General features: G+C 69.5%; 206 protein-coding genes, 7 tRNA genes, 3 rRNA genes and 2 pseudogenes (2 of these 218 cut by a window edge). 73 read left to right on the top strand and 145 right to left on the bottom strand.

Annotation, left to right across the window (positions count from 1 at the left end; translation table 11 throughout):
- Positions 1-198, bottom strand: the beginning of a protein-coding gene (locus OHA77_RS36990) for a serine hydrolase domain-containing protein (RefSeq protein WP_406313848.1). The gene continues 1,077 nt to the left of window position 1, outside the view; 198 of the gene's 1,275 nt are visible here — the first part of the coding sequence; the start codon lies at positions 196-198; its stop codon lies off the left edge, out of view.
- A 228-nt stretch (positions 199-426) separates the two neighbouring features.
- Between OHA77_RS36990 and OHA77_RS36985 the strand changes: the two genes are divergently transcribed.
- The 3 genes from OHA77_RS36985 to OHA77_RS36975 all read left to right on the top strand — a co-directional run bounded on the left by OHA77_RS36985 (position 427) and on the right by OHA77_RS36975 (position 3,538).
- Positions 427-1,200 (top strand): MerR family transcriptional regulator, encoded by a 774-nt coding sequence (locus tag OHA77_RS36985; protein WP_406313847.1) that lies wholly within the window; start codon positions 427-429, stop codon positions 1,198-1,200.
- A 239-nt stretch (positions 1,201-1,439) separates the two neighbouring features.
- Positions 1,440-2,927 carry an MFS transporter gene (locus tag OHA77_RS36980; protein ID WP_406313846.1) on the top strand — a complete coding sequence of 496 codons (1,488 nt, stop codon included), beginning with the start codon at positions 1,440-1,442 and terminating at the stop codon, positions 2,925-2,927.
- A complete protein-coding gene (locus OHA77_RS36975; protein WP_406313845.1) occupies positions 2,924-3,538 on the top strand; it encodes a TetR family transcriptional regulator in 615 nt (204 codons plus the stop codon). The genes OHA77_RS36980 and OHA77_RS36975 overlap by 4 nt, the downstream gene beginning before the upstream one ends.
- 6 nt (positions 3,539-3,544) lie before the next feature.
- Here OHA77_RS36975 and OHA77_RS36970 read toward each other — a convergent pair whose 3' ends face one another.
- A complete protein-coding gene (locus OHA77_RS36970; protein WP_326823565.1) occupies positions 3,545-4,714 on the bottom strand; it encodes a UDP-N-acetylglucosamine--N-acetylmuramyl-(pentapeptide) pyrophosphoryl-undecaprenol N-acetylglucosamine transferase in 1,170 nt (389 codons plus the stop codon).
- A gap of 282 nt (positions 4,715-4,996) precedes the next feature.
- Here OHA77_RS36970 and OHA77_RS36965 point away from each other — a divergent pair, with 282 nt between their 5' ends.
- The 3 genes from OHA77_RS36965 (at position 4,997) to OHA77_RS36955 (ending at position 7,505) form a co-directional block, all read left to right on the top strand.
- Positions 4,997-5,479: a hypothetical protein gene (locus OHA77_RS36965; RefSeq protein ID WP_406313844.1), complete on the top strand. Its 483-nt coding sequence runs from the start codon at positions 4,997-4,999 to the stop codon at positions 5,477-5,479.
- A gap of 162 nt (positions 5,480-5,641) precedes the next feature.
- Positions 5,642-6,778, top strand: coding sequence for a sensor histidine kinase (locus tag OHA77_RS36960; RefSeq protein WP_406313843.1), 1,137 nt, complete (start codon positions 5,642-5,644; stop codon positions 6,776-6,778).
- Between the two features lie 31 nt (positions 6,779-6,809).
- Positions 6,810-7,505 (top strand): response regulator, encoded by a 696-nt coding sequence (locus OHA77_RS36955; RefSeq protein ID WP_406313842.1) that lies wholly within the window; start codon positions 6,810-6,812, stop codon positions 7,503-7,505.
- A gap of 531 nt (positions 7,506-8,036) precedes the next feature.
- Here the strand turns inward: OHA77_RS36955 and OHA77_RS36950 are convergent.
- From OHA77_RS36950 to uvrA, 12 genes are all read right to left on the bottom strand, one after another.
- A complete protein-coding gene (locus OHA77_RS36950) occupies positions 8,037-8,384 on the bottom strand; it encodes an RNA polymerase-binding protein RbpA (RefSeq protein WP_012892502.1) in 348 nt (115 codons plus the stop codon).
- Between the two features lie 95 nt (positions 8,385-8,479).
- Positions 8,480-8,710 carry a preprotein translocase subunit SecG gene (gene secG / locus OHA77_RS36945; RefSeq protein ID WP_326823569.1) on the bottom strand — a complete coding sequence of 77 codons (231 nt, stop codon included), beginning with the start codon at positions 8,708-8,710 and terminating at the stop codon, positions 8,480-8,482.
- Positions 8,711-8,844: 134 nt separating this feature from the next.
- Positions 8,845-9,606, bottom strand: coding sequence for a triose-phosphate isomerase (tpiA, locus tag OHA77_RS36940; protein ID WP_406313841.1), 762 nt, complete (start codon positions 9,604-9,606; stop codon positions 8,845-8,847).
- A gap of 130 nt (positions 9,607-9,736) precedes the next feature.
- Positions 9,737-10,924: a phosphoglycerate kinase gene (locus OHA77_RS36935; RefSeq protein WP_406313840.1), complete on the bottom strand. Its 1,188-nt coding sequence runs from the start codon at positions 10,922-10,924 to the stop codon at positions 9,737-9,739.
- The gene (gene gap, locus OHA77_RS36930; RefSeq protein ID WP_326827117.1) at positions 10,924-11,928 is read right to left on the bottom strand and encodes a type I glyceraldehyde-3-phosphate dehydrogenase; all 1,005 of its coding nucleotides are present in this window, start codon (positions 11,926-11,928) and stop codon (positions 10,924-10,926) included. Before gap ends, OHA77_RS36935 begins: the two co-directional genes overlap by 1 nt.
- A 344-nt stretch (positions 11,929-12,272) precedes the next feature.
- Positions 12,273-13,253 (bottom strand): DNA-binding protein WhiA, encoded by a 981-nt coding sequence (whiA, locus tag OHA77_RS36925; RefSeq protein ID WP_184758269.1) that lies wholly within the window; start codon positions 13,251-13,253, stop codon positions 12,273-12,275.
- Between the two features lie 93 nt (positions 13,254-13,346).
- A complete protein-coding gene (yvcK, locus tag OHA77_RS36920; RefSeq protein ID WP_326823571.1) occupies positions 13,347-14,282 on the bottom strand; it encodes a uridine diphosphate-N-acetylglucosamine-binding protein YvcK in 936 nt (311 codons plus the stop codon).
- Positions 14,279-15,151, bottom strand: coding sequence for an RNase adapter RapZ (rapZ, locus tag OHA77_RS36915; RefSeq protein WP_326823572.1), 873 nt, complete (start codon positions 15,149-15,151; stop codon positions 14,279-14,281). Before rapZ ends, yvcK begins: the two co-directional genes overlap by 4 nt.
- On the bottom strand, positions 15,151-17,085 hold the full coding sequence (gene uvrC, locus OHA77_RS36910) for an excinuclease ABC subunit UvrC (RefSeq protein ID WP_406319936.1): 1,935 nt from the start codon (positions 17,083-17,085) through the stop codon (positions 15,151-15,153). The genes rapZ and uvrC overlap by 1 nt, the downstream gene beginning before the upstream one ends.
- Positions 17,086-17,283: 198 nt before the next feature.
- Positions 17,284-17,760 carry a Rieske (2Fe-2S) protein gene (locus tag OHA77_RS36905; protein ID WP_406313839.1) on the bottom strand — a complete coding sequence of 159 codons (477 nt, stop codon included), beginning with the start codon at positions 17,758-17,760 and terminating at the stop codon, positions 17,284-17,286.
- A gap of 139 nt (positions 17,761-17,899) precedes the next feature.
- Positions 17,900-18,301 carry a Rieske (2Fe-2S) protein gene (locus OHA77_RS36900; RefSeq protein ID WP_326823574.1) on the bottom strand — a complete coding sequence of 134 codons (402 nt, stop codon included), beginning with the start codon at positions 18,299-18,301 and terminating at the stop codon, positions 17,900-17,902.
- 109 nt (positions 18,302-18,410) lie between these two features.
- Positions 18,411-21,251 carry an excinuclease ABC subunit UvrA gene (uvrA, locus tag OHA77_RS36895; protein ID WP_406313838.1) on the bottom strand — a complete coding sequence of 947 codons (2,841 nt, stop codon included), beginning with the start codon at positions 21,249-21,251 and terminating at the stop codon, positions 18,411-18,413.
- Positions 21,252-21,534: 283 nt separating this feature from the next.
- Here uvrA and OHA77_RS36890 point away from each other — a divergent pair, with 283 nt between their 5' ends.
- On the top strand, positions 21,535-22,362 hold the full coding sequence (locus OHA77_RS36890; RefSeq protein ID WP_406313837.1) for a maleylpyruvate isomerase family mycothiol-dependent enzyme: 828 nt from the start codon (positions 21,535-21,537) through the stop codon (positions 22,360-22,362).
- A 206-nt stretch (positions 22,363-22,568) separates the two neighbouring features.
- Positions 22,569-23,210: an MBL fold metallo-hydrolase gene (locus tag OHA77_RS36885; protein ID WP_406319935.1), complete on the top strand. Its 642-nt coding sequence runs from the start codon at positions 22,569-22,571 to the stop codon at positions 23,208-23,210.
- 126 nt (positions 23,211-23,336) lie between these two features.
- Here OHA77_RS36885 and pssA read toward each other — a convergent pair whose 3' ends face one another.
- The 12 genes from pssA to OHA77_RS36825 all read right to left on the bottom strand — a co-directional run bounded on the left by pssA (position 23,337) and on the right by OHA77_RS36825 (position 35,801).
- The gene (gene pssA, locus OHA77_RS36880; RefSeq protein WP_326823578.1) at positions 23,337-24,167 is read right to left on the bottom strand and encodes a CDP-diacylglycerol--serine O-phosphatidyltransferase; all 831 of its coding nucleotides are present in this window, start codon (positions 24,165-24,167) and stop codon (positions 23,337-23,339) included.
- Positions 24,154-24,801, bottom strand: a complete 648-nt coding sequence (locus tag OHA77_RS36875) for a phosphatidylserine decarboxylase (protein WP_406313836.1) — start codon at positions 24,799-24,801, stop codon at positions 24,154-24,156. Before OHA77_RS36875 ends, pssA begins: the two co-directional genes overlap by 14 nt.
- A 129-nt stretch (positions 24,802-24,930) precedes the next feature.
- Positions 24,931-25,923, bottom strand: a complete 993-nt coding sequence (locus tag OHA77_RS36870; RefSeq protein ID WP_406313835.1) for a TerC family protein — start codon at positions 25,921-25,923, stop codon at positions 24,931-24,933.
- Positions 25,924-26,113: 190 nt separating this feature from the next.
- Positions 26,114-27,265, bottom strand: a complete 1,152-nt coding sequence (locus tag OHA77_RS36865; protein WP_406313834.1) for a glycosyltransferase family 4 protein — start codon at positions 27,263-27,265, stop codon at positions 26,114-26,116.
- Positions 27,266-27,267: 2 nt separating this feature from the next.
- The gene (murJ, locus tag OHA77_RS36860; RefSeq protein ID WP_406313833.1) at positions 27,268-28,914 is read right to left on the bottom strand and encodes a murein biosynthesis integral membrane protein MurJ; all 1,647 of its coding nucleotides are present in this window, start codon (positions 28,912-28,914) and stop codon (positions 27,268-27,270) included.
- Positions 28,914-29,777, bottom strand: coding sequence for a hypothetical protein (locus tag OHA77_RS36855; protein ID WP_406313832.1), 864 nt, complete (start codon positions 29,775-29,777; stop codon positions 28,914-28,916). Before OHA77_RS36855 ends, murJ begins: the two co-directional genes overlap by 1 nt.
- A gap of 4 nt (positions 29,778-29,781) precedes the next feature.
- Entirely contained in the window at positions 29,782-30,753 is a 972-nt protein-coding gene (locus OHA77_RS36850) for a copper transporter (protein ID WP_406313831.1), read from the bottom strand.
- Positions 30,750-31,961 (bottom strand): putative cytokinetic ring protein SteA, encoded by a 1,212-nt coding sequence (gene steA / locus OHA77_RS36845; protein WP_326823585.1) that lies wholly within the window; start codon positions 31,959-31,961, stop codon positions 30,750-30,752. Before steA ends, OHA77_RS36850 begins: the two co-directional genes overlap by 4 nt.
- Before the next feature lie 118 nt (positions 31,962-32,079).
- The gene (gene recN, locus OHA77_RS36840) at positions 32,080-33,792 is read right to left on the bottom strand and encodes a DNA repair protein RecN (RefSeq protein WP_406313830.1); all 1,713 of its coding nucleotides are present in this window, start codon (positions 33,790-33,792) and stop codon (positions 32,080-32,082) included.
- Between the two features lie 90 nt (positions 33,793-33,882).
- Positions 33,883-34,788 carry an NAD kinase gene (locus OHA77_RS36835; RefSeq protein WP_406313829.1) on the bottom strand — a complete coding sequence of 302 codons (906 nt, stop codon included), beginning with the start codon at positions 34,786-34,788 and terminating at the stop codon, positions 33,883-33,885.
- Positions 34,789-34,812: 24 nt separating this feature from the next.
- Positions 34,813-35,631: a TlyA family RNA methyltransferase gene (locus OHA77_RS36830; RefSeq protein ID WP_326823588.1), complete on the bottom strand. Its 819-nt coding sequence runs from the start codon at positions 35,629-35,631 to the stop codon at positions 34,813-34,815.
- Complete coding sequence (locus OHA77_RS36825) at positions 35,628-35,801, bottom strand: hypothetical protein (protein ID WP_326823589.1); 174 nt, start codon at positions 35,799-35,801, stop codon at positions 35,628-35,630. Before OHA77_RS36825 ends, OHA77_RS36830 begins: the two co-directional genes overlap by 4 nt.
- A 388-nt stretch (positions 35,802-36,189) precedes the next feature.
- On the opposite strand from OHA77_RS36825, the gene OHA77_RS36820 reads away from it, so the two are divergent.
- Positions 36,190-36,537, top strand: a complete 348-nt coding sequence (locus tag OHA77_RS36820; protein WP_406313828.1) for an SCP2 sterol-binding domain-containing protein — start codon at positions 36,190-36,192, stop codon at positions 36,535-36,537.
- Between the two features lie 132 nt (positions 36,538-36,669).
- Here OHA77_RS36820 and OHA77_RS36815 read toward each other — a convergent pair whose 3' ends face one another.
- Positions 36,670-37,686: an HAD-IIA family hydrolase gene (locus OHA77_RS36815; RefSeq protein ID WP_406313827.1), complete on the bottom strand. Its 1,017-nt coding sequence runs from the start codon at positions 37,684-37,686 to the stop codon at positions 36,670-36,672.
- A 25-nt stretch (positions 37,687-37,711) separates the two neighbouring features.
- Positions 37,712-38,143 (bottom strand): tetratricopeptide repeat protein, encoded by a 432-nt coding sequence (locus OHA77_RS36810; RefSeq protein ID WP_326823592.1) that lies wholly within the window; start codon positions 38,141-38,143, stop codon positions 37,712-37,714.
- 119 nt (positions 38,144-38,262) lie between these two features.
- Between OHA77_RS36810 and OHA77_RS36805 the strand changes: the two genes are divergently transcribed.
- A complete protein-coding gene (locus OHA77_RS36805; RefSeq protein WP_406313826.1) occupies positions 38,263-39,576 on the top strand; it encodes a DUF1015 family protein in 1,314 nt (437 codons plus the stop codon).
- A 54-nt stretch (positions 39,577-39,630) separates the two neighbouring features.
- Here OHA77_RS36805 and OHA77_RS36800 read toward each other — a convergent pair whose 3' ends face one another.
- Positions 39,631-40,158, bottom strand: a complete 528-nt coding sequence (locus tag OHA77_RS36800; protein ID WP_406313825.1) for a single-stranded DNA-binding protein — start codon at positions 40,156-40,158, stop codon at positions 39,631-39,633.
- A 110-nt stretch (positions 40,159-40,268) separates the two neighbouring features.
- Here OHA77_RS36800 and OHA77_RS36795 point away from each other — a divergent pair, with 110 nt between their 5' ends.
- Entirely contained in the window at positions 40,269-41,195 is a 927-nt protein-coding gene (locus OHA77_RS36795; RefSeq protein ID WP_406313824.1) for an MBL fold metallo-hydrolase, read from the top strand.
- 50 nt (positions 41,196-41,245) lie between these two features.
- On the opposite strand, the gene OHA77_RS36790 is transcribed toward OHA77_RS36795, so the two are convergent.
- On the bottom strand, positions 41,246-42,181 hold the full coding sequence (locus OHA77_RS36790) for a hypothetical protein (RefSeq protein ID WP_406313823.1): 936 nt from the start codon (positions 42,179-42,181) through the stop codon (positions 41,246-41,248).
- On the opposite strand from OHA77_RS36790, the gene OHA77_RS36785 reads away from it, so the two are divergent.
- On the top strand, positions 42,128-43,786 hold the full coding sequence (locus OHA77_RS36785) for a hypothetical protein (RefSeq protein ID WP_406313822.1): 1,659 nt from the start codon (positions 42,128-42,130) through the stop codon (positions 43,784-43,786). The two genes, OHA77_RS36790 and OHA77_RS36785, sit on opposite strands and share 54 nt — an antisense overlap.
- A gap of 542 nt (positions 43,787-44,328) precedes the next feature.
- Here OHA77_RS36785 and rrf read toward each other — a convergent pair.
- The 13 genes from rrf to argC form a co-directional block, all read right to left on the bottom strand.
- Positions 44,329-44,445, bottom strand: a 5S ribosomal RNA gene (rrf, locus tag OHA77_RS36780).
- A gap of 137 nt (positions 44,446-44,582) precedes the next feature.
- Positions 44,583-47,709: ribosomal RNA gene (locus OHA77_RS36775) — 23S ribosomal RNA — on the bottom strand.
- 388 nt (positions 47,710-48,097) lie between these two features.
- Positions 48,098-49,618: ribosomal RNA gene (locus OHA77_RS36770) — 16S ribosomal RNA — on the bottom strand.
- Together the 16S, 23S and 5S rRNA genes form the textbook arrangement of a ribosomal RNA operon.
- A gap of 675 nt (positions 49,619-50,293) precedes the next feature.
- Positions 50,294-51,562 (bottom strand): tyrosine--tRNA ligase, encoded by a 1,269-nt coding sequence (tyrS, locus tag OHA77_RS36765; protein ID WP_406313821.1) that lies wholly within the window; start codon positions 51,560-51,562, stop codon positions 50,294-50,296.
- 132 nt (positions 51,563-51,694) lie between these two features.
- Positions 51,695-52,345 carry a DNA-3-methyladenine glycosylase gene (locus OHA77_RS36760; RefSeq protein WP_406313820.1) on the bottom strand — a complete coding sequence of 217 codons (651 nt, stop codon included), beginning with the start codon at positions 52,343-52,345 and terminating at the stop codon, positions 51,695-51,697.
- The gene (argH, locus tag OHA77_RS36755; protein WP_326823599.1) at positions 52,345-53,763 is read right to left on the bottom strand and encodes an argininosuccinate lyase; all 1,419 of its coding nucleotides are present in this window, start codon (positions 53,761-53,763) and stop codon (positions 52,345-52,347) included. The genes OHA77_RS36760 and argH overlap by 1 nt, the downstream gene beginning before the upstream one ends.
- Positions 53,764-53,804: 41 nt before the next feature.
- Positions 53,805-55,004 carry an argininosuccinate synthase gene (locus OHA77_RS36750; RefSeq protein WP_406313819.1) on the bottom strand — a complete coding sequence of 400 codons (1,200 nt, stop codon included), beginning with the start codon at positions 55,002-55,004 and terminating at the stop codon, positions 53,805-53,807.
- 67 nt (positions 55,005-55,071) lie between these two features.
- The gene (locus tag OHA77_RS36745) at positions 55,072-55,575 is read right to left on the bottom strand and encodes an arginine repressor (RefSeq protein WP_326823601.1); all 504 of its coding nucleotides are present in this window, start codon (positions 55,573-55,575) and stop codon (positions 55,072-55,074) included.
- A complete protein-coding gene (gene argF, locus OHA77_RS36740) occupies positions 55,575-56,585 on the bottom strand; it encodes an ornithine carbamoyltransferase (protein WP_406313818.1) in 1,011 nt (336 codons plus the stop codon). Before argF ends, OHA77_RS36745 begins: the two co-directional genes overlap by 1 nt.
- On the bottom strand, positions 56,578-57,780 hold the full coding sequence (locus OHA77_RS36735) for an acetylornithine transaminase (protein WP_406313817.1): 1,203 nt from the start codon (positions 57,778-57,780) through the stop codon (positions 56,578-56,580). The genes argF and OHA77_RS36735 overlap by 8 nt, the downstream gene beginning before the upstream one ends.
- Positions 57,780-58,772, bottom strand: a complete 993-nt coding sequence (gene argB / locus OHA77_RS36730) for an acetylglutamate kinase (RefSeq protein WP_406313816.1) — start codon at positions 58,770-58,772, stop codon at positions 57,780-57,782. The genes OHA77_RS36735 and argB overlap by 1 nt, the downstream gene beginning before the upstream one ends.
- The gene (argJ, locus tag OHA77_RS36725; RefSeq protein WP_326823605.1) at positions 58,769-59,923 is read right to left on the bottom strand and encodes a bifunctional glutamate N-acetyltransferase/amino-acid acetyltransferase ArgJ; all 1,155 of its coding nucleotides are present in this window, start codon (positions 59,921-59,923) and stop codon (positions 58,769-58,771) included. Before argJ ends, argB begins: the two co-directional genes overlap by 4 nt.
- Positions 59,920-60,942, bottom strand: a complete 1,023-nt coding sequence (argC, locus tag OHA77_RS36720) for an N-acetyl-gamma-glutamyl-phosphate reductase (RefSeq protein ID WP_406313815.1) — start codon at positions 60,940-60,942, stop codon at positions 59,920-59,922. The genes argJ and argC overlap by 4 nt, the downstream gene beginning before the upstream one ends.
- Before the next feature lie 263 nt (positions 60,943-61,205).
- Between argC and OHA77_RS36715 the strand changes: the two genes are divergently transcribed.
- Positions 61,206-62,867: a class I adenylate-forming enzyme family protein gene (locus OHA77_RS36715; RefSeq protein ID WP_406313814.1), complete on the top strand. Its 1,662-nt coding sequence runs from the start codon at positions 61,206-61,208 to the stop codon at positions 62,865-62,867.
- A gap of 135 nt (positions 62,868-63,002) precedes the next feature.
- On the opposite strand, the gene OHA77_RS36710 is transcribed toward OHA77_RS36715, so the two are convergent.
- From OHA77_RS36710 to infC, 8 genes are all read right to left on the bottom strand, one after another.
- Complete coding sequence (locus OHA77_RS36710) at positions 63,003-63,248, bottom strand: hypothetical protein (RefSeq protein ID WP_326823608.1); 246 nt, start codon at positions 63,246-63,248, stop codon at positions 63,003-63,005.
- A 77-nt stretch (positions 63,249-63,325) separates the two neighbouring features.
- Positions 63,326-65,842 (bottom strand): phenylalanine--tRNA ligase subunit beta, encoded by a 2,517-nt coding sequence (gene pheT, locus OHA77_RS36705; RefSeq protein WP_406313813.1) that lies wholly within the window; start codon positions 65,840-65,842, stop codon positions 63,326-63,328.
- Positions 65,842-66,891 (bottom strand): phenylalanine--tRNA ligase subunit alpha, encoded by a 1,050-nt coding sequence (pheS, locus tag OHA77_RS36700; protein ID WP_406319934.1) that lies wholly within the window; start codon positions 66,889-66,891, stop codon positions 65,842-65,844. The genes pheT and pheS overlap by 1 nt, the downstream gene beginning before the upstream one ends.
- A 119-nt stretch (positions 66,892-67,010) precedes the next feature.
- Positions 67,011-68,093 carry an ATP-binding protein gene (locus tag OHA77_RS36695; protein ID WP_406313812.1) on the bottom strand — a complete coding sequence of 361 codons (1,083 nt, stop codon included), beginning with the start codon at positions 68,091-68,093 and terminating at the stop codon, positions 67,011-67,013.
- Between the two features lie 51 nt (positions 68,094-68,144).
- Positions 68,145-68,975 (bottom strand): TrmH family RNA methyltransferase, encoded by an 831-nt coding sequence (locus OHA77_RS36690; RefSeq protein ID WP_406313811.1) that lies wholly within the window; start codon positions 68,973-68,975, stop codon positions 68,145-68,147.
- 73 nt (positions 68,976-69,048) lie between these two features.
- Positions 69,049-69,432, bottom strand: a complete 384-nt coding sequence (rplT, locus tag OHA77_RS36685; RefSeq protein ID WP_012892552.1) for a 50S ribosomal protein L20 — start codon at positions 69,430-69,432, stop codon at positions 69,049-69,051.
- A 24-nt stretch (positions 69,433-69,456) separates the two neighbouring features.
- Complete coding sequence (gene rpmI / locus OHA77_RS36680; protein WP_326823611.1) at positions 69,457-69,651, bottom strand: 50S ribosomal protein L35; 195 nt, start codon at positions 69,649-69,651, stop codon at positions 69,457-69,459.
- A 130-nt stretch (positions 69,652-69,781) separates the two neighbouring features.
- Positions 69,782-70,417 (bottom strand): translation initiation factor IF-3, encoded by a 636-nt coding sequence (gene infC, locus OHA77_RS36675; protein ID WP_406319933.1) that lies wholly within the window; start codon positions 70,415-70,417, stop codon positions 69,782-69,784.
- Positions 70,418-70,808: 391 nt separating this feature from the next.
- On the opposite strand from infC, the gene OHA77_RS36670 reads away from it, so the two are divergent.
- Together OHA77_RS36670 and OHA77_RS36665 are read left to right on the top strand one after the other, a co-directional pair.
- A complete protein-coding gene (locus tag OHA77_RS36670; protein WP_406313810.1) occupies positions 70,809-71,174 on the top strand; it encodes a PadR family transcriptional regulator in 366 nt (121 codons plus the stop codon).
- Complete coding sequence (locus tag OHA77_RS36665; protein ID WP_406313809.1) at positions 71,171-72,136, top strand: hypothetical protein; 966 nt, start codon at positions 71,171-71,173, stop codon at positions 72,134-72,136. The genes OHA77_RS36670 and OHA77_RS36665 overlap by 4 nt, the downstream gene beginning before the upstream one ends.
- On the opposite strand, the gene OHA77_RS36660 is transcribed toward OHA77_RS36665, so the two are convergent.
- The 10 genes from OHA77_RS36660 to OHA77_RS36615 all read right to left on the bottom strand — a co-directional run bounded on the left by OHA77_RS36660 (position 72,111) and on the right by OHA77_RS36615 (position 81,673).
- Positions 72,111-72,935, bottom strand: a complete 825-nt coding sequence (locus OHA77_RS36660) for a shikimate dehydrogenase (protein ID WP_406319932.1) — start codon at positions 72,933-72,935, stop codon at positions 72,111-72,113. The genes OHA77_RS36665 and OHA77_RS36660 overlap by 26 nt on opposite strands.
- Positions 72,935-74,098, bottom strand: a complete 1,164-nt coding sequence (gene mltG, locus OHA77_RS36655; protein ID WP_406313808.1) for an endolytic transglycosylase MltG — start codon at positions 74,096-74,098, stop codon at positions 72,935-72,937. The genes OHA77_RS36660 and mltG (OHA77_RS36655) overlap by 1 nt, the downstream gene beginning before the upstream one ends.
- 163 nt (positions 74,099-74,261) lie before the next feature.
- Positions 74,262-75,299, bottom strand: a complete 1,038-nt coding sequence (gene mltG / locus OHA77_RS36650; RefSeq protein ID WP_406313807.1) for an endolytic transglycosylase MltG — start codon at positions 75,297-75,299, stop codon at positions 74,262-74,264.
- Complete coding sequence (ruvX, locus tag OHA77_RS36645; RefSeq protein WP_406313806.1) at positions 75,296-75,793, bottom strand: Holliday junction resolvase RuvX; 498 nt, start codon at positions 75,791-75,793, stop codon at positions 75,296-75,298. The genes mltG (OHA77_RS36650) and ruvX overlap by 4 nt, the downstream gene beginning before the upstream one ends.
- A 46-nt stretch (positions 75,794-75,839) precedes the next feature.
- On the bottom strand, positions 75,840-78,512 hold the full coding sequence (gene alaS / locus OHA77_RS36640; RefSeq protein WP_406313805.1) for an alanine--tRNA ligase: 2,673 nt from the start codon (positions 78,510-78,512) through the stop codon (positions 75,840-75,842).
- 1 nt (position 78,513) lies between these two features.
- A complete protein-coding gene (locus tag OHA77_RS36635; RefSeq protein WP_406313804.1) occupies positions 78,514-78,768 on the bottom strand; it encodes a hypothetical protein in 255 nt (84 codons plus the stop codon).
- Positions 78,765-79,151 carry a DUF948 domain-containing protein gene (locus OHA77_RS36630; RefSeq protein WP_326823620.1) on the bottom strand — a complete coding sequence of 129 codons (387 nt, stop codon included), beginning with the start codon at positions 79,149-79,151 and terminating at the stop codon, positions 78,765-78,767. The genes OHA77_RS36635 and OHA77_RS36630 overlap by 4 nt, the downstream gene beginning before the upstream one ends.
- Positions 79,152-79,278: 127 nt before the next feature.
- Positions 79,279-80,589, bottom strand: a complete 1,311-nt coding sequence (locus OHA77_RS36625; protein WP_326823621.1) for a replication-associated recombination protein A — start codon at positions 80,587-80,589, stop codon at positions 79,279-79,281.
- A 15-nt stretch (positions 80,590-80,604) separates the two neighbouring features.
- Positions 80,605-81,138 carry a hypothetical protein gene (locus OHA77_RS36620; protein ID WP_326823622.1) on the bottom strand — a complete coding sequence of 178 codons (534 nt, stop codon included), beginning with the start codon at positions 81,136-81,138 and terminating at the stop codon, positions 80,605-80,607.
- A gap of 73 nt (positions 81,139-81,211) precedes the next feature.
- A complete protein-coding gene (locus OHA77_RS36615) occupies positions 81,212-81,673 on the bottom strand; it encodes a hypothetical protein (protein WP_406313803.1) in 462 nt (153 codons plus the stop codon).
- Between the two features lie 214 nt (positions 81,674-81,887).
- On the opposite strand from OHA77_RS36615, the gene OHA77_RS36610 reads away from it, so the two are divergent.
- A complete protein-coding gene (locus OHA77_RS36610) occupies positions 81,888-82,778 on the top strand; it encodes a peptidylprolyl isomerase (protein WP_406313802.1) in 891 nt (296 codons plus the stop codon).
- A gap of 319 nt (positions 82,779-83,097) precedes the next feature.
- On the opposite strand, the gene aspS is transcribed toward OHA77_RS36610, so the two are convergent.
- From aspS to OHA77_RS36595, 3 genes are read right to left on the bottom strand one after another with little or no spacing between them, the layout of a single operon-like run.
- Entirely contained in the window at positions 83,098-84,834 is a 1,737-nt protein-coding gene (gene aspS / locus OHA77_RS36605; protein ID WP_326823625.1) for an aspartate--tRNA ligase, read from the bottom strand.
- Positions 84,831-86,096 carry a histidine--tRNA ligase gene (gene hisS, locus OHA77_RS36600; protein ID WP_406313801.1) on the bottom strand — a complete coding sequence of 422 codons (1,266 nt, stop codon included), beginning with the start codon at positions 86,094-86,096 and terminating at the stop codon, positions 84,831-84,833. Before hisS ends, aspS begins: the two co-directional genes overlap by 4 nt.
- Before the next feature lie 3 nt (positions 86,097-86,099).
- A complete protein-coding gene (locus tag OHA77_RS36595; RefSeq protein ID WP_406313800.1) occupies positions 86,100-86,795 on the bottom strand; it encodes an MBL fold metallo-hydrolase in 696 nt (231 codons plus the stop codon).
- Between the two features lie 148 nt (positions 86,796-86,943).
- On the opposite strand from OHA77_RS36595, the gene OHA77_RS36590 reads away from it, so the two are divergent.
- Both OHA77_RS36590 and OHA77_RS36585 read left to right on the top strand, forming a co-directional pair.
- Positions 86,944-87,807: a peptidylprolyl isomerase gene (locus OHA77_RS36590; RefSeq protein WP_406313799.1), complete on the top strand. Its 864-nt coding sequence runs from the start codon at positions 86,944-86,946 to the stop codon at positions 87,805-87,807.
- A gap of 38 nt (positions 87,808-87,845) precedes the next feature.
- Entirely contained in the window at positions 87,846-89,096 is a 1,251-nt protein-coding gene (locus OHA77_RS36585) for a DUF349 domain-containing protein (RefSeq protein ID WP_326823629.1), read from the top strand.
- Positions 89,097-89,340: 244 nt separating this feature from the next.
- Here OHA77_RS36585 and OHA77_RS36580 read toward each other — a convergent pair whose 3' ends face one another.
- The 20 genes from OHA77_RS36580 to pgsA all read right to left on the bottom strand — a co-directional run bounded on the left by OHA77_RS36580 (position 89,341) and on the right by pgsA (position 110,663).
- Complete coding sequence (locus tag OHA77_RS36580) at positions 89,341-91,536, bottom strand: bifunctional (p)ppGpp synthetase/guanosine-3',5'-bis(diphosphate) 3'-pyrophosphohydrolase (RefSeq protein ID WP_326823630.1); 2,196 nt, start codon at positions 91,534-91,536, stop codon at positions 89,341-89,343.
- Between the two features lie 239 nt (positions 91,537-91,775).
- Complete coding sequence (locus OHA77_RS36575; RefSeq protein WP_326823631.1) at positions 91,776-92,294, bottom strand: adenine phosphoribosyltransferase; 519 nt, start codon at positions 92,292-92,294, stop codon at positions 91,776-91,778.
- A 68-nt stretch (positions 92,295-92,362) separates the two neighbouring features.
- Complete coding sequence (gene secF, locus OHA77_RS36570) at positions 92,363-93,409, bottom strand: protein translocase subunit SecF (RefSeq protein ID WP_406313798.1); 1,047 nt, start codon at positions 93,407-93,409, stop codon at positions 92,363-92,365.
- The gene (gene secD, locus OHA77_RS36565; RefSeq protein WP_406313797.1) at positions 93,409-95,178 is read right to left on the bottom strand and encodes a protein translocase subunit SecD; all 1,770 of its coding nucleotides are present in this window, start codon (positions 95,176-95,178) and stop codon (positions 93,409-93,411) included. The genes secF and secD overlap by 1 nt, the downstream gene beginning before the upstream one ends.
- Positions 95,179-95,264: 86 nt before the next feature.
- Complete coding sequence (yajC, locus tag OHA77_RS36560; protein ID WP_406313796.1) at positions 95,265-95,633, bottom strand: preprotein translocase subunit YajC; 369 nt, start codon at positions 95,631-95,633, stop codon at positions 95,265-95,267.
- A 225-nt stretch (positions 95,634-95,858) separates the two neighbouring features.
- Positions 95,859-96,917, bottom strand: coding sequence for a Holliday junction branch migration DNA helicase RuvB (gene ruvB, locus OHA77_RS36555; protein WP_406313795.1), 1,059 nt, complete (start codon positions 96,915-96,917; stop codon positions 95,859-95,861).
- Between the two features lie 142 nt (positions 96,918-97,059).
- Positions 97,060-97,680 (bottom strand): Holliday junction branch migration protein RuvA, encoded by a 621-nt coding sequence (gene ruvA / locus OHA77_RS36550; RefSeq protein WP_406313794.1) that lies wholly within the window; start codon positions 97,678-97,680, stop codon positions 97,060-97,062.
- Entirely contained in the window at positions 97,677-98,264 is a 588-nt protein-coding gene (ruvC, locus tag OHA77_RS36545) for a crossover junction endodeoxyribonuclease RuvC (RefSeq protein ID WP_326826851.1), read from the bottom strand. The genes ruvA and ruvC overlap by 4 nt, the downstream gene beginning before the upstream one ends.
- A gap of 329 nt (positions 98,265-98,593) precedes the next feature.
- A complete protein-coding gene (locus OHA77_RS36540) occupies positions 98,594-99,868 on the bottom strand; it encodes a cation:proton antiporter (RefSeq protein ID WP_406313793.1) in 1,275 nt (424 codons plus the stop codon).
- Positions 99,869-100,009: 141 nt separating this feature from the next.
- Positions 100,010-100,762 carry a YebC/PmpR family DNA-binding transcriptional regulator gene (locus tag OHA77_RS36535; protein WP_326823638.1) on the bottom strand — a complete coding sequence of 251 codons (753 nt, stop codon included), beginning with the start codon at positions 100,760-100,762 and terminating at the stop codon, positions 100,010-100,012.
- Between the two features lie 3 nt (positions 100,763-100,765).
- Positions 100,766-101,356 carry a pyridoxal 5'-phosphate synthase glutaminase subunit PdxT gene (gene pdxT, locus OHA77_RS36530; RefSeq protein ID WP_326823639.1) on the bottom strand — a complete coding sequence of 197 codons (591 nt, stop codon included), beginning with the start codon at positions 101,354-101,356 and terminating at the stop codon, positions 100,766-100,768.
- Between the two features lie 69 nt (positions 101,357-101,425).
- Positions 101,426-102,634, bottom strand: coding sequence for an MFS transporter (locus OHA77_RS36525; RefSeq protein WP_406313792.1), 1,209 nt, complete (start codon positions 102,632-102,634; stop codon positions 101,426-101,428).
- Positions 102,635-102,750: 116 nt separating this feature from the next.
- The gene (locus OHA77_RS36520) at positions 102,751-103,164 is read right to left on the bottom strand and encodes a MarR family transcriptional regulator (RefSeq protein ID WP_326823641.1); all 414 of its coding nucleotides are present in this window, start codon (positions 103,162-103,164) and stop codon (positions 102,751-102,753) included.
- 81 nt (positions 103,165-103,245) lie between these two features.
- Positions 103,246-104,937: an alkaline phosphatase D family protein gene (locus OHA77_RS36515; RefSeq protein WP_406313791.1), complete on the bottom strand. Its 1,692-nt coding sequence runs from the start codon at positions 104,935-104,937 to the stop codon at positions 103,246-103,248.
- 127 nt (positions 104,938-105,064) lie between these two features.
- Positions 105,065-105,913 (bottom strand): pyridoxal 5'-phosphate synthase lyase subunit PdxS, encoded by an 849-nt coding sequence (pdxS, locus tag OHA77_RS36510; protein WP_406319931.1) that lies wholly within the window; start codon positions 105,911-105,913, stop codon positions 105,065-105,067.
- Between the two features lie 327 nt (positions 105,914-106,240).
- A complete protein-coding gene (locus tag OHA77_RS36505) occupies positions 106,241-107,239 on the bottom strand; it encodes a DUF3048 domain-containing protein (protein ID WP_406313790.1) in 999 nt (332 codons plus the stop codon).
- Between the two features lie 132 nt (positions 107,240-107,371).
- Complete coding sequence (locus OHA77_RS36500) at positions 107,372-107,911, bottom strand: hypothetical protein (RefSeq protein ID WP_406313789.1); 540 nt, start codon at positions 107,909-107,911, stop codon at positions 107,372-107,374.
- A complete protein-coding gene (locus tag OHA77_RS36495) occupies positions 107,908-109,035 on the bottom strand; it encodes a glycosyltransferase family 4 protein (RefSeq protein ID WP_406313788.1) in 1,128 nt (375 codons plus the stop codon). Before OHA77_RS36495 ends, OHA77_RS36500 begins: the two co-directional genes overlap by 4 nt.
- 84 nt (positions 109,036-109,119) lie before the next feature.
- Complete coding sequence (locus tag OHA77_RS36490; RefSeq protein ID WP_326823646.1) at positions 109,120-110,034, bottom strand: phosphatidylinositol mannoside acyltransferase; 915 nt, start codon at positions 110,032-110,034, stop codon at positions 109,120-109,122.
- Between the two features lie 11 nt (positions 110,035-110,045).
- Positions 110,046-110,663, bottom strand: a complete 618-nt coding sequence (gene pgsA, locus OHA77_RS36485; protein ID WP_406313787.1) for a phosphatidylinositol phosphate synthase — start codon at positions 110,661-110,663, stop codon at positions 110,046-110,048.
- 201 nt (positions 110,664-110,864) lie between these two features.
- Between pgsA and OHA77_RS36480 the strand changes: the two genes are divergently transcribed.
- From OHA77_RS36480 to OHA77_RS36470, 3 genes are all read left to right on the top strand, one after another.
- Positions 110,865-112,997 (top strand): elongation factor G-like protein EF-G2, encoded by a 2,133-nt coding sequence (locus tag OHA77_RS36480; RefSeq protein WP_406313786.1) that lies wholly within the window; start codon positions 110,865-110,867, stop codon positions 112,995-112,997.
- Between the two features lie 159 nt (positions 112,998-113,156).
- Positions 113,157-114,737, top strand: coding sequence for a glycoside hydrolase family 10 protein (locus OHA77_RS36475; protein WP_406313785.1), 1,581 nt, complete (start codon positions 113,157-113,159; stop codon positions 114,735-114,737).
- A 93-nt stretch (positions 114,738-114,830) separates the two neighbouring features.
- Positions 114,831-116,936, top strand: coding sequence for a hypothetical protein (locus OHA77_RS36470; RefSeq protein WP_406319930.1), 2,106 nt, complete (start codon positions 114,831-114,833; stop codon positions 116,934-116,936).
- On the opposite strand, the gene OHA77_RS36465 is transcribed toward OHA77_RS36470, so the two are convergent.
- Complete coding sequence (locus tag OHA77_RS36465; RefSeq protein ID WP_326823650.1) at positions 116,879-117,430, bottom strand: HIT domain-containing protein; 552 nt, start codon at positions 117,428-117,430, stop codon at positions 116,879-116,881. The two genes, OHA77_RS36470 and OHA77_RS36465, sit on opposite strands and share 58 nt — an antisense overlap.
- A 227-nt stretch (positions 117,431-117,657) precedes the next feature.
- Between OHA77_RS36465 and OHA77_RS36460 the strand changes: the two genes are divergently transcribed.
- On the top strand, positions 117,658-118,197 hold the full coding sequence (locus tag OHA77_RS36460; protein WP_406313784.1) for an Asp23/Gls24 family envelope stress response protein: 540 nt from the start codon (positions 117,658-117,660) through the stop codon (positions 118,195-118,197).
- Positions 118,198-118,326: 129 nt separating this feature from the next.
- Here the strand turns inward: OHA77_RS36460 and thrS are convergent, their stop codons facing one another.
- Both thrS and OHA77_RS36450 read right to left on the bottom strand, forming a co-directional pair.
- Positions 118,327-120,303: a threonine--tRNA ligase gene (gene thrS, locus OHA77_RS36455; RefSeq protein WP_326823652.1), complete on the bottom strand. Its 1,977-nt coding sequence runs from the start codon at positions 120,301-120,303 to the stop codon at positions 118,327-118,329.
- Positions 120,304-120,373: 70 nt separating this feature from the next.
- On the bottom strand, positions 120,374-120,988 hold the full coding sequence (locus OHA77_RS36450) for a GH25 family lysozyme (protein ID WP_326823653.1): 615 nt from the start codon (positions 120,986-120,988) through the stop codon (positions 120,374-120,376).
- A 94-nt stretch (positions 120,989-121,082) separates the two neighbouring features.
- Between OHA77_RS36450 and dapD the strand changes: the two genes are divergently transcribed.
- The 3 genes from dapD to OHA77_RS36435 all read left to right on the top strand — a co-directional run bounded on the left by dapD (position 121,083) and on the right by OHA77_RS36435 (position 123,442).
- The gene (dapD, locus tag OHA77_RS36445; RefSeq protein ID WP_406313783.1) at positions 121,083-122,060 is read left to right on the top strand and encodes a 2,3,4,5-tetrahydropyridine-2,6-dicarboxylate N-succinyltransferase; all 978 of its coding nucleotides are present in this window, start codon (positions 121,083-121,085) and stop codon (positions 122,058-122,060) included.
- A 189-nt stretch (positions 122,061-122,249) separates the two neighbouring features.
- Positions 122,250-122,711 (top strand): cupin domain-containing protein, encoded by a 462-nt coding sequence (locus OHA77_RS36440; protein WP_406313782.1) that lies wholly within the window; start codon positions 122,250-122,252, stop codon positions 122,709-122,711.
- Positions 122,712-122,827: 116 nt separating this feature from the next.
- A complete protein-coding gene (locus OHA77_RS36435) occupies positions 122,828-123,442 on the top strand; it encodes a hypothetical protein (protein WP_326823657.1) in 615 nt (204 codons plus the stop codon).
- A gap of 43 nt (positions 123,443-123,485) precedes the next feature.
- Here OHA77_RS36435 and OHA77_RS36430 read toward each other — a convergent pair whose 3' ends face one another.
- Positions 123,486-124,382, bottom strand: coding sequence for an LLM class F420-dependent oxidoreductase (locus tag OHA77_RS36430; protein WP_406313781.1), 897 nt, complete (start codon positions 124,380-124,382; stop codon positions 123,486-123,488).
- A 245-nt stretch (positions 124,383-124,627) separates the two neighbouring features.
- Positions 124,628-124,699: transfer RNA gene (locus OHA77_RS36425), tRNA-Val, on the bottom strand.
- Between the two features lie 460 nt (positions 124,700-125,159).
- On the opposite strand from OHA77_RS36425, the gene OHA77_RS36420 reads away from it, so the two are divergent.
- A complete protein-coding gene (locus OHA77_RS36420) occupies positions 125,160-125,576 on the top strand; it encodes an SsgA family sporulation/cell division regulator (protein WP_012892610.1) in 417 nt (138 codons plus the stop codon).
- 98 nt (positions 125,577-125,674) lie between these two features.
- Here OHA77_RS36420 and OHA77_RS36415 read toward each other — a convergent pair whose 3' ends face one another.
- Positions 125,675-126,271, bottom strand: a complete 597-nt coding sequence (locus OHA77_RS36415; protein ID WP_326823659.1) for a DUF305 domain-containing protein — start codon at positions 126,269-126,271, stop codon at positions 125,675-125,677.
- A gap of 79 nt (positions 126,272-126,350) precedes the next feature.
- Between OHA77_RS36415 and OHA77_RS36410 the strand changes: the two genes are divergently transcribed.
- Complete coding sequence (locus OHA77_RS36410) at positions 126,351-127,736, top strand: LVIVD repeat-containing protein (RefSeq protein ID WP_406313780.1); 1,386 nt, start codon at positions 126,351-126,353, stop codon at positions 127,734-127,736.
- Positions 127,737-127,740: 4 nt separating this feature from the next.
- On the opposite strand, the gene OHA77_RS36405 is transcribed toward OHA77_RS36410, so the two are convergent.
- The 4 genes from OHA77_RS36405 to OHA77_RS36390 all read right to left on the bottom strand — a co-directional run bounded on the left by OHA77_RS36405 (position 127,741) and on the right by OHA77_RS36390 (position 132,008).
- The gene (locus OHA77_RS36405; protein ID WP_326823661.1) at positions 127,741-128,571 is read right to left on the bottom strand and encodes an aminotransferase class IV; all 831 of its coding nucleotides are present in this window, start codon (positions 128,569-128,571) and stop codon (positions 127,741-127,743) included.
- Positions 128,568-129,590 carry a chorismate-binding protein gene (locus OHA77_RS36400; RefSeq protein WP_406313779.1) on the bottom strand — a complete coding sequence of 341 codons (1,023 nt, stop codon included), beginning with the start codon at positions 129,588-129,590 and terminating at the stop codon, positions 128,568-128,570. The genes OHA77_RS36405 and OHA77_RS36400 overlap by 4 nt, the downstream gene beginning before the upstream one ends.
- A gap of 130 nt (positions 129,591-129,720) precedes the next feature.
- On the bottom strand, positions 129,721-131,268 hold the full coding sequence (hutH, locus tag OHA77_RS36395) for a histidine ammonia-lyase (protein WP_326823663.1): 1,548 nt from the start codon (positions 131,266-131,268) through the stop codon (positions 129,721-129,723).
- Between the two features lie 17 nt (positions 131,269-131,285).
- Positions 131,286-132,008 carry an ArsR/SmtB family transcription factor gene (locus OHA77_RS36390; RefSeq protein ID WP_406313778.1) on the bottom strand — a complete coding sequence of 241 codons (723 nt, stop codon included), beginning with the start codon at positions 132,006-132,008 and terminating at the stop codon, positions 131,286-131,288.
- 151 nt (positions 132,009-132,159) lie between these two features.
- Between OHA77_RS36390 and OHA77_RS36385 the strand changes: the two genes are divergently transcribed.
- The 5 genes from OHA77_RS36385 to OHA77_RS36365 all read left to right on the top strand — a co-directional run bounded on the left by OHA77_RS36385 (position 132,160) and on the right by OHA77_RS36365 (position 135,702).
- A tRNA-Gly gene (locus tag OHA77_RS36385) sits at positions 132,160-132,231 on the top strand.
- 26 nt (positions 132,232-132,257) lie between these two features.
- Positions 132,258-132,328: transfer RNA gene (locus tag OHA77_RS36380), tRNA-Cys, on the top strand.
- Between the two features lie 14 nt (positions 132,329-132,342).
- Positions 132,343-132,417, top strand: a tRNA-Val gene (locus tag OHA77_RS36375).
- Between the two features lie 358 nt (positions 132,418-132,775).
- Positions 132,776-133,450: a helix-turn-helix domain-containing protein gene (locus OHA77_RS36370; protein ID WP_406313777.1), complete on the top strand. Its 675-nt coding sequence runs from the start codon at positions 132,776-132,778 to the stop codon at positions 133,448-133,450.
- 413 nt (positions 133,451-133,863) lie between these two features.
- A complete protein-coding gene (locus tag OHA77_RS36365) occupies positions 133,864-135,702 on the top strand; it encodes a tetratricopeptide repeat protein (protein WP_406313776.1) in 1,839 nt (612 codons plus the stop codon).
- Positions 135,703-135,790: 88 nt separating this feature from the next.
- On the opposite strand, the gene OHA77_RS36360 is transcribed toward OHA77_RS36365, so the two are convergent.
- Complete coding sequence (locus OHA77_RS36360; RefSeq protein WP_406313775.1) at positions 135,791-136,792, bottom strand: phosphotransferase enzyme family protein; 1,002 nt, start codon at positions 136,790-136,792, stop codon at positions 135,791-135,793.
- 118 nt (positions 136,793-136,910) lie between these two features.
- Between OHA77_RS36360 and OHA77_RS36355 the strand changes: the two genes are divergently transcribed.
- Both OHA77_RS36355 and OHA77_RS36350 read left to right on the top strand, forming a co-directional pair.
- On the top strand, positions 136,911-137,312 hold the full coding sequence (locus OHA77_RS36355) for a heme-binding protein (RefSeq protein ID WP_406313774.1): 402 nt from the start codon (positions 136,911-136,913) through the stop codon (positions 137,310-137,312).
- Between the two features lie 104 nt (positions 137,313-137,416).
- Positions 137,417-137,560 carry a hypothetical protein gene (locus OHA77_RS36350; RefSeq protein WP_326823669.1) on the top strand — a complete coding sequence of 48 codons (144 nt, stop codon included), beginning with the start codon at positions 137,417-137,419 and terminating at the stop codon, positions 137,558-137,560.
- On the opposite strand, the gene OHA77_RS36345 is transcribed toward OHA77_RS36350, so the two are convergent.
- From OHA77_RS36345 to OHA77_RS36300, 10 genes are read right to left on the bottom strand one after another with little or no spacing between them, the layout of a single operon-like run.
- The gene (locus tag OHA77_RS36345) at positions 137,557-138,717 is read right to left on the bottom strand and encodes a CoA transferase (RefSeq protein WP_326823670.1); all 1,161 of its coding nucleotides are present in this window, start codon (positions 138,715-138,717) and stop codon (positions 137,557-137,559) included. The genes OHA77_RS36350 and OHA77_RS36345 overlap by 4 nt on opposite strands.
- A complete protein-coding gene (gene rbsK / locus OHA77_RS36340; protein WP_406313773.1) occupies positions 138,714-139,625 on the bottom strand; it encodes a ribokinase in 912 nt (303 codons plus the stop codon). Before rbsK ends, OHA77_RS36345 begins: the two co-directional genes overlap by 4 nt.
- Positions 139,622-140,998, bottom strand: a complete 1,377-nt coding sequence (locus tag OHA77_RS36335) for an ADP-ribosylglycohydrolase family protein (RefSeq protein ID WP_406313772.1) — start codon at positions 140,996-140,998, stop codon at positions 139,622-139,624. The genes rbsK and OHA77_RS36335 overlap by 4 nt, the downstream gene beginning before the upstream one ends.
- Positions 140,995-142,182, bottom strand: coding sequence for an ADP-ribosylglycohydrolase family protein (locus OHA77_RS36330; RefSeq protein WP_326823673.1), 1,188 nt, complete (start codon positions 142,180-142,182; stop codon positions 140,995-140,997). The genes OHA77_RS36335 and OHA77_RS36330 overlap by 4 nt, the downstream gene beginning before the upstream one ends.
- On the bottom strand, positions 142,179-143,144 hold the full coding sequence (locus OHA77_RS36325; protein WP_406313771.1) for an ADP-ribosylglycohydrolase family protein: 966 nt from the start codon (positions 143,142-143,144) through the stop codon (positions 142,179-142,181). Before OHA77_RS36325 ends, OHA77_RS36330 begins: the two co-directional genes overlap by 4 nt.
- Positions 143,145-143,148: 4 nt before the next feature.
- Positions 143,149-144,111, bottom strand: coding sequence for an ADP-ribosylglycohydrolase family protein (locus tag OHA77_RS36320; RefSeq protein ID WP_326823675.1), 963 nt, complete (start codon positions 144,109-144,111; stop codon positions 143,149-143,151).
- A complete protein-coding gene (locus OHA77_RS36315) occupies positions 144,108-145,403 on the bottom strand; it encodes an ABC transporter substrate-binding protein (RefSeq protein WP_406313770.1) in 1,296 nt (431 codons plus the stop codon). Before OHA77_RS36315 ends, OHA77_RS36320 begins: the two co-directional genes overlap by 4 nt.
- A gap of 27 nt (positions 145,404-145,430) precedes the next feature.
- Positions 145,431-146,249, bottom strand: coding sequence for a carbohydrate ABC transporter permease (locus tag OHA77_RS36310; protein ID WP_406313769.1), 819 nt, complete (start codon positions 146,247-146,249; stop codon positions 145,431-145,433).
- A 1-nt stretch (position 146,250) separates the two neighbouring features.
- Entirely contained in the window at positions 146,251-147,162 is a 912-nt protein-coding gene (locus OHA77_RS36305; protein ID WP_326823678.1) for a sugar ABC transporter permease, read from the bottom strand.
- Positions 147,159-148,172 (bottom strand): LacI family DNA-binding transcriptional regulator, encoded by a 1,014-nt coding sequence (locus OHA77_RS36300; protein ID WP_406313768.1) that lies wholly within the window; start codon positions 148,170-148,172, stop codon positions 147,159-147,161. The genes OHA77_RS36305 and OHA77_RS36300 overlap by 4 nt, the downstream gene beginning before the upstream one ends.
- 247 nt (positions 148,173-148,419) lie before the next feature.
- Between OHA77_RS36300 and OHA77_RS36295 the strand changes: the two genes are divergently transcribed.
- Positions 148,420-148,794, top strand: coding sequence for a glutaredoxin domain-containing protein (locus OHA77_RS36295; protein WP_406313767.1), 375 nt, complete (start codon positions 148,420-148,422; stop codon positions 148,792-148,794).
- A 43-nt stretch (positions 148,795-148,837) separates the two neighbouring features.
- Here OHA77_RS36295 and OHA77_RS36290 read toward each other — a convergent pair whose 3' ends face one another.
- Positions 148,838-149,485 (bottom strand): response regulator transcription factor, encoded by a 648-nt coding sequence (locus tag OHA77_RS36290; RefSeq protein ID WP_326823685.1) that lies wholly within the window; start codon positions 149,483-149,485, stop codon positions 148,838-148,840.
- A complete protein-coding gene (locus OHA77_RS36285; protein ID WP_406313766.1) occupies positions 149,476-150,726 on the bottom strand; it encodes a sensor histidine kinase in 1,251 nt (416 codons plus the stop codon). Before OHA77_RS36285 ends, OHA77_RS36290 begins: the two co-directional genes overlap by 10 nt.
- A gap of 185 nt (positions 150,727-150,911) precedes the next feature.
- On the opposite strand from OHA77_RS36285, the gene OHA77_RS36280 reads away from it, so the two are divergent.
- Together OHA77_RS36280 and OHA77_RS36275 are read left to right on the top strand one after the other, a co-directional pair.
- Entirely contained in the window at positions 150,912-152,219 is a 1,308-nt protein-coding gene (locus OHA77_RS36280) for an acyltransferase family protein (RefSeq protein ID WP_406313765.1), read from the top strand.
- Between the two features lie 122 nt (positions 152,220-152,341).
- A complete protein-coding gene (locus tag OHA77_RS36275) occupies positions 152,342-154,834 on the top strand; it encodes a DEAD/DEAH box helicase (protein ID WP_406313764.1) in 2,493 nt (830 codons plus the stop codon).
- 370 nt (positions 154,835-155,204) lie between these two features.
- Here the strand turns inward: OHA77_RS36275 and OHA77_RS36270 are convergent, their stop codons facing one another.
- From OHA77_RS36270 to OHA77_RS36240, 7 genes are all read right to left on the bottom strand, one after another.
- A complete protein-coding gene (locus OHA77_RS36270; RefSeq protein WP_406313763.1) occupies positions 155,205-156,005 on the bottom strand; it encodes a helix-turn-helix domain-containing protein in 801 nt (266 codons plus the stop codon).
- 93 nt (positions 156,006-156,098) lie between these two features.
- A complete protein-coding gene (locus tag OHA77_RS36265) occupies positions 156,099-156,932 on the bottom strand; it encodes an alpha/beta fold hydrolase (protein ID WP_406313762.1) in 834 nt (277 codons plus the stop codon).
- 127 nt (positions 156,933-157,059) lie between these two features.
- Positions 157,060-158,775 (bottom strand): ABC transporter ATP-binding protein, encoded by a 1,716-nt coding sequence (locus OHA77_RS36260; protein WP_406313761.1) that lies wholly within the window; start codon positions 158,773-158,775, stop codon positions 157,060-157,062.
- The gene (locus OHA77_RS36255; RefSeq protein ID WP_406313760.1) at positions 158,772-160,592 is read right to left on the bottom strand and encodes an ABC transporter ATP-binding protein; all 1,821 of its coding nucleotides are present in this window, start codon (positions 160,590-160,592) and stop codon (positions 158,772-158,774) included. Before OHA77_RS36255 ends, OHA77_RS36260 begins: the two co-directional genes overlap by 4 nt.
- The gene (locus tag OHA77_RS36250) at positions 160,589-160,909 is read right to left on the bottom strand and encodes a hypothetical protein (RefSeq protein ID WP_406313759.1); all 321 of its coding nucleotides are present in this window, start codon (positions 160,907-160,909) and stop codon (positions 160,589-160,591) included. The genes OHA77_RS36255 and OHA77_RS36250 overlap by 4 nt, the downstream gene beginning before the upstream one ends.
- Before the next feature lie 90 nt (positions 160,910-160,999).
- On the bottom strand, positions 161,000-161,188 hold the full coding sequence (locus OHA77_RS36245) for a hypothetical protein (RefSeq protein WP_406313758.1): 189 nt from the start codon (positions 161,186-161,188) through the stop codon (positions 161,000-161,002).
- Entirely contained in the window at positions 161,175-161,570 is a 396-nt protein-coding gene (locus OHA77_RS36240) for a hypothetical protein (RefSeq protein ID WP_406313757.1), read from the bottom strand. Before OHA77_RS36240 ends, OHA77_RS36245 begins: the two co-directional genes overlap by 14 nt.
- A gap of 92 nt (positions 161,571-161,662) precedes the next feature.
- Here OHA77_RS36240 and OHA77_RS36235 point away from each other — a divergent pair, with 92 nt between their 5' ends.
- The gene (locus OHA77_RS36235; protein ID WP_406313756.1) at positions 161,663-161,965 is read left to right on the top strand and encodes a tyrosine-type recombinase/integrase; all 303 of its coding nucleotides are present in this window, start codon (positions 161,663-161,665) and stop codon (positions 161,963-161,965) included.
- Positions 161,966-162,428: 463 nt separating this feature from the next.
- Here OHA77_RS36235 and OHA77_RS36230 read toward each other — a convergent pair whose 3' ends face one another.
- Positions 162,429-163,109 (bottom strand): hypothetical protein, encoded by a 681-nt coding sequence (locus OHA77_RS36230; protein ID WP_406313755.1) that lies wholly within the window; start codon positions 163,107-163,109, stop codon positions 162,429-162,431.
- 161 nt (positions 163,110-163,270) lie between these two features.
- Between OHA77_RS36230 and OHA77_RS36225 the strand changes: the two genes are divergently transcribed.
- Positions 163,271-163,786, top strand: a complete 516-nt coding sequence (locus OHA77_RS36225; protein ID WP_406313754.1) for a DUF2087 domain-containing protein — start codon at positions 163,271-163,273, stop codon at positions 163,784-163,786.
- Here the strand turns inward: OHA77_RS36225 and OHA77_RS36220 are convergent.
- Complete coding sequence (locus tag OHA77_RS36220) at positions 163,753-164,724, bottom strand: helix-turn-helix transcriptional regulator (RefSeq protein ID WP_406313753.1); 972 nt, start codon at positions 164,722-164,724, stop codon at positions 163,753-163,755. The two genes, OHA77_RS36225 and OHA77_RS36220, sit on opposite strands and share 34 nt — an antisense overlap.
- A 63-nt stretch (positions 164,725-164,787) precedes the next feature.
- Between OHA77_RS36220 and OHA77_RS36215 the strand changes: the two genes are divergently transcribed.
- The gene (locus tag OHA77_RS36215; protein WP_406313752.1) at positions 164,788-167,040 is read left to right on the top strand and encodes an ATP-binding cassette domain-containing protein; all 2,253 of its coding nucleotides are present in this window, start codon (positions 164,788-164,790) and stop codon (positions 167,038-167,040) included.
- Positions 167,041-167,073: 33 nt separating this feature from the next.
- On the opposite strand, the gene OHA77_RS36210 is transcribed toward OHA77_RS36215, so the two are convergent.
- The 3 genes from OHA77_RS36210 to dusB all read right to left on the bottom strand — a co-directional run bounded on the left by OHA77_RS36210 (position 167,074) and on the right by dusB (position 171,298).
- Positions 167,074-168,042, bottom strand: coding sequence for a TAXI family TRAP transporter solute-binding subunit (locus tag OHA77_RS36210; protein ID WP_406313751.1), 969 nt, complete (start codon positions 168,040-168,042; stop codon positions 167,074-167,076).
- A complete protein-coding gene (locus OHA77_RS36205; RefSeq protein WP_406313750.1) occupies positions 168,039-169,964 on the bottom strand; it encodes a TRAP transporter permease in 1,926 nt (641 codons plus the stop codon). The genes OHA77_RS36210 and OHA77_RS36205 overlap by 4 nt, the downstream gene beginning before the upstream one ends.
- 212 nt (positions 169,965-170,176) lie before the next feature.
- Positions 170,177-171,298, bottom strand: a complete 1,122-nt coding sequence (dusB, locus tag OHA77_RS36200) for a tRNA dihydrouridine synthase DusB (RefSeq protein WP_406313749.1) — start codon at positions 171,296-171,298, stop codon at positions 170,177-170,179.
- A 91-nt stretch (positions 171,299-171,389) separates the two neighbouring features.
- On the opposite strand from dusB, the gene OHA77_RS36195 reads away from it, so the two are divergent.
- From OHA77_RS36195 to OHA77_RS36180, 4 genes are all read left to right on the top strand, one after another.
- On the top strand, positions 171,390-172,040 hold the full coding sequence (locus OHA77_RS36195) for an amino acid-binding protein (protein ID WP_326823705.1): 651 nt from the start codon (positions 171,390-171,392) through the stop codon (positions 172,038-172,040).
- A 76-nt stretch (positions 172,041-172,116) separates the two neighbouring features.
- A tRNA-Gly gene (locus OHA77_RS36190) sits at positions 172,117-172,188 on the top strand.
- 26 nt (positions 172,189-172,214) lie between these two features.
- Positions 172,215-172,285, top strand: a tRNA-Cys gene (locus tag OHA77_RS36185).
- A gap of 14 nt (positions 172,286-172,299) precedes the next feature.
- A tRNA-Val gene (locus OHA77_RS36180) sits at positions 172,300-172,374 on the top strand.
- 117 nt (positions 172,375-172,491) lie between these two features.
- On the opposite strand, the gene OHA77_RS36175 is transcribed toward OHA77_RS36180, so the two are convergent.
- From OHA77_RS36175 to OHA77_RS36165, 3 genes are all read right to left on the bottom strand, one after another.
- Positions 172,492-172,797 (bottom strand): hypothetical protein, encoded by a 306-nt coding sequence (locus OHA77_RS36175; protein WP_406313748.1) that lies wholly within the window; start codon positions 172,795-172,797, stop codon positions 172,492-172,494.
- Between the two features lie 127 nt (positions 172,798-172,924).
- A complete protein-coding gene (locus tag OHA77_RS36170) occupies positions 172,925-173,566 on the bottom strand; it encodes a response regulator transcription factor (protein WP_326823707.1) in 642 nt (213 codons plus the stop codon).
- Positions 173,563-174,771: a sensor histidine kinase gene (locus OHA77_RS36165; RefSeq protein WP_406313747.1), complete on the bottom strand. Its 1,209-nt coding sequence runs from the start codon at positions 174,769-174,771 to the stop codon at positions 173,563-173,565. Before OHA77_RS36165 ends, OHA77_RS36170 begins: the two co-directional genes overlap by 4 nt.
- Positions 174,772-174,870: 99 nt before the next feature.
- Here OHA77_RS36165 and OHA77_RS36160 point away from each other — a divergent pair, with 99 nt between their 5' ends.
- The 4 genes from OHA77_RS36160 (at position 174,871) to OHA77_RS36145 (ending at position 179,295) form a co-directional block, all read left to right on the top strand.
- Positions 174,871-175,785, top strand: coding sequence for an ABC transporter ATP-binding protein (locus OHA77_RS36160; RefSeq protein ID WP_406313746.1), 915 nt, complete (start codon positions 174,871-174,873; stop codon positions 175,783-175,785).
- The gene (locus OHA77_RS36155; RefSeq protein WP_406313745.1) at positions 175,782-176,570 is read left to right on the top strand and encodes an ABC transporter permease subunit; all 789 of its coding nucleotides are present in this window, start codon (positions 175,782-175,784) and stop codon (positions 176,568-176,570) included. The genes OHA77_RS36160 and OHA77_RS36155 overlap by 4 nt, the downstream gene beginning before the upstream one ends.
- Before the next feature lie 245 nt (positions 176,571-176,815).
- The gene (locus OHA77_RS36150) at positions 176,816-177,844 is read left to right on the top strand and encodes a WD40 repeat domain-containing protein (RefSeq protein ID WP_406313744.1); all 1,029 of its coding nucleotides are present in this window, start codon (positions 176,816-176,818) and stop codon (positions 177,842-177,844) included.
- A 17-nt stretch (positions 177,845-177,861) separates the two neighbouring features.
- Positions 177,862-179,295, top strand: a complete 1,434-nt coding sequence (locus tag OHA77_RS36145; RefSeq protein ID WP_406313743.1) for a WD40 repeat domain-containing protein — start codon at positions 177,862-177,864, stop codon at positions 179,293-179,295.
- A gap of 57 nt (positions 179,296-179,352) precedes the next feature.
- Here OHA77_RS36145 and araA read toward each other — a convergent pair whose 3' ends face one another.
- The 8 genes from araA to OHA77_RS36105 all read right to left on the bottom strand — a co-directional run bounded on the left by araA (position 179,353) and on the right by OHA77_RS36105 (position 189,236).
- Complete coding sequence (araA, locus tag OHA77_RS36140) at positions 179,353-180,834, bottom strand: L-arabinose isomerase (protein ID WP_406313742.1); 1,482 nt, start codon at positions 180,832-180,834, stop codon at positions 179,353-179,355.
- Complete coding sequence (locus tag OHA77_RS36135; RefSeq protein ID WP_406313741.1) at positions 180,831-181,478, bottom strand: L-ribulose-5-phosphate 4-epimerase; 648 nt, start codon at positions 181,476-181,478, stop codon at positions 180,831-180,833. Before OHA77_RS36135 ends, araA begins: the two co-directional genes overlap by 4 nt.
- Complete coding sequence (gene araB, locus OHA77_RS36130) at positions 181,475-183,130, bottom strand: ribulokinase (RefSeq protein WP_406313740.1); 1,656 nt, start codon at positions 183,128-183,130, stop codon at positions 181,475-181,477. Before araB ends, OHA77_RS36135 begins: the two co-directional genes overlap by 4 nt.
- Positions 183,131-183,229: 99 nt before the next feature.
- Positions 183,230-184,432, bottom strand: coding sequence for a galactofuranose ABC transporter, permease protein YjfF (yjfF, locus tag OHA77_RS36125; protein WP_406313739.1), 1,203 nt, complete (start codon positions 184,430-184,432; stop codon positions 183,230-183,232).
- On the bottom strand, positions 184,429-185,475 hold the full coding sequence (locus OHA77_RS36120; protein ID WP_406313738.1) for an ABC transporter permease: 1,047 nt from the start codon (positions 185,473-185,475) through the stop codon (positions 184,429-184,431). Before OHA77_RS36120 ends, yjfF begins: the two co-directional genes overlap by 4 nt.
- The gene (locus OHA77_RS36115; protein ID WP_406313737.1) at positions 185,472-186,983 is read right to left on the bottom strand and encodes a sugar ABC transporter ATP-binding protein; all 1,512 of its coding nucleotides are present in this window, start codon (positions 186,981-186,983) and stop codon (positions 185,472-185,474) included. The genes OHA77_RS36120 and OHA77_RS36115 overlap by 4 nt, the downstream gene beginning before the upstream one ends.
- 56 nt (positions 186,984-187,039) lie before the next feature.
- Entirely contained in the window at positions 187,040-188,023 is a 984-nt protein-coding gene (locus tag OHA77_RS36110; protein ID WP_326823717.1) for an ABC transporter substrate-binding protein, read from the bottom strand.
- Between the two features lie 223 nt (positions 188,024-188,246).
- The gene (locus tag OHA77_RS36105; RefSeq protein WP_406319929.1) at positions 188,247-189,236 is read right to left on the bottom strand and encodes a LacI family DNA-binding transcriptional regulator; all 990 of its coding nucleotides are present in this window, start codon (positions 189,234-189,236) and stop codon (positions 188,247-188,249) included.
- A gap of 423 nt (positions 189,237-189,659) precedes the next feature.
- Here OHA77_RS36105 and OHA77_RS36100 point away from each other — a divergent pair, with 423 nt between their 5' ends.
- Positions 189,660-190,871: an aminotransferase class V-fold PLP-dependent enzyme gene (locus tag OHA77_RS36100; RefSeq protein ID WP_406313736.1), complete on the top strand. Its 1,212-nt coding sequence runs from the start codon at positions 189,660-189,662 to the stop codon at positions 190,869-190,871.
- Positions 190,872-191,075: 204 nt separating this feature from the next.
- On the opposite strand, the gene OHA77_RS36095 is transcribed toward OHA77_RS36100, so the two are convergent.
- Both OHA77_RS36095 and OHA77_RS36090 read right to left on the bottom strand, forming a co-directional pair.
- Positions 191,076-192,188 carry an NlpC/P60 family protein gene (locus OHA77_RS36095; RefSeq protein WP_406313735.1) on the bottom strand — a complete coding sequence of 371 codons (1,113 nt, stop codon included), beginning with the start codon at positions 192,186-192,188 and terminating at the stop codon, positions 191,076-191,078.
- The gene (locus tag OHA77_RS36090; protein ID WP_326823721.1) at positions 192,185-192,484 is read right to left on the bottom strand and encodes a hypothetical protein; all 300 of its coding nucleotides are present in this window, start codon (positions 192,482-192,484) and stop codon (positions 192,185-192,187) included. The genes OHA77_RS36095 and OHA77_RS36090 overlap by 4 nt, the downstream gene beginning before the upstream one ends.
- Before the next feature lie 456 nt (positions 192,485-192,940).
- Between OHA77_RS36090 and OHA77_RS36085 the strand changes: the two genes are divergently transcribed.
- Together OHA77_RS36085 and OHA77_RS36080 are read left to right on the top strand one after the other, a co-directional pair.
- The gene (locus OHA77_RS36085; protein WP_406313734.1) at positions 192,941-193,411 is read left to right on the top strand and encodes a hypothetical protein; all 471 of its coding nucleotides are present in this window, start codon (positions 192,941-192,943) and stop codon (positions 193,409-193,411) included.
- Positions 193,408-196,047: a M48 family metalloprotease gene (locus tag OHA77_RS36080; RefSeq protein ID WP_406313733.1), complete on the top strand. Its 2,640-nt coding sequence runs from the start codon at positions 193,408-193,410 to the stop codon at positions 196,045-196,047. The genes OHA77_RS36085 and OHA77_RS36080 overlap by 4 nt, the downstream gene beginning before the upstream one ends.
- Positions 196,048-196,080: 33 nt before the next feature.
- On the opposite strand, the gene OHA77_RS36075 is transcribed toward OHA77_RS36080, so the two are convergent.
- Positions 196,081-196,716, bottom strand: coding sequence for a neutral zinc metallopeptidase (locus OHA77_RS36075; RefSeq protein WP_406313732.1), 636 nt, complete (start codon positions 196,714-196,716; stop codon positions 196,081-196,083).
- A 676-nt stretch (positions 196,717-197,392) separates the two neighbouring features.
- Here OHA77_RS36075 and OHA77_RS36070 point away from each other — a divergent pair.
- The 3 genes and pseudogenes from OHA77_RS36070 to OHA77_RS36060 all read left to right on the top strand — a co-directional run bounded on the left by OHA77_RS36070 (position 197,393) and on the right by OHA77_RS36060 (position 198,599).
- Positions 197,393-197,632 (top strand): hypothetical protein, encoded by a 240-nt coding sequence (locus OHA77_RS36070; protein ID WP_326823728.1) that lies wholly within the window; start codon positions 197,393-197,395, stop codon positions 197,630-197,632.
- Positions 197,633-198,088: pseudogene (locus OHA77_RS36065) on the top strand (DUF6879 family protein); the annotation flags it as partial.
- A 169-nt stretch (positions 198,089-198,257) separates the two neighbouring features.
- Positions 198,258-198,599, top strand: coding sequence for a hypothetical protein (locus OHA77_RS36060; protein WP_406319977.1), 342 nt, complete (start codon positions 198,258-198,260; stop codon positions 198,597-198,599).
- 137 nt (positions 198,600-198,736) lie between these two features.
- Here OHA77_RS36060 and OHA77_RS36055 read toward each other — a convergent pair whose 3' ends face one another.
- Positions 198,737-199,867: an alkene reductase gene (locus OHA77_RS36055; protein WP_406313731.1), complete on the bottom strand. Its 1,131-nt coding sequence runs from the start codon at positions 199,865-199,867 to the stop codon at positions 198,737-198,739.
- Positions 199,868-200,003: 136 nt separating this feature from the next.
- On the opposite strand from OHA77_RS36055, the gene OHA77_RS36050 reads away from it, so the two are divergent.
- Positions 200,004-203,147 carry a BTAD domain-containing putative transcriptional regulator gene (locus OHA77_RS36050; RefSeq protein ID WP_406313730.1) on the top strand — a complete coding sequence of 1,048 codons (3,144 nt, stop codon included), beginning with the start codon at positions 200,004-200,006 and terminating at the stop codon, positions 203,145-203,147.
- Between the two features lie 254 nt (positions 203,148-203,401).
- Here OHA77_RS36050 and OHA77_RS36045 read toward each other — a convergent pair whose 3' ends face one another.
- From OHA77_RS36045 to OHA77_RS36035, 3 genes and pseudogenes are all read right to left on the bottom strand, one after another.
- Positions 203,402-203,599, bottom strand: coding sequence for a DUF6245 family protein (locus OHA77_RS36045; protein ID WP_406313729.1), 198 nt, complete (start codon positions 203,597-203,599; stop codon positions 203,402-203,404).
- A gap of 78 nt (positions 203,600-203,677) precedes the next feature.
- On the bottom strand, positions 203,678-204,604 hold the full coding sequence (locus OHA77_RS36040; protein WP_406313728.1) for an arginase family protein: 927 nt from the start codon (positions 204,602-204,604) through the stop codon (positions 203,678-203,680).
- Positions 204,605-205,288: 684 nt separating this feature from the next.
- Positions 205,289-205,906 (bottom strand): annotated as a pseudogene (locus tag OHA77_RS36035) (transposase family protein); the annotation flags it as partial.
- Positions 205,907-205,940: 34 nt separating this feature from the next.
- Here OHA77_RS36035 and OHA77_RS36030 point away from each other — a divergent pair.
- Positions 205,941-206,117, top strand: a complete 177-nt coding sequence (locus tag OHA77_RS36030) for a hypothetical protein (protein WP_406313727.1) — start codon at positions 205,941-205,943, stop codon at positions 206,115-206,117.
- 73 nt (positions 206,118-206,190) lie between these two features.
- Here the strand turns inward: OHA77_RS36030 and OHA77_RS36025 are convergent, their stop codons facing one another.
- The 5 genes from OHA77_RS36025 to vph all read right to left on the bottom strand — a co-directional run bounded on the left by OHA77_RS36025 (position 206,191) and on the right by vph (position 209,926).
- The gene (locus OHA77_RS36025; RefSeq protein ID WP_406313726.1) at positions 206,191-206,631 is read right to left on the bottom strand and encodes an ester cyclase; all 441 of its coding nucleotides are present in this window, start codon (positions 206,629-206,631) and stop codon (positions 206,191-206,193) included.
- A gap of 96 nt (positions 206,632-206,727) precedes the next feature.
- Entirely contained in the window at positions 206,728-207,291 is a 564-nt protein-coding gene (locus OHA77_RS36020; protein WP_406313725.1) for a YceI family protein, read from the bottom strand.
- A gap of 136 nt (positions 207,292-207,427) precedes the next feature.
- Positions 207,428-208,585, bottom strand: a complete 1,158-nt coding sequence (locus OHA77_RS36015; protein ID WP_406313724.1) for an RNA polymerase sigma factor — start codon at positions 208,583-208,585, stop codon at positions 207,428-207,430.
- 2 nt (positions 208,586-208,587) lie between these two features.
- The gene (locus tag OHA77_RS36010) at positions 208,588-208,926 is read right to left on the bottom strand and encodes a YciI family protein (RefSeq protein ID WP_326823737.1); all 339 of its coding nucleotides are present in this window, start codon (positions 208,924-208,926) and stop codon (positions 208,588-208,590) included.
- A gap of 136 nt (positions 208,927-209,062) precedes the next feature.
- Positions 209,063-209,926, bottom strand: coding sequence for a viomycin phosphotransferase (gene vph, locus OHA77_RS36005; protein ID WP_406313723.1), 864 nt, complete (start codon positions 209,924-209,926; stop codon positions 209,063-209,065).
- Positions 209,927-209,997: 71 nt separating this feature from the next.
- Here vph and OHA77_RS36000 point away from each other — a divergent pair, with 71 nt between their 5' ends.
- The 4 genes from OHA77_RS36000 to OHA77_RS35985 all read left to right on the top strand — a co-directional run bounded on the left by OHA77_RS36000 (position 209,998) and on the right by OHA77_RS35985 (position 212,211).
- Entirely contained in the window at positions 209,998-211,089 is a 1,092-nt protein-coding gene (locus tag OHA77_RS36000; protein ID WP_406313722.1) for an IS630 family transposase, read from the top strand.
- Between the two features lie 4 nt (positions 211,090-211,093).
- Positions 211,094-211,414, top strand: a complete 321-nt coding sequence (locus OHA77_RS35995; protein ID WP_406313721.1) for an NIPSNAP family protein — start codon at positions 211,094-211,096, stop codon at positions 211,412-211,414.
- A gap of 256 nt (positions 211,415-211,670) precedes the next feature.
- The gene (locus tag OHA77_RS35990) at positions 211,671-211,901 is read left to right on the top strand and encodes a hypothetical protein (protein ID WP_406313720.1); all 231 of its coding nucleotides are present in this window, start codon (positions 211,671-211,673) and stop codon (positions 211,899-211,901) included.
- Entirely contained in the window at positions 211,882-212,211 is a 330-nt protein-coding gene (locus OHA77_RS35985) for a type II toxin-antitoxin system PemK/MazF family toxin (RefSeq protein WP_406319928.1), read from the top strand. The genes OHA77_RS35990 and OHA77_RS35985 overlap by 20 nt, the downstream gene beginning before the upstream one ends.
- Before the next feature lie 105 nt (positions 212,212-212,316).
- Here the strand turns inward: OHA77_RS35985 and OHA77_RS35980 are convergent, their stop codons facing one another.
- Positions 212,317-212,703 carry a TraR/DksA family transcriptional regulator gene (locus OHA77_RS35980; RefSeq protein WP_406313719.1) on the bottom strand — a complete coding sequence of 129 codons (387 nt, stop codon included), beginning with the start codon at positions 212,701-212,703 and terminating at the stop codon, positions 212,317-212,319.
- 267 nt (positions 212,704-212,970) lie between these two features.
- Between OHA77_RS35980 and OHA77_RS35975 the strand changes: the two genes are divergently transcribed.
- Entirely contained in the window at positions 212,971-214,050 is a 1,080-nt protein-coding gene (locus tag OHA77_RS35975; RefSeq protein ID WP_406313718.1) for a DUF2332 domain-containing protein, read from the top strand.
- 206 nt (positions 214,051-214,256) lie between these two features.
- Complete coding sequence (locus tag OHA77_RS35970; protein ID WP_406313717.1) at positions 214,257-215,189, top strand: hypothetical protein; 933 nt, start codon at positions 214,257-214,259, stop codon at positions 215,187-215,189.
- Positions 215,190-215,751: 562 nt separating this feature from the next.
- Here the strand turns inward: OHA77_RS35970 and OHA77_RS35965 are convergent.
- Positions 215,752-216,324 (bottom strand): hypothetical protein, encoded by a 573-nt coding sequence (locus tag OHA77_RS35965; protein ID WP_406313716.1) that lies wholly within the window; start codon positions 216,322-216,324, stop codon positions 215,752-215,754.
- A gap of 63 nt (positions 216,325-216,387) precedes the next feature.
- Positions 216,388-217,272, bottom strand: coding sequence for a hypothetical protein (locus OHA77_RS35960; RefSeq protein WP_406313715.1), 885 nt, complete (start codon positions 217,270-217,272; stop codon positions 216,388-216,390).
- Between the two features lie 161 nt (positions 217,273-217,433).
- On the opposite strand from OHA77_RS35960, the gene OHA77_RS35955 reads away from it, so the two are divergent.
- The 11 genes from OHA77_RS35955 to OHA77_RS35905 form a co-directional block, all read left to right on the top strand.
- On the top strand, positions 217,434-218,912 hold the full coding sequence (locus OHA77_RS35955) for an AAA family ATPase (protein ID WP_406313714.1): 1,479 nt from the start codon (positions 217,434-217,436) through the stop codon (positions 218,910-218,912).
- Positions 218,909-220,150 (top strand): tetratricopeptide repeat protein, encoded by a 1,242-nt coding sequence (locus OHA77_RS35950; protein ID WP_406313713.1) that lies wholly within the window; start codon positions 218,909-218,911, stop codon positions 220,148-220,150. The genes OHA77_RS35955 and OHA77_RS35950 overlap by 4 nt, the downstream gene beginning before the upstream one ends.
- Positions 220,151-220,370: 220 nt before the next feature.
- The gene (locus OHA77_RS35945) at positions 220,371-224,456 is read left to right on the top strand and encodes a Pls/PosA family non-ribosomal peptide synthetase (protein WP_406313712.1); all 4,086 of its coding nucleotides are present in this window, start codon (positions 220,371-220,373) and stop codon (positions 224,454-224,456) included.
- A complete protein-coding gene (locus OHA77_RS35940) occupies positions 224,384-225,796 on the top strand; it encodes a M1 family metallopeptidase (RefSeq protein WP_406313711.1) in 1,413 nt (470 codons plus the stop codon). The genes OHA77_RS35945 and OHA77_RS35940 overlap by 73 nt, the downstream gene beginning before the upstream one ends.
- Positions 225,797-225,983: 187 nt before the next feature.
- Entirely contained in the window at positions 225,984-226,427 is a 444-nt protein-coding gene (locus OHA77_RS35935) for a hypothetical protein (RefSeq protein WP_406313710.1), read from the top strand.
- Complete coding sequence (locus OHA77_RS35930) at positions 226,424-226,786, top strand: DUF5615 family PIN-like protein (protein WP_406313709.1); 363 nt, start codon at positions 226,424-226,426, stop codon at positions 226,784-226,786. The genes OHA77_RS35935 and OHA77_RS35930 overlap by 4 nt, the downstream gene beginning before the upstream one ends.
- Positions 226,787-227,054: 268 nt before the next feature.
- On the top strand, positions 227,055-227,369 hold the full coding sequence (locus OHA77_RS35925) for an L-rhamnose mutarotase (RefSeq protein ID WP_406313708.1): 315 nt from the start codon (positions 227,055-227,057) through the stop codon (positions 227,367-227,369).
- 157 nt (positions 227,370-227,526) lie between these two features.
- Positions 227,527-227,943, top strand: a complete 417-nt coding sequence (locus OHA77_RS35920) for a DUF2809 domain-containing protein (protein ID WP_406313707.1) — start codon at positions 227,527-227,529, stop codon at positions 227,941-227,943.
- Positions 227,944-228,078: 135 nt separating this feature from the next.
- Complete coding sequence (locus OHA77_RS35915; RefSeq protein ID WP_406313706.1) at positions 228,079-228,990, top strand: ABC transporter ATP-binding protein; 912 nt, start codon at positions 228,079-228,081, stop codon at positions 228,988-228,990.
- Positions 228,987-229,712 carry an ABC transporter permease gene (locus tag OHA77_RS35910; protein ID WP_406313705.1) on the top strand — a complete coding sequence of 242 codons (726 nt, stop codon included), beginning with the start codon at positions 228,987-228,989 and terminating at the stop codon, positions 229,710-229,712. The genes OHA77_RS35915 and OHA77_RS35910 overlap by 4 nt, the downstream gene beginning before the upstream one ends.
- A gap of 102 nt (positions 229,713-229,814) precedes the next feature.
- Positions 229,815-230,686 carry the 5' portion of a sensor histidine kinase gene (locus OHA77_RS35905; RefSeq protein ID WP_406313704.1) on the top strand. The gene runs 262 nt beyond the window's last position, so the window shows 872 of its 1,134 coding nt (coding positions 1-872); the start codon lies at positions 229,815-229,817; its stop codon lies beyond the right edge, outside the window.

The following is a 230,686-nucleotide window of genomic DNA, read 5'->3' as shown; positions in this document are numbered from 1 at the left end:
TGCAGAGGTGATCTGACGCTCGGTGATGTACTTCTTCATCATGCTGTCGAAGCCCACCAGCGAGGCCGGGACGGTCCCGGTGGGCGGCAGCGCCGCGGCCGCCAGCGCCGGGCTCGTCCCCAGCGCCAGGGCGGGAACGGCCCCGGCGCCCGCCTGCAGGAAACGACGTCGCGTAAAACTGGTCCTACTGATTGTCACCGCTGACTCCACATCATCCACAGATCATGAAGTTTCGTATATTACGGACGTTCCGCCCTCTCTGCAGCGGACAGCCCGAATGTGAGATGAAGCCGAGGAGAACACGGGGCCTCCGGGGCGGAGAGACACTGCGCCGAGGCGAGACCGCGCGTGATTTCCCCGGATCGCCGGACGGATGCGCCCACGGGGCTTGAACCTGCCGCGACGGGAGGTCCTAGCGTTGCAGGAGTGATCGGGAGAGATGACACCGGACGCCGGTGGAGCATCGGCGAGGTGGCGCGGGCGAGCGGGATGACCGTGCGCGCGCTGCGCCACTACGACGAGATCGGCCTGCTGAGCGCGGGCGAACGCACCTCCTCGGGGCACCGCCGCTACACCGGGGGCGACGTGCGGCGGCTGTACCGGGTGCGGGCCCTGCGGACGCTCGGGCTGTCACTGGAGGAGATCGCGATCGTCCTCGCGGACTCCACCGGCGACCTGGCGGCGATGCACGACCTGCTGACGGCCCAGCTACGCGGACTGGAGGCACACGCCACACGGATCCAGCGGCTCACCCACCGGCTCCGCGGGCTGCTGGAGCAGATCGACGGCGCGTCGATGCCCGATCCGGACCAGTTCATGACGACCCTGGAGATGATCTCTGTGTTCGAGACCTCGTTCACGACCGAACAGCGGGAGCAACTGGCCCGGCAGCGGGCCGAACTCGGCCCGGAGGCCGTCGAGGCGGCCAAGTCCGAATGGGAGGGGCTCGTCGAGGAGCTCCTGTGCCACGTACAGGACGACACCCCCGTCGACGACCCGCGGGTGCGGGCCCTGGTCGCCCGCTGGGACGCACTGGGGAACCGGTTCCACGCCGGCGGTGACGCCGGCGAGCTGACCAAGGCCGCGGCACAGCGGGTGTGGCGGGAGAACAGTGCGGAGATCGGCCGGAGCCTGCCGTGGCCCGCGGACCGGCTGCGCGACCTGGTCCACTACCTGGAGCGGGTCAGGCAGACCGGATAACCGCGGCCGGTAAGGCCCCGCCGGGCGATCCGTCTTCGATCTTCGCGACCTGCGCGTTCGGCGCCGGGCGGTGGAACCGGGCGCCGGCTGACGGCGCTCGGCCGGCAGGCCTGACCAGGGCGGGGCGTCCACGGCGGCACCCCGGCGCCCTCTCCACGGCCGGCATAGGGGTTTGTGGTGAATAACAATTCACCTAGTCTGGTGAATTGTTATTCACCACAAACCCTGGAGTCTCCTTCATGCCGAGCCCCTCGGACGCCCTCGACGCCCCCGCGCCGACGCCCTCCCGGTCACGACTCAAGGAGCGCCTGACCGTCCCGGTGCTCGCGTTCGGCGGGATCCTCATGGCGCTCATGCAGACGGTCGTGGTGCCGCTCCTGCCCCACCTTCCGCAGCTGACGGACTCCTCGGCCGTCAGCGTGTCCTGGATGGTCACGGCCACGCTTCTAGCCGGAGCCGTGCTCACGCCGGTGCTGGGCAGAGCGGGCGACATGTACGGCAAGCGGCGGGTGCTGCTGCTCGCACTGGGGTTGATGACGGCCGGCGCCCTGGTGTGCGCGGTGACGTCCGACATCCGGCTGCTCATCGCGGCCAGGGCGCTGCAGGGCGCCGCCGCCGCCGTGGTCCCCCTGTCGATCAGCATCCTCCGCGACGAGCTTCCTGCGGCCAGGACCGGCTCAGCGGTGGCGCTGATGAGCTCGACGGTCGGCATCGGCGCCGCCCTGGGGCTGCCGCTGGCCGCGCTGATCGTGGAGCACGCGGACTGGCACGTCATGTTCTGGGTCACCACCGGACTGGGTGCCCTCGGGCTGGCGCTCGCCTGGTGGGCGGTACGGGAGTCCCCGGTACGGGCGCCCGGCCGGTTCGACACCGTCGGCGCGTTCGGGCTGGCCACCTGGATGATCTGCCTGCTGGTGGCGGTCTCCCAGGGCGGCCAGTGGGGCTGGAGCAGTCCGGCCGTTCTGGGACTGTCCGGGGTCGCCGTGGTCGTGGCGTTCAGCTGGTGCCTGCAGCAGTTGCGGACCGGAAATCCGCTGGTGGACCTCCGGCTGGCCGCCCGGCTGCGGGTGGCGCTCCCCCATCTGGCCGCGTTGCTCACCGGTTTCGCCTTCTATGCGAACTCCCTGGTCACCGCCCAGCTCGTGCAGGCACCCGCGTCGACTGGTTACGGGCTGGGCCTGTCCGTCTTCGCGACCGGGCTGTGCCTGCTGCCCGCCGGTGTCACCATGCTGATCTTCTCCCCGGTGTCCGCCCGCATCTCGGCCGCCCGCGGTGCGAAGACCACCCTGGCGGCCGGAGCCGCCGTCATCGCGGCCGGCTACGTGATCCGCATCGCGGACAGCACCCACCTGGGAATGATCATCGTCGGCGCGACGGTGATCTCCGCGGGCACCGCGCTGGCGTACTCCGCTCTGCCCACGCTGATCCTGCGCGCCGTACCGGCGGCCCAGACGGCGTCCGCGAACGGGGTGAACGTCCTGATGCGCACCCTGGGGCAGGCCTCCTGCAGCGCGGCCGTCGCCGCCGTGCTGACCCACCACAGTGCGCTCTACGGGGGCGTCGAACTACCCACACTGCACGGCTACCTGCTCGCGTTCGGCATGGCTGGTACGGTCGCCCTGCTGGCCTGCGCTCTGGCGCTCGTCATCCCCCGGCACCGCGACGCCCCGGCGGAGACCGGGCCGCGAGTGGAGCACACGGCGGACGTCGCGCTGGAGGGAGCATGATCCATCTGAGCACAGCCGATCCCGGCACCGGACGCCGGGACGCCGACGCCACCAAGGACACGATCCTGCGAGCCGCCCGGATCATGCTCGCCCGGCGTTCCTACACCGACATCACCCTCAAGGCCGTGGCCGAGCAGGCCGGGGTCAGCGCACCGCTGGTCGTGAAGTACTTCGGCACCAAGGAGCAGCTCTTCTCCCGGCTGCTCACCTTCGAGGCGGACGCCGAGGAGCTGCTGGACGCGCCTCTGGAGGAGCTGGGTCGGCACATGGTGACCCACGCGCTCACCCGGCAGGTCGAGCAGCGGGGCGACCCCGTGCTGCGCATCGTCTTCGCCCCGCTGCACAGCGGCCACGGTGACACCCTGCGCGCCAACTTCCAGAGCCAGGTCGTCTCCCGGCTGGCGCGGCGCCTGCCCGGGGCGGACACCGCGGTCCGCGCCGAGCTCGCCGTGGGCATGCTGCTGGGGCTGTGCGTGATGTACGGCATCGCCAGAGGCGATGCCGTACGCGCGGCCACCATCACCGATCTCGCCGACCGTTACTCCCCCGCGATCCAGGAACTGATCACCGGTGACCGGTGGACGGGCGGCGGCGCTCCGGCCCAGCGGTAAGACCGATCACCGGTAGCCGGCGGCCCCGGCCTCCTGAAGGATCAGCTCGGCCAGGGCGTCGGCGGCGTCGAGCCGGCCGAGTGACCTGGCGGCCTTGACCATGGTGGCGCGCGCGGACGGGTCGGCGAGCAGGGCGTCGAGCTCGGCGAGGAGCTGGTCGGCCTGAGGGCCGGTCTCCAGGAGCGCCCGGGCCGCTCCCGCCTCGGCCAGATAGCGGGCGTTCTGCCGCTGCTCGTCTCCGGCGGACGGTACCAGGGGGATGAGGACGGACGGCTTGCCCACCGCGGTCAACTCGGCGATGATGCCCGCGCCGCTGCGGGAGACCACGATGTCAGCGGCGGCGTACACGTGGGCCAGCTCGTCGCCGACGTAGGGCACCGGCCGGTAACGCGCCGCGAGCTCCTCCGGCAGACCCGCGGCGACCTGGGTGAACTGGCCGATCCAGCCGGGGCCGCACTGGTGGAGCACCTGGGCCCGGGTGAGCAGCGAGGGCAGGATCGCCTCGATCATGGTGTTGATCTGACGGCTTCCCTGGGCACCGCCGGTCACGTAGACGAGGGGCAGCTCAGGTGAGAGACGGAAGTGCCATCGGCCGGAAGGGGCGTTGCCGTTCAGCAGCTGGGGCCGGACAGGGTTGCCGGTGACCACGGCCCGCTCCCGCGCCGAGTCCGGCAGGTGCTCGATCGACGACGGGTGGGTCAGCGCGATCCGGGTGGCGAACCGCGCCAGGATGCGGTTGGCCAGGCCCAGCGCGGTGATCTGCTCGTGCATCACCAGCGGGCGGCCGAGCACCCGGGAGGCGACCCCCAGCGGCACGCACACGTATCCCCCCGTGGACAGCACCACGTCGGGGCGGTAGCGGGCGGCGATGCCGAACGCCTGCATGATCCCGACCGGGATCCGGAACATGTCGGCGAGGTTGGTGAGCAGCTCGCGCGGGCTGGGTGAGCGGCGCAGCTTGCCCGCCTTGATCGCCCGGAACGGGATGTCGTGCTCGGCGGCGATGCGGGCCTCCAGACCGGTGGCCGTCCCCACCCAGAGCACGTCAAGGTCGAACCCGCGGGCCGCGGCCTGCTCGCGGACGGCCGCGACGGTGGTCAGCGCGGGGTAGGTGTGACCGCCGGTCCCCCCTCCCGTGACGAGCATCCGCAGGGGGTTGTGGTTTCCGGCGTTCATACGGGTGGGTGTCCTTCCAACATTTCGATCATCCGTGCGTTCCGGCCGCGTCAAAGCGCTCAACGGCCCCGGGCACGCTACCCGGAGTCTTGATGAAGATCCAATTTCCGGCCGGTACGGCGGCCGCCGAATCAGCCGTTTCAGGCACGAACCGGGCCTCTGGCGGAGGCAGCAGACGGCTACCCGCCGCCCGGTGCCCGCGAACTCCATCCACGGGTGGAGAGAGGAATCTCCACCGGCGAGCCGATCCGCTCTGACGTGCGCTTTCCTACCGTATAGCGCATGGACCCCATGCAGATCGCCGCCGTCGCCGTCGTCTTGACCGCCTACGTGCTCTACCGCCAGATGAAGACCCGGGTCGCCACCGGGTACGGTCTCCGTCTGCTGGCCCTGTTCATGATCGCGATCGGCCTTCTCTCCGGGGGGCTCGTCGACCCGCGCCACCTGGCTCTCAGCCTGGCCCTGCTGGCGGTGGAGGTCGCCTGCGCGGTGGCCTTCGGCTTCCTGCGTGCCTCGACGGTCCGGATCTGGCGGGACGAGGCGGGAGTCCTGTGGTCCAAGGGCACCGGCCGGACCCTGCTGGGCTGGCTGGCCTCACTCCTCACGCGCGTCGCCCTTCTCGGCGCAGGCTACGCCCTCGGCCTCGTCTCCGTCCCCACCGCCCTCCTGGTCTTCATGGGCCTGACCGTCGGCGTCCAGTCGTTCTCCGTCGCCCGCCGTGCCCGCGCCCTGCCCTCCTCCCCCGCCGTCCTGGCGCACGGGTGACCACGTTGCGGCCCTCCTTCCCGGTACGGCCGGCTCGGCCCCTCTCCGGCGCCGCCGTGGCCGCACTCGTGATCGCCGTTCCCCCTACGGCCACTCCCGGCTCCGCCGTAGGGGGAACGGCCCGGGATAAGAGACCGGCCGATCTATCGGTATCTTCCTGGCATGACCACGATTCGCGGAGTCGCGATCATCCCGATCGCCTTACGACTGCTGGTGATCGTGGTGTTCGTGGCCGGCCAGTCCGCGCAGTGGGACGGTTCGGCCTTCACCGGGCGGGGGCTCCTCGCCGCGGGATTGACCATGGCCGCCGCAGGGGCTCTCGCCGCCGCCCCCTTGTCCGGCGCCTCTAGGATGCGGCGCCCGGTCACACTTCCGGGAATCCCGGTCAGGCTCAGCGCCGCCGTGGTGGCCTCGCTCGGGCTGCTCGCGATCTCTCCGGACGCCGGCCCCGCCATCATCGCCCTGCTCCTCGCCGTCGGAATAGCGGCCTTCAGGTATCCGCTCGGCAACGCGCTCACCGTCGGGCTGCTCGCCCTGACCGGGCTGCTGCTGGTCGGCGTGACCGACCGGCACTGGGACCAGGAGCTGACCTTGGGCTTCAACGTCTGCGTGGTCTTCCTGGTCGCCTACGCGATCCGGCAGCGCAGGGCGGTCAGAAAGGCCGAGGCGAGGGAGGCCGTGCTCGCCGAGCGGGCACGGATCGCCAGGGAGATCCACGACATCCTGGCCCACTCCCTGTCCGCGCAGATCGTGCATCTGGAAGGCGCGCGCCTGCTGCTCTGCGCCGACCGGACCGAGGAGGCGATGGACCGGGTCGAGCGGGCCAGGAACCTGGCCAAGGCCGGCCTGGAGGAGGCCCGCAGAGCCGTCTCGGCACTGCGCGAGGACAGCCCGCCACTGCCTGCGGCGCTCCAACTGCTGGCCGAGGAATTCCGTGCCACGACAGGCCAGGACTGCGTACTCACGGTGGTCGGCGCCGAGCGCCGACTCACTCCGGAGACCGAGCTCACGGTGATCCGTACCGCCCAGGAGGCCCTCACCAACGTCGGCCGTCACGCTCCCGGAGCGGCGGCGGCCGTACGGCTGGGCTTCCAGAGGGGAGCCTTCGAGCTGGAGGTGACCAACCCGGCCGGCTCGGGGTCCGGGGTCCCGGGTGGAGGATATGGACTCGTGGGAATGGCGGAGAGAGCAGAACTGCTCGGTGGAGACCTGGAGGCCGGAGACGTGGACGGAGGATTCCGGGTGCGACTGAGACTGCCCGTGTCGGCCGGCCGGGAGCTGGGGACGGGGTCGTCGTGATCCTTGGCCGGACCGTGCCGGGGCGGCCGATATGACCGCCCGGGTGCTCGTGGTCGACGACCAGACGGTCGTGCGTGAAGGGCTCACGCTGCTGCTCGGACTCCTGCCGGACATCGAGGTCGTCGGCTCGGCCGGCGACGGTGAGGCGGCTCTGCGGCTGGTCGAGGCCGAGCGGCCGGACGTGGTGCTGATGGACCTGAGGATGCCCAGGATGGACGGCGTCGAGGCCACCAGACGGATCCGCGCCGCCCATCCTGGCATCCAGGTCGTCGTGCTGACCACCTACTCCGACGACGACTCGGTGTTCACCGCCCTCCAGGCCGGGGCCAGGGGTTTCCTGACCAAGAGCGCCGACGCGGCGGAGATCTCCCGAGCCATCGCCACCGTGATGAGGGGCGATGCCCAGCTCGACCCCACGGTCCAGCGCCGCCTTCTGGAGAGCATGGCGCCGCCGGTCTCAACGGGCGTGGCACCGCCGGCCCCGCCCGGCCACGGTAAAAACGGGGGCCGGGCGGAGGGCGACCTGCCCGACGGCCTGACCCGGCGGGAGACCGAGGTCCTCCGTCTCATCGCCCAGGGCCGATCCAACGCGGAGATCTCCGCCGGCCTGTTCATCAGCGAGGCGACGGTCAAGACCCATATCAACAACCTCTTCGCCAAGATCGGGGCCCGTGACCGCGCCCAGGCCGTCACCTACGCCTATCGCCGCGGCATAGTGGACGTCTGAGATCCCTGCCCGGGGTCCACGGACCCGTGTGCCCCTCCCCTGCCCCGGCAGGGTGAGCCGGCGGCCGACCCGGAGCACGCCATCCCGCCTGCCTGCTCGCCCCGCGGGGCCCGCCACCTGCTCACTCCGCGAAGCCCGCCACCGCGCCACCTGCTCACTCCGCGGAGCCGCCGTCTACGGCGACGACCACGCCGTCAACCGGAGAAGGCCCCACCCAACGAGCCCCCGCTCAACGAACCTGCTGCCAACACGCCGAAAGCCCCCGCGGATCAATCCTGCGAGGGCTTTCGGTAGGCCGTACCTGGTGGATCGGGCCTATGACATATTTTGTTGATCTTTCCACCTGCTGCGGTCGCCCCGACGGCGCCCAGCGACGTTGTCGCCCCACCCCACGGACACGCTGCGCAAACCCTGCGTTTGCCGTGGGGCCGGGGGCTTTGCCGCCCACAACTCAGTTATGAGCTCTTCCCCCGACTCGCGGGACATCCGGCGGGCCGACCCTCACCACGGCGAAGATCCACGAAAAACGCCCTAGTAGATCGGGCGCGAGGAAGAGCGCAGCCGCTCCAGGGCCTCGGCCAGGATCTGGGCACCGTCCTTGTCGCTGCGACGCTCCTTCACATATGCGAGGTGCGTCTTGTAAGGCTCGTTACGCGGCGGCGCGGGGGGATTGGCCTCGTCCTGGCCGGCCGGGAGACCACACCGAGGGCAGTCCCAGAACTCCGGCACGGCCGCGTCGCTGGCGAAACTGGGGCGCGTCTCGTGCATGTTCGCGCACCAGAACGGAACCCTTACCCGGGGAGCCGCCTCGCCACGCTCCGCCTCCCCCATCGGGCCGGCGCCGACACGACTGCCACGGATCGCGTTGCCACTACCCACGGATGAACTCCTCGCTCGATGGCCCCACCGCTCGGTTGGATGCGGGGGGCTGAACCACTGTCACGCTTCGCAAAAGCCAGGTCAGGGCTTGAGAGTCAGGGCTTGAGAAGCAGGCCCAGCGCGATGATGCATACGAACCAGACCACACCGGTGATGACGGTGAGCCGGTCGAGGTTGCGCTCCACGACCGAGGAGCCCCCGAACGACGACGAGAAACCGCCGCCGAACAGATCCGACAGACCACCACCCTTGCCCTTGTGAAGCAACACAAGCAGGATCATCAGCATGCTCGCCAGAATGAGGGCGATGGAGATTCCGATTGTCACCGTTGACCTGTTCCCTATTTACGCGCGGCCCGCGTCCGGGCGCGTCCCTGTTATGACGCCTGTGGCGTGACGATTCAAACTTGCTCTAAGAGGGTACGACGTGCTGTCAAGTCGTACCCTCCAAACGGCCCTACTCAGCCGGACATTTCGCCAAAGCGACAAATCTTGACGAACTCCACCGGATCGAGACTGGCACCACCAACCAGGGCACCGTCCACATCGGGTTGAGCCATGATGCCGGCGATGTTGTCAGACTTGACCGAGCCACCGTAAAGGATACGGACAGCGGCGGCCACCTCGCCGTCATACAGCTCGGCGAGTCGGGAACGCAGTGCCGAACAGACCTCCTGCGCGTCGGCCGGCGTGGCCACCTCCCCGGTGCCGATGGCCCAGACCGGCTCGTAGGCCAGCACGACGGACCTGGCCTGATCGGCGGTGACCTTACGGAGCGCCCCGTCGAGCTGCGAGACGCTGTGGGCCACCTGACCGCCGGCCTGGCGGACCGCCAGCCCCTCGCCGACGCACAGAATCGGCGTGAGCGAGTGCCGGTAGGCCGCCTGCACCTTGGCGTTGACCAGGTCGTCGTCCTCGTGGTGATACTGCCGACGCTCGGAGTGGCCGGTCAGGACGAAGGTGCAGCCGAGCTTGGCGAGCATCGCTCCGGAGATGTCTCCGGTGTAGGCACCGCCGTCGTGCGGCGACAGGTCCTGCCCGCCGTACACGAACCGCAGTTTGTCACCGTCCACCAGGGTCTGCACACTGCGCATGTCGGTGAACGGCGGCAGAAGCGCCACCTCGACCCTGTCGAAGTCCTTGTCGTTCAGCGCGAACGACAGTTTCTGCGTGTGGGCGATGGCCTCGAGATGATTGAGGTTCATCTTCCAGTTGCCGGCCATGAGCGGTCTGCGCGCTGTGCTCACCTGTCGCTCCTCGCTCCTCGCCCACTCTGCGAATCACCCGTTGCCACCGAACCGTGGTGCCACGGGCACACCCGGACGGCACGATGCTCACTGCGTCGGTCCACTCCTATGCCTCCAGCGCGACGAGTCCGGGCAGGGTCTTGCCTTCCAGGTATTCGAGGCTGGCGCCGCCACCGGTGGAGATGTGCGAGAACCCGTCCTCGGGAAGGCCGAGCTTGCGCACGGCCGCGGCCGAGTCGCCGCCGCCGACGACCGTGAAGGCCTCCGATCGGGTCAACGCCTCGGCGACGGCCCGGGTTCCCCCGGAGAACGCCTCGAACTCGAAGACACCCATCGGGCCGTTCCAGAACACCGTCTCGGCGTCGGCCAGCTTGCCCGCGAACAGCTCGCGGGTGCGCGGACCGATGTCGAGCCCCTGCCGATCAGCCGGGATCGCGGTGGCGTCGACCACTTCGTACTCGGCGTCCTCGGCGAACTCGGTGGCCGCCAGCACGTCGACCGGCAGGACGAGCTCCACACCGCGCTTGGTCGCCTCGTTGAGGAAACCGCGCACCTGGTCGAGCTGGTCGGCCTGGAGCAGCGACTGGCCGACCTCGTAGCCCTGGGCGGCCAGGAAGGTGTAGGCCATGCCACCGCCGATGAGCAGTCTGTCGACCTTGGTGAGCAGGTTGCCGATGACGCCGAGCTTGTCGGAGACCTTGGCGCCGCCGAGCACCACGACGTACGGCCTGGCGAGGTCGTCGGTCAGCTTTTTGAGCACCTCGACCTCGGCCACGACAAGCCTGCCCGCCGCGTGCGGCAGCAGCAGCGGCACGTCGTAGACGCTGGCGTGCTTGCGGTGCACCGCGCCGAAGCCGTCACCGACGTAGATCTCGGCGAGCGCGGCCAACCGCTCGGCGAAGGCCCCGCGCCGGTCGTCGTCCTTGGACTCCTCGCCCGGCTCGAATCGCAGGTTCTCCAGCAGGGCCACCTGGCCGTCCTGGAGCGCCTCCACGACGCTCTGGGCCGACTCCCCGACCACGTCCGTCGCGAAGGCGACGTCGGCGCCCAGCAGCTCGCTCAGCCGCTTCGCCACGGGGGCCAGCGAATACTTCGCGGCGGGTTCGCCCTTCGGGCGACCGAGATGGGCGCAGACGATCACGCGCGCACCCTGGCCGGCGAGCTCCTTGATCGTCGGAACCGATGCCCGGATGCGGCCGTCGTCGGTGATGACGTCCCCGTCGAGGGGGACGTTGAGGTCGGCGCGGACAAGGACGCGCCGACCCTTCACGTCGAACTCAGACAGATCCTTCATCAGAGGTCGGCGCCGACCAGCTCGATGAGGTCACCGAGGCGGTTGGAGTAGCCCCACTCGTTGTCGTACCAGCCGACGACCTTGACCTGGTTGCCGATCACCTTGGTCAGACCGGAGTCGAAGATGCAGGAGGACGGGTCCGTGACGATGTCACTGGAGACGATCGGGTCCTCGGTGTAGGTCAGGTAACCCTTGAACGGCCCCTCGGCGGCGGCCTTGAACGCGGCGTTGACCTCTTCGACCGTGGTCTCCCGGCGGACCTCGACGGTGAGGTCGGTGGCCGAGCCGGTGGGGATCGGCACGCGCAGCGCGAACCCGTCGAGCTTGCCCTTGAGCTCGGGCAGCACAAGGCCGATGGCCTTGGCGGCGCCGGTCGAGGTCGGCACGATGTTCAGCGCGGCGGCGCGGGCGCGACGCAGGTCGCTGTGCGGGCCGTCCTGCAGGTTCTGGTCCTGCGTGTAGGCGTGGATGGTGGTCATCAGGCCCTTCTCGATGCCGAAGGTGTCGTTGAGGACCTTCGCCAGCGGAGCCAGGCAGTTGGTGGTGCACGAGGCGTTGGAGATGATCGTGTGGTTGGCCGGGTCGTACGTGTCCTGGTTGACGCCCATCACGATGGTGACGTCCTCGTTCTTGGCCGGAGCCGAGATGATGACCTTCTTGGCGCCGTTGTCGGCGTGTACCCGGGCCTTGTTGGCGTCGGTGAAGAAGCCGGTCGACTCCACCACGACGTCCACCCCGAGGTCCCCCCAGGGCAGCTTGGCGGGGTCGCGCTCGGCGAAGGTCTTGATCGACTTGCCGTCGACGACGATCTCGTCGGCGGTGCTCTTCACTTCGTACGGCAGACGGCCGAGGATGCTGTCGTACTTGAGCAGGTGGGCGAGCGTGGCGTTGTCGGTCAGGTCGTTGACCGCAACGATCTCGATGTCCTTGCCGCTGGCAGCGACCGCACGCCAGAAGTTGCGGCCGATACGGCCGAATCCGTTGACGCCTACGCGGATGGTCACGGTGCCGATCTCCTCGTACGTCGGTGCGCCGATCCACCGGACCGGCGACTTGGCGGGCTGAAACCTCAACCACGAACCCTATCGGACCCAAATTGGTTTAGACCACTGGTGGGGTGGGGCATGGTGTTACTTCCCCCATGGGCACGTATCGCACTATTCAAGTCGAGTGCCCGACCCGTCACTTCAGCTACCCTCCGCACCGGCAGGACCTGCGATGACACGGAAGAAAATCGCGGCCGGGGCCGGACCTGTCCGCGCGTGGAGAACGCCGCGCACCGGCGCCGGAGGGGTGAGGAGCCGGGAGTCCGCCTCGGGCCCGGCTCCTCAGCCGTCCGCGAACGGGCCTACGGCGCCAGCATGTCCACCGTGAGGTTCGCCTCGGTGTTGGGGATGCCGATGTCCTGGGCCCGCTTGTCGGCCATGGCGAGCAGGCGGCGGATACGGCCGGCGATGGCGTCCTTGGTCAGCGGCGGGTCGGCGAGCTGGCCGAGCTCCTCCAGGGAGGCCTGCTTGTGCTCGACGCGGAGACGGCCGGCGATCACCAGATGCTCGGGGGCGTCCTCGCCGAGGATCTCCAGGGCGCGCTGGACCCGGGCCCCGGCGGCGACCGCGGCCCGGGCCGAGCGGCGCAGGTTGGCGTCGTCGAAGTTGGCCAGGCGGTTGGCCGTCGCCCGCACCTCACGGCGCATCCGCCGCTCCTCCCAGGCCAGCACGCTGTCATGGGCGCCCAGCCGGGTCAGCAGCGCGCTGATCGCGTCGCCGTCACGGACGACGACCCGGTCGACGCCGCGGACCTCACGGGCCTTGGCGTGGATCTTCAACCGCCGGGCGGACCCGACCAGCGCGAGTGCCGCCTCCGGCCCGGGGCAGGTGACCTCCAGCGACATGGAACGACCTGGCTCGGTGAGCGAGCCGTGCGCCAGGAAGGCTCCGCGCCAGGCGGCCTCGGCGTCACAGGTCGCCCCCGCGACGACCTGGCGCGGCAGGCCGCGGACCGGCCGGCCGTGGTTGTCGATCAACCCGGTCTGGCGGGCCAGGGCCTCGCCGTCGCGGTAGACGCGCACCACGTATCTCGACCCCTTGCGGAGTCCCGCGGGGGCCAGGACGAGCACCTCCGCCTTGTGACCGAACACCTCGCCGATGTCCTTGATGAGCCGCCTGGCCGTGACATTGGTGTCCAGCTCGGCCTCGATCACGATCCGCCCGCCCACCAGGTGCAGCCCGCTCGCGAACCGCAGGAGCGTCGACACCTCGGCCTTGCGGCAGCAGGGCTTCAGAACCGGCAGCCTGCTCAGCTCGTCCTTGACCACACCTGTCATCGCCATGTGCGTTCGTCCTCCCCCATACAGACCTCATGCGGCCCGAGATAAACCAGGCTCACAGAAGTTTCTCGCACTCCTGAGCACCGCTGACCAGGATCAACGCTTCTCACGGAAAATCTCGTTCAGGACGGAGGCAAGACGTTGCGCATCGTGCCGCGGCGAGCCGTCCTCATCCGCCACCGCGGCCAGAACGAGCCGCCCGCCGAACTCCGCCGCCGCCTTCGCCAGCTCTTCCTGATCCTCTGTCACCCCGATGTCGGCGAGCACCACGTCGATCTCCAGGGAGGGCGCGTGCCGGCGCAGCACCTCCAGATGCTCCTGGGGAGAGAAACCATCCGTCTCCCCCGGCTGCGGCGCCAGATTCAGCGCCACCAGACGGCGCGCCTCGGTGATGTGCAACGCCTCGGCCAGCTGCGGCACCATGAGATGGGGCAGAACGCTGGTGAACCACGAACCGGGCCCGAAGACCACCCAGTCGGCGTCCAGGATCGCCTGCACCGCCTCGGGGCAGGCGGGCGGATCCTCGGGGACCAGCGAGATGGCCTGGACCCGGCCGGGCGTGAGCGCGCAGGCCACCTGACCGTGCACGGTGCTCACCCGGCCGTCCAGCTCGACCTCCGCGGCGATGTCGAGCGGCACCGAGGACATCGGCAGCACCCGTCCGTGCGCGCCGAGCAGCCGGCCGACCCAGTCGAGCCCGGCGACCGTGTCACCGAGCTTCTCCCATAACGCCACGATCAGCAGGTTGCCGACCGCGTGCCCGTGCAGCTCGCCCTCACTGCGGAAGCGGTGCTGGACGACCTCGCTCCAGGTCCGTCCCCACTCGTCGTCACCGCACAGGGCGGCCAGTGCCATCCGCAGGTCTCCCGGCGGGAGCACACCGAGCTCGCGGCGGAGCCGCCCGCTCGAACCCCCGTCGTCGGCCACGGTGACCACCGCCGTCAGCTCCGAGGTGACCCTGCGCAGCGCCGACAGCGACGCGTACAGCCCATGGCCTCCCCCCAGCGCGACGACCTTGAGATCTTCGATCACTCCCGGCCCACATCCCGATGACTTACCTGCACCTCCATGCCACCCCGGTCTCGCAACCGGCCGCCGATCTGCTCGGCCATGGCGACACTGCGGTGCTTGCCTCCGGTGCAGCCGACGGCGAGCGTGGCATACCCCTTGCCCTCCCGGGTGTAACCGGCCGCGATGATGCCGAACACCTCCTCATAGGCGTCCAGGAGCTCCTTCGCACCCGCCTGGTTGAGAACGTACTCCCGCACGGGGGCATCGAGCCCGTTCATCGGACGGAGCTCAGGGACCCAGTGGGGGTTGGGCAGGAACCGGCAGTCGACGACCAGGTCGGCGTCGACGGGCAGGCCGTACTTGTAGCCGAAGGAGACCACGTTGACCCGTAGACCCGGCCGGTCCTCGCCGCCGAAGAAAGCGACGATCTTACCCCGGAGTTCGTGAACGTTGAGATTGGAGGTGTCGATGACCAGGTCGGCGTTGGCCCGGACCTCCCGCAGGATCCCGCGCTCACGGGCGATCCCGTCGACCAGCCTGCCCTCTCCCTGCAAGGGATGCGGGCGGCGGACGTTCTCGAACCTGCGGACCAGCTCCTCGTCACTGGCCTCCAGGAACACCACGCGTACGGCGACGCCTCGGCCGTCGAGCTCCTCGATCGCGGCGTTCAGGTCGGTGGTGAAGGCCAGGCTGCGCACATCGACCACAGCGGCCACCTTGTCGGCGGCCAGCTTGACCCGCCCCGCCTCCTCGGCCATGGCGAACAGCAGGCCCGGCGGCAGGTTGTCGATGACGAACCAACCCAGGTCCTCCAGTGCCTTGGCCGCGGTGCTCCGTCCCGCCCCCGACATACCGGTGACGATGACGAACGCGGTCTCTCTTCCTTTCATCAGCTCTCCCCCTTCAACGCCGACACGATCGTCTCAGCCGTAGCGGGGCCGATCCCGGGAATCTCACAGATCTGGGCCGCGGTCGCCTCCCGTAGCCGTTTCACTGATCCGAAATGCTTGATCAGGGCTTGCCTGCGGGCCGGACCGAGCCCGGGAACCTCGTCCAGGGCACTTTCCTTGACGCTCTTCGACCGCTTCGAACGATGGTAGGTGATGGCGAATCGATGGGCCTCGTCACGTACACGCTGCAGGAGGTAAAGAGCCTCACTCGACCGGGGAAGGATCACCGGCAGATCCTCGCCCGGGAGCCAGACCTCCTCCAGTCTCTTGGCCAGGCCACAGACCGCCACATCGTCCACACCCAGCTCGTCCAGGGCGCGCTGGGCGGCGGCCGCCTGGGCCGGCCCGCCGTCCACGACGACCAGGTTGGGCGGATAGGCGAACTTGCGCGGCCGGCCGGTCTCCGGGTCGAGGGTCGGTTCGGCGCCGGTCTCCGGGCCCGTCTCCGGATCGGGTTCGGTGTCGAGCTCCCCGGTGGCCGAGCGCTCCTCCAGGTAACGCTTGAACCGGCGCGAAATCACCTCGTATATCGAGGCTACGTCACCTTCGGTGGAACGGACGGAGAACCTGCGGTATTCACTCTTACGGGCCAGACCGTCTTCGAACACCACCATGGACGCCACCACGTTGGTGCCCTGGATGTGAGAGACGTCGTAACACTCGATGCGCAGCGGCGCCTGGTCCAGGTCGAGCGCGTCGGCGATCTCCTGCAACGCCTTGCTCCGGGTGGTCAGGTCACTGGCCCGCTTGAGCTTGTGCTGCTTCAGCGCCTCCATGGCATTGCGCCAGACGGTCTCCATCAGCGTTTTCTTGTCTCCACGCTGCGGGACACGGATCTCCACCCGGGCGTTGCGGTGCTCGCTGAGCAGCTCGGTGACCGCCTCCGCGTCGGGCGGGAGGACGGGGACCAGCACTTCCCTGGGCAGCGCCTCGGGAGCCGCGTCTCCGTACATCTGCAGCAGGAACTGCTCGACCAGCTCGGCGGGCACGGCCTCCTCGACCTTGTCGACCACCCATCCGCGCTGGCCCCTGATGCGTCCACCGCGGACGTAGAACACCTGGACCGCCGCCTCCAGTGGATCCTCAGCCAGCGCGACCACGTCGCAGTCGGTGCCCTCCCCCAGCACCACGGCCTGCTTCTCCATCGCCCGCAGCAGCGCCTGGATGTCGTCGCGCAGCCGGGCGGCCCTCTCGTATTCCTGGTCCGCGGCGGCCTGACGCATCTCCCGCTCCAGCCGCTTCATGAACCTGCCGGTGTTGCCTGCCATGAAATCGCAGAAGTCGTCGGCCAGTGTCCGGTGCTCCTGGGCGGTGACCCTGCCGACGCAGGGCGCCGAGCACTTGTCGATGTAACCCAGCAGGCAGGGCCGGCCGATCTGTCCCGCGCGCCTGAACACCCCCGCCGAGCAGCTCCTGATCGGGAACACCCGCAGCAGCAGGTCGACCGTCTCCCTGATGGCCCATGCATGGGAGTAGGGGCCGAAGTAACGGGTTCCCTTGCGCCTGGCCCCCCGCATCACCTGGACCCGGGGGAACTCCTCCCCCATGGTGACCGCGAGGTAGGGATAGGACTTGTCGTCGCGGTATTTGACGTTGAACCGCGGGTCGTACTGCTTGATCCAGGAATATTCGAGCTGGAGCGCCTCGACCTCGGTGCCCACCACCGTCCAGTCGACGTCGACGGCGGTGGTGAGCATCGTCTGGGTACGCGGGTGGAGACCGGCGAAATCGGCGAAGTAGGAGTTGAGGCGCTGGCGCAGGTTCTTGGCCTTGCCCACATAGATGACCCGGTCGTCGGCGTCTCTGAACCGGTAGACGCCCGGTGAATCGGGAATCGACCCCGAACTGGGACGGAAACGCGCCGGACCAACCACAGATCTCACCACGCTGAAAGCCTATCGGCCTTCACCGACAGGATTCCTTCGCCGGAAGCCCCTATCGGACCCGGCATCTCCGCGGCACGCGGTCCCCGCGCCCGCCCCCGTGGCACCGGCGCGGGGACCGCCCGCGTGACACGATCCGCGCCGCCCGTGCCGGGTCCGCCTGCCCCGGGCCGGCGCCGCGGGAGGTGCTCAGGCCAGGGTGATGGAGTCGCCCTCGACCTTGATCGCCTTCTCGGGCAGGGGCTTGTCGGCCGGGCCGTTGACGACGGAACCGTCTTCGATCTTGAACTTGCTGCCGTGGCACGGGCAGTTGATCACGCCCTCCGAGACGGAGGCGACATCACACCCTCGATGGGTGCAGACAGAGCTGAAGGCCTTGAACTCTCCGGCCTTCGGCTGGGTCACCACCACCTTGTCCCCCTTGAAGACCTTGCCGCCCCCCTCGGGGATGTCCCCGGCCTTGGCCAGCACCTTCGCCCCCGAGCCCGCCCCGGCGTCCGCTCCCGTGCTCGAACTCGCCGCCGGAGCGGACGAGGGTGCCGCGGCCCCGGTCTCCGAGCCCCCGTCGGCGGCCGGCTCGCCGTAACCCGAGCACGCCGTCAGCACCGCCACCATCCCGGCACCTCCCGCGCCCAGCATCACCGCGCGACGCGTCGTATCAGTCATGGTCATCCTCCAGAGTCCTCAGCTTCATCTTCGGTTACGGCTGCACCCCCGCTGCCGGTTCAGCATGCCGTACCTCTTGTCAGAGGACTGTGAAGATTTACGCCTTGGGAGTATTTATCGCCATCTCCCGGTGGCCGGGTCAGATCACCACGATGCCGTCCCCGTCGACTTTGAGCGCGAACTCGACCAACGGGGCCTCAGCCGGACCCTTGAGGCACTTACCGGAGTCGGCGGCGAACTCGCTGCCGTGGCATGGGCAGCGGATGACACCGTCCGCGACCCGGCCGACCGAGCAGCCCTTGTGCGGGCAGCTCGCGGTGAACGCCTTGAACACCCCGGCGGAGGGCTGAGTGATCACGATCTTCCACTTGCCGATGACCTTGCCGCCGCCCACCGGCACGTCGGCCGTCCGGGCGATGACCTTGCCCTTGATACCCGGCGGCACGATACCGGGACCGGGTTCGCCGTCGGCGCAGCCGGTGAGCGCCGCCCCGCACGCCACGGCCGCCGTGGCGCCGATCACATACCTGCGGGTGGGCATGGGGGAACCTCCACTGCCGTTCATCGCGGCCCTTCTCGCAACATCTCCCGCCAAAACCGGGCTACCGCGTCAAGGGTATTGACGCGGTAGCCCGGTTCCCCATCCGACCTCAGCTGCCGAGGATCTTGCGCAGGAATCGTCCGGTGTGGCTGTCCTCGACCAGGGCGATCTCTTCGGGCGTACCGGTGGCGAGCAGGTTGCCACCCCGGGAGCCCCCTTCGGGCCCCATATCGATCACCCAGTCGGCGGTCTTGATCACGTCAAGGTTGTGCTCGATGACGATGACCGTGTTGCCACCGTCGACGAGCTTGCCGAGCACGCCCAGCAACCGCCGGATGTCCTCGAAGTGCAGGCCCGTGGTCGGCTCGTCCAGCACGTAGATCGTCCGGCCGGTGGAACGGCGCTGCAGTTCGGAGGCGAGCTTGACGCGCTGCGCCTCACCGCCGGACAACGTCGTGGCCGGCTGCCCCAGCCGGACATAGCCCAGGCCGACGTCGTTCAGCGTCTGCAGGTAGCGCTTGATCGACGGGATCGCGTCGAAGAAGCCGAGTGCCTCCTCGATCGGCATGTCGAGCACCTCGGAGATCGTCTTGCCCTTGTAGTGGACCTCCAGGGTCTCCCGGTTGTATCGCGCGCCGTGACAGACCTCACACGGCACGTAGACGTCCGGCAGGAAGTTCATCTCGATCTTGATGGTGCCGTCACCCGAGCAGGCCTCACATCGGCCACCCTTGACGTTGAAGCTGAACCGGCCCTTCTGGTAGCCGCGGACCTTGGCCTCGGTGGTCTGCGCGAACAGGTCGCGGACCTTGTCGAAGACACCGGTGTAGGTCGCCGGGTTGGATCGGGGGGTGCGCCCGATCGGCGACTGGTCGACGTGCACGACCTTGTCGACGAGGTCCATCCCGTTGATCCGCGAGTGGCGGCCGGGGACCGTCCGTGCGCCGTTGAGCTCCTTGGCCAGGGCGTTGTAGAGGATGTCGTTGACCAGTGTGGACTTGCCGGACCCGGAGACGCCGGTGACCGCGGTGAACACCCCGAGGGGGAACTCCACGTCCACGCCCCTGAGGTTGTGCTCGCGGGCGCCCTTCACCGTGATCTGCCGCTTCTTGTCACGCTTGCGGCGGTGGGCGGGGACGGCGATGCTCTTGCGCCCGGACAGGTAGGCGCCCGTCATCGAGTCCTCGGAGGACAGCAGATCGGCCACCGTGCCGGAGACGACGACCTGGCCACCGTGCTCACCTGCGCCGGGACCGATGTCCACCACCCAGTCGGCCGCGGCGATGGTGTCCTCGTCGTGCTCGACCACGATGAGCGTGTTGCCCATGTCCCGCAACCGGATCAGGGTCTCCAGCAGCCGCTGGTTGTCACGCTGGTGCAGGCCGATGGACGGCTCGTCGAGCACGTAGAGCACACCGACCAGGCCCGAGCCGATCTGGGTGGCCAGCCGGATGCGCTGGGCCTCGCCTCCGGCGAGGGTGCCCGACGCGCGGTCCATGGTCAGGTAGTCGAGACCCACGTCCAGCAGGAAGCCCATCCTGGCGTTGATCTCTTTGACCACCCGTTCGGCGATCTGCATGTCCCGGTCGGACAGCTCCAGCTTGGCCAGGAACGCCGCGCAGTCACCGATCGACATCGCCGAGACGTCGGCGATCGAACGGTCGTCCACCGTCACGGCCAGGGAGACCGGCTTGAGCCTGGCCCCCTTACAGGCCGGGCAGGGGATCTCCCGCATGTAGCCTTCGTACTTCTCCCGCATGCCGTCGCTCTCGGACTCGGCATGGCGGCGCTGCACCCAGGGGATGACTCCTTCGAAGGTGGTGTAGTAGGAGCGCTCACGGCCGTAGCGGTTGCTGTAGCGGACATGGACCTGCTCGCCGTAACCGTGCAGCAGGGCGTTCTGCGCCTTCTTCGGAAGCCTCTCCCACGGGGTGGTGATCTTGAAGCCCATCGTGAGGCCGAGAGCCTCGACGAGACGGACGAAGTAGTCGCTGGTGTGCCCGCCCGCCCACGGGGAGATCGCGCCGTCGTCCAGCGCCTTCTCCGGATCGGGCACGATCAGGTCGGGGTCGACCTCCATCCGCACCCCGAGGCCGGTGCACTCGGTACAGGCTCCGAAGGGCGAGTTGAAGGAGAACGAACGAGGCTCCAGCTCCTCGAACGAGAGGTCGTCATAGGGGCAGTAGAGGTGCTCGGAGTAGAAGCGCTCACGGTTCGGATCGTTTTCGGGGAGGTCGACGAACTCCAACGTGATCGTGCCACCGGAAAGCTGCAGAGCGGTCTCCACAGAACCGGTGAGCCGGCTGCGCGCGCTCTCCTTGACCGTCAGCCGGTCGACGATCACCTCGATGTCGTGCTTCTCCTGCTTCTTCAGCGTCGGCGGCTCGTCCAGCCGGACCACCGTGCCGTCGACCCGGGCCCGGGCGAAGCCCTTGGTCTGAAGCTGGCTGAAAAGCTCGGCATATTCGCCCTTGCGGCCGCGGATCACCGGGGCGAGCACCTGGAATCGGGTGCCCTCCGGCAGCTCCATCACCCGGTCGACGATCTGCTCCGGGCTCTGCCGGGCGATCGTACGGCCGCACTGCGGGCAGTGCGGCTTGCCGATGCGTGCCCAGAGCAGGCGGAGGTAGTCGTAGACCTCGGTGATCGTGCCGACCGTCGAGCGCGGGTTGCGGCTCGTCGACTTCTGGTCGATCGACACCGCGGGCGAAAGCCCCTCGATGAAGTCGACATCGGGCTTGTCCATCTGCCCGAGGAACTGGCGGGCGTAGGCCGACAGCGACTCGACGTACCGGCGCTGGCCCTCGGCGAAAATGGTGTCGAAGGCCAGGCTGGACTTACCCGAGCCGGACAGCCCGGTGAAGACGATCAGAGAGTCTCGCGGCAGGTCCAGCGAGACGTCCTTGAGGTTGTGTTCGCGTGCGCCACGCACGATGAGGCGGTCAGCCACTGCAGTCCCGACGTCGTTGTAGAAGGTTGAAAGCGGTCGCGGGAAGACTAGCGACGGGGTCCGACAATTTTCGGAGCAGCGTCCGGAGGGTCCTGGGTTTCCCCGCCGTCTCCAGACTACGGTCTTCCCGCGGGTCATCGAGGTCGCTTGATGTCGCGGCCCCATCTTCCAACCACGGGAACACGATCGTTTATGCCCTGGCCCGGAGCACCGCCCAGATGATGGAGTGGTGAGGCGAGATCCTCCTCGCCCGAAGGCGGGGGCTCATGTCCGAGGAGCCATGATGAACGTCCTGGAAACGCTCCGGGCCGAGTTGGCCATCTCCACCGCCCGTCTGCTCGCCACCGCCGCCGTCCTGTCCGACGACGACGTCGCGGCCCCCTCCCGGTTGCCCGGCTGGACCCGGGGACACGTGCTCACCCACGTCGCGCGCAACGCCGACAGCCACGTGAACCTCATGACCTGGGCCAGAACCGGGGTCGTCACCCCCCAGTACCCCGATCCGGCGGCGCGCGACGCCGGGATCGAGGCAGGAGCCGCACGGCCCGCGAAGGAGCAGCTGGCCGACCTGGAGGAGAGTGCGGCGGGTCTGGCCGAGGCCATCGAGGCGGTGCCCGCGGAGGGATGGACCACGCTGGTCGGCGGCATCCGCTCGCCCGGCCATCCGGCCTGGTACGTGCTGGTCCGCCGGATACGCGAGATCGGGATGCACCACGTTGACCTGGGAGCGGGCTACGCGTGCGCCGACTGGCCGGAGGTGTTCGTCCGCAGGGAACTGCACGACGTGATGGTGTCCTGGCCGCACGAGCTCAGCACGGTCAGTGAGATCGTGGTCGAGGAGGTCAAGGAGGGCGACAAGCACCATCAGATCTGGCGGGAGCTCGGATCGGGCCCGGTGGTGCAGGGCGACGCCTGGACCCTGCTGGGCTGGCTGACCGGCCGCTCGCCGGGAACGGGACTCAGGGTGATGCCGGAGGGGTCACACGGCGAGCGGCCCACCGGAGCCGACGCCGGGCCGCTGCCCGCGCCACCACCATGGATGATCAGGACTGCGCCCCTTCACCTGCCCATCACCCCTCCTGAGGAGTATCCGTCAACGACCCCCTCCTGAGGGAGGGGGCTTGAGGTGCAGCGATGCGTTTCGAAGCCCCGCGTCGACCAGCCCTGGCCGTCACGATCCGGAGGTGTGATCCAGATGGCCACCTCGAACACAAGACAGCAGACCCACCGGCCACCCAACCCATTCAGAAGCGCGGAACCATGCCGCGTTTCCTCCCCCGCCTGACGACGGGGGTCTCCACGCTGGAGGTATTGATAATGACGTACACCGGTGACGTGCAGGTCGGCGGTCCCGCCGACGTGCGCGAACTGCCCGCCCTGACGATCTCCAAGATGGCCGTCGGCCCGTTCGACAACAACGCCTACCTGGTGCGATGCAACGAAACCGGCGACGGCGTGCTCATCGACGCCGCCGCCGACGCCGACCGGTTGCTGGCGTTCATCGGGGACCGGCCGATCAGCAAGATCATCACCACCCATCAGCACGGTGACCACTGGCAGGCGCTGGAGGAGGTCGCCGGTGCGACGGGCGCGGCGGTGGTCGCGCACCCCCTCGACGCGGCCGCCCTGCCGGTGCCGGTGGACCTGGAGGTCGAACACGGCGACGGGATCACCGTGGGCGCGGTCACGTTGGAAGTGATCCATCTGCGGGGACACACGCCGGGCTCGATCGCCCTGCACCACCCCGGCCATCTGTTCACCGGCGACTCCCTCTTCCCCGGTGGTGTCGGCAACACCAACAAGGATCCGGAGCGCTTCGACCAGTTGTTCACGGACGTGTCGGAACGCGTCTTCGACCGGCTGCCCGACGAGACCTGGGTGTATCCGGGTCACGGCAGGGACACCACGCTCGGCGCCGAACGGCCCTCGCTGCCGGCCTGGCGGGAGCGAGGCTGGTGATCGCCCGCCCGCATGGCCGGCGCACAAGGCGCCGGCCATGCGGATCGGCCTGCGACCACTCCATCACGCGGGCCGTACGGAGATCGGCAAACAGGCTCCGCGGCGGAGGCCGTGTGCCGCCATCCGTCAGGTGAGGCTCTCGGACTCCTTGCGTTCCTTGCGCTTCTCCCTCTTGAACATCAGGACACGCAGCGGGATGGCGGCCACGATGGTCACCTGCATGATGGCGCCGACCTTGATCAGCGTGTCACCCCCGGCCAGTCCCGCGGCCCAGATGGTCAGGCATGCGACGTTGATCATCATCCAGGCGAGCACGGCCGCGGCCAGGTTGCCCTTGGGCTTGGGGTATTCGATCCGGCTCACCATGAGGTAGGCCACCCCGAAAATGGGCAGCAGGGTCACGATCGACGGCGGGAACAGCAGAACGATCGAGACCACCGTCATGGCGCCCATGGGAATGGGCAGGCCCATGAAGTCACCGCTCGTGGTCTTCACACAGGCGAAGCGGGCCAGCCGGATCACTCCGGCCAGCAGCACCGACGCAGCGGCGACCATCACCAGCGGGAACGGCACCTTATGGGTGAAACCACCCCAGATGACCACCATGAAGGCGGGTGCGAAGCCGAAGCTGATCACATCGGCCAGGTTGTCCAGCTCCGCTCCCATCGCCGAGGCGCGGAACTTGCGTGCCACCAGGCCGTCGAACAGATCGCAGGTGGCGCCGATCAGGAGAAGCACCACCGCGGTGCCGAAAAACTGGGGAACGGCTGCGAACTTCCCGTTCGTCTGGAGCTGGTTGATCGCCGACCAGGCCAGCACGCAGACGGCGAGAAAGCCGCACAGCGCGTTGCCCAGGGAGAGGGAGTCCGCAGCCGAGAGCCGGAACGCCTTGCCGACGGGTCCTCGCGGCTCGTCGTCCGTCTCATCCAGCGGCCAGCTCGCGTCAGCCGTGGTCAAGTCCGGTCACCCCCGCGACGGTCCGCTGCCCGACCGACACAGCAGGAGCGACCCCCTCGGGGAGGTAGAGGTCCACACGCGAGCCGAACCGGATGAGCCCGATCCTCTCGGCTCTGGCCACCTTCGCCCCTGTCGTCACGTAGGGCACGATGCGGCGTGCGACCGCCCCGGCGATCTGGACCAGCTCGATGTCACCGAGCGCGGTGTCCAGATGCCAGACGACCCGCTCGTTCTTGTCGCTGTCCTTGTTGAAGGCGGGCAGGAACCCCCCGGCCACATGCTCCATCGAGGTGACCGTGGCGGCCAGCGGCGCACGGTTGACGTGCACGTCGAGAGGGCTCATGAAGATGGCCACCCTCGTGCGGCCGTCCGGCCAGGGATCGATGCTCTGCACCACACCGTCGGCGGGCGACAGGATCCGCGCGGGACCTGGCGTGCGCTCCGGATCGCGGAAGAACCAGAGCATGCCACCGGTGAGCACGGTCAGGGGAGCCGCCGCCAGCGCCCAACGCCGGTCACGACGGCTGAGCAGTGAGGTCGCTGCGGCGGCGGCCACGGTCGGGAGCAACCACGGGGAGACGCCACGCGCCAGCCGTACCCGGCCTGGCTGGTGGCTTGCAGAATCGTGGGACACAGGGAACCTTTTGTCATGTCTTGCGGCATTAGACCGGTATATCTACCTGCCTTGAGGCAGGATGCTACCCATCTTCTCTGCCCTTGTATGGCGCAACCAGACAAGCAAAGCCCCTCACGCGCCGATCCGCTAGCCCTGCGTGCCACTCGCGGAGGTGGTGGTTTCCTTGCTTTCGCGTCCGTCGCGACGGATCTTTATCAGGCTGGCCACAGTAGTGATCACCATGGTGACGCCGATGACCGACAACGACAGCCAGATGGGCACCTCGGGCGCCCAGGAGACGCCACTGGAGTGCAGCGCCTCGAGAATCAGCTTAACCCCGATGAAACCGAGGATGAACGCGAGACCGTAGCTCAGGTAGATCAGGCGCTGCAGCAGACCACCCAGCAGGAAGTAGAGCTGACGCAGCCCCATCAGGGCGAACGCGTTGGCACTGAAGACGATGAAGGCGTCGGTGGTGAGTCCGAAGATCGCGGGAATGGAGTCGAGCGCGAAGAGCAGGTCCGTGGTGCCGATGGCGACCATCACGATCAGCAGGGGGGTGACCATGCGCTTGCCGTCGATCTTGACGATGACCCTGGAGCCCACGTAGTCGTCGGTGTGCGGCAGCACCCGCCGTGCCCAGCGCAGGACCGCGTTCTCCTTGTACTCGTCGTCATCGTGGCCGTGCTGGCGGACCAGCTGCACCGCGGTGTAGATCAGGAACAGGCCGAAGACATAGAACAGCCAGCTGAAGCTCGCCAGGGCGGCGGCGCCGATGGCGATGAAGGCACCGCGCATCACCAGGGCCATCAGGATGCCGACCAGCAGCACCTTGTGCTGGTGAATCTTGGGCACCGCGAAGCGGGTCATGATGATGTAGAAGATGAAGAGGTTGTCCACGCTCAGGCTGTACTCGGTGATGTAACCGGCGAAGAACTGCCCTGCCGGGGTCGGTCCACCGAAGATCCACAACACGACGCCGAAGACGACGGCCAGGGCGACATAGAAGGAGACCCAGGCACTGGCCTGCTTCATGGAGAACTCCCGGGGCTCACCCCGGTCGACGATCCAGAGATCCAGGGCCAGAACCACAAGGAGACCACCGATAACGGCGATCCATGCCCAAAAAGGAACAGTCACAATGAATAACCCTCCGGCGGCGCGCACGACTGACTGCCGGAGGTCTCTCCCGCCCGCGAGAAGCCACATGCGGACCGACAGCCCCGGGGGCCTCGTGGAGCGAGGCAGCACCGTGATGACGAGACTGTCACGAAGGGATACTCCCCCCCTAACCAAGCCAGTATAGGTGTGACGCTTGGAAGCGCCTAATTCAGCGATCAGGCGGAGCCTGGGTTTTCGAACCATGTTCATATTCCCGGGAGAGGCCGCCGTACACCGCCAGCACGGCGTCCAGCGCCTGTTCCGGACCGGGCAGTTCGGCGCCCCTTCCGGCAGCCGCCGCGGCCAGGACTCCGGCGAGTTCGTCGTCGGCGAGCACTCTCCCCACCGCGTCGTGCGTCGCGGCGACGTCCCCGTAGCGCACCAGAAGCCCGCCCTCCCCCACCATCGAGGGGACACCGCCCACCGCGGTGGCGATCACCGGCGTCCCGGCCCGCAGAGCCTCCTGGACGACGAGCGGCTGCCCCTCCCACCGGCTGGGCACCAGGAGGGCCCGCGCGATCCCGAGCAGGTCCACGACATCCCCGCGGGCGCCCAGGAGTCGCACCGGCAGGTCCTCCCTGTCGATGCGGCTCTGCAACTCATGGAGCAACGGCCCCTCACCGGCGACCAGGAAGATCGCCCGCGACGCCGGCCCGGTGGGCGGGCGGCCCGGCCCGAAGGCGGCGGCGACGTCGAGCAGAACCTCCAGCCCCTTCTGCTGGGCGAGCCTGGCGACCGTCAGGAGGACGGGCCGGTCCCCGATGCCGAGTTCGGTGCGGATCTCCTCCCTGCTGCGTCCGGACGGCACCAATGCGGGCGCGGGGACCACGGCCGCCTCCACCCACCTGGCGCCCAGCGCCGTCATCCGCTCCCCCAGATCGGGAGAGACCACCAGGATCCGATCGGCGCGGCGGGCGACGATCCGCTCGAGAGCCCCGTAGACCGCGCCGATCGCGCCGCCCGCCGTGGCGGCGTTGTGGAGGGTCACCACCAGGCCGGTCCGGGTTCCGGTCAGGGCGAGCGCGGCCAGCGCGCCGGCCCGCAGTCCATGAGCGTGTACGGCGTGCGCCCCACGCAGCGCCCGCAGGGCCCGCACCGCACGCAGGTCGCCACGCGGCCGGGGCCGATCCGAGATCGGCACCGGGACGAACCGTGCCCCCAGCCGGCCGAACCCGAAGGCGTCCTCGGTGTCCGGCGGCCCGGCCACGACCACCTGATGCCCCCTCCGCACCAGCCCTCCGGCCAGCATGGCCACATGCCGCCCCACCCCGCCCGCGCTGGTGCCCAGCACGAAGGCCAGTCGTGAACCCGAGTCAGCCATCGTCAGCGGTTCCCTCCCGCAGTGTCGGACACCCGCCTGAACCGCCCCAGCAGCATCCGGGCATCCGGTCTGTCGATCACTCCGGCGACGATCGCGAACACCGCCGAACCGGCCACCGCGGCCCCTGCCCCGACCACCACGCACATCCAGCGTGACACGTCGTGGAAAGCCGTGACGACGGTGATTCCGGCACCGTACGCCGCGATCCCGCCGAGCACGGCGGCGAGCAGCGCCCGCCATGTCCCGTCCAACGTCGCCCTGCCCACCGTCCCGAGCACCGCGAGCACCAGCAGCACCCCGCCCACGGTCATGCCGACGGTGCTGCCCAGCGCGAGCTGTCCCACGACCTCCGGCCGGGCGTGGGCGGCGCGGGCCAGAAAGATCTGGGCCACCAGCGCGACGGCCCACCCGGCCACCGACGCGACCGCCGCCGGGCGACCCCTGCCGTGGGCGTACAGGACCCGCGCGAGATGGAACATCAGCGCGTATCCCACCAGGCCCGGCGCGAACAGCGCGACGGCCGCGGCCATCTCCCCGGGATCCTCCCCACCCGGTGTGCCCTCCAGGAACACCCGGGACACCGGCATGGCCACCGCCGCCATCACCCCGGCGGCCAGACCCGTCACCAGCAGGATCGCCCGGGTGGAGGAGGCGGCGAGGCCGTCGAAACCGGCCCGGTCACCGTCGGTCGCCCGGGCGGAGAGCGCCGGGAACGAGCTGGTGGCGATCGGCACCACGAGCACCGCGAAGGGGAGCTGGTACAGCGCCCAGGAGTAGGTGTAGAGACCCGTCACTCCCCTTCCGCCCAGGTCGTTGGCGAGGCTGACCACCACGGTCAGCGTGATCTGCTGGGCGATGAGCACGGCGAGGCCCGCGGTGGCGAGCCGCCCCGCGCGGGCCGCGACGCCCGGGGGGAAGGACAGTGAGGGGCGCAGCCGCAACTTGAGCCGGGCCACCGGGCCGGCCACGGTGACCACCATCGCCGCGGCCGCGACCGTCGCGCCGAGCGAGAGTGCCAGCTGCCCCGCCGTGGTGAGCCGCGACAGGTCGTCGGCGGCTCCATCGCTGACCGGTCCGAACACCAGGTAGGAGGCGACGATCAGCAGGCTGGAGACCAGCGGCGCCAGGGTGGGCCCCATGAACCGCCGGTGGGCCTGGAGCACGCCGTACAGGACCACCGCGAGGCCGAAGAAGATCATGCGTGGGGCGAAGACGACGAGCATGCTCGTCCCGGCCGCGACGACCTGGGAGACATCGCATTCCGGCACGTTTCCCACCAGCAGTGTGACGATCGGCCCGGCGAACGCTGCGATGATCAGGGTCAGCGGCACCAGGGCGAGCATCGCCCAGGTGAGCAGGGCCGAGGTGATCCGGCCGACCTCCGCCCTGGCCTCGGGATCGGTGCCGGCCCGGGAGGCCGGCGAGGCCAGCACCGGCACCACCATCCCCGCGAGCGCGCCACCGGCCACCAACTCGAAGACGATGTTGGGCACGTAGTTGGCGGTGTTGTAGGCGTTGCTCAGGCAGAGATTGCCGACGGTGTGGGACTGCACGAAATAACGGCCGAATCCGACGATCCGGGCCGCCATGGTCACGATGCCGATGAGAAGTGCCGCCCCGGCGACCCCCTGCCCGATTTTTCTGATCATCAGTGGACGGGCGCCTGCTCCACAGGGCGACGGCCGAGCATGTCGATGCGGTTGAGCACGGGGTGACCGGCGATGACCTTGGTGAAGCTGATCTTCTCCGAGGCCGCGGTCAGCGCGACCACGGTGCCGAGCACCGCCAGGCGTCCGGGACGGCCGAGGGCGACGGAGGCCGCCAGGCCGAGCAGCGCACCCAGCGCGTTCGCCCCCGCGTCGCCCAGCATCGCCCGCTCGCCGAGGTCTTCGTTCAGGAGCGCGACCGCGGCGCCGACGGGCAGGGCGGCCAGGGTGGCCGAGGTCGGAGTGCTGCGGTAGAGGCCCACGGCGAGCAGGGGGGCGCCGGTGAGCAGGCCGACCTTGACGGCCCGGCCGGGACGCAGGTCGAAGAGATTGGCCAGGTTGGCGCAGCCCGCGATCAGCACGCCGTTGACCACGGTGTCGACGGGGCCGCGGGAGGTCAGCGCGGCGGCCGCCAGGCCCGTCACCCCGATACCCATGATCTTCACGGCACCGCTGGTGACCTCACCTTTGCCCAGGGCGCTGAGATGACCCTTGAAGCCCTTGGAGGACGTCGCGCCGTACAGGTCGTCGTAGGCTCCGAGACCGCCGGCTCCGGCCACGGCCAGCAGAACGGCCGCGCGGACCCTGGCGGGCAGCCCCGGGACCACGGCGGCGGCCGTACCGGCGCCCGCGACGAAGGCCGGCCCCTCAAGCAGGGTGATGGGCTCGCCCCGGTGGTTGGTCCGGTTCCAGGTCTCCACGTCGCCGACCGGTGGCCTGCGGGTGAAGGCGGCGTAGGCGGCACGGGCGGCCACCGCACCGAGAAGGGCGCCGGTCAGGGCTCCGAGAAAAGCGCGACGGGCCATCGGGTCATCCTCCGGGAGTGGCCGTGGGGGTGGGGATGGGGGACGCGCTGGGCTCGATGCCCGAGACGCCGGAGCCGATGCCGTACTGTCCCGTGACCCCGGACAACTGCTCCCGCAGAGCGTAGACCACCACAATCCGACCCGCAGGCATATCGACGTTGTCGACGCTGGAGACCTTCTCCGCGACGGCGGTGTCCTCACGCAACGCGGCGATCGCCCCACCGGACGTGGTGGCGGGCAGAGCACCGGCCAGCACGGCACCCCTGCCGGCCTCGTCCAGGCCGAGGGCCATCGAGACGATCGCGCTCGCCTGCGGAGCCGCGCTCTCCCCCAGGTACGGCTCCGCGGGGGCGATCAGCACGGCCAGGTCCGCACGCTTGGCGGGCTGATCGGTGACGCTGAGCAGGCCGTCTCGCTGGAAGGCTTCGAGGATCCCGGTGGCCGTGGGATTCACCTTGCCCACCTGGGCGGGGTCGCTGGTCACGATCGCGTCAGCGAGCAGGGTGGCCGCCCTGTCATAGGTCGTGCCCTCGACGGGCACGTTCATGTCGATGGGTTTCACCTCGGTGACCAGCTTGTCGATGGAGGCCACGCGGCCGGGGTCGACATATCTGTCGGTGAGGGTGACCCTGCCGGTCACGGTCGCCCCCGACTCGGCGATCACTTCCTGCACCGCCTCACGCATGCCCGAGGTGGCACCGGGGGCCTCCACGATCACGACGCTCTCGGTCGCCAGCGCATCCTGGACCAGCCGGGGGGTGGCGGCGGCGACGAAGGCGTCGTTGCCCGCCTCGCGGGTCTGAAGTGCCTCGATCTCGTCGCGGAGCACGGTGTTTCCCTTGCTCAGCCCGTCGGCGAGACTCTGGGCCGTCTTGATGGCGGGATCCTCCAGGAAGCTGGTGCCCAGCACGATGCCGACCGACAGCGCGAGGAAGATCGCGACAACGGAGACGAGGTGATAACGGAAATCGATCACGAGAAGAGTCCGACCAACCAGAAGATGAAGCCGTTCCAGCCGTCACGGACGCTGTCCACCCAGATCTTGCCCACCGGGGAGAAGAAGATCGCAACTCCCATGGTGATCAGCGTGGTCGCCACGAGCAGGAGCAGCGAAGGAGTGGAGATCCGGCTGCGGTAGAGCCGGCTGACGCCCTTGGCGTCGACGAGCTTGCTGCCCACCCGGAGCCTGGTGAGGAAGGTGCTGGCCATGCCGGAACGGCCCTTGTCGAGGAACTCCACCAGGGTCGCGTGCGTGCCGACGGCGACGATCAGGTCGGCGCCCTTGTCGTCGGCGAGCAGCATCGCGATGTCCTCGCTGGTACCGATCGCCGGAAAGGTCACGGCTTCTTGGCCAAGCTGCTGGACCCGTTCCAGGCCGGGGGCCCGGCCGTCCTTGTAGGCGTGCACGACCAGTTCGGCGCCGGAGGTGAGGGCTTTGGTGGAGACCGAGTCGAAGTCGCCCACGATGATGTCGGGCTGGTAACCGGCCTCCATGAGCGCGTCGGCGCCGCCGTCGACACCGATCATGATCGGACGGTATTCACGGATGTAGGGGCGGAGGACGGCGATGTCCTCCTTGTAGTGGTAACCGCGCACGACGATGAGGACGTGGCGCCCCTCCATGACCGTCCGGACGTCGGGCACCCCGATCCCGTCGATGAGCAGATCGCGCTCGCGCCGGACGTATTCCATGGTGTTGGCCGCGAAGGCCTCGATCTGGACGGTCAGTCCGGCTCTCGCCTCGGCCATCGCGGCCTCGATGGATTCGGCCGTCTGGATGTCGCCCTTGCCGACCAGTTCGTCGTCGAGGTAGACCGCTCCCTCGTGCACCCGGACCAGATCGCCGTCCTTGACCCGGTCGAACAGCTCGGAGGTGGCGTTGTCGATGAACGGCACCCCTGCCTCGACGATGATCTGCGGGCCCAGGTTGGGGTAGCGGCCGCTGATGCCCGTGGCAACGTTGACCACGCTCGCCGCGCCGCACGCGACAAGCGCCTCCGCGCTCACCCGGTCAACGTCAACGTGATCGATAATCGCGATTTCCCCGGGCCGCAGGCGTTTGGTCAGCCCCTTGGTCCGCCGATCGATTCTCGCCACTGCCGTCACCCCGGGAAGGTCCGTGACCTTCCTTCGGCGGAGGTAACCGTTGAGCCTGCTTCGAAGCTCGTCAATCGGCACCTTCATTACGACCATCCTGCCAGAGCGAACGACCAGGAAAGCCAACCCGCCGGGGTGACGCCAGATTCGTCACGGAAGATTCCCACAGGTTCCTGCTCCCCCGAGAGCGGGGAAACAGTCTTGTTCAGGCCTTGTCCGCGGCCGCGATCGCGAGCAACTCCTCCGCGTGCGCACGGCCCAGCTCCGAGTCCTCCATGCCCGCGAGCATACGGGAAAGCTCCCGTGCCCTGCTGTCCTTGTCGAGGGCGACCACGCCGCTGCGCACCACGCTGCCGTCGCCTGCCTTCTCCACGACCAGATGCTGGTCGGCGAAGGCCGCCACCTGGGGCAGATGAGTGACGACTATCACCTGCGCCGTGCGGGCCAGCTGGGCCAGCCGACGGCCGATCTCCACTGCGGCTTTGCCACCCACGCCCGCGTCGACCTCGTCGAACACGAACGTCGGCACCGGGTCGGCACCGGCGAACACCACCTCGATGGCGAGCATCACCCGGCTCAGCTCGCCTCCGGACGCCCCCTTGTTCAACGGCAGCGGAGGAGAGGCGGGGTGCGGGGACATCCGCAGCTCGATCTCGTCGACACCGTGCGGGCCGAAGTCGCCGGCGGCCGTCAGGTCGACCACCACCCGGGCGTGCGGCATGGCCAGTGCGGTGAGCTCCTCGGTGACGGCCCGCCCGAACCGTTCGGCGGCGGCGGTCCGGATCCGGGTCAGCTCCGCGGCCAGTTCGGTGAGCCGTCCGGTGAGCTCGTCGTGCTCGCGGGTCAGGTCGTCGATCCGCTCGTCGTCGCCTTCGAGTTCGGCGACGCGCAGCGCGGCCTGGGCGGCCCAGGCCAGCACCACCCCGGTGTCCTGGCCGTACTTGCGCACGAGGCCGGCCAGCACGGCCTGGCGCTCCTGCACCACCGAGAGACGGACCGGATCGGCTTCGACCGACTCGGCGTAGGAGGCCAGCTCGGTGGCGACATCGGAGATGAGATAGCCCGCCTCGGCGAGCCGATCGGCGATTCCGGCCAGCGCCGGGTCGAACTCCCGGACCGCCTCGACGGCCGTACGGGCCTGGCCGACCAGGGTGACGGCGTCCTGCATGATCTGCTCGCTGGACATCGGATCGCCGAGTAGCGCCCGGTGCGCCGTCTCTGCCGCGTTTCTGAGGGAGTCGGCGTGGGAGAGCCGCTCCACCTCCTCGCGGAGCTCGCCGTCCTCACCCGGTTTGGGGTCGGCTCTCTCGACCTCTTCGAGCCCGAACTTGAGCAGATCGGCCTCCCTGGCGCGCTCCTGGGCCCTGGCGGTCAGCTCGGCCAACTGGTCGGCGACCTGCTTATGACGCTTGTAGACGTTCTCGTACGCTCTCAGCGGCTTGACCAGATCCTCGCCCGCATAGCGGTCGAGGGCGGCTCGCTGGCGGCCGGGCTGGAGCAGCCGCTGCTGGTCCATCTGGCCGTGGACGGCCACCAGATCCTCGGCGAGATAGGTGAGGGTGCCCACCGGGACGGCACGGCCGCCCAGCCAGGCGCGGCTGCGGCCCTCGGCGGAGACGGTACGCGAGATGATCAACTCTCTGTCCTCGATCACGCCGCCCACGTCCTGAACCTGCTGGGCCACTCTGCCCTGCGGATCGACCAAGAGCGTGCCCTCGACAGTGGTCTTGTCCGAGCCGGGACGGACCCGGGCGGGATCCGCCCGGCCACCGAACAGCAGCCCCAGGCCGGTCACCACCATGGTCTTGCCCGCACCGGTTTCGCCCGTGAGCACGTTGAATCCCGGCGACAACACCAGGACGGCCTCGTCGATCACACCGAGCCCCTGGATACGGACCTCCTCGACCCTGGGTCGCACTGGTCCCTCCCGTCACATCGAATCCACCGAACATCAGTGCGGTACGCGGGCACGATCCTACGCGCTTGGGATGGGAATCGCCCGGACGCGCTACAGCCGCGTACGGCCTCGCCATCCCTGCACAGGAAGATCGAATTTGGCGACCAGCCTGTCGGTGAACGGCGCTCCGGTGTCCTCCAGGCCATGGAGTCGCGCCAGCCGTACCGGCACCTCACCCCGCCGCACCTCGACCCGTGCTCCGGCGGGCAGGTCGAACCGGCGGCGGCCGTCACACCACAGCACCGCCCCGGCCGTGTCCGGCTGAACCTCCAGCGCCAGCGTGGAACGGGGGGAGATCACCAACGGCCGGGCGAACAGCGCATGGGCGCTGATCGGAACCAGCAGCAGCGCCTCCACCTCCGGCCAGACCACCGGCCCGCCGGCCGAGAACGCGTAAGCGGTGGAACCGGTCGGCGTGGCACAGATGACCCCGTCACACCCCCAGCGCGACAGCGGCCGCCCGTCGATCTCGGCGACCACCTCGAGCATCCGGTCGTTCTTCTCCACGGTGGCCTCGTTGAGCGCCCAGGTGTCGGCCAGCAGTTGCCCGTTGAGGCGGGCGGTGACATCGGTGGTCATCCGCTCCTCCACGTCATAACGCTCCTGGACCACGCAGTCCACCGTGACCGTCAGATCGTCCACCTCGGCCTCGGCCAGGAAACCGACATGCCCGAGGTTGACGCCCAGCAACGGCACACCGGCCGGACGCGCGAGTTCGGCGGCCCGCAGCAGGCTGCCGTCGCCGCCGAGCACGATCATCATCTCGGCGTCCTGGACGGCCGTGGCACTGGCGGGCACCACGTCGGTGCCCGCGCACGCGATGGCGTCTGCCTCGGCGTTGAGGACACGCACGGTCAACCCGGCGTCCAGCAGTCGGCCGATCACCACCCGAGCGGCCTCCACGGCCGCTTCCCGCCCGGTGTGGGCGGTGACCAGCACGGTGCGCTTCGTAGTCATGTTCACTCTTTCAGGGGATAACCACTACTGAGGGCCCTCTGTCACCGCGCGTTCGATCTCGGCGCCGAGGTCCACGACCGGCGGCGCGCCGTCCCCCTTGCCCAGCCAGATGACGTATTCCACATTGCCCGAGGGACCTGGCAGCGGGCTCGCGGTGACGCCCCGCACGGTCAGGCCGAGCGTCTGCGCGGCTTCAGCCACATCCTGCACCGCCTGCGCCCGCAGTGCGGGATCGCGGACGACCCCTCCTGCGCCGACCCGTTCCCTGCCGACCTCGAACTGCGGCTTGACGAGCATCGCGAAGTCGGCCTGCTCGGCGGCGCATCGGGCCAGGGCGGGCAACACCAGGCGTAGCGAGATGAAGGAGAGGTCGCCGACGATCAGCGTGGGAGCCTCCCCCACCATTTCGGGGGTCAGGTCCCTGACGTTGACCCGCTCCATGACCGTGACCCGATCGTCGGTCCGCAACGACCAGGCGAGCTGGCCGTACCCGACGTCGACGGCGAGCACGTGCGCCGCGTCGTTACGGAGCAACACATCGGTGAACCCCCCCGTGGAGGCGCCGGCGTCCAGGCAGCGCCGCCCGGCGACGGTCAGTCCCCGGGGTCCGAAGGCATCCAGGGCGCCGAGGAGCTTGTGCGACCCCCGCGAGACGTAGTCGGGTCCTTCGGCCGCCTCGGTGACCACGATGGCGGAGGCGGTGTCCACCTGCGTCGCGGGCTTGGCCGCCAACCGTCCGCCTATGCTGACCCGGCCTGCCTCGATGAGCTGGGCGGCCTGCTCACGGGAGCGGGCCAGCTTGCGGCGTACGAGCTCGCTGTCGAGACGCGTCCGCCGGCTCATCGCTGCTGTTCCGGGGCATTTTCCACCGAGGCGAGCGACTGTTCCAGCCCGGTGAACACCTCCTCGAACACGTCCACGTGCGCCGAGACGGGCAACGCGCCGAGACGGGCGAGCCCGCCCAGCGCGGTGTCGACCCGCTCCTCGCCGATCTCCTGCGGCAGGTCCGTCATGCGCTCCCTCCGGAGTGCTCTTGGCCGTCATGGTGGTCACACGGGCACATGGCACACGACCGGCTCTGCCCGTGGACGCCCCTGACCGTATCGGAAGCCACGGCACCCGTCGCCCGGGTATCGGTGCCCGGTCCCGTAGCCGGTCGAATTTCTCGCCGCCGACCAGGTCGAACGCGCCGGACAGGCGTTTCGAACGCCATGACAGAAACCGCTCTCCTGCGAGGTGTCGGACCATGTGCCGGATCGCACATCGTATTCAGGTGAACGCTACCGGAATGCGGGCCGCTGCTCCGGACTTCAAACCTGGCAGCATGTCAACGTCGGTAGGTTCATAGGATTCGGGGCGGCCCGAACGAAGGCCGGTCCGAACGGAAGGGAGTGCCACACGATGGCAACCGTCGACGAGTGCAGGGTGGCGCTACGCAAACTCGCCGAGCAGTTCGACGAGATCGACCAGGAGAGCCGCAGCCGGCATGTGGTCGAGCGCACTATCAGCTGCCACATCCGCGATCTCGGCGTCACTTTCTACGGCCGCCTCCGTCACGGCGGCCTCGGCCCATTCGACGATTCGCCACCCGCTGACGGCAAACCCGCCGAGGTGAAGCTGACCATCGGCAGCGACGACCTGGTCTCCCTGGTCAACGGCGAACTCGACATGGGGCGCGCCGTGTTCGGCGGCCGGGTCAAGATCGACGCCAGCTTCGGCGACCTCCTCCGCCTCCGCAAGCTCCTCTGAAGGTCCGACTCGGTGGCGGGCCGGGAGACATCGGCGTTCCCGCTCGGAACAGGCAGGACACGGCCGTTCACCCGGCCACGCGGACCCCTCCGGCATGGGCCCTACGGAGCTCTTCTCCCGGCTCCGGTGAAATCACCGGGATGACGCACGGCCTCCGAATGTGGAGGCCAGCACGGCCTTCACCGCATCCTCGTCCGCCTCGCCCTCCCCGGCGGCCTCCCATGTCGTGGCAGAGGCCGCCCGGAGTCCGTTGAGCGGATCCCCCTGCCCTTCAAGACGGAGACGGCCCTCCTCCCATGAGGCCGTCCACCCCTCGCAGACCCACCCGCCCTCGCTCCGGCGCACGGGTGGATAAGGCCTGTGCAGGTCCGACAGATCGGCCGCGACATAGGTGGGGCGATGCCGGGGGCCGGCGGTCAGCAGGTCAAGCGGGCTCGCCACACCGGTCAGCACCAGCAGGCTGTCCACTCCCGCATTGGTGGCCCCCTCGATGTCGGTGTCGAGACGATCGCCCACCACCAGTGGCCGCTCCGATCCGGTCCGCAGCATCGATTCCCGATGCAACGGCGGCTCGGGCTTTCCCGCGACGATCGGCTCTACGCCGGTCGCTGTGGCGATCACCCGCGTCATCGCACCGTTTCCTGGCAGTTCGCCCCGGCCGGTCGGCATCGTCGAGTCGGCGTTGGCCGCGACGAACAGCGCGCCCTGCCGCACAGCCAGCGCCCCCTCCGACAACAGGCCGTAGGAGAGCCCGGGAGCGATGCCCTGCACCACCGCGACCGGGTTGTCCATGGCGGTGCTGACCGGCCGCAGGCCGTGCGCACGTAGGGCGCTACGCAGGCCCATCCCTCCGACCACCAGCACCGCCGCACCCGGCTCGACCCGCTCGGCCACCAGCCGCGCGGCGGCCTGGGCCGAGGTGACCACGTCCTCGGGAGCCGCCGGGGCCCCGATCTCACTCAGGTGATCGGCTATCGCCCCCGGAGTGCGCGAGGCGTTATTGGTGACGTAGGCGAGCCGTACACCGCTTTTCGCCGCCTCGCGCAGCGACTCGGGAGCCCCCGGGATGGCATCGCGCCCGAGATACACCACCCCATCAAGATCGAGGAGAAGAGTGTCATAGAGGTCAATCAGCGTCTTTACGTCCACGCGCTCATTTCATCATCTATGTGGGTCATATCCGGCGGGCACGTAACGTGGCACGGACGCTTTTCAGCGCCGACACGTAGTGCCGCTGGTCGGGACGCATCGCCACCGCGATGGCCAGAGGCTCCTGAGCTCCCTCCATGTCACCGGTGCGCCACAGGGCGAGGCCGAGACCGAAATAGGCGTAGTCCTCGGTTGGATTGGCGTCGACGATCCAACGGAAACTGTGCACGGCATCGGCGTACTGCCGGGAGTTGAACTGAGCGCGGGCCAGCGCCTCTCGAATACTCCGTGACTCCGGCTCGGCGTCGGCGGCGCGCTCCAGGAGTGCGACAGCCGCAGCCGGGCTCCCCTCGGCCAGTAGTTTCATCCCTCGTTGGAACCAGTCATAGACGTCCCCGGCCGGAGCGCCCGTCTCGGGGCGGGGGGAATCAGACGGACCGCTACGTCCTTGGACCATACGTGAGGCCTCCTTCATCGACAGACGACGGATCTGACCGACTTCCTGACGGCCCGGACACCGCCACGCCATCGGAGCGGTCCCTGGACGTTTCAGGCCTTTATGGCAGCATGCCCTCTATGGCGAATCCTGAACTGCCGGTGCCAGACGGGCTGGTGCTACGCCCATTTCGCGCCCTGCGGTTCACGGTTGACGACCTGGCCAAGGTGACCTCTCCGCCCTATGACCTGATCGCCGAAGCCGATGTGCGGGACTTGCTCGACTCACATCCAAACAACGTGGTGCGCCTCATCCTTCCCGGCGCCGACCGCCATCGATACAGTGAGGCGCGAGAGACACTCCGGAGCTGGCTCTCCACCGGTGTCCTGGTGGCCGACGAGGCACCCGCCGTATATGTCTACGAACAGACCGGTCCGGGGGTCCTGCAGCGCGGGCTCATCGGTGACGTGGGCCTGGCCTCCCCGGAGCAACAGGTCATCCTGCCGCACGAGGACGTCATGCCCGGACCGGTGGCCGACCGGTTGGCACTGATGCGCATCACCGAGGCCAACCTGGAACCCATCTTCCTGCTCTACGAGGGTGACGGTGGTGCGGCCACCCTTCTTGTGGACCAGATCGCCGCCTCCCGGCCGCCGCTGATCGAAGCGGAGACCCGCGACGGGGTAAGGCACCGGCTGTGGGCCATCACCGACCCCCACGAGATCACCTCTCTCAACACCGATCTCCGGACCAGGCAGGCCCTCATCGCCGACGGCCATCACCGCTATGCCACCTATCTCGCCCTTCAGCACGAGCACCACACCCTCAAGCCAGGGCAGCATGGCTCAGCGGACGACGTGACCGCACCCGGGCGCCCTGCGAGCTCTGGCCCCTGGGACTTCGGCCTGGCGCTCCTGGTGGACTCCACCGCCTATCCGCCGGATCTGAAGGCCATCCACCGGGTCATCCCCGGGCTGTCGCTGGAGGAGGCGGTTACCAGGGCCAAGAGAGCCTGGCAGGTACGTGAGCACGTCGGTCTCGCCGAGGGAATGGCCGCGTTGAAGAACTCCACCGGGCCGGCATACCTGCTGTCCGCCGGAGGCGCGGCGCATCTCCTTACCGACCCCGACCCGGACCAGCTGGAGCAGGCCATGCCCACCGATCGATCCGCTCGGTGGCGCGCGCTGAACACCTCCGTCCTCGCAGAGTTCCTGCTGCCGAAAATCTGGGGAATGAACGACAACGAGCAGTCGGTGCGCATCGTGCACCATGATCCGGAGAAGGCCGTACGGCTTGCGCGCGAGTCCGGGGGGACAGCGGTGCTGCTGAACCCGCTGACGGTCGACGACGTGCTTACGGTCGCGGCCCAAAAGGAGAAAGTGCCGCGTAAGTCAACTTCCTTCGGCCCCAAACCCCGCACTGGACTGGTCCTGCGCACCTTCACCTTTGGCTGACCTGCCGTCGACCGGCTTTCCCGTTTGGTTGTGTGATCACGGGCCGAGGGTCAGTCAGGAGTGGTCATCCAGAGACGGCGTCTCCACCTGCCGCCGGACGGACACAGGCGCGTTTCCGTCAACAGCGTGGAGCGGCCCGGAGCCGAGGTGCCCGGGTGTCCTCCCCTCCCCCGCCACACCGGCCTTGGCCTGCACAAGTGAATGGACCGGCCTGGGAGAGGTCGGAACCGGAAGCCGGGGCCCGCAATCGCCGATCGGAACCACGGCGCTCCGGCGTTCGAGACGCCGCACCGAGCGGACCTCGACCTCGTAACCGGAAGACTTGGCTCCATCGCTCCCCCACCATCGGCGGCGTAAGGAGCCCATCACCTCGATCATGTCGTCCGGCAGCCAGTCCGCCACGGCCCTGGTGACCTCGGGCTCGAACGACACACAGGGGATGGTGTCCACGCGGGTCCCCCGGCCGCGTGATTGCCGCCGTACGATCATCCTCCAGTTGCCGAGCGTGCTCCCACTCTGCAGCGCCCTGATCCGAACCGCCTCGGGCAGACGGCCTACCAGGGTGACCTCGTTACGGTCCATCGAATCCTCCTCCGATCTCTGCCGGTCGAGATGGATTCTTTACGATGTGAGCTGTACCAGGATGGTCGAACGCCGTTCTGGGGAAAGCCGTTCCAGTTCTGAGGTGGCCTGTGGACAACATCACCGCCCTCGGCGAAGACGTCTATGAGATCGACACAAGGATGGCCGGGTACTCCGGCATCACAGCGGGATACCTGATACTTGGAGACCGCCCCTGCCTGGTGGAGACGGGCACCTCCACCTCCGCTCCGGTGGTGCGCGACGCGCTGACCACCCTGGGAGTCGGTCCCAACGACCTCGCCACGGTCGTCGTCACACACATCCACCTGGACCATGCGGGCGGAGTCGGCGACATCGCCGGGTTCTACCCGCAGGCGGAGATCGTGGTCCATGAGAAGGGAGCACGCCATCTCGCGGACCCGTCCCGCCTCATGACCAGCGCACGAATGGTCTGGGGTGACAAACTGGACACCTTGTTCGGGGAACTGTCGCCTACGGAGTCCTCACGGATCCGCGCACTTGGCGACAGAGGGGCCATCGATCTCGGCAACGGGCGAACCCTGGACAGCCACTACTCTCCCGGCCACGCCAAGCATCATGTAGGACTGATCGACTCGGGCACCGGCGACCTCTACGTCGGTGACGCGGCTGGGGTCTACCTCCCCCAGACGGGCGATCTGCGGCCGGCCACGCCGCCCCCGGACTTCGACCTGCAGACCGCGCTGAACTCGATCGGCCTGTTCAAGGCACTCGGCCCACAACGGCTGCTCTTCAGCCATTACGGGCCGGTCGCGGACGTCGCGGAGACTCTGGAGCGCTCAGCAGAGGAGTTGCGCGTCTGGGTCGAACTGACCCGCCAAGCACATTCGGAGGGCATGGACCTCGACCATGCGGTGGCCATGGTCAAAGAACGTACACAGGAGCGCTACACGGCTCTGAAGGCCGACGACGTGACCGCGGAACAGTTCGAACTCCTCAGCGGAGCCCCGTCCAACGTGGCCGGAATCCTGCACTGGCTGAACCGGGTCCAGCAGTAGGGAACCTCCGTCTCGGGTGAACCGGGTCGGTTCACCCGAGACGGACGGAGTTACTTCTTCTCGACCTTGCTCTCGTCGACGTCACCGTCGTCATCAGCGGGATCGTCGAGGACGTCACCGAAGTTGGGCTCGATGAAGGCTGGGCCGACACCGGCTTCGATTTTTTCCTCGGCAGCCGGCTTCACCTCGGCGGCCGGAGCCTCGTCTTGGTGGTCATCGTCGACAACGGACTCACCGATGAGATCGTCCTCTGCCTCGATTTCAGCATCGAGAGTGGCGGCATCGTCAAGCTTGACGTCCGCCTCTTCCTCGATGTCCTCATCCTCGACGGCGACGTTCAGGAGATCGTCGGCTTCCTCCAGGTCGAACCGGTCGTCCTCGTCCTCGTTCTCGTTCTCGTCTTCGTCCTCTTCGAGGTCTTCGATGAGAGTGCCGGTCAGCTCTGCATAGCGCTCAGCCGCGTCGGTCTCTCCTTCCTCGTCGAAGTCCACAGCACGGCCGAACCATTCGGTAGCCGGCTCCTCATGCCCGGCATCGGCCAGAGCGTCGGCATAGGCGAAGGCCAGGCGTGCCGACCAGGGCTGCGGACGAGTGTCGCGCAGTTCCGGGAGACGTTGCAGAGTGATGACCGCGGCATCCTTCTGACCGAGGTCCCGGCGAGCGCCGGACTCCACAATGGCGAGTTCGATCTTGCCGATCCGGTCGAGACGCTCAGCCTCCTTGGAACGGACAAGGTCGAGAGCACGCTCCGGACGGCCGAGGCCGCGCTCACAGTCCGCCATGATCGGCAGGAACGCATCGGAGCCCGTCATACGGCGAGCCGCCCGCAGATCGCTCAGTGCCTCGGCGAAGTGGCCGGCGCGGTAAGCGGCGGTACCGACAGCCTCACGGATGACGCCGATCCTGGCGGCGAAGCGACGGGCGACCTTGGTGTGTTCGTAGGCCTGCTCGGCGTCATCCTCACCGAGAGCGCGCTCGGCCGCCACCAGGTGGCGAGAGATCAGCTCGGCAAGGTCGAGCGGGAGAGAACGCAGCTCTTCGCGGACGTCCTTGTCGAGTTCCTCCGCGGTGATGTCCGGAGCGAGGGAAGGCAGTTCCTCGCGTTCCCGGCTCGGAGCCTCATCACGGCCGGTAGGCCGGTCGTCCCGGCTGTAGCGGGTACGGGAACCGTCGCCTTCGCTGCGGAATCCACTATCGCGGTCACCGTAGGAACGACGCTCACCACCGCCGGGACGGTCGTCGCGATTGAACGGCGGACGCCCGCCACGATCATCACGGTTGAACGGGGGACGCCCACCACGGTCATCACGGTTGCCGCGGTAGCCGCCCCCGCTGGGACGGTCGTCACGGTTGAACGGGGGACGTCCGCCACGGTCGTCGCGGTTGAACGGACGGCGCTCACCCTGATCACGCGAACCGTACTGGCTACGCGCCTGGTCACGGTCACCGTAGGAACGACGCTCACCACCATCACGCGGCCCCGAAGGACGCTGACCCCCACCGGGACGGTCGTCACGGTTGAACGGAGGACGCTGGCCACCATCACGATCGCCATAAGAACGACGCTCACCACCGCTGGGACGGTCGTCACGGTTGAACGGCGGACGTCCGCCACGATCATCGCGGTTGAACGGGGGACGCCCGCCACGATCGTCACGGTTGAACGGACGGCGCTCACCCTGATCACGCGAACCGTACTGGCTACGCGCCTGGTCACGGTCACCGTAGGAACGACGCTCACCACCATCACGCGGCCCCGAAGGACGCTGACCCCCACCGGGACGGTCGTCACGATTGAACGGCGGACGTCCGCCACGATCATCGCGGTTGAACGGGGGACGTCCGCCACGATCGTCACGGTTGAACGGACGGCGCTCACCCTGATCACGCGAACCGTACTGGCTACGCGCCTGGTCACGGTCACCGTAGGAACGACGCTCACCACCGCTGGGACGGTCGTCGCGGTTGAACGGCGGACGCCCACCACGGTCATCACGGTTGCCGCCCCCGCTGGGACGGTCGTCACGGTTGAACGGCGGACGTCCGCCACGGTCGTCGCGGTTGAACGGACGGCGCTCACCCTGATCACGGGAACCGTACTGGCTACGCGCCTGGTCACGGTCACCGTAGGAACGACGCTCACCACCATCACGCGGCCCCGAAGGACGCTGACCCCCACCGGGACGGTCGTCACGATTGAACGGCGGACGCCCACCACGATCATCGCGGTTGAACGGGGGGCGCTGTCCACGGTCATCGCGGTTGAATGGCGGGCGCTGGCCACCATCACGGTCACCGTAGGAACGACGCTCACCACCATCACGCGGCCCCGAAGGACGCTGACCCCCACCGGGACGGTCGTCACGGTTGAACGGCGGACGTCCGCCACGGTCGTCGCGGTTGAACGGACGGCGCTCACCCTGATCACGGGAACCGTACTGGCTACGCGCCTGGTCACGGTCACCGTAGGAACGACGCTCACCACCATCACGCGGCCCCGAAGGACGCTGACCCCCACCGGGACGGTCGTCACGGTTGAAGGGCGGACGCTCACCGCCACGACTGTCGCGGGAGCCGTACGGAGCGCCTGAGCGCCCTTCACGGCGCTCGCCATATCGGGGGCCGTCACCCGGACGCCCCCTACCGCTACCGGCGCGGTAGCCTCCCTGCCCGCCAGATCCGCGGTTCTCGCCTTCGTCGCGCCGGCCCGCGCCGTCACGCCCATTATCACTGTTCACTTCTGGTCCATTCGTTTGCTCACTCGGCGAGCGCGTCCCGTCTTCATAGACGGATGGGACGATTCGCTGTGCGGGCGGTCTCCGGCCGCGGGGGGGCGCCCCGTTCGCTATCGCTGCCCCGCCCTATCGTGGTCTGGCGAGACGAAGGCCATCCGCGTTGGGATGGCCCGGCCTCTCCAGCCTAGCAAGCCCCCCAAAGTCCGTAGGCCTTCTGCTTCATACCTGGGTGATCGTGCTCAACGAAGAGCTCCAATCAGGATTGGAGCCATCTCGGCACCCGGGGAAGGGGGTTCCAGCAGGGGAACCCCCGGGGAAAGGCCCGGGAATGTGACGGGGCCCGGGGAAAACAGAAAAGGCCACCCCAACCGGGATGGCCTCAACTGCGACAAAAAATTGTCCGGCGGCGACCTACTCTCCCACACCGTCCCCGGTGCAGTACCATCGGCGCTGAAGAGCTTAACTTCCGGGTTCGGAATGTAACCGGGTGTTTCCCCTTCGCCATAACCGCCGTAACCCTATGAAACTGTCAAACACGAGAACGTGTCTGCTGTCTCAGAATCGCATAGTGGACGCGGGCAACAACCTTGGTCTCGCGCTGCTCCGGACCCGGCGAAGGGACAGAGCGCTGCAGAAACCAAGCTTATGCTTTGTGGTCAAGTCCTCGGCCTATTAGTACCGGTCAGCTCCACACGTTACCGTGCTTCCACCTCCGGCCTATCAACCCAATCGTCTATTGGGAGCCTTACCCCCTCACAGGGTGGGAGACCTCATCTCAAGGCGAGCTTCCCGCTTAGATGCTTTCAGCGGTTATCCCTTCCGAACGTAGCCAACCAGCCGTGCTCCTGGCGGAACAACTGGCACACCAGAGGTTCGTCCGTCCCGGTCCTCTCGTACTAGGGACAGCTCCTTTCAAGTCTCCTGCGCGCGCAGCGGATAGGGACCGAACTGTCTCGCGACGTTCTAAACCCAGCTCGCGTACCGCTTTAATGGGCGAACAGCCCAACCCTTGGGACCTACTCCAGCCCCAGGATGCGACGAGCCGACATCGAGGTGCCAAACCATCCCGTCGATATGGACTCTTGGGGAAGATCAGCCTGTTATCCCCGGGGTACCTTTTAGCCGTTGAGCGACGGCGCTTCCACAAGCCACCGCCGGATCACTAGTCCCAGCTTTCGCTCCTGCTCGACCCGTCGGTCTCACAGTCAAGCTCCCTTGTGCACTTACACTCGACACCTGATTACCAACCAGGCTGAGGGAACCTTTGGGCGCCTCCGTTACTCTTTAGGAGGCAACCGCCCCAGTTAAACTACCCACCAGACACTGTCCCTGATCCGGATCACGGACCGAAGTTAGACGTTCAAAACGACCAGAGTGGTATTTCACCAATGACTCCACCACCACTAGCGTGACAGCTTCACCGTCTCCCACCTATCCTACACAAGACGTTCCAAACGCCAATGTCAAGCTATAGTGAAGGTCCCGGGGTCTTTCCGTCCTGCTGCGCGTAACGAGCATCTTTACTCGTAGTGCAATTTCGCCGGGTCTGCGGTTGAGACAGCGGGGAAGTCGTTACGCCATTCGTGCAGGTCGGAACTTACCCGACAAGGAATTTCGCTACCTTAGGATGGTTATAGTTACCACCGCCGTTTACTGGCGCTTAAGTTCTCAGCTTCGCCACACACGTGCGACTAACCGGTCCCCTTAACGTTCCAGCACCGGGCAGGCGTCAGTCCGTATACATCGTCTTACGACTTCGCACGGACCTGTGTTTTTAGTAAACAGTCGCTTCCCCCTGGCCTCTGCGACCCCCACCAGCTCACAGAGCAAGTCTGATCACCAGCGAAGGCCCCCTTCTCCCGAAGTTACGGGGGCAATTTGCCGAGTTCCTTAACCACAGTTCACCCGATCGCCTTAGTATTCTCTACCTGACCACCTGAGTCGGTTTGGGGTACGGGCCGCCACGGCACTCACTAGAGGCTTTTCTCGGCAGCATAGGATCACCCACTTCGCCACAATCGGCTCGGCATCACGTCTCAGGCTCAATGTGCCGCGGATTTGCCTACGACACGCCCTACACGCTTACCCCAGGACTACCATCGCCTGGGCTGGACTACCTTCCTGCGTCACCCCATCGCTTACCTACTACCAGATCAGGCCAGGCGTTCACCCTCACCCCAAGCCCGAAGGCTTTAGGGGGGTTAAGGACCCTTAGTATCACTGGATTCAGTATTGGCGCACCATAGCGGGTACGGGAATATCAACCCGTTGTCCATCGACTACGCCTGTCGGCCTCGCCTTAGGTCCCGACTTACCCTGGGCGGATTAGCCTGGCCCAGGAACCCTTGGTCATCCGGCGCAGAAGTTTCTCACTTCTGATTCGCTACTCATGCCTGCATTCTCACTCGCACAGCCTCCACAACTAGATCACTCTGCTGCTTCGCCGGCTGCACGACGCTCCCCTACCCATCCACACACCTAGACAGACAAGCTGCCAAGCTAACGTGTGAATGCCACGACTTCGGCGGTGTACTTGAGCCCCGCTACATTGTCGGCGCGGAATCACTTGACCAGTGAGCTATTACGCACTCTTTCAAGGGTGGCTGCTTCTAAGCCAACCTCCTGGTTGTCACTGCGACTCCACATCCTTTCCCACTTAGCACACGCTTAGGGGCCTTAGTCGGTGGTCTGGGCTGTTTCCCTCTCGACTACGGAGCTTATCCCCCGCAGTCTCACTGCTACGCTCTCACTTACCGGCATTCGGAGTTTGGCTGACGTCAGTAACCTTGTCGGGCCCATTAGCCATCCAGTGCTCTACCTCCGGCAAGAAACACGTAACGCTGCACCTAAATGCATTTCGGGGAGAACCAGCTATCACGGAGTTTGATTGGCCTTTCACCCCTAAACACAGGTCATCCCCCAGGTTTTCAACCCTGGTGGGTTCGGTCCTCCACGCGGTCTTACCCGCGCTTCAACCTGCCCATGCCTAGATCACTCCGCTTCGGGTCTACAGCATGCGACTAACAACGCCCTATTCAGACTCGCTTTCGCTACGGCTACCCCACACGGGTTAACCTCGCCACACACCATAACTCGCAGGCTCATTCTTCAAAAGGCACGCAGTCACATCACAGACATCCGAAAACGTCTACGCTCCTACGGCTTGTAGGCACACGGTTTCAGGTACTATTTCACGACCCCTCACCGGGGCGCTTTTCACCTTTCCCTCACGGTACTTGTTCACTATCGGTCATCAGGGAGTATTTAGGCTTACCAGGTGGTCCTGGCAGATTCACACAGGATTTCTCGGGCCCCGTGCTACTTGGGATCCCCTCAAACAGTCGACAAGATTTCGCCTACCCGGCTCTCACGGTCTACGGCGCAACTTCCCAGAAACTTCGACTATCCCATCGATTTCTCACTGTCTACAGTCTCGGCAGAAACCATCAGAGGGTCCCACAACCCCGCACACGCAACGCCTGCCGGCTATCACACGCATACGGTTTAGCCTCTTCCGCTTTCGCTCACCACTACTCACGGAATCACTATTTGTTTTCTCTTCCTACGGGTACTGAGATGTTTCACTTCCCCGCGTTACCACCAACCGCCCTATACATTCAGGCGGAGGCAACACCACATGACTGGTGCTAGGTTTCCCCATTCGGACATCCCCGGATCAAAGTCAGGTTGGCGACTCCCCGGGGCTTAACGCAGCCTCCCACGTCCTTCATCGGCTCCTGATGCCAAGGCATCCACCGTGTGCCCTAAAAAACTTGGCCACAAAGATGCTCGCGTCCACTATGCAAATCTCAAACAACAAACAGCAACCACACCCACCCCACCACCAACACCCACCAAAGGCGAGCTGGTATGACAGGAGGCTGGTCCCGCACGAGGTCAAACAGACAGCAAGCCCGCCACAGCGGGCCCACCAATGTCCGTTTCCTCAGGACCCAACAGTGTGTCCGAACCCATCCGCGCCCCCCAGCCGGCGTTCCCACTCCCGTCCCCCGCGAAGGGTTCAGGCGGTACCAACCGACCCGGGCAGACCCAGATCATCCGATTAACCAGTGCTCCACTAATGAGCGCGCCGAGCGTGAGACATTCGCCCACGGACACGGCTGGGACGACCACCCGCGAACGGGCAAGCCGACCAATGCTCCTTAGAAAGGAGGTGATCCAGCCGCACCTTCCGGTACGGCTACCTTGTTACGACTTCGTCCCAATCGCCAGCCCCACCTTCGACCGCTCCCCCCAGCAAGCTGGTTGGGCCACGGGCTTCGGGTGTTGCCGACTTTCGTGACGTGACGGGCGGTGTGTACAAGGCCCGGGAACGTATTCACCGCAGCGTTGCTGATCTGCGATTACTAGCGACTCCGACTTCATGGGGTCGAGTTGCAGACCCCAATCCGAACTGAGACCGGCTTTTTGGGATTCGCTCCACCTTACGGTATCGCAGCCCTCTGTACCGGCCATTGTAGCATGTTTGCAGCCCAAGACATAAGGGGCATGATGACTTGACGTCATCCCCACCTTCCTCCGAGTTGACCCCGGCAGTCTCCAATGAGTCCCCACCACCCCGAAGAGCGTGCTGGCAACATTGAACAAGGGTTGCGCTCGTTGCGGGACTTAACCCAACATCTCACGACACGAGCTGACGACAGCCATGCACCACCTGTCACCCGATCCGAAGAGGCACCCATCTCTGAGTGTTTCCGGGCGATGTCAAGCCTTGGTAAGGTTCTTCGCGTTGCGTCGAATTAAGCAACATGCTCCGCCGCTTGTGCGGGCCCCCGTCAATTCCTTTGAGTTTTAGCCTTGCGGCCGTACTCCCCAGGCGGGGCGCTTAATGCGTTAGCTACGGCGCGGAAACCGTGGAAGGTCCCCACACCTAGCGCCCAACGTTTACAGCGTGGACTACCAGGGTATCTAATCCTGTTCGCTCCCCACGCTTTCGCTCCTCAGCGTCAGGTAAGGCCCAGAGAACCGCCTTCGCCACCGGTGTTCCTCCTGATATCTGCGCATTTCACCGCTACACCAGGAATTCCGTTCTCCCCTACCTACCTCTAGCCAGCCCGTATCGAATGCAGACCTGGAGTTAAGCCCCAAGCTTTCACACCCGACGTGACAAGCCACCTACGAGCTCTTTACGCCCAATAATTCCGGACAACGCTTGCGCCCTACGTATTACCGCGGCTGCTGGCACGTAGTTAGCCGGCGCTTCTTCTGCAGGTACACGTCAACTTCGTCCCTGCTGAAAGAGGTTTACAACCCGAAGGCCGTCATCCCCCACGCGGCGTCGCTGCGTCAGGCTTTCGCCCATTGCGCAATATTCCCCACTGCTGCCTCCCGTAGGAGTCTGGGCCGTGTCTCAGTCCCAGTGTGGCCGGTCGCCCTCTCAGGCCGGCTACCCGTCGTCGCCTTGGTAGGCCGTTACCCCACCAACAAGCTGATAGGCCGCGAGTCCATCCCCAACCGAAAAACTTTCCACCACCATCCCATGCGAGAAGTGGTCGTATCCGGTATTAGACCCAGTTTCCCGGGCTTATCCCAGAGTCAGGGGCAGGTTACTCACGTGTTACTCACCCGTTCGCCGCTCGAGTACCCCGAAGGGCCTTTCCGCTCGACTTGCATGTGTTAAGCACGCCGCCAGCGTTCGTCCTGAGCCAGGATCAAACTCTCCAAACAATGTTTGAGAAGTTCTCCCGGCTGAAAGCACCCGGCACCGAATGCCGGATGTTCAACCAAAGGAATCCGTCCTCCCACCAGAAGATGGGTGGGACGGGAGTTGTGCTTCATGCACTGGCTTTTAACACACTGTTGAGTTCTCAAGAAACGGACGCGTTCTCCGTCGCCGTGATCATGCGATCCGGCTTCAGGGCGTTCCGTTCGGTATTTCGATCTTAGCTCGTCCGTGTTTCCTGTGTCAAATCGCTCGTTTCGAGCCACTTGCAACAAGATGGTCAAGTCTTGCTAAGATTTTGACAACCCCCTTTCGGGGGCAACCCTCTAAACTTACCTAAACATCTTGGCAGCGTCAAATCGACCAAATTTCGGCGATCTTCACGGGAGCCGGAGGCTGAGGTCCGTTCGGTGGGTTCGGCCCTGGGCTCGTCCGCCGATCCGGCGTCCGTCTCGCTCCTGGGGCATTGAGAATGCTAGGCGGCCTCCAGAGCATCGTCAAATCAGTCGACTCCGAAGGAACCGCAGGTCAGCGATGAGTGCACGGAGAGGCTGGTCTCTTCGCTACCCGAACGTTACAGAACCAACGACGGACGCCCCGGTTAGAGCCGGAACGTCCGTCGTAAAGATCGCAATCAACTCCACATCACGGCATCGACCACACACCGGACGCGGGAAAGATCAGGCGGCGACGACCTCGACACCGCCGATGGAGCGCTTGCCCCGGCGCAACACCAGGAAGCGGCCGTGCAACAGGTCGTCGGCCGAGGGCACATAGGCCTCATCGGTGATCTTCACATTGTTGAGGTACGCGCCACCCTCCTTGACCGCTCGGCGGGCGGCGGATTTCGACTCCACCAGTCCGCTCTCTGCGAGCAGTTCGACGAATGAGGCCCCCAGCGCGGAGACCTCGGCACGCGGCACCTCCGCGAGAGCCTCCCCAAGCGTCCGGGCGGGCAGTTCGTCCAGCGAGCCCTGACCGAACAGAGCCGCCGAGGCTGCGATCACCGCGGCGCACTCCTCGGCACCGTGCAGCAGTGTGGTGAACTCCGTCGCAAGCGCGCGCTGAGCCTCACGGGCGGCGGGCCGTTCGGCGGCCGCCTTCTCCAGCTCCTCGATCTCCTCACGGGACTTGAAGCTGTAGATCTTGAGGAACTTCACAACGTCGCGGTCGTCCGCGTTCAGCCAGAACTGGTAGAAGGCGTACGGCGAGGTCATCTCCGGGTTGAGCCATACCGCGCCGCCGGCCGTCTTGCCGAATTTCGTCCCGTCGGCCTTGGTGATCAGCGGCACGGTCAGCGCGTGCACGTGATTGCCGGTCACCCTGCGGATCAGATCGGTCCCTGCGGTGATGTTGCCCCACTGGTCGCTGCCGCCGACCTGCAGCGTGCAACCATGCCGCCTGTTGAGCTCCAGGTAGTCGTTGGCCTGCAGGATCTGGTAGCTGAACTCGGTGTAGCTGAGCCCTTCGCCACCGAGGCGGGCGGAGACCGACTCGCGAGCGAGCATGCGATTGATCGGGAAGTGCTTACCGACATCACGCAGGAAGTCGATCGCGGACATGCCCTCGGTCCAGTCGAGGTTGCTGACCATGATTCCGCGCGACTCGTCGGAGAGGTCGAGGAACCTCTCGACCTGGACCCGGATCCGCGCGACCCACTCGGCGACGACCTCGGAGGAGTTGAGCGAGCGCTCGGTGCTCCGCCCGCTGGGATCACCGATCAGGCCGGTCGCGCCACCGACCAGGCCGACGACCCGGTGACCGGCCCGCTGCAGGCGGGTGAGGGTCAACAAGGGAACCAGGTTGCCGACGTGGAGCGAGGGCGCGGTCGGGTCGAAGCCGCAATAGACCGTGATCGGACCCTCGGCCATCGCCGCACGCAGGGCGTCGATGTCGGTGGACTGCGCGATCAGGCCGCGCCAGGCGAGGTCATCCAGAATGTCGGTCACGATCCTTGCTTTCCAATGCTCGAAGGGACGTTTGTCACTCCTGTACAGCCTGCCCGATCACAGCACCACCGCGCCACTCGTAACCCTTTTCGCGCCCCGGACGACCAGTGCGGACCGGCGACCGAGAGCTGTTCACCGACGGCGCGGAACATGTGGCCGGTACGGCGAGACCGTGGGGTCGCGGTCGATCCAGAAGCGCCAGGGGGTCTCCTGTCCCGATGAGACCCCGGTGCGCGGCCCCGACCGGATCGTCTCGGTGCTGGGCGGATCGCCTTCCAGGACGCCGATGGGACCGGTCGGCCAGAGGTCCGACCCGTTGTGCTCCCGGGTGAAACCGAGTGCCACGGCCAGACGCGCGGGCCCGCGTGCGAGGTCACGGGCGGTGACGGTACGGCCGGCGCCCCCCGTCCGGCGGGCCAGTGCGACCTCCGCTCCGGAGACCACCTCACCGGCGCGCAGCAGCACACCTGACCCCACCCCTTCGGGGAGGCAGACGATGTTGGCGCAGAAGTGCATGCCGTACGTGAAGTAGACGTACAGATGCCCCGGGGGTCCGAACATCACCGCGTTACGCGGAGTCCGGCCCCGGTAGGTGTGGGAGGCGGGGTCGGCTCCCGGCGTGCCGTACGCCTCGACCTCGGTGAGGCGGACCGCGACCGGTCCATGCGCGATCACCCGTCCCAGCAGGTCGGGGGCGACCTCGTGACCTGGCCGGTCGAAGAACTCACGGGTCAGGGGCGCGGACCCGGCGGGCAGACATCCGCCGGATCCGTCTGCCCCCATCAGTTCCCGCTCGCCCAGGTGGCCTGGGCGTCGACGGTCTCGCGCAGCTCGGTGAGCTGGTCACGGACCCTGTCGGGGGCCGTGCCACCGTGCGCCTTGCGGGCCGCCAGCGCGCCCGGCACCGAGAGCACCTCGCGCGAGTCGGGGGTGAAGTGCGGCGAGACCTTGGCCAGCTCCTCGTCGGTGAGCTCTCCGAAGTCCTTGTCGTTGACCTGGCACCAGACCACCAGATGACCGACCGCCTCGTGTGCCTCGCGGAACGGGACGCCCCTGCGGACCAGCAGTTCGGCCAGGTCGGTGGCCAGCGCGAACCCGTCGGGAGCCGAAGCCTCCATTTTGGCGGTGTTGACGCGCATGGTGGCGACCAGGCCGGCCACGGCGGGGAGGACCAGCAGCAGGGTGTCGACGGAGTCGAACACCGGCTCCTTGTCCTCCTGCAGGTCACGGTTGTAGGTCAGCGGAAGGCCCTTGAGGGTCGTCAGCAACGACACGAGGTTGCCGATGAGACGGCCGCTCTTGCCTCGTGCGAGCTCGGCGACGTCCGGGTTCTTCTTCTGCGGCATGATCGACGAGCCGGTGGAGTAGGCGTCGTCCATCTCGATCCAGCGGAACTCCTGTGAGGCCCACAGGACGATCTCCTCGCCCAGCCGCGACAGGTGCATGCCGATCATGGCCGCGTCGAAGAGGAACTCTGCGGCGAAGTCACGGTCGGCGACCGCGTCCATCGAGTTGGGCGCGGCGGAGTCGAACCCGAGCTCCCTGGCCACGGCCTGCGGGTCCAGCGGCAGCGACGATCCGGCGAGCGCGCCGGAGCCGAGCGGGGACACGGCCGCCCGCCTGTCCCAGTCACGCAGCCGCTCGACGTCGCGGGCGAAGGCGTGCACGTGGGCCAGGAGCTGATGTCCGAAGGAGACCGGCTGGGCGTGTTGCAGGTGGGTCATACCGGGAGCGGCCGTCTCGGCGTGCTCCTCGGCCTGGCTCATCAGCGCGGTCTCCAGCTCGACGAGGCGGGAGACGATGTGCCTGACATGATCGCGGAGATAGAGCCGGAGGTCGGTGGCCACCTGGTCGTTACGGCTGCGACCGGCGCGGAGCTTGCCACCGAGCGTGCCCAGTCGCTCCAGAAGTCCGCGCTCCAGCGCGGTGTGGACGTCCTCGTCGGCCACGGTCGGCCGGAACTCACCGGCCTTGCAGGCCCGATCGAGGTCGTCCAGGGCGGCGATCATCCGCCCCAGCTCCTCCTCGGTGAGCAGCCCGGCGCGGTGCAGCACCCGGGCGTGCGCGCGTGAGGCCAGCAGATCGTACGGCACGAGCCGCCAGTCGAAGTGCACACTTACCGAGAGCCTGGTCAGCGCATCGGCCGGCCCTCCCTCGAACCGGCCGCCCCACAGCCGCATCGGCTTACCACCATCAGTCACCGTTGTTCTCCCTCCCAGTTCAATCCGCGACCATAGCTCAATCAGACCAGTCGGGCGTCCCGGGCGGCCGCGATCTTCGAAGGCAGGCTCCACAGTTCGACGAAACCCTTGGCGAGTGACTGGTCGAAGGTGTCGCCGGTGTCGTAGGTGGCGAGGTTGAAGTCGTACAGCGACGCTTCGGAGCGGCGGCCGGTGACCGTGGCCCTGCCGCCGTGCAGGGTCATCCGGATCTCGCCGGTGACGTGCTGCTGGGCCTCGGCGACGAAGACGTCCAGGGCCTTCTTCAGCGGTGAGAACCAGAGGCCGTCGTAGACGAGCTCGCCCCAGCGCTGGTCCACCGACCGCTTGAACCGGGCGAGGTCCCGCTCGACCGTGACGTTCTCCAGCTCCATGTGGGCGGTGATCAGTGCGACGGCGCCGGGCGCCTCGTAGACCTCGCGGGACTTGATGCCGACGAGCCGGTCCTCGACCATGTCGAGGCGGCCCACGCCCTGGGCGCCGGCGCGCCGGTTCAGCTCGGAGATGATCTGGAACGGGGTCAGGTGCCGCCCGTCCAGCGCCACCGGGACGCCCTTGACGAAGCTGATGATGACCTCGTCGGCCTCACGCGGCTGGGCCGGGTCGGCGGTGTAGGAGTAGACGTCCTCGCTGGGAGCGTTCCAGATGTCCTCCAGGAAACCGGTCTCGACGGCCCGGCCCCAGATGTTCTGGTCGATCGAGAAGGGGTTCTTCTTGGTGGTCTCGATCGGCAGGCTCTTCTCCTCGGCGTAGGCGATCGCCTTGTCCCGGGTCCACGCGTAGTCGCGGGCGGGGGCGATGACCTTGAGCTCGGGGTGGAGCGCGGCCAGGCCGGCCTCGAACCGGACCTGGTCGTTGCCCTTGCCGGTGCAGCCGTGCGAGACGTGCGTGCCGCCGAACTCCTTGGCCGCGGCGGCCAGGTGCTTGACGATCAGGGGTCGCGACAGTGCGGAGACCAGCGGGTAGCGGTCCATGTAGAGGGCGTTGGCCTGCATGGCGGGCACGCAGAAGTCGGCGGCGAACTCCTCGCGGGCGTCCACGACGACGGACTCGACGGCGCCGCAGTCGATGGCCCGCTTCCGGATGATCTCCATGTCCTCACCGCCCTGGCCGACGTCGACGGCCACCGCGATGACCTCGGCGCCGGTTTTCTCGGCGAGGAAGGGAATGGCGACAGAGGTGTCGAGGCCGCCGGAGAAGGCGAGTACGACTCGATCAGTCATGATCAATTTCTCCAAAGTCTTTTTCGTCACAGGCGTGGACGGAACTGGGACGGCCCGCCGGAGCGGGCTAGATACGTCGGTCCGCGTGCCGGAGCAGAGCTTCGGCGACCGCCTCCCCGCCCGTCGGATCCCTGCTGATGACGAGGATCGTGTCGTCTCCCGCCACGGTGCCGAGGATGGACTCCCAGTCGGCGTGGTCGATGGCGGAGGCGAGGAACTGGGCGGCGCCCGGCGGCGTGCGGACGATCACCAGGTTGGCCGACGCCTCGGCGGAGACGAGCAGTTCCTCGGCGAGCCTGCCCAACCGCGCGGCCGGCGACTCGCCACCGCCGAGGCGGGTCAGCGGGATCCGGCCACCGCCCTCGCCCGGCAGGGCGTACACCAGCGAGCCGTCCTCCGCGCGCAGCTTGAGCGCGCCGAGTTCGTCCAGGTCCCTGGAGAGGGTGGCCTGGGTGACGTCCACCCCGCTCTCCAGCAGGAGCCTGGCGAGTTCGGGCTGGGAGCGGATCGGCTGCCGCTGGAGGAGGTCGGTGATCCGCGCCTGGCGGGCGACCTTGGTCATGGGAATCATCAGGTGGCCTCTGCTGCGGGCCTCACGACAAGCGTGTCATATCCACCGGTACCCGCTGCGCGCCGGGGCGCCGAGACCAGCCAGTGCAGCAGGGCTTTCTGCGCGTGCAGCCGGTTCTCGGCCTGGTCCCACACCAGGCTCTGCGGCCCGTCGAGGACGTCGGCGGATATCTCCAGGCCGCGGTAGGCGGGCAGGCAGTGCAGCACGATCGCGCCGGGGGCCGCCCGGCTCATCAGCTCGGCGTCGACCTGGAAGGAGGTCAGGTCGGCGATCCGCTGCTCCTTGCCGTCCTGGCCCATCGAGACCCAGGTGTCGGTGGCGATCACGTCCGCGTCGGCGGCGGCCGTGCCCGCGTCGGCCAGTACGGTCACCGATCCGCCGGTCTGCGCGGCGATCTCGCCGGCCCGCCGCAGGATCTCCGGATCGGGCCGGTATCCGGCCGGGGCGCCGATCCGCACGTGCATACCGGCGACGGCTCCGCCGAGCAGGTAGGAGTGGGCCATGTTGTTGGCACCGTCTCCGAGGTAGGCCAGGGTGACGCCCTCGACCTTGCCGAAGTGCTCCCTGACGGTCTGCAGGTCGGCGAGGATCTGGCAGGGATGGAACGCGTCGGTGAGCGCGTTCACCACCGGTACGGAGGATGCGGAGGCCATGGCCTCGATCCTCTCCTGGCCCGAGGTCCGCCACACGATGGCGCCGACCTGGCGCTCCAGGACTCGGGCGGTGTCCTCGATGGACTCGCCCCGGCCCATCTGCGATGATCCGGCGTCGATGACCAGGGGCAGGCCGCCGAGCTCACCGACCCCGGCGGAGAAGGAGATCCGGGTCCGGGTGGACGGCTTGTCGAAGATCAGGGCGACGGTCTGCGGACCGTCGAAGGGCCGGTAGCCGTAGCGGTCCTTCTTCATGGCCTCCGCCAGGTCGAGCACCTCGGCCTGCTCGGCCGGCGACAGGTCGTCGTCCCGGAGGAAGTGCCTCGTCTGCGGCTGGTCCACGCGGTTGTCAGTCATTGGCGGCCTCGTCAAGGATGGCGGGAAGCGCGGCCACGAAGGTGGCGAGCTGCTCGGAGGTGGTTACCAGCGGGGGGGCGAGCCGTACGGCGGCGGGCTGCAGGGCGTTGACCAGGAAACCGGCCCGCTGCGCCGCCGCCTGGACCCGCGCGGAACGGTCGCCGGTCAGCACGAGGGCCAGCCACAGGCCCCGGCCGCGGACGCCGGCCAGCAGCGGGTGGTCGATCGCGGCGATGCTCTCGGCGAACCGGGCACCGGCGGTCCGGACGTGTTCCAGCAGGCCGTCCTTCTCGATCGTGTCGAGTACGGCGAGCGCGGCGGCGGCCGAGACGGGGTTGCCGCCGAAGGTGGAGCCGTGGTCGCCCTTGGCGAAGATCGTTCCGGCCGGGCCGAAGCCGATGCAGGCGCCGATCGGCATGCCGCCGCCGAGTCCCTTGGCGAGGGTCAGCACATCGGGTACGACCTCCTCGTGCTGGTGGGCGAACCAGTGACCGGTACGGCCGATCGCGGACTGGATCTCGTCGGCGACCAGCAGTGCGCCGGTGGCGTCGCAGATCTCTCTGGCGGCCGTGAAGTAGCCGTCGGGTGGGGGGACGACGCCGGCCTCCCCCTGGGTGGGCTCCAGGAAGACCGCGGCACAGTCTTCGGTGACGGCGTTCTTCAGCGCGTCGGCGTCGCCGTATGGGACGAACCGGACGTCCACCGGGAACGGGCCGAACTGGTCGCGGATCGACGGCTTTCCGGTCAGCGAGAGCGCTCCGAGGGTCCGGCCGTGGAAGGCGTTCTCGGCGGCCACGACGTAGCCGCGGCCGTTCGTCTTGCCGTACTTGATGGCGATCTTGAGTGCGGCTTCGTTGGCCTCGGTGCCCGAGTTGGTGAAGAACACCCTGGCCGGAGCGCTGAGCAGGCCGAGCAGTCGTTCGGCGAGCAGCACCTCCGGCTCGTGCAGGAACAGGTTGCTGGTGTGCGCGAGCGTGGCGACCTGGCGGGAGACGGCCTCCACCAGCGCCGGGTGGGCGTGGCCGAGGGAGCTGACGGCGATGCCGCCGATCAGGTCGAGATACTCCCGGCCGTCGACGTCCCAGATCTTCGCGCCCTCACCGCGCGCCAGCGCCACCGGGGGCACGCCGTAGGTGGGCATGAGGGCGGCCTCGAAGCGCTCGCTGAGAGCCTCGGAGGCGGGTCGATCGGACATCACTTGTCGCTCCCGTTCAGCTTGATGGTGGCGGTCAGCCGCCGGTTGACCAGGTACGGTACAGCCGGCGCTGCTGCGGCGTCCGGCAGCACCATGGTTCCGACGCCCTCATCGGTGAAGATCTCCAGCAGCACCGAGTGGGGCACCCTGCCGTCGAGCACGTGGGCCTGGGGCACACCGCCCTGGACCGCGGTCAGGCAGGCCTCCATCTTGGGCACCATGCCGCTGGACAGGCCGGGCAGGAGCTTGTCCAGCTCCGTGGCGGACAGTTGCCTGATGACCTGGTTGCCGTCGTCTCCGGCGCCGGGGCGCCAGTCGCGGTAGAGACCCTCGACATCGGTGAGGACGATCAGCTTGGACGCCTGGAGCGCCACGGCCAGGGCGGCGGCGGCGGTGTCGGCGTTGACGTTGTAGACGGTGCCGTCCTCGCTGCGCGCGATCGAGGAGATCACCGGGATCCGCCCGTCGTCCAGGAGCGCCTGCACGGCCCCGGCCTCGACGTTGACGATGTCACCGACCTGGCCGATGTCGACCTGGGCACCGTCGACGACGGCGTGCTTGCGGACCGCGGTGAACAGGTGCGCGTCCTCGCCCGACATGCCGATCGCGAACGGCCCGTGCCGGTTGATCAGGCCGACCACGTCCCGGTTGACCTGGCCGACCAGCACCATCCTGACGACCTGCATGGCCTCGGGGGTGGTGACCCGGAGCCCGGCGGTGAAGGTGGACTCGATGCCGAGCCGGTCGAGCTGGGCGTTGATCTGCGGGCCGCCGCCGTGCACGATCACCGGCTTGAGCCCGGCGTAGCGCAGGAAGACGATGTCGGCGGCGAACTTCTCCCGCAGGTGCTCCTCGGTCATCGCGTTGCCGCCGTATTTGACGACGACGGTCGCGCCGTTGAACCGGGCGAGCCAGGGCAGCGCCTCGATCAGCGTGTGCGCCTTGGCCAGTGCCGCGTCCGTTCCCGTGTCGGTTCCCGTATCGGGGCTCATGAGGCGTACGCCGAGTTCTCGTGGACGTAGGCCGCGGTGAGGTCCGTGGTGTGGATGGTCGCCGAGTGCGGACCGGCCGACAGATCGATGGTGATCGTCACGTCGCGGGGACGCAGGTCCACCTTGGACCGGTCGTCTCCGACGGCACCGCCCCGGCAGATCCAGATGCCGTTGATGGCCACGTTGAGCCGGTCGGCCTCGAAGACGGCGTCGGTGGTGCCGACCGCCGACAGCACCCGGCCCCAGTTGGGGTCCTCGCCGTGGATGGCGCACTTGAGGAGGTTCGAACGAGAGACGGTACGGCCGACCAGGACCGCGTCCTGCTCGGAGGCGGCGCCGACCACCTCGATGGCGATCGCCTTGGTGGCACCCTCGGCGTCCACCAGAAGCTGGCGGGCGAGGTCGGCGCAGACGACGCGGACCACCTGCTCGAACTCGTCGAGGTCCGGGGTGACGCCGGAGGCGCCGCTGGCCAGCAACAGGACGGTGTCGTTGGTGGACATGCAGCCGTCGGCGTCGAGCCGGTCGAAGGTGACGGAGGTCGCCTTGCGGAGCACCGTGTCGAGCTGATCCGCGGGCACGTCGGCGTCGGTGGTGATCACGCAGAGCATGGTGGCCAGGCCGGGAGCGAGCATGCCCGCGCCCTTGGCCATGCCGCCGACCATGTAGCCGCCCTCCCCTCGCCTGAAGGAGATCTTGGAGACGGTGTCGGTGGTGCGGATGGCGTCGGCGGCGGCCAGGCCGCCGTCCCTGCTGATCTGGGAGACGGCGAGGTCCACCCCGCCCAGCAGCGCGTCCATCGGCAGCCGCTCACCGATCAGGCCGGTGGAGCAGACGGCGATCTCGCCCGCCGAGTCGTTCAGCGCCTCGGCGACCTTCTCCGCGGTGGCGTGGGTGTCCTGGAATCCGAGCGGGCCGGTGCAGGCGTTGGCACCGCCGGAGTTGAGGACGACCGCGTGCACCCGGCCTCCGGCCAGCACCTGCTCCGACCAGAGCACCGGCGCGGCTCTGACGCGGTTGACCGTGAAGACACCGGCCGCGGCGCGCGACGGGCCGTCGTTGACGACAAGCGCCAGGTCGCGGGCGTCACCGGACTTGATTCCGGCGGAGACTCCCGCTGCCCGGAAGCCGAGGGGGGCGGTTACGCTCATGGGGCAACTCCAGTGAGAGGAAGGCCGAGCTCTTCTGGCAGGCCGAGGGCGAGGTTGGCGCTCTGGATCGCGCCGCCCGCGGTGCCCTTGGTCAGATTGTCGATGGCGATGACGACGACGACGCGTCCGGTGCGCTCGTCGAGGGCGACCTGGAGGGCAGCGGTGTTGGCGCCCAGGGTCATCGATGTCGCGGGCCAGACCCCCTCCGGCAGCAACCGCAGGAACGGCTCGTCCTTGGTCGCGGTCTCGTAGGTCTCGCGCAGCGTCTGCGCGGTGGTCCCGGGTCTGGCCGGCGCCGTACAGGTGGCGAGGATGCCGCGGCTCATCGGGGCCAGCATCGGGGTGAAGGAGACCTTCACCGGCTCACCTGCCAGCGGGGAGAGGTTCTGTTCCATTTCGGGAATATGCCGGTGGACGCCGCCGACGCCGTAGGCGCTGACCGAGCCCATCACCTCGCTGCCCAGCAGGTTCGGCTTGAGGGACTTGCCCGCCCCGCTGGTCCCGGTGGCGGCGACCACGACCACGTCGGGTCCGGCGAGGCCGGCGGCGAAGGCGGGGAACAGCGCCAGGGTGACGGCTGTCGGATAGCACCCGGGAACGGCGATCCTCCTGGTCGCGCGGAGCCGGTCGCGCTGGCCGGGCAGTTCGGGCAGCCCGTACGGCCACACGCCCGCGTGGGCGCCGCCGTAGAAGTGCTCCCACTCGCCGGGGTCGGCGAGCCGGAAGTCGGCACCGCAGTCGACGACAAGGGTGTTCTCACCGAGCTGCCCGGCGATGGCCGCGGACTGGCCGTGCGGGAGAGCGAGGAAGACGAGATCGTGGCCCGCGAGGGTGTCGGCCGTGGTGTCCCGCAGGATCCGGTCGGCCAGCGGAGCCAGGTGGGGCTGGTGCGCGCCGAGAGGAGAACCGGCGTTGGAGCCCGCGGTCAGCACGCCGATCTCGATCTCGGGGTGGGAGAGTAGCAGACGTAGTAACTCGCCTCCGGCATAGCCACTGGCACCGGCGATCGCCGCTTTCATCCATCCCCCACTGCATAATCATGCACTCTTGCTCATGAGCTTACTAGATAGATTATGCAACTTTCAGGATGGTCATGCAAGTGACGGGTGGGATCTTCGCCACTCCCCTCGGGGTAAAACAACCCAAAAGTTCATTTATAGCCATGTTTCGCTACAGACGATCATTCGCAGGAAAGCGAGGCAAATGTTTCGCCACTGTTGCACGTACCTACCGGTCGGTATCGTGGAATTTCCGGTCCCTTCGCCCCCGGGAGTACGAACCCATGACCGTCACCCACGACCAGGTCCAGGCCCAGCTGACCGCACCGGGCCAGCTTTTCGAGTTGGAGGAGGTCGCCGGTCACGGCGGCTCAGTCAGGACCTGGAAGCACGCGCCCGTCCACTTCCGCGCCCTGCTGGAGATGAGCAGGTTCCACGGAGAGGCGGTCTTCCTCACCTACGAGGACCAGCACATCACCTACGAGGAGCACTTCCGCAGGGCGGCCACGCTGGCGCGGCGCCTGGTTGAGGAGTACGGGGTGGTCAAGGGCGACCGGGTGGCCATCGCCATGCGCAACTATCCCGAGTGGGTGATCGCCTTCTCCGCCACACTGGCGGCGGGGGCGATAGCCGTACCGCTCAACGCCTGGTGGACCGCGCAGGAGCTGGAGTTCGGACTGTCGGACTCCGGGGCCAAGGTGCTGATCGCCGACGGCGAGCGCGCCGCCAAGCTCGCCGGCCAGGTGGCGTCACTGATCGTGACCCGGGGTGAGGTGCCCGCGGGCGCGCGCTCGTTCGACGACGTGCTGGGCCGGATCGAGGCCGACGTGACGCTGCCGCCGATGGACCTCTCCCCCGAGGACCCCGCCACGATCTTCTACACCTCGGGCACGACCGGCCGTCCCAAGGGGGCGCTCGGCAGCCACCGCAACCTCGGTCAGTCCCCCATGACCGTGGCCTACGGGCTGCTGCGCACCGTGGTCCGGGCGGGCAAGGACCCGGCGGAATCGGCCGGACAGCGCCGCGTCACCCTGCTGACCGTGCCGCTCTTCCACGTCACCGGCTGCTTCGCGGTCATGACCACCACCATGTTCACCGGCGGCGCTCTGGTGCTGATGTACAAGTGGGACGCGGGCCGCGCGCTGGAGCTGATCGAGCGCGAGAAGATCACCACGTTCAGCGGCGTACCCACGAACGTGTGGCAGTTGCTGTCCCACCCCGATCTGGGCAAGTTCGACGTCTCCAGCCTCAACTCCCTCGGGTACGGCGGCGCCCCGGCCCCGCCGAAGCTGCTGGAACGCATCACCGAGCAACTGCCCGCCCGCGCCACCTCCAACGGATACGGCATGACGGAGACCACCGCGCTCACCATCAACAACGCCGGCGCGGACTACCTGGCCAAGCCCGACAGCATCGGCCTGCCGATGCCCGTGGTCGAGGTGAAGATCGCCGACCCGCTCGGCGGTGAGCTGCCGGTCGGCGAGGTCGGCGAGCTCTGCCTGCGCGGCCCGAACGTCATCCTCGGTTACTGGAACCGTCCCGAGGCCACCGCCGAGACCTTCGTCGGCGGCTGGCTGCACACCGGCGACCTGGCACGGGTGGACGAGGAGGGGTTCGTGTTCATCGTCGACCGGGCCAAGGACATGGTCATCCGCGGCGGCGAGAACGTCTACTGCGCCGAGGTGGAGGCCGCGCTGTTCGAGCACCCCGCGGTGGAGGATGTCGCGGTGATCGGCATCCCGCACGACGAACTGGGCGAGGAGGTCGGCGCGGTGGTACGGCTGGTCTCCCCGGCGAGCACCGAGGAGTTGCAGGCCTTCCTGCGTGAGCGGATCGCGGCGTTCAAGGTCCCGGTCCGGTTCTGGATCCGCGAGGCCGAGCTCCCCCGCAACCCCGGCGGCAAGATCCTCAAGACTCATCTCCGCAGAGAGGTCCTGGGCTCCTGACACCGCCCGGCGGCGACCCGCGCGAACACGGTCTGCCCGGACGCGGGTCACCGCCGGAACCCGAGGTCCGTGCCCGGCACCTCCGATCGATCGCTCAGCACGCCGAGCCGACGCCACGACGGCGGGCGGCTCCCCTCACCAGCGTTCGCGCCAGCCGTCGTGCTCCTCCGCCAGCGTCTCCAGGCGCGCCAGGTGATCGGACCGCAGCACACCACCGGGATCCTCGACCACCACGACCCACTGGGCGTCCTCGGCGTCGTCCTCACCCGCCAGGGCCTCTCGCACGACGGCCGGCACGCCGATCCGCGGAAACTCCTCGGCCACGGTCTCCGCGACCTCCTCGGCGTCGTCGCGCTCGGCGAACACGAGCAGGTGCCTCATCGTCCCTCCCGAATCGAAAGCCCGGACCGAGAGAAGGGCCCCGACGGCATGCGGCCGTCGAGGCCCTCCTATGCGGATCAGACGCCGCGGAGTTGCGCTCCGGTGCGCTCACCGGCGAGTGCCACGGCCGCGTCGCGCGCCGCGGTGATCTCCTCGGCGGTCAGCGTCCGGTCCGGCGCGCGGAACCGCAGGGTGTAGGCCAGGGATCGGCTGCCCGCACCGACCTGTTCGCCGGTGTAGACGTCGAACAGCCGGACCGACTCCAGCAGGTCACCGGCCCCCTCGCGCAGCGCCCTCGCCACCTCGGACACCGCGATGGCGGCGTCGACGACGAGCGCGACGTCCTGCGTGGCCACCGGGTAGGCGGAGATCGCGGGAGCCTGCGCCGGACCGGTCATCAGCGGCTCCAGCCTCGTCAGCTCCAGCTCCATCGCGCTGGTGCGCGGCGGCAGGCCGTATGCCTCGATGACACGCGGGTGCAGCTCACCGGCGTGGCCGACGAGCACACCCCCGGCGTACAGCGCGGCGCAGCGGCCCGGATGCCAGGGCTCGTGCCGGTCGGCGCGCACGTCGAGGGCGATCCCGGCCTCGCGAGCCACGGTGCGGGCCGCCTCGACGGCGTCCGCCCAGCCGGCCGTACGGCCCCTGCCCCACCAACCGGACCGCTCGAACTCCCCGGCGAGCACGGCTCCCACCCGCAGCGGCTGGGCGGGCAGCGCGGCCTCGATCGAGGCGAGCTCCTCCTCGCTCGGCCTGCGGTCCACACCGAGCACCGGCGCGGTCGCGGGCGCACCGTCGGACGGCCGGTAGACCAGCCCCGTCTCGAACAGCGCCACGTCGCCGAAGCCCCTGCCCACGTTGCGCACCAGGGTCTTGAGCAGTCCCGGCAGCAGCGTGGTCCGCATCAGCGGCTCGTCCTCGCTGAGCGGGTTGGCGAGCCGTACGGCCCGGCGGCGCGCGTCGCCCGCGGGCAGCTGCAGGTTGTCGAAGTCACGCTCCCCGTTGAACGGGTAGGTCAGGACCTCGACGTAGCCGGAGGCCGCCAGCGCCCGGCCCACCCGGCGGCGCAGCCGCTGGCCCTCGCTGAGACCGGCACCCGCCGGAGCGGCCGGCAGGATCGAGGGCAGGTTCTCGTAGCCTTCGAGCCGGATGACCTCCTCGGCGAGGTCGTTCGGATCGGTCAGGTCTGGCCGCCACGAGGGCGGGGTGACCGTCAGCATGTCATCGCCGGTGACCGCGAGCTTGGCGGCGATCTCGTCGGCGGGGGCGACCGTGCCGGCGACGACCGTGCAGCCGACCTGCTCCAGGCGGCGGATCACCGTCTCCCGGTCGTAGCCGGTCCCGGCGACCCTGGCGGGATGGCCGCTCGGGATGGAGATGCGGACCGGCTCGACCTCGACCTCGGCGTGGGTCACACCCGGCTGGATCGTGCCGCCGCCGAGCTCGGCCAGCAGCTGGGCCGCACGCCAGGACGCATACAGCGGCAGCTCCCGGTCCACGCCCCGCTCGAAGCGCTTGGACGCCTCGCTGACCAGGTTGTGGCGGCGGGACTCCCGCGCGATGCCGCTGGCGGAGAAGTGCGCGGCCTCGATCACGATGTCGGTGGAGGTCTCGGAGATCTCGGTGTGCAGACCGCCCATGGTCCCGGCCATCGAGATCGCGCCCGACCCGTCGGTGATCAGGATGTCTTCCGGGTCGAGCGTGCGGACGACGTGGTCGAGCGTCTCCAGGGTCTCGCCCGGCTCGGCCCGGCGCACGACGATCTCGCCGGTCAGCTTCGCCGCGTCGAAGGCGTGCAGGGGCTGACCCAGCTCCAGCATCACGTAGTTGGTGACGTCGACGGCGAGCGAGACGGGCCGCACACCGGCGCGCGTGAGCCGGGTCCGCATCCACAGCGGGCTGGACGCGGACGGGTCGAAGCCCTGGACCTCGCGCAGCACGAAGCCGTCACAGGCTGTCGGGTCGGCGATGGAGGCCGGGTAGGACGGGCCGGCCTCGGCGGGCGGGGAGACGTCGGCCGGATCGAGGAACGCCGAGCCGAAGGCGGTGGCGGCCTCGCGGGCCACGCCGCGGATCGACAGCGCGTAGCCGATGTCCGGGGTGATCTCCATCTCGATCACGTCATCGCGCAGGCCGAGCAGCTCGACCACGTCGGCTCCGATCGGCGTGCCCTCCGACAGCACCATGATGCCCTCGTGCAGGTCGCTCAGGCCGAGCTCGCGCTCCGAGCAGATCATGCCCTCGGACATCCGTCCGTAGGTCTTGCGGGCGCCGACCTCGAACCCGCCGGGCAGCACGCCACCGGGCAGCACGACCGGCACCCGGTCGCCGACGGCGAAGTTGGTGGCGCCGCAGACGATCTCACGCGGCGCGGCCTCCCCCACCTCGACCTGGCAGTGCCGGATGGGCTTCTTGAAGCCCTGCAGCTCCTCGATGGCGAGCACCTCGCCGACGACCACGTTCTTGACGTCGTGACCGTAGGAGGTGATGGCCTCCAGCTTGAGCCCGGCGGCGGTGAGTCTGTCGGCGATCTCGTGAGCGGTGACAGCGGGGAGGTCGACGTACTCCCGCAGCCAGGAAAGCGGGGCCTTCATCAGATCTCCATTCCGAACGGGAGCGTGAAGCGGACGTCTCCCTCGACCATGTCGCGCATGTCCTCGACGTTGTGGCGGAACATCAGCGTGCGCTCGATGCCCATGCCGAAGGCGAAGCCGCTGTAGCGGCCGGGGTCGACACCGCAGGCGATGAGCACCCGCGGGTTGACCATGCCGCAGCCGCCCCACTCGATCCAGCCCTCCGACTTGCAGGTGCGGCAGGGCGGGTTGCCGGCCACCGCGGAGGCGCCGCGGCAGACGAAGCACTTCAGGTCCATCTCGGCGGACGGTTCGGTGAACGGGAAGTAGTTCGGCCGGAACCTGGTGGTGATTCCCTCACCGAACATGACCTGGGCGAAACGGTCCAGGGTGCCCTTGAGGTGGGCCATGGTCAGGCCCTCGTCAATGGCGAGCCCCTCGACCTGGTGGAAGACCGGGGTGTGGGTGGCGTCGAGCTCGTCGGTGCGGAACACCTTGCCGGGCGAGATCACGTAGACCGGGAGCCTGCGGCTGAGCAGTGCCCGGATCTGCACCGGTGAGGTCTGCGTGCGCAGCACCTTGCCGGACTCGACCGACTCCACGAAGAAGGTGTCGTGTTCCGAGCGGGCCGGATGGTCGGGCGAGATGTTCAGTGCGTCGAAGTTGAACCACTCGCCTTCCAGCTCGGGTCCCTCGGCCACCTCGTAGCCCATCGCGACGAACGCGTCGGCGATCCGCTCCTGCATGGTGGTCAGGGGATGCCGGGCACCACGCGGGGCGCGGTCGGCGGGCAGCGTGACGTCGACGGTCTCCTCGACGAGGACCCGCTCGTCCCGCTCGGTCTCCAACTGGGCCTGGCGCTCGGCGAGAGCGTCGGCGACGGCCTTGCGGGCGCCGCCGATCCGCTTGCCCGCCTCGGCGCGGGCCGCCGGAGGCAGTGCGCCGATCTCGCGGTTGGCCAGGGCGATCGGTGAGCGGTCACCGGCGTGTGCGAGCCGTACCTGCTTGAGTTCGTCGAGGTCGCACGCCGCCTTGACGGCGTCGAGCGCGTCAGCCTGCATGCGCGCCATCTCATCGGCGTGCAGCGGGGTCACCTCAACCGGGTCGTAGTTAGACAAGAGAGCTCCGAATCCAGGGCTTGAGCGGCAATGAGTCTAGTCGGGGAAGCCCACCGGGCTTGAATCCGCGCTCAGGCGAAGTCAGGGGTGCCGGTAGGCACCATAAATCGGAACTCGGCTCCGCCCTCGGGCCCCCGCTGCACGGAGATGGTGCCACCGTGGGCCTCGATCAGGCCCTTGACGATGAACAGGCCGAGGCCGGTGCCGCCGCGACGACGGGCGTTGCCCCGCCAGAACTGCCGGAACACGCGCGTGGCCAGCTCGGGCGGGATGCCCTCTCCCTGGTCACGGACGGACACGGTCACTCCCCACTCGTTCGGCTCGATGGCTACTGTCACCGTACCGCGCCCGTGACGCACCGCGTTTTCCATCAGGTTGGCCAGCACCTGGTCGATCTTGTCCTGGTCCAGCCACGTCTCGGGCAGCTCACCGCGGACCTCCAGCCGGAAGCGGTCCTCCGGCTCTCCCGCCGCGACGCGCCCAGCGATGATCTTCCGGGCTCTGGCCGGGAGGTCGACCACCTGGCGGTGGATCTCCAGCCGCCCGGACTCGATGCGGGACACGTCGAGCAGTTCGGTGATCAGCCGGGTCACCCGGTCGGCGTCGGCGTTGACCGTCTCCAGCATGACGAGCTTCTGGTTGTCGGTGAACCGGGTCCATTTGGCCAGCAGCGTGGCGGTGAACCCCTTGACGCTGGTCAGCGGGGAGCGGAGCTCGTGGGCCACGGTGGAGACCAGGTCCGCGCGGCTGCGCTCCAGCCGGGCACGGGCACCGGCGTCACGCAGTGTGATCACCACCCGGACGACCTCACCGCCTCGCTCGGGCCTGCGCACCAGGCGGGCGGCCACGAGCATCTCCTGGCCGCCGGGGGTGCGCAGCGGAAGCTCGGGCTGGCGGGTGCGGGTGGGCAGCCCGCCGTAGGTGTCGAACCACTTCCACCAGTCGCGGCCGTCGTGGTCGCGGAAGGAGAACGCGTCGCGCAGGTGCCGTCCGACGGCCTGCTCGTGGGTGACCCCGGTAAGCCGGGCCGCGGCGCGGTTGACGGTCAGCACATGCCCGTCGCGATCGGTCATCACAAGGCCATCGGGAAGATCGTCGACGTCGATCACACAGGCGGAATCAGCGCTCCGTTCGTCGGTGTGTTCGCCGTGCACGACCCCGCCTCCTCGACGCTACAACGCCGACAATAGCGGGTTTCCCGGGTTCTACGGCAGCCTCGGAGCGGGGGTGGGGGAACCGGCCCGCTGAGATCGGGCAGATGCGTACAGACACACCGCGGCGGCGGTCGCGAGGTTGAGGCTCTCGGCCTGTCCGTAGATCGGCACCCGGACCACTTCGTCGGTCAGCCGCAGGATCTCCTCCGGCAGTCCCCACGCCTCGTTACCGAAGACCCACGCGGTCGGGCCGGACAGGTCCACGTCGTCCAGCGTCTGCTCACCCGCGCCATCGGCGGCGAGCACCCGCAGCCCCGCGTCCTTGAGCTTCTGCACGGCCTGGGCCACCGGAAGCCCCGTGGTGACCGGGAGATGGAAAAGACTGCCCGCGCTGGCCCGGACGCACTTGCCGTTGTAAGGGTCCACCGAGGCGTCGGTGAAGACGACGGCGTCGGCGCCGGCCGCGTCGGCGGTGCGCAGCACGGTCCCGGCGTTGCCCGGATCCCGGACATGGGCGAGCACGGCCACCAACCTGGCGTCGGCGGAGAGGGCGCTGTCCAGGGGCACATGGACGAACCTGCACACGGCGAGCAGTCCCTGCGGGGTCACGGTCTGGGCAAGCTCGGCCATGACCTCGCCGCTGGCGCGGTGAAAGGGCACTCCCGCGGCGACGGCGGCACTGACGATGTCGGCGTGCCGCAGCGCGGCCTCAGCCGTGGCGAACAGCTCCACCACCACGTCGTCCAGTGCCAGCGCCTCGCGGACCGCCTGCGGCCCTTCGGCGAGGAAGGACCGGTCACGGTCCCTGAAGGCCCGCTTGGTCAGCCGCCGGACGGCCTTGACCCTCGGGGACTTGATGTTGGTCAGCTCGGATCCCGCCATGCCTTTTCCCCCAAGAATGCGAATGCGGCCCACAGCGTGATCGCTGTGGGCCGCACACTCGTCAGTGCCGGATTCAGCCGGCGACCGGCGCGTTCACGTCGGCCGGGAGCGCCTTCTTGGCGGCCTCGACCAGCGTCGCGAACGTGGCGGCGTCATTGACCGCGAGGTCGGCGAGGATCTTGCGGTCGACCTCGATGGAGGCGAGCCGCAGACCCTGGATGAGCCGGTTGTACGTGATGCCGTTCTGGCGGGCAGCGGCATTGATGCGCTGGATCCAGAGACGACGGAAGGTGCCCTTGCGGTCCTTACGGTCGCGGTAGGCGTAGGTCATCGAGTGGAGCATCTGCTCCTTGGCCTTGCGGTACAGCCTGGACCGCTGGCCCCGGTAGCCCTTCGCCCGCTCAAGAACGACCTTGCGCTTCTTCTTGGCGTTGATCGCCCGCTTCACGCGTGCCATGTGTATCTATCTCCCCGGGGACCGTTACTTAGCGAGCAGCTTCTTGATCTTCTTGGCGTCGGCATCGGAGAGCACGACCTCGGGCTTGAGACGACGCGTCAAGGTGGACGACTTCCACTCGTTGTAATGCGCGCGGTTGGCGCGGCGGCGCTTGATCTTGCCCGTGCCGGTCAGCCGGAATCGCTTCTTCGCACCACTGTGCGTCTTCATCTTCGGCATCTCAGCCGTCTCTCCCTCGATCGTGCCGATGTCCCGGGCCGGTAACCCAAGTCAAGGGCGTGCCTGACTGCGAGACCGGACCCGGTCTCGGCTTAACCTCGCGACTACCTGATGCTTCAGGCTATGCGAGTCACTCCTGCGGAGCGGCCACCTCGTCGACGACGGGAGCCTCATCCTCCACGGGAGCCTGACCCTCCACGGGGTCCTCGTCTCGCCGCGCCTTGGCCGCTGCCTTCTCGGCCTTGGCCTCGGCCTTCTTCTTGTGCGGGCCGATCACCATGATCATGTTTCGACCGTCCTGCTTCGGCTGGGACTCCACGAAGCCGAGCTCCGTGACGTCCTCGGCCAGCCGCTGCAGGAGCCGGAAACCCAGCTCGGGCCGGGACTGCTCCCGCCCGCGGAACATGATCGTGACCTTGACCTTGTCTCCGGCCTTGAGGAACCGCACCACGTGACCCTTCTTGGTCTCGTAGTCGTGCGGGTCGATCTTCGGTCGGAGCTTGATCTCCTTGATGATCGTGTACGCCTGGTTTCGCCGCGCCTCACGTGCCTTCATGGCGGACTCGTACTTGAACTTGCCGTAGTCCATGAGCTTGCACACGGGCGGGCGAGCCGTGGCCGCGACCTCAACGAGGTCGAGGTCGGACTCCTGAGCCAGCTTCAGAGCATCGCCGATGGAGACGATGCCAACCTGTTCGCCGTTCGGGCCGACGAGGCGGACCTCGGGCACGCGAATACGGTCATTGATGCGGGGCTCGGCGCTGATGGGGCCTCCTAGGTTGCGATCCGCCGCCGTCTTTGCGGGCGGCTGCCACATGCTCGATCGTGCCGGGAGGTCGCAGAACGCAGGCCGTTTCGGGGCCTGGATGCACGAAATGCCCCGCACGTCGCGCATGCGGGGCCACATGAACCCATCAGTTTTTTACACTGTGAGCTCCCCGGAATTACCCGGTGTGATCCTTGACCTGCCAGCCTCGCGGCCAGCCAGGTGGGAGGTGAACCTCCGCTTGCGCGTCCAGCAGGCACGCCGGACCGATCGAGTAGTTACATTACCACAACCACGCACGCTCACAGAATCATCCGTGCGGCATCCCCTGCGGTGCCACAGTTTCCTTACCGCACACCCAATATGCCGATGGTCGGTATATAAAGACGGTATGAGCGAGCGATCGATGCAGGAACCCACCTTCCTGATCCTCACCGCCCTGGCCGCGGAGCCCCAGCACGGCTATGGAGTGATCACCGATGTCCAGGAGATCTCCGGTGGCCGGGTGCGTCTGCGTGCGGGCACCCTCTACGCCGCCCTCGACCGCCTCCAGTCCGAAGGGCTCATCGCGGGCGACCGGGAGGAGGTGGTGGACGGTCGGGTCCGGCGCTACTACCGGCTGACCGGTGACGGAGTCACCCGCCTGGCCGCCGAGGCCGAACGATTGCGCCGGAACGCCGAGGCGGCCGCCACCCGGCTGCGCATCCGCCCGGCCGGCGGCATGTTCCGCCGAGGCCTGACCGGAGGTGCGGCGTGAGCCCCCTTGAGGCCCGCTACCGCAGGCTCCTGGCCTGCTACCCCCGCGAACACCGGGCACGGCACGAGGAGGAGATGATCGGCGTACTGCTCGCCGCAGCCGGTCCGGGCCGCGAGCGCCCGGATCCACGTGAGGTGTTCGACGTGGTCAAAGGCGGGATCCTCATCCGCCTCCAGCGCTCCCTCGGCCCCGAGGCCGCCGCGCACTGGCGCGACGCGCTGAACGTCGCCGCGATCGTCGCCCCGCTCCACCTGCTCGTCCTGTCGCTCGGCAGCTCAGCGCTGATCCTGTGGCCGGGCACCTGGGAGCCGGTGGGCTTCCTCCAGGTCGTACTCGTCGTGGTGCGGCTGCTGCCCTACCCGTTGATCCTCGGCCTGGCGCTACGGGGCTCACGCTGGGCGGCCGCCGGCGCCTGGATCTGGGCGGTGGCGGAGAGCGCCGTCTACACCGTGTCGACCATGGAGATCATGAAGCACCTGGGACCGGACGCCCCTTCGGTGCACCCGTTGACCCCCGGCGGCGTGGCCTTCCAGGCCGTCCCCGGCTGTGTCGTCGCCCTCCTGCTGACCCTGGCGCCCCGGCCGGCCGAGGGAGCGGCGTTGATCGGCCACCGGCGGCTGCTCCACTGGAGCGTCGCCGCGGTCCTGTCGCTCGCCGCCCTCAACGTCTTCACCTACCTCTTCCCGCCCGACGGCCCGGACCGGATCAGGGTCGACCTGACCCTGATCGCGATGGCCTGTGGCGTGGCCAGCCGGACCCCCGTCGGCCGCCGCGCCATCCTGCTCATGGTCCCGATGCTCGCGTCGCTCTACGCCGTGGGACTGCTGGACGAGCCGCTCAGGGACGCATGGCCGCACTTCCTGCTGCAGACGCTCCTCGTGGCCGTGTTCTTCACCGTGGCCAGACGAGGTTTCCGGCCCTACGGCAGCGGGACGGTCAGCTCTCCGGAGCGGCTCGGCTGACGATCGCGGCCTTGCCCGCGGCACGCATCGCCTCCACCGGCACGTCGGTCCGGCCGGTCATCATCTCGACCTGCCGGACCGCCTGGTGCAGGAGCATGGGGAAGCCGCCGATCGTGGTGCCGCCCCGCGCCGCCACCGCCGCGGCCAGCCGGGTGGGCCACGGCGCGTAGACGACGTCGAAGAGCGCGGGCACCCCGGCCACCAGGTCGGCGAGACCGTCGGCGGCTCCGGCGGGCAGGGTCGAGACGACCAGGTCCACGTCCAGAACGATGTCGAGCTTGTCGAAGGTCTGCACCGTCAGGGCCGTACCCAGCCGCTCCGCCACCTCGGCGGTCTCCCCTGCCCTGGCACGGTCACGGACCACCAGGGTCGCCTCGTCCAGGCCCATCTCGTGCAGCGCGGCCAGCGCGGAGGCCGCCGTCGCCCCTCCGCCGAGGATCGTCGCCGCCCGTGGTGGGGCCACGCCCGCTTCGGTGAGCGCCTGGACGATGCCGTGGACGTCGGTGTTGTCACCGTGGCGGGCGCCGGCCGAGAAGACGACCGTGTTGGCCCCGCCGACCCGCAGCGCGAGCTCGGAGACCGTGTCGAGCAGCGGGAGCACGGCCCTTTTGAGCGGCATGGTCAGCGACAGGCCCGCCCATTCGGGACCGAGGCCGCCGATGAGGCCGGGCAGCCCGGCCTCATCGCATTCGATCGCCTCGTAGCGCCAGTCGTGCAGGCCCATGCCCTCGTAGGCGGCGCGGTGCAGGGAGGGTGAGAGCGAGTGGGCGATGGGCGACCCGAGCACCGCCGCCCGCATCATCCGCCCGCCTGGTTCTTCTCGAACTCCGCCTTGAGCCTGAAGAACTCGGCCTCGGAGGAGGTGAACTTGGTGATGCCGCGCTTGGGGTCGGTCGTGACGAACCAGATCCAGTCGCCCTTGGTCGGGTTCAGTGCCGCCTGGATGGCGTGGTCGCCGGGGTTGGCGATCGGACCCGGAGGCAGACCGAACCGCTCATAGGTGTTGTAGAGCGAGGTGCTCTTGAGATCCGCGTTGGACGCCGCGATGCCGTACTTGTTCAGCCCGTACATCACCGTGCTGTCCATCTCCAGCTTGCGCTCGGGGTCGCCGTCGAGGCGGTTGTAGATGGCCCGGGCCACCTTGCCCATGTCCTCCACGCTGCCGGACTCGGCCTGGACGATGCTGGCGATCGTCATGATCTCGTGCGGGGTGTGGCCGAGGGCCTTGGCCTCCTTCACGAGGTCGTCCTTCTCGGCGGTCTGGTGGAACCGTTCGACCATCGCAGCCAGGATGTCGGCGGCCGTCATCTTGGGGGTGATCTCGTAGGTCGCGGGGAAGGCGTAGCCCTCCAGCCTGCGCTTGGCGTAGGAGGGCAGGTCCAGCGCCTCGACGTCCTTGGCGGCCCGCTGGAACTCCTTGAGCGGTTTGCCGGTCTGCTTGGCGAGCTGCACCAGGGTGTCGGACAGGCGCAGGCCCTCCTTGAGGGTCACCCTCTCCAGGAGCCGCTTGGTCGGGTCGAGCAGGGTGACGGCGACGGCGGCGGACATCTGCTTGCGCATGGTGTATTCGCCGGGCTGCAGGGAGCCGCTCTTGTTGGCGTCGGCGACCGCGTTGACGAACGCCTTGGCGCTCTTGACCACGCCCTGGGCCTGCAGGGTCTGCGCCACGTCCGAGGCGTTCTGCCCGTCCTTGATCTCCACGACGACCTCCCCGGTGCCCTGCCCGGTGTAGTCCTCGACGGTCATCGCGTCGCGCAGCCAGGTGTAGCCGTAGAAGCCACCGGCGCCGATGCCGCCCAGCAGGACGATCATGGCGAGCATCGGGGCGAGGAAACCGCCCCGGTTACGGCGGCGCCGCCGACGACGACCTCGCTTGTTGCCGGAGCCCGGAGATGTGCGTGACCTGCGCCGTGACCGACCGTCGTCATCGGCGACCAGGAAGTCCATATCGAGATCGCTCATAGCTTCGCCGGCCAATCTCCCGTCAGGGACGGCCTGGCGTCAAGGGGGTATGCCAAACCGAGGGGGGGCACCAGGCCGGACGTCCCGGTCGACCGGGCACCTTCTCCCGACCTTCCGGTGCGGGTCGCCGCGCGCGGCGGAACCGGGGGCGTTCCGCCGTGCATCACCGCGTCCCGAGGTATCTGTTCAGCTCTTCCCTGTATCTCACGAACTCACTCTCTTTATCAGTGAATTTCGTGATTCTATGCTCCGGATCGGTTGTGACAAACCAGAGCCAATCACCTTGATCTGGATGGAGAGCTGCCCGCAACGCCTTCTCTCCTGGATTCGCGATGGGGCCGGGCGGCAAGCCCGGTCTCAGATAGGTGTTGTACGGCGACTTCACTCTGGTGTCCTTCTCCGTCACCTTGAGGCTCCTGCGCTTCTGCGCGTAGAGCACCGTGGTGTCGAGTTGGAGGGGCATCCGCGCCCTGATCCGGTTGTAGATCACTCTAGCGATCTTCGGATAGTCGGAGTCCCGTCCGCCCTCGGCCTGGAGGATGCTCGCCACCGTGACGACCTCCAGGGGCGTCAGCCGCACCTTCGCCGCCTTCTCCTCAAGGTCGAGCTCGCCGGCCGTGTGCCTGTAACGTTCCACCATGGCCGCGAGCACCTCTCTCGGCGCCATGTCCGGCTCCACCTCATAGGTGGCGGGAAAGAGGAAACCCTCGGCGCTCTCGGCGTAGGCGGGCAGGTCGAGCTCCTGACGGTCCGCGGTGGCCTTCGCGAACTCGGTCCGTCGCATCCCGGTGCCGGTGGCGACCTTGTCGAGCAGTTCGGTCAGACGCAGTCCCTCCGGGATGGTCACCCGGCGCACCACCCGCGACTCCGGCGCGACCAGCAGCTTGAGGGCGGCGGCGGCCGACATGCCCTTGCGGAGCTTGAAATAGCCCGGCCGCAGACTTTTCCCTTTGGCCTGCTCCTCGGTCACCCGGACGAACGACCTGGCGCTCGCCACCACCCCGGCGTCGGCGAGGACCGAGGCGATCTCACGAGCGGTGGCGCCTTCGTCGATCTTGACGGTGACCGTACCCGAACCCGCTCCCTCGAAGTCGGCAGGCATCATATAAGGCTTGACCAGCACATATCCACCGACGCCCAGTGTCGTGGCGACGACGGCCGTGCCACCCGCCAGCAGCCACAGCGGCCGCAGGCGGCTCACCGAGCAGCCCGGCCACTCGATTCTCCCCCGGACTGCCCGCCCGGTGGTCCGACCGGGCCGCCCGGCGGCAGGCCCGTGGCGCGCTCGGCGTCCAGGGCGGCCTGGAGCAGCACGATGGCCGCCGCCTGGTCCACCACACCGCGCTGGTTCCTGGCTTTCACCCCGCTGGCCCGCAGGCCCTGCTGGGCGGTGACCGTGGTCAGCCGCTCGTCGAACAGCCGCACCGGGACGGGTGCGAGCCGCAGGGCGATCCGGGTCGCGAAGGCGCGGGCGGCCTCGGCCGCCGGTCCCTCACGACCGGACAGCGAGGTCGGCAGGCCGACCACGATCTCGATGACCTCGTACTCTTCCGCGATCTCCGCGAGCCGGTCCAGATCGCCCTTACCGCGCCGTACGGTCTCCACCGGCGTGGCCAGCAGCCCCGAAGGATCGCTGCGGGCCACACCGATACGGACCGATCCGACGTCGACGCCCAGCCGAATACCGTTTCTCATCATCATCTCCGCCTCCGAGCCGTGTCCGACTCGCAGACGTCCGCCGTCAGACGAGCGTCTGCTCGATCGCCTGCTCGACGGCGCCAAGCGCGTCGCCAATCGCCTCAGGACGGACTCCACCACCCTGGGCGACGTCATCCTTACCGCCACCGCCACCGCCGAGTGCCTTGGCGGCGACGCCGACGAGCCGGCCTGCCTTCAGGCCCCGGTCGCGCCCCGGCTCGTTGACCACGGCGACGACGACGGGCCGGTCGCCCGGCACACCGGCGACGACGACGACCGCAGCCCGGTCTCCCGGGAGCCGGCCGCGCACATCGAGGGCGAGCTTACGCAGGTCGTCGGGGGAGGTGCCATCAGGCGCGCGGTGCGTCACGACGGAGACCCCGTGCAGGTCGCGGGCGCCCGCCGCTATCTCACCCGCCGATGCGAGCACCTGGGCGGAGCGGAGCCCGTCCAGCTCCTTCTCCGCGGTGCGCAGCCGGGTGACGATGCCCTCGATCCGCTCGGGCAGCTCCTCGCGGCGGGCCTTGAGCTGTTCCGACAGCTGGGCGACGAGCAGGCTCTCCCGGGCCAGGAAGCGGAACGCGTCCAGGCCGACCAGGGCCTCCACCCGGCGCACGCCCGCACCGATCGAAGCCTCACCCAGCACCTTGACCAGGCCGAGCTGTCCGGAGCTGGAGACGTGGGTGCCGCCGCAGAGCTCACGGGAGTAGTCGCCGACCTCGACGATGCGGACGGTCTCGCCGTACTTCTCGCCGAACAGGGCCAGCGCGCCCATCGCCCGGGCCTCAGCCTGGGAGGTGTGGAAGGCGTTGACCGTGAGGTCGTTGATCAGAATGGCGTTGACCTCGTCCTCGACGTCGCGGAGCATACTGGGCGCGACGGCGCCGGCGGCGGTGAAGTCGAAGCGGAAACGGCCGGGCGAGTTCTCCGAGCCGGCCTGCGCGGCCGTCTCGCCCAGCGCGTTGCGGAAGCCGCGGTGCACCAGGTGGGTGGCGGTGTGGCTGCGGGAGATGGCGCGGCGTCGCTCGACGTCGATCTCGGCCTGGGCCGAGTCGCCCACCCGGATCTCACCGGCGCGGACCTTCCCGCGGTGCACGACGACGCCGGAGACCGGGGACTGCACGTCCATGATCTCCACCTCGGCCCCGTCCGTGCGGATGACGCCCTGGTCGGCGAGCTGTCCGCCGCCCTCGGCGTAGAACGGCGTGCGGCCCAGCACGACCTCGACCTCGGTGCCCGCGCCCGCGGCCGGGACCGGGGCGCCGCCGACGAGGAGGCCAATGACCTCGGCCTCGGCGGTCACCTGGTCGTAGCCGAGGAACTCGACTCTGCCGGTCTTCTCAAGGATCTGGCCGAACACCGAGATGTCGGCGTTGCCGGTCTTCTTGGCGGCGGCGTCGGCCTTGGCCCGGTCGCGCTGCTCCTTCATCAACCGGCGGAAGCCCTCCTCGTCGACCTGAAGCCCCTGCTCGGAGGCCATCTCCAGGGTGAGGTCGATCGGGAAGCCGTAGGTGTCGTGAAGCTGGAAGGCCTGCTCTCCGGCGAGCGTGCCCGCCCCCTTGCGCTTGGTCTCCTCCACGGCCACGTCGAAGATCGCGGTGCCGGTGCGGAGAGTGCCCAGGAAGGAGGCCTCCTCGGCGTCGATGACGCCGTGGATCTGCGGGGCGTCGGCCTTGAGCTCGGGATACTGCTCGCCCATCACGTCGATGGTCACCGCGGTGAGCTCGTGCATGTAGCGTTCCTCGCCCGCGCCCAGCAGGCGCAGGTTGCGGATGGCCCGGCGCAGGATGCGGCGCAGCACGTAGCCCCGGCCCTCGTTGGAGGGCAGCACGCCGTCGGCGACGAGCATCACGCCGGTCCGGACGTGGTCGGCGATGACCCGCAGCGAGACGTCGGCGCGCTCGTCGCGGCCGTAGCGTGTCTTGGTGAGCTCGGCGGCCCGGTCGAGGATCTTGTAGGTGGTGTCGATCTCGTAGATGTTGTCGACGCCCTGCAGGATCGCCGCCATGCGTTCCAGGCCCATGCCGGTGTCGACGCTCCTGGCGGGCAGCTCGCCCGCGACGTCGAAGTCCACCTTGCTGCGGACCGCACTGAGCTGGAACTGCATGAAGACGTTGTTCCACACCTCGAGATAGCGGTTCTCGTCGGCGACGGGCCCGCCGTCCTTGCCGTACTCGGGGCCGCGGTCGTAGTAGATCTCCGAGCACGGCCCGCCGGGGCCCGGCACGCCCATGTGCCAGTAGTTGTCCTCGAGGCCGCGCCGCTGGATGCGCTCGGCGGGGACACCGACCTTTTCGTGCCAGAGGTCGTAGGCCTCGTCGTCGTCCTGGTAGACGGTGACCCAGAGCCGGTCCTCGGGGAAGCCGAAGCCGCCCTCGGACTCGGGCTTGGTCAGCAGCTCCCAGGCGAGCGGGATCGCCTGCTCCTTGAAGTAGTCGCCGAAGGAGAAGTTACCGAGCATCTGGAAGAACGTGGCGTGCCTGGTGGTCTTGCCGACCTCTTCGATGTCGGGGGTGCGCACGCACTTCTGGACGCTGGTGGCCCGGCGGTAGGGCGGCTTCTGCTGGCCCAGGAAGTAGGGCTTGAACGGCACCATGCCCGCGGGGACCAGAAGCAGTGTCGGGTCCTCGGCTACCAGGCTGGCCGAGGGCACGGCTGTGTGCCCACGCTCCTCGAAGAAGCGCAGGAAGCGGCGGGCGATCTCTGCCGACTCCATGTCAGCGGCCATCCTTTACGTCGTAGTGGTACGTGTTCTCAACAGTGTCGAGCCCGAACTTGGATCGCAACTCGGTTTCCCGCTTGGCCGCACCCTCCAGGGTGTCGCCCGCGAACTCCCTCATCTGCTCCAGGACGCCGGTGGCGTTCTGCACGGCGCGGCGGGCCAGATGGTTCGGATGCAGTGCTTGCAGCTTACGCATCACCCAGACCGCGCCGAACGCGCCCAGGGACATGTAGAACAGCCGCCGGATCATCGCCGCCGCCTCTCCAGCATCCGCGGGTTGGACCTGCCGCGGACGCGCAGCGCCTGCCGGATGCCGTGGCTCAGTGCCGCGAGCTTGATCAGCGGTCCGGTGACCAGGGTCTGGGTGACGTCACTGACCTTGGCGACGTGCCCGCTGACCTGTTTGACGTCCATGGCGATGGCCTCGACGGCGACGAGCTGGCGATTGGCCTCGCCGACGGCGATCGTGGCGTCCTCCAGCAGCGGCACGACGCGCTCGCTCAGCTCCGAGACCATCTTGGTCGTCTCGGTGAGCAGCCGTGCCAGCTTGACCAGGACCACAGCCAGAAAGCAGACCAGGATCGCCCACGCCATGGCCACGATCAGTCCGGCGACCTCTCCCGCGCTAAGCATGCGCCGCCCCTCCTACTCAACCTCGCTGGAACGGCAAGACCCTATCGCGTCTTGCCCCTCTCCCCTGGCACGCCTTCTCATAACAGGCCACCCCCATATGTTCGGGGGGCCACCCGCCTCCGGATGGCTACCGGCCGCGGAGGAAGGCGCGGATCCTCGACCAGCGGTCGGCGAAGCCCGCCTCGGCACCGTGGCGGGTGGGCTGGTAGTAGCGGCGGTCCCGCAACTCCTCGGGAGCGTAGTCCTGGCGGACCAGGCCGTGTTCGAAGTCGTGGGGGTATTTGTAGCCCTTGCCGTGGCCGAGCTTCTTGGCCCCGGGGTAGTGGGCGTCGCGCAGGTGGTCGGGGACGTGGCCGATGGCGCCGCGCCGTACGTCCTCCGAGGCGGCGCCGATGGCGTTGATCACCGCGTTGGACTTGGGGGCCAGGGAGCAGTGGATGACCGCCTGGGCCAGATTGAGCCGTCCCTCGGGCAGGCCGATGAACTCCACCGCCTGGGCCGCGGCCACCGCGATCTGCAGGCATGTCGGGTCGGCCATCCCGACGTCCTCGGAGGCGAAGATGACGATCCGGCGCGCGATGAACCGGGGGTCCTCCCCCGCCTCGATCATCCGGGCGAGGTAGTGCAGCGCGGCGTCGGCGTCGGAGCCGCGCATGCTCTTGATGAAGCCGCTGATCACGTCGTAGTGCTGGTCGCCCTGTCTGTCGTAGCGGACGGCCGCCTTGTCCACCGCGCGCTCGACCACCTCGACGGTGATCTCACCGTCGGCGATGAGCGCGGCGGCCTCCAGATAGGTGAGCGACCTGCGGGCGTCCCCCCCGGCCAGGCGGATCAGATGCTCGGCGGCCTCGGGCGCCAGCTTCGCCTTCCCGTCCAGGCCGCGCGGGTCGGTGACGGCGCGTTCCAGCACCGTCCGGATGTCGTCCTCCGACAGCGACTCCAGGGTCAGCAGCAGCGAGCGCGACAGCAGGGGCGAGATGACGGAGAAGAACGGGTTCTCGGTGGTGGCGCCGATGAAGGTGACCCAGCGGTTCTCCACCGCGGGCAGCAGGGCGTCCTGCTGGGCCTTGTTGAAACGGTGCACCTCGTCGACGAACAGCACCGTCTGGCGGCCGGACATGCCCAGCTCGCGCCGGGCCTGCTCGATGGCGGCGCGGACCTCCTTGACACCCGCGGACACGGCGGAGACCTCGACGAAGCGGCGTTCGGTGACGCCCGCGACCACATAGGCCAGGGTGGTCTTGCCGGTGCCGGGCGGACCCCACAGGAACAGCGACATCGGCGCCTCGGCCTCGACGAGCCTGCGCAGCGGCGTGCCCGGCCCCAGCAGATGACGCTGGCCGATCACCTCGTCCAGGCCGCGCGGGCGCATCCGCACCGCCAGGGGCTCATGGCCGCGATGGGCCTCTTCGGCCGCCGAGTCGAACAGGCTGTCCACGCTCCGACAGTACCTTCAGGACACGTACTTCAGATCCACGGTGTCACGGTGCTCTCCCCAGGCGAGCTCGAAGGTCCAGTATCCGGGGGTGGGCACATCCACCCCGGAGGGATAGATCTCCCCGGGCGAGGAGTCGGCGGGGAAGCGATGACGGACCACCGGGCCGGCCGCGCCCCGGGGATGGCCGGTCATGACGAGGTCGTTGCCCTCCCGGGGCAGGCGGACGTACCAGAGGATCTTGTTCGACGGGTTCGTGGGCCTGCCCGCGCGCAGCGGGCAGGCGAACAGGTAACCGACGACGTCACCGCCGGCGCTCACGACGTACGGCCCGTCCGGGGCGTTCACCGAGGCCCACTCCAGGCGGGGGCCCGTGCGGACGGGGCCGTCGCCGCAGCCCGGTTCCCGGATCCGTTCCGGCGCCGCTCCGGAGGCGGACGGCGACAGGGGGACGGCGGAGACGGGTGCCCCGGCGGGTGCGGGGGACGTGGCCGGCGCGGAGCACGCCACGAGGACGGCCGCGCAGCCGGTGAGGATGAGGGAGGATCTCATGTCCCTGTTACCGCGTCGGCCGCGGAAAGGTTCCGCCCGCTTCGCGCCACCCGGACCCGCCGCCCCGGCCTGGTCAGTTCGCCCAGACCGCGACCGCGCCGGTGTGCCCGGCGCGCAGCACGTAGTAACCCGTCACGACGGCCAGGACCACGGTGAGCGCCGAGACGGCCGCCCGCACCGTGCGGCCGGACCGGTCGCCGCGGGAGACGTAGACGAGAACCAGCGAGACCACGCCCAGGGCGAGGGCGGCCAGCAGCAGCGGCGTGGCGAACCCCTCGTGCTCGGCGATGCGTGCGCCGAACTGACCGTCAGCCGACGAGAACCGGTTCTCCTTCAGCGCCTCACCGCTCTCCTTCGCCGCGAAGACGGCGATCGGGACGATCACCGCCAGGGCCGCCACCGCCCAGTGCAGTACGGCGCGCGTGCGTGGCACCAGCGCGTGGACGGCGGCCAGCACCACCAGCAGAGGGGTCAGGACGACGGCGGCGTGGATGATCAGGGGGTGGGCGGGCAGGCCCAGGATCTCATCGAACATGTGGGGGCTCCGGTCATACGTGGCGCGTCGCCAGATCTCGTCGTGAGCAGGTACGGAATCTCATCATGAACAGTTTAAAGTTGTAGTAAGTCTCCCATGATCCTCACTTCTGTCCCATTCGATGGATTCCGCCACTTACCTCCAGCACACTCTGAGGCCGGTACGCTTTCCGCCAGTTGACAGTCAAGTAACGGTAATCTTGGAGGACATAGCGGTGAGCGGCGAAGACCGCCAGAGTCGACTGGCGCAGGAGCACAAGGAGCGTCAGGCCCAGCGTGCTGAGCAGGCGACCAAGACGAAGCGGAACATCTTCATCGGTGCCGGCGCCGCAGTGGTGGTCGTCGCCGGCGGCGTGATCGCCGCCACGACCCTGATCGGGGGGAACAGCGAGGGCAGCACATCCGCGGCCGAGAGCTCACCGACCGCGTCGGCGTCCTCGGCTCTGCCGACGACGCCGATCGCGCCCACCGCTCCGGCCGACGCGTCCAAGGTGAGCTGCTCCTATCGCAAGGACACCAGCGGCAGCCCGGCCAAGAAGGTGGGCATGCCGCCGGGCAAGCCCAACCTGAAGTTGAAGACCATGACGATCACCACCAACCACGGTGCCATCGTGATCGACCTGGCGACGGCCCAGGCCCCTTGCTCGGTGAACTCCCTCGCGTTCCTGGCCAAGAAGAACTTCTACGACGACACCAAGTGCCACCGCCTGGCCACCCCGGAGAACTCGGGCCTGGCCATGCTCCAGTGCGGCGACCCGCAGGCCAAGGCCGACGGCAAGAACCCCACCGACGGGCAGGGCAGCTCGGGTTACGTCTTCAACGACGAGAACCTCGGCGGCATACCCTTCACCAAGGGCACGGTCGCGCTGGCGCAGCCGCAGGAGGCGGCCAACCAGAACGGCAGCCAGTTCTGGTTCTCGCTCGGCGACGAGACCGCGCAGCTGGGGGCGGACTACACGCCCTTCGGCGTCGTCTCCAAGGGCATGGACATCCTCGACAAGGTCTACAAGGGCGGCTGGATCACCAACCCCGACGACATCACCGGGGACGGCGGCTCCACCGCTCCCAAGATCCCTGTGGTCATCAAGGACGTGAAACTCTCCTGAGGAGACGCCCTGGCCGTCGGGCCGACGGCCAGGGCTCCATTCCACCTGACGCCCCACCGGCCCGGACGGAGGCTCAGTTCACCTTCGAGGCGCTCCTGCGCCGTCCACCGGGCATCGAACCGGCCCGTCTGCCCGACAAGCTCGGCTGACGCCGGAACGGCTCGTGCGTACGCGGGCCGCGGGCGCCGTGGGTCCGCTTCCGACCCGCCGCGGCGACCGCCGGGCCGTACGCCTGCCGCGCGGCGCGGTACGGCGAAGGCCCCCGGAGAGACGTGAGAGCGTCTTTCCGGGGGCCTTCGCCGTACCTGGGGGCGGTTGGCTACGCCTCGGCCTTCGGCTTGGCGTCGACGCCTGCCTCCTTACGCTGCTCACCTGTGATGGGGGTGGGCGCGCCGGTCAGCGGGTCGAAGCCGGATGCCGTCTTCGGGAAGGCGATGACGTCACGGATCGAGTCGCCACCCGCGAGGAGCATGCAGATCCGGTCCCAGCCGTAGGCGATGCCTCCGTGCGGCGGCGGACCGTAGTTGAACGCCTCCAGCAGGAAGCCGAACTTGTTCTCCGCCTCCTCCTTGGAGATGCCGAGCACGTCGAAGACGCGCTGCTGCATCTCGGCCCGGTGGATACGGATGGAGCCGCCACCGATCTCCATGCCGTTGCAGACCATGTCGTAGGCGTAGGCCAGGGCCTCACCGGGATGGTCCTGGAAGTTGTCGGCCCACTCGGGCTTGGGCCCGGTGAACGGGTGGTGGACCGCGGTCCAGCCGCCCTCGCCGTCCTCCTCGAACATGGGGGCGTCGACGATCCACAGGAAGTTCCACTGCGACTCGTCGATCAGGCCGCAGCGACGGCCGATCTCCAGGCGGGCCGCGCCGAGCAGGTCGCGGGAGGCCGATGCCGTACCGGCCGCGAAGAAGATCGCGTCGCCGGGCTCGGCGCCCGTCTTTGCGGCCAGCCCCGAGGCCTCGGCCTCGGAGAGGTTCTTGGCCACCGGACCGCCGAGCGTGCCGTCCTCGCCGACGAGCACGTAGGCCAGGCCCCTGGCGCCGCGCGACTTGGCCCAGTCCTGCCAGCCGTCCAGCTCCTTGCGGGTCTGGGAGGCGCCGCCGGGCATGACCACGGCGCCCACGTAAGGCGCCTGGAAGACCCGGAAGGTGGTGTCGGCGAAGTAGCCGGTCATCTCGACGAGCTCCTGGCCGAAGCGCAGGTCGGGCTTGTCGGAGCCGTAGCGGGACATGGCGTCGGCATAGGTCATCCGGGGCAGCGGCACCGGCAGCTCGTAGCCGACCGTCTCCTTCCAGATGCGGCCGATCAGCGCCTCGCCCAGGGCGATCACGTCGTCCTGGTCCACGAAGGACATCTCAACGTCGATCTGGGTGAACTCCGGCTGCCGGTCGGCACGCAGGTCCTCGTCGCGGAAGCAGCGGGCCAGCTGGTAGTAGCGCTCCAGGCCGGCGACCATGAGGAGCTGCTTGAACAGCTGGGGCGACTGCGGCAGCGCGTACCAGCTGCCGGGCTGCAGCCGGACCGGGACCAGGAAGTCGCGGGCGCCCTCGGGGGTGGAACGGGTCAGCGTCGGGGTCTCGACGTAGTTGAACCCGTGCTCGTCCATCACCTGATGGGCCAGGTAGGTGGCCTTGGACCGGATCCGCATGGCGTGGGCGACCTGCTGGCGGCGGATGTCCAGGTAGCGATATTTGAGCCGGGCCTCCTCCGAGACCCCCGCGTTGCCCTCGATCGGGAACGGCAGCGGCGCCGACTCGCTGAGCACCTCGACCTCGGCGGCGACGACCTCGATCGCACCGGTCGGCAGCTCGGGGTTCTCGTTGCCCTCGGGACGGACCCGCACCTGCCCGACGACCTTGACGCAGTATTCCGCGCGCAGGCCGTGCGCGTCGTCCTCCTCGCGGAAGACCACCTGGGAGGAGCCGGAGGCGTCGCGCAAATCGATGAAGACCACACCGCCGTGGTCACGGCGGCGCGCCACCCAGCCGGCCAGCGTCACCTGCTGCCCGGCGTGCTCCTCGCGCAGCGATCCCGCTTCGTGCGTGCGGATCATTTCTTCAGTCTCTCCTTCAACGTCGTGACGATCTCAGCGAGCGGTACAGCGGTCTGATCGCCGCTGACCAGGTCCTTGACCTGCGCGGACCCGGCGGCGATATCTCGCTCGCCGAGGATCACGGCATAGCTCGCCCCCGACCGGTCGGCGCCCTTCATGGCGCCCTTGACGCCCTTGCCGCCGAACGACATGTCGGCGTCGAGGCCGGCCCGGCGCAGCTCGGTGATGAGCAGGAACATCCGGCGGCGCGCCTCCTCACCCAGCGGCACACCGTACACCTGGACACGTGACCCGGTCGCCTCGGCTCCCAGCAGTCCCTCGGCCTCCATGGCCAGGACCGTCCGGTCGACGCCGAGCGCCCAGCCGACGCCGGGCAGGGCCGGACCGCCGATCATCTCGCTCAGCCCGTCGTAGCGGCCGCCGCCGCCGACCGCCGACTGCGAGCCCAGCCCGTCGTGAACGAACTCGAACGTGGTGCGCGTGTAGTAGTCGAGACCGCGGACCAGCCGGGGGTCGTCGGTGTGGGCCACTCCGGCGGCGGTCAGCAGCGCGCGGACCTCCTCGTGGTAGGCCTTGCACGCCTCGCACAGGTGATCGACGACCAGCGGGGCGCCGACGAGCTGGGCCTGCACCTCGGGGCGCTTGTCGTCGAGCACACGCAACGGATTGATCTCGATCCTGGCCCGGGTGGGCTCGTCGAGGTCGAGCGCCCGCAGGAAGTCCTGCAACGCGGCGCGGTAGGCGGGACGGCACTGCCGGTCACCCAGCGTGTTGAGCAGCAGCCGGACACCGGTGAGGCCCAGCGCCGCGTAACCGTCGGCCGCCAGCACGATCAGCTCGGCGTCCAGGCCGGGGTCCTCCGCCCCCAGAGCCTCCGCGCCGACCTGCCAGAAGTGGCGATAGCGGCCCTTCTGGGCGCGCTCATAGCGGAACTGGCTGCCCGAGTACCACAGCTTCACGGGGAGCTGACCGTTGTGCAGGCCGTGCTGGAGGACCGAGCGCACGACCGACGCGGTGCCCTCAGGACGCAGCGTGAGGGAGCGCCCGCCCTTGTCGGTGAAGGTGTACATCTCCTTGGAGACGATGTCGGTCGACTCGCCGACCCCCCGGACGAACAGCGCGGTGTCCTCGAAGACCGGTGTCTCGATGTAGCCGTAGCCGGCGCGGCGGGCCGGTGCGGCCAGCGCCTCCCGCACGGCGAGCGCCTGCTCCGAACGTGGCGGAAGCCAGTCAAAGGTGCCCTTGGGCGCCTGCAAAGTCATTTTTCAGAGTCCTCTGGTGGGACCGGCGTACGGGGCCGCTTCCGTGAGATACGGGTTGGTGGCGCGCTCGTGGCCGATCGTGGTCTGTGGTCCGTGGCCGGGCAGCACCACCGTGTCCTCCGGCAGCGGCAGGCATTTCGTCGCCAGGCTGCGCAGGATGGTCGGGTAGTCGCCGCCCGGGAGATCGGTGCGGCCGATGGAGCCGGCGAACAGCAGGTCGCCCGAGAACAGCACGTCCGGGATCTCCTCGGTGCTGGGCAGCCTGAACGTCACCGACCCCCTGGTATGGCCAGGGGTGTGGTCGACGGTGAGCTCCATGCCCGCGAGGCGTAACACCTCGCCGTCGGTGAGCTCACGCACGTCGTCCGGCTCGGTGAAGGTCATTCCGCCGAACAGCTGCCGGGTGGCCGCCAACGACAGCCCCTTGCCCGGATCGGAGAGCAGCTCACGGTCCTCCGGGTGGATCCACGCGGGAACGTCACGCGCGCCGCAGACCGGGGCGACCGACCACATGTGGTCGACGTGCCCGTGTGTGACCAGCACCGCGACCGGCTTCAGCCGGTGCTCACGCAGCACGTCGTCCAGGTCGCCGACCGCGTTCTGCCCGGGATCGACGATGACGCACTCCTCGCCCGCGGCGGGAGCGACGACGTAGCAGTTGGTCTGGAACGACCCTGCGGGGAAGCCGGCGATGAGCATCTGCCTCAGCTGATCTCGTCAAGAAAACGGATGGGAATGTAACCGAAGGGTACCGGTGCGGGTCGGCGGGCTGCGAACCATTACCCTTTGGCCGATACGATTCGCCCACCTCAGTAAGTAATACTCCGGCACTCGGGAGGGCGAAGCGGTGAGCGGCAAAGACCGCCAGAAGCAGCTGGCACGCGAGCACTACGAGCGGCAGACCCAGCGGCGCATCGAGCGCGAGGCCAAGGCCAAGCGCAATGCGATCATCGGCACCAGCGTGGCCACCGTGGTGGTGATAGGCGGCGTGATCGCCGCGACGACGCTGCTCGGCGGCAACGACTCCGCTGCCACGGCCACTCCGGCGACCTCCACAAGCCCCGCGGCGAGCCCGGCGGCGACGGACACCGCCGCCAAGCCGACGGCCTTCGACCCCGCCAGTGGCACCTGTGGCTACGCCGCCGACACGGACGGCGCCCCCGCCAAGAACGTGGGCACCCCTCCGGCCAAGGTGGACACCACGCCCAAGACGATGACCCTGAAGACGAGTCAGGGCGACATCGTGATCGCGGTTTCGGCCAAGAAGACACCCTGCACGGTGAACTCCTTCGCCTTCCTCGCGGAAAAGGGATACTTCGACGGCTCCAAATGCCACCGGCTCGGCTCCGACCAGTTCCCGGTGCTGCAGTGCGGCGACCCGCTGGCCAAGGCCGACGGCAAGAACCAGACCGACGGGCAGGGCGGTCCCGGGTACCGTTTCGTCAACGAGAACCTCGAAGGCGCGAAGTACACCCGTGGTGTCGTGGCCATGGCGAACAGCGGCCCCGACACCAACGGCAGCCAGTTCTTCATCGTGTACGGCGATGCCCAGTTGCCCCCGAGCTACACACCGTTCGGTACGGTCACCAAGGGGATGGAAATCATCGACAAGGTGAACAAGGGTGGTGTTATCACCCCAGGATCGGACGGAACGGGAGCACCCAAGGAAACCGTCGAAATCAAAAACGTGACAATGTCGAGCAAGAGCTGACGTAATACAACCATGGGGCGGTTAGCCTCGAAAGGCTGATGAAAGTGCGGGAGGACACGGTGAGCACCGACCCGTGGGGCCGGGTAGACGACGACGGCACCGTCTACGTACGTACGGCCGAGGGAGAACGGGCCGTCGGGTCCTGGCAGGCCGGCGAGCCGGAGGAGGCGCTTGCCTACTTCCATCGCAAGTTCGACGAACTGGCCGGACAGGTGACGCTGCTCGAACAGCGGGTGCGCGGCACCGATCTGCCACCCGCCCAGGCCGAGGCGACCATCGTCAAGCTCCGTGAGGCGATCACCGACGCGCACGCGGTCGGTGATCTCGACGCGCTGCTGAACAGGCTGGGCGCCCTCACGGAACTGGTGGCCCAGCGCCGCGAGGAGGTCAAGGCCGCTCGTGACGTGGCCCGCGTGGAGGCCAAGGGCGTCAAGGAGCGGATCGTCGCCGAGGCCGAGCGCATCGCCGACGACACCACTCACTGGAAGACCGGCGGCGAGCGGCTGCGCCAGCTCGTCGAGGAGTGGAAGGCGGCCGAGCGTATCGACCGCGTCACCGAGGCGGCCCTCTGGAAGCGGCTGTCCGCGGCCCGTACGGCCTTCGCGAAGCGCCGCAAGGCCTACTTCGCCGGGCTGGACGAGCAGCGGGAGGGCGTGCGTTCCAGCAAGGAGCGGATCGTCGCCGAAGCCGAGGCGCTGGCCTCCTCCACCGACTGGGGCGCGACGGCTTCGGCCTACCGCGAGCTGATGCAGCAGTGGAAGGTGGCGGGCCGGGCCTCCCGGGAGGTCGAGGACGAGCTCTGGGGCCGTTTCAAGGGCGCCCAGGACCAGTTCTTCCAGGCCCGTTCGGCGGTCTTCGCCGAGCGCGACGCCTCACTCGCGGCCAACGCCGAGATCAAGGAGCAGCTCCTGACCGAGGCGGAGAAGATCCTCCCGGTCTCCGACGCCCGCTCGGCCAGGGCTTCCCTGCGTGGCATCCTGGAACGGTGGGAGGCGGCCGGTCAGGTCCCGCGCGAACAGCGTGACCGTCTCGAAGGTGGGCTGCGCAAGATCGACGACGCGGTCCGCAAGGCCGAGGAGACGGAGTGGAAGCGCTCCAACCCCGAGGCCCGCGCCCGCGCCCAGAACACGGTCGACCAGCTCCACAAGTCGATCGAGCAGTTGGAGACCCGTCTGGCCAAGGCTCAGGCGGCCGGCAGGGACAAGGACGTCAAGGACGCTCAGGAGTCCCTGGTCGCCCGCCGTTCCTGGCTGGAGGAGGCTGAGCGCACGCTCGCCGAGTTCTCCTGACGCGCCGGTGAAATCCCTCAAGGGCGTGCCCCGATGGCGGGGGCACGCCCTTGAGGTTCTCCCATCCGTAAGGCATCGTCGCCGCCGATCCGGGGATGTCCTCCCGAGCCGGCCGATCGGATCCCGGCGAGCACCGCCGGACAGCACCGCCGGCCCCCCGGCCGGACCCCCGGCCGGATCGGTCACGGAACCGTGGACGGCCCCGCCGGGACGGCACGGGCCGGCCGGCCCACCGGGCGGCGGATCAGGCCCCGGCGCCGCTGACCCGGTAGACGTCGTAGACGCCCGGGATGTTGCGCACGGCCTTCAGGACGTGTCCCAGATGCTTGGGGTCGCCCATCTCGAAGGTGAACTTACTGATCGCCACCCGGTCCCTGGAGGTCGTCACCGACGCCGACAGGATGTTCACATGCTGGTCCGACAGGGTCCGGGTCACGTCCGACAGCAGGCGCGGCCGGTCGAGCGCCTCGACCTGCAGGGCGACCAGGAACACCGAGTCGTCCCCGGCGGACCAGGCCACCTCGACCAGGCGGTCCGGCTCCGACTTCAACTGCTCCACATTGGGACAGTTGGTGCGGTGCACCGAGACTCCGTGCCCGCGGGTGACGAACCCGATGATCTCGTCACCGGGCACCGGGGTGCAGCACCGCGACAGCCGGACCCACACGTCCGAGTCGCCCGCCACCACCACTCCGGCGCCGCCGCTGCCACGCGGACGGCCACGCACCTTCGTCGGCACCGCGGCCTCGGCGATGTCCTCCTCGGCGCCGTCCACCCCGCCGAGGGAGAGCACCAGCTTCTGCACGACCGCCTGAGCGGCGATGTGGCCCTCTCCGACGGCCGCGTAGAGCGCGGAGACGTCGGGGTAGCGCAGGTCCCTGGCAAGGGCCAGAAGGGACTCTCCGGACATCAGGCGCTGCAGGGGCAGGCCCTGCTTGCGCATGGCCCGGCCGATGGCCTCCTTGCCCGCCTCGATCGCAGTCTCACGGCGCTCCTTGGAGAACCACTGCCGGATCTTGTTGCGAGCCCTGCCGGACTTGACGAACTTGAGCCAGTCACGCGACGGACCGGCGTCGGGCGACTTGGAGGTGAAGACCTCGACGGTGTCGCCGTTGCTCAGCCTCGACTCCAGCGGCACCAGGCGGCTGTTGACCCGGGCGCCGATGCAGCGGTGGCCGACCTCGGTGTGCACGGCGTAGGCGAAGTCGACCGGGGTCGCCCCCTCCGGCAGGGCGATCACCTGACCCCGCGGGGTGAAGACGTACACCTCCGAGACCGACAGGTCGAACCTGAGCGACTCCAGGAACTCACCCGGATCGGCGGTCTCCTTCTGCCAGTCCAGGAGCTGGCGGAGCCACGCCATGTCACTGGCGGGCTTCAGCTTCGCGCCGGGAGAGCCGGAGGCGGTCATCTCCTCCTTGTACTTCCAGTGCGAGGCCACGCCGTACTCGGCCCTGTGGTGCATGCCGTGGGTGCGGATCTGCAGCTCCACCGGCTTGCCCTCGGGGCCGATGACCGTCGTGTGGAGCGACTGGTACATGTTGAACTTGGGCATCGCGATGTAGTCCTTGAACCGGCCGGGCACCGGGTTCCATCGCGCGTGGATCGTTCCGAGGGCGGCATAGCAGTCGCGGACCGTGTCGACCAGCACCCGGATGCCGACGAGGTCGTAGATGTCGTCGAAGGCGACATCCCTGGCGATCATCTTCTGGTAGACCGAGTAGTAGTGCTTGGGGCGCCCCTTGACCACCGCTCGGATCTTGGCCTCACGCAGGTCGACGGAGACCTTCTCGATGACCTCCTGCAGGAACAGATCCCTGCGCGGGGCCCGCTCCGACACCATCCTGGCGATCTCGTCGTAGCGTTTGGGGTAGAGCATGGCGAACGCGAGGTCCTCCAGCTCCCACTTGATGGTGTTCATGCCCAGCCGGTGGGCGAGCGGCGCGAAGATCTCCAGCGTCTCGCGGGACTTCTGGTGCCGCTTGTGCTCGGGGAGGTAACGCATGGTGCGCATGTTGTGCAGCCGGTCGGCGAGCTTGATCACCAGCACCCGGATGTCGCGGGACATCGCCACGACCATCTTGCGCACGGTCTCGGCCTGCGCGGCGTCACCGAACTTGACCTTGTCGAGCTTGGTGACGCCGTCGACCAGCAGCGCGATGTTCTCGCCGAAGTCCGAACGGAGCTCGTCAAGACCGTAGGCGGTGTCCTCGACGGTGTCGTGCAGCAGCGCGGCGCACAGTGTCTCGTCGTCGGTGCCGAGCTCGGCCAGGATCGTCGCCACCGCCAGGGGGTGGGTGATGTAGGGATCGCCGCTTTTGCGCTTCTGATCGCGGTGATGGTAGGCGGCCACATCGTAGGCACGCTCGATCAGCCGCAGATCTGCTTTCGGATGGGTCGCTCTGACCGTCCGGAACATCGGCTCCAGCACCGGGTTCATGGCGCCACCCCATTGCCCCCCAAAACGTGCGAGCCTGCGCCTTACCGCTGGCTTCTCCTCGGCGGCTCCGGACATGGCGGAACCGGTATCGCCGGTCGGGACGGCCGCCACGGGACCGCCCCCATCGGCGGTCACGTCGGGAACGACCACATCACGGGGCACTCAGACTCCTCACATTCGAGTCCAGATCCCCCAAGTGTATCCAGACCGGCTTTAATGCGTACCCCGGTGGGGTGGTGTCAGACGATCACGAGGGAGTGCAGCTCGACGCCGTCCAGCCGTTCCCGCCCCTTGAGGGAGGCCAATTCCATGAGTACGGCGATGGCGACGACCTCGGCGCCCGCCCTGCGGACCAGCTCCACCGCCGCGCACGCCGTACCTCCGGTGGCGAGCACGTCGTCGACGATCAGAACGCGATCTCCTGGGGCGAAGGCGTCCCGGTGGACCTCGATGGTGGCGGAGCCGTACTCCAGATCGTAGGACGCCTCAAGCGTCTCGGAAGGCAGTTTGCCTTTCTTGCGTACCGGAACGAACCCGGCGCCGGCCTTGCAGGCGGCCGGAGCGGCCAGGATGAAGCCCCGGGCCTCGATGCCGACGATCTTGTCAACCCGGTGGAGCCCGGCGAACTCGTCCACGACCGCGGCGAACGCGTACGGGTCGGCGAGCAACGGGGTGATGTCCTTGAACAACACACCCTGCTGGGGGTAGTCGGGCACATCGCGGATCCGGTCGAGGATCAGCCGGCGCAGGTCGCTCATCGTCACATTCCTTAAGGAAAACGCCTCCGTTCCCTCGGAAAAGGGAACGGAGGCGTGATCTGGTGGTGCTACTTCTTCTTGTTGCGCTTGTCGGCGTCGGAGGCCGCGCCGTTGGCGGCTCCCGCCGGGACCGGCTGGCGGGAACTCTTGACCGCGGTCGCGGCCTTGCCGCCGGTGGCGGCGAGCCGGCGGGCGATCGCCTGGTAGCGCGGCTCGCGCTCCTTCAGCGTGACCAGCAGCGGCGTCGCCACGCAGAGCGAGGAGTACGTACCGACGAGCATGCCGACGAACAGGGCCAGCGACAGGTCCTTGAGGGTGCCGGCGCCGAACAGCGTGGTGCCGATGAACAGGATCGCCGCCACCGGCAGGATCGCCACCAAGGTGGTGTTCAGGGACCGGATCAGCGTGTGGTTCAGCGCGTTGTTGGCCGCCTGCGTGTAGGTCATCTTGGAGGTCGTGCCGAGCTTGGCGGTGACCTCCTTGATCATGTCGAACACGACGACCGCGTCGTACAGCGAGTATCCGAGGATGGTCAGGAAGCCCAGCAGGGTCGCCGGGGTGACCTCGAAGCCGGACCACGCGTAGACGCCCGCGGTGATCACCAGGTCGTGCAGCAGCGCCACGATGGCGCCCAGCGCCATCTTCCACTCGAAGGCGACCGTCAGGTACAGGATGATCGCCAGCATGAAGACGATCAGGCCGATGATGGCCTTGTCGGCCACCTGGTCGCCCCAGGAGGCGCCGATCACCTGGAGGTTGACCTGGTTCTGCGGCAGGCCGAACCGGTCGGCGACCGACTTCTGGACCGTGGTCACCTCCTCGGGCGGCAGGCTCTCGGTGGTGACCCGCCAGCCGTTGCTCGTCGTCTGCACGATGACCTGGTGAGCACCAGCGTCACCGAAGGTGGTGCGGACCTGCTCGATGTTGGCGGTCGGGGCCTTGAAGGAGAAGACCGAGCCGCCCTTGAACTCCACGCCCAGGTTCAGGCCGTTCAGCAGCAGACCGGCGATGGAGATCACTAGAAGGGCGGCGGAGAGGCCGTACCAGAGCTTCTTGCGCCCGACGAAGTCGACATCGACCTCGCCTCGGTACAGCCGGCGCGCGATGCCGGACATCAGGCCTCCTGCGGAACGGTCGTGGAGCCGACGGGGCTCTGGCTCATACGCTCGGCGTCGAGGCCGGAGAGCTTGTGGCCCTTGGCGAAGAACTTCCGCTTGGCGAGCAGGGCCACGAACGGCTTGGTGAACATGAACACCACGGCGATGTCGATGAGCGTGGTCAGGCCCATCGCGAACGCGAATCCGGCCACACCGCCGACCGCCAGGAAGTAGAGCACCACGGCGGCGATGAACATGACGGCGTCCGCGATCAGGATCGTCCGCCGGGCACGGACCCAGGCGACCTCGACGGCCGTCCGCAGCGAGCGGCGGCCCTCCTTCATCTCGTCACGGATGCGTTCGAAGTAGACGATGAACGAGTCCGCGGTGATGCCGATCGAGACGATCAGACCGATGATGTGCGACAGCGACAGGCGGAAGCCCGCGAACTCGCTGAGGATCACCACCGACTCATAGGTCAGGATCGTGGCGACCACGAGGCTCAGCACCGAGACGATGCCCAGCCCCCGGTAGTAGAGCATCGAGTAGATGAGCACCAGGGCGAGGCCGATCGCGCCGGCGATCAGGCCGCCGCGGAGCTGGTCGGCGCCCAGGGTGGAGGAGACCTCGTCGATAGATTGCTTCTCGAACTTCAGCGGCAGCGCGCCGAACTTGAGCTGGCTGGCCAGCTCGTCGGCGGTCACCTGGGTGAAGCTGCCGGAGATCTGCGCCCGACCGCCGGTGATCGGCTCCTGGATGACCGGCGCGGAGATCACCACACCGTCCAGGACCATGGCGACCTGGTTGCGCGGCGCCTGCGAGTTGAAGGCGGTGGTGGTGATCTTCGACCACTGGTCCGGGCCCTGGCCCTTGAAGGAGAGCTGGACGAGCCACTCGCCGGTGGTCGGGTCCACGCCGGAGGTCGCGGTGTCGATCGCGCTGCCGGTCACGGCCGCCTTGTCGAGCACGTATTTGGCGCTGCCGTCCTGGCTACAGCCGACGAACTGCTTGGCGGGGTCGTCCTGGGCGCCCTGGCCCTTGTGCTTGGCGCAGTCGAGCGCCTCGAACTGCTTGAGCACCGCCGGGTCGATGCCGGTGGTGTCCACACCCGCCATCGGGTCGTCGGCCGAGGCCGTCGGCTGCGCCGACGGAGCGGCGCTCTGGCTCGGCGTGGCGGACGGGGGCGCGTTCTTGGCCTCGTTCTTCTTGCCTGCGCCGTTCTGGTCGGCACCGTTCTTGACGGGCCTGTCCGAGGGGGCGGCCGTGGCCCCCGGGCTCGGGTTGGTGAGCGCGGAGGAGAGGGCGCGACCGGCGGGCGAGGCGCTCGGGCTCGGCGTGACCGTCTGCGACGGCTTGGGGGCCTTGGAGTTCTGCTTACCGGTGGCCGTGGGAGAGGTCGCCGGCGTCGGCGCCTCGGTGGGCAGCTGGCCCGGAGGCGGGGGCGACCCGGCCGTGACCGCCAGCACCTGGCGGAATCGCAGCTCCGCGGTCGTGCCGACCAGCTTGACGACTTCCTCCTGGCCTGCTCCGGGGACGGAGATGACGATGTTGTCACCGGATTTGGCGACCTCGGCGTCGGAGATTCCGCTGCCGTTCACCCGGTTGCGGATGATGCCCACCGCCAGGTTGAGGCTCTCCTCGGTGGGAGCACTGCCGTTCGGCGTAACGGGCTGCAGCGTCACTGTCGTGCCGCCGGCGAGGTCGAGGCCATATTCCGGGGTGAATGCCCTGTTCAGGAACATCACCCCGCCCATGGCGAGAATAATCACCAGAAGCACCAGGAGCATGCGCCCCGGTCGGTTCTGGCCGCTGGTCGGTCGGGCCACTGGTCGTCAGTTCTTTCGGCTATAGGGGTGGTCGGTGAGCCTGGTCGTCACTTCTTCGACGAGTCCTGGTCCTCACCGTACGGCTTGACGCTCTCCACCACATTGTCGTCCACAACGTCGGCGGACTTGACATCCTCGTCCTCGACACCGTCGACCGGGGTCAGCACGCGACCGATCGCAGCCTTGATCCAACGGGTCTCGACACCGGGTGCGATCTCCAGGATCACGTCGTCGGCGTCGATCGCCACCACGGTCGCGAAAAGACCGGTCGTGGTCATGATGCGCGTCCCGGGGGCCAGGGTGTTCTGCATCTGGGCCTGCTCCTGCTGCCGCTTACGCTGCGGCCGGATGAGCAGGAAGTAGAACACCACGACCATCAGAGCGATCATGATAAGGCTCGAATAGTTGCCGCCCATGGGGCCGCTCCTTACGCTTTGGAATGACCGGCCTGACGCCGGACGTCGTATACGGCACGCCGCTCAGCACGTCAGCCTACACAGCCAGCCAGGCCACGGAGTTTAGGCGAGCTGTTAGGAACGCGGCAACGAGGTCACGAACTGGCGCGCGGGGAAGTTCCCATTTCGATACCGTTGTCACCGATCTGTGATCAACGCCGTACGGTTTCCCTACCTGAACCAACGTCACGCATGACCCAGATCATCCTCAAGATCGGGGATCATCGCGGCGCCGAACGCGTCCGGCGGCGGCGTCAGCCCCAGATGGACCCAGGCGGCGGCGGTCGCGACCCGGCCCCGGGGGGTCCGTGCCAGCAGGCCCTGGCGGACCAGGAACGGCTCCGCGACCACCTCGACCGTCTCCGGCTCCTCCCCCACCGCGACGGCCAGGGTGGACAGCCCCACCGGTCCGCCCCCGAACTTGCGCAGCAGCGCCCCGAGCACCGCCCGGTCCAGCCGGTCCAGTCCCTCGGCGTCGACCTCGTAGAGGTTGAGGGCCGCCGAGGCGACGTCCTTGGTGACCACCCCGTCGGCCCGCACCTCGGCGAAGTCACGGACCCGGCGCAGCAGCCGGTTGGCGATGCGGGGTGTGCCCCGTGACCGCCCGGCGATCTCGTGCGCCGCGTCGCCCGGAAGCTCCAGGCCGAGCAGCCGCGAGGAGCGGCGCAGCACCTGTTCGAGCTCGGCCACGTCGTAGAAGTCCATGTGCGCGACGAAGCCGAACCGGTCGCGGAGCGGTGCGGGCAGCAGCCCGGCCCTGGTCGTGGCGCCCACCAGGGTGAACGGCGCGACCTCCAGCGGGATGGCGGTCGCCCCCGGCCCCTTGCCCACCACGATGTCCACCCGGAAGTCCTCCATCGCGAGATAGAGCATCTCCTCCGCGGGACGGGCCATCCGGTGGATCTCGTCGATGAACAGGACCTCTCCCTCCGAGAGGGTCGACAGGATCGCCGCCAGATCACCCGCCCGCTCCAGCGCGGGCCCGGAGGTGATCCGGAGCGGGACGGACAGCTCCGTCGCGATGATCATGGAGAGGGTCGTCTTGCCGAGGCCGGGCCCGCCGCTCATCAGCACGTGGTCCGGTGGCCGGTTGCGTCGCAGCGCGCTCTGCAGCACCAGGGACAGCTGCTCGCGCACGCGCGCCTGGCCGATGAACTCCTCCAGCCGCTTGGGGCGCAGCGCCGCCTCGATCAGCCGCTCGTCGCCCTCGGCGTCCGGCGCCACCAGATCCCGTTCGAAGCTCACGCCGGTCCGTCCTCACTCCTGCGGACGGCTCCGCGCCCGTCTCGGCTCTGCGCGCCCCCGCGAGGGGCTTCCGTCTCCGTGCCCGGGCGAGAGGCCCCGGTCTCGGCGCGGCCGTCGGGGAACCGCATCGTGGAGTGCCCCCTCATCGGACGCTCAGCGCGCGGAGCGCGGCCTTGAGCAGCGCCGCCACCTGCGGAGAGCGGCCCTGCGCCACCTCGGCGTCGGCCTGGGGGGCGACGCCGGCGACCGCCTCGTCGGCGTCCCTCGCCGAGTAGCCGAGCCCCACCAGGCCGGAGTGGACCTGATCCCGCCAGGCGGGCACGGCCGCGCCGCCGTTGAGGGCGGCGTTGACGGCCTGGTCGGGCGTGCCGAGCTTGTCCTTGAGGTCGACGATGATCCGCTGAGCCCCCTTGGGACCGACCCCGGGCACCCTGGTCAGCGCCTTCACGTCGGCGCTCGCCACGGCCACCCGGAGCGCGTTGGGGGTGTGGACGGCCAGCATCGCCAGAGCGACCTTGGGGCCGACCCCGTTGGCCGTCTGCAGCATCTCGAAGACGCCGCGCTCGTCGTCGCCGGCGAAGCCGAACAGCGTCAGCGACTCCTCCCGGACCACGAGCGAGGTGGCCAGCCGGGCCTCCTCACCGACCCGGAGCGTCGCCAGCGTGCCCGGCGTGCAGTGGACCAGCATGCCCACCCCGCCGACCTCGACCACCGCGCCGTCGGGCGCGATCGCGGCCACCCGCCCCCGCACCGAGGCGATCATTGTGTGCTTCCCTTCGAATATCCGGCCCGGCCCCGCCCCCGGAAGTAGGCGGCGGCGGTCGTCCCCGGTCCGGTCTTGGTCCTGGCCAGTGCCTCGGCCAGCCGGTTCTGCGCGCCGCCCCGCCACACGTGGCAGATCGCCAGTGCCAGCGCGTCGGCGGCGTCGGCGGGCTTGGGCATGGCGTCCAGCCGGAGCAGCCGGGTCACCATGGTCCCCACCTGCTGCTTGTCGGCCGTGCCGCTGCCGGTGATCGCCGCCTTGACCTCGGACGGCGTATGCAACGCCACTGGCAGCCCCCGGCGGGACGCGCACAGGATCGCCACGGCGGACGCCTGCGCGGTGCCCATCACGGTCCTGAGGTTGTGCTGGGCGAAGACCCGCTCCACGGCCACCGCGTCGGGCTCGACCTCGTCGAGCCACTGCTCGATGCCCGCCTCGATCGCCACCAGTCTGGCTCCGATCTCGTCGTCGGCCGGGGTCCGGACGACCCCGACCTTGACGAGGCTCAGCGGCGCCCCGGGCCGCCCCTCGACCGCTCCGAGCCCGCACCGGGTCAGCCCCGGATCGACCCCCATCACCCGCAGCTCGGGCAACCGCACCGACACGCCTCCGCTCGCCGAACACCTGTTCGGTGCCCGACTCTACCGCGTGAGAGCACCTCACGCACGGCTGCCCGCGCCACCGCCCGGAAGATGGCTGGGCAGGTACGGCCGGCCTGGAGTCCGGCGTCGAGACGCCGGCGCCGGCCGTGGCGGGACATCCTCAGGCCGACGGATGGACCCCCTGTGCCGGCCGGTCCCGAGGAGCCGCCCGGCAGGGGAACGGCGCTCCTTATAAGTACTGGGCCTGGTAAGCACTGAGCCTGGTAAGCACTGAGCCTGGTAAGCGCCGGGCCTGGTAAGCGCCGGGCCGCCTACAGGTGCTGGGCCGCCGGCTCGGCGTCCGTGTCCGCGGCCCTGTCACGCAGGCGGTCCAGCCGGGCCATGACGGGCGTCGCCGTCATCCCGTGCAGGACGAGGGAGCCGAGCACCGTGAAGATGACCACGGCCCAGAGCTCCTCGGCCGGCACGCCGAAGTCGGCCTGGCCGAGGGCGTAGGCGAGGTAGAACAGCGAGCCGATGCCGCGGATGCCGAAGAAGGCCGTCACACCGCGCTCACGCGGCCCCGCCGAGCCGCCGAGTTGCGCGACCCATCCGGCCAGCGGCCGGATCACCAGCAGCAGCAACAGGCCGACGGCGGCGCCGCGCCAAGTGAGGGCGGCCAGGCCGCCGGTGGCCACGGACCCGCCGAGCAGCAGGATCAGCCAGGCGGTGAAGAGCCGTTCGATCTGCTCGATGAAGCCGTGGAGCACCCCGTTGTACCCGTGGGTGCGCTCGGCGGCCCTGATGGTGCACGCGGTCACGAAGACCGCGATGAACCCGTATCCGTGCGCCAGCTCGGTGAGGCCGTACGCCAGGAACGTCGCGGCCAGCGCGACGAAACCGTCCCGGTGCTCGGCGAGCCGCAGGTCGGACACCCGGGCGCGGAAGAACAGCCGTCCCAGGAGCTTTCCGGCCAGCAGACCGCAGACCACGCCGGCCCCGCACCTGTAGAGCAGGTCTGTCAGTGCCCATCCGCCGGCCCATCCGAAGCCTCCGGAGCCCGCCATCGCGATGGCGGCGAACACCAGGGGGAAGGCGAGCCCGTCGTTGAGCCCGGCCTCGGAGGTGAGGGTGAAACGGACCTCGTCGTCGGCCTTCTCGGAGTCGACCGGCTCACCGACCTGTACGTCGGAGGCGAGCACCGGATCGGTCGGGGCGAGCACCGCGCCCAGCAGCAGCGCCGCGGCGGGGGGCCAGCCCAGCACGGCACCGGCGGCGCCGGCCACCGCCACGACGGTCAGCGGGAGCGTCCAGCCCAGTAGACGCCAGGTGGAAGCCCAGCCACGCCGGCCGAAGGGCCGGTTGATCGCGAGCCCGGCCCCCATGAGAGAGATCAGCACACAGATCTCGGTGACGTGCTCGACCAGTGCGCGGTGGGCGACGGGATCGGGCTCGGGCAGGTCCAACGGCAGGAGGTAGAGCAGGGCGCCACAGATCAGGCAGACCAGCGGCAGGGAGAAGGGGCGCCGGTTGAGCAGGCGGGGAAGGACCGCCGCGAGCAGCGCGCCGACACCCGCGAGCGCGAAGACAAGATCAGGATTTCCCATCGCCCGGCTGAGCTGCCCCTCCCCCGAGCGGCAAACCTCCCGGAGGCCACCATCGGGGATTTGGGCCCACAGAGCTACCCAAAACCCCCTCAGACGACGGAACACCCGCCTCCGGAGCCGGAGGCGGGTGTTCCGAGGGACCTACTCGTCGAGCTTCTCCAGGACCTCGTCGGAGACGTCGAAGTTGGCCCAGACGTTCTGGACGTCGTCGCTGTCCTCCAGGGCGTCGATCAGCCTGAAGACCTTGCGCGCGCCGTCCTCCTCAAGGGGGACGTTCATCGTCGGCAGGAAGCTGGACTCCGCCGAGTCGTAGTCGATCCCGGCGTCCTGCAGGGCCTTGCGGACCGGGACGAGGTCGGTGGCCTCGGAGACGACCTCGAACTGGTCACCCAGGTCGTTGACCTCCTCGGCACCCGCGTCGAGGACCGCGGTCAGCACGTCGTCCTCCTCCAGGTCACCCTTGGGGACGAGCACGACGCCCTTGCGGTTGAACATGTAGGACACCGAGCCGGGGTCGGCCAGGGAGCCGCCGTTACGGGTCAGGGCGACCCGGACCTCGGAGGCCGCACGGTTGCGGTTGTCGGTCAGGCACTCGATGAGCACCGCGACGCCGCCGGGGCCGTACCCCTCGTACATGATGGTCTGCCAGTCGGCGCCGCCGGCCTCCAGGCCACCGCCGCGCTTACGGGCACGCTCGATGTTGTCGATCGGGACCGAGCTCTTGCGCGCCTTCGTGATGGCGTCGTACAGCGTCGGATTGCCGTCCGGGTCGGGGCCGCCGGTCCGGGCCGCGACCTCGATGTTCTTGATGAGCTTGGCGAACAGCTTGCCTCGCTTGGAGTCGAGCGCGGCCTTCTTGTGCTTCGTCGTCGCCCATTTGGAGTGGCCGGACATCGCCTAGAGCTCCCTCACCATCTCAACGAAGTATGAATGCACGCCGACATCCCCGGTAAGTTCCGGATGGAAGGACGTGGCGAGCAGCGGTCCCTGACGGACCGCGACGATCCTATCCTCAGCTTCGGCCCGAGCCAGCACTTCCACCTCGGACCCGACGGATTCCACCCACGGCGCACGGATGAACACCGCACGCAGGACCCCCCGGCCCGCGAAGTCGATGTCGGCCTCGAAGGAGGCGATCTGCCGGCCGAAGGCGTTGCGGCGGACCACCATGTCGATGCCCCCGATCGTCTGCTGGCCGTCGACACCGGACTCGATCCGGTCGGCCAGCATGATCATTCCCGCGCAGGACCCGTAGGCGGGCATACCGTTCTTGATCCTCAGGCGCAGCGGCTCGATCAGGTCGAAGGTCTCGGCGAGCTTCCACATCGTGGTGGACTCCCCGCCGGGGATGACCAGGGCGTCGACCGCCTCCAGCTCGCCGGGCCGCCGTACGGCCACCGCCTTGGCGCCCGCCGCCTCCAGGGAGCGCAGGTGCTCGCGCACGTCTCCCTGCAGCGCGAACACACCGATCGTTGGGGCGATGCTCACCAGTGGTCCTTTCAAGGTGCTCGGAATGCCCTATCAGCGTATGGCCACTGGGCTCGTCGCCCAAACCGGTCAGGCGGTGACGGGGGCGCCGTGCGCGGCGTGGTCGGCGTCGACCCGCTCCAGGCTCCTCATGTGGTGGCGCCTGCCGTACAGGACGGCCATTCCCACCAGGCAGCAGAACGCGCCGAGGAAGTACGGCACGGCGGGGGCGACGTCCTCCCCCAGTTTGGTGGCGATGTACGGCGCGAGCGCCCCGCCCATCCAGCGGACGAAGTTGTACCCGGCGGAGGCGACGGGCCGCGGCGCGTCGGAGACCTCCATGGCCGCCTCGGTGAACACCGTGTTGTTCAGGCCGATCGGGATGCCGGCCAGCACGACGAAGACGATGATCCCGATGTGGCCCGACAGCGCGATGCCGACCTGGAGGACGGCCAGCACCGCCAGGGACAGGTGGAGCACCTTGACCGAACCGAACCGCCGTTGCAGGGCGGGGGCGCCGAAGACCGAGGCGAGCGCGACGCAGACGCCCCAGCCGAAGAAGACCGCGCCGATGCCGTACGGCGACATGCCGAGGATGAACGGGGTGAAGGCCAGGATCGTGAAGAAGGCGAAGTTGTAGAAGAGCGCGGTGAAGGCGGTGGTCGACAGGCCGCCGTGGGCGAGGGCGCGGAGCGGGTCGCTCAGGCGGGTCCGCACGGCCGGTTTGGGAGCGCTCCTCAGCAGCGTCGCGATGAGGACGAATCCGACGGCCATGAGCGTGGCGGTGCCGAAGAAGGGGGCGCGCCAGCTCCAGTCGCCGAGGGTCGCACCGACCAGCGGGCCTGTGGAGAGGCCGAGGCCGAGGGCCGCCTCGTAGAGAATGATGGCCGACTCGGCACCGCCGCTCGCCGCGCCGACGATGACCGCCAGGGCGGTGGCGACGAAGAGGGCGTTGCCCAGGCCCCAGCCCGCCCGGAAGCCGATCAGCTCGCCCACGCTGCCGGAGGTTCCGGCCAGGGCGGCGAAGACCACGACCAGGGCGAGGCCGAGCAGCAGGGTGCGCTTGCCGCCGATCCGGCTGGAGACCCACCCGGTGACGAGCATCGCGACCGCGGTGACCAGGAAGTAGCTGGTGAACAGCAGGGAGACCTGGCTGGGGCCGGCGTGCAGGCCCTGGGCGATGGAGGGCAGGATGGGGTCGACCAGGCCGATGCCCATGAAGGCGACGACCGCGGCGAACGCGGTGGCCCAGACGGACATCGGCTGGCGCAGGATGCTGGCGCCGCTCTGTGCGGACATGGGGTGGACTCCTTCTCGGACGAGGCGGGCACGGAGACCGGCCGCCCGATCGTGCGTTTCTCTCCGGTGGTGCCGTGCCGCCGCCGGTGGGGAGAGCACCGGCGGCGGCACGAAGGTCAGCTGCGGCCGAGCTTGGCCAGGGCCGGAAGCGCGGCGCCGATCGCGGCGAGCTCCTCGGCCGTCAGCGCTTCGAGCCGCTCGGTCAGATAGGCGATCCGGGCACGGCGGACGGCGACCAGTCGGGTGCGGCCCTCCTGGGTGAGCTCGACCGTGCGGACCCGGGCGTCGGCCGGATCGGTGCCCCGTGCCACCAGGCCGGGCTCCTCCAGCCGGTTGATCTGCACGGTCATCGTGGGCAGCTGGACACCGTGCTCCTCGGCCAGCTCGGTCATCCGGCGGGGCCCGCGCTCCAGCGAGCCCAGCACGGCGGACTGCTGGCTGGTGACCGGCTGCCCGGCCGCCGCACGGCGGAGCAGCAGCACCAGGTGGCGCAGCTCTGTGGAAAGGCTCTCGGCCAGGTCGTCCGTCATAGTTAGCCAGTCTAACTTAGCTTGGCTAACTATTATTCCGGAGAAGGGGCGGCGCCCCGGAGGACGCCGCCCTGGAGACGGTCAGGGGCGCCTGGTCTCCCAGTCCACGGTCTCCTGGATCCGCTGTTCCGCCGTCGGCTCCGGCGTCCTGGCCACCGAAGGGTCGAGTGGCCGCAGGTAGGTCTGCTGGATACCCGGGACCCGGTCCTCGACCACGAAGGTCGCCTTGGTGTACGCCGCCGCGCCGGCCTGGGTGACCTGTGGCAGCACCTTGAAGTCCGCGGTGAGCTGCTCGCGCCCGATCCGGGTGACCACGTAGCCGCGTTGGTTGTTGTAGAACTTCAGATGCGGGTTGATGGTCAGGAACGGCTGGGCCGCAGGGTCGGAGTCGCGGCCGTCGCCGCCCGTGGTGATGGAGGAGGCGACCAGCTCCGAGCCGACCGTGCGCGTGGTGGGGTCGTCGTAGTCGAGCTTGAGGTCGCCGGCCCAGTGGGCGTGCACGTCGCCGGTGAGCACGACGGGGTTGCGCACCTCCGCGTCCACCCACCCCTGGGTGATCCGCTGCCGCGAGGCGACGTAGCCGTCCCAGGCGTCCTGGCTGGTGATCTTGGCGGGCCCGGCGTTGTTGTCGCGCTGGGCGAAGAAGACCTGCTGGCCGATGATGTCCCACTGGGCCCGTGACTGGCGGAAGCCGTCCAGCAGCCAGCTCTCCTGCGCGTCACCGGTGATCGAGCGTGCGGGGTCGACGGCCTCCGGGCAGTCGTGGTAACCGTCGCCGCAGCCCTGGTCGTTGCGGTACTGCCGGGTGTCGAGCATGTGGAAGGTGGCCATCCTGCCCCACCGGACCCGCCGGTAGAGCTGCATGTCGATGCCCCGCGGGATGGATCCGCGACGCAGCGGCATGTTCTCGTAGTAGGCCCGGAAGGCCGCCTCCCGTCTGCTGAGGAAGTTCGGCTGCGGCACCTCGGGCTTCTCCGGCACCTCATCGGCCCAGTTGTTGTCCACCTCATGGTCGTCCCAGACGACCAGCCAGGGCGCGGCGGCGTGCGCGGCCTGCAGATCGGGGTCGGCCTTGTACTGGGCGTGCCGCTGACGGTAGTTCGCCAGGCTCTCGGTCTCGGGCCCCTCGTGGTCGCGGACGTTTCCACCGGGGATGGTGTAGGTGTCCTTGGTGTACTCATACTGGTAGTCGCCCAGGTGCAGGACCAGGTCGGGGTGCTCCTCGGCCAGGCGCCGGTAGGCGGTGAAGTAACCGTGCTCGTACTGGGCGCAGGAGACGAAGGCCATCGCCAGTCCGGAACCGTAGGAGAGCACGTGCGGGGCGGTCCTGGCACGGCCCATCGGCGAGACGTAGGGCCCCAGCTTGAAGCGGTACCAGTACTCCCGATCGGGAGAGAGCCCGTCCAGCTCGACGTGGACGCTGTGCCCCCACTCCGGGGTCGCCGTCGCCACGCCCCGCCGCAGCACCCGGCGGCCGGCGGCGTCGCCGTAGATCTGCCACTGGACCGGGAAGGGCCGGCCGGGCATCCCGCCCAGGCCGTCCTCGGCGAGCGGCTGGGGCGCCAGCCGGGTCCAGATCACGAAGCCGTCGGAGTCGGGATCACCCGAGGCGACGCCCAGGGTGAAGGGATCGGCGCGCAGGCCGCGGGCGGCCAGGGACGCGGCGTTCTCCGGGGTGGGTCCGGGGTCGGCATGGGCGATGGCGGGAACGCCCGCCACCGCCCCCGCCGCGATACCGGTGACGAGAAAGGAGCGTCGGGTGAGCCGGGACATGGGGGGCCTCCCAGGATGATCGGGCACGGACGCCCGTCAGCCTTGTGGAGGATCATGACAAGGGAGTGAACTCCTCCCGTCATGAAAAAGGCGGCATCCTTCACGGATGCCGCCTTTCTGAAATTTCCTACCAGCCGCGCTCCGCCAGGCGGTGCGGGACCGGGATGTCGTCCACGTTGATGCCCACCATGGCCTCGCCCAGGCCGCGGGAGACCTTGGCGATGACGTCGGGGTCGTCATAGAACGTGGTGGCCTTGACGATCGCGGCGGCGCGCTGGGCCGGGTTGCCGGCCTTGAAGATGCCCGAGCCGACGAACACGCCCTCGGCGCCGAGCTGCATCATCATGGCGGCGTCGGCCGGGGTGGCGATGCCGCCGGCGGTGAACAGCACGACGGGCAGCTTGCCGGACTTGGCGACCTCGGCGACCAGCTCGTACGGCGCCTGCAGCTCCTTGGCCGCGACGAACAGCTCGTCCTCGGGCAGCGAGGACAGGCGCTTGAGCTCGCCCCGGATCTTGCGCATGTGGGTGGTGGCGTTGGACACGTCACCGGTGCCGGCCTCGCCCTTCGAGCGGATCATCGCCGCACCCTCGGTGATGCGGCGCAGCGCCTCGCCCAGGTTGGTCGCACCGCAGACGAAGGGCACCGTGAACTGCCACTTGTCGATGTGGTTGGCGTAGTCGGCGGGGGTCAGCACCTCGGACTCGTCGACGTAGTCGACACCGAGCGACTGGAGCACCTGGGCCTCGACGAAGTGGCCGATGCGGGCCTTGGCCATCACCGGGATGGAGACGGCGGCGATGATGCCGTCGATCATGTCGGGGTCGCTCATCCGGGAGACGCCCCCCTGGGCGCGGATGTCCGCGGGAACCCGCTCGAGGGCCATGACGGCGACGGCACCGGCATCCTCGGCGATCTTGGCCTGCTCGGCGTTGACGACGTCCATGATGACGCCGCCCTTGAGCATCTCGGCCATGCCTCGCTTCACCCGGGCGGTTCCGGTGACGGCGGTCTCGGTGACTTCGGGTGTACTGCTGGACACGGTCTCTACCTCACGACGGCTGATTGCGGATCATGGGCCGTCCGCGGGGACGGCCACCACATCTCCATGGTAGGCGCTGATCCACCTGTTCCCTTACACGCCATCCTGTCCTCATCCGGTGGCCCGCATGGACAGCATGGCCGGTCGGCCGCCCACCGGGGGGCCGCCGGACCGGGGAAAACCCGTGGATCCTCCCCGCACGGCCGGGTACGGCCGGCGGCCGGGTACGCGCCCGGCCCCGGTCCGCACGGAGCAGGAGACTCAGGGGATGACGGGTGTGCGGGAGGCCAGCACGACCCACACCTGGCCGGGGGCGAAGTTCATCGGCTCCCCCGCCGCGGTGGTGAAGACGGTGCCGTCCTTCTCCGTCTCACGCGACCATCTGGCCTTGAAGGCCTGGCCGTCGCGGAGCACGATCGCGCTGCCCTTGCCGGTGCTGTGCACCAGGGGCGTGTAGCTCTGGTTCAGGTCGTGGAACTCCGAACGCTCGGTCTTGGTGTACTGCACGACGATGGTGGGCGCACCGAGCTGGCCTCCCTCGGCTGCCATGTCCTTCTTGCCGTCCTGCCAGATCAGCCACTTTTTGGCGGACTCCGACCAGGCGAAGGTGAAACGGGCCGCCGGATACTTCACACTGAACGACTTCTTGGGCACGCCGCCCTCGGGGGCGTCACCGAAGGTGAGGCCGACGTCCTTGGCCTTGGTCGCCTTGGGTGCCTGGGTCAGCAGCTTTTTGGTGTCGGCGAACAGGTTGTAGGGCGCGTAACGGCCGGGCTGGCGGAAGTAGGCGCCCGGAGCCCTGCTGTCGGAGACGTCGACCAGCGACGACTGCGCGATGATGGGGAGCATCTTGGTCTGCGCGCCCGAGTAGGCGAAGGCCGGCCTGCCGAACTGCGGAACGATGTGCATGTCGGAGATCCGGGCGCTGCGGACCGGGCCGATCTTGGGCGGGAGCTTCGAGGAGAAGATCGCCATGAGGCGGGTCAGGCCCGCCTCGACCTGCTCGACATAGACGATGTCGGCGCTCTTGAGGCCGAGCTGCGGCTTGCCGGCCGAGGTGTTCTCGATCTTCGCCGCGAGCACTGGCCTCCGTGCGGAGCCGGGCATGCCCGTGAAGGGGTGAGTCGGCTCCGGCGTCGGCGGGGATGACGGCTCCGCGGCGTCGGCGGCCTGCGGAATCTTCCCCGGTGCGGGCTCGTCGGAGGAGCAGGCCGCAGCCGGCGCGAGAACCGCCGCTCCCGCCAGCGTAACGGCGATCATCCGGGGCACCCGCACGGCTCATCTCCTCAAGTCGGCCTTGAAACGCCCCCGAGCTTACCGGTGTCCGACTTGTCGGATACCACGCTTCTGATACACCTCGCCGGGCTGCCGGGCAGCCGGCTCCGCGTGGTCCTATTCGATGGCGAGGGCCTGCGGGGGCGCGTCGTCGATCTCGAAGAAGTCCGGATACTCCGTATGCCCGGCCAGCCGTAGCGTGCGGGCCAGCCAGCGGCGCTGGGCGGTCCGGGTCACCCCGACCGCGTTGTTGTAGAAGCGGCGCGAGTAGAGCACCTTGGCCACCGCGGTGCCGAGCTCCTCCAGCAGTTCCGGGCCGGCCGGAGTGGCGGCCAGCCGGTCGCTGAAGCGCTCCTGGTCGACCACCGCCCGTAACGTTCGCGACAGGTCGCTCTCCGCGTGCTCGCGCTCGTCGGGCCCCGCCGTACGGGCCTCGTGGGCGGCCGAGGCCAGCACCAGACTCGTCGCCGGGTCCAGGATCCGGGAGGCCGCCAGTTCCAGGCAGACGGCCGTCCGCCGTACCAGGGCGGCGTCCATGGACTCGCGGGCCAGTTCCAGCCGGATGTGGAGCCGGTCCAGCCGGCCCGCCCGCCAGGAGACGTAGACGGCGGTGAGCAGCACGAGCGCGCCCACCACCAGGATCAGCGTGGTGGTCACGGCGTGTCGTCCTCCTCGACTCCGGCGGTGCTCGCCACGGTCTCGTAGACGCGCAGGACGTCACGGGCGACCGTGGACCAGTCGTACTTCAGCACGGCCTCACGGGCCTCCCGCGACAGCTTGGCCCGGCGGTCGGGGTCGTCCAGCAGGGCGGCGGCCTCACGGGCGAGCGACGCGGCGTCGCCGGTCTCGAACAGCGCCCCGGCCTGGCCGTCGTTGAGGACCTTGCGGAAGGCCGGGATGTCGCTGGCCAGGATCGCGGCACCGGCCGACATCGCCTCGGTGAGCACGATGCCGAAGCTCTCCCCGCCCAGGTTGGGCGCGCAGAACACGTCCACCGTGTGGTAGGCGCGGACCTTGTCCTCCTCGCTGACCATGCCCAGCAGGTCGATCCGGTCGTGGAAGCGGGCCGGCACCCTCTCCAGCACCTCCTTCTCGTCACCGGGTCCGGCGAGGAGCAGGCGCAGCCCCGGCCGCTCGGCCGCCAGCAGGGTGAACGCCTCCAGCAGGACCGGCAGGCCCTTGCGGGGCTCGTCCATCCGGCCCAGGAAACCGATCACCTCTCCGTGCTCCCAGCCGGGCAGCGGTTCGGCCTCGCTGTAGCGGCTGACCGTCACCCCGTTGGGGATGAGCACGGCGTCCCCGCCGATGAACTCGACCAGGGTCTTCCTCGCCGCGTCCGACACCGCGATCCGAGCGGTGATCTTCTCCAGGGCGCTCATGATCACGGGGGACGCGACCGAGAAGGCGCGGGAACGGCCGTAGGAGGCGTGGAAGGTGGCCACGATCGGGCCTCTGGCCACCCAGCAGGCGAGCAGGCCCACCGAGGGGATGAACGGTTCGTGCACGTGCAACACGTCGAACCGGCCCTCACGGACCCAGCGGCGCACCCGGTTGGCCGACAGGAACCCGAACGACATCCTGGCCACCGACCCGTTGAAGGGGACCGGGACGGCGCGGCCGGCAGAGGTCACGTACGCGGGCAGCACCGCGTCCTCACCCGCCGGCGCGATCACCTGAACCTGGTGACCGTCCTCGATCAGGGCCTCGGCGAGATCGCGGATGTGCACCTGCACGCCACCCGGCACATCCCACATGTAGGGGCAGACGATGCCGATCCTCATTACGCCCTCACCGCTTCTCGCCCGTGCCGCGCGGGGCCGGCCCCGTCACGCTCTCCGCCCTGCGCCGGACCCGGACGGGACCTCTCAGTCACGTGGCTCCAGATCCTCAAGCCAGAGCCGCTGGAGCATGTGCCAGTCCTGAGGGTGCTCGGCGATGCCCTTTTCGAAGACGGTGGCCAGACTCTGCATGACGGCGGCCACCTTCTCCTTCCGGTCGCCCTCGGCGGGCACCACGATCTCGTCGTGGAAGTGGATCACCCAGTCGTCCCCCTTGAAGGAGAGGATCGCCGGGATCAGCGCGGCCCCGGTGTGCACCGCCAGCAGGCCGGGGCCGGCGGGCATGCGGGTGGCAGCACCGAAGAACTGCACCTCGACGCCCTTGGCGGTCAGATCGCGTTCCGCGGGCAGGGCGACCGGGCGCCCGGCCCGCAGGCGCTGCGCCAGGGTCCCGAAGGTGTGGCTCTCCCCGCCGGTGAGCGGGAGCACCTCCATGCCCAGTCCCTCGCGGAAGGCGGTGTAGCGGTGGAACAGCGACTCGGGCCTGAGCCGCTCGGCGACGGTGGTGAACGGGTGCCCCTTGGCGACGAACCAGGCGCCCGCCTGGTCCCAGTTGCCCATGTGCGGCAGGGCGAAGACCACACCGCGCCCCCTGGCGAGGTTGTCGTAGATCTGTGCGTCCCCGACGACGTGCGTGCGTGCGAGAAGTTGCCCGGCGGACATGGAGGGCAGCCGGAACACCTCGTGGAAGTAACGGAAGTAGGAGCGCATGCCCTCGCGGCTCAGCTCCCTGACCCCCGGATCGTCCGGCGAGGTGCCCTTGACCCGTGCGAGGTTGGCCTCCAGCCGGAGCACCGACCTGCCACGGCGCTTCCAGAGCCGGTCGGCGGCCGTGCGGAAGGCCCAGGCGGTGAGGCGTTCGGGAAGCCGGGGGACGAGCGCCCAGCCGGCGCCGAACCCGGCCGCGACGAGACGATCCTGCAGGGACGGCTTGTCGGTCATCGCTCTCCCGATCAGCGGAGGGTCCGGGACGAAACGGATAAGGCCTGGCGGTGGACGTGCAGCAGGCGCTGGACGACGGTGACCGCGCTGGCCACGGCGAGCAGCCACAACCCCACGGCCAGGATGTACGGCACGCCGAGGCCCGCGAGACCGGCCGCGACCAGGCCGACGACCAGACGCTCGGGCCGTTCGGCGATGCCCGCGTCGCATGTCATGCCCAGGCCTTCGGCCCTGGCCTTGATGTACGACACCAGGGCACCGGCGACGAGGCAGAACAGCGCGACCCCGGCCAGCGCCCGCTGGCCGCTCACGGCGAGCCAGATCGCCAGCCCCGAGAAGATCCCGGCGTCGCCCACCCGGTCGAGGGTGGAGTCGAGGAAGGCACCCCAGACGCTTCCCGAGCCGGCCATCCTGGCCATCACCCCGTCGAGAAGGTCGGCGAGCACGAAAAACGTGATCACTACCGTGCCGGGGAACAGGTCTCCCCGGGGGTAGAAGAAGAGAGCCGCGACGACCGTGCCGAGTGTGCCGACCGTGGTGACCATGTTGGGGCTGACCCCCCGGCGGGCGAGTGCCCTGCCCAAGGGGGTCAGAGCTCGGGTGACGGCGGGGCGCAGAAGTTTCAGCATCGCGCTCCGATCGTAGGCCAAACAGCCTGTCAGCGTGTATTCAACGCTCCGTAATAGGATCGTCTCAAACCTCTTGTGATATTCGCCACATGGGTATTTGGTGAACAGACCGCGTCCTTGCGGTGCACGGACGTGGCAGCGGGCCCGGGGGTGTGGCCGCATCCGGCCGCGCTCCTTTTCGGCAACGATGCGGGAGGCGACGTGGCAGAGAAGGCAACCGGCGGGGCAGCGGGAGCCGCGGGGAGGGCTCCGGCGGCCGATCGGCCGGACATGGTGAGAAATGTCGTGCTGGTCGGCCATTCCGGCTCGGGAAAGACGACGCTCGTGGAGGCGCTCCTGGCCGCCACGCGGACCGTCCAGCGGCCCGGCCGGGTCGAGGACGGCACCACCGTCAGCGACTTCGACGAGGTCGAGGTGCGCCAGCAGCGCTCGGTGAACCTCACCCTGGCCCCGATGGTCCACAACGACATCAAGATCAACCTGCTGGACACCCCCGGCTACGCCGACTTCGTGGGTGACCTGCGCGCCGGACTGCGCGCGGCCGACGCGGCCCTGTTCGTGGTCTCGGCTGCGGAGGACGTGGACGGCCTGACCCGGATGCTGTGGGAGGAGTGCGCGGCGGTCGGGATGCCGAGGGCGGTCGTGATCACGAAGATCGACCATCAGCGGGCCGACTTCCACGAGGTCCTCGCCTCCTGCCAGGACGCCTTCGGCGACAGCGTGGCCCCGCTGTACCTCCCGGTGGTCACCAACGGGCGGATGAACGGCCTGATCGGGCTGCTGACCCAGAAGTTCTACAACTACGCGACCGGCGCCCGGACCGAGAACGCGCCGGGCCCCTCCTACCAGGAGCAGATCGAGGAGTACCGCGGCGCGCTGATCGAGGGGATCATCCAGGAGAGCGAGGACGAGTCCCTGATGGACCGTTACCTCTCCGGGGAGGAGATCGACACCAAGGCGCTCATCGGCGACCTGGAGAAGGCGGTGGCGCGCGGCGGCTTCCACCCGGTGCTCGCCACCGGGACCGGCGTGGGGGCGCTGGAGGTCCTCCAGCTCATCACCCAGGGGTTCCCCTCCCCGCTGGAGCACCCGCTGCCGGAGGTCACCGAGATCGACGGCACACCGGTCCCCGGCATCGCCTGCGACCCCGAAGGACCACTCGTGGCCGAGGTCGTCAAGACCACCAGCGATCCCTACGTGGGCCGGATCAGCCTGGTGCGGGTGTTCTCCGGAACGCTGCGCCCGGACATGACGGTGCACGTCTCGGGACACGGCCTGGCCGACCGCGGCCATGAGGACCACGATGTGGACGAACGCATCGGCGCGCTCTCCTCGCCCCTGGGCAAGCTCCAGCGGACGACCCCCCTGTGCGTGGCCGGCGACATCGTCGCGGTGGCCAAGCTGTCCCGCGCGGAGACCGGCGACACCCTTTCCAGCAAGGAGCGGCCCCTGCTGATGGCCTCCTGGACGATGCCCGAACCGCTGCTGCCCGTGGCCATCCAGGCCACGTCCAAGGCGGACGACGACAAGCTCGGCCAGGCGTTGCAGCGGCTGGTCGCCGAGGATCCCACGCTCCGCCTGGAGAACAACGCCGAGACCCGGCAGCTCGTGCTGTGGTGCATGGGCGAGGCCCACGCCGACGTCCTGCTGGACCGGCTGAGCAAGCGGCACGGCGTCGAGGTGGAGAAGATCGAACTGAGGGTCCCGCTCCGGGAGACCTTCGGCGGAAGCTGCCAGGCTCTGGGGCGCAACGTCAAGCAGAGCGGCGGCCACGGGCAGTTCGCGATCTGCCATCTGGAGGTCGAACCCCTGCCCTCCGGGGGAGGCTTCGAGTTCGTGGACAAGATCGTCGGCGGTGTCGTGCCGCGCCAGTTCATCCCCTCGGTGGAGAAGGGCGTCCGCACCCAGATGCAGCGCGGGGTGATGGCCGGCTACCCCATGGTGGACGTGCGGGTGACGCTGTACGACGGCAAGGCCCACTCCGTCGACTCCTCCGACATGGCCTTCCAGATCGCCGGGGCGCTCGCGCTGAAGGAGGCCGCCTCGAAGGTCTCGACGCTGCTGCTGGAACCGGTCGACGAGGTGGCCGTGCTGATCGCCGACGACCACGTGGGCGCGGTGATGTCGGATCTGTCGTCACGTCGGGGCCGCGTGCTGGGCAGCGAACCGGTGGGCACCGGTCGCACCCTGGTCCGGGCCGAGGTGCCCGCGCTGGAGATCACCCGCTACGCCATCGACCTTCGGTCGATGTCACACGGCACGGGCTCCTTCCAGCGCACCTTCCTGCGCTACGAGCCGCTCCCCGCCCATCTGGTGGACAAGGTCGCCGGCTGACGTCCCGCCGGGGTGAGCCGTTCCGCACGGTCATCGTCGGGAGGCGCGGACCATTATGCCCACGCCTCCCCAAAGATTTATTTACGTAACAGTGTCATCACGAAACGATTTCTTTTTTCGGGCCGAACCATCCCCGCTCCGGTGCCAGACTGAGGAACCATGCGAACCGGACGCCCATTGCTCGCCGCCGCCGCCCTCGCCGTCGTCACCACCGGCGCCGCCTATGCCTTCGGCCCGGATGCCCCGCCGACCAAGTCCGCGGCCCCCAAGCACACGCAGGAGGCGACCACCACGACCTCCGGGACGGCGTCGTGCACGACCGACGCGAAGTATCCCAAGCGGCAGTTGCGCGGCGTCTGGATCGCCACGGTGAAGAACATCGACTGGCCCTCGCGGACCGGCCTGTCGGTCGCCCGCCAGCAGGCCGAATACGTCAAGATCCTCGACAACGCGGTCAAGCGCCGGCTCAACGCGGTGTTCGTCCAGGTCCGCCCGGCCTCCGACGCCTTCTACAAGTCGTCCCTGGAGCCCTGGTCGCAGTATCTGACCGGTACGGCCGGCAAGGACCCCGGCTGGGACCCGCTGGCCTTCCTGGTCGCCGAGGCGCACAAGCGAGGGCTGGAGTTCCACTCCTGGTTCAACCCCTACCGCGCCGCCTCCGACGGTGACGTGAGCAGGCTGCCGGCCAACCACCCGGCCCGGCTCCACCCCGACTGGATCGTCAGATACGCGGGCCAGATCTACTACAACCCGGGCCTGCCCCAGGTCCGCGAGCACGTCACCTCGGTCGTCAAGGACGTGGTGACGCGCTACGACGTGGACGGGGTCCACTTCGACGACTACTTCTACCCCTATCCCGCCGGCGGCGCGGTGTTCGCCGACAGCGCCGCCTTCAAGAAGTACGGCAAGGGAGACAAGCTCGCCGACTGGCGCCGCGCCAACGTCAACAAGCTGATCGCGCAGGTCGACAAGACCGTGCACGAGACGAAGCCGTACGTGAAGTTCGGCGTCAGTCCGTTCGGGATCTGGCGCAACAAGTCCGAGGACCCCACCGGTTCGGCCACTGCCGGCATGTCCGCCTACGACTCCATCTACGCCGACGCCCGCCACTGGATCCGCAAGGGCACGGTCGACTACGTCACCCCGCAGCTCTACTGGCCGCGCGGCTTCAAGGCCGCCGACTACGACGTGCTGATGCCCTGGTGGGCGAACGAGGTCAAGGGCACCGACGTGCACCTCTACATCGGCCAGGCCCTCTACCTGGTCGGCACCACCACCAACGCGGCCTGGACCAGGCCGGAGGCGCTGCCCTCGAACCTCGCGGAGAACCGCGAGCACAAGCAGGTCAAGGGCGACGTCTACTTCAGCGCCAAACAGCTCCTGACCAACCCGCTGCGCGTGCTGGACCGGATCACCAAGAACTTCTACTCCCATCCGGCGCTGCTGCCCCTGATGAAGGGCCTCGGCGGCCAGGCCCCCGCCGCGCCCACCGAGGTGAAGGCCCAAGGCACCACGCTCAGCTGGAAGTCCTCTCCCGGCGCCCGTTCCTACGCGGTCTACCAGGTTCCCTCCGGCAAGGTCGGTGAGTGCGCCACCGCCGACGCCCGCAACCTGGTCGCGGTCGTGCCCGCCGCGGGCGGCGACCGTCAGACCTTCGCCGCCGCCGGTGGCGGCGCCTACCTCGTCACCGCCCTCGACCGTCTGCACAATGAGAGCGCGCCCACCAAGGCCGGTCCCTGACCTCGGTGATCATCGGATTCCCTGGACGGGGGCACAATGATCCCCTACGGTGCCAGCATTTGGCCGAGGTCTGGGAGGTCGCTCGTGAGGCGGATGTCTGCCGCGCTCGCACTGGTCCTGAGTGTTCTGTGGCCGGTGGCCGCGCACGCCGCGCCGGCGCAGGGACGGGCGGTGCTGATCGGCGTTCCCGGCCTGCAGTGGAGCGACCTCGGACCCGAGATCACCCCGAACCTGTGGCGGCTGGCCGGCCAGAGCGCGGCCGGCTCGCTGTCTGTCCGGGCGGTCGGCAGGGTGACGTGCCCCTATGACGGGTGGCTGACGGTGTCGGCCGGAGTCAGGTCCGCGGTCAGCTACGGCTGCGGGCTCCCACCGGTCCCCGGACCGGACGGCCCCGGCGCGGCCATCCCGGACTACGACTACCTGTACCGGGTCGCCGGGCAGAAGAACGCGGGAACGCTCGGTGAGGCCGTGCACACCGCCGGGGAGTGCACGACGGCGATCGGCCCCGGCGCGGCGCTGGCGCTGGCCGACCGGAAGGGCAGGGTGGACTTCTACGCCCCCGCCTCCGCGACGCTCCCACCGGACGCGCTCGGCAGGTGCCGGGTCGCCGCCGTGGACGTGGACGACCTGATCAGGCCCTACGTGACCGGCGACCGGCTGCCCGACGTGGAGGAGGCGCTCACCCCGCAGCAGCGGGCCACGGCGCTGCGGCGGGCCGACGCCCGTGTCGGAGCGGTGCTGGACGCGCTGCCCGAGGACGCCACCGTGCTGCTGGCCGGCCTGGCCGACCACGGCGCGGCACCGCATCTGCGCGTGGCGATGATGCGCGCGGCGGACGCCTCAGGACGGCTCCTGGGGGCGCCGTCCACCCACCGCGAGGACATCACCCTCCTGCCGGACATCACCGCCACGATGCTGGCGGTGACGGGCATCGCCACACCGCCGACCGTGATCGGGGTGCCCTGGCAGACGGGCGGGAGCCGTACCGGCGGCACGGAGGCCGTACGGTCCGAGCTGGTCAACGCCGACGTGGCCGGTCAGACGATCAGGAACGCGGGCGGGATCTTCTTCACCGTCGTCGCCGTGCTCCAGGTCGCCTTCTACGTCACCGCGTTCCTGCTGATGCGACGCAGGCGCGGGCTCGGCGGGGTCCGTGTGGCGGCGCTGGCGCTCGCCTCCGTGCCGGTCTCCACCTATCTGGTCAACCTCCTCCCCTGGCATCACACCGGGGCACCGGCGCTCGTCCTGGCCGGTGGGATCGCCGGGCTGGCGCTGCTGCTGGCCGCGGTGGCGCTGGCCGGTCCGTGGCGGCGCAGCCCGCTCGGGCCGCTGACGGTCGTGGCCGGAGTCACCGCCGCGGTGCTCGCCGGTGACCTGCTGACCGGGACGTCCCTGCAGCTCAACAGTCTGATGGGCTACACCGCCGTGGTCGGCGCCCGTTACTACGGCCTCGGCAACATCCCGTTCGCGCTCTTCGCCACCTCGGTGCTCCTGCTGACCACCTCGATCGCCCACCGGCTGGCTGGGCGGGGCCGGCGGACAGCGGCGGTCGCCGCCGTGGTGGTACTGGGATGCTCGGCCATGATCCTGGGCGGGTGGCCGGGGGTGGGCAGCGACTTCGGTGGAGTGATCGCCTTCGTGCCGGGCATCGCGGTCACCGCCCTCCTGATCGCGGGCAGGCGGGTCTCGATCGTCAAGTTGGGCGGGTTCTGCGTGGCGGGCGGCATCACCGTGATGATCATCGCCTACCTCGACCACCTGCGCCCGCCCGCCTCCCAGACGCATCTGGGCCGCTTCGTCGGCCAGGTGCTCACCGGTGAGGCGATGGAGGTGATCGGCCGCAAGCTCGGCGCGATGCTGGGCACGCTGCTCAGTCCCAACCTGATGCCGATCGTGATCACCGCCGCGGTGTTCCTGGTCTACGCGCTGCTGCGGCCGGACACGGCGAGCGCCGGCGTGCTCCCCGCCGCGTTCGGCCACTCCCCCGCCCTGCGGGCGGGACTGATCGGCACCCTGGTCAGCGGGGTGGTCGGCATGCTGGTCAACGACTCGGGCGCGGCCGTGCTGTCCATGGCGCTCGCGCTCGGCGTGCCGCTGGTGCTGTCGGTGGGCATCAAGGCCCTTCGCGACGGCACGGCCGGCTACGAGGAGGCGGGCCAGGAGCCGGCGAGCAGTTCCCTGGTGTCGCGGAGCAGTTGAGGCAGCACCCTGGTCTGGCCGACCACCGGCATGAAGTTGGTGTCCCCGCCCCAGCGGGGCACCACGTGCTGGTGCAGATGGGCGGCGATGCCCGCGCCCGCCACGCCGCCGAGGTTCATGCCCACGTTGAAACCCTGTGCGCCGCTGGCCTTGCGCAGAGCGGCCAGCGACCGCTTGGTGAAGTCGGCGAGTTCGGCCGTCTCGTCGTCGTCCAGGTCCGCGTAGTCGGCCACGTGCCGGTAGGGGCAGACCATCAGATGGCCGGAGTTGTACGGGTAGAGGTTGAGCACCGCGAAGACGGAGCGGCCGCGGGCGACGATCAGCCCCTCCTCGTCGCTCAGCTTCGGGATCTCGCAGAACGGGCAGCCGTCATCGGGGCCCGGTCCGGTCGGCTTGTTCGACCCTTTGATGTAGGCCATCCGATGGGGAGTCCAGAGCCGTTCGAACGCGTCCGGCGTCCCTGCCCCGTGCTGCGTCTCCTGCTCTTCGCTCATGGCGATCAGCATATTGCCCGGCGGATTCGCCCGCTTCGGCACCTCCCGCCGCCGGTCTGCCGCCTCGCGCCGGGGAGCAGCCGGGGAGCATGGGAGACATCCGGGCGCCGGTCGCGGGCCCCGGCGGCTGCGGCCCAGGCACCTCCGACACGGCATCTGCGGGCAAATGGTGCAGACTTCCGGCAGAATTCCTCCGAGCGTGACCATCAAAAGCCAAGGAGCACCCCATGACCGACGTCTCCGTCGAGGAAATCGCCGAGGAGACCGACTCTCCCGCCGAAACGACCATCGCCGCCCACCCGTTCTCCCTGACCCTGTCCGCTCCCCCTGCCGCCCCCTCGCGGGAACCGGTCGCCGAGCCGGTCGCCGCGGCCGTGGTGAAGGGACGGATCAAGGTGGCCGACGAGGTGGTGGAGAAGGTCGCCGCCCTCGCGACACTGGAGGTGGCCGGCGTCGCCGACCTGGGCGCCGGTCCCGTCGGCATGGTGCAGCCGGTCCGCGAGCGCGCGGGCATCGCGACCGGATCCGGTGCCGGGCGCTCCCGCCACGGCGTGAGCGCCCACGTGCAGGAACGCACGGTCGCGGTGGACGTGGCGATCGTGGCGGAGTACGGCCACGTGGTCATGGACGTGGCCAACGAGGTGAAGACCAGCGTGGCCCGCACGGTCAGCCGGATGCTGGGGATGCGGGTCGTCGAGGTCAACGTCAACGTGGACGACGTCCGGCTGCCCGGTGAGGACCGGCCGGAGGTGTCCGACGAGTCCTGAGCGGGCCGGTGGCCGCGGGCGCGGCGGGGGACGGACATCGCCCGCCGCACCCGGAGAAGGGCGCTGAGGAGCCCGGACAGCCGTACGGCGGGCGGCGGCAGCCGCCCGCCGTACTTGTTCGCCGGCTGGTCAGACCTGGACGCGGCGCTCGATCGCGTCGACGATCTCGTTGATCGCGGCGTCGACCGGCACGCCGTTCTTCTGCTCACCGTTGCGGAAACGGAAGGAGACCGCGCCGTTGGCGATGTCCTCGTCACCGGCCAGGAGCATGAACGGCACCTTGGACTTCTGCGCGTTGCGGATCTTCTTCTGCATCCGGTCGTCAGAGGCGTCCACCTCGATCCGGATGCCCCGCTCGCGGGCCTTCTTGGCCAGGTCGTGCAGGTAGGGCGCGTGGGCCTCGGCGATCGGGATGCCGACGACCTGCACCGGGGCGAGCCACGGAGGGAACGCGCCGGCGTAGTGCTCGGTGAGGACGCCGAGGAAGCGCTCGATCGAGCCGAACAGCGCCCGGTGGATCATGACGGGCGTCTGCCGGCTGCCGTCGGCGGCCTGGTATTCGAGCTCGAACCGCTTGGGCTGGTTGAGGTCGAGCTGGATGGTGGACAGCTGCCAGGTGCGGCCGATCGCGTCTTTGGCCTGCACCGAGATCTTGGGGCCGTAGAAGGCCGCACCGCCCGGGTCGTCGACCAGTTCGAGCCCCGACTCCAGGGCCGTCTGGCGCAGCGCCTCGGTGGCCTCGTCCCAGTCGGCCGGATCACCGATGAACTTTTCGGAGTCGTCGCGGGTGGACAGCTCCAGGTAGAACTCCGACAGGCCGAAGTCGCGCAGCACGCTGAGCACGAAGGTGAGCAGACTCTTGATCTCGCCGACCATCTGCTCCCGGGTGCAGTAGATGTGCGAGTCGTCCTGCGTCATGCCGCGCACCCGGGTCAGGCCGTGGACGACGCCCGACTTCTCGTAGCGGTAGACGGAGCCGAACTCGCACAGCCGCAGCGGCAGCTCACGGTAGGACCGCCCGCGCGCCCGGAAGATCAGATTGTGCATCGGGCAGTTCATCGGCTTGACGCGGTATTCGACCCCCTCCAGCTCGAAGGGCGGGAACATGTCCTCGGCATACCACGGCAGGTGACCGGAGGTCTCGAACAGCTGCGACTTGGTGATGTGCGGAGTGTTGACGAACTCGTAGCCCGCCTCGCCCTGCCGCCTGCGCATGTAGTCTTCCATCTCCTTGCGGATGATCCCGCCCTTGGGATGGAAGACCGGCAGGCCGCTGCCCAGCTCGGCCGGGAAGCTGAACAGGTCCAGCTCGGCGCCCAGCCTGCGGTGGTCGCGCTTCTCGGCCTCCTCCAGCAGGTGGAGGTATTCGTCCTGCTTGTCGCGCGACTCCCAGGCGGTGCCGTAGATCCGCTGGAGCTGCGGGTTCTTCTCGCTGCCCCGCCAGTAGGCACCGCCGGAGCGCATCAGCTTGAAGGCCGGGATGGACCGGGTGGTCGGCACGTGCGGGCCGCGGCACAGGTCCTTCCAGCACAGGTCGCCGGTCTTGGGGTCGAGGTTGTCGTAGATGGTCAGCTCAGCGCCGCCCACCTCGACATCGGCCCCGTCGTCGGCGGTCGCGCCGCCCTTGAGGCCGATCAGCTCCAGCTTGTACGGCTCGGCCGCCAGCTCCTCGCGCGCCTCCTCGTCGGAGACGGGCCGGCGGGAGAAGCGCTGCCCCTGCTTGACGATCTCACGCATGCGCTTCTCGACGCGCTTGAGGTCCTCGGGAGTGAAGGGGTTGCTGACGTCGAAGTCGTAGTAGAACCCGTTCTCCACCGGCGGGCCGATGCCCAGCTTGGCCTCCGGGAACAGCTCCTGGACCGCCTGGGCCATGACGTGCGCGGTGGAGTGACGCACGATCGCCCGGCCGTCGGGGCTGTCGACCGCGACCGGCTCGACCACGTCGCCCTCGGCGACGGGGGCCGCGAGGTCCCTCAGCTCGCCGTTGGCCCGGGCGGCGACCACCGAGCGGCCGTCGGCTTCGAGGGCGTCGCCGTACGTCGTGCCCCCCGCCACCACACGCTCGGCTCCGGCGAGGGTGATACGAAGTTCTGGCACGGCGGACACGGTTGCTCCTTGAGAAACGGTGACATTGAGGTCTGGCCATCGATGGTACCGGTGTCCGCAAGGCGATATCTCAGGCGTCGTCGCGGACATCACGGCGCCGGTAGCCCAGCGAGGTGAGCTCGGCCCGGGTGCCCCGGAAGACGTTGCGGTCCACCGGTTTGTGGGAGTGCTGGTGGATGGTCCAGCTGTGCCATGGGATCGGGACGTCGGGCCTGCCGATGGGATTGTTGGGCGCGGCGATCCACAGGGGATAGCCCTCCAGCCCGGCGCAGTTGCCGTTCAGCGCGAACGTCAGGAACGTATAGACCACCGGCCGCACCCCGGCCTGGGCCGTGATCGCCCGGCACCAGCGGCGGGCGAAGTCGGCCACCTTGCGGGCGGGCAGCCGGTCGTTGGTCTCCAGGTCGAGTGCGAGCAGGTCGCCGCGGTCCAGGCCGCCCGCCCGCTGCACGGCCCGCAGGAAGTGCCTCGCCTGGACCTCCGGGTCACCCGCGGGACGGGCGAAGTGGTAGGCCCCGCAGACGATCCAGTTCTCCCGCATGCCGGTCCAGTTCCTGCCGAACCAGCGGTCGGTGAAATCGCCCCCCTCGGTCGCCTTGGCGAAGGCGAAGGCGACCCCGTTGTCGGCGTGACGGTCCCAGTCGACGGCGCCCTGCCAGTTCGACACATCAATGCCACGCAACATGGCGGCAACGCTAACGACCCGGACGACACGGGCACGTGTCCGACTCTCCCTCGGCGTACTGCCATTGCACCGGCTTTGACTAGGCTTGGTCGCCGTGAACGTAGTAGCAGAGACCTCAGGCGCCCACGGTGCCGGCATCGCGACCATCACCCCGGACGGGACCGTGCTCGACACCTGGTTCCCCTCCCCGCAACTGGGCGAGCCCTCCGCTCCGGGCACCAGGCGGCTGACCCCGCAGGAGGCCGCCGAGGCGCTCGGCTCCGGGGTCGCCGCGCTGCTCGGCCCGGACGAGGACCGCGGCGTGGAGGTGGTCGCGGTGTACACCGGGATCGCCAAGCTGTCGGAGGCGCCCGCCGACACCCACGACGCCTACCTCCGCCTGCACCTGCTCTCCGCCCGCCTCGTGCGGCCGCACGGGCAGAACCTGGACGGTCTGTTCGGCGTGCTGAACAACGTGGTGTGGACCAGCCACGGCCCGTGCCCGGTGGAGGGTTTCGAAGCGGTGCGGCTGCGACTGCGGGCCCGCGGCCAGGTGACCGTCTACGGCGTGGACAAGTTCCCCCGGATGGTCGACTACGTGGTGCCCTCCGGTGTCCGGATCGCCGAGGCCGACCGGGTCCGGCTCGGCGCCCACCTGGCCTCCGGCACGACCGTGATGCACGAGGGGTTCGTCAACTTCAACGCCGGGACGCTGGGCACCTCCATGGTCGAGGGCCGCATCTCGGCGGGTGTGGTCGTGGGTGACGGCTCCGACGTCGGCGGCGGCGCTTCGATCATGGGCACCCTGTCCGGCGGCGGTAAGCAGGTCGTCTCCATCGGCAGCCGCTGCCTGCTGGGCGCCAACAGCGGCGTCGGCATCTCCCTCGGCGACGACTGCGTCGTGGAGGCCGGCCTCTACGTCACCGCGGGGACCAAGGTCGCCCTCCCCGACGGCCGGACCGTCAAGGCCGCGGAGCTCTCCGGCGCCTCCGGTCTGCTGTTCCGCCGCAACTCCACCTCCGGCGCCGTCGAGGCCGTCCCCCGCCGGGGCACCGGCGTGGAGCTCAACAGCGCGCTGCACGCCAACGACTGACCTCCGGGGCCCGCGGCGGGAAGCAGTCCGGCCGACCGCCCCGCCGCGGGCCGCGCCCTCCTGGCGTGACGGCGTCCGGCACCGGGAGGACGACACGGGCCGGGTGAGCCGGATGGTTATCCGCACCTCACCCGGTTACCGGAAAGTGCGTTCTTCCGCCGGCTCCCCGCACGGGTGATGCTGCTGCGCATGGCCATCATCGACACGCCGAACTACCTGCCCTTCCCCGAGGGCGACCCGGACAACTACAAGCCGGGCTCGTCCATGTGGCCCGTGATGGACCCCGTCTCCCCCGACGGGAACTACGTCAAAGACCTGGTCGTCAGCTTCGAGCGGCTCGCCTCCGGCGAGGGCGTCCCGCTCCACATCCACACCACCGAGGAACTACTGATCGTCGACGAGGGCGAGGTCGAGGCCCACCTCGGCGACGAGCGGCGCGTCGTCGGCCCCGGTGCGGTGATCTTCGTCCCCTCGGGGACCCCGCACGGCTTCCGCAACCTGTCCGGTGGCGTCGTGCGCCTGCACGCCGTGGTCGGCCGGCACATCGTCGGCACTCAGATGCTCGATCGCCTCCCCCGGCCCGGCACCGAGGGGCAGCCACCCCAACCCGCCAGGATCGACGACTTCCGGAAGTTCATCAACGCGCTTTGAGCGCAGGTACCCCCGCCTTCGGGCGAGGGAGGAAATGCGGCACGGCGCCGCAGATGTCAACTCGGAGCTGTCCACCTGACAGGCTTGGGCCACGGACCCGCGACAATGGGAGTGGCATGACCGGTCGGGAAGCGACGCACGGCGGGAAGGTCACGATGGTGGCCGCGCGGTGGGTTACCGGGCTGTTCGCGCCCCAGGTGCTGGTCATCGTGCTGCCCCCGGTCGTCGGACTGGCGACGGACGGCTGGTCCGGCGCCGGGTGGGGGCTGGTGGCCTCGGCGCTGTGCGGCGGCGTCCCGGCCGGGGTCATCCTGGCCGGGGTACGGTCGGGCCGGCTGGACTCCCACCATCTGGTCGATCGGGCGAGCCGGACGAGGCCGCTGCTGGTGGCGGTCGTGGCGGTGCTCGTCGCACTGGTGCTGCTGGCCTCCCTGGGCGCGCCCAGGTTGCTGGTGGCCACCGTGACCGCGATGCTGGCCGCGCTCGCGCTGACGGTTCCGATCACGCTCAGGTGGAAGATCTCCTTTCACGCGGCGGTTTCGGCGGGCACCGTGATGGTGCTCGCCCAGGTGCTGCCCGCCGTACCGGCTCTCGTGGTGGGCACGCTGGTGGTGGCCACGGTGTGCTGGGCCCGGGTACGGCTGCGGCACCACACCCCCGCCCAGGTCGCCGCCGGGGCCGTCGTCGGCGCAGGCTCGGCCTGGGCGACCTTGAGCGCCTTCGGCGTCTGACCCGCCGCCGGGAGACTCGGACGGCGGGCCGGACGGGCCGCGATCAGAGCAGGGTGCCGAGGAAGTCCCGGGTCCGGCTGTCCGAGGTGAACCGGGCGGCGACGAAGTCGGTGACTCCCGCTTCGGCGAGCGCCTCGATCTGGGCGGAGACGGCGTCCTCGTCGCCGACGATCGCCACATCGGCCGGTCCTGCGGCGCCCTCCCGGTCGAGCATCGCCCGGTAGGACGGCAGCTGGCCGTAGATCTTGAACACCTCGCCGGCCCGTTCCCTGGCCGCCTCGACGTCATCGGTGACGCAGACGGGGAGCGTGCAGACGATCCTCGGCACGGGCCGTCCGGCGGCGCGGGCGGCCTCGGTGACGGCGGGCGCCACGTGCTCGGTCACGGTCTTGGGACCGGTCATCCACAGCACGGTGCCGTCGGCCAGCTCACCGGCCAGTTTGAGCATGCGCGGGGCCAGGGCCGCGATGAGCACGGGCATGTCGCCGGTGCCGGGCGTCGTCAGCCCGATCTGCGCCTTGAGCGTCTCTCCTTCGAACGCCACGTGCTCCCCGCGTACGAGCGGCACCAGGACGGACAGGTATTCGCGCATGTGCCGGGCGGGTCGCTCGAAGCTGTAGCCGTACATGCCCTCGATCACGACCTGGTGTGACAGGCCGACGCCGAGCGCGAGCCGCCCGTCCAGGGCCGCGTTGACCGTGAGCGCCTGCTGGGCGAGCACCGCCGGGTGGCGCGGGTAGGTGGGGACGACTCCGGTGCCCAGCTCGATCCCCGGCACCCCGCTGCCGGCCACGGCCAGCGCGGTCAGCGCGTCGAGACCGAAGATGTTGGACATCCAGGCCGAGGTGAAGCCGTCGCCGGCGGCGCGGGCGATCTGCTCCCGCAGCCTGCCCAGTGCGTCCGGTCCCTTGGGTTCGTCGAGCAACAGTCCGATCCGCATCGCTACCGAACTCCATTCTAGTTTTTGCGCCCAGTCTAGAAGGCGAAACGCCCGGGTACGGAGATCGACTTCAGGGCGCCCGCATGGCCTCGGCAAAGGAAGGTCACCTTCCGGACGGTCGGACTTGACACGACCTGGACCGGGAAACAGTTGTGATGATCTTGTCGCCTGGGAACGATGACAGGAGAGCGAAAAACCCGGCGGACTGCGTAGTCCACCGGGCTCTCATCTGCGTCTTACTGCTGTGGGCGATACTGGGATCGAACCAGTGACCTCTTCGGTGTGAACGAAGCGCTCTCCCGCTGAGCTAATCGCCCGCCCTGTCCGGCCCCTCGTGGTGCCGACGTGGAAAACCATACCGCAATCCGAGACCTCTGGCGAAGCGACACCGGCGGCAGAGATGATCATGGAGGGGCGACACGGTCGTGGAGCAAAGGTCTGGGGATGCGTCCGGTGGGGGGCTACGGTGTCATAGCATCGTCCTGATCCGTAGAAGCACCGAACCACCCAGGCCGAACCTCTATGACCCGAGACGCCCCCAGGGAGGAGTCGACGGTGACCAAAACGATACGCAAAACCCTTGTAAATAAGGCCCTGTTGGTGATGTTTAGCCAGGTAGATGCCCAAATGTCGCGCTGTGATGTGTGTTACAGAAGGGCCTGTAGGCGGAATCTTTCCTACAGGTTTCTTTGTTCCGCGTCATAGCTCGGGACAAAGTCCGTCAGAGCAGTGAAAGCCCCGAAGAGGGGACCGACGACGAAAAAGGTTTGGCTGACGATGAACAGCGCCACCGTCTCTGCCGAGCTTGGCCTTCGGCTTGTGGTCCCCGACCGTACCACCGTCCCCCTGCTTGCCGGACTGAGCTATACGGCCGATGATCCTTACGCGATCAGAATGGCCTTCCACGTGGGGAACGACGAACCGGTCGAGTGGATCTTTGCCCGCGAACTGCTGACGGTCGGCATCGTGCGACGCGTCGGCGACGGAGACGTCCAGGTGTGGCCCGCACGCGCCGATGGCGAGCGGACCCTGCACATCAGTCTCACGTCACCGTTCGGACAGGCCCTGTTCGAGGTGCCTCTGGCTCCGCTCACGGAGTTCCTGCACCGGACGTACGAACTGGTCCCGGCCGGTCGCGAGACCGACTTCATGGACCTCGACGCCGAGCTCAGCAACATGCTCTGGAGCTCCTGACCCCGGGCGGGCGGCCGGAAGGTCCGCCGCCCGCCGCCCGCCGCGCACCCCGTGTCGCCCGCCCGTCACCTCATCCGGGCTCGGGCGTCCGGATGACGCTATCGCCGGAGCAGCCTCCGCATCCGGGCGATCTCCACTCCCTGCCCGGACAGGACGTCCTGGGCGACGGCCAGCATGGCCCGATCCGTGCCCTCGCGAAGCTCCTGGCCGGCCATGGTCATCGCCGCCTCATGGTGGGCGATCATCAAGGTCAGGAAGAGCTCGTCGAACGCCGCTCCCCTGGCGGCCCTGAGCCGGTTCATCTGCTCCAGGGTGACCGTGTGGTCGTCATGTCCCGCCGGCGGCCGGCCCACCGACCTCAGCCATGACGTCATGGCGGCGATCTCGGCCCGTTGCGCGGCCGTGATCCGCCCGCCGATCGTCCGCAGGGCCACCGACGACGACCTGGGCGCGACCAGCGCCGCCATCTCCAGTGCCTGCCGGTGGTGCGGGACCATGCCTTCGGCGAACCGCACGTCGGCCGCCGTCACCCGGGCCTCGGACATACCGAGGCCCTCGCCCGGCCGCGCCGTACGGCCCGCCTCTCCCGGACCGCCGGGGACGATCACCGGCGCCCCGGTGCCCGCGACCAGCGGGGCCCGCTCCCCCGTCCCGGCCGCATCGCAGCCGCTGAGGGCCGAGGCTATCGAGATCATGACGATAACCGCACATAGCCCACGCATATCCCGCATACCTTCGATAATGAGTTAGGGCTCCCGACGTGATGAGGTCATTTTGCGATCGACTGTGGCATCCGGCCTGACCGCACTGCTTCTGGTTGCCGGGTGCGGCGCCGATCCCGCTCCCGCGGTTCCGCGGTCCGCCACCTCTTCGGCGGCGGCGACGGCCTCGACCGGGGCGTCGGCGTCCGCGGACGTCATGCACAGCGCCAATGTCACGCATGTCGCCAACGTACCCCCGCAGGCCCCGCTGGACGGGCCCCAGGCATGGGGTACCGACCTGGCCTTCCAGGGCGATCACGTGTTCGTCGGCAACTACGACGGCTTCAGCGTGTTCGACGTGTCCGACCCCACCAGACCCGCCGCGGTCAGCCGGGTGCTCTGCCCCGGCGAGCAGAACGACGTCTCGGTGAGCGGGAACCTGCTGTTCCTGTCCGTCGACTCCCCGCGTGGCGGCCCGGCGTGCGGCAGCGCGGAAGGCCGGCGAGGCTCGGACGAGGGCTGGGAGGGCATCCGGATCTTCGACATCACCGACAAGGCCCACCCCGCCTTCGTGTCGGCGGTCCGCACCGAGTGCGGTTCCCACACCCACACCCTCGTTCCCGGCAAGGACGGGGACGAGGTCTACCTCTACATCTCCTCGCCGGGTCCGGAGCCGGAGTCGACGACATGTCCCGCTCCGCACGACAACCTCTCCGTGGTCGAGGTGCCCGTCAAGGATCCGGCCGCGGCCAAGGTGGTGTCGATGCCGAAGATCTCCGAGGAGAAGGACGAGGAGAGCCTCGGCGGCTGCCACGACATCACCGCGTATCCGGAGAAGGACCTGGCCGCCGCCGCCTGCTTCGGTGACGGGCTGCTCCTGGACATCTCCGACCGGCCGCACCCGCGGGTGCTCCAGCGCGTGCACGACGAGGAGAACTTCTCGATCTGGCACTCGGCCACGTTCGACAACGCGGCCACCAAGGTGGTCTTCGGCGACGAGCTGGGCGGCGGCGTCAGCGCCACCTGCGACGGCGCCACGCCCGAGAACCACGGGGCGGACGCCGTGTACGACCTCTCCAAGGACCGCAAGCTCACGCTCCGCGGTTACTTCAAGATCCCCAGAGAGCAGCAGCCCGACGAGAACTGCGTGGCGCACAACGGGTCACTGCTGCCGGTCCCCGGCAGGGACATCATGGTCCAGTCCTGGTACCAGGGCGGGGTGTCGATCTGGGACTTCACCGACGCGTCCGCCCCGCGGGAGATCGGATTCTTCGAACGCGGCCCCGTCGAGGGAGTCGGCGGCTCGTGGTCGGCCTACTACTACAACGGCTACATCTACTCCAGCGACATCACCAAGGGCCTGGACGTGCTCCGGATCGACGATCCGCTGACCGATCCGGCCAGGAAGGTCACGCTCAAGGAACTGAACGCCCAGACCCAGGTCTCCTATCCGGAGTGACCCGTCACGGGTCGAGGTCGGCCGCGCCGCGCTCGGCGAAGACGCGCATCGCCTTGGCGGTGATCGGGCCCGGCGCAACCGGAAGCACGGTCTGGTCGACCGCGCGGATCGGCTGGATGTCGCGGGTGGTGGAGGTCAGGAAGGCCTCCTCGGCCTCGTAGAGGGCCGACAGGGGGACGTCCTCCTCGGAGGCGTCGCACCACTCCAGCGTCAGCGCCCGGGTGACCCCGGCCAGACAGCCGGAGGACAGCGTGGGAGTGAGCAGGCGGCCGTCGCGCACGATGAAGACGTTGCTGCCGGTGCCCTCGCAGAGGTTTCCGGCGAGGTTCTCGAAGATCGCCTCGCCTCCGCCCCTGGCCTTGGCGTAGAAGAGGGCCTTGGCGTTGTCGCCGTAGGAGGTGCTCTTCACTCCGGTGAGCGCGCCGCGCTCATTGCGCGGCCAGGGCACGACGGTGACGTCCGCGGTGGCCGGGAACGGCTTCTGCTCGTCGACGATCACCACGGTGGTGCAGCCCTGGTCCCCGCGGTCGGAGCCGAGCGGGCCGGGGCCGCTGGTGTAGGTGACGCGGATCCGGCCGAGCCGCCACGGGGGCGCCTCGGCCAGGCAGGCGTGTATGCCGGCGGCGATCGCGTCGACATCCGGCTCGGGCAGGTCCATACGCTGGGCGGAGAGCCGGAGCCGGTCGAGGTGGCGGGTGAGCGCGAACGAGGCGCCGTTCACGCACTTGATGGTCTCGAAGACACCGTCCCCCACCATCAGCCCATGGTCGAACACCGAGACGGCGGCCTGCTCCGGACTGATAAGTTCCCCGTTGACCCATACGGGCACGTTCATCTAATTCCTCCTGAACCTGCTGAACCTGACGTGGAAGCGAGCGCGATGAGCCGGGAGGCCTTCAACTCGGTCTCCTGCCACTCGCGTTCCGGATCGCTGCCCCAGGTTATGCCCGCGCCCGTGCCGAAGTGGATCTCGTCGGACGAGAGCCAGAACGTCCGGATGCCCACAGCCAGCGACGCTCGGTGCCGGTCTGCGTCGACCCAGCCCACGGTTCCACAGTACGGCCCCCTCGGCTCGGGTTCGAGTTCATTGATGATGCGCAGAGCAGAAGATTTCGGGGCGCCGGTCACCGAGCCGGGAGGAAAGGTCGCCGAGAACAGCTCCGGCCAGCCGAACTCCGGTGCGAGCCGGGCCCGGACCGTGGAGACCAGGTGCACCAGTCCCGGGTGCTCCTCCACCTCGCACAGCGCGGGCACGCTCACCGAGCCGACGGCGGCGACCCTGCCCAGGTCGTTGCGGACCAGGTCGACGATCATCACATTCTCCGCGTAGTCCTTCTCCAGCAGGTCCCGCGCGGTGACTCCGGTCCCCTTGATCGGCCTGGACTCGATCAGGTCGCCGTCCCTGGCCAGGTAGAGCTCAGGGGAGGCCGACACCACGCTCACCCCGGGCAGGCTCACCGCGGCGGCGTAGGGGGCGGGGTTGCCCTCCGCCAGCCGTACGGCCAGCGCCAGCGGATCCGCGTCCCCGGGCAGCGGCGCGGTCAGCACCCGGCACAGGTTGGCCTGGTAGACCTCGCCCCGTTCGATGTGGTCGCGGATGCGGCGTACCCCGCCCTCGTAGGCGGCCCGGTCCAGCGAGCTGCGCCACGACGACGGGTGCGGTCCGTGCCAGGGGCCACGGGGCACGGGCAGCGGCACCGGCCGGACGTCGTCGAACCGGGCACACGTGACCTTGCCCTCGTAGTCGACCACGACGGCCCACCAGCCCGTGCCGTCGAGCGCGGCCAGGTCGGTGGTGACATCACGGAGCCGGGTGGCCAGATGCCCGCCCACATACGCAAATGAGTCGTGCACTGCACTATTGTCCCGCCACCTCGGACAGCGGACGCACCAGCGTGCGGGCGGGAGGCGACGGGCGGCACGACCGTGGAGGTGTCACGGCTGTTCCGGCCGGGGCTGCCGATCGAGGCGGAGGTGATCGCCGCTATCCCAGCGGGCCGGTGACCGACTCGGCGGCGGCGACGATCACGTCGTCGGCGACGAGCCGGACCACCGCCTCGATCTCCGGGGCGAGGAAGCGGTCCGGGCCGGGGCCGGAGACCGCCTGACGCAGGGAGGCGACCACGGCCGCGGTCGCGGGCGCGGGCCGGTGCGGTGCCCGCAGGTCGAGCGCCCGCGCGGCGGTGAGGATCTCCACCGCGAGCACCCGGGTGAGGCCGTCCACCGAGCGGCGCAGCTTGCGGGCGGCCGACCAGCCCATCGAGACGTGGTCCTCCTGCATGGCGGAGCTCGGGATGGAGTCCACGCTCGCGGGCACGGCCAGCCGCTTGAGTTCGGAGACGATCGCGGCCTGGGTGTACTGGGCGATCATGTGCCCGGAGTCCACGCCGGGGTCGTCGGCGAGGAAGGCGGGCAGGCCGTGGCTGCGGGCCACATCGAGCATCCGGTCGGTACGGCGCTCGGAGATGCTCGCCACGTCCGCGACCGCGATGGCCAGGAAGTCGAGCACGTAGCCCACCGGAGCGCCGTGGAAGTTGCCGTTGGACTCCACCCGGCCGTCGGCGAGGACCACCGGGTTGTCGATCGCGGAGGCGAGCTCCCGTCCGGCGACCGTGGCGGCGTGCGCGAGGGTGTCCCGGGCGGCCCCGGCGACCTGCGGGGCGCAGCGCAGCGAGTAGGCGTCCTGGACGCGGGTGCAGGTGCCGTCCCGGTGGGAGTCCATGATCTGCGAACCCGCCAGGAGGGCGCGGAGGTTGGCGGCGCTGGCCGCCTGGCCCGGGTGCGGGCGCAGGGCCTGCAGGTCCGCGGCGAAGACGCGGTCGGTGCCGAGCAGCGCCTCCACGCTCATCGCCGCACTGATGTCGGCGGTCCGGAACAGGCGGCCGAGGTCGTCCATGGCCAGGATCAGCATGCCGAGCATGCCGTCGGTGCCGTTGATGAGCGCGAGGCCCTCCTTGGCGGCGAGCTCGACGGGCTCGATCCCGGCCTGCTTCAGCGCCTCGGCGGCGTCCACGCGCTCTCCGGAGGCGTCACGGACGACACCCTCTCCCATGATCGTGAGAGCGACGTGGGAGAGCGGCGCGAGGTCGCCCGAACAGCCGAGACTGCCGTATTCGTGCACCACGGGGGTGATCCGGGCGTTGAGCATGTCCTGGAGGACCTTTGCGGTCTTCGGGCGCACGCCGGTGTGACCGGTCGCCAGCGTGTGCAGGCGCAGCAGCATCAGCGCCCGGGTGACCTCGGTCTCCACCTCGGGACCGGAGCCGGCCGCGTGCGATCGGACCAGGGAACGCTGCAGCTGGGCGCGGAGCGAGGGGGCGATGTGCCGGGTGGCCAGGGCCCCGAACCCGGTCGACACCCCGTAGGCGGGCGTGGGGCTGTCGGCGAGTTCGTCCACGCGGGTGCGGGCCGCGGCCATGGCCGCCACGGCGTCGTCGGTGAGCTGCACCGCGGCGCCGTACCGGGCCACTCTGACGACTTCTCCGAAGCTCAGCGGCTCCGGTCCGATGTTCACGACCTCGTTGTCGCGCATGGCGTCACTCTCTCGCATTAGGTAACTGGCGTATGCGATGTTAGCCCCTTACAGGCAAAGATCGCCGTTATGCCCGCCCTGCCCGAGTCCGTGACTTCGACCAGCCGCCGCGCCGCGCCACGCCTGTACCAGCCCCGATCGAGAAGAGCGCCGGTCAGCGCGGCGCCGAGAGCTCCGCCGAGATGCGAACGGCGCTCGGTCCAGTCCAGGCACGCGGGAGCGAACCTGCGCCGCCCCTCTCTGACGGTCTCCACGTCGACACCGAGCTCCCCGAGCCCGGCCTCCCCCGCGGAGGTCACCTCGAAGGCGTCCTGCCCGGTCAGGTATCCGGCCGCGAGGAGCGCGTCGAGCAGCTCCACACCCGCGCGTCCCGCGAGGTGGTCGTAGCAGGTGCGGGCCTCCTGCAACTGCCGCGCCTGGCGGGACTGGTGCAGGGACCGCACCGCCGGGCGCACGCTGAGCCCGGCCAGGGCCTCCAGCACCTCGGCCACCTCCGGACCCGCGAGCCGGTAGTAACGGTGCCGGCCCGCGGCCGCCACCGTCACCATCCCGCCGTCCAGGAGCCTGGCCAGGTGGGCGCTGGCGGTGGCCGGGCTCACCCCGGCCAGCCTGGCCAGCTCCCCGGCGGCCAGCGCCCGGCCGTCCAGCAGGACGGTCAGCATGGCGGCCCTGGTCGGATCGGCCATGAGCCCCGCGACGGGGGCGATGTCGGCGTCGGCGGCGATGTATTCGGCAACCATGCTTCGACGGTAACCCAACCGTCTTTCGTCCAGCGTCGAAGCATCCGGGATCGCCCGGCACGCCGAGCAGATCGGGACACTCCGGTTTGGGGAGTCGGCGAGTATTCGCTAGAGTTCTAGGCGTGCGGCCGGGTCAAGCCCGGAAACACACGCGGAAGTGGCTCAGTGGTAGAGCATCACCTTGCCAAGGTGAGGGTCGCGGGTTCGAATCCCGTCTTCCGCTCGAAGGGTCTTTGCGACCCTCACTCCGGTGGAGTGGCCGAGAGGCGAGGCAACGGCCTGCAAAGCCGTGTACACGGGTTCAAATCCCGTCTCCACCTCTCGTGTTCGGCGAGGACGATTAGCTCAGCGGGAGAGCGCTTCCCTGACACGGAAGAGGTCACAGGTTCAATCCCTGTATCGTCCACCATCATGTTTCGACGGCCGCCAAGCCCCTGCGGGCATTGGCGGCCTTCTCTTTTCCGGGCCCGCCGTCGACCGGTGTGACGTTCTCGGAGCCGGAGCCGGAGCTGGAGCTGGAGCCACCACCGGACCGGCCGCCGGCGGCGGGCATCCCGGCGCGGAGTGACCTTCCGGTCTGCCGGGTACGGAGGTGTGCAGGAGCGGCACCGGCCCCGCCGTCGTGGTGCCACCGTTCCGGGCCCGCTTCGGGAGCAGCTCCGTGGCTCCCATGACCATGTGCGTCCGAGGGACGCCGCCGGGTGAATCGAGCGCCGTGTGAGCCTTTCCCGGCGACACCGTCTCCGGTCCGCGAGCAAGGGGTTGCCATGACCGAACACATCTCGGCTGCGGGGGATCTGGGCCGCCGGGTCGCACATCGCCGCAAGTCCCTCGGCATGACCAGGGAACAGCTGGCCGAGCGGGCCAGGATCGATCCCGGCTACCTCGGCTACCTGGAGGAGCGGGCCGCCTCGCCGGGTTCGAGCACCGTCAACCAGCTGGCCGTGGCTCTGGGCACCAGCAGCGAGGAGCTGCTCGGCGGCACCGTGGACACGCCCAGGGGACGAGGTCCGGCGGGGGCACGGCCACGGCTGGAGAGGCTTGACACCGACGAGTGCATGCGGCTCATCTCGCCGGGCGGCGTGGGACGGGTGGGCTTCACCACCTCCACCGGACCGGTGGTGATACCGGTCAACTATGTGATCCACCATGGGGCCGTGCTGCTGCGCACGGCCTTCGGAGGACCACTGGACGAGGATCTACGCACTGGTGTCAAAGGGGTCGAGTTCAAGGTCGCCTTCGAGGTCGACCACATCGACGATCCCAACAGGCAGGGCTGGAGCGTGCTCGTCCGGGGCGCCGCCCACCACGTCTCCGACGAGGAGCGGGCGGCGGCGGCGGGCGCGGGTGTCGAGCCGTGGGCGGGCGGTGATCGGGAGCTCTACATCCGCATCACCCCTGCCGAGATCTCCGGACGGCGCATCCATCACGGCCCGGAGTAGTCCATGGCCCGGAACAGGCCGCCGAAATGACGGGCGCCCGCGCCATCACCGCTCTCGGCAGCGGAATTCACTGCATCGCCCAGCGGCCTCGCCCTTGATAGGACGACAGGAGTACGGTTACTCTGGCGTGATTTTTTGCGGGTTTGTCTAGAGGATTGTCCGCATGCGGCCATTTTGAGAAGTAGATCTTGTCAATCTGGGCGATTAGTGCGAATACTTGCGATTTGTTCTTATTACCGAGAGAGGCATCGCAATGAAGCATGTCATTGTTCACAAACCTGGCACGGTCCAGCTCCGCGGGACCGCAAGCCCCAAGCACGTCGGCTGACGCGGACTTCAGAGAACCGGCGTCCAGCGATGGGCGCCGGATCTAGAAACATATAAAACGGCACGAAACGACACAAAGGAGACTGGTGAGTCGGGGACCGTTCCCACCAGAAAGCCCACCCCTTCCCCCCCTGCTCCTGCCTCCCGTCGACGCGGACCGTCGCCTGCGCGGACCGTACACCGTCGGCGGCGCGATCGCCTCGGCGCTGGCACCCGTCGCCGCACCGGAGTTGCTCTCCCGCTACGACCTGGAGCTCCGGGCCATGGCGCCCGACCTGCATGGGCTGGTCCCGGTCCGACGCCAGTCGGTCGCCGACCACCTGCCCCGGGCGGAGCGGATCCTGGTCCACGCCCCCCGCCGCACGCTCCGCCTGTCCAACGGGTTCGCCGAGTTCCTCCGCGAGCACCTGACGGCGACCGGACCGCGGACGCTCGTCGTGGAGACCGTCCACGAGGCCGACCCCACCGACCGCGAACTCCTGGCGGTGCTGCGGCGGCGGATCGACCCGGAGCTGCTGACCGTCGTGACCGGCGAGCAGGCCGTACCGGATGAGTCCCTGACTCCGGAGGAGCACGACGCCCTGGCCGACGAGCTGGAGCGGGAGGGGACGATCGGCGCGCGGCTCGGCGCGATCCCCTACCACCGCGAACGCGGCACCGATCCGCACCGGGCGGTGGAGGCGTTCCGCTCCGCGGTCGAGTGGTGCCTGGACTCGGGCTTCCACGACGCGGTGGCGGAGCTGGGGCTGCGCGCGCTGCCGCTCGCCGACCCGGCCACCGACCCCGACACCTGGTGGCGGTTACTGCACAGCACCGCCACCGCCCTCGGCTCGCTGAACCGCGAAGACGAGGCCGAGGCCCTGTTCGACCTGGCCAGACGGGAGAGCCTCTCCCCCGTCACACACGCGTCCGCCGCCTATTCGACCGGCATGCTCAAGGTCCGCCACCACGACCCGGCACGGCGCGACCTGAACGCCGCGCTGGCCTGGGTCAACCAGGCGATCGCCATCTCCACGCTGCTCCCCGACCCGCGCGAGCGCGCGTTCAAACTGGGTTTCGACCTCAACGGCCGTGCGCTGGTGGAGGTACGGCTCGGCGCCCCCGCCAAGGCCCTTGAGTTCGTCCAGGAGGCGGTGGAGCTGGCAGAACGCGACCTGGGGCCGGACGAGCACCCGATCCACCGGCTGGTGCTGCGAGCCAACAGGGCGCAGCTCGCCATCATGCTGGGCCGTCCCGAGGACGCCCTGGAGGACCTGGACGCGGTGATCGCGGCCGACCCCGGCTATCCCGACTACTACATCGACCGGGGCAACCTGCTGCACCGGCTCGGCAGACGGGACGCGGCGATCGCCGACTACGAGACGGCGATGCGGGTCGGCCCGCCCTTCCCCGAGCCGTACTACAACCGGGCCGAGATCCTCTTCTCCGCCGGCGACCACCAGGGCGCCCTCGTCGACCTGGACCACGCGCTGGAGCTGGATCCGGAGTTCGTGGACGGGCTGGCCAATCGGGCCGGGCTGCTGGCCGCACTCGGCGAGTACGACAGGGCGAGAGCCGATGCGGAGACGGGGCTCGCGCTGGAACCGGTCAACCCCTACCTGCTGTGCGCGCTGGGCCAGGTCGAGATGGCCGAGGGCCGCCACAAGGAGGCACGGGCCGCCTTCGACCAGGCCCTGGAAGGGGCACCGTCGCTGACTGCGGCGTGGGCCAGCCGGGGAATGCTGGCGTTCGAGACCGGTGACCCCGAGGGCGCGGTCGCCGACTTCACCCGCGCCCTCGAACCCGGTGCCGACCCCGCGCTGCTGTTCAACCGGGCGATGGCGCTGCGCGCGGCCGGGCGGGATGCGGAGGCGACGGCCGATCTCACCCGGGCGCTGGAGCTGGCACCGGACGACGACGACATCCGCCGGGAACTGACGGCCTGAGCCCGGCGGCGACGGCGTGCACATCGAGCCGCGGGACTCCGGAACGGCCCCTCGAAGAGGGCGGCACGGCGCGATCGGCGGATCACGATCAGCCGATCGCGCCGCCGAGATAGCGCTCGGCCAGCTCGCAGGTGCCTTCGGTGTAGCCTGCTCCGAGTTCGGCGGCGATGTCCACGCCGGTGTGCGTGCCGATCCAGGCGACCAGCAACAGGCGGCGGAACATGATGAAGGTCCAGATCTCCGCCTCGTCCTCGGCGGGCAGATCGAGGATGCCCCGGTAACCGCGCACCCAGGAGGCGATCATCTCGGGAACCTGGGGGTGATCTTCGATGAAGCTGAGCGCGGCGGCCAGGTCGTAGAGATACCACCCGAAGCCGCAGTCGTCGAAGTCGATCACGCTGGGCGGCCCGTCGCCCACCACCAGCAGGTTGGCCATCCGCAGATCGGCGTGGATCAGGCCGTAACGGCCGACGCCCCGGCCGAACCGGCGCAGCCGTTCCCGCAGTTCCCGGGAGAGCCGGCCCAGTACGGCCTGCGCACCGGAATCCACGCCCAGACCGTCCTGCCAGCGGCCCCAGCGCGCCTCCGCGCCCAGGGCGGCGTCGTAGTCCCATCGGAAACGGGTGAAACCCGTCGGAGGCCGCCAGTTCCGCGCGTGCCGGTGCATCCGCGCGGTGATCGCGCCGAGCCGCTCGAAGTCGCGGACCAGCCGCTCCCGGGGCGGCTCGGTACCGGGCAGGAACTCGAACATCACGCAGTCGCGGGGCTGCGCGCCGGAGACGGTCAGCACCGGGGAGCCGTCCGGCGCCGGGAGCACCCGGGGGGTGCGGACCCCGGCCTCCTCGCGGAGCGCGCCCAGCCAGGCGAGCTCGGACCGGATCGCCGGGGTGGCGTGGTATCCGAGGCGGTGCACCCGCAGGACGGACCGCGCACCGGTGACCGGGTCGTCCACCCGGTAGGTGGCGTTCTCCGACACGTTGATCAGCGTGACCTCGGCGTCCGGCAGGCCGTGGATCCGGACCGCCTCCCGGGCGGCCTCGTCCACCCGGTCCAGCACGTCGCCCCCGGCGGACAGGTCGTGGACCCGCATGAATTCTCCGTTCGGGTAGGCGGAACCGCTGATCTCGTATGAGATCTTGCACCACCGATCAGCGACAGATACAAACCGAATTGTCTACTGCCAAGGCTTTAGAGGTTAAAGGAGCCCGGTGAACCTCGAACTCGCGCTGCGCATGTGTGAGGCCTCGGTGAAGCAGGCCGGGCGGGAAGGCGCCCTCATCTCGGTGGCGGTGGTCGACGCGGGCGGCCACCTGGTCGCCTTCCAGCGGATGGACGGTTCGGAGATCGCCGGGCCGGCCCTCGCCCCCGGCAAGGCCTACACCGCGGTGGCCCACCGGATGTCCACCGCGGCCCTCGCCCTCCTGGTCGTTCCCGGCGGGGACCTCTACGGCCTCGCCGGAGACCGGTACGTGTGCTTCGGCGGCGGCATCCCTCTCTGGGACTCCGACGAGGGCCGGCGGGTGGCGGGCGCGGTCGGCGTCAGCGGCGGCACCGTCGCCCAGGATGTGGCCTGCGCCGAGGCCGCCGCCGCGCTCTGGGAGGGGGCGTAGGCGAGCGAAACACGATCATCAGGTTACCTCCGGTGCCGGTGGGGCAGAGGTGGCCTTGCGCCAGACGGTGATCGTCTGGCGGGTCCCACTCACTGGAGGATCTCGTGAACGTTCTCGTGCTGCTCGCCCTGGTCTGCTTCCTGGCCGCCACGATCTGGGCCGCCATCGGCCGGTCCTGGGCGGTCGCCCTGCTCGCGGCCGGCGCGTTCCTGATCACGCTGTCCGGTACGTCGCTGATCGACGGCTAGACGACTCCCTTGTCCCGCAGGGCGGCGAGGTCCTCCGGTGACACCCCGAGGGCGCCGAGGACCTCGGCGGTGTCCGCGCCGTGCGGGCGGCCCGTCCAGCGGATCTCACCGGGGGTGCCGGTGAGGCGGAACATCACGTTCTGCATCCGGATGGGGCCGAGTTCGGGGTCCTCCACCGTGGTGATCGCGTCCAGGGCCGCCAACTGCGGGTCGGCCATGATGTCACGCACGTCGTAGATGGGCGCGACCGCCGCCTGGGCCCGTTCGAAGGCCGCCAGCACCTCCTCGCGGGTGTGCTCGGCCACCCAGGCGGCCACGGCGCCGTCCAGCTCGTCGGCGTGCGCGACCCGGCCCGATCCGCTGGCGAACCAGGGCTCGCCGATCACCTCGGGCCGGCCGACCAGGGTCATCACCCGCTCGGCGATGCTCTGCGCCGAGGTGGAGACCGCGACCCAGGAGCCGTCCTTGCAGCGGTAGGTGTTGCGGGGGGCGTTGTTGACCGACCGGTTGCCGGTGCGCGGCGGGACGGTGCCGAGCTGGTCGTAGATGGTGGGCTGGGCGCCGAGCACCGTCAGGATCGGCTCGATGATGGACAGGTCGACCACCTGCCCCTTGCCCGAGCGCAGCGCGGTCATCACCGCGAAGGCCGTGGCGAGGGCGCAGATGCCGTCGGCCAGGCCGAAAGGCGGCAGCGTCGGCGGTCCGTCCGGCTCCCCGGTCATCGCCGCGAACCCGCTCATCGCCTCGGCGAGCGTGCCGAAGCCGGGCCGCTTGGCATAGGGACCGAACTGCCCGAACCCGGTCACCCTGGCGAGCACCAGGTCCGGGTTGGCCTCACTGAGCCGCTCGTAGGAGAGGTTCCACCGCTCCAGCGTCCCGGGCCGGAAGTTCTCGATCACCACGTCGGCCTCGCGGACCAGCTCGACCAGCAGGTCCTGCCCCTCGGCCGTGGACAGGTTGAGGGTGATCGCGCGCTTGTTGCGGCCGAGCATCTTCCACCACAGCCCTTCGGGGCCGTGGCCGCGTGAGGGGTCCGGCTTGGCCGGGTGCTCGACTTTGATCACCTCGGCTCCGTAGTCACCGAGCAGCATCGCCGCCATCGGACCGGCGAACAGGGTCGCCAGGTCCAGTACGCGGACACCTTCCAGGGCTTTCATCGGGCCTCCGGGTGCGGGGATCGGGCGAGACTCCGGTCGATCTCGGCGCGGGTGGGCATGGAGGTGCTGGCCCCCTCCTTCTGCACGGACAGGGCCGCTGCGGCTCCGGCGAAGCGGACGGCCCACTCCGGGGAGCGCCGTTCGACCTGGGCGGCGGCGAGCGCCCCCACGAACGTGTCGCCCGCCGCGGTGGTGTCCACCGCGCGCACCTTCTCCGCCTCGACGTGCAGGGCCGGGCCGGTGCCGGGTCCGGAGGTCAGCGCGCCGCGCGACCCCAGGGTGATGATCACCCAGTCGACCCTGGCCCGGAGGGCGCGCACCGCGTCCTCGTGACCGGCCTGTCCCGTGATCGCCGCGGCCTCGTGCTCGTTGGCGACGATGATGTCCACGGCGTCCAGCAGTTCGTCCGGGAGTGGCTGGACCGGGGCCGGGGTGAGGATCACCGTGGTGCCCGCCGCCCGGGCCGCGCGGGCGGCCGCGGTGACCGCCTCGATGGGCAGCTCCAGCTGGAGGAGGAGCACGTCGGAACGGGCGATGACCTCCAGGTCGGCTTCGGAGGGCGCGGTCACCGCGCCGTTGGCGCCGGGCACCACGATGATGGAGTTGCCGCCCTGGTCGTCGACCACGATCTGGGCGATGCCGGAGGAGCCCGGGACGGTGCGCAGGCCGCTGACGTCGACTCCGGCCTCGGCCAGCGTCGCGCGCATCCGGGGCCCGAAGTCGTCGTCGCCCACGGCACCGAGGAAGGCCACCTCGGCACCGGCCCGTGCGGCGGCGACGGCCTGGTTGGCGCCCTTGCCTCCGGGGACCGTACGGAACGCGCGGCCGGTCACGGTCTCGCCGAGCGCGGGTGCCGCCTCGACATAGGCCACCAGGTCCATGTTGGCACTGCCGAACACCGAGATCATGATTCCTCCGTCGACAGAGCCAGCGTACGGCGTGCCAGCTCGTCCAGGCCGATGCCGTCGAACCCGGTGATGCTGCTGGACAGCCGGTTCTTCATCGACCATTCCTGCGGGATCTCCGACGCGCCGCGCAGCGCGCCGACGATCGAGCCCACGGTCGCCCCCGCCGAGTCGGTGTCCCAGCCGCCCGCCACGGCGCCGGCGATCGAGGCGGTGAAGTCGCCCCGGCCGTGCACCAGCGCCGCCGTGATCAGCGCGGCGTTGTTGATCGTGTGGACCCAGTGCAGGTCCCCGTGGCGTCCGTGGAGCCGGTCGACGACCCGTTCGAAGTCCGATTCCTCCCGTGCGTCTTCGGCGGCCTGCCGCATGGCGGCGGCCAGGCGGGAGTCCGGCGGGATCACGGCGAGTCCGGCGGCGACCACCTCCTCGGCGGAGGAGGCCACCAGCGCCGTGGCGCACATCGCGGCCACGGACATGGAACCGTAGATCCCGTTGGCGGTGTGGCTGAGGCGCGCGTCGCGCCAGGCGGACTCCGCCGCCGCGGCCGGATCGCCGGGGTTGGCCCACCCGTAGACGTCGGCCCTGATCAGCGCGCCGATCCACTCCCGGAACGGGTTGCGGAAGGTCGCCGTGGTGACGGCCTGCGGCTCGTGGGGGTCGGGCGGCTCCAGCCCGGCCAGCAGGTTGCGGTAGGCGGCGCGCTCGGCGGTGAAGACCCGGCCGCCGGGCAGTTCGTCCAGCCAGAGCCGCGCGACGTCGTCGGTGGTGAACTCCCGGCCGTGCCGCTCCAGCAGGGCCAGGGCGAGCAGCGCGAAGTTGAGGTCGTCGTCCTCGGGGACGCCGTCGATGTTCTCGGCGAGGCTGTTGACGGCGCTGCGGCGGTTCCACGGCCAGCGCCGGCCGATCTCGGCGGGCAGCCCCTCGGCGGTGAACCACCCCCGGATCGGCCAGTTCCCGGTCGCCTCGGCGATCGCCCTGATCCCCTCCCTGGGAATCTTCTCCACCGGCTTGCCCAGCACGCAGCCCGCCGCCCGGCCGAGCCACGCCCCGAGCATCCGGTCCATGGCCTGCGGGCCGGAGGCCGCCGTGTCCTTGCGCGCCGGCCACTGCGGGCAGGCCGCGATGATCTCGGCCAAGGTCGAGGGCTCGGCGAGCGGGGACGGGATCCCGGCGAGCTCGTCGAGCAGTTCCTCGGCCAGATGGCGCAGCCGTACCGGGGGAGCCTCGGGTGAGGCCCCTGCCCGGGGCGGGGCGTCGTGCCCTCCCGCAGCGTGCCAGCGTGCGGCGATCTCCGCCACCTCGCGACCGTCCTCGGCGGCCTGGCGGAGCTCGTGGCCGACCAGGTCCTCCGGCTGCACCCAGGTCAGTCTGATCATCCGGCGTCTCCGAGAAGAGCGGCGAAGGCGGACTCGTGGGCGCGCCGGCGCTCCAGGTCCGCGCGGTGGATGTCGCGGGCGACGCGGGCCAGGTTCAGGCCGGGGGTGACGAGGTCGGTACGGCTGGCCGTGGAGATCGGCTCCAGCCAGTCGGCGGGGACGGCGCCGCGCCCGCCGAGGGCTCCGGCGACGGCGCCGCCCATGGAGGCGATGGAGTCGGCGTCGCGGCCGTAGTTGACGCCGCCGAGGACGGTGTCGCGGTAGTCGCCCTTGGCGATCAGTAGGAAGGCCAGGGCGAGCGGGAGCTCCTCGATGCTGTGCAGGCGGCTCGGACGGCGGGCGCCGAGGCCCTGGTCGCGATAGGTGTCGGCGACGGTGTCGTAGGGCTTCATGGCGGCGCGCAGCGTCTCGAAAGAGCCGTCCCAGTGGCCGAGGCCGCGGGCCGCGGAGCACACCGCGTCGATGGCCGCTTTGGTGCCGTCCCGTGCCACCCGCAGGCAGGCGGCGACCACCGAGTCGGGCGTCGCGCCCGGGCGCATGGCCTCGGCCACCGCGGCGGCGAGCACCCCGGCCGCCTCCCGGCCGTAGCTGGACTGGTGGGCCCCGGCCAGCTCGATCGCCTCGGCGTAGGCGGCCTCGGGGTCGGCGGCGTTCACCACGCCGACCGGCGCCATGTACATCGCGGCACCGCAGTTGACGATGTTGCCGACACCGGCCTCACGCGGGTCCACATGACCGTAGTGCAGCCGCAGCACCAGCCACTTCTCCGCCAGGAAGACGCGCTGCAGCGGTAGCGCCTCGGTCTCCAGCTCCGGGATCCAGCGCTTCTCCCCCATCATCTCCGGCACCAGGTGCTCGGCCGCCGCGTAGGCGTCCAGGTGGCCCCCGACCCGCTCGTAGACCCGGATCAGCGCGTGGGTCATCAGGGTGTCGTCGGTGATGTGGCCGTCACCCTTGTGGTAGGGCGCGATGGGGCGGGCGTTCCGCCAGTCCTCGAAGTACGGCGGGACCAGGCCCTCGACGTACCCGCCGTAGCGCTCGTGGATCTGCTCGGGCGTCCATCCCTCGGTGGCGCCGCCGAGGGCGTCACCGACCGCGGCGCCCGCCACGCATCCCACGGCCCTGTCCTCAAGCGTGCCCTCGGCCGTGCTCACCGGGGTACCCGTCTCACCTGCTGTGCTCATCCGATCCATCCCCTCGCGATGTCCAGTAGATCAATTCCCGCCAGTTCGGGCAGGCAACAGCCCGTCAGGGTGGTGCTCCACCCCCGCGGCAGCGCGTCGTGACCGGTGAAGGCGCCGGTCAGCGCGCCGGTCAGCGCGGGCGCGGAGTCCGCCGCGGCGGCCAGGCAGGCGGCGGCCGGCACGGCGGTGCTCGTCGAACCGGCGGAGACCTCCGCCAGCGCGAGCGCCACCGGAAACGTCTCGGCGGCGGCGACCCCGTAGCTGTAGACGTGGTCGAACAGCGCGGCGTCCAGCGCGGGCACCGCCGCGAACGGGTCGCCCGCCTCACGGGCGACCGTGAGCGCGGTGCGGGTCGCGCGGCCGATGACGGTGTCGTCGGGAAGCGCCTCCAGCGCGGCCTGCACGGCGTCGCCCATCGGGCCGCCGTCCACCAGGACGCCGATCGCCCGGGCCATCGCGACGGCCCCCAGCACGCCGTCACCGGCATTGGTGACCTGGGCGTCGGCCGTGGGGTCCAGCCCCGCGGCCCCGAAGGCGACCGCCCGCACGACCGCGGCGTCGTCGAAGAAGTGCGGGTTGTCGTGCCCGCTGGCGGGCGGGCCGAGGCCGCGCGCAAGGTTGTCCAGCGCGGTCCGCACCGAGATCCGCGCCCTGATGTCGTCCCTGCCGGTCAGGCCGGCGAACGCCGCCGCACGGTCCTGGTCGATGGTGAGCACGGTCCAGGCGAGCCATTCGGCGTCGTCGGACGGCCCCGTCACCAGCGGCGCGACCGGCTGGTTCAGCGCGAACGGCACTGGCAATGTGGTCACCCGGTGCTCCTCGGCGAACGCGTCGAGCTCGCGGTGGAGGCGTCTGCTCCACGGCGCGTGCACTCCGGCCCGGTGCCGTGCTGAGGGCCATCCCGCCGCGTCGCCGATCGCCAGACCGGCGAACGCCCCCAGAATCCTGTCCCCCGACATCATCGCCCTACGTCCCTTCCACGAGCTGATCGGCCACGTCGAGCACGTGCCGTCCCGCGGTCACCGGCAGGCAGCGTCCCTCGACCGGGCCGATCTGCCGTGCCCACCGCGCCGGTACCGCCGCCTCGCCGCGTCCCGCCCCGGCGATGGCGCCGGCGATGGCCGCGGTGGTGTCGGCGTCCCGTCCCAGGTTCGCCGCGATCACCACGGACTCCTCGACCTCTCCCCCGCCCAGCAGGTAGGCGGCGAAGGCGAGGGCGACGGCTTCGGGGGCCAGGTCCGTCCACGGGTAGTGCCGGACCACGACCGCCTCATGCAGCCGGCCGGCGATCTCGCCCGATCCGAGGCGGACGGCGTCCCGGGCGCGGTTGACGCTGCGGGCGGTCCACGAGTCCTCGGGGATCACGCCGAGGCCGGCCGTGACCGCCTCGTCCGGAGAGGCTCCCGCCATCGCGGCGGCCACCGCCCCGGCGACCGCGCGACCGCCGAGGATGCCCTCCCCCGCGTTGCTCACGCTGCCGTCGACCTCCACCAGGCGGGCGGCCTCGTCGGGGTCGCCCGCGGCGAAGATCCCGTACGGCGCGGCACGCATGGCCAGGCCGTCCGACCAGCCGTGGCGGTGCCACTGGCCGGTCAGCGGCGGCTGGAGCCCCTGCCGGAGCGCCTGGATGGCGCCGAGCTCGGAGAAGCCCGCGCCCTTCATCGGCCCGTCGATCAGCGGGATGATCTCTTGGCGGTAGGCCTCGACGACGTCCTGGGAGGTCAGCGCGTGCCCGTGCCGTACGAGCAGGGAGGCCGCGAAGATGGTGTACTCGGTGTCGTCGGTGCCGCCGCCGTCGATCTCGGTCAGTCTGCCCCAGCGGGCGGCGATCTGTTCTGGCGAGAGATTCTCCGCCGGGCGCCCGAGGGCGTCGCCGGCCGCGAGGCCGAGCAGACATCCCCGGGCGCGCCCCCGATGCGTCAACGTCACTTGTTGTATCGCTCCAGTACCTGGTTGCCCTCGTCGACCAGCTTCTTCGCCACCTCGTCAATGGTGATCTTGTCGGCGAAGTACTGCTGCAGCGTGGGCGTGGCCACCTTGCTCTTCCACTCGTCGAAGCCGTTGACCTTCAGGAACGGCGCGACCACGAGGCTCTTGGCCGATGCGGTCGCCACGTTCCAGCCGTTCTCCTCGACGGTCATGGCGGGGTCGCCCGCGGCCTTGACGGAGGTCGGCAGCAGCCAGTCGCCCTTGGCGAGCTTGACCTGGTTGGCACCGTTGAGGAAGAAGGAGATGAACTTCAGCGACTGCTCGGGATACTTGCTGTCGGCGGCGACCGACAGCGTCTGCGAGACGGCGCCCTGCTCGGAGCTGACGCCCTTCAGCGGCGGAAGGGTGATCCACTCGAAGCCGTCCGGGGCCTGCTCCACGACCTGCTGGCGCAGGTAGACGCCGGCCGGAAGCATCGCGTACTTGCCCGCGTAGAAGCCGGGCAGCGGGTCGGCCGAGCCCATGCCGAGCGCGGACGGGTCGGCGGACTTGTCCTTGTAGAGCTGGTCGTGGATGCGCTGGAGCACCTCGCGCTCCTCGGCGCCGACCTTGACCGTCGTCTTGCCCGCGCCGTCGGTCTGGAAGAAGGTGCCGGCGAAGTTCAGGCTCAGGTTGAGCACCTTGTTGACCGGCGACTTCATCGGCCAGGCGACGCCGTAGGTGTCACCCTTGGTGAGCTTCTTGGAGATCTCGGCGAACTCGTCCCACGTCCAGGGACTGTCCGGGGTCGGAATCCGCACGTCCGCCGCCTCAAGCAGCTTCTTGTTGGCGATCGTGACCTGCGACTCCTGCAGGAACGGCACGCCGTACACGCCCTGACCGCCCTTGCCGTCGCCGAAGGTGACGGTGTCCCAGGCGGGCTGCGGGATGTCGCTCTTCAGCTCGGCCGGGATCTTGTCCTTGATGTCCAGCAGGTAGCCGCGGTTGGCGAAGCCGGACAGGGCCGGGGAGTCGTCGTGGATGACGTCCGGCGGGTCACCGGCCTCGAAGGAGGTGACGAGCTGGTCGTTGACGTTGTCCCAGCTTCCCTGGATGTACTCGACCTGGATCTTGGGGTTGGCCTTGTTCCACTCGGCGACCAGCTCCTTGTTGGCGGCGATCGACTCCTTCTGCCAGGCGAGGCTCTGGAATTTGATCGTCACCGGCTCGTCGGGGGCGGCCGCGGGCGATTCCGAGGCACATCCGGCGGCGAGCACGAGGAGGCTCGCGGCCACCGCGGTCCTCATACGCATATGACTTCTCCTAATCGGGGGGTGGGACTATCCCTTGACGGCTCCGGCCATCAGGCCGGACTTCAACCGCCGCTGGATGACTGCGAAGAACAACAGACTCGGGATCGTCGCCAGGAGCGAGGCGGCGGCCAGTGGGCCCAGCCGTACGACGCCCTCCGCGCCGGTGAACTTCACCAGCGTCAGCGGCAGGGTCGCCACATCCGGGTCCTTGAGGACGATCAGAGCGAACAGGAACTCGTTCCAGGAGGAGATGAACGCGAACAGCAGGGTCGCGACCACCCCGGGGGCCAGCAGCGGGGCGACGACGCTCACCAGCGAGCGGATCCGCCCGGCCCCGTCCACCGCGGCGGCCTCCTCCAGCTCACGCGGTACGGCGCGCACGTAACCCTGGAGCATCCACAGCGCGAACGGCAGGACGAACGTGACGTGCACGACGGTCAGGCCGGGCAGCGTGTTCACCAGGTCCAGCCTGCGCAGGACCATGAACAGCGGGATGATGATCAGGATGAACGGGAAGACCTGGCTGACCAGCACCCACCCGATCGCGATCCGGTTGACCAGCGAGCGGTAGCGGGCCAGCGCGTAGGCGGCGGGCAGTGCCAGGATCACGGTGAGCACCGCGCAGGCCACCGCGACGACGAGGCTGCGCAGCCCGCTGCCGACCAGGTCCTGCTCGCCGAAGGCGTCGGTGAAGTTGGTCAGCGTCGGTGCGCGCGGGATCCACGTCGGATGCAGGCTCGCCAGCTCCTGCGGCATCTTCAACGCCGTGGACAGCAGCCAGACCAGCGGGAACGCCAGGAAGACGATGTAGCCGGCCAGGGCCAGATAACGCAGTGCCTTGCCCATGTCAGCTCGCCTCCCGCATCTGCCGCCAGAGGTAGACGCCGAGCACGGCCAGCACGACGATCACGATCGCCACGCCCAGAGTGGCCGCGTAGCCGAAGAAGCCGTAGCGGAAGGCCTCCTCGTAGGCGAAGAGCATGGGCAGGCGGGTCTGCCCGCCGGGGCCGCCCTGGGTGAGGACGTAGACCAGCCCGAACTGGTTGATGTTCCAGACGAAGTCGAGCGAGGTGATGGCCACGATGACGGGACGGAGCTGGGGCAGGGTGATGCTCCAGAACTTCCGCCAGGTGCCCGCGCCGTCCACCTCGACGGCCTCGTACAGCTCCTTGGGGACGCCCTGCAATCCGGCCAGCAGCACCACCGTGGTCTGCGGCATGCCGGTCCAGATCCCGACGACGATCACCGCGGGCAGCGCGATGGAGAAGTCGTTGAGCCAGTCGATCTCGGTGCCCAGCATGCCGTTGAGGATTCCGGCGTCCGGGTGGTAGACCAGCCGCCACATCAGCCCGATGACGACGGGCGGCATCGCCCATGGCACCATCGCCAGCACCCGGGCGAACCCCCGGAACCGCAGGTCCTGGTTGAGCAGCAGCGCCAGCCCCAGCGAGGCCAGGAACTGCAGCACCGTCACGGAGACCGCCCAGATCATCCCGATCCGGAACGACGCCCAGAAGTCCCCGTCGGAGAGCAGGTCCCCGAAGTTCGACAGCCCGACGAACGAGGTGACCGAGTTGCGCCCGGAGCGCGCGTCGGTGAACGCCAGGAAGATCCCGTAGAGCAGCGGTCCCACACTGAACACCAGCACGGGCACCAGCGCGGGCAGCATCAGCAGCATCGCCTCGCGCCCCTGCCGCCCACCCTTGCGGGGTTTCTTCGGTTTCACCGTGCTGACCGGCCGGTCGGCGGTGAGAGTCACGATTCCTCCTCTCCTACGGTTGAGGCCCGGACCACCAGGCGGGGCGGTACGGTGACCACTCTGGGGTCCCGCTCGCCGTCACCCAGCCGGTCCAGGAGTAGTTCCGCCGCCACCCGGCCGCGCTCGGCGGAGCCGAGGGAGACGCTGGTCAGCGCGGGCCAGGCGACGGCGGCCATGTCTATGTCGTCCATGCCGGCCACCGCCACATCCTGGGGCACCCGGCGGCCCGCCCGGCGCAGGACGTCCAGCGCGCCGAGCGCGATCAGGTCGTTCGCGCACATGATCGCGTCCAGGTCGGGTGCCCTGTCCAGCAACCGGCGCACCGCGGCCGCGCCCTCGGCGCGGTAGAAGTCACCGATCTCCACCAGGCTCTCGTCGTAGGGCAGTCCGAGGGCGGTGAGCGCCTTGGCGTAGGCCGCGGACCGGGCCGAGCCGGGCACCGTGTCCAGCGGGCCGTTGACGAATCCGATCCGGCGGCGCCCCAGGGAGTGGAGGTGGTCCAGCGCCAGTTGCACGCCGGTGCGGGAGTCGGTGCGGACGTTGTCCACCCGGGTGCCGTCCGGCACCGAGCCGATGACGACCACGGGTGCGCGGGCCGCCTCGACGGCCTTCAGGTGCGCCTCGCCCACCCGGAGCGGAATCATGATCAGTCCGTCCACGTAGCGCTCGCCGAGGCTGTGCAGCACGTCGATCTCGTCGGCGACGTCCGCGTCCGTGGAGTGCAGCACGAGGCGGTATCCCGCGGCCTTCAGCACCGGCTGGATCTCGCGGACCATGGCCAGGTAGACCGGGTTGCCGATGTCGGCCATCGCGAAGGCCACCTGGTTGGTCCGGCGCGACTTCAGCGACCGGGCCACCGAGTTGGGGACGTATCCCAGCTCCTCGGCCGCGCTGAGCACCCGGCGCACGGTGTTCTCCCGGGTCGGCAGACCGTTGAGGACACGGGAGACCGAGGCGATCGAGACGCCCGCCCGCTCCGCGATCGTGGTGATCGTCGGCCCGTCGCTCACAGAGACCACACCTTTCCGTAAACGATTACTTCGATCTTTATGACCTACTGAAAACGTTTACTGGGTTAGGGGTATGTAACTCGCAGGTAATAGGAAGCGTCAAGTCACGATCGAGTAACGGCAGGTCAAAGGGGCTATCGTCCGCAGAGGCCCCGCTTCACCTTCCGGAGACGCCGGGACGGACCGTCAGCGGAGACCGGCGGGAGCCGATGAGTGCCTAAATGGGCGGATTTGAGATACTTTGCCCATGCCTTCCGCGCTCCCCGTCATCGTCCTCGTCCTCGTGTTCGCCTGGATGATCTTCACGAACCTGCCTCGCCGAGGCCGGACGACGTCGTACAAGGACGCGGACCACAAGGGCGTGGTGATCTACTGGCGGCCCGGTTGCAAATACTGCATGAGGCTGCGCACGCGCCTGCGCTTCACGCGGCTGCGCTACCGCGAGGTCAACATCTGGAGAGATCCCGAAGCGGCGGCGTTCGTCCGCTCGGTCGCGGACGGGAACGAGACCGTGCCGACCGTGACCGTGGCCGGGCGGGCGATGGTGAACCCATCGAAGACCCGGTTGCTTGAAGCGGTCACGACGCACGCCCCGCACCTGGCGCCCGGCACGGAGAAGTGAACCGCCCGGTCGTGAGCGTCCGGAGCGGCGGGCCGTACCAGGGTCAGGAGCGCAGGTAGGCGAGGACGGCCAGGACCCTGCGGTGCTGGTCGCCGTCCTCGGCGTACAGGCCGAGCTTGGCGAAGATGCTGCGGATGTGCTTCTCCACCGCGCCGTCGCTGACCACGAGCTGGCGGCCGATGGCCGGGTTGGACCTGCCCTCGGCCATCAGACCGAGCACCTCGCGCTCGCGCGGGGTGAGCTGGGCGAGCGGGTCGTCGCGGCGGCGCCGCACCATCAGCTGGGCCACCACCTGCGGATCGAAGACCGTGCCGCCGGCCGCGACGGTGCGCAGGCCTCCCATGAAGTCGTCCACGTCCACGACCCTGTCCTTGAGCAGGTAGCCCACCGCGCCCCTGGCGTCGGCCAGCAGGTCGTCGGCATAGGACACCTCGACGTACTGCGACAGGATCAGCACCGGCGCTCCCGGCACCCGCCGGCGCGCCTCGACCGCCGCCCGCAGCCCCTCGTCGGTGAAGTCGGGCGGCATCCGGACGTCCACCACCGAGACGTCCGGCCGGTGTTCGGCGATCGCCTCCACCAGGCGGTCACCGTCCCCCACCGCCGCGACCACCTCGCAGCCGAACTCCTCGAGCAGCCTGATCAGGCCCTCTCTGATCAACACTGCGTCGTCGGCCACGACTACCCGCACGGCACCTCCGCCACGATCACCGTCGGCCCGCCCGTCGGTGAGTCCACCGCCAGCTCCCCGTCCACCGCCTTGAGGCGGTCGACGAGTCCGGACAGACCATGTCCCTTGGCGGTGTGTGCGCCGCCGACACCATCATCCCCGATCGTCAGCATGAGAATGCCGCCGATCTTGCTCAGCGAGATCGTGCAGACGGTGGCGTGGCTGTGCTTGGCGATGTTGGTCAGGCTCTCGGCGACCACGAAGTAGACGGTGTTCTCCACGGCCGCGGCGAAGCGGCCGGTGATCTGCAGGTCCAGCTCGACGGGGACGGTGCAGCGGCTGGCCAGTGCCGCGAGCGCGGGGGCCAGGCCGCGGTCGGTCAGGATCGGCGGCGCGATGCCCCGCGAGAGGGCGCGCAGCTCGTCCAGGGTGTCGCGGGTGGAGCTGATGGCCTGGCTGAGCATCTCGTTGACGGCCTGGGGGTCGCGGCTGAGCTGACGCTGGGCACGGGACAGGTCCATGGCCAGGGAGACCAGTCGCTGCTGGGGGCCGTCGTGGATGTCGCGCTCCAGCCGCCGCAGCGCGTTGGCCTCGGCCGACACCGCGGCGGCCCGGCCCTCGGCCAGGTCGTCGATGCGCTCGTGCAACTCGGCGACACCGGTCAGCATCGCCCGGCCGAGCCCGGCCCTGACGAGCGCGGCACCGTGCACGATCACCGGCAGGGTGAGCGCGAACAGCACGCCGATGACGGTGTTGATGACCATGTCGACCCATACCCTGTTCTCGAACCCGAGCACGTAGGCGAGCCCCCCGTGGTTGCCGGGAATGGCCGCGACGATCCACCCGTAGAGCGGGAAGGTCAGGCCCAGGACCGTCCCCGCCCACCAGACCACCGTGAGGACGAACGTCACGATGGAGATCGGGAAGGCCACGATCCCGTAGAGCAGGTCGAGCCACGACTGCCCACTGGTCAGCGGGTTCGCCACGCGGCGGAACCACCCGGCCGTCTCCGGGGCCGGCCGGTAGCGGGGCCGGGGCAGCGCGCGGCCGAGCACCTCGGGCAGCATCCGCCGCTCCACGTCGGCCAGGCCCCGCGCCACCAGCAGCGTCGTCGCCAGGACCGGCACTCCCACCCACACGACCACCGTGCCGATCCCCGCGGCGAAGCCCGCCACCATCAGGGCGAAGAAGACGACGGAGAGGGGGAAGCCGGCGATCAGATAGCGGCTGTCCGTGCCGATGCGGCGGAGGAGGGTTCTCATGGCGCCAACGCTATGAGGAGTGGTGCGCGGACTTCGACCCTGCACACCGCCATCCGGGGGTAAGGCCAGCCCTACCCCTATGAGGGTGCGTTCGCCACCCTGAGACTCCAGCCTGCGTCACTGCGCCGACCAGGGTCCTCGCGGGAGGGTCGGATCATCGCTCCCCTCAAGGAATAGAGATCCTCGTGACCGCCGTCATCTCCCGCTCAGCAGCCCGTACGACCGCCGGGCCGCCGGGCCGAGACGTGTTCATCGACGTGCTGCGGCTGGCCGGCATCGCCCTGGTGGTGCTGCAGCACTGGAGCATGCCGGTGCTCTCCTTCGCCGACGGGCGGATCTCCACCGGCAACGCGCTGTCGGCCGGTGGCGCCTGGGCGATCACCTGGATCAGCCAGGTGATGCCGCTGGTCTTCTTCGCGGGCGGCGCGGCCAATGCGATCAGCTGGCGGGGCTCGGTACGGCGGGGCGGCACGGTCCCCGGCTGGCTGGCGGGGCGGCTGCGCCGCCTGGTCTGGCCGGTGCTGCCGCTGGCGGCGGTGTGGTTGCCCCTGCCCCATCTGCTGCTCGCCGCCGGCCTGCCGGAACAGCCGGTGGTCACGGCCTCGCGCCTGGCCGGGCAGCTGCTCTGGTTCCTGGTGGTCTACCTGGTCGCGGTGGCGGTGACCCCGCCGATGCTCCGGCTCAACATGGTGTACGGCTGGCGGGTGCCCGTGGCGTTGGCGGCGGGGGCCGTCGCGGTGGACGTCGCCCGCTTCGGCAGCGGCCTGGAGGTCGTCGGGTTCCTCAACATCGCGCTGGTCTGGGCGGCGGTGCACCAGTTGGGCTTCCTGTACGCCGACGGCCGCCTGGGCAGGCCCTGGGCCATGGCGGTGGCCGGGTACGGCCTGGCCGCGGTGCTGGTGGCCTTCGGCCCCTATCCGGGCAGCATGATCGGGATGCCCGGCGCGGCCGTCTCCAACATGGCGCCGCCCACGGTCGCGCTGCTCGCGGTGGCGGTCGGCCAGCTCGGCCTGGTGCTGGCGCTGCGCCGGTGGATCGTCGCGTTCGCGGCGTGGCCGGGTGTCTCGCGGGTGCTCGCCTGGGCGGCTCCCCGGATGATGACCGTCTACCTGTGGCACATGAGCGCGCTGTTCCTCGTCACCTCGGTGGTCGTGGTGGGCCTGGGCGTCTCCACCCCGCAGCCGTGGACCTCGGCCTGGCTGTCGGGCTGGCCGCACTGGCTGCTCGTGCTCGCCCTCGCCATGGGCCCGTTGCTGCACTGCTTCGCCCGGTTCGAGGCGCCCGCGCGGGCCCTGCCGTACGACGGGGGGATGGCCCGGATCGTGGTGGCCGTCGCCCTCGCCGTAACCGGGCTGCTCGCCTTCACGGCGTTCGGTTTCGTTCCGGGACCGGTCCCGGTGATCGGCGGAGGGATGATCCTGGCGAGTCTGGCGCTCACCTGGTCGGCCGGTCGGCCGCAGTCGGCGGCACACCCGGGCAATAAGTCCGTTTAGTCATGATTTATAGATATTTAAGTAGTTGGATGTGCGCTGTGCTGCCGGACCCGTACGCGATGCGATCACATCTGTTACCCGACCCGGTCCGACCATTGCCAGTTCTTCGGCAGTATTGAACCGTGAGCCTTGTAGATCGCCTGCCAGAAGAGATCGACGCCGATCCCGATGCCATCTTCGACGCGTTCGTCGAATGGAACTCCGAGCGAGGGCTCACCCTCTATCCAGCCCAGGAGGAGGCGCTCATCGAGGTCGTCTCCGGAAACAACGTGATCCTGGCCACCCCGACCGGGTCGGGCAAGAGCCTGGTCGCGGCCGGAGCGCACTTCGCCGCGCTGACCCGGGACGTGCGCACCTTCTACACCGCGCCGATCAAGGCGCTGGTGTCGGAGAAGTTCTTCGACCTGTGCGCGCTGTTCGGCACCGAGAACGTCGGCATGATGACCGGCGACGCGAGCGTGAACCCCGGCGCGCCGATCATCTGCTGCACCGCCGAGATCCTCGCCAACGTCGCGTTGCGCGACGGCGCGGGAGCCGACATCGGCCAGGTCGTGATGGACGAGTTCCACTTCTACGCCGAACCCGACCGGGGCTGGGCCTGGCAGGTGCCGCTGCTGGAGCTGCCGGGGGTGCAGTTCATCCTGATGTCGGCGACGCTCGGCGACGTGACCCGGTTCGAGGAGGACCTGACCCGGCGCACCGGCAGGCCCACCGCTGTGGTGAAGAACGCCGAACGCCCCGTCCCGCTGGTCTACTCCTACCGGCTCACCCCCCTGCACGAGACCCTGGAGGAGATGCTCACCACCAACCAGGCGCCCGTCTACGTCGTCCACTTCACCCAGGCCTCGGCCATGGAGCGGGCACAGGCGCTGATGAGCATCAACATGTCCACCAAGGCCGAGAAGGAGGCGATCTCCGCCCTCATCGGCAACTTCCGGTTCACCACCAGGTTCGGCCGCGCCCTGTCGCGTCTCGTACGGCACGGCATCGGCGTGCACCACGCCGGGATGCTCCCGAAATACCGCCGTCTGGTGGAACGGCTCGCCCAGGCCGGCCTGCTGAAGGTCATCTGCGGCACCGACACGCTCGGCGTCGGCGTCAACGTGCCGATCAGGACCGTGCTGTTCACCGCGCTGTCGAAGTACGACGGCAACAAGGTCCGGCGGCTGCGTGCCCGCGAGTTCCACCAGATCGCCGGGCGGGCCGGGCGGGCGGGCTTCGACACCATCGGTTACGTCGTCTGCCAGGCCCCCGACTACGTCGTCGAGAACGAGAAGGCGCTGGCCAAGATCGGTGACGATCCCAAGCGCAGGCGCGGGTACGCGCGCAAGAAGCCCCCGGAGGGCTTCGTCGGCTGGAGCGAGGAGACCTTCGAGAAGCTGCAGACCGCCGAGCCGGAGCCGCTCAACTCCCGGTTCAAGGTCAGCAACGCGATGCTGCTCGCGGTGATCAACCGCCCCGGTGACTGCTACGCGGCGATGAAGCACCTGCTGACCGACAACCACGAGGACCGCAAGTGGCAGCGGCGGCACATCAGCCAGGCCATCGCGATCTACCGTTCGCTGCTGGCCGGCGGCGTGGTGGAGAAGCTCGACGAGCCCGACGAGCAGGGCCGCAGGGCCCGGCTGACCGTCGACCTCCAGGAGGACTTCGCGCTCAACCAGGCGCTGTCCACCTTCGCGCTGGCCACCCTGGAACTGCTGGACATGGAGTCGCCGAACTACGCGCTGGACATGGTCTCCATCATCGAGTCCATCCTCGACGACCCCCGCCAGATCCTGTCCGCCCAGCTCAACAAGGCGCGTGGCGAGGCGGTGGCGCTGATGAAGGCCGACGGCATCGAATACGAGGAGCGGATGGAGCTCCTGGCCGAGGTCACCTACCCGATGCCGCTGGCGGAGCTGCTGCTGGGCGCCTACGAGACCTACCGGCAGGGCCACCCCTGGGTCGGCGACTACACCGTCAGCCCCAAGACCGTCGTGCGGGACATGTACGAACGGGCGATGACCTTCGCCGACTACGTCCAGTTCTACGAGCTGGCCCGGTCGGAGGGCACCGTCCTGCGCTATCTCGCCGATGCCTACCGCACCCTGTCGCGGACCATCCCCGAGCATCTCAAGACCGAGGACCTCATCGACCTCATCGAGTGGCTCGGCGAGCTGGTCCGCCAGGTCGACTCCAGCCTCCTCGACGAGTGGGAGCAGTTGCAGAACCCGACCGGTGAGCTGGAGGCGCCCTCCCTGGAGGAGACCACCAGGCCGGTCACCGCCAACACCCGCGCGTTCCGTGTCCTGGTCCGCAACGCGATGTTCCGCCTGATCGAGCTGGCCTCCCTGGAGAAGGAGCAGGAGCTGGCCGAGCTGGCGCCGGACGTGGACTGGGGTGCCGCCCTCGACGCCTACTACGACGACCACGAGGAGATCGGCACCGGCCCGGACGCCCGCGGTCCCGGTCTGCTCCGGATCGAGGCGGAGCAGGAGCTCTGGCGGGTCCGTCAGGTCGTCGCCGACCCCGCGGGGGACGGCGACTGGGGCATCGACGCCCAGGTGGACCTGGCCGCCTCCGACGAGGAGGGCCGCGCCGTGGTCCACGTCATCGGCCTGAACCGCCTCTGACCGTTCCTCATCAGTAAGCAGGAGTGGGTCTTGGACCCATCCCTGATCGCTGCGCGCATCCCGAACGGTTGTGGATGCACTGGTCGCCCGCGTACGTGGTTGTGTCCCCGTCCGGGCGTGTGCATCGTGTGCACGGTCCGTGACGGGGCGGCGGGTTTCCTCACGCCCAAGAGTCTCCGGTCGGGCCTGGACGGTCCGATGCCCGTAACGATCGCTCTGGTCGTTACGGGGCGGTGCCGTCCGTCGCCGGATCGGGTGCCCTTGGGCGCGCCGGCCGAGGGCGATGCTCGCAGCATCGTGTCGGCTGGTCTTTCGGGTGCGTGTCGAACATGGGCCCGGCCGAGGCTGCCGCATCGTGGAGGCAAGCTGTTCAACGAAGGTCGGGGATGCGTTCGCCATCCTTCGCCGGACGCTGGGTCGGCGATGAAGCCGGCCACGCAACGTCGTCGACCGCGAGCCACGGCGCGACGGCCAGGGCCGTGGGCGTGAGCCCGGCGAACGTCGCGACCTCGCGGTGGAGGTGGGACTGGTCGACGTAGCCGCTCTCGGCGGCAACGCAGGCGGCGGCGTGACCCGCCGCGAGCAGGTGGGCGACGTGGTCGAAGCGCACCAGCCGGGCGGCGCGTTTGGGGGTGATGCCGAGTTGGGACCGGAAGCGGGACCACAGGCGCTTGCGGCTCCAGCCGACCTCGTCCGCCAGGCCGTCGACCCGCACCCGCCCCCGGCGGGTCAGCGTCCGCCGCCAGGCGTGGGCGACCTGGGGGTCGACCGGCGGGTGGGCGCCCAGCCGCCGGCCCAGGATGTCTGCCGCGATCGCGAACCGTTCGTCCCACGACGCGGCGGCGCGCAGCCTGTCCTCGACCCGCCCGACGTCGCGGCCCCAGACGTCCTCAAGGGTTGCCACCGTCCCGCTGAGCTCGGCCGATGCGCCCAGCAACGCAGCCGCCGCGACCGGATCCAGCCGGATCTGGAGCAGCTCGCCGACTCCCCACCCAGTTGCCCGGAGATCGCCGGGCAGGAGCCCGATGACGACACTGCCGCGCTCGTGCCGGCCATGGGTTTCGTAGACGACGCCGGCTTCCTCGCCCAGATCGATGAGCAGGGTGACGGACGGGTACGCGACCATGGAGATGTCCACCGAGGCCGGGGCACGATGGCGGAACCCGGCCATGCTGACCCCCGGCAGCCGAACCGACGGGCGTGGGACTGCGACATCCACCCACGCCCGGTCAGGTAGCGTCCCGGTCGGCAACACATGGCCAGTCTAGGCATCAGGGGTCACGGGTTGTCGGCGGCCCGTTGCCGTGAAGCTCAGCAGCAGTTTGCTGGTCGTCTCGGGCGCTTCCAGCATGGGGAGGTGCCCGACGCCGGGCAGCAGCTCGACCCGTGCGTTCGGCACCGCGTCGTATCGGTGCGCCGACGACGGCTCCCAGCGGAGGTCGGCAGCGCCGAAGATCACCTGCACGGGGACCTGGAGGGCGGCCAGACGCTCGGGTACGCTCCGTTCGGCGATGTAGGCGGTGTTGCGGCGCAGCACCGTTCTCATCACGCGGTAGGTGATGCTCCGTACGTCGGCGACCACGTCGTCCGGGAGGTCCACCGGGCGAGCAGCCATCGCGCTGATCCCCTTGCGGATCATCGCATCCGAACGCCTCGGCCACAGCAGCGGGCCCAACGGCGGGGCCAGCAGGAGCCGAAGGATGAACGGCTGCCGGAGGAGCGCATCCGGGCTCGGGCCGCTACTGATCAGTGCAAGCGAACCCACGAGGTCGGGACGTTGTTCGGCAAGCGCGGTGGCGACGTAGCCGCCGCTGGAGTGCCCGGCCGCGGCGACGTGACGAAGGCCGAGGTCGTCCAGCAGCGCCGCCACCTGGCCCGCCTGCGCGGGCACGTCATACGACGGCGCGGGTGGGGACTGACCGCAACCCGGCAGGTCGACGCGGATGACGTGATGGTGGCCGGCCAGCGCCGGGACCACCGGCCCCCAGAAGCCGCCCGAGGCCCCCGACCCGTGGATGAGCAACAACGGCGGCGCCTGCCGCGGGCCGTCATGGACCACGTGCATCCCATGGGAGTGCTCAATGTCGTATTCACTCATGCGGAGACTATGCACGGGCGGTCGAGCGTCAGTCTTGGACAAATGTTCCCGCGGAGTTGCAGACCGGCGGCCGTCACCACAACGGCTGTACCGAGGCCCCCAAGGCCGGAACACGGGCCTGGCGGGCTCATTTCCGCGCAGCGGGAGCCATGGAGACATTCCAGAAGTCGGCGTAGCGGCCACCGTGGTCGAGCAGTTCGTCGTGGCTGCCTTCCTCCACGATCCGACCGCCGTCCAGAAAGACGATGCGGTCGGCGCGTTGGACGGTCCGCATCCGATGCGCCACCATCACCACCGTCCGGCCCGCCATCAGGCGCTGGATGCCCTCGTGGACGGCTGCCTCGTTGACCGGGTCCAGTGCCGAGGTCACCTCGTCCAGCAGCACGATGGGCGCGTTCTTCAGCAGCGCCCGCGCGATCGAGACACGCTGGCGCTCACCACCTGACAGCAGCGCGCCGCCCTCGCCGACGTTCGCCGCCCATCCGCCGGGCAGTCGCTCGATCACCTCGTCCAACCGCGCCGCAGTCGCCGCCGCCCGCACCTCGGCAACGCCTGCGTCGGGACGGCCCAGGCGCACGTTCTCCTCGATCGTGCCGTCGAAGAGATAGACATCCTGGAAGACGATGGCGATCCGCGCCATCAACGCCTCGGTGCTGATCGCGCGCACGTCCACGCCTCCCACGCGCACCGCGCCGGCGTCCACGTCGTAGAAGCGCGCCAGCAGCTGCAGCAGCGTGCTCTTGCCCGCGCCGGACGGCCCGACGACCGCGAGCCGCTGTCCCTCAGGGACGGTGAGCGACACCTCGTCGAACACCGTGTGCACGCCGTGTCGGAAGGCGACGGCGTCGAGCTCGAGGCCGTGGTGCGCCGGCTGGATCGGCTCGCGGGGTTCCCGCAGCGGCTCGGTGCGCAGCACCGTCTCGAGTCTGGCCAGCTCCGAACGCGCGCCGCGGAGTTTGCCGCCGATGTCCGACAGCGACAGCAGCGGGTCGGCGCAGCGGGCGGCCAGCACCAGGATCGCCAGGATCTCCGCCGCGCCGATGTTCCCGCCGAGCGCGAGGTGGGCGCCCAGGACCAGCAGCCCGGTGAAGATCGTTTGCACGGTGAGCGTCAGCCCCACGGCGCTGGGCAGCGTCGCCAGCACGGTACGGCGGGATGCGCGCTGGGCATCCAGCAGCGAGTCGTCGAGCAGCTGGAAGCGTTCGCCGGTCCGGCCGCCGGCCCGCAGCACCGGCTGAGCCTGGAGGAACTCGATCACGCGCGCGCCGGCCTCCTGGTCGCGTTCGTGACGCTCGGCGTCGGCGGCGGCCGTCGCGCGTGCCGTCCGGGCCTGGATCGCCGCCACGACGGGTGCGGCGAGCAACGCGGCCAGCCCCATCCGCCAGTTGAATGCGGTCATCACGGCCACGATGGTCAGCGGCGTGACCAGGGCGGAGATGAACGGTGCCAGCAGATGCGCGGCCACACCCATGGCTTGCAGGAGGCCGCGGCCGGCCAGGACGGAGACCTCGCCGATGCGACCGGCGTTGTACCAGCCGAGAGGAAGGCGGGCCAGATGCTGGCCGAGCCGGTGATACATGCCGCGCAACATGGTGGTCCCGACCCGCATGCCGGACAAGTCGCTGATGTAGCGCAGCACGGCGTAGAGGGCGACCGCGGACCCGAACGCGACCAGCCAGGGCACGGCGTTCGCGGGCGTGCTGCCGAGCAGCGCCCGCAGCACCGGGACCAGCAGCGCGTAGGACAAACCTTCGACCACCGCGGTGATCGTCATCAGGATCACGGTGCGGCGCATCGCCCGGGCGTACTCGTCTCCGAGCACGCGCAGCAGCATTCGGATCATCGGGGCTCGTCTCCTCGCAGTACGCCATCGTGGGTTTCGATCTCGGCGGATTGGTGGGATCGCCAGAACGCGGCGAACCTTCCGCCTCGTGTCAGCAGGTCGGCGGGTCTGCCGCGTTCGACGATCGCTCCGTCCTCCAGCACCACGACGGTGTCGGCGTCGGCGACCGTCTCCAGCCGGTGGGCGATGACGACGATCGTGCGGTCGCCGCTCAGCGTCGCCAGGGCCCGGCGGACCGCCTGTTCGGTCTGCGGGTCGGCGAAGGAGGTCGCCTCGTCCAGCACCAGAACGGGCGCGTCGGCCAGCAGCGCGCGGGCGATCGAGATCCGCTGCGCCTCGCCTCCGGACAGCTTGGTCTCTTCACCGAGCATCGTGTCGTATCCGCGCGGCAGTTGGAGGATGCGGTCGTGGATGCGGGCCAGCCGGGCGGCGCGGACCACGTCGTCGCGGCTGGCCCGCGGCACCGCCAGCGCGATGTTGTCGGCGACCGAGACACGCAGCAGACGGACGTCCTGGAAGACGAAGGACACCTGCCGATGCAGCTCCCGGCTGCCGATCTCACGCAGATCGATGCCGCCAAGAAGGACCGAGCCGTGGGTGGGGTCGAAGAACCGCGGCAACAGCTGGACCAGCGTGGACTTCCCGCTTCCCGACGGCCCGACGACCGCGGTGACCGTCCCCGGCTCCAGCACCAGGTCGATGCCGCGCAGCGCCTCGTGGTCGGCGTCGTAGGCGAAGCGGACGTCACGCAGTTCCACCCGGTGCCCCTGCGGCGGACGCGGGTGGGCGGGCTCGGGCAGTGGCCGGACCGCGAGCACGTCTTTGATCCGGCCGACCGCACGGCCGGCGGCCTGCAGGTCGTCGAAGCCATGCCCGAGCGCCGCCACCGGAGCGGTCAGTCCCAGCCCGAGCAGCAGGAACGGCAGCAGATCCGCCGGGGCCAGGCCGCCGGAGGTGATCAGTGCCGTGCCGCCGACCAGCACGACCAGCAGCACGAACGGCGGCGACAGCGCCAGCTGCATCCCGGCGGCGATCACGGACATGCCGCGCACCCAGCGGGAGAAGATGCTGACGAAGTCGTCGGCGGCCGTCAGGAACGTGCGGTGGGCGCGCTCGCCTCCGCCGAACGCCTTGACCACCGAGATGCCTTGCACGAACTCGACGACGGAACTGGCGATCCGTCCCATGGCCGCGTCGTAGGCCTCCTGCTCGCGCGTCCTGGCGGGCAGCATCAGCAGCGGAACCAGCGCTATCGCCATCACCACCGGGATCAGCGTGATCAGCGTGAGCCGCCAGTCCACGGTGAACAAGTAGATCAGCGACACCAGCGGCACCACGAACGCGGCGACGAGCTCGCCGGGGGCGTGCGCGATGAACGGGTGCACGGCGCTGACGTCCTCGCCCACCACCTTGGCCAGCTCGCCGGTGCGGCGCCGGGAGAACCAGCCGATCGGGACGCGTCCCAGCGACGCGGCCAGCTGCCGGCGGAACGTCAGTTGCACCCGGCTGTCGAGAACATGCCCGATTCCCGACGACGCGGCGGTGCACAGCAGCCGGATGAGCAGGCCGGCCGCACCTGCGATCATCACGGTCCAGACGTGAACGTGGTCGATCGGGCCGGGCGACAGCAGGGTACGGCCCAGTTCGACGACCGCCAGCAGCGGGGCCAGACCCGCGAGCGCGCCGATGACCTGCAGGATCACCACGGCCGCGAAACTCCGCAGATGAGGGCGCAACAGCCGTGTCATGCTCTGTCCCACCGCGGAATCGGCATCCGGTTGCTCGATCGTCTGAGCGAGGTCGGTGGTGGTGGTCATCGTTCTCCGGTCTTCGTCGATCTCGTCACGACCCGGCCCGTGGCCGAGCCGATGGTGGATGAGGGGGCGGCGGTGGATGAAGGGGCAGGGTGCGAGCGGGCCGGCCTGGGCTTCCAGGCTCCGGTCCGCATCTCCAGGTGGCTGCCTCGCGGCAGGGTGACGGCCATGATGTTGCTGGGGACGTCCAGCTCGATGTGGCACCACAGTCCGCGCGGGACGATGGCAGCGGTGCCGGCCACCAGCCTGACCTCTTCCTCCTGCTGTCCCGCCAGCTCGGGACGGAGGTAGAGGCGTATCTTCCCGATGAGGCAGGACACGATCTCCTCGGCCGCGGTGTGGACTTCCCAGCGGTCGGCGTGGACGTCGGCATCGGTCTTCGCGTGGAAGGCCTTCAGCTGCCAGCTGTCCTAGCCGGAGTCCGTGAATCTTCTCCTGGCATTGATCTCGCCGACTTGGCGCAGGTGGATGGAGGACTCGAAGAGATCGATCGGGGAGGACGAGTGCGGGGGCACGTGGGTGCCGTCCTGGCACACGTAGACGTCTCCGTCGTCCAGGGCCAGGATCGAACTCTCCGTGGTGCCGTCAGGAATGGTCATGGGCCCACTGTCGCCGCCGGCGGGCGCCGGCGGATTGGACAAATGTTCCTCTAGCCGCGGCTTGGGGACATCTTCGGGAGCGGAGTGCCCTGTCGGCCTGGCGTTCCAGAGCGCTGGCAGGGTTGCGGAACACGTGGTGTTCGCGGACGCGCTGCAGCGCGGCGAACAGCGCGTTGATCACCTCGCGGGCTCGGCCGGCGACGGCGGCCAGGATGGGGTGCCCGGCCTGGACGATGCCGGCGGCCTTCATCCGGTCGCTGCTGGTGCGCAGGGTCGGCGGCGTGCCGGCGGCATTGTCTGGGTCGTCCGGGCGGGCGCGGAAGCGCCATTCCAGGCGGTAGCGGGCGCCCATCAGCGGGTCGGCGGTGCCCCAGGTGAACACCGTCTCATCCTCGCGCTGGGTGCGGGTGATGGGGTCGTGCCCGCCCGGCGACCTCGGCGGCTAGGAGCTGCGTCATATGGCAGGACATCGCCGTGATCGACCGGCTGATCGCCCGCCGCAACGTCGGCGTCCGCGAGAAGACCCTCTACCGCCTGTTGTATGAGACCGCCGCCCGGGCCGAGGAAATCCTCACCCTCGACCTCGAGGACCTGGACCTGACCGCCCGCCAGGCGCGGGTCAAGGCCAAGGGCGCCCGCGCCAAGACCCGCCGCCGCGGCCAGGCACGCGAGGACTTCGTGCTGGAGACCGTCTACTGGGACGCCGGTACCGCCCGGCTGCTGCCCCGCCTGCTCAAAGGCCGCACCCGGTGGCCCCCCAGGGTTCGCGCGAACTGAAGGCACTTCAGGATGAACCTACGGGCTTCACGTTCTCTGGATGGTTTCGACCCTTGGGTTCGCCGGAACCGGTGGTGAGGTGCAGCCAGGCCCTACCGCAGACGGATCGCCTCGGCCGCGCGGTAGCAGACCGGGTCGCCGTCGGCGTCCAACCCCTCCACCAGCCGCCCGTCGCACCTTCACCACATCGAGACCCTAGGCCGCCTCCTCCCAGCGCGGGATCCACTCAAGATCATCCCAATGCGGGTTTTGGGCTTATGTGGGCCGACCCCCTCCTTGAGGTTCACACGGTGAACATGACACCAGCTCAGAGGCTGCAACACACACTTGAGTCAACTCAACCCCGAGCAGTTACCAGCCCCTGCGCCGCGGGCCGATGCCCCCGTCCGCCGGTCACCCCGGGCCGACGCCGACCCCGGCCCGGCGGTCGGCCCGGGGCGGCTCGGGCCGACGCCGATCCTCGCTATGCGGCGCAGGCGGCGATCTGGCAGACCTTGGCGAGCAGCTGCCTGGCATGCGCGAGCTGGCGGGTGTAGCTCTTGGCGGCCGGCTGGGAGGCGCCGGAGGCGAGATAGACGATGACCGCGTTGGCCCGGCGCACGATCACGACGTCGTCTCCGGCGACGGGCTTGCCGTCCTGGTAGTCCCGCGCGCTGCTCTTCCACGCCCCGTCGCCGAGGGCGACCCTGGCCAGACTCCGGTTGAAGGAACCGTTCTTCCAGCCCTCGGACTGCCGGCACTTCTGCACGCCCGCCTGGAACTGGTGCAGGGCCGACTGCGCCGCCTGTTCCGAGCGGTAGAGGATCACCTGCTCGGCGGTCTCGACCTCCTGCCCGGCGGTGAAGTAGATCGTCCGGGCCGCGGCCCGGCCCGCCTGGCCGATCTTCGGATCCTTCCTCTGGGCGGCGGCCACCGTGCTGTTGGCGCACGGATCGACCACGAACCTCTCCCCCGCCTTGGCACTGGCCCGCCAGACGTTCTCGGCGTCGGCGGGTTCGTCCTTGGTGGTCTGATCCTTCGCGACCTCCCTGTCGTGCAGCAGGAATCCCTTGGGGACCGCCGGGGCGGCGGCGGAGGCGGGGGTCAGGCCGGCGAGAGCCGTACCGGCGAGGAGAGTCGCCGTAAAAACGATCTTTCTTAGCATGATCTACATGATGCCAGTCATGCATGGAGGATCAGGACAGATCGCCTACTCCACCGAAGGCGATCGGATGACGGGGAACCACCGGGCAGCACGCGGCTCGACCGGGCCGGCCCGCTCCGGATGGCGCGGCGGCATCGGAACGGGCCACCAGAATAGAGGGCATGAGCGACGACGCGATCAGGCAGGTGCTGGGCCTGCTCTATCAGGAGGACACGTTACGGGTGCTGGCGGCGCTGGTGCTGAGCGGCAAACCCGAGGAGGCCGAACTGGAGGAGGACGCGACACGACGGGCGCTGGACCGGCTGGAACGCGGCGGGCTGGCCGTACGGGACGACGACGGCCGCTGGCAGGCGCGGCGTGAGCGGTTCCGCGAGCTGCTGCACGCCACCGCCAGACCCGCCGCTCCCGTCTCGGCCGAGGAGAAGGTGTTGCAGTCCTTCCTCGTCGAGGGACGGCTCCGGGCGATCCCCAGCAAGCGCGAGAAGCAGCTCGTCGTGCTGAACTACATCGCCCAGGTCTTCGAGCCCGGGGTCCGTTACCCGGAGAAGGAGGTCAACACCGTGCTGCGGGCCTTCCACGACGACTACGCGGCGCTCCGCCGCTATCTGGTCGACGACGGCCTGCTGAGCCGGGAGAACAACGTCTACTGGCGCAGCGGCGGCTCGGTCGACTCCTGAAGGCGCCCCGCCAGCCGCCGGATGTAGCCGATCAGCTCGACCGGTCCGTGGACGGTGAAGTCCACGTCCAGCAGGCCGAGGGTCATGGCCAGCCATTCGAGGGAGTCGCCGCCGGTGTGCAGCAGGCAGCTGTGCTCGCCGACGGCCTCCAGGCTGCCGTGCGCGGCGGCCTGCACCCGGTCGGCGACGACGGCCAGCGGGGCGTGCAGGGTGACCACCGCCCGGTAACGGCTGATCGGCGCGGTGATGGACTGCTCGATGTAACCCTCGGGCGGCTCTCGCGGCGCGGAGCGGACGCCGGTGGCCAGCGGGGCGGTGAGCCGGTCCACCCGGAAGGTCCGCCAGTCGCCCCGCTCGACGTCCCACGCGACGAGATACCAGCGCCGCCCGGTGGACACCAGCCGGTACGGCTCGGCCACCCGAGCGCTCTCGGCGCCGTCGCGGCGGCGGTAGCCGAAGCGGAGCCGTTCGCGGTCGCGGCTCGCCTGGGCGAGGACCGCCAGCGTCTCCGCGTCGACGGTCGGCCAGGACCGGGCCAGCGGGCCGCGGAACGCCACGGTCTGGGTCTGCAGGGTGTTGACCCGGCGGCGCAGCCTGGACGGCAGCACCTGCTCCAGCTTGGCCAGTGCGCGGGCCGAGGTCTCCTCGATCCCGGTCACTGAGCCGCTCGCCGCCGTACGCAGGCCGACCGCGATCGCGACGGCCTCCTCGTCGTCGAGCAGCAGCGGCGGCATCGCGGTCCCCGCCTCCAGCCGGTACCCCCCGGCGGGGCCGGTCGTCGCGTGGACCGGATAACCCAGCTCGCGCAGCCGGTCGATGTCGCGACGGAGCGTCCGGGGACTGATCTCCAGCCGCTCGGCCAGCTCGGGCCCCGGCCATTCGCGGTGCGCCTGGAGCAGCGAGAGCAGCCGGAGCACCCGGCCCGTGGTGTCTGCCATGCCTGCCACGATGCCACCGATCGCGGCCAGGAACTGGCCTAAACCTTGGCTAGCGTCGGCTTCATGAGCCACATCGAGATAACGGGCGCCCGTGAGAACAACCTGAGGAACATCTCACTGAAGATCCCGAAGAGGCAGATCACGGTCTTCACCGGCGTCTCGGGATCCGGCAAGTCGTCCATCGTCTTCGACACGATCGCCGCGGAGTCCCAGCGGCAGCTCAACGAGACCTTCAGCACGTTCGCCCGCAACCGGCTGCCCAAGTACGGCCAGCCGGACGCCGACCACATCGGCAACCTCTCCACCGCCGTCGTCATCGGGCAGCAGCGCATCGGCGGCAACTCCCGCTCCACCGTCGGCACCATCACCGACATCTCCGCCCTGCTGCGGCTGCTCTACTCCCGGATCGGCACGCCGCCCGCCGGATACTCCAACGCGTTCTCCTTCAACGACCCCGCCGGGATGTGCCCGGAGTGCGAGGGCGTCGGCCGGACGATGGCCCTGGACCTGGCGCGGACCCTGGACCGGTCGAGGTCGCTCAACGAGGGCGCGATCCTGCTGCCGGGCTTCGGGGTCGGCAACTGGTACTGGAAGACCTACACCCAGTCGGGACTGTTCGACAACGACAAGCCACTGGCGGACTACACCCGGGCCGAGTGGGACATGTTCCTGCGCGGCAGCGGGTCGGAGGTGTTCTTCGAGACGCGGGGCGGGACGGTCCCGCAGAAGTACGAGGGGCTGATCGACAAGTTCGACCGGCTCTACATCAACAGGGACGCCGAGGGGTCGTCCAGGCGGGACGCCGCGATGGCGTTCGTCTCCGCCCGGCCGTGCCCGCTGTGCGAAGGCGCCCGGCTCAACCAGGCGGCGCTGGCCTGCCGGATCGACGACCGCAACATCGCCGAGCTGTCCGCGATGGAGGTCCGGCACCTGGTCGACGTGGTCGCCGCGATCGACGTCCCGGTCGCGGCGACGATGGTCCCGGCCATCCTGGCCCGGCTGCGTCACCTGATCACCATCGGCCTGGGCTACCTCAGCCTGGACCGGCCCACGTCCACCCTCTCCGGCGGGGAGTCCCAGCGCATCAAGATGGTCAAGCACCTGGGCAGCAGCCTGACCGACATGATGTACGTCTTCGATGAGCCCACCATCGGGCTGCACCCGCGCGACGTGGCGAACATGAACGGGCTCCTGCGTGAACTGCGGGACAAGGGTAACACCGTGCTCGTCGTGGAGCACGACCGCGACGTCATCGACATCGCCGACCACGTGGTGGACGTCGGTCCGCACGCCGGGACGCACGGCGGCGAGATCGTCTACCAGGGCGGCGTCGAGGGCCTCTACCAGGCGGACACCCTCACCGGGCGGCACATGCGCCACAACCGGCCGCTCAAGACGGAGTTCCGGGAACCGGCCGGCACACTGACCGTCACCGGCGCCACCGTGCACAACCTGAAGGACGTCACGGTCTCCTTCCCCACCGGGGTGCTCACCGTCGTCACCGGGGTGGCCGGGTCGGGCAAGAGCAGCCTGGTCAACGAGGCGCTCCTGGCCGCGCACCCGGCGGCGGTGGTGATCGACCAGTCGGCGGTCGGCACCTCGATCCGGTCCACCCCGGCCACCTACACCGGGCTGATGGACGAGATCCGCAAGCTGTTCGCCGCCGAGAACGAGGTCGCCCCCGCTCTGTTCAGCTTCAACTCCAAGGGCGCCTGCCCGAAGTGCCAGGGTCTCGGGGTCATCCACACCGACCTGGCGTTCATGGACGGTGTCACGTCGGTGTGCGAGGTGTGCCGGGGACGGCGGTTCCGGGAGGAGGTCCTCCGGCACACGCTGCGCGGCAGGTCCGTCTCGGACGTGCTGGAGATGACGGTGCGCGAGGCGGCGGGGTTCTTCACCGAACCGAGGCCGCGGAGCGTCCTGCGCGCGGTCGACGAGGTGGGGCTGGGCTATCTCAAGCTCGGCCAGCCGCTCAGCAGCCTGTCCGGCGGCGAGTGCCAGCGGATCAAACTGGCCGGCGAGCTCCACAAGAAGGGCAGCGTCTACGTCATGGACGAGCCGACCACCGGACTGCACATGTCGGACGTCGAGCACCTGCTCACCATCACGGACAACTTGGTGAACGCCGGTAACACGGTGATCGTCATCGAGCACAACCTCGATGTGATCAAGAGCGCAGACTGGATCGTCGACCTCGGCCCCGACGGCGGAGACCGGGGCGGCACCGTCGTGTTCGAGGGCACGCCCCGGCGGCTGCTGGAGGTGACCGGCTCCTTCACCGCCGAGCATCTCCGCCGCGACCTGGGCCGGCCGTAGCGCGTTCCGGCACGCCCCCGTCCCCGTGCCCGGTCAGCCGTAGTATTTCCGCGCGCCGTCGTGCAGCGGGACGGGGTCGGTCTTCTGGGCGTTCTCGCGGGTGATGTCCCCGGCCGCGGGGTGGACCCTCTCCAGATCGGCCTTGTGATCGACGAGCAGTCTGGCGAGATCTCCCGCGAGGGCGGGTTCCATCTTCTCGTTGACCACGAGGAGATTGGGCACCGCGATGGTGGACACGTCGGCCGGGGTCCCGTAGACGTCCTTGGCGATCGTGCCGCCGGCGTAGACCTGGCCGTGCTCGCGCCGCATCGGCTCCAGCACCGAATCCAGCGGGACGAAGGCGACCTCGCCCTTGAGGCTGGTCAGCAGGTCGGTGATGCCGGGGGTGGGCAGTCCTCCGGACCAGACCAGGGCGTCGAGGGTGCCGTCCTTGATGCCCTGCACGCTCTCGGGCAGGCCCAGCGACTGTCGCTTGACGTCCTTGTCCGGGTCGAGGCCGGCCGCCTTCAGCAGGCGGAGCGCGATGACCTCGGTGCCGGAGTTCGGCGAACCGGTGGAGACCCGTCTGCCCTTGAGGTCGGCGACGGACTTCACGCCCGAATCGGTGGTGGCGACCACCTGGGTGTAGTTGTCGTAGAGCCGGGCGACGGCCCGGATCGGCTGGGGAGAGGTGAAGGAGCCCTTGCCCGCGACCGCGTCCGCGGCGGAGTCGGCGAGGGTGAAGGCGATGTCGGCGTCGCCCCTGACGACCCGCTGGATGTTCTCGACGGAGGCGCCGGTCGCCTCGGCCGTCGCCTGGTAGCCGGGGATGTTCTTGCCGATCTGGTCGGCCAGGCCGCCGCCCAGGACGTAGTAGACGCCGGTGGTGTTGCCGGTGGCGATCGACAGCCGCTTGCCCGCCGAGGTCTGGGCTCCGTCCTGCCCGGCGGAACGGTCGCCGCCGCAGCCGCCGAGCAGCAGCGCCCCGGCCGCCAGCAGGACCGCCACCCGTTTGATGGTCATGATCGTGTCCTCCGTGTCCGCATGGTCAGATGCAAGGCGATCGCGAGAATCAGGACGCCCACTCCGGCGAGCACCGGGACGGGCGACAGGAAGAGCAGCAGGACGGCGGCCACCCCGCACAGCACCCGTTCGGCCGCCGTCGCGGGCCCGGCCAGCCAGCCGCCGGTGGCGGCGGCGAGCGCCGCCACCGCGAGCGCCGAGACCGCGGTGGTCAGCAGGATCTCCCCCGCCGGCCCCTGGGCGAGCAGCGCGGAGCCGGCGGGGGTCAGCACGAAGGCGAAGGGGACCAGGAATGCCGGCAGCGTGTACTTCCAGGTGGCCAGCATGGTCCGGTAGGCGTTGCCGCCGGTGATGGCCGAGGCCGCGAAGGCCGACAGCGCCGTGGGCGGGCTGACCTCCGACAGCACGGCGTAGTAGAAGATGAACATGTAGGCCTCGGCCTGGCTGACTCCCAGGTTCATCAGCGCGGGCCCGATGATGACCGCCGCGATGACGAACGACGCCGTCACCGGTACGGCGAGGCCGAGCACGAGCACCGCCAGCGCGCACAGCAGCGCGGTGACCGCCAGGATCCCGCCCGAGGCTCCGACGATCAGCGAGCTCGCCTTGAGGCCCAGTCCGGTGAGGGTGACGACGGCGACAATCATTCCGGCGGCGGCGCAGGTGGCCGCGACCGGCAGCACCCCTGCCGTGCCCGCGGCGAGGGCCTTCGCCGCGGCACGGGGGGTGAGCCGGTGGGCGGGGTCGAGGAAGGAGAGCGCGAAGGCCAGCAGCGTGGCGTAGACCACCGCCCGGAACGGCGACTGGCCCAGCGCCATCAGGATGACGATCACGAAGAGCGAGCTGAAGTGGTATCCGAACCGCCGCAGCAGCGGCCAGAACCTCGGCGCGTCCACCTCGGCCGACCGCGTGCCGTACTTGCGGGCGTCGATCTCGATGGCCAGGAAGATGCCCAGGTAGTACAGGATCGTGGGGATCAGGGCGTAGATCAGCACCGTGAGATAGCCGACCCGCATGTACTCGGCGATGATGAACGCCGCGGCGCCCAGCGTGGGCGGGGACAGGATCGCGCCGATGCCCGCGGCCGCGAGCACGCCCCCGCCCTGTTCGCGGGGGTAGCCCGCCCGGCGCAGGATCGGCCAGGCGACGCTGCCGACGCTCACCGTCGTCGCGACCCCCGAGCCGCTCACCGTGCCCAGCAGGAACCCGGCGAGGGTGACGGTGCGGCCGGGCGCGGAACGCGAACGGCGGAACGCGGCCAGGGAGATGTCCACGAAGAACTTCCCCGCGCCGGAGTGGTCGAGTACCGCCCCGTAGACGGTGAACAGGATGATGTAGGTGGCCGCCACGTCCAGCGGCACGCCGTACACACCGTCGGTGCCCATCACCAGCGAGACGATGATCCGGTCGATGTCGTAGCCGCGGTGCCCGATGACCCAGTCGAAGGGCAGATAGCCGCCGTAGTAGGCGTAGGCGAGGAACACCAGGCAGACCGCGGGCAGGATCCAGCCGACGGTGCGTCGGCAGGCCTCCAGCACCAGCAGCGAGATGACCGCGCCCACCGCGACGTCCAGGGCCGTGGGGTCGAACGCCCGCCTGATGAAATCGTCGAAGACGGCCAGCGGGTAGAGGCAGGCCACCAGCGACAGCCCGGCCAGCACCCAGTCGACGGCGCCCGGACGGTCGCCGCTCCCGCGCACCGGCTTGTAGCAGACGAAGGTGAGCGGCAGCACGACCGCGAGGAAGGTCATCCGGTACGGCAGGACCTGACCGGGGAGGAAGGCCCAGTAGAGCACGTAGAGCGAGAGCCCGAGGGCGACCAGGGTGACGGCCCTCGCAACCCGGCCGGACAGCCGCCGGGCGGGCCGCTCGGCGTCGAATTCCGCGATCAGGTCATCCGGTGATGTTGTGGTCTCCGTCAAGCGCCGTCTCCACGTGTGAGCCGCCGATCCCTGACGGGAAGTTACCCAAGGAGTTGACCTTGGAGCAGCAGAAGGAGATCACGTTCTCATCGCGATTCCGGAACGAGGTCCGTGGCGTCCGCGGGAGATTCGGGCGCTCACCAGAAGAGGCCGGCGACGGCCGGCGACGAGCTGCCCGCACGTGGGCGCCCGCGCCGGCACGGGTCGGCGCCTCAGCCGCCCGAGGTGTCGAGCTCGGCGTCCGCGCCGACGACGGCCAGGTCGTAGGGGTCGTCCAGCCAGCCGGCGGGCAGGTGGACCCGGTCGCGCGGATTGGTCTTGCCTCTGGGTGCGTCCACGCCCTCCGGCCAGGGCTGGGCGGGGTCCAGCTCGGCGAGCCCTTCGCGCAGCTCCGCGAGGGTGTCGGAGGTGGCGAGGCGGCGGCGGAGGTCGGCTCCGACGGTGAAGCCCTTGAGGTACCAGCCGACGTGCTTGCGGAAGTCGGCCACCGCGTGCCGCTCGCTGTCGAAGCACTCGGCCAGCAGCGTGGCATGCCGGTCCATGGTCGCGGCGACCTCCCCCAGCCGCGGCCGGGCGCGCTCCCCGCCCCCTTCACACGCGGCCGCGAGGTCCGCGAACAGCCACGGACGGCCCAGGCAGCCCCGGCCCACGACGACACCGTCGCATCCGGTCTCGGCCATCATCCGCATCGCGTCGTCCGCGCTCCAGATGTCGCCGTTGCCGAGAACCGGAATCTCGGTCACCGCCTCCTTCAGCCGCGCGATGGCCTCCCAGTCGGCGGTCCCGCCGTAGTGCTGCAGGGCGGTACGGCCGTGCAGCGCTATCGCCGAGACACCCTCCTGCACGGCGATCCGCCCCGCGTCCAGGTAGGTCAGGTGGTCGTCGTCGATGCCCTTGCGCATCTTCATGGTCACCGGCAGCGTCCCGGCGTTGCGCACGGCCTCGCGCAGGATGGCCCGCAGGAGGTTCCGCTTGTACGGCAGGGCGGAGCCTCCGCCACGCCGGGTCACCTTGGGGACCGGGCAGCCGAAGTTGAGGTCGACGTGGTCGGCCAGGTCCTCGTCGGCGATCATGCGGACGGCCCTGCCGACGGTCACCGGGTCGACTCCGTAGAGCTGGAGGCTGCGGGGCTTCTCTCCCGGGTCGAACCGGATCATCTTGAGCGTCTTGGCGTTCCGTTCCACCAGCGCCCGCGTCGTGATCATCTCGCAGACGAACAGCCCGCCGCCCTGCTCGCGGCAGAGTGTGCGGAAGGGCGCGTTGGTGATCCCGGCCATGGGCGCCAGGACGACGGGCGGCCAGACCTCGAGCGGTCCCAGTTTCAACGACTCCACCTTGTGTTTCTACCTCACCGGGCTCAGCGGGACGAATCAACGCTGGGTAGGGTGTACATAGCGTAATCAGACGGGACACCGGAGGCCGTGGATGCTCCTGCGACTGCGGATCGCACTGCCCGACCAGCCGGGATCCCTGGCAAAGATCACCCATGCCCTCGGTTCCGCCGGGGCCGACATCACCCAGGTCGTCGTGCTCGAGCGCGGCGAGGGCCGTGCGCTCGACGACATCACCGTCTACTGGCCGGACGCCGCTTCGCGCGAGGCGCTGGTCGAGGGCCTGCGGAGCGTACCGGGAGTGACGGTCGAGGGCGTGTGGGGCACGCGGGAGGCACCGGGCACCTATCCGGAGCTTGAGATCCTCAAATACATCACCACGGCGGGAGACCGCGCGCTGGCCACGCTGATCGACTCGATGCCGGTGCTGTTCAGCGGCGACTGGGCGGCGGCCGGCACCACGGTGGAGCCACGCACGGTCGTCCACTCCAGTTGGCGTGCCCCCGCCGAGGTCCCCTTCCTCCCCGACAATCCGGCCCGCCCGACGGCCGCAACCCTCGACTCCGGCCTCCATGTGATCGCCGCGCCGCTCCCCCCGCTGGCCATGACCCTGTTGCTGGCCCGCACCGAAGGCCCCGCCTTCCACCGCATCGAGGTGCACCGCCTCACCCGGATCCTGGAGATCTTCCTCACCCTGCCCGCGGTGGAACGCGGTGTCGCCCGCCAGCTCCGCCGGTCCGGATGACCGACGGTTACGCAACCACCCGGAAAACCCGCTAGAGTTCTCTCGTTGCCGCAGGGGAAACACCCGGCGAAAACACGCGGAAGTGGCTCAGTGGTAGAGCATCACCTTGCCAAGGTGAGGGTCGCGGGTTCGAATCCCGTCTTCCGCTCGAAGGGTCTTTGCGACCCTCACTCCGGTGGAGTGGCCGAGAGGCGAGGCAACGGCCTGCAAAGCCGTGTACACGGGTTCAAATCCCGTCTCCACCTCTCGTGTTCGGCGAGGACGATTAGCTCAGCGGGAGAGCGCTTCCCTGACACGGAAGAGGTCACAGGTTCAATCCCTGTATCGTCCACCACTGCTCATGGCGTCCATGGGCCGAGCAAGATCAGAAGGCCGCCGACATCCCCGTTCAGGGATGTCGGCGGCCTTCTGGCTTGTCCGATGAGCAACCGGCGCAGTTTGCGCGGTCGGGTCACTCCCCCGCTGAGCGGACGCCCCCGTCGATGCGGCCGGGAGCTTCCTCCTGATCGAAGGTGATCACCATGTATCTGCCGTTGGCGTAGCTGACCACAGGCCTTCCGAGCGTGTCACCCACCCTGCGGGCGACCGCCTGGAACAGCTCCACCAACTCCGGGGTGTCGGCACTCACCCTGAACCGTCCGTCGGTGACGAGTTTCTGGGCGACGAGAGCGGCGAAGTTGACCTCACTCCGGGCCTTCTCCTCCGCGCTCAACGGGGTGTGCCGCAGCGCGGGCTGCGTACCGAAAGGATGGGTCATCGCTCAACTCCTCGTCGTCACCGTTCCTCAGGGATGCTAGCGGCTCCACCCCGCTGAATCGCCGTCGAGCGGTCGGCGGGGGCGGGCCGAGGCGCCCGGGTGGTTCACCGCTCCTCGTTCCGGTGGCTCAGCCGGCATCCCTGACCAGCAGGGCGGCCTGGACGCGATTGGCGCAGTCGAGCTTGGTCAGGATCCGGCTGACGTAGGTCTTGATGGTCGTCTCGGTCATCTGCAGCCGCCGGCCGATCTCGGCGTTGGACATGCCCTCCGCCACCAGGTGCAGGACCTCCGACTCGCGGGGCGTCAGCGCCGCCAGCCGTCCGGCGGCCTCCCTCCGGCGCCGGGCCTCCCCGGGTGTGACCATGCCCAGCACCAGCCGGGTCACCGAGGGCGACAGGTAGGCGTCTCCGTTGTGCGCCGCCCGGACCGCGCGGATCAGCTCGTCGGGCGTGCAGTTCTTGAGCACGAACCCGGCCACGCCGCCCTGCAGGGCGCGCAGCACGTTCGGCTCGGTGCCGAACGACGTCAGGATCACGGTTCGCAGTGCGGGGACCTTCCGGCGCAGCTCCTCGATCGCGCTCAACCCGTCCAGCACCGGCATGGTGACGTCGATCAACGCCACGTCGGCGCGGTGCCTGATCGCCTCGTCCACGGCCGCCCGGCCGTTCTCCGCCTGGGCGACGACCTCGATGTCGGCCGCCGACTCCAGCACGGTGCGGATACCGGCGGTGATCAGCGGCTCGTCGTCGGCGACCAGCACCCTGATCACCCTCTCACCCCCGTCAGCATGCCGGCGGGCAGGAGCACGAAGGTCAGGGCCGCGACGGCGATGCCGACGGCGGCCGTGTGGACGCGCCCGGTCGCCGTCAGGTCCTCGCCGTCCGCCGCCTCCTCTTCGAGGGTGACGGGCAGCATCGCGAAGAGCCTGAACCCGTCGCCGGACAGCCGATGGTCCAGGACTCCGCCGACCGGCCGGACCCGCTCGCCCAGCCCGGCCAGGCCGTGTCCGCCCTCTCCGGAGTCCGGACCGTCCGGGAGCGGGTTGGCGACCGTGAGCAGCAGCGCGTCCGACTCCCAGTCGACGCTCACGGTGACCGGCTGCCCCGAGGCGTGCTTGGCCGCGTTGGTCAGTCCCTCCTCGACCACCCGGTAGGCCGCCTGCCCGGCCGCCGAGGACAGCGGCCGCGGCTCTCCGCTCTGCCGTAGCGTCACCGCGGCCCCGGATCTCCGGAACTCCTCCACCACCGTGCCGATGGCCTGCACCGCGAACGACCGGTCGGGGGTCTCCGGCTCGCCGCGGAGCGTGCCGACCAGCTCGTGCAGCTCGTCCATGGCGCCGCGGGCCGCTCCGGCCAGTCGCCGGACGGCCTGCCGCTGCTCAGCGGGCAGTGCCGACACCTCCAGCGCGGCCGCCTGGACCGACACCAGGCTGAGCCGGTGCCCGAGGGAGTCGTGCATGTCCCTCGCGATCCGCAGCCGCTCCTGCTCGGCGAGGAGCTCCCGTTCCAGGCCGAGCTGCCGGTTGCGCCGGCTGAGCGCCGACACCAGCCGCTCGTGCTGGGCCAGGTAACGGCCGGTCAGCATCGGCAGTGCCACGAAGACGCCGTAGACCGACAGAAGGCCGGCGATCCTGCGGGGATCCCCGGAGGGACTCCAGAGCTGTACGGCGACGCTTCCGAGCGCCATACCGAACGCCGAGCCGACGATCACGGCCGTACCCCGTCGCGACACGACCTCGCGCCCGGCATGGTAAGCGCTCCAAAGCAGCAGGACATACGCTCCGCCGGTAAGCGCGGAGAGCACCAGCGCGGCCGTGAACGCGGTCGCCGGAGACCGGTGGCGCAGCGCGACCACCAGCACCACGGCCATCGCGTACGCCGGCGCACCCCAGGGGGGCAGCCCCTCCCGGTGCCCGGCCACGAGCAGCACGGTGTCGACCACGACCACGACGGCGGCGAGAAGATGTCGGCCCATAGGGGGCAGGGTATTGGCTGGATCGGGTCGACTTTGGTCGGACGGACCGACGACTTTCGAGGACTGTGCCCGGCCGGACCGGTTCCTAGCCTTGACCGGGTGATCGAAGTACGGAACCTCAGCAAGAGATACGGGACCACCGTCGCGGTCGACGGTCTGTCCTTCACGGTACGGCCCGGCCAGGTGACCGGGTTCCTCGGGCCGAACGGTGCCGGTAAGTCCACCACGATGAGGATGATGCTGGGCCTCGACCGCCCCACCGGAGGTGAGGTCCTCATCGACGGTGCGCGTTACCGGCGGCTGTCCGAACCGCTGCGGCGGGTCGGGGCGATGCTGGAGGCGTCGGCCGTACACGGTGGTCGCAGCGCGTTCAACCACCTGCTGTGGCTGGCGCGGACCAATCGGATCCCCAGGGCGCGGGTGCGGGAGGTCCTGGCGATGGTCGGGCTGGAGGGCGTCGCGGGCAAACGGGCCGGCGGCTTCTCGCTCGGCATGACCCAGCGGCTCGGCATCGCCGGGGCGCTGCTCGGAGACCCGCCGGTGCTGCTCTTCGACGAGCCGGTCAACGGGCTGGACCCCGAGGGCATCGTGTGGATCCGGAACCTGCTGAAGGGACTGGCCGCCGAGGGCCGGGCGGTGTTCGTCTCCAGCCATCTGATGAGCGAGACGGCGCTGACCGCGGAGCACCTCATCGTGATCGGCCGCGGCCGGTTACTGGCCGACACCACCGTGCGGCAGTTCATCGAGACGAACTCCCGCTCCTACGTGCGGATCCGGACACCCGAGCCGGAACGGATGCGTAACGCACTGGTCAGGGCCGGCGTCCGGGTGGAACGGGCGGCGGACGGAGCTCTGGAGGCCTACGGCACGGAGGCCGCGGCCCTCGGTGAACTGGCCGCCGCCAACGGTCTGACGGTGCACGAGGTCAGCGCCCAGCGGGCCTCACTGGAGGAGGCGTTCATGGAACTCACCGGGGACGCGGTGGAATACCAGGCCGGAGGCGGGAAGCGGTGAACGCCATCTTCACCTGGGCGGTGCTCACCGCCGAATGGACCAAGATCCGGACAGTGCGGTCGACGCTGTGGACGCTGCTGCCGGCCTTCGCCCTCAGCGTCGGCCTCGGCTACCTGGTCGGGCTCAGCTTCCGCGGCTCCTTCTCCCGCCTGCCGCACGAGCAGCAGGAGAGCTTCGATCCGCTCTTCGCCACCTTCTACAGCCTCACCCTCGGCCAGCTGGCCCTGGTGGTGTTCGGGGTGCTCCTGATCGGCACCGAGTACAGCACGGGGACGATCAGCGCCTCGCTGGCGGCGGTGCCGCGACGCGGCCTGTTCTACGGCGCCAAGGCGCTCGCCGGGCTGTCGTGCGCCCTCGGCGTCTCGGTGGTCACCGTGACCGTCACCTTCTTCGCCGCGCAGGCGGGGCTCGGCCCACTCGGCACCTCCCTCGGCGCGGATGGGGTGGTGCCCGCCGCCGTCGGCGCCTGCCTCTATCTGACGATGATCTGCCTGTTCGCCATGGGAGTGGCGACGATGCTGCGCAGTTCCACGCTCTCGCTGGGGATCCTGCTGCCGCTGCTCTTCCTCGGCTCGCAGGGACTGGGCAACGTCCCGGGGTTGAAGCCCGTCGCGCAGTATCTGCCGGACCAGGCCGGCATGTTGATCATGCATCTCACCGGGCCGCCCGGAGACCCCCGGTTCGGCCGTGACTACGGTCCCTGGACCGGAATGGGCATCCTCGCGCTCTGGGTGGCCGCCGCCCTCATCGGCGGCTACCTGGTGCTGCGCCGCCGCGACGCCTGAACGCTGTGACGCCGGAACCTCCGTGACGCCTGAACCGCCGGGCACCGTCCGAATGCGGCGCGGGACGATGCCCCTCCTCGGCGGAGGGATCGTCCTCAGCGCCGTCCTCAGCGGGAACACGCGTGTGAGTTCGCTCAGGGCGCGGCCCTGGCGCCGGGTGGTTTCCGCGAAATCTGGCGATTGTCGGTGTTGATGCCTAAAGTCTCAGTCGTCCCGCTTGATCAACACCGCCGATCGGAGACGCCATGTCGGTGCGGCAGCTCGGTGCCCCCGAAGATCTGGAGACGCCGCGTCCCCTCCCCGCGCGTTCCCCCGTTCCCGAGCGGATCACCGCGATCGCGGCCACCGCGGACCTGAGCCGGGTGGCGATCGCGACGGCCGCGCCTTGGTTTCGGGAGTTCTCCGAAGTGCTGCTCCTGGCGGAGGGAACCGTGGTCCGACTCTCCGCCCCCGGTCGTCGGCGCGTCCTCGATCTCGTCTTCGACCCCGACGGATCGGCGCTGACCGCCATGGAAAGCGGCAACTCCATCCTCCGCTGGTCGTCCACCGCCCCCGGCGAGCCGTGGACGGGAGCCATGACCGGGGGTGGTGGTGGCGACGGTCCGGACCTCGCGCAGGCCGCGGCCGGCGGCGACGGCCGGTTCTTCGCCACCTCCAACGCGTTCAGCCAGAACGTCGTCGTCTGGGACGCGGCGACCCGGCGCGTCGTGCACGACATCGAAAACATCTTCAATGGCCTCGCCTACCAGGATCGGATTCAGGGCGAGGGCACCGTCGCCCTGAACGCCGACGGATCGCGGCTGGCCTTCTCCACCGCCCACCGGTGGTCCTCGAAGGAAAGAGTCGTCGTTCAGGAGGTCGGCAGCCGTGCGTGCACCGAGTACCGCACAGGCATTCCGTGGGTGAACGGTCTGGCGTTCAGCCCGGACGGGGCCGCGCTCGCCGTCGTGGGTGCCCGGCCGGACGAAACGGTGGCCACGGTCGTCGATCTGAACGACCCGGCGGACGCACCCGAGCCGGTGGTCCTGCCGACCGACGAACGGGTCGACCGGATCAACCTGCGGCCCGTGTGGTGCGGCGCCGAGCCCCTCGTGCCGATCGTGGATCAACGCCGCGTCACCGTCTGGAACCTCGCCACCGCCTCCGTCCGCCTGTCAGTGGACGCCCCTGGCCCGCGAATCGCCGCCGCGCTCACCCCCGACGGCCGCACCCTGGTGATCGCTTCTCCCGACGACGGCGTGCAAGCCCACTCCCTCCCTTCCTTGACCTCCTGACGAAGAGGACCCCTGCGATGAGCTCTCTGGACGGACTCCTGAACGCGCGCCCGACCAAGGAGGTCTGGCAGGAGGTCTGCCTGCGTCTCGCCGAACTGGACGAGGAGGAGCTGGCCGCGGTCGCGCCCCGGGTGCTGTCCTGGCCCGCGCAGCAGCGGCCGATGCCGGACGACTGGTGGGCCCAGTGGACGGCGGGCGACGTGCGGCCGTACCACTCTCTCGCCGGGATACGCCACCTCGGAACCCTCGATCACGTCGAGGCAGGGCGCGCCGCGTCCGGATTCGAGGCCTCGAACGAAGACGAAGACACCGACAGGGCGTACTTCTACCACGGGGCGAGCGCGGTGGCAGCGCCCTCCGACCTGACCTGGATAGCGCTGGGCGCGGCAGCCGAATGGCATCACAACGGTGGGGACATCGTCGGTTGGAACACCCTTGAGGATGATCGTCTGACGTGGTTCCTCGCCGGGGCCGATTATCACGACGAGCCCTACGACATGCAGATCAGCCCGGACGGCCGGACGGTGGTGACCTCCGTCGAGGGCCGCTGGCACGCCTGGTCCGCCGAGACCGGCGACGAACTGTGGGTCCTTCCAGAGGGCTCCAGACTGGACGACGAGGAGGAGGACGACGACAACGACGAGGACGACGAGGACGACGAGGACGACGGCAGCCTGGGGATGGACGACCTGGTCCGGATCGGATTCAGCGGCGACAGCCGCCGGGTGGCCGCCGGGACGTGCGAGTCCGGTACGGTCGCGGTCGTCGAGACGGAGACCGGCCGGGTGGTGCTCAACGTCCCGGCCGAGCAGAACGCGTTCGGCCCCGTCGCGTTGGACGCGAGAGGCCGACTGCTGGCGCACACGGCACCGGAGGGCCGTGTGGTGATACGCGAGGCCGACGGCGGTACCGTGCTGGCCACCGCCCAGACCGGGCTCACCGATGTGAGCGCCCTCGCCTTCGCCCCGGATGGCGCTGCCCTGTTCGCCGTGGGCGGCGCGGTCGAGGGCGGCGCAGTCCGGGGTGCCCAGGCCGGCCCGGCCGCCCGGATACTGAACCTGGATCCGGCGCCGGATCATCCGTCCCTCACCGTCGGTGCGCTGGTCCGGCCGACGGAGCTCCCGGGCGAGCTCGACACGGCCTCCCCGTTCACCGCGGCCTCGACCCGCGCGGCATCGACCCGCGCGGCCTGGACCGACCGTGGCCCGTTCGCCTTCGTCACGGCGGACCGCGGTTCTGTGCTCTTCGACTCCGCCGGGCGGACGCTGTGGGCGCACCCGGGCGGCCAGAAGGTCTCGTTCACTCCCGATGGGCAGGCGATGGTGACCGTCGGCGAGAGCATCGACGCGTGGTTCCTGGCCGGCCTCGCCGTACCGGAACGGACCGAGCCGGGTGCCGCCGACAGGACGAGCGGCTCACCACCGACTCCCGGCGCAGCTCATGCACCGTGATGGCCGTCATGAGCCGGTCGGGCGGGGATGGTGCGGCGATCCCGGTCCGCTTCCTCGTCAGAGCCCTTGGGCGAGGCGGTAGTAGGCCTGGTTCCAGCGCAGTTCCTTGGCGAACTGCCGGGGCGTGGTGTCGGCGTCGATGACGAGCAGTTCGACGCCGAGCATGTCGGCGAAGTCGGTGAGCTCCTCGGTGCCGATCGCGGCCGACAGGACGGTGTGGTGGGGGGCGCCGGCGGTGAGCCACGCCTCGGCGGAGGTGCGCAGGTCGGGCCGGGGCTTCCAGACCGCCCTGGCCACGGGCAGGTTCGGCAGCGGCTCGGCCGGGGTGACCACGTCGACCTCGTTGGCGACCAGCCGGAACCGCCCGCCCATGTCCGCCAGGCCCACCACGACGGCGGGACCGGGCTCGGCGTCGAACACCAGCCGGACCGGATCCTCGCGGCCGCCGATGCCGAGGGGATGGACCTCGCACGAGGGCACGCCGGAGGCGATCGTCGGGCAGACCTCCAGCATGTGCGCGCCGAGGATGACCTCCTGGCCCGGGCGCAGGTGGTAGGTGTAGTCCTCCATGAACGAGGTGCCGCCCGGCAGGCCGGCCGACATCACCTTCAGTGTGCGCAGCAGTACCGAGGTCTTCCAGTCGCCCTCGCCGCCGAAGCCGTACCCGTCGGCCATCAGCCGCTGTACGGCCAGGCCCGGCAGTTGCCGCAGGCCGCCGAGGTCCTCGAAGTTGGTGGTGAAGGCCCCGAAGCCGCCCTCCTGGAGGAAATGGCGCAGGCCCAGCTCGATCCGGGCCGCGTAACGCAGGGAGTCGTGCCGTTCCCCGTCGGCGCGCAGCTCGGGGGCGACCTCGAACAGGTCCTCGTACTCCTTGACCAGCGCGGTGACCTCGGTGTCGGAGGCTGCGTCCACCACGGCCACCAGGTCGTTGACCCCGTAGGTGTTGACCGACACCCCGAAGCGGAGCTGGGCTCCGACCTTGTCCCCCTCGGTGACGGCCACGTCGCGCATGTTGTCGCCGAACCTGGCCAGCCTCAGCGAGCCCACCTCGGCCCGGCCGGCCGCCGCCCTGGCCCACGCCCCGATCCGCGCCACCACGGACGGGTCGCTCACGTGCCCGGCCACGGTCTTCCTGGCCACGCCGAGCCTGGCCTGGATGTAGCCGAACTCGCGGTCGCCGTGCGCCGCCTGGTTCAGGTTCATGAAGTCCATGTCGATGGAGCTCCACGGCAGGTCCAGGTTGGCCTGGGTGTGCAGGTGCAGCAGCGGCTTGCGCAGCGCGTCCAGCCCGGCGATCCACATCTTGGCGGGAGAGAACGTGTGCATCCACGCCACCAGCCCGACGCAGTCGTCCGAGGCGTTGGCCTCCAGGCAGATCCTGCGGATCGCCTCGGCGTCGGTGAGCACCGGCTTCCACTCCACCTCGAAGGGGAGCTCCCCTCCCAGGGCCGTGGCGATCTGCCGGGACTGCTCGGCCACCTGGCGCAGCGTGTCCTCGCCGTAGAGTCCCTGGCTGCCGGTGAGAAACCAGATTTTCAACGATTGCTCCTCTGTCCGTAGACGTTCTGGTAACGGTCGTACAGGCGGTCGACGTCGTCCTGCGGGATCGGCAGCGGCTCGCCGAGCTGCCGCGAGATGTGCACGGTGCGGGCGACGTCCTCGCACATGACGGCGGCCTTCACCGCCGCCTTCGGGGAGTCGCCGACGGTGAAGACCCCGTGGTTGCGCATCAGGACCGCCGGGGAACGCCGGCCCCGCAGCGTGGCGACGACGCCCTGCCCGATGTCGTCGTTGCCGATCAGGGCGAAGGGGCCCACCGGGATCTCGCCGCCGAACTCGTCGGCCATCGCGGTCAGCACGCACGGGATCGGCTCGCCGCGTGCCGCCCAGGCCGAGGCGTAGGTGGAGTGGGTGTGCACCACACCGTTCACCTCGGGCATGTGCCGGTAGATGTAGGCGTGCGCGGCCGTGTCGCTGGAGGGGGCCAGCGAACCCTCGACCAGGGTGCCGTCGAGGTCGCACACGACCATCGACTCAGGTGTCAGGTCGTCGTAGGAGATGCCGCTCGGCTTGATGACGAACAGCTCCTCCCCCGGCACCCGGCCCGAAATGTTCCCGGCCGTCCAGGCGACCAGGTTGTTGCGGACCAGCTCCCGATGGAGGGCACAGACGATCTCTCTCAATTGGTTGCCTCGTTTCGGATGGCGCGGAGCCGGTGCAGCAGCCCACCGTCCGCGAAATGGTCGTGCAGGGCGCGGTATTCGGCGTACAGCCGGTCGTAGGCGTCGGCTCGCCCAGCGTCGGGCACGTAGGCCGCCTGCTCCCGCCTGCCCATGACCGCGGCGGCGGAGGTGATGTCGGGGTAGGCGCCCGCGGCGACGGCCGCGTGGATCGCCGAGCCGAGCGCCGGGCCCTGCCCGGACCCGATCACCGACAGGGGGCGGCGCAGTACGTCGGCGTAGACCTGCATGAGGAAGCGGTTCTTCAGCAGCCCGCCGGCGACGACGAACTCCTGCACCGCCACCCCGGCGGTCTCGAACGCCTCGACGATCACGCGGGCGCCGAACGCGGTGGCCTCGACGAGCGCCCGGTAGGTGTCCTCGGGCCTGGTGGCGAGCGTCTGGCCGACGATCACCGCGGAGAGGTTGTGGTCGACCAGCACCGAACGGTTGCCGTTGTGCCAGTCGAGCGCGACCAGCCCGTGCCGGCCGACCTGCTGGGCGGCGGCCAGTTCGGTCAGGTGCTCGTGCACGGTGCGGCCGCGGCTCGCGGCCTCCCGTTCGTAGGACTCGGGCACCGACGTCTCGACGAACCAGGCGAAGATGTCGCCGACCCCCGACTGACCCGCCTCGTAGCCCCACAGTCCCGGCACGATCCCGTCGCGCACCACACCGCACATCCCGGGCACCTCGGCGAGCCGGTCGGACGGCATGACGTGGCAGGTCGAGGTGCCCATGATGGCGACCATCTGGCCGGGCCGCACCGCGTCCGCCGCGGCGGCGGTGACGTGCGCGTCGACGTTGCCGACCGCGACCGCGATCCCCTCCGGCAGCCCGGTCCACCGGGCGGCCTCGGCGGTCAGGCGACCGGCCAGGCCGCCGAGGGGGACCGGTTCCGGGCCGAGCTTGCCGGTGAAGCCGGCGAAGGCGGGGTTGAGCTCGGCCAGGAAGTCCTCACTCGGGTAGCCGCCGTCCTGGTAGACGCCCTTGTAGCCGGCGGTGCAGACGTTGCGCGTCTCCACGCCGGTCAGCTCCCAGATGATCCAGTCGGCGGCCTCGATCCAGCGGTCGGCCCTGCCGTACACCTCGGGGTCCTCCTCCAGGACCTGCAGGCCCTTGGCGAACTCCCACTCGGCGGAGATCTTCCCGCCGTAGCGGGGCAGCCAGGTCTCCTTCCGCCGGTCGGCGAGGGCGTTGATCCGGTCGGCGTGCGACTGCGCCGCGTGGTGCTTCCACAGCTTCGGCCAGGCGTGCGGCCGGTCCCTCAGCTCGGGCAGCTCGCACAGCGGCAGGCCGTCGGCGGTGGCGGGCAGCACGGTGCAGGCGGTGAAGTCGGTGCCGACGCCGACGACCTGTGCGGCGGGGACCCCGGAGTCGGCCAGCGCCGCCGGCACCGCGTGGCGCAGCACCTCGCGCCAGTCCTCGGGTGACTGCAGCGCCCAGTCGTCGCCGAGACGGACGCCGGTGCCGGGCAGCCGTTCCTCGATCACGCGGTGGGCGTACTCGTGTACGGCGCCGCCCACCTCGGCGCCGTCGCTGACCCGCACCACGACGGCGCGGCCCGACAACGTGCCGAAGTCGACGCCGACCACGTAACGGTCGTTGTTAGCGTTCACATACTCTCCATCGGTTCAGGTACGGCTTCCGCCGTACCGCTGGAAGGTCCAGGGCTCCTCCCGTGGCCGTCCGCACCGGCGGGGGCCACGGGAGAGACCTCAGGTGGGGCGGCGCGCCGAGATGAGGCGCTGCAGCAGGATGAAGGCCAGCAGGAGCAGGCCGATGAAAATCTTGGTCCACCAGGAGCTGAGCGTGCCCTCGAAACTGATGATCGTCTGAATCAGGCCGAGGACGAGCACCCCGAGCACGGTGCCGAGCAGGTAGCCCGAACCGCCGGTCAGCAATGTGCCGCCGATGACGACCGCCGCGATCGCGTCCAGTTCCATGCCGACCGCGTGCAGGCCGTACCCCGACAGCATGTAGAAGGAGAGCAGCACACCTCCGAGCGCCGAGCAGAGACCGCTGACCGTGTAGACCGTGATCTTCGTCCTGGCCACCGGCAGGCCCATGAGAAGCGCCGACTGCTCGCTGCCGCCCGTCGCGTAGACGTTGCGGCCCAGCCGGGTGTAGTGCAGCACGTAGGCCGCGACGAGGACCACCGCCAGCGCGATGACCACGCTCGGCGAGACGAACATGCCGCCCGGCAGCTCTACGCGGGCCTGGGCCAGCGCCGTGTAGGTCTCGTCGGTGATCGAGATGGATTCGGTGCCGATCACGTAGCAGAGACCGCGGGCCAGGAACATCCCGGCCAGCGTCACGATGAACGGCTGGATCTCGAAGTAGTGGATGATGCAGCCCATCGCGAGACCGAGCGCCGCCCCGACCGCCAGCACCAGGGGGATCACCACCAGCGGCGGCCAGCCCTGGTTCGTGACCAGGCTCGCCGAGATCATCGTGGACAGCGCGACCATCGCGCCGACCGACAGGTCGATGCCACCGGCCAGGATCACGAACGTCATGCCGACGGCGACGACGAGCAGGAAGGCGTTGTCGATGAAGACGTTGAGCACGACCTGCCCGGTGGCGAAGCTCTCGTAGCGGACACCTCCGGCGGCGAACATCGCGACGAACAGGCCGGCGGTCACCAGGACCGGGACGTATTTGCGCGGGACCGCGCGACCGGCGGTGAGACCGGCGATGCCCGCCGGCCGCCGGCCGCCGCCGGTCCGCTCCCGGTCCGCCGCTCCCTTGCCTTCCCCGGCACGGCTCCCGTCCGCCGTTCCCATGCTCTCCCCGGCCCGGCTCCCGTCCGCCGGCCGCTCGCCCTTTCCGGGTCTCTCTTTGCCCGTCGGCCGCTCACCCTCCCCGGGCCCCTTCCCGCCCGTCGGCCGCCCGTCCTCCCGGGTCCGCTCCGCGCTCATGCCGGAACCTGCGCCTTCTCTTCGGCCGTCGAGGGCGCCCTCAGCGGGCGCCGGCGGCGATGGAACACCTTCTCGCGGAAGGCCGGGGACTGCAGCAGGCAGACCACGGTGACCACGAGCGCCTTGAACAGCAGGGTCGTCTCCGGTGGCACCCCGACCGAGTAGATCGTGGTGGTGAGCGTCTGGATGATGAGCGCTCCCAGCACGGTCCCGCCGAGCGAGAACCGGCCACCGGCGAGCGAGGTGCCGCCGATGACGACGGCGAGGATGGCGTCCAGCTCGATCCAGAGGCCGGCGTTGTTGCCGTCGGCGCTGGAGACGTTCGAGCTGATCATGAGCCCGGCGATGCCCGCGCACAGCGCGGCGAAGGTGTAGACCATGATGATCACCCCTCGTGAGCGGATGCCCGCCAGGCGGCTCGCCTCGGCGTTGCCGCCGACCGACTCGATGAGCAGCCCGAGGGCGAGGCGCCGGGTGAGCACCGCGGTCAGTGTGAGGACCACCAGCACGATGATGATGCCGAACGGCAGCGTGAGCCAGTAGCCTCCGCCGATCAGTTTGTACGGGCCGCTGTTGACGGTGATGATCTGACCGTCGGTGACGAGCTGGGCCAGGCCGCGCCCCGCGACCATGAGGATCAGCGTCGCGATGATCGGCTGGATGCCGATGCCCGCGACGAGGAAGCCGTTCCACACCCCCAGCACCAGGGAGAGCCCGAGGGCGAGACCGGCGGCCGTGACTACGCCCGAGACGGAGCCCTGGTCGTCCATGCCGCTGATCTGCAGACAGGCCAGGGCTCCGGAGATCGCCACGACCGAGCCGACCGATAGGTCGATGCCGCCGGTCGCGATGACCAGGGTCATGCCGAGTGCGACCAGGATCAGCGGCGCGCCGAATCTGACGATGTCGATCAGGCTGCCGTAGAGGTGGCCGTCGCGCATCTGGACGGTGAAGAAGTTGTCGGTGAGCAGCAGGTTGGTCAGCAGCAGCGCGGCCAGGACGACGGCGGGCCAGAAGAGCCGGTGCCGCAGGACGGTGTTCATGCTCGGGCTCCGCTCGCGATCGTCTCGGTGAGGACGTCGGTCGTGAGGTCGTCGTCGTTCTCCAGTTGCGCGACCAGCCTGCGGTCGCGCAGCACGCCGACCTTGTGGCTGAGCCGCAGCACCTCCTCCAACTCGGCGGAGATGAACAGCACGGCCATGCCGCCGTCGGAGAGGGAGGCGACCAGCCGCTGGATCTCCGCCTTGGCACCGACGTCGATGCCCCGGGTGGGCTCGTCGAGGATGAGCAGCCGGGGTTCGAGGATGAGCCAGCGGGCCAGGAGCACCTTCTGCTGGTTGCCTCCGCTGAGGTTCCTGACCAGCTGTTCGGGGTTGGCGGGGCTGATCTTCAGCGCGGAGACGTACTTCTCGACCAGCTCGTCCTGCCGGCGGCGCGGGATCGGCCGGGTCCAGCCGCGCACCGCCTGCAGGGCGAGCACGAGGTTCTCCCGCACGGTGAGATCGGGGATGAGTCCTTCGGCCCGGCGGTTCTCCGAGCAGAACGCGATCCCGTGGTTCATGGCCGCCCGCGGAGTGCGCAGGCTGACCGGTCTGCCGTCGATCTTGACGGAGCCGGTGCCCGCGTGGTCGGCGCCGAACAGCAGGCGGGCGATCTCGGTACGGCCGGAGCCGAGCAGCCCCGCCAGGCCGACGACCTCGCCCTCGTGGACGGTGAGGGTGAACGGCTCGACGGCTCCGGCCCTGCCCAGGTTCTCGGCCTCCACCAGGGACGCCGTCTCCCGCGCGAGGGGCTTGCCCTCCAGCTTCTCCAGCTCGGCGAGCTCGCGGCCGATCATCTTGCCGACCAGCTCGACCTGGCCGAGCTCATTGGTCGGATACTCACCCACGAGCCGGCCGTTGCGCAGGACCGTCATGCGATCGGCGATCTCGTAGATCTGGTCGAGGAAGTGCGAGACGAACAGGATCGCGATGCCGTCCTCCTTGAGCCGGCGCATCACCCGGAAGAGCTGGGCGACCTCCCCGGCGTCCAGGCTGGAGGTGGGCTCGTCCAGGATCAGCACCCGGGCCGAGATGTCCACGGCCCGGGCGATCGCGACCATCTGCTGTACGGCCAGCGAGAAGGACGACAGCGGCGCCGACACGTCGATGTCGAGCTCCAGCCGGGCGAGCAGCTCGGCGGCCCGGCTGCGCATCCGGCTCCACTGGATCCGGCCCAGGCGGCGCGGCTCGCGGCCGATGAAGATGTTCTCCGCGACCGAGAGGTTCGTGCAGAGGTTGACCTCCTGGTAGACGGTGCTGATCCCGGCCTGCTGGGCGGCGAGCGGGCTGGTGAAGGCGACCGGCTCACCACCCAGCTCGATCTCGCCGGCGTCGATGTCGTAGACCCCGGTGAGGACCTTGATGAGGGTCGACTTCCCGGCGCCGTTCTCCCCCATGAGCGCGTGCACCTCTCCCGGCAGCAGCCGGAAGTCGACACCGGAGAGCGCCTTGACGCCGGGAAACTCCTTACTGATCCCGTTCATGCGCAGGATCGGTGCGGGTGCGGCCATGCGGCAGCCACCTTCCTCGATGAAAGGGGCCGCTCCGGGAAGCGGCCCGTCGGCGATCAGTACTTGCGGTTCGGCAGGGCTTCCTTGGCCTGCTCCTGCGTGAAGGTGGTCTCCTCCGTCACGACGCGGGCCGGGATGCTCTCACCCTTGACGACCTTCGCGGCCAGGTCCATCAGCTGCGTGCCGAGCAGCGGGCTGCACTCGACGATGTAGTTGATCTTTCCGTCGGCGAGGGCCTGCATGCCGTCCTTGACGGCGTCGACCGTAATGATCTTGATGTCCTTGCCGGGCACCTTGCCGGCGCCCTCGATCGCCTCGATGGCGCCGAGGCCCATGTCGTCGTTGTGCGCGTAGAGCAGGTCGATGTCCGGGTTGGACTTCAGGAAGGCCTCCATGACCTCCTTGCCCTTGGCCCGGGTGAAGTCACCGGTCTGCGAGGCGACCACCTTGAACTTGGGGTCGGTCTTGATGATCTCGGCGAAGCCCGCCTTGCGGTCGTTGGCGGGCGCCGAGCCGGTAGTGCCCTGCAGTTCGACGATGTTCACCGGGTCCTTGGAGTCTTTGAACTCCTCGGTCAGCCACTTGCCGGCCTTGCGGCCCTCCTCGATGAAGTCGGAGCCGAGGAACGTCTTGTAGAGGGTGGTGTCGGCGGAGTCCACGGCCCGGTCCGTGAGGATGACCGGGATGTTGGCGTTCTTGGCCTCCTTGAGCACGGTGTCCCAGCCCGACTCGACGACCGGCGAGAAGGCGATGACGTCCACCTTCTGCTGGATGTAGGAGCGGATGGCCTTGATCTGGTTCTCCTGCTTCTGCTGCGCGTCGGAGAACTTCAGCGTGACTCCGGCGCTCGCCGCCGCCTCCTGCACCGACTTGGTGTTGGCGGTGCGCCAGCCGCTCTCGGCTCCGACCTGGGAGAAGCCCATCGTGATCTTGCCGTCGTCGGCGCCGCCGCCCGAATCGCCGCTGCCGCCGCTGCCGCAGCCGGTCATCGTCATCGCCACGGCGCCGACCAGGAGCAGCGCCGAGATCCTCTTCAACATGGTTTGGGGGGTCCTTTCCTGCTGTGAGCGCTAACATCGCTGCGACGACGCCGGCGCACTTCTCTCGTTTCCCGCGAGCCCGGCTCCGTACGGCCGGGCCTCTTCCCGCAGGGGGATCGGCCCGCACCTCCGTATCGGAGGCTTCCCCGGCCACGGAGCCGGGATTTCCCGTACGGCCGGCCGGGGCCTCCCGTACGGAGCGGGCTCTTCCTCGTGCGAAGTCTCAGCCAGGGGCCGCGGTACTGGCCCTGATGACGAACTCGGGTGGCACGACGAGACGTTCGTGCGCCGTCAGCTCACGTGTCTCGACCTGCCGGAGGAGCACCTCGATGCTGTGCCTGCCCACAGCCTCGAAGTCCTGCCTGACAGTGGTGAGCGGAGGGGAGAAGAACTCCGACTCCGGGATGTCGTCGAAGCCCACGACGCTGATCTGCTCGGGGACTCTCACTCCCTCCTCGGTGAACGCGCGCAGAACCCCGAGAGCCATCTGGTCGTTGGCCACGAAGACCGCGGTGACGTCGCCCGCCATCGCGGCCAGGCGCCGCCCGGCCGCATAGCCGGAGCGCGGGCTCCAGTCACCGGCCAGCGGCTCGGGAACCGGACGCCCGGCCGCGGTCAGCACACCGCGCCAGCCGTCGATGCGCCCTTCCGCCTCCAGCCAGTCCGAAGGTCCGCTGACCTGCCAGACCGTCTCGTGCCCCAGGGCCAGCAGGTGCTCGGTGGCCATCCTGGCCCCCGCGACCTGGTCGACGCTGACCGCGGAGACCTCCCCCACGTGATCGCCCTCGACGGCCACGGCGGGCATGCCCGGAGGCAGGTCGTCGAGCGCGCGGGCCGCCGACCGCTGCGGCGCGACCACGACGACACCGTCGACACCCTGGTCCGCCAGGTAGTCGAGCGCGTCGCGCACCCCCGCCCGGTCGATGGTGCGCAGGCTGACGACGCTCACGAAGTAGCCCGCCGCCCTGGCCGCCCGCTCGATGCTGTAGACCGTGCTGGCGGGGCCGTAGAGCGTGGTGTCGAAACTGACCACGCCCAGCCTCCGCGAGTGCTTGGTGACCAGCGCGCGAGCGACCAGGTTGCGGCGGTAGCCCAGCTGGTCGATCGCCTCCATGACCCGGGTGCGGGTCTCGGCGCGGACGTTGGGATGCTCGTTGAGCACCCGGGAGACCGTCTGGTGCGAAACACCGGCCACCTTGGCCACGTCGGCCATCACGGGTGGACGGTGCTCGGGGGTCGATCTCACAGCGTGCTCCTCTCGGCTTGGCACGACTGTGAACGCTAACAACGGTCTCCGTCAAGGGCCGCCGGGTCACGGTACGGTCACACGGAAACCTCACGGAAACCTCTCGAAACACCCTGCCTGCGGGGCGGCGCCCTTCGGGACGCCACCCGCGCCGGCCCCGTCCACCCGTTTCCGCCGAGGGAAAGACGAGGACGGTCCCGGCGACGGTGACCACCCGCTCGACCCCGGTCAGCCCCGGCAGCCGTACTGTATGTTTTCCCCGCTAAACACCTCACCCACGAGCACCATCCCCCTGGGAGCCCCTTTGATCAGGCAGTTCTTCGCCGGAGCAGTCCGTTTGGACGGTGACCCGTCGCGGGCCGCCGGCGACCGGGTGCGCGGCCTCGGCACATGGGGACCGGAGACCGCCCGGCGGCGGCCCACCCGGTCCACGCCCGGATCGCCGGTGGCCTCGTGACCGCTCACCCGCCTCCCGCCGGAGACACTGCCGAGCGCACGACGGACGGCCTGGCCCGCTACCTCGCCCACTGCGACGAGCCCACCGGCTACCTCGACTTCGCCCGCGTCGGGCCGCCGCTGCACGCGGCCGCCGACGCCCGGTGCGCGGCTCTGCGGGTCATGGCCGGCGCCGACCCGGTGGGGCCGCTGGAGGAGATCCGGGAGGCGGCTCGCCGGAGCGCCGCCGCCGTGATCGGCGGTGACGTCGAGGTGACGTTCGCGGCGTCGACCACGGCGGGGCTGTTCGGCGTGGCGTTCGGCCTGGCGGCACCCGGCACGCTGCTCGTGCCCGAGAGCGAGTTCCCCGCCAACGCCGTGCCGTGGCTGCGGGCGGCCGCGCGTGGCGGGCCCGCCGTACGGCGGGTGCCGCAGGACGCCGGACGGATCACCGCCGGGGCGCTGCGGGCCGCACTCGGCCCGGACGTCGTCGGGCTGACCGTGAGCGCGGTCAACTACCGGACCGGCTGGAAGGCACCGCTCGCCGAGCTGCGCGAGGTGCTCGGCCCCGACCGCCTGCTCATCGTCGACGCCATACAGGGCCTCGGGGCCACCGAGCTGGACCTGGACGCCGCGGACGTGGTGGTGGCCGGCGGTCAGAAGTGGCTGCGCTCCGGATGGGGGGCGGCGATCCTCGGGGTGCGGCCTCGCGCGATGGAGCTGATCGCACCCGATCTCGGTGGCTGGGCGGGCCTGGCCGACCCCTACGGAGGAAGCGTCGGAACCGAGCTGGGCGCACCGGCCGGCGGAGCGGACCGGCTGCTGATGACGAACACCGATCTGGAGGCGATCTCCGGACTGCGCGCCTCCCTCGGCCTGGTCGCCGAGGCCGGCACGGCAGAGCTGAACGGCAGGCTCGGACAGGTCGTCGCCACGCTGCTCGACGTGCTGCGCCACCGCGGCGCGGAGGTGCTCGGCGACGACTGGCCGGCGCGGCGGCGGGCCGGGATCGTGTCCTTCCTGCTGCCCGGCGAGGCCGCCGACGCCACGCTGGCCCGGCTGTCCGCCCACGGGGTGACGGCAGCGGTCCGCGACGGACGAGTGCGGCTCTCCCCTCACGTCTCCACGACGGAGGAGACCGTGCGCAGGCTGTCGGACGCACTCTGACGACGGCGCGGAACGGCGGCGCGCGGATCCACCACGATGGCGGACCACCTCGTGCAACGCACCGGAAGGCGCGCCGCCACACCCGATCCGGAGCAGGCCCCTGAAAGGCGCACGGCGACGTCGCCGCCGAACTCGGACGGATGATCACGGCCGGCGGGCACCGTCGGCACCCGCACTATGAGACGGGCACCGCCAGCACCTCCGCTACGAGAACCGCCGGTAGGTGATGGGGAGTTTGCCCGCCACCTCCGCCACCCTGACCGATGCTCCCGGACGGGGCGCTTCGATCATCTTGCCCTCGCCGACGTAGATCGCGCAGTGGTCCGGGGGGCTGCCGAAGAAGATGATGTCTCCGACCTGCGGGGTCGTGACCGGCTGCCCACTCGCCTGGTAGCCGGCCGCGGTGGTGTCGCCGATCTTGATTCCCGCTCTGTTCAGGGAGTAGTAGACAAGCCCGCTGCAGTCGAAGGCGTTCGGCCCGTTGGCGCCCCAGACATAGGGTTTCCCGATGTTCGCCCGGGCGGCCGCCACGATGTCGACCCCGGTCCCGGTCCCGGCCACATACGGCATCGCGACCGCCGGGCCACCCGACCCGGAGCCGCCGGAGCCGCCGGAGCCGCCTCCGAGGCTGGGCGAGGCGGCAGGCCCGGCTCCACCACCGTTCGCACTGGCGAGGACCGTGTGACTCGGCCCGGGCGCCGGAGTCCGCTTCCAGTCGAAGGTGTGGCCCGAACCCGGGGTGAACTTCTGGTCGCCGGGCGCCTTGACGATGGCGAAGAAGACGGACTCCGCGTCGATCTTCTTCTTGATCTCCTTCATCGCCGTGCTCACCGCCTCGTCGGCGGAGCTGACAGGCCCGCCGGCGGCGGAGACGGCACCGTTGACCGCGGCCAGGGCGCCGGACTCGGCCTTACCCCTCTCCTCCTCGGTTGTGCTGTTGCGATAGGCGGTGATCCTATGGTCGGCGAGGACGTTGCCGCAGAGGGAGTCGACCTTGGACTTGGCCTCCTCCAGCGCCGTGGCGGCCGTGTCGAGCAGACCCGCGCAGGACAGCAGCGCACTGTGGAACGTGGTGTTGGCCTTGTTGTAATTGCGCATGTAGTCGTCGAAGGCGTCGGCCGAATCACCCTCCCAGTTGGTGTCGACGTCGACGACCGCGGAGCGGAGCGAGCCGATGTGCTCGTTCACCTTCCCGGCCAGGCCCCGCCATCGGGTCGCGACAGCGCGGATGTCGGCCGGCCTGCCGTTGACCTTGTCCACGAGGGCGGCCAGCGAGGCGCCGCCGGGCAGCTTGGCGATCTCCTCCCTGACGCTCACGCCTCCGCCACCTCACTGGCCTTGTTGGCCTTGCGGATGTTGCCCTCCACATCGTCCAGGGCGTATTCGAGGTCTTTGAGCCTGCCCCTTACGAGCCCGAGCTCGCTGCCGAGCTTCTTCTCGACCACGTCGAGGACCGCGGCGAGCGTGGAGGCGTCGGCCAGCTTCCCGAACATGGACGAGTCGGCCGCGCCGGCGGGATACTTGCCGTCGAGCTCGCCGAACAGCACCGACAGGTTGTAGGCGGTCGTACGGCAGTGATCAAGCGCCTCGAAGTGGATATCGATACCCGCCATCCAGCTGACTCCCTCAGGCATCGGTACAGAACCATTGAATGGAGATCGTAAAGGACGGAGGTCACCTTTGGGGGCATAGGGGCATGAGGACCCCGCCCTGTGGTCCGTGACGGCAGAGAGCCGGGCGAGCGGACGACAGTGCTCGCCGCTCGAAGAGACCGGCCGTCCGCTGAGACCGACCGGCTCGATCCGGTGGCGGTGGCGAGCGGACCGTGGCGGCCGTCGGCTCCGCGCGGGGTGGGCGACTCCGCGAAACCGCCACACAGTTCCAACAAATTCGCAAATACCACTAATTAATATATATCCAACACAGGATGTTTTATCCGGCTAGCTATAAGTCCATGAAGCCGCGCAAAAACGAGGTCGCATAACGATCCACGACTTTTCCACCGTCCATGAACACGGACCTGGATACGATGCCGGAACCCTTCTTCTCGCCCGGCAAGGATGACGCCCATGGCAGTAGAACCGACCCGGTGTCTGGACGACACAGCCCGTGCGATCGTCGCCGAGGCCACCCCCAGGGAAGCCGAGTTCTTCCCGAGAATAGCCAGGGCGGTCCGGAAGAATCCGGACAGGGCCTTCCGCGGCGGAGGGGACGACCTCCTCGGATTCGGTCTGGGGGACGCGGTCCCGCTGCTGACCCCGATAGTCCTCACCGTCCTCACCGGCGTGACGACCGACACGCTCACCGATGTCGTCAAGCGCCATAGCGGCTCGCTGTTCAGCCGGTGGTGGGCACGGATCCGGAAAGGGCGGACCACGGCGATCCCGGCGTCCGACACGGAGCTCCCGCCGCTGGCCCCCGAGCAGGTGGAGGAGGCGGCCAAGGCGGCTGAGCAGATCGCCCTCAGCCTGAAAGTCGACGCCGAGACGGCACTACGGCTGCGCCAGGCACTGTACGGACACCTGTCCGGACAGCGATGAGTGTGCTGGAAACCGCCGAACGCACGGAAGTCCGGAGACTGGACCCGTTCGCGCTGCCGTCCTCGACCACCTCACGCTTCCTCATCCTGATCCTGGCGACCACCGCCGGCGCGCTGTACCTGTCCAAATTCCTGATCACTCTGTGGTGGTGGGCGGGCGACCTTCCCGAGCAGGTGAGGCTGGCCGGATGCCTGACCGAGCTACGCGCCGGCGCGGCGGCCGTGCAGCCGGTCCGCCTCGCGGACCGCTACGGCGACTGCACGGTCGGGGTGACCGGGCGAGAGACCCTCCTCCTCCTCGCTCTCACGGCCGCGCCGATCGTTCTCGCCCTGTCGCTCTACGCGGCGCATCCACTCTGGCTACGACGGCACGGCCCGGAGCCCCTGGACGATCCGGCGGACCCGGAGCACGACCCGGTGGCCCTCCGGTTCCGCGAGATCGTGGCGGAGGAGACGCCGGGCAGGCGGGTGCGGATACTGGTCGACTACGCGCGAGGCGGCGTGACCGGACGCGCCTTCGGGCTACCGGGCCGACCCCAGGTGGTGATCAGCCTCGGGCTCGTCACCGCCCACGACGAACGGCCCGAGATCACCGAGGCCGTACTCCGTCACGAGCTGGCGCACATTCGCAACCGGGATCTCGGCATCGCCTACCTCACCGTGGCCATCTGGTGGGCCTTCCTGGCGAGCTGCGTCATACCCAGCGTGGTGGCGGCCGCGATCTGGCTGCCTTCCGCGCTGCCCCTACTGGCGCTGCAGCTACCGGTGATCCTCTCCGTGCTGTGGCTGGCCCGCACGTCGGTGCTGCGCGCGCGTGAGCACCACGCCGACGTCCGCGCCGGAGACACCCCTGACCGGAAGGCGTCCATGGCGGCGGCCGTCGAGACCGCCTCCTGGCCCTCCCACCGTCGTGGACCGTTCCGATTTCTCAGCAACCATCCCCGGCGCCAGGATCGGCTGTCGGTCCTCGACCAGCCCGGGGCACTCCTCCGCCTCGGCTGGTGGGAGATGCTCGCCACCGGCCTGCTCGCCGGTCTGACGTTCACACCCGTCTTCGAGGCGGCACGGTTCCTCGACTTCGAAGTCTCTGCCGACGTGCAGCACCACCTATCGGGGCTGATCTTCGGATCCGTCGTCTCGGGAATCGTCGTCGTCTCCGTATGGCGTGCGGACGCGGGGCGCATCGCGGGAGACGACCACGCGCCGAGATTGTGGCGGGCCTCGGCGGGGGTCACCATCGGCGTGCTGCTGGGCCTGCTCATGACCCCGCCCCTGAGCGGCGCGTCCATCTGGCACATCGTCCTGGGCAACCCGCCGCTCATCCTGGCGTACGCCGCTCTGCTCCTCCTTGTCCTCAGGACCTACCTGGGCTGGGCCGCCGCCTGTGCGAGAGGGCGGCTGCCGGCCTCCCGCCGGCTGCGCCGCACCACGCTGGCCGGCGCAGCCCTCGCGGCGTTCGTGATCGGCCCATGGCTGGGACACTGGTTCCAGGGCATCCTCCTCATCGCCCAGGCGGGGAACAGCTGGTCCATCTTGGCGATCATGCTGGTCACCGGCGCGAGGAACATGTCGTTGATCCTCGCCGTCACCGTCGCCGGCTGGTATCTGCTCGGCCCGGCGGCCCGCAGGCGGCTCTCAACCGGCGGGCCGCTCCGGCTGCATCTCGACGACGACCGGCCGGCCATCGTCCCTCTGCGGTCCCCGCGCGTCCTGCGCGCCCTGTGCCCGCCGCTGCTGGCGTGCGCGGTGATGGCCGTCGGTGGCCTCGCGCTGCACCCGATGCTGGCCGAAGCGAGCAGGCACAAGGCGACCGGTGACTTCCTGGCCGCGGCATGGGTGACGATCGGCATGGCCGCCGGCCTGCTGGCGCTGTCCGCCCTCGCGATCGGGATCATGATGGGCGGCCGGTCCCGGACCTCTTGGGCGCTGGCCCATGTCTGCGCCGGCGTCCTGGTGGCATGCGCCCCCATGACCCTCGTCACGCTCGTCCACATCGCCTGGGCCGAATGCGGCCGGGAAAGGGTGATCATGTGTCTGCCCCAGGGAGCGGACCCGGCCCTCACCTTCGGAAACCACTTCACCCTGATCTACGGACCGGCGCTGTTCGGCGGGCTGCTCCTGGCGGCGGCCGGCAGCGGCCTGCGAGCCGTACGACCGCCCGCCGCCGAACCGGCACCGCGGGTCCGCTCATCACGGGTCCGTATCGCGACCTCGGCGGCCACCGTCGTGATCACCGTCGTCGTGGCCGCCTCGGGCTACGGAGTCGCGCAGAACTGGCTGCCGGCGCTCGGAGTCGTCCCGGCTCCGCCGGTGACCTTCCAGGCTCAGGTGGCCGAGGCCGCCGGACAGCCTGTGCATCCGGGAACGGTCTCGCAACTCGACGCCTGCCGCTACGCGAGCAGCGTGTTCGCCAGTCCCGCCATACGCGACGGGGTGAACACCGACCAGCGCTACTACCTGCTGGCGATCCAGCTTTTCCACGGAACCGCCTCGTCCGACGATCCCGCCCTGCGGGCGTTGGCAGCGGCCGGTTACGCCTGGTTCGGTCAGGGCCGGGCTGAAATGATCACCAGAACGGTGACGAGGATCCTGCACTACTGCACTCTGGTCGGCTTCGAGCACCAGGTGACGTTCTGACGTCCCGGACCCGCCTGGGACGCATCGGCCGGTTTAGAACCGGCCGGGGAAACAGGCCGGCACTCCCCCGCGCGCCCCCTTGGCGAAGGCGTCGATGCGCTGCCGGGCGGTGCCGTGGTCGAGGGGATTCGTCCAGGGCGTGTCGCCTGCACGGTAGCTGAGGGCCGCGGCGATCTCCTGGCTGTCGCTGCGCTCCCACGTGAGGGTGCCGTCCCGGGCCGCGCCGACCAGGGTCGCGCCCGCCAGGCAGTCGGCCTGCAATTCGACCTTCACGCTCACATAGCGGCCGGGCACCCGATTCTGTACGGCGTGCGCCCACTCATGGGCGATGATCTGGTAGACCCAGGCGTCTCCCTCGGCATATCCCATCTTCAACAGGTTGATGTCCCAGGCGATGAAGTGCTGTTGCATGCAGTACGACGCGTTGTAGCTGTACAGCGGCTGCCCTGCGCATACGGGGCGGCGGGCGCTGTTGCCGTTGTAGGACCCCACGACGGTCGGAGGGTCGTACCCACCGGGGAAGAACTGGGACCAGTGCCGCGCCCAGTAGCGGTTCACCACGTAGACGGCGGACCGGATGTCCTGGCTCAGTTCGTCGGATCGGACGACGACGCGTTCCCCGCGCCCAGCCGAAGACACCTCGGCCGCCGCCGGAGCGACACCCACCATGCCGCATAGAACAGCAACAAGGACAATTCGTCCAAATATTCGCAATTGTTGCGACATGCAACACTCCATCGATCAAGTCGGCTTCGCATTGCCCTAAACAGTATTTTCTCCACGCCTTTCTTGAAAGTTATACTTACCTATATATCTATGATCAACTTTTAGAAAATAGACGCATTTAGCGTGCTTTGCTGTGAAAATTATCTTCAGCAAGCCCGCGCCCAATCTGGCGGCGCAGGTCACATGCCCGCCGCGGGCCGCCAGACGCGGTCCCGGAATGCCGAGGCTCCGGCATAAGGGCCGTCGACCAAGATCAACCATCGCGCCGGAGACTCGCGGTACGGTGCCGCCGGGTGGAGCCGAACCACGCCCGCCGGACGGAGCAGTCTCGCGCCGACGCCGGAAGACCGCCCGGCATCCGTTCAGCCAGGCTGAGGCACAGGAGATCATGAGGCATCCGGGCTCCCGCGCGCCCGGCAACGGGGCCACGAACCAGTCGGGGGTGCCGTCGACATGCTCCGGGCTCCCGCCCGCCCGGCAACAGGCCGCAGGGCCCCGAAAGAACATATTTTGACAAGATCTATCAGCTCTCCTAATTCGATTAAATCACTCTTTCTTGATATTCAATTTAATTGATAATAAAGAGTAAATGATGTCCTTCAATCAGGAGTGAGGCCAGATGAAGGCGGTTCGGCGGCTTGGCAAGACGCCAAAAGAGCGCGGCGACACGACCGCGGCTACAGGGTCTCCGGATATCATCGAATTGGATGACGGCAATTTCGCGGTCATCGGGACCGATATCACCGATCAGCTCGGCCTGAATCCGTTACCTGACGCGAGATGTGCGCCCGGTGAACGGATCGTGCAAATCTCGCGCGCCACGCTGATCTCGGCGAAGAGCGACATTCCGGAGCGGTAGATGCGTCCCCCGCAGTGGGCAACAAGGTCAGGCAGACGGCTGGATCTCGACGCGTTCGGGACGTGCTTTCTGAACGCCTGGTCACGGACGGAGTCACGGTTCCTCAAGCTTGAGTGCTGGCAGAGCTATCGGGAGCGCGAGGTGACCACGTCCCAGGCCGCGTATGAACGGGGTGACGTCCGGGAGGCCGAGAGATTGCTGAGACAGGAGTCGGAGGCTGAGAGGTCGCTGTACGAGGACGTCGAGAGAAAGGGCATCGACTACGCGCGGATCCGCCTGGTCCAGGAACCGCTGACGCCCTATCTCGACTACGAGCTGGTCGCCTACCGGATCCGGGTGAGGATCGGCGAGAACATCGAAGTGGTGCGCTGCGACCCGGCCATGAGGCTTCCCGACGAGGACCATTTTGATTTCCTTATCTTTGACCGACACACAGCATTGATCCACGATTATGGTGAGATCGGGCTCCAGTCCGGGGGGTGGATGACCCATGACGCCACCGTCATAGCCGAGTTGGAGAAAGGGCAATCGATCTTCGGCGGCTGGCCGTACCGTTCGGGGAGTTCACCGCGGCCGTCTGACGCGGAGTGTGAACGATCGCGCGCTCCCCGGATACGTTCCGATAATGGTCCGCCACCAGTGGTTGAGAAATCTTGCCGTTTTCTCCGCTCCGATACTCGGTATCGCATTCGTGGCAGTCGGGCTCGTCATACCTGCGGTTCTGCTGCTCCCCTCCGACGAGGCAACGCTCGACCGCTGGTCGAAGATCGGTGAGGCGCTGTCGCCGATCGGGGTCTTCTTCTCGGGTGTGGCGTTCATCGGCATCGCGCTCACCCTCTTCCTCCAGGGGTGCGAGCTGCGGAACCAGCGCGAGGAGCTGACCATCGCAAGGGAGGAGCAGCAGTCGAAATACTTGTGCCCGCGTCATCGAAGTTGGCAGTACCCAGCCCAAGATCAAGCGCCATAAGCGTGCATAGGCTGAAGCTATAGCTCCAAAGGCTTCGAAATATTCTGGCCAAGAGTTGCCGACGGAGCCTTCAGCGGGTGTCTCCATCCTTTCCCTCACGTATGGGCGGCAGCGCGAGGCGATCGAGTGAGAGGCGATCAGACCACGACCGGATCGCGCTCTTCCTGGGCGGCCAGCACCGGGTAGTCGGTGTATCCGAGCTCGCCACCCCCGTACCAGTGCTCCGTGCGCACCGGGTTGAGCGGCGCGCCCCGACGGAACCGTTCGACCAAGTCGGGGTTGGCCAGGAACGCCCGGCCGAGCGAGATCAGGTCGGCGCCCGCCGCGAGCAGCAGCTCGCCCGCGTGCCGGCCGCCGTCGGCAGGGAACGGAGTCGGCCAGGGCAGCGCCGGGTTGGCGATCAACGCGGAAGGCCAGTCGCCGCGGATGCGCTGGAACAGGGGTTGGGCGGGGTCGGCGAATACGACGTGCAGGTAGGCCAGGCCCTTGTTGGCCAGCGCGCCGACGAGCGCGGGATAGACGCGCTCGATGTCGTGCTCGCGCATGGCGTTGGCCGTGACACCGGGTGCGATGCGCAGGCCCACCCGCGCGGGACCGATCGCGTCGGCGACGGCCTCGACCACCTCGACCGCGAAGCGGATGCGGCCGGCCGCCGAGCCGCCGTAGGCATCGGCGCGGTGGTTGGTGGCCTCCGACAGGAACTGGTGGATGAGGTAGCCGTTGCCGCCGTGCACCTCCACCCCCTCGAACCCGGCGTCGATGGCACGCCGGGCGGCGGCGGCGAAGTCGGCCACGGTGGATCGGATCTCCGCGACGGTCATCTCGCGGGGCACGACCCCCGGCCTGGACCCGCCAGGGGTGAAGATCGGGTCGGGGAACGCCACCGGCGAAGGCGCGATCGGCATCAGCCCGGTGGTGTCCGGGTGGCCGATCCGGCCGCCGTGCTGCAACTGCAGGAACATCGTGCCGCCCGCGGCGCGCACCGCGCCGGTGACGTGCCTCCAGCCAGCCACGTGCGTGTCGTTATAGATGGCGGGAATGTTGGGATAGGTCTGCCCGACCGCGTTCGGCGTGCTGGCCTCGGCGATGATCAGCCCGGCGGACGCGCGCTGGGCGTAGTACGTCGTCATGATCGGCTCGGGGATGCCGTCGGCCGACGCGCGGTTGCGCGTCAGCGGCGCCATCACCAGCCGGTTGGGCAGGTGGAGAGCGCCGAGCCTGGCGGGTTCGAACAGGCGGGAGGTCAACGCTGCGTTTGACATGGTCATCGTCCGATCTCTCATGTTCTGTGGCAGTGACGACTGTGCTCCTGAGCGCTTCGGAGTGCCTGATGGTCCGCTGATGGTCCACCGCCCGGCCCTGTGTACGGTGACCACTGTGTGGTTTGGAGTGCTTGGTCCGCTGATGGTGCGAGACGACGAGGGCCGGCCGGTCAAGGTCCTCGAGGCCAAGGTCAGGGCGCTGCTCGCCGATCTGCTCGTACACGAGGGGCGGCCGGTCGCCGCCGATCGGCTCATCGACGACCTGTGGGGGGCGGAGCCACCGGGCAACCCCGCCAATGCCCTGCAGGCCAAGGTCTCCCAGCTGCGCCGGGCTGTCGGCCGCGACCGCGTGGCCTACCAGGCGTCGGGCTATCTGCTGCGCCTCGGCCCAGCCGACGAGGTGGACGCGGACCGGTTCCGGGCCCTGGCGGCCGGGGCCTGCTCCGCCGACCCGGCGATGCGGGCCGCGCTGCTCACCGAGGCGCTCGGACTGTGGCGCGGGCCGGCGTACGCCGATTTCGCCGACGAGGAGTTCGTCCGCGCGGCGGTGCACCGCCTGGTCGAACAACGCCTCGCCATCGTGGAGGAGCAAGCCGAGATTCGTCTGGCCGCGGGCGACCACCTCCTGCTCACCGGGGAGCTCGCCGGTCTGGTGGCCCGCCACCCGCTGCGTGAACGGCTGCGCGCCGTCCAGCTTCGGGCCCTCTACCTGGCCGGTCGCCAGAGCGAGGCGCTGGCCTCCTACGAGGAGCTGCGTCACCGACTGGCGGACGAGTTCGGCGTTGACCCCAGCCCGGAGCTGGCCGCGCTCCATCAGGCGATCCTGCGCCAGGACGCGTCGCTCGGCCCGCCTCCAGGCGTCCCTGATCGCCCCCGAGCGAATCTTCCCGCCCAGCTCACCGCTCTGGTCGGGCGGCGGCATGCCCTGGAAGAGGTCGACAGGCTCCTCAGCGGTGCCCGCCTTGTCACGCTGATCGGGCCAGGCGGGGTGGGTAAGACGCGGGTCGCGGTGGAGGCCGCGACACGGATCGCGGCGCGAGCACCGCTGGAAAGTTCGTCGCAGGGTCCGCGGTTCCCCGATGGGGTTTGGCTGGTCGAGCTCGCGGACCAGCGCGGGGGCGTGGCCGACCTCGCGCAGGCGGTCGCGGCCACGCTCGGCCTGAGCAGCGACGTCCCAGCCGGGTCGCCGGGCCCCGGTACGCCCTGGGCGCCCGCCGACCGGCTCGCCGCCGCCCTGCGCGAGCGCCGGATCCTGCTCGTGCTCGACAACTGCGAACAGGTCGTCGACCCGGCCGCCGAGCTCGTGGACCTGTTGCTGCGCGCCGCACCGGGGTTGGGTGTCCTGGCCACCAGCAGGGAGCCGCTTGGCCTGGCGGGCGAGACCGTGTACCTGGTCGAGCCGCTCCAACCTGCCGACGCGATCCGGCTGTTCACCGAGCGGGCCACCGCGTCCGCCCCGGGCTTCGCTCTCGACGGCGAGACCTGCGAGGCGGTGGCCGAGATCTGCCGCCGCCTCGATGGCATCCCGCTAGCGCTCGAACTGGCGGCGACCCGAGTGCGGGGCCTGGGTGCGCGGGAGCTGGCGGCGCGGCTCGAGGACCGGTTCCGGGTGCTCACGGCCGGACAGCGGGGCGCCCCGGCACGGCAGCAGACCCTGCGGGCGATGATCGACTGGAGCTGGGAGCTGCTCAGCGAGCCGGAGCGGGTGGTGCTGCGCCGCCTGGCCGTACCCGCCGGCGGTTGCACGCTGGACGCGGCCGAGGCGGTGTGCGCGGGGGCCGGAGTGCCCCGCGAGGAGGTGCTCGACCTGGTGACGCGCCTGGTCGACCGGTCCTTGGTCGTCATGGCCGACAGCCCAGCGGGGCCGCGCTACAGGCTGCTCGAATCGGTGGCCGCATACGCGACGGAGCGCCTGCACGAGGCGGAGGAACTCGCCGGGGTCCGCGAGCGGCATCTGCGCCACTACCTGGACCTCGCCGAACAGGCCGAGCCCCAGCTCCGCGGTCCTCGGCAGCAGACGTGGCTCGGCCGCCTCGACGCAGAAGCCGCCAACTTCCGGTCGGCGCTCCAGGAGGCGGTCCTACCGGATGCGGCCGCCCGGCTGGCCACCGCCCTCTGCTGGTGGTGGCTGCTGCGCGGCAGGCTGAGCGAGGGTCGCCGCGCCCTGTCGGCGGTGCTCGTCGTCGCCCCTGAGACCGCCGAGCCGCGCGTACTGGAAGGCGCGTTCACGCTGCTGACAGGCGACCGCTCCAGCCCACGGCCGTCGCTGCCCTCCGGGATCGACGACCCGGTACGGCGGGGCCGGGCGCTGTGGCTGCACGCGTACGGCCTTTTTCACGCCGGGCTCCCGGACGCCAGCGAGGAGGTCAACGTCCATGCGCTCGACCTCCTGGCCACTGATGAATGGGGCACTGCGGCTGTACTCGGGCTGCGAGCCATGAACGCGCTGGCTCGTGGCGACCTCTACGCTGTCGCCCGGGACGGCCTGCGCAGCGCCACGCTCTTCCACGAGCTCGGGGACCGCTGGGGCGAGTTGCAGACCGTGTCACCGCTCTCAACGCTCGCCGAGATCAAGGGTGACTACACCGAAGCCGCCCGCCGCCAGACCGAAGGGCTACGCATCGCCCAGGAGCTGGGGCTGGCGGCGGAGGTCGCCGCCCGCCACTCCGGGCTCGGTCGGCTGGCGCTGCTCTCCCATGACTGGGATCGCGCCCATGACCTGCACGAACGAGCTCTGCGGCTGGCCATGGAGCAGGGCTACGTCTACGGTGAGGTGCACGCGGTCATGGGGCTCGCCCTCGGGGCCCGCCGTTCCGGCGACCTCGACGCGGCGGAGGCGTACCTGACCCGGCTCCGCGACGAGCTCATGTCCTCGGCGGCCGGCGAGCACCTGCTGCTCGTCGAGCTGGGCTTCACCGCCGAGCTGCGCGGGGACGCGGCGCGGGCCGCAGACTGTCAACTGCGCGGGCTGGAGGTCGCCTGTTCGATCGGGGAGCCGCGGGCTGTGGCCCTCTCTTTCGAAGGGCTGGCGGGCGCGGCGGCGCTGCCCGGGGACGCGAGCCGGGCCGAGAGCACGACGCTGCTGCTCGGCGCGGCGGACGCCGCGCGGCGAAGCGTGGGCGCGCCACTGCCGCCCGCCGAACGTGGTGACGTGGATCGGATCATGGCGGTGACGAGAGCCGTCCTGGGTGAAGCCGCGCACGCCGAGGTGTTCCTGCGCGGCACGAAACTGACCCCGCAGGAGGCCGCACACCTCGCCCGGACTTTGCTGTCCGACGCGTCCTGACCGCGCACTCTGAGTGACTTGGCCACATCGGCGAGGATTTCGCGGACGCCCAGGGTCTGCAGTCCTGCGGCACGCTCGGGGCTACCCCGGAGGCGATCACGTGAGCGCCTGCCCGTGCGGCCCCTACTTGCCTGACGTAACTTAACGACCTTCAGGGGGGTCTCGGTAGTCCTGTCGAAGAATCCAACGGATATAGCTCTGACCTGGGGTTGCTATCGGGAATGTCGATTCCCGCCCATAGGCGGGCCGCCGGGTCAGTCCTCGCCGAGCAGCGCCGTCATGCCGGTGAGCATGTCGAGCAGGATGTCGACGTTGCCGATCGCAGTGACCAGGCATTCGCGGGCCGCCCGCATCTCAGCGACGTGCTCTTTGACCGTCTCCACGTCGGGCACCTGCCCGGCGCCGATGACGCCCAGGAGCTTCTGCAGGCCCTCGGCGGCGTGCGCGGCCACCAGCGGGATCGGCCCGGTCGACGCATCCTGGGCGAGGAAAAGCAGGCCGTCGGCCGGTTCCTCGCCTACGGCATACGGCTACGAGTCGGCTGGCGAGGACCAGTCGCGGTCAGTGGCGGTGAAGGCCGTCTGGAGGAGGTCGGCGAGGAGGGCCGCACAGGAACCGTCGGGGTCCAGATCGGGATCATAGATGGTGAGGTTGAGGCCGACGCACCGTTCCGACTGCACCAAGGTCTTCAGCAAGGGGGCGAGTTCGTGGGGTAGGAGCCCGCCGGGGTCGGGACTGTCGACGGCAGGCATGACAGACGGGTCCAGCACGTCTGCATCCAGATGCACCCAGAACCCTTCGGTCACGGGCACTTCAAGAGTCTGCAGGACCGCGCCCGCCAATTCCTCGGCGCCCCGGGCCCGGATCTCCTCGACCGTCGCGTTCATGATCTTCAACTCTGTCAGCTCGGCCCGCTCTTCGTCGTAGTCCCGGATGCCGAAGACCCGTACATCCTCGTCCTTGATATACGGCTGCAGCCCTTCGAGGTCTGTCAGGTCCCTCTGGCCACGTCCCGTCGCGATGGCCAACTCCTCACCGCCGGCAGCACCGATACGGTCGGAGTTCCCCGGGTGCCGAAAGTCCGCGGAACCGTCGATGACGGCGAGCCCGTACCGCCCGATGCGGCGCAGGGCGAGCGAGGCACCGAGCTGGATGGAACAGTCCCCGCCCAGGACGACGGGGAAGTCTCCTGCCCGGACGTGGTGCTCGATGCGGTCGGCGAGTTTGCACGTGTACGCGGCGATCGCCTGAGCATTGAACACGCCGTCGCCCATCCTCCAGTCGCCGCGGTCATAGCGGGGCGGAACCAGGACTCCGCCCTCGTGCGCCCCGAGCCGTTGCACCAGCCGCTGCTCGCGCAGCGCCCCCGCCAGCTTGTAGCACCCCGGAACGGTGCCCTCGGCGGGCGGCCGGAGGCCGAGATTGGACGGAGCGTCAATGACCACGAGACGGCGCACCCGGTCATTCTGACAGCACGGGACAGTGCGAGCCACAACCTTGAGCCGGATCTCCCCAGCCGAGGGGAGAGCGCGCTCGAAAAGCCTCTGTCTGGCCACGGCTGCCCGGTTGAGCCGGTCCAGCAATCGTGAAAGCCGTGGCCACTCATTCGGCGCCACGTCACTGCTGACATCTATTTCCCAGACCGACTCACAGGACTTGTTGAACTCGTGGGAATCGTCCAGCGACCTGCCGATCTCGGCTTCGCATTCCGAGATGGCGGTGTTGCGTCTCGGTCCTGGGTGGCCGCCAGCACGGGATAGTCGGTGTACCCGGTCTCACCGCCCGTGTACATCAGGCCCTTCTCCCGCACCGGGTTGAGCGGTCCACCGATGCGCAGTCGTTCGACCAGGTCAGGGTTGGCCAAGAACGAGCGACCGAGCGAGATCAGGTCTGCTCCTGCGGCGAGCAGCCGCTCGCCTTCAAGCCTTCCGCCGTCCGCGGGCAGCGGTCCCCCCACCCCAGTACCGGATTGGCGATCAGCGTGCCTGGCCAACCCTTGCGAATGTGCTGGAAGAGAGGCTGGTCCGGGTCGGCGCAGGTACGCACGAGTCCCGCCAATTCGATCATCTCGGGGCAGGCGGGGGTGAGTTCGCCGAGCAGGCTCTGCTGCTTGCCGGACAAGTTGCCGGGCCGGCTGAGCAGGAGCCGGAGCCGTCCCGGCACACGACCTGTACTCCGGGATTGGTGCGCAGCCAGGCTTCGAGAGTGTCGGCGGTGCGGTCGGGCAGGATGTCGACGCGTTCGCGGGTTTCGGCGTTGATGAGCACGGTGACGTAGCGATGGCGGCGTAGGGCGAAGTCGTCCATGCCCAGGACGCGGGGTATCTGGAGTTGGGGCAGGGGCAGGCGCAGCAGGATGCACAGGGCGGTATGCCGCGACAAGTGCATGGCCAGGGCGGAAAGGACGCGTGTGCCGGCGTGTCCGGCCAGTTCGCGAACCACCGCGCCGATCTGGTCGGCCAGGCGGGGTGTGCGCCGCTGATAGCGTTCCAGCACGCCGGGGGGTTGTTCGCGGAAGGTCTGGCGGCAGCCGCGTGTCGCGCATCTCAGGCGGCGGATCCGCGCTACCACGAGCACGCGGCGGGCGTCCAGCTGGACATCGGCCATGCTGCGTTCGTGATAGCCGTGCACGCGCGCCGTCTCACCCCCGCAGTTCGGGCAGGTGGCTGGTCCATTCGGGGTTCGGGCCCGCACCCGGATCTGCTCATGCTCGTCCGTCACGTCCTCCACGACCAGCGGCGATAACCCGGAGAACACCATGCTCACAAGTCGTCAACATCTCGCATGACTCACCGTGGCGTATCAGGACGTTCTGTCACCACCGGATCTGAGACAGAGCCGAAAACCGTACAGTCCCCCTTACGGCGACCCGCTTCTCGCCCGCGCCACCGTGGAACGGGTGACCTCGCCGGGGGAGGTGCGTGACCTCGTGCTCGGCGGAACGATGGGACGGCTGCTGGGCATCCTCTGATCCGTGGCGACGCCACGCCGGTCCGCGCGGACCGGCGTGGCCGTACCGAACATCGGTGGACGTGGCGCTGTGGTCAGAAGCCTCCGGGAATCATGCCGAGCTGTCGCATCTGCGAGAAGACGTCGACGACCCCCCAGATCTCAGCGATCCGGCCGCCGTCGAAGCGGAAGACGAAGATCTCGTTGTACGTCATGGATCTGCCGGTTGGCGGGAGTCCCCTGAACTCACCCTGGTGGGTCCCGGTGACCGTGTTCCTGCTGACGAGCTTGTCCCCCTCCGCGATCACGTCCTCGACCTCGACGTGAAGGTCGGGGAACGCGCGAAGGAGCACCGCCCACACTTCCTTGAGCGCCTGCACCCCCGTCGCCTCACTCGGCACTGGCGCGTGGAACAGCACGTTCGGCGCGACGACCTCGTCGAACGTCTTCGAGACGAGCTCCGCATCACGCGTGTTCCCGGCGTCGTGGAAGCGGCGGAACGTCGCTCTGTTGCTTGTCTCCTGGGCTGTGGACATGTGGCCTCTCCTCGGGTCGATATGAACATTCGGGTGGTTGTCGCTGCTCGCAGCGGGGACTCGGCTGCCGGTGTGCGGCAGCCCGTCCGGGTCGGATCACTTCTGGAGGACGGCCTGGATCTCGAGGCTGATCGACACCTTGTCGCCCACCACGACGCCACCGCCGTCCATCGGGACGGTGATGTCGATGCCGAAGTCGCGCCGGTTGATCTGCGTGGTCGCGGAGAAGCCGGCCCGCTGCCCGCCGAACGGGTCCGGGCCGAACCCGTTCGCCTCGACGGCCAGCGGCACCGGCCGGGTGACGCCGTGCAACGTCAGCTCACCGTCGACGACCCAGCCGTCGTCGGTCCGGCGAATGCCGGTGGAGCGGTAGCTCATCGTCGGGTACTTCCCGACCTCGAGGTAGTCGGCGGAGCGGAGGTGGTTGTCACGCGGTTCGTAGCCGGTGTCGATGGACGTGAGGTCGATCGTCGCGGCGACCGACGAGCCCAGTGGGTCCTCGCTCGTGACGATCGTGACGTCGTAGCCGGTGAACCGGCCGCGCGCCTTGCTGACCATGAGGTGCCGGACGGAGAAGGCGATCTCGGAGTGCACCGGGTCGGCCTTCCAGATGCCGGCCAGATAGCCCGGGATCGCGACAGTCGCGGGGGCGGAGTGCATGGGTTCCTCCATGGATGTGGTGCGGCTACGCGGCGCGGGCGGCGCTGGTGCGGCTGTGCAGCTCGCGCGGAAGGCGGGAAAGGTCGTCGCTCATACCCAGGCGACGAACGAGCACCCGTTCAGGGGACAGCCCGGGTCAGAGATGTTCGAGCCGCCGGGTCAGGAACCGCCGCTCAGGGGTCGAGGTGGCCAGCCCGAGCGCCCGACGGTACGCCGCTCGGGCCTCGGTGTCCCGGCCGAGACGCCGCAACAACTCACCGCGGGTCGAGTGGAAGTAGAGGTAGCCGTCCAGGTCGAGGCGGTCGACGGCGCGCAACGCCGCGGCGGGGTCGCCGGCCTGGGCGACCGCCACGGCGCGGTTGAGCTCGACCACCGGGGAGCCGGTGAGTTCGGCCAGCCGCCGGTACATCGCGGCGACCTGCGGCCAGTCGATCCGCTCGTGCGTCTGCAGCGACGCGATCACGGCCTGGACGACATAGGCGCCGCGCCCGCCCAGCGCGATCGCCTGGTCGAGCACCGCCCGTCCCGCCGCGATCTGGCGCATGTCCCACAGCGACCGGTCCTGATCGTCGAGCAGCACGAGATCCTCGCCGGAGAACCGGGCCCGCCGCCGGGCATGATGGATCATCATCAGCGCGAGCAGCCCGTACGCCTCCGGTTCGTCCGGCATGAGCACGGCGAGCACTCGCCCCAGGCGGATGGCTTCGGCGCCGAGGTCGACCCGGCCGCGGTAGCCCTCGTTGTAGATCAGATAGATCACGGCGAGCACCGCATCGAGGCGGTCGGGAAGCAGCTGCGCGCTGGGAACCGCGAACGGGATCCCGGCCGCCTTGATCTTGGTCTTGGCGCGGGACAGGCGGCGTTTCATGGTCTCCTCGGAGACCAGGAAGGCCCGGGCGATATCGGCGGTCTCCAGGCCGCCGAGGGCCCGCAGCGTGAGCGCCACCTGCCCGTCCAGCGGCAGCGCCGGGTGGCAGCAGGTGAAGATCAGCTCAAGCCGTTCGTCCTTGATCACGCCGTCGTCGAACTCGTCCATGATGGCCTCGGGTGCCGGTAGCAGATGGATCTTCTCGGCCAGGGTGCGCTCCCGGCGGAGCCGGTCGATCGCCCGGTTGCGGGCCGTCGTCACCAGCCACGCACCCGGGTTGGCGGGCATGCCCGATGCGGGCCAGCGCTGCGCCGCGATCGCGAACGCCTCCTGTGCGGCCTCCTCGGCTTTGTCGAAGTCGCCGAGGAACCCGACCAGCGAGGCCAGCACCCGGCTCCACTCGTCGCGGAACACCTCCTCCAGCACGGTCAGCGCCGCACCACCGGTCTGATCTCCACCGCGCCGCCGAGCCGGGCGGCCGGGATGCGCGCCGCCAGCTCGATCGCCTCGTCCAGATCGGCCGCCTCGACCAGGCAGAAGCCGCCGAGTACCTCCTTGGTGTCCGCGAACGGGCCGTCGGTCATCAGCGTCCGGCCACCGACCACCCGCACGCTGGTCGCCGTCTCGGCGGGCTGCAGTTGCCCGCCGCCGACGCACCGGGCGTCATCGGCCAGCGCGAAATACTCCGCGTACGCCGCCGCACGTTCCTCTTCTGACAGCGCTTCTCCATAACCGGGCTCGGTGTAGATCATCAGGGCGTACTGCATCGCAACCTCCGGAGTCAGTGGGCTCTCACCTTCACGACGAACGAGCGGCGGCGCAAGGGACACCACGGGTTCACGACTTCCGAAGAACCGAGACGCCAGGGAGAATCGAAGCCGCTGGTCGATCGCATACGCCGGGTCAGCGATAGCCGGCCAGGCCGTCCGCCAGTTCTTCCTCGTCGCCGTCGCGGTGCGCGTAGAGGGCCTGCTGCAGGGCGAACGTGCTACGGATCGTGGCGATCCGGGCTGCCATGCCGCTCCCCGACCAGCCGCTCAATGCGAGGACCCGGTCCAGCAGGTCCTTCCCGTGGCCGGCGCCGACGGCCGCGAGGTCATTGGCCGGGTCACCGAGCGCGACCTCGTCCCAGTCGACCACTCCGCTGAGCCGAGGCCGCCCGTCGGCGATCTCCCATAGGACGTTCTCGCCACCGAGGTCACCGTGCACCACCGCGGTGGTGAGGTGGGGAAGGCCGTCGAGCGCCGCGAGCTCCCTCTCGGCGCGCTGACGCCCGCTGCCGGACATGAGCGTGAACAGCTCTGCGCGGACGTCTGCCGCGAACTCCTGCCACTCTCCTTCCGGCGCGTGCGGCAGCGCCGCTCGTATCTCCTCGTCGGCGCCCGCCGTGGCCAGTGCGGCCAGCAGCGTGGCGTACTGCGCCGCCACCGATTCGGCCACCTCGGGGTGTTCGAGCACGTCGTCCTCCAACGGTGCTCCGGGGATTCGGCTGAGTACCAGGAACGGCGGACCGGCCGTGCCTTGAGCGTCGCTTTCGACCAATGGCTCGGGTGTGCGGAAGCCGAGGTCGAGCCCGGTGAGCGCGCGCAGCACGGCCGCCCGCCCGGGCAGCCGGGTGGCTGCCGCCTCGGTACGGGCGAAGCACACGACACGATCCGAGCCGATCACCACATGATGGAACTGCCCCTGCCTGACGGTGAGACTGTCCGGTTTGTCATGGGGCAGCAGCCGGCTCAGCAGGGCGTGGTGCGTCTCGAGGACGTCCATGAGGTGAACCTTCCGGTCAGAGCACTAGTGTCCCGCGCCGGAAATTTGTCGGCTAAGTCTAAAATGCTGTCATGGCGCGGACGGGACGACCGAAGGCCGAAGTGACGCTGACCGACACCGAGCGGGCGACGCTGGAGCGCTGGGCGCGGCGGGCGAAGTCCTCACAGATGCTGGCGATGCGCTCCAAGATCGTGCTGGCGTGTGCGGACGGCAGAGACAACAAGGAGATCGCCCGGGATCTGCGGGTGCATCGGGACACGGTGTCCAAATGGCGCAACCGGTTCATCACACTGCGATTGCAGGGGCTGGTGGACGAACAGCGCCCGGGCCGGCCACCCTCCATCACGCTGGATCAGGTGGAACAGGTCGTGGTGGCGACGCTGGAGCAGACGCCTCAAAGCGCCACGCACTGGTCGCGGACCTCGATGGCCGAGCGCAGCGGGTTGTCGAAGTCGACGATCGGACGGATCTGGCGCGACTTCGGCCTCAAACCACATCTCTGCGACACCTTCAAGCTGTCGACCGATCCGCTGTTCGTGGAGAAGGTCGTCGACGTCGTCGGCCTCTACCACAACCCGCCCGAGCGAGCGGTAGTGCTGTGCGTGGATGAAAAGAGCCAGATCCAGGCCCTGGACCGTTCGCAACCGGTGCTGCCGATGATGCCCGGCACGCCCGAGCGCCGCACCCATGACTACGCCCGCAGCGGCATCACCAGCTTGTTCGCCGCGTTCAACATCGAAGACGGCACGGTCATCGGCGAACTGCACCGCCGGCACCGGGCCGCCGAATTCAAGAAGTTCCTGACCACGATCGACAAGACGGTCCCGGCCGAGTTGGACATCCACCTGATCTGCGACAACTACGGCATCCACAAGACCCCCGCGATCAGGGCGTGGCTGGCCCGCCGCCCGCGCTTTCACCTGCACTTCACCCCGACCGGATCCTCCTGGATCAATCAGGTCGAGCGCTGGTTCGGCTTCCTGACCGACCAGATGATCCGGCGCGGTGTTCACCAGAGCGTGCAGGCTCTGGAGAAAGACATCCGCGCCTGGATCGCCGACTGGAACACCCATCCCCGGCCGTTCATCTGGACCAAGACCACCGAAGAGATCCTCGAATCACTCGCCCGATATTGCCGACGAATTTCCGGCGCAGGACACTAGCCTCATGCGGGTGATTACTTGTGTGGTCCAGTATGTGATCGACCCGGCGAAGATCGAGTCCTTCGAGCGCTTCGGACGCCGCTGGATGGAACTGGTCGACCGGCACGGTGGCACGCACCACGGATACTTCCTGCCGGCGGAAGGCGCCAGCGACAAGGCGCTCGCCCTGTTCAGCTTTCCCAGCCTCGCCGCGTACGAGGAGTACCGGACGCTGTTCGGCCGGGATCCCGAGTTCATCGAGGCGGACCGCATCAGAGATGAGAGTGGCTGCGTACTGCGCTACGAGCGCACCTTCATGCGCCCGCTGCTGCCGGGCACCCCCTAGCTGTCGTCAAGGTCGCGCCTCGAACGCCGAGGCCCGGATCGACGTCCCATCCGAGTCGGAGATCGACTCCTCGACCGGCGCCCGTCGTCCCGTACAGCGGCACCGACAAAGGCACGGAGATCCCGTCCGGCGACACGGGAGACGACCCCCTTTTGGCGTCTGTCGCCGAGCCGCCCGCTCGTGACCACGGAACGTAACATATCGATCACGCAATTCGCTCAAAGGCCTGCGGGGCCTGTCGCCGTACAGTGAAGATATGGGCGTGCTGACTGTTGAAATCGACCCTGACACTGAGAGAGTTCTCTCCGAGCTGACCTCCGACGGCAGGTCCACCACCGATGTGATCCGCGAAGCGATCCACATCGCAGGACGACTCCGTTGGATGGAGCAGGCACGCACCGACGCGGAGAGGTTGGGCAACGATCCGGACGACCTTGCCGAGATCCGTGCCATCCGGAGGGATCTTGGTGACGCCGATGCGTGGTGACGTATATCGCCTGCGTGCACCGCGCGACGCGGTCGGTCACGAACAGCGCGGCGAACGGTTCGCAGTGCTGTTACAGGCCGACTTCATCTCCATGCTGTCCACGCTGATCGTTGCTCCGACCTCGACCAGCGCGGGACCTGCGATCTTCCGCCCCGAGATCGAGTTGAACGGCAAGGCGACCCGGGTGCTGATCGACCAGATCAAGGCCACAGACACGTCCCGCCTGGGCGACTTCGCCGGGCGCCTCTCGTCATACGAACTCGACGAGATCGACAGGGTTCTTCGCAAAATTCTGGCCTTGCGCCGATAACGAAGCTCTGGACCCGGCGGTCTCTCGAGACCGCCGGGTCAGCTCCGAAGCTGAACGCCGTCGTTGGATGAAAGTCAACAGAGAGGCCCGCTTCAGAGATCCGTCTCACCGCCGCCCGGCCGCGCATTCGATGCAGGTGCGCGCGGCCGGGCGGGCCCGCAGGCGCTCGAAGGCGATGGGCCGCCCACAGCTCTCGCACACGCCGTAGGCGTCCTGGCGGAGTCGCTCGAACGTCCGGTCCAGCTCCTCCAGGTGGCCGCGGGCCCTGTCGAGCTGGGCCTGGAGGTGGGCCCGCTCGAACGCGATCGTCGCCCCTTCCGGGTCGTGCTCGTCGTCGCTGGCCACCAACGCCGACGACGCGACGATGTCGTCCCAGTCGCGTGTCAGCGCCGCGATCTGAACCTCCGTGCTCTCGCGGTCCGTAGTCAGCAGGTCCTGAATGGTCGCCCGCTCCGAAGGGGAGAGGACGGTTCCGGGAAACCGCTCGCTCATCGGCGTCACCCCCGCTCTGTTCCGCGCCAACATGCTGAGCCGGTGCGGAGCGAAGGGCCAGACGGGCGCGCTGATCTGGGATTTCTTCCAGCTTACGACCCGAAACGGCTCTCCCGAAGCCTCTCTGGGACCAGGCACCGGTATTCCGGCGGTCTCCTCCTAGGGCGGGAATCGCGGCCCGGCGCGTGACGCGACTCACCTTTCACGGCTCTGCCGTACGGGCCGCCGTAGGTGGAGGATCGTCGGTATCCGGATGAGGAGGAACCGATGTCCCAGGAGCGTGCCGCCGTCATGATCGAGCACCAGGCGCGCGGCTGCGCCGAGCTCGGCTCACCGCTGTACGCGTTCCTGCTGGAGCGGGTGGCCCGGGACGTCCGCGAGGGAGGTCCCTGCGCACAGGCGCTCACCGGATACGGGGACGCGCCCGGACCCGACGCCGTGGCGCTGCGGCTGCTGGGCGGTGTGCACGCCCTCGCCCTCACCGGCCGGGCGCCCGACCTGGCCGCCTGCTACCCGAGCACGGGCGGTGTCTTCGACCCGGACCGGCCGGAGCCCTGCTGGCGGGCCTTCCGAGCCGCCGTCGCCACCGGGATGGAGTGGGTCCGTGACTGGATGTCCCGGCCGCCGCAGACCAACGAGGCCGGCCGGGCCAACCTGCTGGTCACCGGACTGCTGCGGGCCTCGCAGACCTGGCCGTTGCCGGTCAGGCTGCTGGAGCTGGGCTCCAGCGCCGGGCTCAACCTGCGCGCCGACCGATTCCGCTACGTCTCCGAGGGCTTCGCCTGGGGTCCGGCCGACTCGCCGGTCCTGCTGGAGGACGCCTGGCGGGGCGCCCCGCCCGCCTGGCTGGTGGCGGCGGCCGCCCGGCGGCCGGCCCTGACCGTCGTCGAGCGGCGCGGCTGCGACGTGACACCCATCGACCCGCTGTCCTCCGGTGGGGCGCTGGCTCTGCGGGCCTACGTCTGGCCGGACCAGACCGCCCGCGCGGCGCGGCTGGAGGGTGCCCTGCGACTGGCCGAACGGGTGCCGGCCGAGGTCGACGCCGTCGGCGCGGCCGACTTCCTGGCGGGTGTCCGGCCGGAGCCGGGCACGCTCACCGTGGTCTGGCACTCGATCATGCGCCAGTACGTCCCGGCCGCCGAGTGGGCGCGGGTGGAGCGCGAACTGGACCGGCTCGCGGCGGCCGCCACGGCGGAGGCGGGTTTCGCCCATGTCTCCTTCGAGCCGCGCAGGGTCGGCGAGCGGCACCGCTTCCGGCTGGCCGTACGGCTCGGCGGAGCGGCTGAGGAGGTCCTGGCGGCGGCGCCTCCGCACGGCCTCCCGGCCCGCGAGGTCACCACCGCCTGACAGCGGCAGGGTGCCGGTCACAGCATGATCGCGAGCCTGGCGTTCGCCTTACGGAGCAAGAAACCCTTGGTACTCCAGCTGCAGTTCGTGATCTTTGCTGCTCATACGCGGACGCCTTTGGTACGGGCAAGGTGTGGTTCGACGTGGTACGGAGCACGGGACGAGTCATCGGGCAGGTCAACCTGCGAAGCCATAAGATTCCGGGCATGCAACGGGAAACGGGTGACATCAGGGCGGCGCTCGGCAAGGCTGGTGACCTTCTCGGGAAGTACGTCCTTGGCGCGGAGGTGGATGGTCCGGCAGAGCTCGAGGAAGAGGCCGCCGAGATCAGCGAGCTGTACTCGCTCGTTCAGCATTCTGATCCGGACAATGTCACGGCTGCGGTCGGTCTCACCGTCCTGGCACTCGGTACGCTTCAGGCGTATGTGGAGAACGAGCTGGACGAGCTGTTCATGACAGTGACCGATGAACCGTCACCGTTCGTCGGGCTGGAAGAGGACGATGAGACCGGCCGCGGGCTGGCGGACAAGACCATTCGCGCAGCGCGGCGGGCGCTTGAGCTTGATCCGGCGAACAACCTCGCGGCCTTCGCTCTTGGCTTGGCACTGGAATGGCGCAACGACCATGAGGGGGCGACTGCGGCCTATCGGGAAGCGCTGCGCCTCGACCCAGGCGACCGTGCTGCACGGGTCCGTGTCGAGACACTCCAAGACGTTGAGCTTCCCTGGTCGCCGGCAGAGGCCACGAACCACCATGCCTGTGCCTTCTACCTGCTTCGGATGACCGAACTCGTCAGCAACAGCGGGACCGAGGTCGGATGGACCTGGCTCGCAACGGACCCGGCCGAGGTGCGCAGCGCGGCGGAGGGTTACCTCGGCAAGCGGGTCCCCGGTGATGACGGAAGAGACACCTTTCGGGTGGACACCCACATACCCGGCCAGCCCATCGTGATGGCGGATCTGTGTGAGTCACTTCGCCGGACGCCGGACGGGCAATCGGCCATCGACTGGTCGACGGTGGCCCTGCCTGACCTGGTCGGGGAGCTGCTCCCGGTCGGCCAGCCGGTTCGGGAATGCGGAGAGATGTTCTTCTTCGGCGCCAACGAACGCTTCGACTATTACGACAGCAGTAGTTCGTGATCTAGTCTCCATCTCGATCATTTGATGCTGTGAGCTGTGGTTATGTAAAGACGAGGCGTTTGCAGTGGTACCAGCGGGCGCGGGCCTTGGATCCGGCGCCGCACGAGCGCCGCTCCCACACGCAGGGACGAGCGCGGCCAGTTGATCGGCGCGGTCTTCGCCTACATCGAGGGGTTCTACAACCCACGCCGCCGCCATTCTGCCAACGGACAACTCAGCCCTGCCCAATACGAGCGACGCCAAGCCCTCAAGCCTATTCACGAAGACGGTTATGCTGCCGTTTAACCGAAAGCCCTGATGTGTCTACCAAACCGGGGCAACTCCAGTTCGGGCTCTAGCAATGGCCGCTACGGCCGTCTCTTGATCTTGACTTCTCACAAGATCGTGATCTTAGAGGCGGCCGTTCGCATGCGCGAGATCACTCAACGTGAACGATCACGAACTACTGCTGTCGTACTATGACAACCCGGCGTATCACAGGCGATCCTTTTGGCTCGGATTCGGAGTTCCCGTGTGCGGGTGCGGCGCAGGGGTTATCAAGTATCTGATGATCCGCTGGTCCCTACGGCCTTTTCAGGCGAGTGAGCGCAAGATCCTTGAAGGATACTGAACCGCCTTCGACGGTCAAGGTGACCTTGTCTGACACCTTCTTCTTATCGTTGGTGCCGTCCACCCACTCCCAGTCGCCCTCCACCCATGCATCATTCAAACCTTCGCACCATTTTGGACGGCCGGCTTTCTTTGTGGGGAAGACGTAGAAGCGGACGCCGCTCTCCAAGATGGAGAATTGCTTCATGCGAGCCGAGCAGTTTGCGCTGCCGAATTTCAGTAGAGATTCTTCCTCCGTCTGCGTTGGGACACGCAAGGTGACCACGGTCTCCCTATCCCTGCCAGGCAACTTCGCTTTGGCCGTCCATAGTCCGGTGAAGTCGGAAGGTAGTTCCTTGGGGTCTTCCGGTTCGCCGGTTCCGAGGGTGCCGTTGGCAGACATCAGGAAGACGATCAGGCAGATCGGGACTCCGATGGCCAGAATGATAAGAATGGCTCGGAAGATCGGAGGATTGGGGTTGGGCTGCCAACTCCCGCTCACCCGCCCGGATGGCGATATGCTTCCCTTGAACTCGTAGTCGTCCATGCTGCCGCCTTCAGTCGCTCAGTCAGAGCTTCTTGTATGAGATTCTTGATCGTGGGCAACTGATTATCGCTGTAAGGTTCGTCGATCGTAAACATTCACCGCTGTCGCGGTCGCGGCAGCTGTAGAGACGATCGTTTGTGTGGCCTTACCATCGACCACATGCTCGTTGGTACTCCAGCTGCACTTAGTGATTTTTGAGGCGTTGTCGCTGGTAGTGGCATCGGCGAGCCCGGCTCTGATGGCATAGGCGCCGGCTAGACCACCGGCGAACAGGTCCTCATCGAGCGGTGGCCGGGTCAGCAACGCGAACAAACGACGGATCTCGTTGGCGGAGACGACGATCGATCGGGCGCCGACCTCCTCGCCCCTGCTGGAGAACCCTGCCTGCTCGTCTGGGGCGAGCAGGTCGTGTTCGTCCAGGAGCGCGGCGTGGGTGACGGCCAAAAAGGCCAGGGCCAGCATGGCCAGGGTGATGCACCGGTACCAGGCCAGATGGAGCCGGACCTGGTAGTGATCGAGGGCGGCTTCGTTCTTTCCGGTCTGGAAGCGCTCCTCGATCGTCCAGCGAATGCCGGCGCCGGCCACCAGGCGGCCAAGCGGTACCGGCGCCGGGGTGTGATACCGGTAGAAGGCCAGTTCAGACGGCTTGCTGATGGAGCGGTGCTGGAGTACTAGCGCTCCAGCTTCAGCAATCCAGCCGTAGATCGTGGTCTGGTCTGTGGAGAGTGGGCGCTGATAGACCCGGGCGTCGTCGAGGCCGCCGCGCATGCTGGTCCCCAGCGTCACGGCGGTGTCGGCGTTCCCTGTGGAGAAACTGACTGGTCCGGCTTTGATCGGACTGCCGTTGAGGTAGCGCGTCGCGGTCTTGGCTGCGGCGTCGTACGCGCCGGCAAGGTGGAACCGGTCGCCCGTCGGTGGTTCGACGTCGGAGAGCACGCCCTCAGTCATCGCGTCGGCGATGTCGGCGCTGGTGCAGGTGAATGCGTTGGCGGAAGCCGGTTGTGAAGCCCTTCGCTCTTGGGCGCGGGGTCTTACATGGCTTCCGCTATGGCCGGAATGCTCGAGACTGAGGTGAAGCTTCCGTCTGGCTGTGGAAAGGATCCGGCAACGTGACCGATGAGGCTACGCTGAACGCGCTACGCGAGGCGGCTCGTCTCTCCCCGGAGAACCTCCCGCTGCGGCGACATCTGGCGGACCAACTGCTGGCCTCGGGGAATCCCGGCCAGGCCGAGCACGAGTACCAGGCGGCGCTCGCGCTCTCCCCCGCAGATCACGGCATCGCGATCGGCCTGGCGGAGGCCTTGGTCCGGCAGGGCAAGAACGAGGCGGCGCTGGCGGCGCTCGACCCGCTCCTGGCCATGCCCGAGCACCCGGTGCGCGCAGGCGTGCTCGCGGCCCAGGCGATGCTCCCGGTCAACAGGATGGCCGCCGCCCACTGGTACCGCTACTCCATCGCCCGCGATCCGTCGCAGGCGGACCCGGAGCTGGCCCACCGGCTCGGCATAGGGCAGTCCTCGTCACCCGCTCCGCACGCGCAGCCGCAGACCCCGCCACCCGTCTCGCACGCGCAACCGGCTTCCCCGGCGCCCGCCCCACCCGCGCAACCGCCCTCCCTGATCCCCGCCGCGCACTCGCCTTCCGTGATCCCCGCTCCGCACGCGCAGCCGCAGGCCGCAGGCGGGCAGTACGGCTCGGCGGATGTGGAGCCGACCGCCGAGGTCGAACACTCCCCGGTGACCTTCGCCGACGTGGCCGGGATGGACACGGTCAAGGAGGCGCTGCGGATGAAGCTGCTGCTGCCGACCCAGCAGCCGGAGCTGTTCGCGGCGTACGGCAAGCGGGCCGGCGGCGGGGTGCTGCTGTACGGCCCGCCCGGAGCCGGGAAGACGCACCTCGCGCGGGCCGCCGCGGGCGAGCTGGGTGCGGCGTTCGTCAACGTCGGGCTGGCCGACATCCTCGACATGTGGACCGGGTCGAGTGAACGCAACCTGCGCGCGACGTTCGCCATGGCCCGCCGGAACCGTCCCTGCGTGCTGTTCTTCGACGAGGTGGACGCGCTCGCGGCCCGCCGCTCCGACATGCGCCAGGCCCACAGCCGGCAGATCGTCAACCAGTTCCTCGCCGAGCTGGACGGGGTGGACGAGCACGCCAACGAGGGAGTGCTCGTCCTGGCGGCGACCAACGCGCCCTGGTACATCGACGTGGCCTTCCGCCGCCCCGGCAGGTTCGACCAGATGGTGTTCGTGCCGCCGCCCGACACCGTCGCCCGGGCGGCGATGCTCTCTCTGATGTGCCGGGACAAGCCCCAGGCGAAGATGGACTTCGACAAGGTGGCGCGGGCCACGGACGGGTTCGTCGGCGCCGACCTCAAGGGACTGGTGGACCGGGCGGTCGAGGCCAAGCTGCACGAGTCGATCCGGGCCGGCCGGCCGATTCCGCTGTCCACCGGCGACCTGATGGCCGCCGCCAAGGCGATGCGGCCCACGGCCGTCCGGGAGTGGCTGGGCACCGCGCGGAACTACGTGCTGCACGCCAACGAGAGCGGAGCCTGGGACGAGCTGCTGCCCTGGTTGCGTGACCTGCGGTGAGCACGACGGACTTCCACGGGCCCAACCCCGGCGCGATCGCCGAGCGGGCGAGGACGCTGCTGCAGATGGGCCGGGCGGAGGCCGCCGAACGGGAGTTGCGCGGCGCCCTGGCCGTCGATCCGCTGCACGTCGTCTCGCACGCCCTGCTCGCCCTCACCCTGGTCACCCGCGGCGCGGTGGACGAGGCGATCGCCGAGGCCGGCGAGGCGGTACGGCTCGCCCCGGAGCACTGGTTCCCGCACTACATGGCAGGTCAGGTCCTCTACTACGCGGACCGCCCGGAGGAGGCGCTGCGCGCCGCGCGGACGGCACTGGCGATCGACCTCGACCAGGCGCAGATCTGGGAGCTGCTGGCACGGCTGCACGGGGACCGCAAGGAGTGGCCGCTGATGGCGGAGGCCGCCCGGCGGGGACTGGCCCTCGACCCGCACGACAGCAAGCTCGTGAGCTTCCTCGCCGTGGCCCTCGGCGAGCTGGGCGACAGGGAGCAGGCCCTGGCCGTGGCGGGCGAGGCCGTACGGCTCGACCCCGAGGCTCCGCTGGCACACCTGGTGTACGGCCGCGTCCTTCTGGCCTTCGGCAGCGCCCGGGACGCGGCGCGGGCGTTCCGGGAGGTCCTGCGACTCGACCCCGGCATGGACCAGGCACGCGAACTGCTCGTGGTGGCGCTCAAACGGCGCAACCCGCTGTACCGGGTGGTGTCCCGGCTGCCGGCCGGTCTGGGCAACCGGCGGATGCTGGCGCTGCTGCCGCTGCTCCCCCCGCTGATCGCCGTCTTCGTCGCCATCGCGGTGGTCCACTGGACGATGTGGGTGGCCGAGTCGCTGGTCACCCTGCGGCTGGCCCGCGGTTCGTACACCCGGCTGCTGTTCCGGCGCGGTGAGGTGCGCTCGGCTGCCCTGTGCTGTGCCGCCCTCGCCGGGGGTGCGGCGTCACTGGCCCTGGGTGTGGCCCTGTCGCATCCGGTGACGGGGGTCGCGGGCGCCGCGCTGCTGGCCCTGGTCACCCCGGTGCAGGAGGCGGCGCACACCGCCTCGCCGCTCGCCCGGAGGATTCTCACCGGGTGGGCGGTGGCGCTGGCGCTGGCTGTCGCGGCCTCCCTGGCGTTCCCGGTGCTGTGGCCGGACGCCGAGCGGCCGGAGAACGTTCCGCTGCTGGCCATGTGGGCGGGGCTGGGCACGATATGGGTGGCCGTGGCGGTCCGGCGGCTCTTCGGCCGGGTGACCCCTGACCTGTGACCTCGACGCTCATGTCGCCGGTGGGCGGTGTTCGGTGAGCGATCTCACCCCGCGTCCGGCCGGCCGCGACCCGGGATCTTCCCATGGGCCCCGGCCTGCCGTCGCTTGAAGAACGACAGCGCCTTTTCACCAGACGTACACGCATTTGTCACAAAGCGTGTTCACGCGGGAACCATAGGCTGTCAGTGCGGCCAGGGTGGCCTGACAGGTAGGGGAAATCGTGAGCGCGTTACCGGCGGACATCGGCTTACCGGCACGGGCGGTCCTTCCGGGCGGAGTCGCGCCGCGGGTCCGCACGCTGCTGGACATCCTCGACCGGACGACCCTGCTGCACCCGCACGCCGCCGCGCTCGACGACGGACGGACCCGCCTCGACTACACCGAACTGCGTGCCGAGGTCGTACGGCTGGCCGCCGAGCTGCGACAGGCCGGGATCGGGCGGGGCGACCGGGTCGGAGTGCGGGTCCCCTCGGGCACCGTCGGACTGTATGTCGCGATCCTGGCCGTGCTCACCGCGGGTGCGGCCTACGTCCCGGTGGACGCCGACGATCCCGACGAACGGGCCGAGCTGGTCTTCACCGAGGCGGGGGTGCTCGTCGTCGTCGGCGAGGGCGGGAAGATCACCGTCTTCGACGACTGGAGCGGACCGTCGGAGCCCGGAGCCGGAGGACCGTCGGCACCCGGTGGCCGGGTACCGGCCGCGGCCCCGGGGCCGCAGACCGCAGGACGGGAACCGGGAGCCACCGAAGGACCGGGAGCCGCGGGACGGGACCCAGGGGCGACCGAAAGACCGCAGACCGCAGGATCGGAACCGGAACCGGGAGCGACCGGAGGACCGGGAACCGGGCAGCGGGCACCCTCTGCGAGTGCGCGACCGGGGCCGGACGACGACGCGTGGATCATCTTCACCTCCGGTTCGACCGGCAGGCCGAAGGGGGTCGCGGTGACCCACCGGAGTGCGGCGGCGTTCGTGGACGCCGAGGCGGAGCTGTTCCTGGCACGTGACCCGATCGGTCCGGGCGACCGGGTGCTGGCCGGGCTCTCGGTCGCCTTCGACGCCTCCTGCGAGGAGATGTGGCTGGCCTGGCGGCATGGCGCCTGCCTGGTCGCCGCCCCCCGCGCGCTGGTGCGCACCGGCATGGACCTGGGGCCGTGGCTGGTCGAGATGGACATCACGGTCGTGTCGACGGTGCCGACGCTGGCGGCGCTCTGGCCGGTCGAGACGCTCGACGACGTGCGTCTGCTGATCTTCGGCGGGGAGGCGTGCCCGCCCGAGCTGGCCGAGCGGCTGGCCGTACCGGGGCGGGAGGTGTGGAACACCTACGGCCCGACCGAGGCGACGGTGGTCGCGTGCGCGGCGCCGCTGACCGGGGACGGGCCGGTACGGATCGGGCTGCCGCTGACCGGCTGGGACCTGGCCGTGGTGGACGCGGGCGGCGAGCCGGTCGCGATGGGTGAGACGGGTGAGCTGGTCATCGGCGGAGTCGGCCTCGCCCGTTACCTGGACCCGGTCAAGGACGCCGAGAAATACGCCCCGCTCGGCTCGCTGGGCTGGGAGCGGGCCTACCGCAGCGGCGACCTGGTGCGGGCCGAACCGGAGGGGTTGATCTTCGTCGGGCGGGCCGACGAGCAGATCAAACTCGGTGGACGCCGGATCGAGCTGGGTGAGGTGGACGCGGCCCTGCGGACCCTGCCCGGGGTCGCCGGGGCGGCCGCCGCGGTGCGCACGACCGGCGGAGGCCATCAGCTGCTCGTCGGCTATGTCGTGGCCGGTGCGGAGTTCGACCGGGAGGACGCCAGGGATCGGCTGCGGCATGCGCTGCCCGCCGCGCTGGTCCCGCGGATCGCCCTGGTTGCGGAGCTTCCCACCCGGACCTCCGGGAAGATCGACCGTGACGCCCTGCCGTGGCCGCTGCCGAAACGCCAGAAGGCCGGGCGTCCCGACATCGACCCGTTGGTGACCGCGTGCTGGCAGGACGTCCTCGGCGACGTCGAAGGCGACTTCTTCGCCGAGGGCGGCACCAGTCTCGCCGCGGCCCGGCTGGTGTCGGCGCTGCGGACCCGGTATCCGGCGGTCACCGTGGGCGACGTCTACGACCACCCGACGCTGACCGACCTCGCCGGGCACCTGTCCGCGCTGGACGCGCCCGAGATCGTCACCACCGACAGGGTCGTCACGCCGGTGCCGCGCCGTGCCGCGGTCGCGCAGGCGATCCTGACGGTACCGCTGCTCACCGCCGGAATGCTGCGCCGGCTGGTCGGCCTGGCCGCGCTGAACAACCTGTTCGGCGCGGTGTGGGCGCCGGCCGTCTCGTGGTGGTGGGTGCTCGCGGGCGCCGTCGTGTTCGTCTCCCCCGCCGGGCGGATCGCGCTGGCCGCAGGCACGGCCCGGCTACTGCTCCGAGGGCTGAGACCGGGCACCCATCCGCGGGGCGGGGCGGCGCACCTGAAGCTCTGGTTCGCCGAGCGGCTGGCCGAACAGCTCGGTGTGACCGAACTCGCCAGTGCCCCCTGGCTCACCCACTACGCCCGCGCGCTCGGTGCGCAGGTGGGCGGCGACGCGGACCTGCACTCCGCGCCGCCGATCACCGGCATGCTCAGGATGGGGCGGAACGCGGCGGTCGAGCCCGAGGTCGACCTGAGCGGTTACTGGATCGACGGCGACCGGGTGCACGTCGGCGAGATCAAGATCGGTGCCGCGGCCACGATCGGGGCCCGCAGCACTCTGTTCCCGGGCGCCCGGATAGGCAAGAACGCCCAGGTGGCGCCGGGCTCGGCGGTGGCGGGCGCGGTGCCGTCCGGGGAGCGCTGGTCGGGCGTGCCGGCCGCCAGGACGGGCAAGGCGCACGCATCCTCCGCCGACCGGCCGCCGCGCTCACGGCGCTGGGCGATCGGCTACGGAGTGTCCGCACTGGCGCTCAGCCTCGTCCCGCTGGTCGCCGCCGTCCCCGGACTCGCGGTGCTCCTGAGCGGAGGGACGGCCTCCCTGCCCGCGCTCCTGTACGGCGTGCCGCTCGCCACCGCCACCTCGATGGCCGCCCTCGCCCTGGTGATCCTGGCCCTGGTGCGGCTGCTGGCCGTGGGCCTGCACGCCGGTCATCATCCGGTGCACAGCCGCCAGGCCTGGCAGGCGTGGGCCACCGGCCGCCTGATGTCGATGGCACGGGTCTGGCTGTTCCCGCTGTACGCGAGCATGGTCACCCCTGTCTGGCTGCGCGCCCTGGGCATGAAGGTCGGCAGGGACGTGGAGCTGTCCACCGTGCTGGCGCTGCCGTCGATGACCTCCGTCGGGGACGGGGCGTTCCTCGCCGACGACACGATGGTCGCGCCGTACGAGCTGGGGGGCGGACGGTTCCGGATCGACCACGTGCGGATCGGCAAACGCGCCTTCCTGGGCAACTCCGGGATGACCGCGCCGGGCCGCAAGGTGCCCAAGGACGGCCTGGTCGCGGTGCTGTCGGCCGCGCCGAAGAAGGCCAGGGCGGGGTCGTCCTATCTGGGCATGCCGCCGGTGGAACTGCGCCGCGCGGCGGAGGACGGTGACCGCAGCCGCACCTACGACCCGCCCCTGAGGCTGAAGTTCGCCCGTGCAGCCGTCGAGATGTGCCGGATCGTCCCCGCGATGTGCACGGTGGCGGTCGCCGTACTGGTGGCGGCCGTGCTGGGGTGGCTGGCCGGATCGTACGGCCCCGCGGTCGCGGCGCTGCTGGGCGGCGTGGTGCTCCTCGGTGCGGGGGTGCTCGCCGCGACGGTCGCCACCGCGGCCAAGTGGGTGCTGCTCGGCCGGATCACGGTCGGCGACCGGCCGCTGTGGAGTCCGTTCGTCTGGCGCAACGAACTGGCCGACAACTTCGTGGAGATGCTGGCCGCTCCCTGGTTCGCCCAGGTCTGGCTGGGTACGGCGCCGCTGAACCTGTGGCTGCGCTCACTGGGCGCGCGGATCGGCCGCGGCGTGTGGTGCGAGACCTACTGGCTGCCGGAGATCGACCTGGTCACCCTGGACGACGGGGCGACGGTGAACCGGGGATGCGTGTTGCAGACGCACCTGTTCCACGATCGCGTCATGAGCATCGATACTGTCGTGCTGCGGAGTGGATCGACGCTCGGCCCGCACGGGGTGGTCCTGCCGGCGGCGACGATCGGTGAGAACACCACGGTCGGACCGGCGTCACTGGTCATGCGTGGCGAGTCGGTGCCGCCGGGCACCCGCTGGTTCGGCAATCCGATCGCGGCGTGGACCGCATCGGCCGGGCGGACGCCACGGTCGCCGGACGGGCGAGAAGACACGGCGGCGCCGAGAACATGAAGGCAGGGCGGACACGGCATGAGCACGAGGACATGGCAGAGGACACCGGTGTGGTGCTGAGCACGACCCCCCGCAAGCCGTACTTCCCCATGCACGGCGACGACGGCTACCGGGTGGAGCACTACGATCTGTCCCTCGACTACCGGATCGCCGCCAACCGGCTCGGCGGGACCGCCCGCCTGTCGGCGGAGGCGCTCGGGCCGCTCGACCGTCTCTCCCTCGACCTCGGCCCGTTCCGGGTGGGCGCGGTGCTGGTCAACGGTGAGGTGGCGCGGTTCACCCATCGCGGGGGCAAGCTCCACGTGGCGCCGGGACGGCTGCGCCCCGGCCCGTTCAGCGTCGAGGTCCGCTACGCGGGCAGTCCCCGGCCGGTGTCCAGCCACTGGGGCGGGCTCGGCTGGGAGCAGCTCACCGACGGTGTGATCGTGGCCGGCCAGCCGATCGGGGCCCCGTCGTGGTTCCCGTGCAACGACCGGCCGGACGACAAGGCGGGCTACCGGATCTCGGTGACCGCGGCCTCGCCGTACACGGTGATCGCCAACGGCGAGCTGGTCTCCACCCGGCGGGCGGCGTCGGCGACCACATGGGTCTACGAGCAGGCCGAGCCGATGGCCTCCTACCTGGCGAGCGTCCAGATCGGCCGCTACCAGCAGGCCGAGCAGGCTCCGGGGATGCGGCTGGCCTTCCCCGCCCGGCTCGCCTCCCGGGTCCGGCACGACTTCGGGCGGCAGGACCGGATGATGGCGGTCTTCGGCGAGCGGTTCGGCCCCTACCCGTTCACGTCCTACACGGCGGTGGTGGTGGACGACGAGCTGGAGATCCCGGTCGAGGCGCAGGGCATGTCGGTCTTCGGGACGAACCATGTGGACGGCGTGCGCGGCGAGGAGCGGCTGGTCGCGCACGAACTGGCCCATCAGTGGTTCGGCAACAGCCTGACCGTGGCCGACTGGCGTGACATCTGGCTGCACGAGGGGTTCGCCACCTACGCGGAGTGGATCTGGTCGGAGGCCTCCGGCGGCGAGCCCGCCGACGGCCTGGCGGCCCGCTGGCACCGCCGGCTCGCGACCCTGCCCCAGGACTTCGTCCTCGCCGACCCCGGTGCCCCGCGTCTGTTCGACGAGCGCGTCTACAAACGCGGTGCGCTCACCCTGCACGCCCTCCGGCGGGCCATGGGCGACGCGCCGTTCTTCGCGCTGCTGCGCGAGTGGACCGCCGGCCACCGGCACGGATCCGTCACGACGGAGCACTTCACCGCGCTGGCCGCGCGCCGTACCACCCGGTCGCTGGAGAAGCTGTTCGCCGCCTGGCTGTACGGCCCCGCCCTCCCCGCGCGTCCCTGACCGGACCGGGAGACCGGGGGACGTACGCCGGCAAGCCGCGCCTGCCGGCACGTACCGGCCTCCAGGTCCGTCCCAGCGATCTCGCTGCCTGGCACTTCGGCGCGCCCTCTGCGACTCGTACCCGCATGCCGGGCCGTACCGGCGGATCGGACCGACAAGGCCAGCTACATTTCACTACATTGTAGTCATGTCACCGACACCACGGTCCGTCCGGTTCGAGGACGCCGTCCTGGACAAACTTGCCAAGTTCGTCATGGAGCACCCTGGGCTTTCGGTCTCCGCAGCCGTCAACCTCCTCATCACCGAGGCCCTGCGGATGGAGGAACACCCAGGCATGATGTTCCGGACCGGGCCGTCAGGCCGGCGCGCGGCAGTGGCAGGCGGCCCCGATGTCTGGGAGGTCATCCGAGCGATCAAGGCGACCCGCGCCGCCGAGCCCGACGCGACCGCCGACGAGATCGTGGCCATGACCGCCGAATACTCCGGGCTCCCTGCGAACCAGATCAGAACGGCGATCCGATACTGGTCGGACTACCCGGACGAGATCGATACACAGATCACCGCAGCCGACGACGCCGCACAGAAGGCGGAGGAGCGCTGGAGGCGAGAGCAAGGACTGCTGGCCTCGTGAGCAACAGGCTTCTGCTCGACGAGATGTTCTCGCCTCTGCTCGCTGAGAGTCTTCGCGAGCGGGGGCATGACGTCGTCGCGCTCGCCGACCGCCCGGAAGGCCGGGGCCTGCCCGACTCTCAGGTGCTGGATCTGGCGGTGGCGGAACGGCGCTTCCTGCTCACCGAGAACGTCCGGGATTTCGAAATCCTCCGGGCGCAACGCCTCCACGACGGCCAACCTTGCGCGGGTCTCCTCTACAGCGGTCCGCACCGTTTTCCGAAGACCAAGACCGCGATCGGCCGACTGATCGAGGCCTTGGACAGGCTTTTCTCCGAGGAGAAACCACCCGTTCCCGGCCAGGTGGACTGGCTGGTCTAAGCGACAGATCCAAGACCGATCATGGGCCCCGAACCCGGCCTTGGATCCTCATGGACCACCGACGTCGCTCGACCACCTCAGAGCCCCCGCCCGGTCCGGTCGGCAGTGTCTCGGACCGAGAGATACAGATCCCGCCACAGGCCCCGACTATCTTCTTTCATCGGAGCTTTACGCCCGACTGGACACTCCACGCTCTACGGATAGCCATATTTTCGATTAATAGATCGGGTCACTGCTATAAATACGCTACGACCTATGGAGGAACCGCATGCGTGTCGCGTTGCACACCCGGATCAGGCCCGGGATGGAGCCGGAGTACGAGCAGGCGCACCGGGAGGTTCCCGCCGAGCTGACGGAGGCGATCAGGAAGGGCGGCGCGCACGAGTGGACGATCTGGCGCAGCGGCCAGGAGCTCTTCCACGTGATCGACTGTGACGACTACCAGGCGCTGCTCGCCTCGCTGGCCGACCTGCCGGTGAACATCGCCTGGCAGGCCCGGATGGGCGAACTGCTGGAGGTGGCGCACGACTACTCCAGCGACGGTGGGAACCAGGAGCTCCCGGTGGTGTGGCAGCTCACCTGAGCTCCCCGCACACAGGCGGGCGCGAACAGAGCCGGGCGGATACGAGCAGGCGCGGGGCAGGCACAGGGCACGAGCAGACACGGGCACGAGCGGAGCCGGGCGGGCACGGAGCCTGGGGAACGAGCGGGTACGGCCGGGCGATCGCTATCGTGAGCCGGTGTCCCCCGATCCCCGCCCGCTCCCCACTCGCCTGCCCGCCGCCCTCCGCAGCCGCCTGCCCGCCCTGGTCACGGCCGCCGTGACCGTCGCCACCGGGCTGACCGTCCGTGCCGTCACCGGCGGCTGGTTCGGCAAGTACGCGGGCGACGCCCTCTACACCGTTCTCGTCTACGCGCTGGTCGTGCTGGTATGGCCCCGCGTCTCGCCGGGCCGGGCCGCGCTCGGTGCCCTGGCGTTCAGCTGGGTGGTCGAATTCGCCCAGCTCACCCCCGTCCCGGCCGCGCTGTCGGAGACCGGCGTGCTCGCCAGACTGGTGCTCGGCAGCGCCTTCGGCATCGCCGACCTGGCCGCCTACGCCGCCGGAGCGGCCCTCGCCTGGTCGGCCCACGCCCTCCTTCGCCACCGGGCCGGCTGAAACCGGAGCACCCGGTCCCCCCGCCCTTGCCCGGCGATGCGCCTCCCCCGTGCCGGCGACGCCATGACATCTGTCCTGGGCCGATCGTGACAGACGGCCGAGGGAGAGGGCCCGTCCAGGGCCGAGGCTTGCGGTATGAAACAGGGACGACAACACGCGGTCGCCGTCGGCGGCCTCCGTAAGCACTACGGCGACGTCCAAGCCGTCAACGGGATCGACCTACTGATCGAGCCGGGCGAGGTGGTGGCCCTGCTCGGCCCCAACGGCGCCGGCAAGTCCACGACGATCGACATGATCCTCGGCCTGACCCGGCCGGACACCGGCGAGGTGAGACTGCTGGGCGAGACTCCCATGGAGGCGATGCGCAGGGGCGCGGTGGGCGCGATGCTCCAGGAGACGGCGCTGCTCGACGACGTGACCGTCCACGAGACCCTGGCCATGGTCGCCTCCCTGCACCGCACGCCGCTGCCGGTGCAGGAGGCCCTGCGCCGGGCCGGGGTCGAGGATCTCGGCGCGCGTCGTTCCGCGCGGCTCTCCGGTGGTCAGAAGCAGCGGGTCCGGTTCGCCATGGCGCTCGTCTCCGACCCGGAGTTGCTGGTGCTCGACGAGCCGACGTCGGCGATGGACGTGGGCAGCCGCCGCGACTTCTGGGGATCGATGCACGTCTTCACCGAGACCGGCCGCACCGTACTGTTCGCCACCCACTACCTGGAGGAGGCGGAGACGTACGCGGACCGCGTCGTCCTCCTGAACGCCGGAAAGATCGCGGCGGACGGCCCGGTCGCCGCCGTCATCTCCGCGGTCGGCGGGCGCACGATCCGTGCCGTCGTTCCGGGTGCCCGCCTGGACGAGCTGCGAGGACTGCCCGGGGTGACCGGGGTGGAGCTCCGCGGCGACCGCGCCGACCTGCGCTGCGCGGATTCGGACCTGGTCCTCCGGGAGTTGCTGTCGCGGTTCCCGGCCGTCCATGACGTCGAGGTGCGCGCGCTGGGCCTGGAAGAGGCGTTCCTGCAGGTGACCACACGTGACACGGAGGTTGTGCGATGAGGACCGGATACCTGGTGTTCGAAATCAGGCGGGCACTGCGCGACTCGAAGTTCCTCGTGTTCGCGGTCGCCCTGCCGGTCGGTCTGTTCCTCCTGTTGACCAATGTCTTCGGAGTCGCCACCCGGCACGCCGCCGTCCCGTACGTCATGGGGAGCCTCGCCGCCTTCGGCGCGTTCAAGGCGGCGCTCGACACCGGGGCCCGGACGGCGGTGGAGCGGGGCGCGGGGTGGCAACGTCAGCTACGCCTGACCCCGCTGACAGGGGCGGGATATCTGGCGGCGAAGGCGTCGGTGGCGATGCTGGTGGCGCTTCCCCCGGTGGCCGGTGTGTCGCTGGTCGCCGCGCTCGTGTCGGGTGTGGAGCTGCCGGTGACCGGCTGGCTTCAGGTGGTGCTCGGCATCTGGGCGGGTACCGTGCCGTTCGCCCTGCTCGGCCTGCTGATCGGCCAGGTGGCCTCGGCGCAGGGCGTGCAGACCTACCAAGGGGGGGTCCTGCTGCTGCTCAGCTTCGTCGGCGGGCTGTTCATCCCGGTCAGCGACTTCCCGGGGGCGCTCGCGAGTGTCGCCGAGCTGCTGCCGAGCTACTGGCTGGCGGAGATAGGTCACGGGGCGGCCACCGGTGGCGGCCGGCTCGGCCAGGCGGTCGCGGTGCTGGCGCTTTACACGCTCGCACTGGGCGGGGCCGTCGTCGCCCGCTATCGGCGAGACAGCGCGCGCCGCTGAGCATCGCGAGCGGTCGCGGGGCTCAGCGGCGCGACCGGTCGCGGACTTCGATGGCGGGAGAGTGGGCGGGCCGGGCGGCACGCCGGGAACTAGGGTGATTTCATGCGAGAACAGGACCTGTTCGGCGCCAGGGCGTGGCCGAGCTGGAACATTTCCCGGTCGGGCAACCGCCTGGCGGGTGCCCGCGGCATCGTCGTGCTGGCGTTGTTCCTGGTCTGGCCGTTCTGGACCGCCGCGCACGCCGCCGTCCAGCCACACGCCGGGCCCGTGCACGTCGCCGCCGTCGTCGTCACGGTCGTCTACGGGGCGAGCTGGATCGTCGCGATGGCCTACGGGATCGGCAGGCCTCCCAGCGAACGGATGGTGCTGGTCGGCTGGCTGTTCGCACTGGGCGTCGGCGTGGCCGCACTGCGGGGGAATCCGGTTGAGCTGGGCCACCTCGCCTACGCGCTCACCGCGGCCGTATGGCTCCTACCCGCACGCTGGGGTCTCCTGCTGGGACTGGTGGTCGCGGTGGCGCAGTTGACCGCGCTCCTGGTGACGACCGGTTCGGTGGACTGGAGCGCCGCGCTCGCCGTCATCCCGAGCACCGTCACCCCGGTGGCCCTGGTCCTGCTGATCCGGCTGCTCATCCAGCTGAGTCAGGCCCGCGAGGAGATCGAAACGCTGGCGACCGCGGCGGAGCGCGCCCGTCTGGCCAGAGACCTGCACGACGTTCTCGGGCACAGCCTCACGACGATCACGGTGAAGGCCGGTCTGGCCCGCCGCCTGCTGGAGAGCGGGACGGATCACGAGCGGGCGGTGACCGAACTGCACGACGTCGAACGGCTCTCCCGCCAGGCGCACGCCGAGATCCGTACGACCGTCTCCGGTCACCGCAGGCCGTCGCTCGCCGTGGAGCTGGTCGGGGCGCGGGAGGCGCTGCGGGCGGCGGGGATCGAGGCCACTCTGCCGCCGGCCACCGACCACGTCCC

Source organism: Streptosporangium sp. NBC_01639, from assembly GCF_045209755.1.
Lineage (GTDB): Bacteria > Actinomycetota > Actinomycetes > Streptosporangiales > Streptosporangiaceae > Streptosporangium.
The sequence above is the reverse complement of the archived record's forward strand: the minus strand, read 5'-3'. Positions and strand labels throughout refer to the sequence as shown.

Coding starts and splice junctions, on each gene's coding strand:
- OHA77_RS36980 (WP_406313846.1), top strand. CDS start 1,440: ATGCCGAGCCCCTCGGACGCCCTCGACGCCCCCGCGCCGACGCCCTCC.
- OHA77_RS36975 (WP_406313845.1), top strand. CDS start 2,924: ATGATCCATCTGAGCACAGCCGATCCCGGCACCGGACGCCGGGACGCC.
- OHA77_RS36970 (WP_326823565.1), bottom strand. CDS start 4,714: ATGAACGCCGGAAACCACAACCCCCTGCGGATGCTCGTCACGGGAGGG.
- OHA77_RS36965 (WP_406313844.1), top strand. CDS start 4,997: ATGGACCCCATGCAGATCGCCGCCGTCGCCGTCGTCTTGACCGCCTAC.
- OHA77_RS36960 (WP_406313843.1), top strand. CDS start 5,642: ATGACCACGATTCGCGGAGTCGCGATCATCCCGATCGCCTTACGACTG.
- OHA77_RS36955 (WP_406313842.1), top strand. CDS start 6,810: ATGACCGCCCGGGTGCTCGTGGTCGACGACCAGACGGTCGTGCGTGAA.
- tpiA (WP_406313841.1), bottom strand. CDS start 9,606: ATGGCCGGCAACTGGAAGATGAACCTCAATCATCTCGAGGCCATCGCC.
- OHA77_RS36935 (WP_406313840.1), bottom strand. CDS start 10,924: ATGAAGGATCTGTCTGAGTTCGACGTGAAGGGTCGGCGCGTCCTTGTC.
- whiA (WP_184758269.1), bottom strand. CDS start 13,253: ATGGCGATGACAGGTGTGGTCAAGGACGAGCTGAGCAGGCTGCCGGTT.
- rapZ (WP_326823572.1), bottom strand. CDS start 15,151: ATGAAAGGAAGAGAGACCGCGTTCGTCATCGTCACCGGTATGTCGGGG.
- OHA77_RS36905 (WP_406313839.1), bottom strand. CDS start 17,760: ATGACTGATACGACGCGTCGCGCGGTGATGCTGGGCGCGGGAGGTGCC.
- OHA77_RS36900 (WP_326823574.1), bottom strand. CDS start 18,301: ATGCCCACCCGCAGGTATGTGATCGGCGCCACGGCGGCCGTGGCGTGC.
- OHA77_RS36890 (WP_406313837.1), top strand. CDS start 21,535: ATGAACGTCCTGGAAACGCTCCGGGCCGAGTTGGCCATCTCCACCGCC.
- OHA77_RS36885 (WP_406319935.1), top strand. CDS start 22,569: ATGACGTACACCGGTGACGTGCAGGTCGGCGGTCCCGCCGACGTGCGC.
- OHA77_RS36865 (WP_406313834.1), bottom strand. CDS start 27,265: ATGGCTGACTCGGGTTCACGACTGGCCTTCGTGCTGGGCACCAGCGCG.
- murJ (WP_406313833.1), bottom strand. CDS start 28,914: ATGATCAGAAAAATCGGGCAGGGGGTCGCCGGGGCGGCACTTCTCATC.
- OHA77_RS36855 (WP_406313832.1), bottom strand. CDS start 29,777: ATGGCCCGTCGCGCTTTTCTCGGAGCCCTGACCGGCGCCCTTCTCGGT.
- steA (WP_326823585.1), bottom strand. CDS start 31,961: ATGAAGGTGCCGATTGACGAGCTTCGAAGCAGGCTCAACGGTTACCTC.
- OHA77_RS36835 (WP_406313829.1), bottom strand. CDS start 34,788: ATGACTACGAAGCGCACCGTGCTGGTCACCGCCCACACCGGGCGGGAA.
- OHA77_RS36830 (WP_326823588.1), bottom strand. CDS start 35,631: ATGAGCCGGCGGACGCGTCTCGACAGCGAGCTCGTACGCCGCAAGCTG.
- OHA77_RS36825 (WP_326823589.1), bottom strand. CDS start 35,801: ATGACGGACCTGCCGCAGGAGATCGGCGAGGAGCGGGTCGACACCGCG.
- OHA77_RS36820 (WP_406313828.1), top strand. CDS start 36,190: ATGGCAACCGTCGACGAGTGCAGGGTGGCGCTACGCAAACTCGCCGAG.
- OHA77_RS36810 (WP_326823592.1), bottom strand. CDS start 38,143: ATGGTCCAAGGACGTAGCGGTCCGTCTGATTCCCCCCGCCCCGAGACG.
- OHA77_RS36805 (WP_406313826.1), top strand. CDS start 38,263: ATGGCGAATCCTGAACTGCCGGTGCCAGACGGGCTGGTGCTACGCCCA.
- OHA77_RS36800 (WP_406313825.1), bottom strand. CDS start 40,158: ATGGACCGTAACGAGGTCACCCTGGTAGGCCGTCTGCCCGAGGCGGTT.
- OHA77_RS36760 (WP_406313820.1), bottom strand. CDS start 52,345: ATGGGGGCAGACGGATCCGGCGGATGTCTGCCCGCCGGGTCCGCGCCC.
- OHA77_RS36750 (WP_406313819.1), bottom strand. CDS start 55,004: ATGACTGATCGAGTCGTACTCGCCTTCTCCGGCGGCCTCGACACCTCT.
- OHA77_RS36745 (WP_326823601.1), bottom strand. CDS start 55,575: ATGATTCCCATGACCAAGGTCGCCCGCCAGGCGCGGATCACCGACCTC.
- argF (WP_406313818.1), bottom strand. CDS start 56,585: ATGACTGACAACCGCGTGGACCAGCCGCAGACGAGGCACTTCCTCCGG.
- OHA77_RS36735 (WP_406313817.1), bottom strand. CDS start 57,780: ATGTCCGATCGACCCGCCTCCGAGGCTCTCAGCGAGCGCTTCGAGGCC.
- argB (WP_406313816.1), bottom strand. CDS start 58,772: ATGAGCCCCGATACGGGAACCGACACGGGAACGGACGCGGCACTGGCC.
- argJ (WP_326823605.1), bottom strand. CDS start 59,923: ATGAGCGTAACCGCCCCCCTCGGCTTCCGGGCAGCGGGAGTCTCCGCC.
- argC (WP_406313815.1), bottom strand. CDS start 60,942: ATGAAAGCGGCGATCGCCGGTGCCAGTGGCTATGCCGGAGGCGAGTTA.
- OHA77_RS36715 (WP_406313814.1), top strand. CDS start 61,206: ATGACCGTCACCCACGACCAGGTCCAGGCCCAGCTGACCGCACCGGGC.
- OHA77_RS36710 (WP_326823608.1), bottom strand. CDS start 63,248: ATGAGGCACCTGCTCGTGTTCGCCGAGCGCGACGACGCCGAGGAGGTC.
- pheT (WP_406313813.1), bottom strand. CDS start 65,842: ATGAAGGCCCCGCTTTCCTGGCTGCGGGAGTACGTCGACCTCCCCGCT.
- pheS (WP_406319934.1), bottom strand. CDS start 66,891: ATGGCGCGCATGCAGGCTGACGCGCTCGACGCCGTCAAGGCGGCGTGC.
- OHA77_RS36690 (WP_406313811.1), bottom strand. CDS start 68,975: ATGGCGGGATCCGAGCTGACCAACATCAAGTCCCCGAGGGTCAAGGCC.
- rplT (WP_012892552.1), bottom strand. CDS start 69,432: ATGGCACGCGTGAAGCGGGCGATCAACGCCAAGAAGAAGCGCAAGGTC.
- rpmI (WP_326823611.1), bottom strand. CDS start 69,651: ATGCCGAAGATGAAGACGCACAGTGGTGCGAAGAAGCGATTCCGGCTG.
- OHA77_RS36670 (WP_406313810.1), top strand. CDS start 70,809: ATGAGCGAGCGATCGATGCAGGAACCCACCTTCCTGATCCTCACCGCC.
- OHA77_RS36660 (WP_406319932.1), bottom strand. CDS start 72,935: ATGCGGGCGGCGGTGCTCGGGTCGCCCATCGCCCACTCGCTCTCACCC.
- mltG (WP_406313808.1), bottom strand. CDS start 74,098: ATGAGCGATCTCGATATGGACTTCCTGGTCGCCGATGACGACGGTCGG.
- ruvX (WP_406313806.1), bottom strand. CDS start 75,793: ATGAGAAACGGTATTCGGCTGGGCGTCGACGTCGGATCGGTCCGTATC.
- alaS (WP_406313805.1), bottom strand. CDS start 78,512: ATGGAGTCGGCAGAGATCGCCCGCCGCTTCCTGCGCTTCTTCGAGGAG.
- OHA77_RS36635 (WP_406313804.1), bottom strand. CDS start 78,768: ATGATCCGGCGGCTGTTCTACATGTCCCTGGGCGCGTTCGGCGCGGTC.
- OHA77_RS36630 (WP_326823620.1), bottom strand. CDS start 79,151: ATGCTTAGCGCGGGAGAGGTCGCCGGACTGATCGTGGCCATGGCGTGG.
- OHA77_RS36620 (WP_326823622.1), bottom strand. CDS start 81,138: ATGAGATCCTCCCTCATCCTCACCGGCTGCGCGGCCGTCCTCGTGGCG.
- OHA77_RS36615 (WP_406313803.1), bottom strand. CDS start 81,673: ATGTTCGATGAGATCCTGGGCCTGCCCGCCCACCCCCTGATCATCCAC.
- aspS (WP_326823625.1), bottom strand. CDS start 84,834: ATGATCCGCACGCACGAAGCGGGATCGCTGCGCGAGGAGCACGCCGGG.
- hisS (WP_406313801.1), bottom strand. CDS start 86,096: ATGACTTTGCAGGCGCCCAAGGGCACCTTTGACTGGCTTCCGCCACGT.
- OHA77_RS36595 (WP_406313800.1), bottom strand. CDS start 86,795: ATGCTCATCGCCGGCTTCCCCGCAGGGTCGTTCCAGACCAACTGCTAC.
- OHA77_RS36585 (WP_326823629.1), top strand. CDS start 87,846: ATGAAAGTGCGGGAGGACACGGTGAGCACCGACCCGTGGGGCCGGGTA.
- OHA77_RS36580 (WP_326823630.1), bottom strand. CDS start 91,536: ATGAACCCGGTGCTGGAGCCGATGTTCCGGACGGTCAGAGCGACCCAT.
- OHA77_RS36575 (WP_326823631.1), bottom strand. CDS start 92,294: ATGAGCGACCTGCGCCGGCTGATCCTCGACCGGATCCGCGATGTGCCC.
- secF (WP_406313798.1), bottom strand. CDS start 93,409: ATGTCCGGCATCGCGCGCCGGCTGTACCGAGGCGAGGTCGATGTCGAC.
- secD (WP_406313797.1), bottom strand. CDS start 95,178: ATGCTCCTGGTGCTTCTGGTGATTATTCTCGCCATGGGCGGGGTGATG.
- yajC (WP_406313796.1), bottom strand. CDS start 95,633: ATGGGCGGCAACTATTCGAGCCTTATCATGATCGCTCTGATGGTCGTG.
- ruvA (WP_406313794.1), bottom strand. CDS start 97,680: ATGATCGCCTCGGTGCGGGGGCGGGTGGCCGCGATCGCGCCCGACGGC.
- OHA77_RS36540 (WP_406313793.1), bottom strand. CDS start 99,868: ATGGGAAATCCTGATCTTGTCTTCGCGCTCGCGGGTGTCGGCGCGCTG.
- OHA77_RS36535 (WP_326823638.1), bottom strand. CDS start 100,762: ATGTCCGGCCACTCCAAATGGGCGACGACGAAGCACAAGAAGGCCGCG.
- OHA77_RS36525 (WP_406313792.1), bottom strand. CDS start 102,634: ATGTCCGCACAGAGCGGCGCCAGCATCCTGCGCCAGCCGATGTCCGTC.
- OHA77_RS36520 (WP_326823641.1), bottom strand. CDS start 103,164: ATGACGGACGACCTGGCCGAGAGCCTTTCCACAGAGCTGCGCCACCTG.
- OHA77_RS36515 (WP_406313791.1), bottom strand. CDS start 104,937: ATGTCCCGGCTCACCCGACGCTCCTTTCTCGTCACCGGTATCGCGGCG.
- pdxS (WP_406319931.1), bottom strand. CDS start 105,913: ATGGCCGAGATGCTCAAGGGCGGCGTCATCATGGACGTCGTCAACGCC.
- OHA77_RS36505 (WP_406313790.1), bottom strand. CDS start 107,239: ATGATCGCCGTTACGCTGGCGGGAGCGGCGGTTCTCGCGCCGGCTGCG.
- OHA77_RS36495 (WP_406313788.1), bottom strand. CDS start 109,035: ATGAGGATCGGCATCGTCTGCCCCTACATGTGGGATGTGCCGGGTGGC.
- OHA77_RS36490 (WP_326823646.1), bottom strand. CDS start 110,034: ATGACCGACAAGCCGTCCCTGCAGGATCGTCTCGTCGCGGCCGGGTTC.
- pgsA (WP_406313787.1), bottom strand. CDS start 110,663: ATGCTGAAACTTCTGCGCCCCGCCGTCACCCGAGCTCTGACCCCCTTG.
- OHA77_RS36475 (WP_406313785.1), top strand. CDS start 113,157: ATGCGAACCGGACGCCCATTGCTCGCCGCCGCCGCCCTCGCCGTCGTC.
- OHA77_RS36470 (WP_406319930.1), top strand. CDS start 114,831: ATGTCTGCCGCGCTCGCACTGGTCCTGAGTGTTCTGTGGCCGGTGGCC.
- OHA77_RS36465 (WP_326823650.1), bottom strand. CDS start 117,430: ATGAGCGAAGAGCAGGAGACGCAGCACGGGGCAGGGACGCCGGACGCG.
- OHA77_RS36460 (WP_406313784.1), top strand. CDS start 117,658: ATGACCGACGTCTCCGTCGAGGAAATCGCCGAGGAGACCGACTCTCCC.
- OHA77_RS36450 (WP_326823653.1), bottom strand. CDS start 120,988: ATGTTGCGTGGCATTGATGTGTCGAACTGGCAGGGCGCCGTCGACTGG.
- OHA77_RS36440 (WP_406313782.1), top strand. CDS start 122,250: ATGGCCATCATCGACACGCCGAACTACCTGCCCTTCCCCGAGGGCGAC.
- OHA77_RS36435 (WP_326823657.1), top strand. CDS start 122,828: ATGACCGGTCGGGAAGCGACGCACGGCGGGAAGGTCACGATGGTGGCC.
- OHA77_RS36430 (WP_406313781.1), bottom strand. CDS start 124,382: ATGCGGATCGGACTGTTGCTCGACGAACCCAAGGGACCGGACGCACTG.
- OHA77_RS36420 (WP_012892610.1), top strand. CDS start 125,160: ATGAACAGCGCCACCGTCTCTGCCGAGCTTGGCCTTCGGCTTGTGGTC.
- OHA77_RS36415 (WP_326823659.1), bottom strand. CDS start 126,271: ATGATCTCGATAGCCTCGGCCCTCAGCGGCTGCGATGCGGCCGGGACG.
- OHA77_RS36405 (WP_326823661.1), bottom strand. CDS start 128,571: ATGAACGTGCCCGTATGGGTCAACGGGGAACTTATCAGTCCGGAGCAG.
- hutH (WP_326823663.1), bottom strand. CDS start 131,268: ATGCGCGACAACGAGGTCGTGAACATCGGACCGGAGCCGCTGAGCTTC.
- OHA77_RS36390 (WP_406313778.1), bottom strand. CDS start 132,008: ATGGTTGCCGAATACATCGCCGCCGACGCCGACATCGCCCCCGTCGCG.
- OHA77_RS36370 (WP_406313777.1), top strand. CDS start 132,776: ATGACCGAACACATCTCGGCTGCGGGGGATCTGGGCCGCCGGGTCGCA.
- OHA77_RS36360 (WP_406313775.1), bottom strand. CDS start 136,792: ATGCGGGTCCACGACCTGTCCGCCGGGGGCGACGTGCTGGACCGGGTG.
- OHA77_RS36345 (WP_326823670.1), bottom strand. CDS start 138,717: ATGAAAGCCCTGGAAGGTGTCCGCGTACTGGACCTGGCGACCCTGTTC.
- rbsK (WP_406313773.1), bottom strand. CDS start 139,625: ATGATCTCGGTGTTCGGCAGTGCCAACATGGACCTGGTGGCCTATGTC.
- OHA77_RS36335 (WP_406313772.1), bottom strand. CDS start 140,998: ATGATCAGACTGACCTGGGTGCAGCCGGAGGACCTGGTCGGCCACGAG.
- OHA77_RS36330 (WP_326823673.1), bottom strand. CDS start 142,182: ATGAGCACAGCAGGTGAGACGGGTACCCCGGTGAGCACGGCCGAGGGC.
- OHA77_RS36325 (WP_406313771.1), bottom strand. CDS start 143,144: ATGATGTCGGGGGACAGGATTCTGGGGGCGTTCGCCGGTCTGGCGATC.
- OHA77_RS36315 (WP_406313770.1), bottom strand. CDS start 145,403: ATGCGTATGAGGACCGCGGTGGCCGCGAGCCTCCTCGTGCTCGCCGCC.
- OHA77_RS36310 (WP_406313769.1), bottom strand. CDS start 146,249: ATGGGCAAGGCACTGCGTTATCTGGCCCTGGCCGGCTACATCGTCTTC.
- OHA77_RS36295 (WP_406313767.1), top strand. CDS start 148,420: ATGCCTTCCGCGCTCCCCGTCATCGTCCTCGTCCTCGTGTTCGCCTGG.
- OHA77_RS36285 (WP_406313766.1), bottom strand. CDS start 150,726: ATGAGAACCCTCCTCCGCCGCATCGGCACGGACAGCCGCTATCTGATC.
- OHA77_RS36270 (WP_406313763.1), bottom strand. CDS start 156,005: ATGGCCGGGTTCCGCCATCGTGCCCCGGCCTCGGTGGACATCTCCATG.
- OHA77_RS36265 (WP_406313762.1), bottom strand. CDS start 156,932: ATGAGTGAATACGACATTGAGCACTCCCATGGGATGCACGTGGTCCAT.
- OHA77_RS36260 (WP_406313761.1), bottom strand. CDS start 158,775: ATGATCCGAATGCTGCTGCGCGTGCTCGGAGACGAGTACGCCCGGGCG.
- OHA77_RS36255 (WP_406313760.1), bottom strand. CDS start 160,592: ATGACCACCACCACCGACCTCGCTCAGACGATCGAGCAACCGGATGCC.
- OHA77_RS36245 (WP_406313758.1), bottom strand. CDS start 161,188: ATGACCATTCCTGACGGCACCACGGAGAGTTCGATCCTGGCCCTGGAC.
- OHA77_RS36230 (WP_406313755.1), bottom strand. CDS start 163,109: ATGCTAAGAAAGATCGTTTTTACGGCGACTCTCCTCGCCGGTACGGCT.
- OHA77_RS36225 (WP_406313754.1), top strand. CDS start 163,271: ATGAGCGACGACGCGATCAGGCAGGTGCTGGGCCTGCTCTATCAGGAG.
- OHA77_RS36220 (WP_406313753.1), bottom strand. CDS start 164,724: ATGGCAGACACCACGGGCCGGGTGCTCCGGCTGCTCTCGCTGCTCCAG.
- OHA77_RS36215 (WP_406313752.1), top strand. CDS start 164,788: ATGAGCCACATCGAGATAACGGGCGCCCGTGAGAACAACCTGAGGAAC.
- OHA77_RS36210 (WP_406313751.1), bottom strand. CDS start 168,042: ATGACCATCAAACGGGTGGCGGTCCTGCTGGCGGCCGGGGCGCTGCTG.
- OHA77_RS36195 (WP_326823705.1), top strand. CDS start 171,390: ATGCTCCTGCGACTGCGGATCGCACTGCCCGACCAGCCGGGATCCCTG.
- OHA77_RS36175 (WP_406313748.1), bottom strand. CDS start 172,797: ATGACCCATCCTTTCGGTACGCAGCCCGCGCTGCGGCACACCCCGTTG.
- OHA77_RS36165 (WP_406313747.1), bottom strand. CDS start 174,771: ATGGGCCGACATCTTCTCGCCGCCGTCGTGGTCGTGGTCGACACCGTG.
- OHA77_RS36150 (WP_406313744.1), top strand. CDS start 176,816: ATGTCGGTGCGGCAGCTCGGTGCCCCCGAAGATCTGGAGACGCCGCGT.
- OHA77_RS36145 (WP_406313743.1), top strand. CDS start 177,862: ATGAGCTCTCTGGACGGACTCCTGAACGCGCGCCCGACCAAGGAGGTC.
- yjfF (WP_406313739.1), bottom strand. CDS start 184,432: ATGAGCGCGGAGCGGACCCGGGAGGACGGGCGGCCGACGGGCGGGAAG.
- OHA77_RS36120 (WP_406313738.1), bottom strand. CDS start 185,475: ATGAACACCGTCCTGCGGCACCGGCTCTTCTGGCCCGCCGTCGTCCTG.
- OHA77_RS36115 (WP_406313737.1), bottom strand. CDS start 186,983: ATGGCCGCACCCGCACCGATCCTGCGCATGAACGGGATCAGTAAGGAG.
- OHA77_RS36110 (WP_326823717.1), bottom strand. CDS start 188,023: ATGTTGAAGAGGATCTCGGCGCTGCTCCTGGTCGGCGCCGTGGCGATG.
- OHA77_RS36105 (WP_406319929.1), bottom strand. CDS start 189,236: ATGGCCGACGTGGCCAAGGTGGCCGGTGTTTCGCACCAGACGGTCTCC.
- OHA77_RS36100 (WP_406313736.1), top strand. CDS start 189,660: ATGGGGACCGGAGACCGCCCGGCGGCGGCCCACCCGGTCCACGCCCGG.
- OHA77_RS36090 (WP_326823721.1), bottom strand. CDS start 192,484: ATGGCGGGTATCGATATCCACTTCGAGGCGCTTGATCACTGCCGTACG.
- OHA77_RS36085 (WP_406313734.1), top strand. CDS start 192,941: ATGGCAGTAGAACCGACCCGGTGTCTGGACGACACAGCCCGTGCGATC.
- OHA77_RS36080 (WP_406313733.1), top strand. CDS start 193,408: ATGAGTGTGCTGGAAACCGCCGAACGCACGGAAGTCCGGAGACTGGAC.
- OHA77_RS36075 (WP_406313732.1), bottom strand. CDS start 196,716: ATGGTGGGTGTCGCTCCGGCGGCGGCCGAGGTGTCTTCGGCTGGGCGC.
- OHA77_RS36070 (WP_326823728.1), top strand. CDS start 197,393: ATGAAGGCGGTTCGGCGGCTTGGCAAGACGCCAAAAGAGCGCGGCGAC.
- OHA77_RS36060 (WP_406319977.1), top strand. CDS start 198,258: ATGGTCCGCCACCAGTGGTTGAGAAATCTTGCCGTTTTCTCCGCTCCG.
- OHA77_RS36055 (WP_406313731.1), bottom strand. CDS start 199,867: ATGACCATGTCAAACGCAGCGTTGACCTCCCGCCTGTTCGAACCCGCC.
- OHA77_RS36050 (WP_406313730.1), top strand. CDS start 200,004: ATGGTGCGAGACGACGAGGGCCGGCCGGTCAAGGTCCTCGAGGCCAAG.
- OHA77_RS36025 (WP_406313726.1), bottom strand. CDS start 206,631: ATGTCCACAGCCCAGGAGACAAGCAACAGAGCGACGTTCCGCCGCTTC.
- OHA77_RS36020 (WP_406313725.1), bottom strand. CDS start 207,291: ATGCACTCCGCCCCCGCGACTGTCGCGATCCCGGGCTATCTGGCCGGC.
- OHA77_RS36010 (WP_326823737.1), bottom strand. CDS start 208,926: ATGCAGTACGCCCTGATGATCTACACCGAGCCCGGTTATGGAGAAGCG.
- vph (WP_406313723.1), bottom strand. CDS start 209,926: ATGGACGTCCTCGAGACGCACCACGCCCTGCTGAGCCGGCTGCTGCCC.
- OHA77_RS36000 (WP_406313722.1), top strand. CDS start 209,998: ATGGCGCGGACGGGACGACCGAAGGCCGAAGTGACGCTGACCGACACC.
- OHA77_RS35995 (WP_406313721.1), top strand. CDS start 211,094: ATGCGGGTGATTACTTGTGTGGTCCAGTATGTGATCGACCCGGCGAAG.
- OHA77_RS35990 (WP_406313720.1), top strand. CDS start 211,671: ATGGGCGTGCTGACTGTTGAAATCGACCCTGACACTGAGAGAGTTCTC.
- OHA77_RS35980 (WP_406313719.1), bottom strand. CDS start 212,703: ATGAGCGAGCGGTTTCCCGGAACCGTCCTCTCCCCTTCGGAGCGGGCG.
- OHA77_RS35975 (WP_406313718.1), top strand. CDS start 212,971: ATGTCCCAGGAGCGTGCCGCCGTCATGATCGAGCACCAGGCGCGCGGC.
- OHA77_RS35970 (WP_406313717.1), top strand. CDS start 214,257: ATGCAACGGGAAACGGGTGACATCAGGGCGGCGCTCGGCAAGGCTGGT.
- OHA77_RS35965 (WP_406313716.1), bottom strand. CDS start 216,324: ATGGACGACTACGAGTTCAAGGGAAGCATATCGCCATCCGGGCGGGTG.
- OHA77_RS35960 (WP_406313715.1), bottom strand. CDS start 217,272: ATGACTGAGGGCGTGCTCTCCGACGTCGAACCACCGACGGGCGACCGG.
- OHA77_RS35935 (WP_406313710.1), top strand. CDS start 225,984: ATGTCACCGACACCACGGTCCGTCCGGTTCGAGGACGCCGTCCTGGAC.
- OHA77_RS35925 (WP_406313708.1), top strand. CDS start 227,055: ATGCGTGTCGCGTTGCACACCCGGATCAGGCCCGGGATGGAGCCGGAG.
- OHA77_RS35915 (WP_406313706.1), top strand. CDS start 228,079: ATGAAACAGGGACGACAACACGCGGTCGCCGTCGGCGGCCTCCGTAAG.
- OHA77_RS35910 (WP_406313705.1), top strand. CDS start 228,987: ATGAGGACCGGATACCTGGTGTTCGAAATCAGGCGGGCACTGCGCGAC.